187 protein-coding genes, 1 tRNA gene and 1 riboswitch (1 of these 189 cut by a window edge) are annotated in these 230,686 nt (G+C 43.0%); of the genes, 91 read left to right on the top strand and 97 right to left on the bottom strand.

The window, feature by feature from the left end:
• The first annotated feature begins 906 nt into the window (after nucleotides 1–906).
• From DUL71_RS16860 to porD, 4 genes are all read left to right on the top strand, one after another.
• Nucleotides 907–1,833: an outer membrane protein assembly factor BamD gene (locus DUL71_RS16860; RefSeq protein ID WP_114939221.1), complete on the top strand. Its 927-nt coding sequence runs from the start codon at nucleotides 907–909 to the stop codon at nucleotides 1,831–1,833.
• A 30-nt stretch (nucleotides 1,834–1,863) separates the two neighbouring features.
• Nucleotides 1,864–2,196 carry a DNA-directed RNA polymerase subunit omega gene (locus DUL71_RS16865; RefSeq protein WP_114939222.1) on the top strand — a complete coding sequence of 111 codons (333 nt, stop codon included), beginning with the start codon at nucleotides 1,864–1,866 and terminating at the stop codon, nucleotides 2,194–2,196.
• 119 nt (nucleotides 2,197–2,315) lie between these two features.
• On the top strand, nucleotides 2,316–3,518 hold the full coding sequence (gene coaBC, locus DUL71_RS16870; protein ID WP_114939223.1) for a bifunctional phosphopantothenoylcysteine decarboxylase/phosphopantothenate--cysteine ligase CoaBC: 1,203 nt from the start codon (nucleotides 2,316–2,318) through the stop codon (nucleotides 3,516–3,518).
• Entirely contained in the window at nucleotides 3,515–4,408 is an 894-nt protein-coding gene (gene porD, locus DUL71_RS16875; RefSeq protein ID WP_114939224.1) for a type IX secretion system protein PorD, read from the top strand. Before coaBC ends, porD begins: the two co-directional genes overlap by 4 nt.
• 112 nt (nucleotides 4,409–4,520) lie before the next feature.
• Here the strand turns inward: porD and DUL71_RS16880 are convergent, their stop codons facing one another.
• Both DUL71_RS16880 and DUL71_RS16885 read right to left on the bottom strand, forming a co-directional pair.
• The gene (locus DUL71_RS16880; protein ID WP_114939225.1) at nucleotides 4,521–6,134 is read right to left on the bottom strand and encodes an ArnT family glycosyltransferase; all 1,614 of its coding nucleotides are present in this window, start codon (nucleotides 6,132–6,134) and stop codon (nucleotides 4,521–4,523) included.
• Between the two features lie 86 nt (nucleotides 6,135–6,220).
• On the bottom strand, nucleotides 6,221–7,201 hold the full coding sequence (locus tag DUL71_RS16885; RefSeq protein ID WP_114939226.1) for a glycosyltransferase: 981 nt from the start codon (nucleotides 7,199–7,201) through the stop codon (nucleotides 6,221–6,223).
• A gap of 440 nt (nucleotides 7,202–7,641) precedes the next feature.
• Here DUL71_RS16885 and DUL71_RS16895 point away from each other — a divergent pair, with 440 nt between their 5' ends.
• Nucleotides 7,642–8,322 carry a hypothetical protein gene (locus DUL71_RS16895; protein WP_154402416.1) on the top strand — a complete coding sequence of 227 codons (681 nt, stop codon included), beginning with the start codon at nucleotides 7,642–7,644 and terminating at the stop codon, nucleotides 8,320–8,322.
• A 2-nt stretch (nucleotides 8,323–8,324) separates the two neighbouring features.
• On the opposite strand, the gene DUL71_RS16900 is transcribed toward DUL71_RS16895, so the two are convergent.
• The 3 genes from DUL71_RS16900 to lpdA form a co-directional block, all read right to left on the bottom strand.
• A complete protein-coding gene (locus DUL71_RS16900; RefSeq protein WP_114939229.1) occupies nucleotides 8,325–8,765 on the bottom strand; it encodes a sterol desaturase family protein in 441 nt (146 codons plus the stop codon).
• A gap of 1 nt (nucleotide 8,766) precedes the next feature.
• Nucleotides 8,767–9,387, bottom strand: a complete 621-nt coding sequence (locus DUL71_RS16905) for a TlpA family protein disulfide reductase (protein ID WP_114939230.1) — start codon at nucleotides 9,385–9,387, stop codon at nucleotides 8,767–8,769.
• Between the two features lie 111 nt (nucleotides 9,388–9,498).
• Nucleotides 9,499–10,902, bottom strand: a complete 1,404-nt coding sequence (gene lpdA, locus DUL71_RS16910) for a dihydrolipoyl dehydrogenase (protein WP_114939231.1) — start codon at nucleotides 10,900–10,902, stop codon at nucleotides 9,499–9,501.
• A 273-nt stretch (nucleotides 10,903–11,175) separates the two neighbouring features.
• Between lpdA and DUL71_RS16915 the strand changes: the two genes are divergently transcribed.
• From DUL71_RS16915 to DUL71_RS16945, 7 genes are all read left to right on the top strand, one after another.
• Nucleotides 11,176–13,032, top strand: a complete 1,857-nt coding sequence (locus DUL71_RS16915) for a CocE/NonD family hydrolase (RefSeq protein ID WP_114939232.1) — start codon at nucleotides 11,176–11,178, stop codon at nucleotides 13,030–13,032.
• Nucleotides 13,033–13,144: 112 nt separating this feature from the next.
• Nucleotides 13,145–13,771, top strand: a complete 627-nt coding sequence (locus DUL71_RS16920) for a M949_RS01915 family surface polysaccharide biosynthesis protein (RefSeq protein ID WP_114939233.1) — start codon at nucleotides 13,145–13,147, stop codon at nucleotides 13,769–13,771.
• Between the two features lie 18 nt (nucleotides 13,772–13,789).
• The gene (locus tag DUL71_RS16925) at nucleotides 13,790–15,460 is read left to right on the top strand and encodes a M1 family metallopeptidase (RefSeq protein WP_114939234.1); all 1,671 of its coding nucleotides are present in this window, start codon (nucleotides 13,790–13,792) and stop codon (nucleotides 15,458–15,460) included.
• A 12-nt stretch (nucleotides 15,461–15,472) separates the two neighbouring features.
• Nucleotides 15,473–17,137, top strand: a complete 1,665-nt coding sequence (locus DUL71_RS16930) for a M1 family metallopeptidase (protein WP_114939235.1) — start codon at nucleotides 15,473–15,475, stop codon at nucleotides 17,135–17,137.
• Nucleotides 17,138–17,423: 286 nt separating this feature from the next.
• Nucleotides 17,424–18,167, top strand: coding sequence for a head GIN domain-containing protein (locus DUL71_RS16935; RefSeq protein WP_114939236.1), 744 nt, complete (start codon nucleotides 17,424–17,426; stop codon nucleotides 18,165–18,167).
• Nucleotides 18,168–18,383: 216 nt separating this feature from the next.
• Nucleotides 18,384–19,406: a proline iminopeptidase-family hydrolase gene (locus DUL71_RS16940; RefSeq protein ID WP_208645589.1), complete on the top strand. Its 1,023-nt coding sequence runs from the start codon at nucleotides 18,384–18,386 to the stop codon at nucleotides 19,404–19,406.
• A gap of 50 nt (nucleotides 19,407–19,456) precedes the next feature.
• Nucleotides 19,457–20,296 carry a DUF2911 domain-containing protein gene (locus tag DUL71_RS16945; RefSeq protein WP_114939238.1) on the top strand — a complete coding sequence of 280 codons (840 nt, stop codon included), beginning with the start codon at nucleotides 19,457–19,459 and terminating at the stop codon, nucleotides 20,294–20,296.
• Between the two features lie 297 nt (nucleotides 20,297–20,593).
• Here the strand turns inward: DUL71_RS16945 and DUL71_RS16950 are convergent, their stop codons facing one another.
• From DUL71_RS16950 to DUL71_RS16960, 3 genes are all read right to left on the bottom strand, one after another.
• Nucleotides 20,594–21,319 carry a DUF2490 domain-containing protein gene (locus tag DUL71_RS16950; protein WP_114939239.1) on the bottom strand — a complete coding sequence of 242 codons (726 nt, stop codon included), beginning with the start codon at nucleotides 21,317–21,319 and terminating at the stop codon, nucleotides 20,594–20,596.
• Between the two features lie 157 nt (nucleotides 21,320–21,476).
• Nucleotides 21,477–22,502 carry a hypothetical protein gene (locus DUL71_RS16955; RefSeq protein WP_114939240.1) on the bottom strand — a complete coding sequence of 342 codons (1,026 nt, stop codon included), beginning with the start codon at nucleotides 22,500–22,502 and terminating at the stop codon, nucleotides 21,477–21,479.
• Between the two features lie 11 nt (nucleotides 22,503–22,513).
• The gene (locus tag DUL71_RS16960) at nucleotides 22,514–24,238 is read right to left on the bottom strand and encodes an ArnT family glycosyltransferase (protein WP_114939241.1); all 1,725 of its coding nucleotides are present in this window, start codon (nucleotides 24,236–24,238) and stop codon (nucleotides 22,514–22,516) included.
• A gap of 151 nt (nucleotides 24,239–24,389) precedes the next feature.
• Here DUL71_RS16960 and DUL71_RS16965 point away from each other — a divergent pair, with 151 nt between their 5' ends.
• Nucleotides 24,390–24,869 carry a DinB family protein gene (locus DUL71_RS16965; RefSeq protein WP_114939242.1) on the top strand — a complete coding sequence of 160 codons (480 nt, stop codon included), beginning with the start codon at nucleotides 24,390–24,392 and terminating at the stop codon, nucleotides 24,867–24,869.
• Here the strand turns inward: DUL71_RS16965 and DUL71_RS16970 are convergent.
• From DUL71_RS16970 to DUL71_RS17010, 9 genes are all read right to left on the bottom strand, one after another.
• Nucleotides 24,866–26,209 carry a hypothetical protein gene (locus DUL71_RS16970; protein WP_114939243.1) on the bottom strand — a complete coding sequence of 448 codons (1,344 nt, stop codon included), beginning with the start codon at nucleotides 26,207–26,209 and terminating at the stop codon, nucleotides 24,866–24,868. The two genes, DUL71_RS16965 and DUL71_RS16970, sit on opposite strands and share 4 nt — an antisense overlap.
• Nucleotides 26,194–27,702: an FAD-binding protein gene (locus DUL71_RS16975; protein ID WP_114939244.1), complete on the bottom strand. Its 1,509-nt coding sequence runs from the start codon at nucleotides 27,700–27,702 to the stop codon at nucleotides 26,194–26,196. Before DUL71_RS16975 ends, DUL71_RS16970 begins: the two co-directional genes overlap by 16 nt.
• Before the next feature lie 6 nt (nucleotides 27,703–27,708).
• Nucleotides 27,709–28,065, bottom strand: coding sequence for a Bor/Iss family lipoprotein (locus tag DUL71_RS16980; RefSeq protein WP_114939245.1), 357 nt, complete (start codon nucleotides 28,063–28,065; stop codon nucleotides 27,709–27,711).
• A gap of 128 nt (nucleotides 28,066–28,193) precedes the next feature.
• Nucleotides 28,194–29,309, bottom strand: coding sequence for a cyclopropane fatty acyl phospholipid synthase (gene cfa / locus DUL71_RS16985; RefSeq protein WP_114939246.1), 1,116 nt, complete (start codon nucleotides 29,307–29,309; stop codon nucleotides 28,194–28,196).
• 93 nt (nucleotides 29,310–29,402) lie between these two features.
• Complete coding sequence (locus DUL71_RS16990; protein WP_114939247.1) at nucleotides 29,403–29,951, bottom strand: REP-associated tyrosine transposase; 549 nt, start codon at nucleotides 29,949–29,951, stop codon at nucleotides 29,403–29,405.
• 185 nt (nucleotides 29,952–30,136) lie between these two features.
• Entirely contained in the window at nucleotides 30,137–31,156 is a 1,020-nt protein-coding gene (gene recA / locus DUL71_RS16995) for a recombinase RecA (protein WP_114939248.1), read from the bottom strand.
• A gap of 173 nt (nucleotides 31,157–31,329) precedes the next feature.
• Nucleotides 31,330–32,085 (bottom strand): endonuclease III, encoded by a 756-nt coding sequence (nth, locus tag DUL71_RS17000; RefSeq protein ID WP_114939249.1) that lies wholly within the window; start codon nucleotides 32,083–32,085, stop codon nucleotides 31,330–31,332.
• A 259-nt stretch (nucleotides 32,086–32,344) separates the two neighbouring features.
• The gene (locus tag DUL71_RS17005) at nucleotides 32,345–32,539 is read right to left on the bottom strand and encodes a hypothetical protein (protein WP_091174692.1); all 195 of its coding nucleotides are present in this window, start codon (nucleotides 32,537–32,539) and stop codon (nucleotides 32,345–32,347) included.
• A gap of 263 nt (nucleotides 32,540–32,802) precedes the next feature.
• Complete coding sequence (locus DUL71_RS17010; protein ID WP_112575763.1) at nucleotides 32,803–33,387, bottom strand: RNA polymerase sigma factor; 585 nt, start codon at nucleotides 33,385–33,387, stop codon at nucleotides 32,803–32,805.
• Nucleotides 33,388–33,892: 505 nt separating this feature from the next.
• On the opposite strand from DUL71_RS17010, the gene uvrA reads away from it, so the two are divergent.
• From uvrA to DUL71_RS17030, 4 genes are all read left to right on the top strand, one after another.
• Nucleotides 33,893–36,781 (top strand): excinuclease ABC subunit UvrA, encoded by a 2,889-nt coding sequence (gene uvrA, locus DUL71_RS17015; RefSeq protein WP_114939250.1) that lies wholly within the window; start codon nucleotides 33,893–33,895, stop codon nucleotides 36,779–36,781.
• 215 nt (nucleotides 36,782–36,996) lie between these two features.
• Entirely contained in the window at nucleotides 36,997–37,590 is a 594-nt protein-coding gene (locus DUL71_RS17020) for a glycoside hydrolase family 19 protein (protein ID WP_114939251.1), read from the top strand.
• A gap of 90 nt (nucleotides 37,591–37,680) precedes the next feature.
• The gene (locus DUL71_RS17025; RefSeq protein WP_244228784.1) at nucleotides 37,681–38,481 is read left to right on the top strand and encodes a Fic family protein; all 801 of its coding nucleotides are present in this window, start codon (nucleotides 37,681–37,683) and stop codon (nucleotides 38,479–38,481) included.
• Between the two features lie 85 nt (nucleotides 38,482–38,566).
• Nucleotides 38,567–40,204, top strand: coding sequence for an ABC transporter substrate-binding protein (locus tag DUL71_RS17030; protein WP_114939252.1), 1,638 nt, complete (start codon nucleotides 38,567–38,569; stop codon nucleotides 40,202–40,204).
• A 207-nt stretch (nucleotides 40,205–40,411) separates the two neighbouring features.
• Here the strand turns inward: DUL71_RS17030 and purD are convergent, their stop codons facing one another.
• Complete coding sequence (gene purD / locus DUL71_RS17035) at nucleotides 40,412–41,686, bottom strand: phosphoribosylamine--glycine ligase (protein ID WP_114939253.1); 1,275 nt, start codon at nucleotides 41,684–41,686, stop codon at nucleotides 40,412–40,414.
• Between the two features lie 78 nt (nucleotides 41,687–41,764).
• Between purD and DUL71_RS17040 the strand changes: the two genes are divergently transcribed.
• The 5 genes from DUL71_RS17040 (at nucleotide 41,765) to DUL71_RS17060 (ending at nucleotide 48,726) form a co-directional block, all read left to right on the top strand.
• Nucleotides 41,765–42,337, top strand: a complete 573-nt coding sequence (locus DUL71_RS17040; RefSeq protein ID WP_114939254.1) for a hypothetical protein — start codon at nucleotides 41,765–41,767, stop codon at nucleotides 42,335–42,337.
• Between the two features lie 326 nt (nucleotides 42,338–42,663).
• Entirely contained in the window at nucleotides 42,664–45,972 is a 3,309-nt protein-coding gene (secA, locus tag DUL71_RS17045) for a preprotein translocase subunit SecA (RefSeq protein ID WP_114939255.1), read from the top strand.
• A 98-nt stretch (nucleotides 45,973–46,070) separates the two neighbouring features.
• Nucleotides 46,071–46,532: an SPOR domain-containing protein gene (locus DUL71_RS17050; RefSeq protein ID WP_114939256.1), complete on the top strand. Its 462-nt coding sequence runs from the start codon at nucleotides 46,071–46,073 to the stop codon at nucleotides 46,530–46,532.
• Nucleotides 46,525–47,715, top strand: a complete 1,191-nt coding sequence (locus DUL71_RS17055) for a M20 metallopeptidase family protein (RefSeq protein ID WP_114939257.1) — start codon at nucleotides 46,525–46,527, stop codon at nucleotides 47,713–47,715. The genes DUL71_RS17050 and DUL71_RS17055 overlap by 8 nt, the downstream gene beginning before the upstream one ends.
• 84 nt (nucleotides 47,716–47,799) lie before the next feature.
• A complete protein-coding gene (locus DUL71_RS17060; RefSeq protein ID WP_114939258.1) occupies nucleotides 47,800–48,726 on the top strand; it encodes a hypothetical protein in 927 nt (308 codons plus the stop codon).
• A gap of 235 nt (nucleotides 48,727–48,961) precedes the next feature.
• On the opposite strand, the gene ftcD is transcribed toward DUL71_RS17060, so the two are convergent.
• From ftcD to DUL71_RS17100, 8 genes are all read right to left on the bottom strand, one after another.
• Nucleotides 48,962–50,650 (bottom strand): glutamate formimidoyltransferase, encoded by a 1,689-nt coding sequence (ftcD, locus tag DUL71_RS17065; RefSeq protein WP_114939259.1) that lies wholly within the window; start codon nucleotides 50,648–50,650, stop codon nucleotides 48,962–48,964.
• Nucleotides 50,651–50,727: 77 nt separating this feature from the next.
• Entirely contained in the window at nucleotides 50,728–51,948 is a 1,221-nt protein-coding gene (hutI, locus tag DUL71_RS17070; RefSeq protein WP_114939260.1) for an imidazolonepropionase, read from the bottom strand.
• A 128-nt stretch (nucleotides 51,949–52,076) separates the two neighbouring features.
• Entirely contained in the window at nucleotides 52,077–53,750 is a 1,674-nt protein-coding gene (hutU, locus tag DUL71_RS17075) for a urocanate hydratase (RefSeq protein WP_114939261.1), read from the bottom strand.
• Nucleotides 53,728–55,287: a histidine ammonia-lyase gene (hutH, locus tag DUL71_RS17080; protein ID WP_114939262.1), complete on the bottom strand. Its 1,560-nt coding sequence runs from the start codon at nucleotides 55,285–55,287 to the stop codon at nucleotides 53,728–53,730. Before hutH ends, hutU begins: the two co-directional genes overlap by 23 nt.
• Entirely contained in the window at nucleotides 55,280–55,789 is a 510-nt protein-coding gene (locus tag DUL71_RS17085) for a MarR family winged helix-turn-helix transcriptional regulator (protein WP_114939263.1), read from the bottom strand. The genes hutH and DUL71_RS17085 overlap by 8 nt, the downstream gene beginning before the upstream one ends.
• Nucleotides 55,790–56,453: 664 nt before the next feature.
• A complete protein-coding gene (locus DUL71_RS17090; protein ID WP_114939264.1) occupies nucleotides 56,454–57,347 on the bottom strand; it encodes an SDR family oxidoreductase in 894 nt (297 codons plus the stop codon).
• 74 nt (nucleotides 57,348–57,421) lie between these two features.
• Nucleotides 57,422–57,958 carry a Crp/Fnr family transcriptional regulator gene (locus DUL71_RS17095; RefSeq protein ID WP_244228785.1) on the bottom strand — a complete coding sequence of 179 codons (537 nt, stop codon included), beginning with the start codon at nucleotides 57,956–57,958 and terminating at the stop codon, nucleotides 57,422–57,424.
• A gap of 95 nt (nucleotides 57,959–58,053) precedes the next feature.
• Nucleotides 58,054–59,055 carry a glycosyltransferase gene (locus tag DUL71_RS17100; protein WP_114939266.1) on the bottom strand — a complete coding sequence of 334 codons (1,002 nt, stop codon included), beginning with the start codon at nucleotides 59,053–59,055 and terminating at the stop codon, nucleotides 58,054–58,056.
• 410 nt (nucleotides 59,056–59,465) lie between these two features.
• Here DUL71_RS17100 and DUL71_RS17105 point away from each other — a divergent pair, with 410 nt between their 5' ends.
• From DUL71_RS17105 to DUL71_RS17115, 3 genes are all read left to right on the top strand, one after another.
• A complete protein-coding gene (locus tag DUL71_RS17105; protein ID WP_114939267.1) occupies nucleotides 59,466–60,293 on the top strand; it encodes an acyl esterase in 828 nt (275 codons plus the stop codon).
• Between the two features lie 29 nt (nucleotides 60,294–60,322).
• Complete coding sequence (locus tag DUL71_RS17110) at nucleotides 60,323–61,231, top strand: glycosyltransferase family 2 protein (protein WP_114939268.1); 909 nt, start codon at nucleotides 60,323–60,325, stop codon at nucleotides 61,229–61,231.
• Nucleotides 61,232–61,294: 63 nt separating this feature from the next.
• Entirely contained in the window at nucleotides 61,295–62,131 is an 837-nt protein-coding gene (locus DUL71_RS17115; protein WP_114939269.1) for a glycosyltransferase family 92 protein, read from the top strand.
• A 92-nt stretch (nucleotides 62,132–62,223) separates the two neighbouring features.
• On the opposite strand, the gene DUL71_RS17120 is transcribed toward DUL71_RS17115, so the two are convergent.
• From DUL71_RS17120 to DUL71_RS17130, 3 genes are all read right to left on the bottom strand, one after another.
• Nucleotides 62,224–63,045, bottom strand: coding sequence for an alpha/beta fold hydrolase (locus DUL71_RS17120; protein WP_112575740.1), 822 nt, complete (start codon nucleotides 63,043–63,045; stop codon nucleotides 62,224–62,226).
• A 396-nt stretch (nucleotides 63,046–63,441) separates the two neighbouring features.
• Complete coding sequence (locus DUL71_RS17125) at nucleotides 63,442–64,869, bottom strand: PQQ-dependent sugar dehydrogenase (protein ID WP_114939270.1); 1,428 nt, start codon at nucleotides 64,867–64,869, stop codon at nucleotides 63,442–63,444.
• A 16-nt stretch (nucleotides 64,870–64,885) separates the two neighbouring features.
• Entirely contained in the window at nucleotides 64,886–65,386 is a 501-nt protein-coding gene (locus DUL71_RS17130; protein ID WP_114939271.1) for an RICIN domain-containing protein, read from the bottom strand.
• Nucleotides 65,387–65,639: 253 nt separating this feature from the next.
• On the opposite strand from DUL71_RS17130, the gene DUL71_RS17135 reads away from it, so the two are divergent.
• Nucleotides 65,640–68,213 carry a TonB-dependent receptor gene (locus DUL71_RS17135; protein ID WP_114939272.1) on the top strand — a complete coding sequence of 858 codons (2,574 nt, stop codon included), beginning with the start codon at nucleotides 65,640–65,642 and terminating at the stop codon, nucleotides 68,211–68,213.
• A gap of 194 nt (nucleotides 68,214–68,407) precedes the next feature.
• Here DUL71_RS17135 and DUL71_RS17140 read toward each other — a convergent pair whose 3' ends face one another.
• Both DUL71_RS17140 and DUL71_RS17145 read right to left on the bottom strand, forming a co-directional pair.
• A complete protein-coding gene (locus DUL71_RS17140; RefSeq protein ID WP_114939273.1) occupies nucleotides 68,408–69,679 on the bottom strand; it encodes a DUF1501 domain-containing protein in 1,272 nt (423 codons plus the stop codon).
• An 18-nt stretch (nucleotides 69,680–69,697) separates the two neighbouring features.
• On the bottom strand, nucleotides 69,698–71,641 hold the full coding sequence (locus tag DUL71_RS17145; protein WP_114939274.1) for a DUF1800 domain-containing protein: 1,944 nt from the start codon (nucleotides 71,639–71,641) through the stop codon (nucleotides 69,698–69,700).
• Nucleotides 71,642–71,807: 166 nt separating this feature from the next.
• Between DUL71_RS17145 and DUL71_RS17150 the strand changes: the two genes are divergently transcribed.
• The 8 genes from DUL71_RS17150 to DUL71_RS17185 all read left to right on the top strand — a co-directional run bounded on the left by DUL71_RS17150 (nucleotide 71,808) and on the right by DUL71_RS17185 (nucleotide 78,412).
• A complete protein-coding gene (locus tag DUL71_RS17150) occupies nucleotides 71,808–72,179 on the top strand; it encodes a hypothetical protein (protein WP_114939275.1) in 372 nt (123 codons plus the stop codon).
• 454 nt (nucleotides 72,180–72,633) lie between these two features.
• Entirely contained in the window at nucleotides 72,634–73,551 is a 918-nt protein-coding gene (locus DUL71_RS17155; protein WP_114939276.1) for a hypothetical protein, read from the top strand.
• Nucleotides 73,539–74,540 carry an STELLO glycosyltransferase family protein gene (locus DUL71_RS17160; protein WP_114939277.1) on the top strand — a complete coding sequence of 334 codons (1,002 nt, stop codon included), beginning with the start codon at nucleotides 73,539–73,541 and terminating at the stop codon, nucleotides 74,538–74,540. The genes DUL71_RS17155 and DUL71_RS17160 overlap by 13 nt, the downstream gene beginning before the upstream one ends.
• A 341-nt stretch (nucleotides 74,541–74,881) precedes the next feature.
• The gene (locus DUL71_RS17165; protein ID WP_114939278.1) at nucleotides 74,882–75,349 is read left to right on the top strand and encodes a response regulator transcription factor; all 468 of its coding nucleotides are present in this window, start codon (nucleotides 74,882–74,884) and stop codon (nucleotides 75,347–75,349) included.
• A 111-nt stretch (nucleotides 75,350–75,460) separates the two neighbouring features.
• Nucleotides 75,461–76,000 carry a DUF4199 domain-containing protein gene (locus tag DUL71_RS17170; RefSeq protein ID WP_114939279.1) on the top strand — a complete coding sequence of 180 codons (540 nt, stop codon included), beginning with the start codon at nucleotides 75,461–75,463 and terminating at the stop codon, nucleotides 75,998–76,000.
• A gap of 104 nt (nucleotides 76,001–76,104) precedes the next feature.
• Nucleotides 76,105–77,004 carry a LysR substrate-binding domain-containing protein gene (locus DUL71_RS17175; RefSeq protein WP_244228786.1) on the top strand — a complete coding sequence of 300 codons (900 nt, stop codon included), beginning with the start codon at nucleotides 76,105–76,107 and terminating at the stop codon, nucleotides 77,002–77,004.
• Between the two features lie 77 nt (nucleotides 77,005–77,081).
• On the top strand, nucleotides 77,082–78,092 hold the full coding sequence (locus DUL71_RS17180) for an NAD(P)/FAD-dependent oxidoreductase (RefSeq protein WP_114939280.1): 1,011 nt from the start codon (nucleotides 77,082–77,084) through the stop codon (nucleotides 78,090–78,092).
• Between the two features lie 2 nt (nucleotides 78,093–78,094).
• On the top strand, nucleotides 78,095–78,412 hold the full coding sequence (locus DUL71_RS17185; protein ID WP_114939281.1) for a 2Fe-2S iron-sulfur cluster-binding protein: 318 nt from the start codon (nucleotides 78,095–78,097) through the stop codon (nucleotides 78,410–78,412).
• A gap of 521 nt (nucleotides 78,413–78,933) precedes the next feature.
• On the opposite strand, the gene bshC is transcribed toward DUL71_RS17185, so the two are convergent.
• The 6 genes from bshC to rpmB all read right to left on the bottom strand — a co-directional run bounded on the left by bshC (nucleotide 78,934) and on the right by rpmB (nucleotide 84,062).
• On the bottom strand, nucleotides 78,934–80,550 hold the full coding sequence (bshC, locus tag DUL71_RS17195) for a bacillithiol biosynthesis cysteine-adding enzyme BshC (protein ID WP_114939283.1): 1,617 nt from the start codon (nucleotides 80,548–80,550) through the stop codon (nucleotides 78,934–78,936).
• A gap of 134 nt (nucleotides 80,551–80,684) precedes the next feature.
• Nucleotides 80,685–82,022, bottom strand: coding sequence for a 30S ribosomal protein S12 methylthiotransferase RimO (rimO, locus tag DUL71_RS17200; protein ID WP_114939284.1), 1,338 nt, complete (start codon nucleotides 82,020–82,022; stop codon nucleotides 80,685–80,687).
• Between the two features lie 121 nt (nucleotides 82,023–82,143).
• Nucleotides 82,144–83,109, bottom strand: a complete 966-nt coding sequence (ftsY, locus tag DUL71_RS17205; protein WP_114939285.1) for a signal recognition particle-docking protein FtsY — start codon at nucleotides 83,107–83,109, stop codon at nucleotides 82,144–82,146.
• Between the two features lie 194 nt (nucleotides 83,110–83,303).
• A complete protein-coding gene (locus DUL71_RS17210) occupies nucleotides 83,304–83,468 on the bottom strand; it encodes a DUF4295 domain-containing protein (RefSeq protein WP_022830074.1) in 165 nt (54 codons plus the stop codon).
• A gap of 95 nt (nucleotides 83,469–83,563) precedes the next feature.
• Nucleotides 83,564–83,746, bottom strand: a complete 183-nt coding sequence (rpmG, locus tag DUL71_RS17215) for a 50S ribosomal protein L33 (RefSeq protein ID WP_022830075.1) — start codon at nucleotides 83,744–83,746, stop codon at nucleotides 83,564–83,566.
• Nucleotides 83,747–83,828: 82 nt separating this feature from the next.
• A complete protein-coding gene (rpmB, locus tag DUL71_RS17220; protein ID WP_022830076.1) occupies nucleotides 83,829–84,062 on the bottom strand; it encodes a 50S ribosomal protein L28 in 234 nt (77 codons plus the stop codon).
• A gap of 602 nt (nucleotides 84,063–84,664) precedes the next feature.
• On the opposite strand from rpmB, the gene acs reads away from it, so the two are divergent.
• The 3 genes from acs to DUL71_RS17235 all read left to right on the top strand — a co-directional run bounded on the left by acs (nucleotide 84,665) and on the right by DUL71_RS17235 (nucleotide 87,484).
• Nucleotides 84,665–86,566, top strand: coding sequence for an acetate--CoA ligase (gene acs, locus DUL71_RS17225; protein WP_114939286.1), 1,902 nt, complete (start codon nucleotides 84,665–84,667; stop codon nucleotides 86,564–86,566).
• A 118-nt stretch (nucleotides 86,567–86,684) separates the two neighbouring features.
• Entirely contained in the window at nucleotides 86,685–87,179 is a 495-nt protein-coding gene (locus DUL71_RS17230) for a hypothetical protein (protein WP_161964457.1), read from the top strand.
• A gap of 119 nt (nucleotides 87,180–87,298) precedes the next feature.
• Nucleotides 87,299–87,484 (top strand): CsbD family protein, encoded by a 186-nt coding sequence (locus DUL71_RS17235; protein WP_091208858.1) that lies wholly within the window; start codon nucleotides 87,299–87,301, stop codon nucleotides 87,482–87,484.
• Nucleotides 87,485–87,512: 28 nt separating this feature from the next.
• Here the strand turns inward: DUL71_RS17235 and DUL71_RS17240 are convergent, their stop codons facing one another.
• The gene (locus DUL71_RS17240) at nucleotides 87,513–88,052 is read right to left on the bottom strand and encodes a Uma2 family endonuclease (RefSeq protein ID WP_161964458.1); all 540 of its coding nucleotides are present in this window, start codon (nucleotides 88,050–88,052) and stop codon (nucleotides 87,513–87,515) included.
• 104 nt (nucleotides 88,053–88,156) lie between these two features.
• Here DUL71_RS17240 and surE point away from each other — a divergent pair, with 104 nt between their 5' ends.
• From surE to lpxB, 3 genes are read left to right on the top strand one after another with little or no spacing between them, the layout of a single operon-like run.
• Nucleotides 88,157–88,930, top strand: a complete 774-nt coding sequence (gene surE / locus DUL71_RS17245) for a 5'/3'-nucleotidase SurE (RefSeq protein WP_114939289.1) — start codon at nucleotides 88,157–88,159, stop codon at nucleotides 88,928–88,930.
• Between the two features lie 2 nt (nucleotides 88,931–88,932).
• Complete coding sequence (locus DUL71_RS17250; RefSeq protein ID WP_114939290.1) at nucleotides 88,933–89,199, top strand: hypothetical protein; 267 nt, start codon at nucleotides 88,933–88,935, stop codon at nucleotides 89,197–89,199.
• Nucleotides 89,199–90,314, top strand: coding sequence for a lipid-A-disaccharide synthase (gene lpxB / locus DUL71_RS17255; protein ID WP_114939291.1), 1,116 nt, complete (start codon nucleotides 89,199–89,201; stop codon nucleotides 90,312–90,314). The genes DUL71_RS17250 and lpxB overlap by 1 nt, the downstream gene beginning before the upstream one ends.
• A 144-nt stretch (nucleotides 90,315–90,458) precedes the next feature.
• Here the strand turns inward: lpxB and DUL71_RS32310 are convergent, their stop codons facing one another.
• The 7 genes from DUL71_RS32310 to DUL71_RS17270 all read right to left on the bottom strand — a co-directional run bounded on the left by DUL71_RS32310 (nucleotide 90,459) and on the right by DUL71_RS17270 (nucleotide 95,182).
• Nucleotides 90,459–90,626, bottom strand: coding sequence for a hypothetical protein (locus DUL71_RS32310; RefSeq protein WP_167443304.1), 168 nt, complete (start codon nucleotides 90,624–90,626; stop codon nucleotides 90,459–90,461).
• 95 nt (nucleotides 90,627–90,721) lie between these two features.
• On the bottom strand, nucleotides 90,722–91,543 hold the full coding sequence (locus DUL71_RS17260; RefSeq protein WP_114939292.1) for a universal stress protein: 822 nt from the start codon (nucleotides 91,541–91,543) through the stop codon (nucleotides 90,722–90,724).
• A gap of 9 nt (nucleotides 91,544–91,552) precedes the next feature.
• On the bottom strand, nucleotides 91,553–92,977 hold the full coding sequence (locus tag DUL71_RS17265; protein WP_114939293.1) for an inorganic phosphate transporter: 1,425 nt from the start codon (nucleotides 92,975–92,977) through the stop codon (nucleotides 91,553–91,555).
• Between the two features lie 241 nt (nucleotides 92,978–93,218).
• Nucleotides 93,219–93,383: a hypothetical protein gene (locus DUL71_RS32010; protein ID WP_154402418.1), complete on the bottom strand. Its 165-nt coding sequence runs from the start codon at nucleotides 93,381–93,383 to the stop codon at nucleotides 93,219–93,221.
• 40 nt (nucleotides 93,384–93,423) lie between these two features.
• The gene (locus DUL71_RS32685; protein WP_279629797.1) at nucleotides 93,424–93,552 is read right to left on the bottom strand and encodes a hypothetical protein; all 129 of its coding nucleotides are present in this window, start codon (nucleotides 93,550–93,552) and stop codon (nucleotides 93,424–93,426) included.
• Nucleotides 93,553–93,594: 42 nt separating this feature from the next.
• On the bottom strand, nucleotides 93,595–93,771 hold the full coding sequence (locus tag DUL71_RS32015; RefSeq protein WP_154402419.1) for a hypothetical protein: 177 nt from the start codon (nucleotides 93,769–93,771) through the stop codon (nucleotides 93,595–93,597).
• A 199-nt stretch (nucleotides 93,772–93,970) separates the two neighbouring features.
• The gene (locus DUL71_RS17270) at nucleotides 93,971–95,182 is read right to left on the bottom strand and encodes an MFS transporter (protein WP_208645590.1); all 1,212 of its coding nucleotides are present in this window, start codon (nucleotides 95,180–95,182) and stop codon (nucleotides 93,971–93,973) included.
• Between the two features lie 696 nt (nucleotides 95,183–95,878).
• Here DUL71_RS17270 and DUL71_RS17275 point away from each other — a divergent pair.
• Complete coding sequence (locus DUL71_RS17275) at nucleotides 95,879–96,127, top strand: hypothetical protein (RefSeq protein ID WP_114939294.1); 249 nt, start codon at nucleotides 95,879–95,881, stop codon at nucleotides 96,125–96,127.
• Between the two features lie 61 nt (nucleotides 96,128–96,188).
• Here the strand turns inward: DUL71_RS17275 and DUL71_RS17280 are convergent, their stop codons facing one another.
• From DUL71_RS17280 to DUL71_RS17295, 4 genes are read right to left on the bottom strand one after another with little or no spacing between them, the layout of a single operon-like run.
• Entirely contained in the window at nucleotides 96,189–97,304 is a 1,116-nt protein-coding gene (locus DUL71_RS17280; protein WP_114939295.1) for a DUF5074 domain-containing protein, read from the bottom strand.
• Between the two features lie 45 nt (nucleotides 97,305–97,349).
• A complete protein-coding gene (locus DUL71_RS17285; RefSeq protein ID WP_114939296.1) occupies nucleotides 97,350–98,237 on the bottom strand; it encodes a cell surface protein in 888 nt (295 codons plus the stop codon).
• Between the two features lie 33 nt (nucleotides 98,238–98,270).
• Nucleotides 98,271–99,413 carry a YncE family protein gene (locus tag DUL71_RS17290; protein WP_114939297.1) on the bottom strand — a complete coding sequence of 381 codons (1,143 nt, stop codon included), beginning with the start codon at nucleotides 99,411–99,413 and terminating at the stop codon, nucleotides 98,271–98,273.
• Nucleotides 99,414–99,415: 2 nt separating this feature from the next.
• On the bottom strand, nucleotides 99,416–101,500 hold the full coding sequence (locus tag DUL71_RS17295) for a TonB-dependent receptor plug domain-containing protein (protein ID WP_114939298.1): 2,085 nt from the start codon (nucleotides 101,498–101,500) through the stop codon (nucleotides 99,416–99,418).
• A gap of 103 nt (nucleotides 101,501–101,603) precedes the next feature.
• A riboswitch (cobalamin riboswitch) is annotated at nucleotides 101,604–101,803 on the bottom strand.
• Between the two features lie 122 nt (nucleotides 101,804–101,925).
• On the opposite strand from DUL71_RS17295, the gene DUL71_RS17300 reads away from it, so the two are divergent.
• Complete coding sequence (locus DUL71_RS17300; protein WP_114939299.1) at nucleotides 101,926–103,440, top strand: cryptochrome/photolyase family protein; 1,515 nt, start codon at nucleotides 101,926–101,928, stop codon at nucleotides 103,438–103,440.
• 79 nt (nucleotides 103,441–103,519) lie between these two features.
• Nucleotides 103,520–103,593, top strand: a tRNA-Ala gene (locus DUL71_RS17305).
• Nucleotides 103,594–103,950: 357 nt separating this feature from the next.
• Here DUL71_RS17305 and DUL71_RS17310 read toward each other — a convergent pair.
• The 8 genes from DUL71_RS17310 to DUL71_RS17350 form a co-directional block, all read right to left on the bottom strand.
• Nucleotides 103,951–105,972, bottom strand: a complete 2,022-nt coding sequence (locus tag DUL71_RS17310) for a hypothetical protein (protein ID WP_114939300.1) — start codon at nucleotides 105,970–105,972, stop codon at nucleotides 103,951–103,953.
• A complete protein-coding gene (locus DUL71_RS17315) occupies nucleotides 105,969–107,144 on the bottom strand; it encodes a S8 family peptidase (protein WP_114939301.1) in 1,176 nt (391 codons plus the stop codon). The genes DUL71_RS17310 and DUL71_RS17315 overlap by 4 nt, the downstream gene beginning before the upstream one ends.
• A 1-nt stretch (nucleotide 107,145) precedes the next feature.
• The gene (locus DUL71_RS17320) at nucleotides 107,146–108,399 is read right to left on the bottom strand and encodes a hypothetical protein (RefSeq protein WP_114939302.1); all 1,254 of its coding nucleotides are present in this window, start codon (nucleotides 108,397–108,399) and stop codon (nucleotides 107,146–107,148) included.
• Between the two features lie 657 nt (nucleotides 108,400–109,056).
• Nucleotides 109,057–110,976: a SusD/RagB family nutrient-binding outer membrane lipoprotein gene (locus DUL71_RS17330; RefSeq protein ID WP_114939304.1), complete on the bottom strand. Its 1,920-nt coding sequence runs from the start codon at nucleotides 110,974–110,976 to the stop codon at nucleotides 109,057–109,059.
• 30 nt (nucleotides 110,977–111,006) lie between these two features.
• A complete protein-coding gene (locus tag DUL71_RS17335; protein WP_114939305.1) occupies nucleotides 111,007–114,120 on the bottom strand; it encodes a SusC/RagA family TonB-linked outer membrane protein in 3,114 nt (1,037 codons plus the stop codon).
• Between the two features lie 57 nt (nucleotides 114,121–114,177).
• Nucleotides 114,178–115,353 carry an ROK family transcriptional regulator gene (locus DUL71_RS17340; protein ID WP_244228787.1) on the bottom strand — a complete coding sequence of 392 codons (1,176 nt, stop codon included), beginning with the start codon at nucleotides 115,351–115,353 and terminating at the stop codon, nucleotides 114,178–114,180.
• Between the two features lie 389 nt (nucleotides 115,354–115,742).
• Complete coding sequence (locus DUL71_RS17345) at nucleotides 115,743–116,786, bottom strand: NAD(P)-dependent alcohol dehydrogenase (protein WP_112575709.1); 1,044 nt, start codon at nucleotides 116,784–116,786, stop codon at nucleotides 115,743–115,745.
• Nucleotides 116,787–116,879: 93 nt separating this feature from the next.
• Nucleotides 116,880–117,758 (bottom strand): helix-turn-helix domain-containing protein, encoded by an 879-nt coding sequence (locus DUL71_RS17350; RefSeq protein ID WP_114939307.1) that lies wholly within the window; start codon nucleotides 117,756–117,758, stop codon nucleotides 116,880–116,882.
• Between the two features lie 184 nt (nucleotides 117,759–117,942).
• Between DUL71_RS17350 and DUL71_RS17355 the strand changes: the two genes are divergently transcribed.
• Both DUL71_RS17355 and DUL71_RS17360 read left to right on the top strand, forming a co-directional pair.
• Nucleotides 117,943–118,872, top strand: a complete 930-nt coding sequence (locus DUL71_RS17355; protein WP_114939308.1) for a DUF6268 family outer membrane beta-barrel protein — start codon at nucleotides 117,943–117,945, stop codon at nucleotides 118,870–118,872.
• A gap of 13 nt (nucleotides 118,873–118,885) precedes the next feature.
• Nucleotides 118,886–119,119, top strand: coding sequence for a hypothetical protein (locus tag DUL71_RS17360; protein WP_114939309.1), 234 nt, complete (start codon nucleotides 118,886–118,888; stop codon nucleotides 119,117–119,119).
• Nucleotides 119,120–119,297: 178 nt separating this feature from the next.
• Here DUL71_RS17360 and DUL71_RS17365 read toward each other — a convergent pair whose 3' ends face one another.
• The 3 genes from DUL71_RS17365 to DUL71_RS17375 form a co-directional block, all read right to left on the bottom strand.
• Nucleotides 119,298–123,542, bottom strand: coding sequence for a hybrid sensor histidine kinase/response regulator (locus DUL71_RS17365; protein ID WP_114939310.1), 4,245 nt, complete (start codon nucleotides 123,540–123,542; stop codon nucleotides 119,298–119,300).
• 256 nt (nucleotides 123,543–123,798) lie between these two features.
• Nucleotides 123,799–125,307 (bottom strand): carboxylesterase/lipase family protein, encoded by a 1,509-nt coding sequence (locus DUL71_RS17370; RefSeq protein ID WP_114939311.1) that lies wholly within the window; start codon nucleotides 125,305–125,307, stop codon nucleotides 123,799–123,801.
• Between the two features lie 93 nt (nucleotides 125,308–125,400).
• Nucleotides 125,401–127,146 (bottom strand): PQQ-dependent sugar dehydrogenase, encoded by a 1,746-nt coding sequence (locus DUL71_RS17375; RefSeq protein ID WP_114939751.1) that lies wholly within the window; start codon nucleotides 127,144–127,146, stop codon nucleotides 125,401–125,403.
• 222 nt (nucleotides 127,147–127,368) lie between these two features.
• On the opposite strand from DUL71_RS17375, the gene DUL71_RS17380 reads away from it, so the two are divergent.
• Complete coding sequence (locus DUL71_RS17380; protein WP_114939312.1) at nucleotides 127,369–128,685, top strand: amino acid permease; 1,317 nt, start codon at nucleotides 127,369–127,371, stop codon at nucleotides 128,683–128,685.
• 195 nt (nucleotides 128,686–128,880) lie between these two features.
• Here the strand turns inward: DUL71_RS17380 and DUL71_RS17385 are convergent, their stop codons facing one another.
• The 6 genes from DUL71_RS17385 to DUL71_RS17410 form a co-directional block, all read right to left on the bottom strand.
• A complete protein-coding gene (locus DUL71_RS17385) occupies nucleotides 128,881–131,163 on the bottom strand; it encodes a GH92 family glycosyl hydrolase (RefSeq protein ID WP_114939313.1) in 2,283 nt (760 codons plus the stop codon).
• 336 nt (nucleotides 131,164–131,499) lie between these two features.
• Nucleotides 131,500–133,686: a hypothetical protein gene (locus tag DUL71_RS17390; RefSeq protein WP_114939314.1), complete on the bottom strand. Its 2,187-nt coding sequence runs from the start codon at nucleotides 133,684–133,686 to the stop codon at nucleotides 131,500–131,502.
• 77 nt (nucleotides 133,687–133,763) lie between these two features.
• Complete coding sequence (locus DUL71_RS17395) at nucleotides 133,764–134,513, bottom strand: DUF3823 domain-containing protein (RefSeq protein WP_114939315.1); 750 nt, start codon at nucleotides 134,511–134,513, stop codon at nucleotides 133,764–133,766.
• Between the two features lie 13 nt (nucleotides 134,514–134,526).
• The gene (locus DUL71_RS17400; protein WP_114939316.1) at nucleotides 134,527–136,449 is read right to left on the bottom strand and encodes a RagB/SusD family nutrient uptake outer membrane protein; all 1,923 of its coding nucleotides are present in this window, start codon (nucleotides 136,447–136,449) and stop codon (nucleotides 134,527–134,529) included.
• 15 nt (nucleotides 136,450–136,464) lie between these two features.
• Nucleotides 136,465–139,635: a SusC/RagA family TonB-linked outer membrane protein gene (locus tag DUL71_RS17405; RefSeq protein WP_161964459.1), complete on the bottom strand. Its 3,171-nt coding sequence runs from the start codon at nucleotides 139,633–139,635 to the stop codon at nucleotides 136,465–136,467.
• A gap of 529 nt (nucleotides 139,636–140,164) precedes the next feature.
• Nucleotides 140,165–141,352, bottom strand: a complete 1,188-nt coding sequence (locus tag DUL71_RS17410) for a class I SAM-dependent rRNA methyltransferase (RefSeq protein WP_114939752.1) — start codon at nucleotides 141,350–141,352, stop codon at nucleotides 140,165–140,167.
• A gap of 165 nt (nucleotides 141,353–141,517) precedes the next feature.
• Between DUL71_RS17410 and DUL71_RS17415 the strand changes: the two genes are divergently transcribed.
• A complete protein-coding gene (locus DUL71_RS17415; RefSeq protein WP_112575697.1) occupies nucleotides 141,518–142,372 on the top strand; it encodes a DUF2911 domain-containing protein in 855 nt (284 codons plus the stop codon).
• Between the two features lie 599 nt (nucleotides 142,373–142,971).
• Here DUL71_RS17415 and DUL71_RS17420 read toward each other — a convergent pair.
• The 3 genes from DUL71_RS17420 to DUL71_RS17430 form a co-directional block, all read right to left on the bottom strand.
• A complete protein-coding gene (locus DUL71_RS17420; RefSeq protein WP_114939318.1) occupies nucleotides 142,972–144,675 on the bottom strand; it encodes a sodium:solute symporter family protein in 1,704 nt (567 codons plus the stop codon).
• A gap of 108 nt (nucleotides 144,676–144,783) precedes the next feature.
• Nucleotides 144,784–144,975 carry a hypothetical protein gene (locus tag DUL71_RS17425; protein WP_112574471.1) on the bottom strand — a complete coding sequence of 64 codons (192 nt, stop codon included), beginning with the start codon at nucleotides 144,973–144,975 and terminating at the stop codon, nucleotides 144,784–144,786.
• A gap of 215 nt (nucleotides 144,976–145,190) precedes the next feature.
• Nucleotides 145,191–147,662: a PIG-L family deacetylase gene (locus DUL71_RS17430; protein ID WP_114939319.1), complete on the bottom strand. Its 2,472-nt coding sequence runs from the start codon at nucleotides 147,660–147,662 to the stop codon at nucleotides 145,191–145,193.
• A 263-nt stretch (nucleotides 147,663–147,925) separates the two neighbouring features.
• Here DUL71_RS17430 and DUL71_RS17435 point away from each other — a divergent pair, with 263 nt between their 5' ends.
• Genes DUL71_RS17435 through DUL71_RS17450 form a run of 4 tightly spaced genes read left to right on the top strand, consistent with a single transcriptional unit; the run spans nucleotide 147,926 to nucleotide 152,549 of the window.
• Nucleotides 147,926–148,573, top strand: a complete 648-nt coding sequence (locus DUL71_RS17435) for a TetR/AcrR family transcriptional regulator (RefSeq protein WP_112574469.1) — start codon at nucleotides 147,926–147,928, stop codon at nucleotides 148,571–148,573.
• On the top strand, nucleotides 148,557–149,921 hold the full coding sequence (locus tag DUL71_RS17440; protein WP_167443305.1) for a TolC family protein: 1,365 nt from the start codon (nucleotides 148,557–148,559) through the stop codon (nucleotides 149,919–149,921). Before DUL71_RS17435 ends, DUL71_RS17440 begins: the two co-directional genes overlap by 17 nt.
• Nucleotides 149,922–149,944: 23 nt before the next feature.
• Complete coding sequence (locus tag DUL71_RS17445; RefSeq protein WP_112574467.1) at nucleotides 149,945–151,000, top strand: HlyD family secretion protein; 1,056 nt, start codon at nucleotides 149,945–149,947, stop codon at nucleotides 150,998–151,000.
• A 4-nt stretch (nucleotides 151,001–151,004) separates the two neighbouring features.
• Nucleotides 151,005–152,549, top strand: coding sequence for a DHA2 family efflux MFS transporter permease subunit (locus tag DUL71_RS17450; protein ID WP_114939321.1), 1,545 nt, complete (start codon nucleotides 151,005–151,007; stop codon nucleotides 152,547–152,549).
• Nucleotides 152,550–152,804: 255 nt separating this feature from the next.
• Here the strand turns inward: DUL71_RS17450 and DUL71_RS17455 are convergent, their stop codons facing one another.
• Together DUL71_RS17455 and DUL71_RS17460 are read right to left on the bottom strand one after the other, a co-directional pair.
• On the bottom strand, nucleotides 152,805–153,389 hold the full coding sequence (locus DUL71_RS17455) for a carboxymuconolactone decarboxylase family protein (protein WP_114939753.1): 585 nt from the start codon (nucleotides 153,387–153,389) through the stop codon (nucleotides 152,805–152,807).
• A 228-nt stretch (nucleotides 153,390–153,617) separates the two neighbouring features.
• The gene (locus DUL71_RS17460) at nucleotides 153,618–154,163 is read right to left on the bottom strand and encodes a peroxiredoxin (protein ID WP_091172945.1); all 546 of its coding nucleotides are present in this window, start codon (nucleotides 154,161–154,163) and stop codon (nucleotides 153,618–153,620) included.
• Nucleotides 154,164–154,348: 185 nt separating this feature from the next.
• Here DUL71_RS17460 and DUL71_RS17465 point away from each other — a divergent pair, with 185 nt between their 5' ends.
• Nucleotides 154,349–156,274: a WG repeat-containing protein gene (locus DUL71_RS17465; protein WP_161964460.1), complete on the top strand. Its 1,926-nt coding sequence runs from the start codon at nucleotides 154,349–154,351 to the stop codon at nucleotides 156,272–156,274.
• A gap of 104 nt (nucleotides 156,275–156,378) precedes the next feature.
• Complete coding sequence (locus DUL71_RS17470) at nucleotides 156,379–156,903, top strand: DUF2306 domain-containing protein (RefSeq protein WP_161964461.1); 525 nt, start codon at nucleotides 156,379–156,381, stop codon at nucleotides 156,901–156,903.
• A 188-nt stretch (nucleotides 156,904–157,091) separates the two neighbouring features.
• On the opposite strand, the gene DUL71_RS17475 is transcribed toward DUL71_RS17470, so the two are convergent.
• From DUL71_RS17475 to DUL71_RS17520, 10 genes are all read right to left on the bottom strand, one after another.
• Nucleotides 157,092–158,258 carry a toxic anion resistance protein gene (locus tag DUL71_RS17475; protein ID WP_114939324.1) on the bottom strand — a complete coding sequence of 389 codons (1,167 nt, stop codon included), beginning with the start codon at nucleotides 158,256–158,258 and terminating at the stop codon, nucleotides 157,092–157,094.
• 82 nt (nucleotides 158,259–158,340) lie between these two features.
• Nucleotides 158,341–158,955, bottom strand: coding sequence for a TerD family protein (locus tag DUL71_RS17480; RefSeq protein ID WP_112574462.1), 615 nt, complete (start codon nucleotides 158,953–158,955; stop codon nucleotides 158,341–158,343).
• A 5-nt stretch (nucleotides 158,956–158,960) separates the two neighbouring features.
• Nucleotides 158,961–159,515, bottom strand: coding sequence for a TerD family protein (locus DUL71_RS17485; protein WP_114939325.1), 555 nt, complete (start codon nucleotides 159,513–159,515; stop codon nucleotides 158,961–158,963).
• A complete protein-coding gene (locus DUL71_RS17490) occupies nucleotides 159,505–160,350 on the bottom strand; it encodes a phosphoribosyltransferase family protein (protein WP_114939326.1) in 846 nt (281 codons plus the stop codon). Before DUL71_RS17490 ends, DUL71_RS17485 begins: the two co-directional genes overlap by 11 nt.
• Nucleotides 160,347–161,042 carry an HAD family hydrolase gene (locus tag DUL71_RS17495; protein WP_114939327.1) on the bottom strand — a complete coding sequence of 232 codons (696 nt, stop codon included), beginning with the start codon at nucleotides 161,040–161,042 and terminating at the stop codon, nucleotides 160,347–160,349. Before DUL71_RS17495 ends, DUL71_RS17490 begins: the two co-directional genes overlap by 4 nt.
• A 125-nt stretch (nucleotides 161,043–161,167) precedes the next feature.
• Nucleotides 161,168–161,836 carry a TerD family protein gene (locus DUL71_RS17500; RefSeq protein WP_114939328.1) on the bottom strand — a complete coding sequence of 223 codons (669 nt, stop codon included), beginning with the start codon at nucleotides 161,834–161,836 and terminating at the stop codon, nucleotides 161,168–161,170.
• Between the two features lie 4 nt (nucleotides 161,837–161,840).
• Entirely contained in the window at nucleotides 161,841–162,416 is a 576-nt protein-coding gene (locus tag DUL71_RS17505) for a TerD family protein (RefSeq protein ID WP_090531232.1), read from the bottom strand.
• Between the two features lie 492 nt (nucleotides 162,417–162,908).
• A complete protein-coding gene (locus DUL71_RS17510) occupies nucleotides 162,909–163,376 on the bottom strand; it encodes a phosphatidylglycerophosphatase A family protein (protein ID WP_114939329.1) in 468 nt (155 codons plus the stop codon).
• 199 nt (nucleotides 163,377–163,575) lie between these two features.
• Nucleotides 163,576–164,397 carry a TerC family protein gene (locus DUL71_RS17515; protein WP_114939330.1) on the bottom strand — a complete coding sequence of 274 codons (822 nt, stop codon included), beginning with the start codon at nucleotides 164,395–164,397 and terminating at the stop codon, nucleotides 163,576–163,578.
• Between the two features lie 3 nt (nucleotides 164,398–164,400).
• On the bottom strand, nucleotides 164,401–165,363 hold the full coding sequence (locus DUL71_RS17520; RefSeq protein ID WP_114939331.1) for a hypothetical protein: 963 nt from the start codon (nucleotides 165,361–165,363) through the stop codon (nucleotides 164,401–164,403).
• Nucleotides 165,364–165,406: 43 nt separating this feature from the next.
• Between DUL71_RS17520 and DUL71_RS32020 the strand changes: the two genes are divergently transcribed.
• The 9 genes from DUL71_RS32020 to DUL71_RS17560 all read left to right on the top strand — a co-directional run bounded on the left by DUL71_RS32020 (nucleotide 165,407) and on the right by DUL71_RS17560 (nucleotide 173,010).
• The gene (locus tag DUL71_RS32020; protein WP_154402421.1) at nucleotides 165,407–165,544 is read left to right on the top strand and encodes a hypothetical protein; all 138 of its coding nucleotides are present in this window, start codon (nucleotides 165,407–165,409) and stop codon (nucleotides 165,542–165,544) included.
• Between the two features lie 333 nt (nucleotides 165,545–165,877).
• The gene (locus tag DUL71_RS17525; RefSeq protein ID WP_112574453.1) at nucleotides 165,878–166,459 is read left to right on the top strand and encodes an RNA polymerase sigma factor; all 582 of its coding nucleotides are present in this window, start codon (nucleotides 165,878–165,880) and stop codon (nucleotides 166,457–166,459) included.
• Entirely contained in the window at nucleotides 166,456–166,959 is a 504-nt protein-coding gene (locus DUL71_RS17530) for an anti-sigma factor (protein WP_114939332.1), read from the top strand. Before DUL71_RS17525 ends, DUL71_RS17530 begins: the two co-directional genes overlap by 4 nt.
• Nucleotides 166,960–167,295: 336 nt before the next feature.
• Entirely contained in the window at nucleotides 167,296–168,198 is a 903-nt protein-coding gene (locus DUL71_RS17535; protein ID WP_114939333.1) for a helix-turn-helix domain-containing protein, read from the top strand.
• Nucleotides 168,199–168,289: 91 nt separating this feature from the next.
• Nucleotides 168,290–169,123 carry an oxidoreductase gene (locus DUL71_RS17540; RefSeq protein WP_114939334.1) on the top strand — a complete coding sequence of 278 codons (834 nt, stop codon included), beginning with the start codon at nucleotides 168,290–168,292 and terminating at the stop codon, nucleotides 169,121–169,123.
• A 45-nt stretch (nucleotides 169,124–169,168) separates the two neighbouring features.
• On the top strand, nucleotides 169,169–169,900 hold the full coding sequence (locus DUL71_RS17545) for an SDR family oxidoreductase (protein ID WP_114939335.1): 732 nt from the start codon (nucleotides 169,169–169,171) through the stop codon (nucleotides 169,898–169,900).
• 98 nt (nucleotides 169,901–169,998) lie between these two features.
• The gene (locus DUL71_RS17550) at nucleotides 169,999–170,844 is read left to right on the top strand and encodes an oxidoreductase (RefSeq protein ID WP_114939336.1); all 846 of its coding nucleotides are present in this window, start codon (nucleotides 169,999–170,001) and stop codon (nucleotides 170,842–170,844) included.
• Complete coding sequence (locus DUL71_RS17555) at nucleotides 170,805–171,083, top strand: Atu4866 domain-containing protein (RefSeq protein ID WP_114939337.1); 279 nt, start codon at nucleotides 170,805–170,807, stop codon at nucleotides 171,081–171,083. The genes DUL71_RS17550 and DUL71_RS17555 overlap by 40 nt, the downstream gene beginning before the upstream one ends.
• A gap of 301 nt (nucleotides 171,084–171,384) precedes the next feature.
• Nucleotides 171,385–173,010, top strand: a complete 1,626-nt coding sequence (locus DUL71_RS17560; protein WP_114939338.1) for an NADP-dependent glyceraldehyde-3-phosphate dehydrogenase — start codon at nucleotides 171,385–171,387, stop codon at nucleotides 173,008–173,010.
• Between the two features lie 19 nt (nucleotides 173,011–173,029).
• Here DUL71_RS17560 and DUL71_RS17565 read toward each other — a convergent pair whose 3' ends face one another.
• Both DUL71_RS17565 and DUL71_RS17570 read right to left on the bottom strand, forming a co-directional pair.
• Entirely contained in the window at nucleotides 173,030–174,130 is a 1,101-nt protein-coding gene (locus DUL71_RS17565) for a serine hydrolase domain-containing protein (RefSeq protein ID WP_208645591.1), read from the bottom strand.
• 100 nt (nucleotides 174,131–174,230) lie between these two features.
• On the bottom strand, nucleotides 174,231–175,760 hold the full coding sequence (locus tag DUL71_RS17570) for a carboxylesterase/lipase family protein (protein WP_114939339.1): 1,530 nt from the start codon (nucleotides 175,758–175,760) through the stop codon (nucleotides 174,231–174,233).
• A gap of 162 nt (nucleotides 175,761–175,922) precedes the next feature.
• Between DUL71_RS17570 and pafA the strand changes: the two genes are divergently transcribed.
• The 7 genes from pafA (at nucleotide 175,923) to DUL71_RS17610 (ending at nucleotide 184,366) form a co-directional block, all read left to right on the top strand.
• Nucleotides 175,923–177,605: an alkaline phosphatase PafA gene (gene pafA / locus DUL71_RS17575; RefSeq protein WP_114939340.1), complete on the top strand. Its 1,683-nt coding sequence runs from the start codon at nucleotides 175,923–175,925 to the stop codon at nucleotides 177,603–177,605.
• An 87-nt stretch (nucleotides 177,606–177,692) separates the two neighbouring features.
• Complete coding sequence (locus DUL71_RS17580) at nucleotides 177,693–178,319, top strand: thiamine phosphate synthase (RefSeq protein WP_114939341.1); 627 nt, start codon at nucleotides 177,693–177,695, stop codon at nucleotides 178,317–178,319.
• Nucleotides 178,320–178,637: 318 nt separating this feature from the next.
• A complete protein-coding gene (locus tag DUL71_RS17585; protein WP_114939342.1) occupies nucleotides 178,638–179,210 on the top strand; it encodes a thiamine diphosphokinase in 573 nt (190 codons plus the stop codon).
• A 150-nt stretch (nucleotides 179,211–179,360) separates the two neighbouring features.
• A complete protein-coding gene (locus DUL71_RS32025; protein WP_154402422.1) occupies nucleotides 179,361–180,482 on the top strand; it encodes a DUF6515 family protein in 1,122 nt (373 codons plus the stop codon).
• Nucleotides 180,483–180,820: 338 nt separating this feature from the next.
• Nucleotides 180,821–182,101: a replication-associated recombination protein A gene (locus DUL71_RS17600; RefSeq protein WP_114939344.1), complete on the top strand. Its 1,281-nt coding sequence runs from the start codon at nucleotides 180,821–180,823 to the stop codon at nucleotides 182,099–182,101.
• A gap of 69 nt (nucleotides 182,102–182,170) precedes the next feature.
• Nucleotides 182,171–183,646 carry a DUF5687 family protein gene (locus DUL71_RS17605; protein ID WP_114939345.1) on the top strand — a complete coding sequence of 492 codons (1,476 nt, stop codon included), beginning with the start codon at nucleotides 182,171–182,173 and terminating at the stop codon, nucleotides 183,644–183,646.
• 3 nt (nucleotides 183,647–183,649) lie between these two features.
• Complete coding sequence (locus DUL71_RS17610) at nucleotides 183,650–184,366, top strand: ABC transporter ATP-binding protein (RefSeq protein WP_114939346.1); 717 nt, start codon at nucleotides 183,650–183,652, stop codon at nucleotides 184,364–184,366.
• Nucleotides 184,367–184,482: 116 nt separating this feature from the next.
• Here DUL71_RS17610 and DUL71_RS17615 read toward each other — a convergent pair whose 3' ends face one another.
• Together DUL71_RS17615 and DUL71_RS17620 are read right to left on the bottom strand one after the other, a co-directional pair.
• Complete coding sequence (locus tag DUL71_RS17615) at nucleotides 184,483–185,724, bottom strand: peroxiredoxin family protein (protein WP_114939347.1); 1,242 nt, start codon at nucleotides 185,722–185,724, stop codon at nucleotides 184,483–184,485.
• A gap of 57 nt (nucleotides 185,725–185,781) precedes the next feature.
• Nucleotides 185,782–186,921: an acyl-CoA dehydrogenase gene (locus DUL71_RS17620; protein ID WP_114939348.1), complete on the bottom strand. Its 1,140-nt coding sequence runs from the start codon at nucleotides 186,919–186,921 to the stop codon at nucleotides 185,782–185,784.
• 406 nt (nucleotides 186,922–187,327) lie between these two features.
• On the opposite strand from DUL71_RS17620, the gene DUL71_RS17625 reads away from it, so the two are divergent.
• From DUL71_RS17625 to DUL71_RS17680, 12 genes are all read left to right on the top strand, one after another.
• Complete coding sequence (locus tag DUL71_RS17625; protein WP_114939349.1) at nucleotides 187,328–187,570, top strand: helix-turn-helix domain-containing protein; 243 nt, start codon at nucleotides 187,328–187,330, stop codon at nucleotides 187,568–187,570.
• Nucleotides 187,571–187,655: 85 nt separating this feature from the next.
• Nucleotides 187,656–189,710 (top strand): M13 family metallopeptidase, encoded by a 2,055-nt coding sequence (locus DUL71_RS17630; RefSeq protein ID WP_114939350.1) that lies wholly within the window; start codon nucleotides 187,656–187,658, stop codon nucleotides 189,708–189,710.
• A gap of 310 nt (nucleotides 189,711–190,020) precedes the next feature.
• Nucleotides 190,021–192,075 carry a M13 family metallopeptidase gene (locus tag DUL71_RS17635; RefSeq protein ID WP_114939351.1) on the top strand — a complete coding sequence of 685 codons (2,055 nt, stop codon included), beginning with the start codon at nucleotides 190,021–190,023 and terminating at the stop codon, nucleotides 192,073–192,075.
• Between the two features lie 592 nt (nucleotides 192,076–192,667).
• Nucleotides 192,668–195,562 (top strand): DEAD/DEAH box helicase, encoded by a 2,895-nt coding sequence (locus DUL71_RS17640; protein ID WP_114939352.1) that lies wholly within the window; start codon nucleotides 192,668–192,670, stop codon nucleotides 195,560–195,562.
• 422 nt (nucleotides 195,563–195,984) lie between these two features.
• Complete coding sequence (locus tag DUL71_RS17645; protein WP_112574428.1) at nucleotides 195,985–197,031, top strand: AAA family ATPase; 1,047 nt, start codon at nucleotides 195,985–195,987, stop codon at nucleotides 197,029–197,031.
• Nucleotides 197,032–197,154: 123 nt separating this feature from the next.
• Complete coding sequence (locus DUL71_RS17650) at nucleotides 197,155–198,036, top strand: DUF58 domain-containing protein (protein ID WP_114939353.1); 882 nt, start codon at nucleotides 197,155–197,157, stop codon at nucleotides 198,034–198,036.
• A 5-nt stretch (nucleotides 198,037–198,041) separates the two neighbouring features.
• Nucleotides 198,042–199,013: a hypothetical protein gene (locus DUL71_RS17655; RefSeq protein WP_114939354.1), complete on the top strand. Its 972-nt coding sequence runs from the start codon at nucleotides 198,042–198,044 to the stop codon at nucleotides 199,011–199,013.
• Entirely contained in the window at nucleotides 199,010–200,014 is a 1,005-nt protein-coding gene (locus DUL71_RS17660) for a vWA domain-containing protein (protein ID WP_208644765.1), read from the top strand. The genes DUL71_RS17655 and DUL71_RS17660 overlap by 4 nt, the downstream gene beginning before the upstream one ends.
• Nucleotides 200,015–200,018: 4 nt before the next feature.
• A complete protein-coding gene (locus DUL71_RS17665; protein ID WP_114939355.1) occupies nucleotides 200,019–201,059 on the top strand; it encodes a vWA domain-containing protein in 1,041 nt (346 codons plus the stop codon).
• A complete protein-coding gene (locus tag DUL71_RS17670) occupies nucleotides 201,056–201,811 on the top strand; it encodes a tetratricopeptide repeat protein (RefSeq protein WP_114939356.1) in 756 nt (251 codons plus the stop codon). Before DUL71_RS17665 ends, DUL71_RS17670 begins: the two co-directional genes overlap by 4 nt.
• Before the next feature lie 23 nt (nucleotides 201,812–201,834).
• Nucleotides 201,835–203,652: a BatD family protein gene (locus DUL71_RS17675; protein ID WP_114939357.1), complete on the top strand. Its 1,818-nt coding sequence runs from the start codon at nucleotides 201,835–201,837 to the stop codon at nucleotides 203,650–203,652.
• Nucleotide 203,653: 1 nt separating this feature from the next.
• Nucleotides 203,654–204,415, top strand: a complete 762-nt coding sequence (locus DUL71_RS17680; RefSeq protein WP_244228788.1) for a tetratricopeptide repeat protein — start codon at nucleotides 203,654–203,656, stop codon at nucleotides 204,413–204,415.
• Between the two features lie 302 nt (nucleotides 204,416–204,717).
• Here the strand turns inward: DUL71_RS17680 and DUL71_RS17685 are convergent, their stop codons facing one another.
• From DUL71_RS17685 to DUL71_RS17705, 5 genes are all read right to left on the bottom strand, one after another.
• Entirely contained in the window at nucleotides 204,718–205,593 is an 876-nt protein-coding gene (locus tag DUL71_RS17685) for a PfkB family carbohydrate kinase (RefSeq protein ID WP_114939358.1), read from the bottom strand.
• A 132-nt stretch (nucleotides 205,594–205,725) separates the two neighbouring features.
• Entirely contained in the window at nucleotides 205,726–206,889 is a 1,164-nt protein-coding gene (locus DUL71_RS17690; protein WP_114939359.1) for a glycosyltransferase family 4 protein, read from the bottom strand.
• A gap of 22 nt (nucleotides 206,890–206,911) precedes the next feature.
• Complete coding sequence (locus DUL71_RS17695) at nucleotides 206,912–207,760, bottom strand: phosphatidylinositol-specific phospholipase C/glycerophosphodiester phosphodiesterase family protein (protein WP_114939360.1); 849 nt, start codon at nucleotides 207,758–207,760, stop codon at nucleotides 206,912–206,914.
• Between the two features lie 207 nt (nucleotides 207,761–207,967).
• Entirely contained in the window at nucleotides 207,968–208,846 is an 879-nt protein-coding gene (locus DUL71_RS17700; protein ID WP_161964462.1) for a glutamate--tRNA ligase family protein, read from the bottom strand.
• Between the two features lie 246 nt (nucleotides 208,847–209,092).
• The gene (locus tag DUL71_RS17705; protein ID WP_114939756.1) at nucleotides 209,093–209,836 is read right to left on the bottom strand and encodes an SDR family oxidoreductase; all 744 of its coding nucleotides are present in this window, start codon (nucleotides 209,834–209,836) and stop codon (nucleotides 209,093–209,095) included.
• Between the two features lie 220 nt (nucleotides 209,837–210,056).
• Between DUL71_RS17705 and DUL71_RS17710 the strand changes: the two genes are divergently transcribed.
• The 5 genes from DUL71_RS17710 (at nucleotide 210,057) to DUL71_RS17730 (ending at nucleotide 215,541) form a co-directional block, all read left to right on the top strand.
• Nucleotides 210,057–210,875, top strand: coding sequence for an SDR family NAD(P)-dependent oxidoreductase (locus DUL71_RS17710; protein ID WP_114939362.1), 819 nt, complete (start codon nucleotides 210,057–210,059; stop codon nucleotides 210,873–210,875).
• 74 nt (nucleotides 210,876–210,949) lie between these two features.
• A complete protein-coding gene (locus DUL71_RS17715; protein ID WP_114939363.1) occupies nucleotides 210,950–211,840 on the top strand; it encodes a helix-turn-helix domain-containing protein in 891 nt (296 codons plus the stop codon).
• A gap of 15 nt (nucleotides 211,841–211,855) precedes the next feature.
• A complete protein-coding gene (locus tag DUL71_RS17720; protein ID WP_114939364.1) occupies nucleotides 211,856–212,554 on the top strand; it encodes an SMUG2 DNA glycosylase family protein in 699 nt (232 codons plus the stop codon).
• A 235-nt stretch (nucleotides 212,555–212,789) separates the two neighbouring features.
• Complete coding sequence (locus DUL71_RS17725; RefSeq protein WP_114939365.1) at nucleotides 212,790–213,809, top strand: nucleoside hydrolase; 1,020 nt, start codon at nucleotides 212,790–212,792, stop codon at nucleotides 213,807–213,809.
• A gap of 100 nt (nucleotides 213,810–213,909) precedes the next feature.
• Nucleotides 213,910–215,541: a GH35 family beta-galactosidase gene (locus DUL71_RS17730; RefSeq protein ID WP_114939366.1), complete on the top strand. Its 1,632-nt coding sequence runs from the start codon at nucleotides 213,910–213,912 to the stop codon at nucleotides 215,539–215,541.
• A 328-nt stretch (nucleotides 215,542–215,869) separates the two neighbouring features.
• On the opposite strand, the gene DUL71_RS17735 is transcribed toward DUL71_RS17730, so the two are convergent.
• A complete protein-coding gene (locus DUL71_RS17735) occupies nucleotides 215,870–217,603 on the bottom strand; it encodes a glycoside hydrolase family 13 protein (protein ID WP_114939757.1) in 1,734 nt (577 codons plus the stop codon).
• A gap of 311 nt (nucleotides 217,604–217,914) precedes the next feature.
• On the opposite strand from DUL71_RS17735, the gene DUL71_RS17740 reads away from it, so the two are divergent.
• Nucleotides 217,915–219,189, top strand: coding sequence for a BamA/TamA family outer membrane protein (locus tag DUL71_RS17740; RefSeq protein WP_114939367.1), 1,275 nt, complete (start codon nucleotides 217,915–217,917; stop codon nucleotides 219,187–219,189).
• 89 nt (nucleotides 219,190–219,278) lie between these two features.
• Nucleotides 219,279–220,130: a DUF3800 domain-containing protein gene (locus tag DUL71_RS17745; protein WP_114939368.1), complete on the top strand. Its 852-nt coding sequence runs from the start codon at nucleotides 219,279–219,281 to the stop codon at nucleotides 220,128–220,130.
• 194 nt (nucleotides 220,131–220,324) lie between these two features.
• Here the strand turns inward: DUL71_RS17745 and DUL71_RS17750 are convergent, their stop codons facing one another.
• The gene (locus DUL71_RS17750) at nucleotides 220,325–221,044 is read right to left on the bottom strand and encodes a peptidase associated/transthyretin-like domain-containing protein (protein WP_114939369.1); all 720 of its coding nucleotides are present in this window, start codon (nucleotides 221,042–221,044) and stop codon (nucleotides 220,325–220,327) included.
• Between the two features lie 168 nt (nucleotides 221,045–221,212).
• Here DUL71_RS17750 and DUL71_RS17755 point away from each other — a divergent pair, with 168 nt between their 5' ends.
• From DUL71_RS17755 to DUL71_RS17765, 3 genes are read left to right on the top strand one after another with little or no spacing between them, the layout of a single operon-like run.
• Nucleotides 221,213–221,575, top strand: coding sequence for a BlaI/MecI/CopY family transcriptional regulator (locus DUL71_RS17755; RefSeq protein ID WP_114939370.1), 363 nt, complete (start codon nucleotides 221,213–221,215; stop codon nucleotides 221,573–221,575).
• Nucleotides 221,572–223,917 carry a M56 family metallopeptidase gene (locus DUL71_RS17760; protein ID WP_114939371.1) on the top strand — a complete coding sequence of 782 codons (2,346 nt, stop codon included), beginning with the start codon at nucleotides 221,572–221,574 and terminating at the stop codon, nucleotides 223,915–223,917. The genes DUL71_RS17755 and DUL71_RS17760 overlap by 4 nt, the downstream gene beginning before the upstream one ends.
• 44 nt (nucleotides 223,918–223,961) lie before the next feature.
• Nucleotides 223,962–225,662: a S41 family peptidase gene (locus DUL71_RS17765; protein WP_114939372.1), complete on the top strand. Its 1,701-nt coding sequence runs from the start codon at nucleotides 223,962–223,964 to the stop codon at nucleotides 225,660–225,662.
• Nucleotides 225,663–225,733: 71 nt separating this feature from the next.
• Here the strand turns inward: DUL71_RS17765 and DUL71_RS17770 are convergent, their stop codons facing one another.
• The 5 genes from DUL71_RS17770 to DUL71_RS17790 all read right to left on the bottom strand — a co-directional run.
• Nucleotides 225,734–226,114 carry a hypothetical protein gene (locus tag DUL71_RS17770; RefSeq protein ID WP_154402423.1) on the bottom strand — a complete coding sequence of 127 codons (381 nt, stop codon included), beginning with the start codon at nucleotides 226,112–226,114 and terminating at the stop codon, nucleotides 225,734–225,736.
• An 83-nt stretch (nucleotides 226,115–226,197) separates the two neighbouring features.
• A complete protein-coding gene (locus DUL71_RS17775) occupies nucleotides 226,198–228,441 on the bottom strand; it encodes a CRTAC1 family protein (protein WP_244228789.1) in 2,244 nt (747 codons plus the stop codon).
• A gap of 145 nt (nucleotides 228,442–228,586) precedes the next feature.
• Entirely contained in the window at nucleotides 228,587–229,135 is a 549-nt protein-coding gene (locus DUL71_RS17780) for a hypothetical protein (protein ID WP_114939374.1), read from the bottom strand.
• Between the two features lie 246 nt (nucleotides 229,136–229,381).
• Nucleotides 229,382–230,506, bottom strand: a complete 1,125-nt coding sequence (locus DUL71_RS17785) for an acyltransferase family protein (RefSeq protein WP_114939375.1) — start codon at nucleotides 230,504–230,506, stop codon at nucleotides 229,382–229,384.
• Nucleotides 230,507–230,645: 139 nt separating this feature from the next.
• A protein-coding gene (locus DUL71_RS17790) for an acetyltransferase domain-containing protein (protein ID WP_114939376.1) crosses the window boundary here: on the bottom strand, nucleotides 230,646–230,686 show its final stretch. The gene runs 1,144 nt beyond the window's last position; 41 of the gene's 1,185 nt are visible here — the last part of the coding sequence; its start codon lies beyond the right edge, outside the window — the gene reads right to left on this strand; it ends in the stop codon at nucleotides 230,646–230,648.

A 230,686-nucleotide genomic window follows, 5' to 3' on the forward strand; every position in this document is an offset into this window, starting at 1 on the left:
CACAAAAGATTTTAACAATCTTTTTTCTTCTTCCTCATTCACGCTCAACCTTTAAAGAACAACCCCCGCTTCCTCGTTTGCGGGCTGCAAAGGTAGACACTTTTCGCTCTCCTCCAAATTATTTCTGAGTATTTGTCCTGTATTTTTACTAACTCGCTATTCTTCAGCATGAAAAAGTTAGAACAATAGTTAAAAACATCGACATTACATTCCCAATTGCTTACTCCAACACTGCATTATCCTTGTTTAACATATATATACTATATGTTTTGAGCAACTGGATATAGTTACTAACGAATGTACATTACTAACTACTGCGCCCGCGTTAGGGATAGCAGCGTAAAGCCCACAGCGCGCATTGGCCCCGCGTGCCGGCAAAGCGAGGACTTGCAGCGGATAGCCCGCCCGTCAGCTGACGGGAACGCCCTCATTCGGTTGACAGTTGTGAGCAGGCAGTTGGCAGTTAGAAAAACCAGAAACAATGTATTTAACTCCTACACCTTTTGCTTGAACCTAGATTTATAGATTTCCCGGAAGGCAGGATTGCTTCTACAGACATGGATGAACTATGGCTATTCTCTCAATTATTGTCAAGTAATTTAACCTTGGCCACATTTACTTTCTTTACCCGGATCTATACCTTATATAATAGCATTGCCTCGAGATACAGGATCTTCTTAATTGACGTTAATAAATCTATATGATGAGTGTTTGTCCATCCCACTTTTTGCAACCCACAAAATCAAGCTTAATTGATGTTAATTTTAAAACTCAAACGTTAAAAAACGGTAATAGTTAAAAGATGTTAAATACACTATATATATAGGTACCGAGCCAATGCCTCGTTATATATTAGCGGCTAAATAAATAATTGACTGATTTATATTAAAAATCTATCTTTGCAGAATGTTTAAAAAGCAACTAACGTTATTAGCCAGTGTTTTAGCTATCGTAATTATTACGCTTGGCAGTTGTAAAAGCAAATACGAAAAGTTAAAAGCCAGTAACGACTACGCCAAAAAATACCAGGAAGCTATTAAGTACTATAATAAAAAGGACTATAACAAAGCTTTAGGACTATTTGAGGTACTGGTTGAACGTTACCGCGGCCGTGAAGGTGCTGAGGATCTTTTTTACTATTACGCATTTACGTATTACAAACAAAAAGACTATACATCGGCCAGGTACCACTTTAAAACATTCGCGGATACTTATCCTTCAAGCCCAAGGGCCGAGGAATGCCGCTTCTTTTCTGCGTATTGCTACTATCTTGATTCGCCAATTTACTCACTTGACCAGGATAATACGTTAAAAGCTATTGACGCTTTACAGTTGTTCATTAACCTTTATCCAAAAAGCGATCGTGTGGCTGAAGCGAGCAAGCTGATCCAGAACCTGCGCGACAAATTGGAAACTAAAGCTTATGCCAACGCCAAACTTTATTTAACTATCAGCGATTATCAATCGGCAGTGATTGCGTTCAACAACGCGCTGCGCGATTACCCTGATACCAAATACGGCGAGGAAATGGAATACCTTATTGTTAAAGCACAATATCAGTACGCTTACCGCAGCTTTGAAACCAAACAGGAAGAGCGTTTTAACCAGGCTATAGCTTACGCCGACCAGTTTGCCGAAAAATATCCTAACAGCAAATACCTGCACGAAACACAGGTTTACGTAAAAGACAGCCAGCAAGGTATTAAACAAGCTCAACGCCTTATTGCCGAAGCTACTACCAACTCAAAGCTTGCCAAAAAACTTGCTAAAAAAGATACTGTAACAACAACAGCGCCGTCTGAAAAAAATCAGCCGCAAAAAATACCATATTAATTAAGATATATTAAAGAGTTAAATTAAGATATGACAGCTAACAACAGTAATAAACCAGCAGCAGCCAGCAGCACTGTAACCCGCGATTTACGCGAGCTGGATACCAAAACCGAGAACATCTATGAGTCGCTTGTGATTATGTCAAAAAGGGCCAACCAGATCTCGAACAACATTAAAGAAGAGCTTCACCAGAAACTTTCTGAATTTGCGTCATCAAATGATAACCTTGAAGAAGTGTTTGAAAACCGTGAGCAAATTGAAATTTCAAAACATTACGAAAAACTTCCTAAACCATCATTGGTTGCAGTTCAGGAGTTTTTAGATGGTAAAGTTTACTATCGTAATCCTAGTAAAGAAGTTTAGTTCCCGGCTCCCAAACGGGAAGCAGGAAATTATTTATAAAATAGAAAAAACTCCCCTATCGGGAGTTTTTTCTATTTTAGCCTATATTTATTCTTTCGCCCGTAGGTGAACCTGAGCTTATGCTTAAAGATAAAAACATTGTTTTAGGAGTTTGTGGTAGTATTGCCGCTTACAAAGCTGCATTACTGGTAAGGTTATTGGTTAAAGCGGGCGCTAATGTTAAAGTTGTAATGACTACTGATGCTACCCATTTTATCACTCCGCTTACACTTTCAACCCTTTCAAAAAATCCAACACTGGTTAACTACTTCAAAGCAGAAACTGGCGAATGGAACAACCATGTTGGACTTGGGCTTTGGGCAGATATGCTGATCATTGCCCCGGCAACAGCTAACACGCTTGGCAAAATGGCCAATGGTCTTTGCGATAACTTGCTTAGTGCTGTATATCTATCTGCCAAATGCCCGGTTTACTTTGCCCCGGCTATGGATCTGGATATGTGGCTGCACCCGGCAACCCGCCAAAACGTAAACAGGCTGCAGTCATTTGGTAACATCATGATCTCACCCGGAACCGGCGAGTTGGCCAGTGGCCTTTACGGCGAAGGCCGGATGGCCGAGCCTGAAGAGATTGTTGCTTTTCTGGAAGCCGAATCAAAAAAAAAACTTCTTTTAGCCGGTCATAAAGTACTGGTAACTGCCGGGCCGACCTATGAAGCCATTGACCCGGTTAGGTTTATCGGCAATCACTCGTCGGGCAAAATGGGCTTCGCTATAGCTGATGTATTGTCCTCGATGGGTGCTGATGTAACTTTGGTTACCGGTCCTACGGCGCAAACAAGCAAGCAACAAAACATAAAACGGGTAAACGTGACTTCTGCGGCGCAAATGCTTGAGGCTTGCCTCGCTGTTTATAGCGATGTAAAAGCATGTATCATGAGTGCTGCCGTAGCAGATTATACTCCGGCCGATGTTGCCACTCAAAAGATCAAGAAACAAGACGGCGGCCTTACCATCGAACTGAAGAAAACCACCGATATATTAAAAACCCTGGGCGAGGCTAAACGTGAAGGGCAGATCCTGGTTGGCTTTGCGTTGGAAACCAACGACGAGGAAATGAATGCAATAACCAAGCTGCAAAAGAAAAATCTTGATTTTATTGTTTTAAATTCGCTCAATGACGCGGGTGCCGGCTTTGCGGGTGATACCAATAAAATTACCATTATTGACCGGGAGCTAAAACAAACTTCTTTCGATTTGAAAAGCAAGGAGGCTGTAGCCCGCGATATTTGCGATAAAGTTGCCCAACTGATAAACGGATGAAAAAACTGCTGCTTTACACGGTGCTGATGTTCTGTTGTTGCCAGGCTATTGCACAGGACCTGAATGCCCGGGTACAGGTGTTAACGCCCAAGATCCAGGTTGCCAATAAACGTGTTTTCCAAACTCTGGAAACCGCCATGAAAGATTTTCTGAATGGCCGCAAATGGAGTGCCGACCCGATTTTGCCACAGGAAAGGATTGATTGCAATTTTGTACTGAACGTTACCAACTGGGATGGCAGCAGCAATTTTACCGGCGAACTGCAGGTACAATCATCAAGACCAATATATGGTTCATCCTATACCTCTACCTTGTTAAACCTCAATGATAAAGATATCAGCTTTAGTTATACCGAAGGCCAGACCATTGATTATACCGATCAAAACTTTCAGGGTAATTTGAGTTCTATCATGGCTTTTTATGCCAACATTATCATAGGGGTTGATTATGATACGTTTTCCAAATTTGGCGGCACACCTTATTTTTTGGCTGCCCAAACCATTGTAACCAACGCGCAAACATCGTCATACAGCGGTTGGAAAGCGTTTGACGGCAACGTGAACCGTTACTGGTTATCCGAAAACCTGAACAATAAAATATATAACCCATTACGCAGCTTCTTGTATGATTATCACCGGAACGGCCTCGATATCATGTCTGACAATGTAAACAAAGGTCGAAAAGCTATTGACGGCCTGTTACCGCTGCTGCAACAGGTGGACCGCCAGCGTGTGGGCGCAATGCTACCGCTTATATTTTATACTGCAAAAAGTGATGAGCTGGTTTCTATTTACAGCAAGGCAGATAACCAGGAACGCCTAACCGCCATGAACCTGTTTTTACAGCTTGACCCTGCTAACGGGAATAAGTACCAAACTTTGCAGAAGTAATCACCATTTTAAGTCAGAAGTCGGAAGTTTGGGGGCTTAAGTCAGGTTTTGCTCTTTTTACTTAGAACTTATAACTTTAGACTCAAGACTATAATTTATTAATGACACAATTCTATCTAATTCTTATCAGATAAAACTGATCTAAAGTAGCAGGCCTCTTCTTTTTGATGATAAAAGGCAGGCTCAGGTTTTCGTGAGGAAAATCCTGAAAAGATTTAACAATACTATAAGCAATTCCTTTGTCCTTCAATTCGGCTACCGCTTTTTCATCGGCTACTATAATTCGTTTTTTTAGGCTATCGGTTTTTAAGATGGTATCAACGTTAGTATAAGTCGCCTCGCCTTTGTAGTAAAAATCGAACGTATTTGATAAAACCGCCGCGCTTACTTTTTGCTGCGGATAGTTTTGATTGAGATATTCGGCAGCTGAAAGGTCCCCGCGGTAATCGACTATTGTTGGATAGGCAACTGTAACCAGGTAAGTATTTACCAGGATTGATACAGCGCAGGTAAATAAAAACACAGGTTGATAAACTGATGTAGGCTTTCTATAAATGTAGATAGCTAATCCGGCAAATCCTGCTATTAACAAAACAAACACCAGCCAGCATTCGGGCGCGAAAACGAAGTTAAGTGTAATAACGGCGACGAGCAAAAGCGCGGTAATAGCGTATTGCGAAATTCTAAAAAACTTAAACTCCGCACCAATTTTCAACGACCTTATAAAAACCGCCGTTATTATAGCAAAAAACGGGAACAGGATGTTGGTATAAAACGGCAATTGAAATTTAGAGGCCGAGAAGATCAGTAACATCAATATCCCGCCTGAAATGCACAAGTATTCGGGTTGAGCTATTCGTTTTACCATTTTCTTGATGGTTGCATAAAGCGCGTAAAACAGCAGAATAGCCCATGGCGCAAAAGCCCAAAGTAGGGTGTGCACAAAAAATAGTTTATCGCCATGGCTATTGGTGATATAGCCATTATTGTTAAAACGCCCAAACTGGCTATCCCATAAAAACCAATGAATGCCTGAAATTCCTGTACGCCCAAAAACAACTTTATCTGGATGAAGGTCGAACTGGGTGTATACGGAATAGATTTCGGGCAGAGTAAATATCACTACAAGGATAAACGAGAGCAGCCATTTCCAATGAAAAACGGCTTTGATGTTTCCTTTAAACAGATAATCGCCAATAACTGAAGCTCCTATTGGGATAAGCAGGTAAATGCCTTTAGTCATCACCGCGCATCCTGTAAGTATGGATGCCAATAGTATATCCGCTATGCTGAATTTCTCTTTTACTTTATAAAAATGATAAACAGCGCCCATCAGTAGCCCCATAATGTAAGGTTCGGCACGTACATCGGTGTTCGACATTACGCTGTGCTGGGCAGTAAGCAATATCAAGGTAGCGATAATAGCTATTTCATCGCCATAAAACTTTTTGGCCAGCTTGTAGGTGTAAACAACCGCCATAAAAAAGAACAGTAATGCCGGTAGCTTATAAGCGATGGTATTTACGCCAAATATCTTGAAACTGATGGCGATAACCCAGAAAGGAAAATGGGGTTTATCGAGCCAGTCGCTCCCGTGATACATCAAATCAGTGAAATTATTGCTGTGCGCCATGCTCCTGGCCAGAGCCGAGTATAGGGCCCCATCATCAGTGAAGAATTTGATGCCGATACCTGCTATGTTGAGCACGATGGCCAATAGCAGCATTATAAAATAAGGCCGTTTTTGCGATGAAAAAATTGAAGCTGCTGAACTATCCACTAAAAATATTTATGCCCAAAAATAGCTGAATTTTAATTATTCCACGGCAGGTATTTGGGTTGGTTTTGGCTGATAAGCACTGGCTGAACTTTATTTAGCGTTTGCCCATTCAATACCTGTTCGTATAAAGCTAAATATCCCGTAGCCATTTTACCGATATTGAAATTATCGGTAGCATATTGATGGCAATATTGTTTATTAAAACTTTCAACGTTTTTAAGTCCGGCGGCTAATTCAGTTTTACTTGCCGAAAGCAAGCCAACCTCTGCGGGTACCAGTTCGGGTAATGATCCGTAAGGCGTACCCAAAACCGGGCAGCCAAAATAAAGGCTTTCAACAATGGCTATTCCGAATGGCTCATGCCACAAAACAGGGAAAAGCAAAGCCTTTGAGCTATTCATCACTACCGACTTTGCTTCATCACCAACCATCCCCTTGAACCGAACGTTTAGATTAGGTGTAAAGCGTAAACCCATTTTCAGGTTAAGGCGGGTGCCACCGAGTACTATTAACTTATTACCACTCATGGTGGCAACATCAATAGCCCCTTTTACGTTTTTTACCCGCCAGGCTGCTTTAGCTAAAAAGTGCGCATGCGTTCGTTTATTATTAAGATCGGGCCTTTGATAATCGGTAATATCTATCGCGTTATGTACAAACACCGTTGAGCCATGACGCTCCGCATGATTGGCTGATACAAACACCGAGTTAACATCTAACTGAACACCGCCCGGGTTATTATGTACCGTAATGATGTATGGTTTCTTTGTAAAACCGCTCACCTGGAACTGAAAGTGCACCACATCAATATCGTCAGGCACCTGCCGGTTGATATCAACAGCAGGATCATAGATCAACACTTTCGCGAATGGGCATGATGATCCCGCGCCTACCAAATACGTAACATTATGCCCCAACCGGTTTAACTCCCGGCCAAGCCACCAGATAATACGCTCGGTACCGCCATATTTAGTTGCCGGGATCGTGGTGTTGTTTACGATGAGGATATTCATAGATGTTGGTTGCCCGGCAAAAGTAACATTTGCGCCCGACAATATTATATCAACGACTTGTTAAACGTATCCAAATACCCATAAGTTGATATACATTATTATCTTGCGGCCCTTAACCGAGTCACGTTATGAATGCCAATTTCAATAAGCGATTTAAATCTTTTATCAGCGAATATAGTGGAGTGCTTTCAGGAGCTGCCTACGGGCTGATATTAAGGCCTATATTTAACCTTCCTCAACGAGAAAACTTTAGTTTTACTGATCTTTTTTCGGTGACGTTTATCTGGATTGTTCCCTTTGTAATAGGGATGGTTCCAATGTTTTTCGCATCCGAGCGTCAGTTAAGTAAATCCGGTTACAGGATATTTACACCCTCTTTAACTGTTTTTTTATTCTTCTTGTTTTGTTTCACCTCCCGTGCGGAGGATTTTATATGCATATTGATCATATCGGCTCCTTTTATTTTAGCTGCCATGCTTGGTGGTAGCATTATTGGTATCTTGCTACTAAAGTATCGCCAAAATAAAAACACGCTGTACTCTGTTCTCCTTATTCCTTTCATTTGCGGAATGGTGGAGGAGCAATTTAAGATTCCATCGGGTATTTATCATGTTAGCACCATAACAATAATAAACTCAAGCCCGCAAAATATATGGGAGCATGTGGTAAGGGTTGACCAGATTAATGCCGATGAATACCGCAAAGGCTTTTTTAACTACGCCGGGATTCCCCAACCGCTATATGCCGAGCTTAATAAAGATACCATCGGAGCTACAAGGATTGGGCATTTTGAAGGAGGACTAAAATTTATTGAAACGGTTAATCATTGGGAACTAAATAAAAAAGTGTCATTCGATATTGCCGTATCACCATCAACTATCAGGAATACAGTATTCGACAAGCATATTTTATTGGGCAATCATTTTAAGTTTATTGACGCGTCTTATACCCTTAGAAAAATTAACGACCACCAAACAGAACTTTGCTTATCATCTTCATACAAACTGGATACCCGGATAAATCAATATGCTACATTTTGGGGGGATGCCCTGCTATCTGATTTTCAGCAAAGGTTGCTGGCAGTTATTAAATTGCGATGCGAACAGAGGGCAAATGATTGATCTTACTTCCTGAACCATTTCCTGCTGGCTACCAATAACCCAAACTCTTCCGATGGATATTTCTCCATTGATTTATGATGGATTTTATGCGCCCTGCGGATACCGGTCAGATAGCGGTTATCGCTTTTAAAAGCCTTGAACCGGTTATGAATAAACCAATCATGGAAAATGAAATAGATAATGCCATAAACACTTATGCCGGTACCTATCCAAAACCGATAATCCAAATTCAAATGTCCTATCCACATCAACCATAGAGCAAAAGCAGCAAAGCCGATGCTAAACAGGTCGTTCAACTCAAACCAGCCGTGCCTTTGCTGATGGTGCGTTTTGTGAATAAACCACAATGGCCCATGGAATAAATATTTATGCATAGCCCAGGAGAGCAGCTCCATAAACGCTATGGTTAATAATACAATTCCGATGCTTGCCAATACATTCATATCATTTAGCTGCTATATTTTGCGCTATCAGGTTCTCCACTTTCAGGGTATTTTCATCTTCGTTATCCCCATAACCAGTCTTCTTGAAAATCAGCTTTCCTTGCTTATTGAAGATAATAACCGTTGGATATCCCCTAAAGCCAAACTGTCTGTCGGGGCATTTGGTTTTATCGTCGGGTGTATATTTAGCCAAAACTTTGCCTGTATAGATCTTTTCGTTACAACCGGGAATAAAGTATACCGGTAATTTAAAATCCTGCCGCTTGCTAAAATCCTTATACATTCTAACAAAATTATCTATCGATTTATCCTGTGCAATAAACCGCTTAACTATACCGCTATCGGTTTGGCATAATGTTATGAAACAAAAGTTCTTATTGTCTTTGTACTTATCGTAAAGCTTATGCAACATACCCATCTCACGGAAACACGGCGGGCAGGGCACAAACCAACAATCAATAAACAAAACCTTACTTTGCCCTAATTGCTTTAGCGTAGTATGTTTTCCGCTGATATCGTAAACTTCAATATCAGGTACTGATTTAATGGTTTTGGTTTGTGCATGGCATATGAAGCCGAACAAAATTAAAAATGCGAATAAGGAATAGGTTATAACTTTCATAGCGAAGGTATTTACCACTAACTTAAAACTAAAAAAGCGGCTATCAAATGATAACCGCTTTTAAATATTCAAATTATAAATCCGATATCGAAAATCCGATATCCGAAATTATTAAATATGTATCGCCCTGTTTTCGGTAGCAGCTAAACATGCTTCACGCATAGCTTCGGTATAAGTTGGGTGGGCATGGCTCATGCGCGAAATATCTTCGGCACTTGCGCGGTATTCCATAGCTACAACAGCTTCGGCTATCATATCGGCAGCACGGGGACCAATCATGTGTACACCTAAAATTTCATCAGTTGTCGCATCTGCTAATACTTTTACAAAGCCGTCCAGATCACCGCTTGCACGGGCGCGACCGCTTGCTTTGAATGGAAATGAGCCTGTTTTGTATTTAACACCAGCTGCTTTTAATTGCTCTTCTGTTTGACCAACAGCGGCAACTTCCGGCCAGGTATAAACTACGCCAGGGATAAGATTGTAATCGATATGTGGTTTTTGGCCTGCAATGATCTCGGCAACCAATGTACCTTCGTCTTCTGCCTTGTGAGCAAGCATAGCGCCTTTAATCACGTCGCCGATAGCGTAAACACCTTTAACCTTAGTTTCCAGGTGCTCATCAACCGTAATTTTACGGCCACGTTCTTCAACAGTGATACCAATGTTTTCCAAACCTAAGCCATCAGTGTATGCAATACGGCCAACAGCTACCAGGCAGTAATCGCCCTTAAGCTCCAGTTTCTCACCTTTTGGCGTATCACAGCTCACAGTGACTTCGTTTCCTTTTACGGTAGCGCCGGTAACTTTGTGGCCCAGGTAAAATTCCATACCCAGTTTAGTCAATACTTTCTGTAACTCACGGCCTAAGCCTTTATCCATAGTTGGGATAATGCCGTCCATAAATTCAATTACAGATACTTTGGCGCCTAAACGTGCATAAACCGAACCTAACTCTAAGCCGATAACGCCTCCACCAATTAATACCAGGTGTTTGGGCACTTCGCTCAGGCTTAAAGCTTCGGTTGAAGTGATAACACGTTTTTTATCGATTGGCAAAAATGGCAATGCCGATGGTTTTGAACCCGTAGCAATGATCACGTTTTTGCTGGTGATTTCGGTAGTAGTACCATCGCTCTTTTTAACAACAATGGTATTTTTATCTTTAAATGATCCCACACCAAAATGGGTATCAATTTTGTTTTTCTTCATCAGGTAGCTGATACCGCTGGTATTAGCGTCAACAACCTGTTGTTTACGTTTGATCATCTGCCCAAAATCGATAGTCAGATTTTCAAGGTTGATGCCATGTGTTTTAAAAGCATGGGCAGCATTATGGTAATGTTCAGACGAATCAAGCAGCGCCTTTGACGGGATACAGCCAACATTAAGGCAGGTACCGCCGAGGGTATTATACTTTTCAACAATTGCGGTTTTTAAACCAAGCTGGGCACAACGGATAGCGGCTACATAACCACCCGGGCCCGAACCTATAACTATAACATCATATTGCATAGTAGTGTGTATTTTATGGTGGGCAAAGTTAAGGATTATTGTCTGAACCTGAATTTATCGAGTTAAGGAATTATCAGAATACCAGGCAAATTAAATGAATTTCTAATATTCATTTGATTCATACAAAATCCCGGCAATCTTTTAATCCAACAAATCATGGTTTGGATTTATCCTAAACCAACAGCATTTTACCCCATTTTGTAACAGAACAATTGATAAATCGGTTTATCCTGAACTGTTTATTAAATTAGCCCAATTAACACGACTGATCTCATGAAGAAAATTTATTTATTTTTTGTGCTGGTAGTATTATATACCGGCGTTAATGCCCAAAGCAATTATGTGAAGGAGCATTTTACCAAAAAAGATGTGTACATCACCATGCGCGATGGTGTAAAACTGTTCACCTCAATTTATACCCCAAAGGATGCCTCTTCGCAAAATAAGTATCCGATGATGATGCAGCGTACCTGCTACAGCATTGCCCCTTACGGCGAAGATAAATACCCGGCACGACTTGGCCCCTCTGAAATTATGATGAAAGAGGGCTATATTTTTGTTTACCAGGATGTGCGCGGCCGCTGGAAAAGCGAAGGCACCTGGACCAACATGACCCCGGTTATCGACAATAAAAAAAGCAAAAAAGATGTTGACGAAGGTTCTGACACTTATGACACTATCGACTGGTTGGTTAAAAACGTAGCTAACAACAATGGCAAAGTTGGCCAATATGGTATCTCCTACCCGGGCTTTTATACCGCTGCAGGTATCCTTTCTAACCACCCGGCACTTAAGGCGTCATCGCCCCAGGCCCCTATTTCTGATTTCTTTTTTGATGATTTTCACCATAACGGTGCTTTCATTGAAGGTTACTTTTTCACCTTCCCGGTATTTGGTGTTCAAAAAACCGACACTACCAGCAAAGCCTGGTATACTATGCTTAAACCAGATAGCAAAGATGGTTATCAGTATTTGTTAGATCTTGGCCCGCTTAAAAATGCCGATAAGTTTTACCATGATAACTTCTTTTGGCAGGAAACCATTAACCATCCTAATTACGATGAGTTTTGGCAAAAACGTGGCCTGCTGAAACACTACGGTAAAGTAAAACCTGCCGTGATGCTGGTTGGCGGCTGGTTTGATGCCGAAGACCTAACCGGTCCGCTGGCTATTTATAAAACCATTAACAAGTCCGATCCAAATGCATATAATACCATTGTGATGGGGCCATTCGGTCACGGCCGCTGGTCGCGCGAAACCGGGCATACCATGCACAGCAATGTTTATTTTGGCGATAGCGTGGCTACCTTCTACCAAAAAAATATCGAGGCTAAATTCTTCAACCACTTTCTGAAAGGTAATGGCGATAAAAACTCAGGCTTACCCAATGCCTATATGTTTAATACCGGTAAAAAAGAGTGGGCCACTTTTGACAAATGGCCTGCTGCCAATGCTGTACACGAAAAAATGTTTTTAGGTGCCGATGGTAAGCTTGCCAATAGCCAGCCTGCAATAGCTGGTTCTGTGTCATACGTCAGCGATCCACTTAAACCGGTTCCTTATACCGAAGATAATACCACCACCATGGGCTTCACGCCGCATAATTACATGAGCGAGGATCAGCGCTTTGCCGGTCGCCGCCCGGACGTTTTGGTTTACCAGAGCGAAGTATTAAATGACGATGTTACCCTTGGCGGCGAGATCATGGCGCACCTTAAAATTGCCACCACCGGCACCGACGCTGATTTTGTTGTGAAGCTGATTGACGTTTACCCGGCCGACGAACCTAACAACCCGTACATGCCAAACAAAAACATTATCCTGAGCAATTACTGGCAAATGGTACGTTCGGAAGTAATGCCCGCACGTTTCCGCAATAGCTTTGAAAAACCGGAGGCTTTGGTAGCCAATCAAAAAACGGATGTGAATTTCCGCTTGCAGGATGTGTTGCATACCTTTAAAAAAGGCCACCGTATCATGATCCAGGTTCAAAGTACCTGGTTCCCGATAGTAGCACGTAATCCGCAAAAGTTTGTGGAAAACCCGTATAAAGCAGAAGAAAGCGATTACATCAAGGCAACGGAAACGGTTTATAATGATAGTTTTATTGATGTGCAGGTGCTGAAGTAAGAGGTTGGTGATTAGAGGTTGGAGTTTAGTCTTTACTCCACTTTCTTTAGACCATTGGTCGGACTTTTTTATTCCGGCCAATGGTTTTATAAATAAGCTTTAACTTAGGTTTATGAAACTACCTTTCGCCATCATATTGCTAAATATTATTACCCAGGTCTCTGTTGCTCAACTCAAAGTACTTAAGCTCAGCAAAGCTGATATCCCCAAATCCATTACTTACAAAGGGCATATTATTGATGCAATTAAATACACAGATAAAACAGGCGACCATATAGTGATCACGACTGAAACAGGAGAAGCCAAAACCAAAAACAGCGAAAACAGCGACAGCCGCAACGCCGCTTTATATGCCTATCATTACAATATTACGGGTACCGATCAGTTTAAGCTGAGCTGGCAGACTTATGATTTTATTACCGATTGTCCTTTTGATATAACAGCAAATTATGTTCCGGGCACATTTACAGTTACAGACATAGATAATAATGGTATAGCCGAAGTATGGCTGGTTTACCGTACCGTTTGCCGCAGCGATGTAAGTCCAAGCGATATGAAGATCATTATGCACGAGGGTGATAAAAAATATGCGGTTCGCGGCACCAACAAAGTAATTATATCTGGTAAAGATTATGGTGGTGGCAGCTATACCTTTGATGCAGCCTTTAAGGCTGCTCCTACCACGTTCAGAAAATATGCTGCCGATACCTGGAAGAAAAATATCATGGATACCTTCTAACCTAACACAATTAAGTACATGAAAATAAAACAATTATATCTTGCAGCGCTTACCTTACTAAGCGCTGCAACAATTGCCCCGCCGGCGAAGGCGCAGCTCCTGAAAGAAAAAGAGCAATTCACCCATGCCGATTCGCTGCGCGGAATGCTTACACCTTTGCGTACCTGTTATGATATCAATTATTACCATCTTGATGTTAAAATTGATATCGATAAAAAGTTTATCAGCGGCAGCAACCAGTTTAAATTCACCGCCACGCAGGATTTTAATAAACTGCAATTCGATCTGTTTGCCAATCTTAATATCGCCAAAGTTGTTTACAAAGGTAAAGAACTTACTTTCACCCGCGATGGTAATGCAGTGTTCCTCAACTTTCCGCAAACTATAAGTAAAGGCAGTAAGGATGAGTTTACGGTTTACTATTCTGGTAACCCAACCGTCGCCAAAAATGCTCCTTGGGATGGCGGGCTGGTATTCAAAAAAGATTCATTGGGTAAACCATTTGTAGCAACAGCCTGTGAGGGTGTTGGCGCAAGTATCTGGTGGCCAACTAAAGATCACCTGGCAGATGAGGTAGACAGCATGATGATTAGCATCAGCGTGCCTAAAGGTTTAAAAGATGTATCAAACGGTCGCCTGCGCAAGGTAACCCCACTTAAGGATGGTTATACCCGGTTCGATTGGTTTGTGGCCAACCCAATCAACAACTATGACGTTGCCGCCAACATTGCCGACTACGCTCATTTTGAAGATACTTATATGGGCGAAAAGGGCAAACTCACCCTCGATTATTGGGTACTGCCAACCAGTCTGGAAAAAGCAAAAAAACAATTTGCCGCCAATGTAAAACCAATGCTTAAAGCCTTTGAGCACTGGTTTGGCCCCTACCCTTTTTATGAGGATGGCTACAAACTGGTTGAAACCCCGCACCTGGGTATGGAACACCAAAGCGCCGTGGCCTATGGCAATCATTTCAAGAATGGGTATATGGGTTATGACTTATCAGGCACTGGATGGGGCAGCAAATGGGATTATATCATCGTACACGAAAGCGGGCACGAATGGTTTGGCAACAATATAACCGATAAAGACCTGGCCGATATGTGGGTCCACGAAAGCTTTACCTGCTATTCCGAATCGCTTTTTGTAGAGGATAACTGGGGTAAAAAAGCCGGACAGGAGTATAATTACGGCTTAAGGCTCACCATTAATAATGAAGGGCCTATAGTTGGTATTTACAACATGAACAAGGAAGGCTCAGGAGATATGTACTCTAAAGGTGCTGTGTTCCTGAACATGATCCGCACTATTATTAATGACGATGAAAAGTGGCGCGGCATCCTGCGTGGGCTTAACAAAACTTTTTACCATAAAACCGTTACTTATAATGATGTGGTAGGTTTTATCAACCAGCAATCGGGTATGGACCTTTCGGCCATTTTTGATCAGTACCTGCACTACCGCAGTCTTCCTGTGCTGGAATTTACCAGTCACGAAAACAAACTTTATTGCCGCTGGATAGCCGAGGCCAAAGATTTCAACATGCCAATCAGGGTGCGTGTAAAGGGCGGCGAGTATAAATTCATCACTCCAACAAAACAAATGAGCCCTGTTGAAATTGCGGGAGCTACTAAAGACAATATCGAAATTGATTATTTGAACTACTACGTAGGTTCACTTCTTGATTAATCCCAAATACAAATGAAAAACAAGTTCTTAAATATTTTTACGGCTGCTTTGGGGCTTACCATAGCTGGTATAGCACCAACCCAGGCACAGTTGGGCACCAATAAGCAAACATTTACCCGCGCCGATTCACTCCGCGGTGGTTTAACGCCACTGCGCACCTGTTACGATATCAATTACTATCACCTGGATGTGAAATTTGATATTGATAAAAAATTTATCAGCGGCAGCAACCTGTTCAAATTCACGGCTACTCAAAATTTTACTAAGCTTCAGTTTGACCTTTTTGCCAATTTAAAAATAGAGAAGGTGGTATATGAAGGTGCCGAAATACCTTTTACCCGCGAGTTTAATGCGGTGTTTATCACCTTCCCAAAAACCATAAAAAAGGGTAGCAAGGATGAGTTTACCGTTTACTATTCCGGCAACCCAACCATAGCCAAGCGTGCCCCGTGGGACGGCGGCGTTGTTTATACCACCGATTCATTAGGCAAACCATGGGTGGCGACTGCCTGCCAGGGTATTGGCGCCAGCATCTGGTGGCCTACCAAAGATCATCAGTATGATGAGGTAGACAGCGCCCTGATCAGTATCAGCGCCCCAAATGGTTTAAAAGATGTTTCAAACGGTAGATTGCGCAAGGTAACCGACCTGAACAATGGCTATACCCGGTTTGATTGGTTTGTGGCAAACCCTATCAACAATTATGATATAGAAGCCAACATTGGCGACTATGCCCACTTTGAAGGTACTTACCAGGGCGAAAAAGGCCCGCTTACGCTTGATTACTGGCCTTTAAGCTACAATGTTGACAAAGCTAAAAAGCAATGGGAGCTTGACGCGCCACGGATGCTCAAATCATTTGAATACTGGTTTGGCCCTTATCCTTTTTATGAGGATGGCTATAAGTTGGTTGAAACCCCTCACCTGGGCATGGAGCACCAAAGCGGTACGGCTTACGGTAACCATTACAAAAACGGCTATCTCGGTCGCGACCTTTCGGGTACAGGCTGGGGCTTAAAATGGGATTTCATTGTTGTGCATGAAAGCGGGCACGAATGGTTTGGCAATAACATCACCTCAAAAGATGTTGCCGATATGTGGATCCACGAAAGTTTCACCAATTACTCCGAGTCCCTGTTCATTGAAACCTATTATGGCAAACAAGCCGGGCAGGAATACGTGAACGGCACCCGTAAAAATATCCGTAACGATAAGCCAATTGTAGGCCCTTATGGTGTAAATATGGAAGGTTCGGGAGATATGTATTATAAAGGTGGCAACCTGTTAAACATGGTTCGCACCATCATCAATAACGATGAAAAATGGCGCAGTATCCTCCGCGGGCTTAACAAAACATTTTACCATAAAACAGTTACTTACGATGATATTGTAGGCTACATCTGCAAACAGGCCGGCATGAACCTTGCACCGGTATTTGACCAGTACCTGCATTATAAAGATATCCCAACCCTGCAATTTGTGGTTAAAGACGGTAAGCTTTACTCTAAATGGATTGCCAATGCCGAAGGTTTCAACATGCCGGTAAAGGTACGCGTTAAAGGAGGTGGTTATATATTTATTAAACCAACTGCCCAGTTTACCCCTGTCAAAATAGACGGTATTACTAAGGACAATGTGGAGGTAGATACTTTCAATTTTTATATAAAAGTTGAATGACGGATGATTAGGTGAATGGTTGGTTTCCCGGAATGACAAATTTTAGAATCAGACTTCCGAAGTTTTAAAAACTTGTTGATTAGGTGAGTGGTTGATTGGGAGGATGGGTGAATGGTTTACCACTCGCTCAATCAACCTATTTAACTACTCACTTAATAAAACCAACCGCTCACCCAATCAACCTAATCAACTACTCACTTAAAAAACAACCACAAAAAAACCAAATCCGGTGCAACTTTCTTCACCCTACCGGCGTCTAATTTGAAACGAAACTAAAACAACCGTCATGAAATCAATTTCAAAAATATTATTAGCCGCCGTACTTGCAGCTGGAACTACAAGCTACAGCACTGCAAAACCAGTAAACCCTGTTGTTAAACATGCCGATCAAACTACGCAAGACCGTCACTTATCGGGCTTCAGCGCTATTGACCTGGCTGGCTCGTTTGATGTTTACTTTACCCAAGGCTCAAACGAATCCGTAAAAGTTGAAGCTCCTTCAGATGTGATCGACAAGATCATTACCGAAGTTCAGGGCGGCGTATTAAAGATTTACAGTAAAAAAGGTACCAACTGGGATAGCTGGAGCTTTGGCCGTAACCGTAAAATGATTGTTCATGTTGTTGCAAAAGATATGACCAGCATTAACGTTGCCGGTTCTGGCGACGTTTATTTTAAAGAAGGCATCACAACTACTTCGTTAAAGCTAAAAGTAGTAGGTTCTGGTGATATGCTGGGCAAGGTAAATGCAAAAAACCTGGACAGCAGCATATCAGGTTCCGGTGATATGAAACTATCAGGCCGTGCCGATAATTCAAGAGTAAACGTTGTAGGTTCTGGCGATTTTACTGCCCGCGACCTGATCACCGTTAATACCGAAGTTCACATAGCCGGTTCAGGCGATGCCACCATCAACGCCAGCAATAAAATTGATGCTTCGGTAAGCGGCTCAGGCGATGTTCATTACACTGGCGGCGCTAAAAACATTTCGAGCTCAAAAGCCGGCAGCGGCGATATAGAGCGGATATAATAGCTCATTTTTTTAGATAGAAAGGTCTGTTTCCAAACAGACATAAGCATTATTACACACAAGTCAATCCCCGATTTTCACAGTTTACCTGTATAAATCGGGGATTGTTTCGTTTCATGCAATGGCGTTTTTTTGTATGTTATTAACAAACTAATTTTAATGGTCTTCTTAGTATCTTTATATAAAAGATAACAATCAGCCATTCCTATCGCTAACATGAAAAAGCTATTTTTTATTATGATTGCTGCCTGCGTTTGTGCATGCAATAATCCATCAAAACCAGCGGCAGATACTTCGGCCGAAGCGTCAGGCAAGCCTTACGAAGTTAAAACTGGCGGCAACAAGCTTATCAAGGTTGCCGGGAAGTACAACGTATGGACTAAAAAAGTTGGCGATGGCAAAATAAAAGTATTGCTGCTGCACGGCGGCCCCGGTTTTTCGCATGATTATATGGAGTGCTTTGATGATTTCCTGCCGAAGGAAGGAATGGAAATTTACTACTATGACCAGCTTGGTTGTGGCAATTCGGATGCTCCCGCCGATACTTCATTATGGAACATTCCGCGTTACGTTGAAGAGGTTGAAGAAGTGCGTAAGGGATTAGGGCTCGATAATTTTTATATCCTCGGCCATTCCTGGGGAGGCATGCTGGCAATGGAATACCTGCACAAATACCAGTCGCATGTTAAAGGGGCTGTATTATCAAACATGACAGCAGGTATCAAAGGCTATGTTGCCTATGCCGCCGAATTAAAGAAGAAGTTTTTCACCCCTCGGGATATCGCAGTATTTGACTCATTAGACAGGCTTAAACAATATGATTCGCCGCAATATAATGACTTGTTGATGAATAAGCTGTATACCCAGGTAATCTGCCGGATCCCGATAGAAAGCTGGCCCGAACCGCTTTGGCGCGCCTTTAAAAAAGCCAACCATACCATTTACATCCAAATGCAAGGCGTTGATGAATTTCACGTAACCGGCAATTTTAAAGGATGGGAATTTTGGGATAAACTGCAGGACATCAAAGTACCAACCTTAGTTTTAGGTGGCATGCATGACGAAATGAACCCTGAAGACATGAAAAAAGAAGGGCTTTTACTACCTAACAGCCGCACCTATCTGTGCCCGGATGGCAGTCACATGAGTATGTATGATGATCAGCAAAATTATTTCAAAAACCTCATCGCCTTTTTGAAGGATGTTGACGCTGGTACATTTACTGCGGATAAAAAATAGCACACCAATTATATACCTGTATTTTATATATCACCACCACACTCAAAATTATGAAGAAGTTATTCATCAGCGTCATCACCATGATGACCTTTACTGCTGCAAACACCTTTGCGCAGTTAACCCCACAGCCCAGTTCAACACAAAGTGTTGTGCAGGATTTTGGTCTTGGAAAAATCAACCTCACTTACTCACGTCCCGATGTAAAAGGCCGTAAAATATTCGGAGGCATGGAACCTTACGGAGCCGTTTGGCGCACGGGGGCCAATTCGGCCACGGTGATTAAATTTACCGACGAGGTAAGTTTGGAAGGCAACAAGGTTCCGGCGGGCGAGTATGGTCTGTTCAGTATCCCAGGCGAAAACGAGTGGACGATCATCCTCAGCAAGCAACCAAAACAATGGGGCGCGTATATGTATAAAGAAGCTGATGATTTCCTGCGTTTCAAAGTAAAAACCAAGCATCTTAAAGCTTTAACAGAAACCATGACCCTCGCTTTTACTAACGTATCAACTACTTCCTGCGATTTGCAAATGATGTGGGAACACAGCGGCTTCACTATCCACATGACCACCGATATCGACGCCAAGGTAATGGCCCGAATCGATTCGGCCATGAAAACTGATAAGAAGCCATACTATGAGGCATTGATCTATTATTACAACAACAATAAAGATATGGACAAAGCCTTAGCATGGGCAACCGAATTGGAAAAGGATAAAAACTTTCCGCCGTTTGTAGCCAAAACATGGAAAGCTCGCATATTGTTGAAAAAAGGTGATAAAGCGGCCGCTGTAACAGCCGCCCAGGAGGGAGCGAAAATGGCCACCGAGATGAAAACAGACGAGTATGTGCGTTTAAATAACGAGATAATAGCACAAGCGAAGAAATGATTATTTAATCTCTTATCATGCATAAAAAAAACCTTGCCAGTGATATTGGCAAGGTTTTTTTTTGTTAATTTATTTAAAGTCCTCTCCGTAAATGTTTCGAGACTACAGGTTAGTCGAAAATATTGATTAAAAAAACCATGTCATTGCGAGGAGGAACGACGAAGCAATCTCGTAGCTATACAAATTGGATATGCATTGGCTACGAGATTGCCACGCTTCGCTCGCAATGACATTTTTAAGATAATTTCATCTTCTGAACACCTATGAACCTCTCCTTTGAAGAGGATTTCGATGAGTTTAAAACCTTGTATAAAAAGCCACCTGCGCCACGTGGTTTACCACATAAGCATCGGCTTGTTTAATATATTGATTCAAATACCCAGCCTCTGCATCAAATGATTTACTGAAACGGTAACCCACCGCAACATAAGCCCGGTTTTGATCGAAGAAGTGTTTATTTACTTTGTTTTTGTTTTGTACGTTTACAAAGGCCTCGTTTTGCAGGGCGAGGAATGTTCCTTCAGTAAACACGTCCGAGTCAGGTTTCATCGGGATCACGGCGCGGGCAAAATACCTGAAGCGCTGGGCGAAATAGCGGTCGTTTTTGTTATCAGCTGTGTTTCCTAAAAAACGTTGCTCCAATCGTAAACGATGTGCCAGCTGTACATGCTTGGTCAGCTTATGAGTGTAAGTGTATTGCTGCCAAATGCGGTGCTCCGGGCGAAAGGTTGTTTCGTTATCGGGTGTACGGCCGTAAGTAGCAATATAAGCGTAACCTAAAGCCCCTACCTTGTTTTTGGCAAAATAATAATTAGCCGAAGGACGAAGCAGGATATGCTTAAGATAACTTACCTCATCATGTGAGCGTAATTGCCCATCGAACGAATAGCCCCAATGGTCGGATAGTTTATGGCTATGAAATATAGCCGCCCAACCCGAAAACTGGTTGTCCTGAGCCAGCAGCCTTGCAGGTGCCGCAAGCAACAGTACAACAAAAATTAATAGTTGTTTTTTTAATTGCATGGATGATATATGTGTGTTATAAAGGTTAACATTTATTGTAGAGACGCATTACATGCGTCTCTTTTTGCGACAGAAAGTTGCAGGATCTGCCCAGAAAAACATTTGTAAGCAATAGCTGACAGGCAACCACTCACCTAATCAACCTACTCTCCATTCACTAATCCTTAAACCTTACCAAAGTCTGGCGGCCCAGGTCAACCGTTACCCTAAAGGCTTCCTGGTTGCTGCTGTAACCCGGCGTTTGGTGCAAGCTCAATATAAACTGTCCTTTTACACGTTTGTACAAAAATGGCGTGTAAATGATATCCAAACGATTGTAAGTTTTCTTTTCAAAAAACGCGTCGCCATAAATAATATGGCTGCCCTGCCCTTTGTAAAACTCGTCAAATAAAGCAAAGCGTTTCCAGCTTAAATAAGCATTAGCCACAAAGCCGGTCGGTGTCCTGAAACCATCAACGCCACGCACCCGCTCAAATGAGGTCATAGCACCAGCCTCTATAGATAACGAATCTAAAATGGTTTTATGACTGAAGTCTAAACCTAATCTTATTTGGCCGCCGCCGTTATCCTGGATGTGATCGTTAGGCAACAGTACTTCGGCACCGGCATCATGCATCAGCAAAAAGTAGTGCGATACATAAAAAGGGCCGGTTAAACTTGGCCTATACTTACCTGAGAAACCGAACAGGAACTGCTCACGATCTGTAACGGTTTGGCGGCTTACCCAATCAATCCAGGCAGTTTCTGTAAAGTGATCGTTATGAAAACGGGTTAACAAGCCCTCCACATTGGGACGGTAATAGCGCAAAGTATCATTCAATAAAGCACGCGGATAATCATCCAGCAAACCTTCGCGCGGGAATGCGCCTGCGTTAAACAACCAGTTTTTTCCGGTAAAGCTGTAATAAGCAACCGGGTTAACTTTCAAAAAGTATGGCTTTGCACCAAATTCATGAATGCCGTTAACACCCACAATAAAGTGGTTCACACTATCAAGGTTAAGGCCCAGGTCAAGTGCTGTACGTACGCCCGAGTAGGTACGTGAGCGGGCCACAAAATCTTTGTATTCGCGGTTATCCATAAAACCTAAACCGTTAAAATGGATATCAAGGCTGCCTTGTGCAAGCGCAGCGGTAGTGGTTATGATCGAAAAAAAGACTAATAGGTATATCCGTTTAAACATAGCTGATTGTATTATTCTACTGTAATATTGATGATCTTATTGTTGCGGCCTCCCGGAAACGGTTCGGTACGGATGGAGAAGATCAGTTCGTACTTACCTGGTTTCGCCGGCATGGTCACGTTAAATTTAAAATGCCCGGTCTCGCCGGTTTTTAATGAAATATTATTGAAGCTGTCGTCAGATTTTTGCATCCCCACTTGGTAGATACTTTTGAAAAAACAAGCCTCTAAAAACACTTTGTGCTTTTGATTCACATTTGAAAAACTGATAGGGAAAGGATAAGGGTTGGTAAACGTGAGATCGAAATCCTTCTTCTGACCAGGCGATACGCTTTCTTTATAAGAAGCTACCTGGAAATCAATTTTTTGATAGGTGCGAATATCATCAACCCAACCGCCGTACCAGTCACCCGCATAGGTTTTAAGGGTATCGGTAGTGATGGCCGGATCCCACACGCCATTTATTACAACGTAAGCCTTTTTATGCTGGATACTATCTTCAATAGGCCAGATATCATATTGTGTACGCCGATAGTAGCGGGCATCATAATCAAACCCGTGTGTGGTATTATTATAGAAATTGTATTTCGATGGATTCTGGAAACCCTCGTTAAAAATCACGTAATTTTTCCCTGCTTTTTTTTGAATAAGCTGCGCCCACTCTTTAAAACCGAAAAAGCTCCGGATGGCGTCGACTTTTAACAATGGCGGAAAAGCGATAATGATAGCTACCCGCAGAACAACTATCATTACAATATTAATGATAGCCAAACGATTGAACCATTTGGGCTTTGCACCCGGGTGCGTAAAGCGGATAAGCACCATCATGGCCAGCGGCACGTAAGCGATAAGCGTCCAGTGCAGCTGGACTTCGCCTTTGAACGAGGTAAGGAAAAAGAAGGCCAGGATCCCGATAGCATTAACCAGTAATGTCCTAGTGAAAGTATCCTGAACTTTTGCAGTGAACCCTTTATAAAACAACAACCAGCCAATCAGCGGACCAGCCATCAACAATTGCCCCAACGGATACACATAAGTATACTCAAAGTTGTACTGTTCATTTGAGCGTTCGGACAAGTGGTAACTTAATGATGGGAAACCATGGTTAGCCTGCCAGATAATGTGCGGTGCATATAAAGCCAGGGCCAACAGTACAATAGCGTAAAAAGACCCGCGCTTTAGTAATTTAATATTAGATGCCAGTGTAAAAACAACCAGCAGAATGCCATGGTACTTGCTGTACAGCAGACAGGCTATTACAATACCCAATATCACAGCCAGCTTAAAGCTATCCTTTTCAATATATTGCTGATAAAAATAAAAGAACAGCACTGTGAAGAATAGTAGCGGGGCATCGGGTGTAGTGGTAAAACCATAAATATGGAATACAAAGATGCCCGAAATTACCATTATAAAGTTTATGGCATCAACCTTATATCGCTTCAGCATCACCCACATCAGGTATATGGATGCTGTGGTACCTATCACGGTAAAAAGCCTCGCCCCAAATTCATTATGCAGCAAGCTATAGCCTGTTTTTATAAAAAGGGCCACCATAGGCGGATGATCATAATATCCCCAATCTAAAAAACGGGAATAAACCCAGTAGTAAGCTTCATCGGCATGAATCTCAAGCGTAAATGCCTGTACAGCATTCAGTAAGGCCCACAACAGTAAAAAATAAATTATTGGCTTGTTATATTTTACCGGTGTGCTATTTAAAGAGGTATCCTGCATTAAAATGGATGAGTAAATGAATGGGCAAAGGTATGATAAAAGATATAAGCCATAAAACGTTAGGCAGCAGTGATATGATAATTTGACGAAATTATACCACAATCTTCATAATTTAGCGTAGCTGTAAAGCTTTCACCCATTTTAATATAAAATGAAACAAGAATTTGAGGTTATCAAAAAAACACGTCTGACACTGCTTAATGTTATTAAAGACCTTTCTCCCGAACAACTTAATCATATCCCGGCCGGATATATTAACAACCTGATCTGGAACCTGGCGCATATGATTTCGGGCCAGCAAGGCATTTGCTATACCCGTGCGGGTGTACCAATTGTGGTAGATGATAAATATTATACGCCCTATCGCCCCGAAACCAAACCGCAGGATTTTGCTAATGCAGATGACATAGCCGAGGTAAAAGAGCTGCTTATTTCCACTATTGATAAATTTGAGGAAGATTATCACACTGGCATTTTTGCTAATTATCAATCCATGACTACCCGCTATGGTGTTACGTTAAGCAATATTGAAGAGGCTATCCGCTTTGTGCCATTTCACGATGGCTTGCATACGGGTTATATCATGGCCTTAAAAAGGGCGGTTTTGGAAGAAATGAGCAACGCTGTTTAATAAACTATTTTGCTAAAGGGAATGCCTACTGTTAAACCTATCGCGGTTTTGTTAAAAGGCAGATGGGTATCTTTCAATGAATTATTCATATCCTGAAGTAAAAGCTGCGCTTCAAAATTGATAGCAGGCACACCTTTTTTATCAATCAAAACAATGGGGATACCTATAATGGAGTTAAGGGCCTTGTAAGTCCCCCAATTTTTTTCTATCCGAAAACTTACCCCAACGTGCGAGGTTGATGGAATGTATACCACCTTACCTGCGGCCGCTGGTGTTATAAAGTTTTTATACTGGCCAATATACCGGTCGCCTTTATTTATTACAACCGTATTTATGCCGTCCTGCCCCTGTTGCCCGTTTACATAGGCATTCCAAAGCGAACCGCTCCCCACCGAATTATTCACAAAACCTTTGCCTGCAAAAGTTAAAAAGATCCTGCCTAATTTGGGGCTCTCCCAAAAGCGGGTATGACTTATAAATAATTCGAACGGGTAATTATAATGTTTATCAACAGGTGTATTAACATCGCGGCTTACCATAAACTTTTGCGGTATAACCGGGATATAAACACCCGCAGTTGTCCAATTATCGGTAACGAGGTTAAAATTGGCAGTGTTTACCATTAGCTCCGATTGTTGTTCGGAAAATTGCTGCAGATAATCTGTGCGGAGTGTGGCGTAAAAGTTTTTCCGAAGCTTGCTTTTTGCCTCATTCAGATTTTGCCCGGGAACTTCATCCTGTTTCAACGCATTGAGTGATTGTTCAAACTCCTCGGCTTTTTTATTGATATTTTGGGCAAGCGTGTTTACCATCAGCGCCCTCGCGGCGTCCATTTGCTTTTTGAAATCACCATTGGCGGCATAATAAGTTCGCGGCTTCCCCATCCACGTTTTTTGAATAGCGAAACCTAATTGATTATCGTAATACCTATTCACAAGCTTAGCCGCATAAGTGTTAGCGATATTTACCCTTGCGCCTACTACTACAAAAGATCTTACCCAATCATCACTATCTACCGGCTGGTGAAAATTATGATTGATGCTGATCATCCCTTCAGCCGCATTGACGTTCACATAGTTTTTATAAAGCGAAAGATCTTCATTACCGGAGAGGTAAGAACTTACTTTATTGGACAGGAAAATATTCATGGCTTTGTTAGAGATCAGCATCCCCTGCCCCCCGCTGTTTGGCCAATTGGTTACTTTACGGTTTATAGCCCTAATCTCATCGATGATCTGCCCGCTGGTTTGCGCCTGTACCCGTACTATCAGCCCACATGAAAACAGCAGGTAACATAATACAGCTTTTAAGAAGCACACATATGTCAGGCGAGCCCCCATTGCTGCGTAATTTGGTTAGTAAAAACTTTTTGGCAGTCGGCATTGAGCAGCGTTTTCCGGGCGTTGATCCAACGGGTGGCAGCCTCTCCGTACATCCTTTGAATTCGCTCCGGCGTAACCTCGTTGGCTTTGCCCCAATGAAAAGTAAATGGAATATTTTCTTGCTCGAGCATCAGCCAAACCTGGGTATAAAAGTTGTATGCTTTGTCCGATAGCGGCGCGTCTAATTCCATAATACAGGTATGGGCGAACCGGGTGAAACCCAATGTTGCTTTGGTTTGCTTAACAAACCGGAATGAAAATACACCACTAAACGGGCCAATATCTTTATTGATCTTCAGCATCAGATCGGCAACCTTTGGCGAAAGCTCGGCGGGGAAGCCGATTGCGGAACTCAATAATTTGCCTCTTAAGGTGGTATTACTAAAAATTTCGCCCAGGGTACCAAAGTGAGGGTCAGTATTAGTAGTCATGCTGGTGTTCAGTACTTTGGTTACTACTATGGGGATCAGCGCAGGAACAGCATCGGTGATAGTACCTATAAAACTGGCAGCATCGTCCCCCGGACCTATGCCTGCCGCGTTATCAACCGGCGGCTGGTAGTTGGTACGATATGGCCGCTTGTACATGGTGGTTACAAACGCACCCTTATCCAGATCATAGGGGTTAAGCAACACCGAAAAATGAAACGGACGTTCATTGCCACATGGCAGCTTACTGGTATTGCTAAAATCCAGTGTTTCCATCATAACCTGCAACTCTGCATTATAGGGCAATCGCTGTACATAGGTTTCCAGCAAAAACAAAGGCTCTGTTTCCATTAATACCCCGTGAATAATCCCGAAGCTGCCGAAACTTACCACAGCAGCATTAAAAAGTTCATCGTCCTGAACCAGCTCGGTTTGCAGCAGATCGATAAATCGTTGCGCAACTACGGGAGCCGAAGCTCTCTCCAGCCAAATGTGCCTATCCGGACTTACTACAATATGTAATCCTACTACAAAATCGGGCACTGCGCCAAAGTCAAAAGCCGAGCCATGAGTCCCCGTCCCCATTGCACCCGCTATGGTTTGTCCGTTACTGGCACCGGAAGTTTTGAGCGACAATCCCCTGTTTTTTAGAAACACACCGAGTTCCCAAATACCATTGCCGCTTTGGGCAAAAAGCAATTGATCCTTGTTGCCTGCATAAGCCGGATTAACCGCTGTATCAGCTACCGTAAACCTGGTATTTAGCGGTTTGGTATCCAGCATAACACCGTCTTTAACGGTAGCTATCTTTGTCCACGACCAGCCCGCACCTAAGGACCTTAATGGCGTATTGGTATCTATAGCTTCCTTTATAAGGTTTTGCAGCCCTTTGGTAGCATCATTATAACTATCAAGCGCGTCGAGGTTATCTTCATTCCCTAATTCGTACAGATCTTTTATTTGTTCAATAAAAGTTTCGTGGCGATTTTCCCAGCTGCTAACTCCTGTTTTGATAACTTTCATAGCCGCCTATTTTATAGTGCCTTCCTTGGCACAGGGTTTACCACATTTCCACTCCACTCTTGCCGGGCTCCAGATCCCCAGGGTCACAACGGTGAGCAACGAATAACCAAAATTATTCCTCACAGTAACTTCGGCCATGCCGTTACTACCAAGGGAATCACATATGGGTGTAACTATCCGTTTGGGGCTTTGAATAGCTCCCCAAAAAAAGAAGTTAACGTTTTGATGGGATACCTCAGAACCAGCCTGTGCTTTGGTTTCGACGCGGGCGGTATAGCAACTGCTTAATAATAACGAGAGCAACAGGGCGGATACACTGTTCCGATAAAAACGGACAGGTCGCTTTAAAAATGATGGCAGCATAAGGCAAGTATTTAGGATTTTACTGAAATAAATTAAAGTAAACCCAAATACTTGATTTTCAGATAAGTAAAAACACGTTTATTTATTACGTATTTTTACGTTTTTTATAAATCGACATAAAAAACTGTTTATCTTATTGATTTATAGAGGCCCAAATGTTTAGGCTTTGTTAATACAATATGCCACAAATGATTTTTTCTTGAACGGAACGATGCGGCACTTGCATTAAGGTAGTAACGCCACATACGGTAAAATGTATCGCCATATTTGGCACTCAGGTTAGGCCAGCTTTGTTCAAAATTCTTGAGCCACTCCATGCAGGTGCGGTCATAGTACACACCGAAGTTATGCCAGTCTTCAAGAACAAATAAGCCCTGCCACGCTGTTGAAAGCTGCGCTGCAGACGGCAACATGCCATTAGGGAAGATATATTTATCAATCCAGGGATCGGTAACTTTGGTAGAATAGTTGCCGCCGATAGTGTGCAACAGAAAAATACCATCATCGGTTAAGTTCCTGGCAACGGTTTCCATGTAAGTTCTGTAATTGCGATACCCTACAGCTTCCAGCATGGCAATGGACACCACCCGGTCGAACTTTTCATTTACATCCCTATAGTCATCCAGCCTGATCTCAACCGGTAAGCCTTTGTTTATTTCACGTGCAAGTACCGCCTGTTCTTTAGAAATGGTTAAACCAACAACAGACACGCCATATTTTTCAGCAGCAAATTTGGCGAAACCACCCCAACCACAGCCAATCTCCAGCATGCGCATGCCGGGTTCCAGTTTTAATTTACGGCAGATCAGATCAAGCTTGGCCTCCTGGGCTTCATCTAAAGTGTCTGCATTTTCCCAATAAGCGCAAGAATACATCATGCGTTTATCAAGCATATGCTCAAACAGATCGTTCCCGATATCATAATGCTTATAAGCAACCTCTTTAGCTTTTGATTTAGTTTGCTGGTTGCTAAACTTCGCTTTAAGAAAATATTTAAGTGTATTTAAATCACGAGGAATGGCTTTATCAACCCGGTGATATTGAACGCGAAAAAAGAATTCATCCAGGGCTTCGCAATCCCACCAGCCTTCCATATAAGCTTCACCAAAGCCCAATGAACCACCGGCCAGCAGGCGATCATACAATTTAGGATTGTGTACCTGTACATCCCAAGGGTTGGTACCATTCATGGTTATTCCACCTGCGGCAAACGTGCTTGTAACAATCTCTTTTGATGATCCCATAATTTATATTGATAATTTTGCCGATAAATATACACATCTGCCGCGGGTTTAGCGCAGCGTAACCCGTGATGTAGCATGGTTTAAGCTCCCAGCTTAAACCATCAATTCTATATCAATCAAACCTTTATCACCAGCATAATCCCTGGCACTACTATATAAAAAATGCTCTGGCTTACCAACCCAACCCGCAACCACCGGATTGTTATGCAAATAATCCAACTTCTGATCAATCATCTTATCACCAAACAATTCTATGGGATGACTACCGGCCTGCCAAAACTGAAAATATTCGTTACTGGGATTCCTCTTGCCTTCACGTTCGAAGAACCAAAGCAGCCAGTCGCCCCTGCTCTCCTGTAAATTTTCCTGAATTGCTTTAATAATTGTTTTGGAAGTATGCCTTTTGATATCCGTTAAGATATCCTGCATCGACTTATCTGTAGTTCCGATAATTAAATGCACGTGGTTGCTCATGATAACCCAGGCATATAATTTCAGGCCTTTATTTTTAATGCAATACTTCAGGCTCTCAACAAGAATATCTCTGTATGCCGTTCTTGTAAATACATCTATCCATTGTACAACAGTGAAAGTTACAAAGTAAGGAAACTCCTGATTTTGAAATTTGTAATTGCGGCTCATGGTTTAGGCATTGGTTTTTATTTATTTAAGCTGGAAGCTTAAATGATGCTACACCACGGGTTACGCTGCGCTAAACCCCGCGGCAGTTATCGTATTTATAATTTAAAAAACAAAAGCCCCCCTTTCGGGAGGCTCGTCTCATAGATAGATTTAAATCACTTATAAAATATTATACTCGATCGAGGTTATACTTCTTCCATGCTTTCGCCGGTTACAGTTTCCTTGATCTTGCCTTCCAGTTCTTCCATCAGTTCGGGGTTGTCAAGGATCAACTGCTTAACAGCATCACGGCCCTGGCCTAAACGGGTTTCACCATAGCTAAACCATGAGCCTGCTTTTTTGATGATGTTGTATTCAACACCCAGGTCAATGATCTCACCTGCTTTTGAAATACCTTCGCCAAACAAGATGTCAAACTCAGCTATACGGAACGGAGGTGCAACTTTATTTTTAACGATCTTAACTTTTACACGGTTACCTGAAACTTCATCAGAATCTTTAATTTGTGATATACGGCGTACATCCAAACGTACCGAAGCGTAAAACTTTAGGGCATTACCACCTGTAGTAGTTTCAGGATTACCAAACATAACACCAATTTTATCGCGCAACTGGTTGATGAAGATACAGCAGCATCCGGTTTTGCTGATGGTACCGGTTAGTTTACGCAATGCCTGAGACATTAAACGTGCATGCAAGCCCATTTTTGAATCGCCCATCTCGCCTTCGATCTCAGCCTTGGGAACCAATGCGGCCACAGAGTCAATAACCAAAATATCAATAGCACCTGAGCGGATCAGGTTATCGGCGATTTCCAAAGCCTGCTCACCATTATCCGGCTGAGAGATCAGCAGGTTTTCAACATCTACACCTAATTTCTTAGCGTAAAAACGATCAAAAGCATGCTCAGCATCAATAAAGGCAGCAATACCCCCGTTTTTTTGGCTTTCGGCAATGGCGTGGATAGCCAAAGTTGTTTTACCTGATGATTCAGGGCCGTAGATCTCGATGATCCTTCCTTTAGGCAAACCGTTAACTCCCAAAGCTATATCAAGACCCAAAGAGCCAGTTGAGATAACCTCGGTTTGTTCAACTACGGATTCGCCCAACTTCATGATGGTGCCTTTACCGTATGATTTTTCCAGCTTATCTAACGTAAGCTGTAATGCCTTTAATTTATCGCTATTTTTATCTGTAGTAGCCATCGTATTATTTTCTTCAGCAAATATAATTACATTTTTTACAATTACTAATTTTTTTAGTAATTTATTTTGAAGTGAATAGAGAATAGTTGATTTGGTGAATAGTTGATTCTATTAGTCAAAGATATAAAACCATTCTCCTAATCAACCACTCATTTAATCAACTATTTCCTCAACTATTTCTCCACACTCCTCTTCTTCAGTTCCTTACTTATGGTATTCAGTGCTTTTTTCTTTTTAGCCTCTTTGGCTTTTTTAACCTTGGCGGCTTCTGCTCTTTGCAGGGCGGCTTCGGTATTGTTACGTTCATAGTACCGGCAAAACCAGGTTAGCGGGCAAACATCGCATTTGGGACTGCGCGCCAGGCAAATATACCGGCCATGCAATATCAGCCAGTGATGTGCTACGGCTATGTATTCTTTCGGAATATTTTGAACCAGTTGTTTTTCAACAGCCAGCGGCGTACGCGCATTATTGGTTAAACCAATACGGTTAGCCACTCTGAACACATGAGTATCAACAGCCATGGCCGGCTCCTCAAAAACAACTGAAGCAATTACGTTTGCTGTTTTACGGCCTACACCGGGTAATTTCTGCAGGTTTTCTATCCCTGATGGTACTTCGCCGTTAAAAACATCTATCAGCATTTTGCCCATACCTACCAGGTGTTTGGCCTTATTATTAGGATAACTTACAGAACGGATATAAGAAAAAACCTCGTCGGATGTTGCCGCGGCCAGGTCTTGTGCAGTAGGAAAACGCTCAAATAATGCAGGGGTTACCTGGTTAATACGTTTATCTGTACATTGGGCCGAAAGTATCACAGCCACCAACAACTGAAACGGGTTATTATAATGCAGCTCGGTAACGGGATTAGGCTGATTTTTAGAAAAATATTCAACAAAATGGCGGTAGCGTTCGGCTTTTAGCATAGTTCATTTGTTCACTGGTTCATTCGTTCATTAGTAGCTGCACAGTGAGCCCGCAACATTTTGCAATATTGCTTAATAAATAGCATAAAGCAAAGTCTCTATAACTATTCACTAATGAACCAGTGAACAAATGAACTAATCAACCATCTTAAAAATAGAAAGGTTCATAAATCACTCATTGGGTTTCGGTTTTTCGATTCGCATCGGCAACCTTTTCAACAATCATGATCTATGAACCAGTGGGGGAATCCGCAATCTACTAACGTAAGCTCTTCGAATAGTCCAGGATCTGGTGTATGGTTTGCACTTTGGGTTTCCTGATCAGCAGGTCCAAATCAGCACGAATTGAATTGTAAAAAATCACTTCGTCGGCATCCAGATTTTCTTGTACATTCCTGTTCATTTCAGCTTCGTTAGCTAATGCATTCAACGTTTTTGTAAAGGTTTCATCCATAAGCTTATTTTACTATAATTTTTATATGGTTTATAACGGTGGCTTAAAGATAATATTTTGTTAAATGAAAATTAAATGAAATTTTTATTTCGGGAAATTCAGGCCTGAGAGGCAGGGATCACGCTTTTGCAACAGTAAGCAACTTTATATCAACAGATAATGAAAACTTATCAAAATTTAGAGCAAAAAATAAGGCTAGGATATTATTGTTCGATTTAACCTAAACAATAATATTCTAACCTTCTATGTAGGTTTAGTTAACCTTAATTTTTAAGGCTAAGCTCCTTGCTTTGCATCATTTTGCGGAGATTATTAAGCGCGTAACGCATACGGCCAAGCGCGGTATTGATACTAACTTCGGTAATATCTGCAATCTCTTTAAAGCTCATATCGCCAAAGTGACGCATGATCAATACTTCCTTCTGCTCGGACGGAAGCAACTGGATCAGCGCTTTAAGATCTTTATGGGTTTGATCCCTGACCATTTTGTCCTCGGTACTTTCATCGTAATTACCAAGCACCTCAAAAATGTCAAAATCATCGCCATTACTGATCATTGGCGCACGTTTTTCCCTTCGGAAATGGTCAATTACCAAATTATGCGCTATACGGGTTACCCAAGGCAAAAATTTACCTTCCTCGTTATATTTGCCGGCTTTAAGTGTATTGATCACTTTAATAAAAGCATCCTGAAAAATATCTTCAGCAAGGTATTCGTCTTTTACCAACAGGTAAATAGAAGTGTATATTTTTGATTGGTAACGCCTTATCAATTCTACTAAGCCTGCTTCGTCGCCGGCTACGTATAGATGGATTAGATCCTGATCACTTTTCAATTGAAAATCCATAGAAAGTACTACTTAAACTTAATTTTTAGTTAAAACCTTTTAAAGTAAAGTGTATTCTATAGCTTGCTCCTTAGGGGTTAAAGATTTGTTTCCTCAAATAAAATAAATTATTGACAAAAAAACAAATAAAATTTTTTTTAAAAGCTCAACTTTACTATTTAATCGGCAAAACCAGTGATTAAACAATCATTTATTTGGTTAGCTACCTTTAGACTGACTTTTAATACCGAAGGTTTAATCATTCACCAAAATAAATTTTTTAAAAAGTAGTTGTTAAAACAACATTAAACTTTAAAAAGTCAACAAACTGTAAACTCCAATATTTCACGTAGTTTAATCCAACAAACAAGTAAAACTCATTTGGATTCTGCTAAATATTTTAGGATTTTTGCATTCGCAAAAAGTTCATGGATAGTAGATCATGGTTCATGGTATTTTATTTGCCGTAACCCTTATGGTACAAGCTATGACCTATCAATCCTGAACGATGAACTAATTCAACAGAATGAGTAAAGAAGCAGAAAAAGATCCGCAAAAACATATTATCATAAAAGGCGCAAGGGTGCATAACCTTAAAAACCTTGATGTGGCTATCCCCAAAAACAAACTGGTGGTAGTTACCGGCATGTCGGGCTCGGGCAAATCATCGCTCGCTTTCGATACTTTATATGCCGAAGGCCAACGCCGTTATGTGGAAAGCCTTTCATCATACGCCCGCCAGTTTTTGGGCCGTATGAACAAACCCGATGTCGACTATATTAAAGGTATTGCACCTGCAATAGCTATTGAGCAAAAGGTAATTACCTCAAATCCGCGTTCAACAGTTGGTACATCAACCGAAATTTATGATTACCTGAAACTGCTGTTCTCGCGTATTGGTAAGACCATATCGCCTATATCCGGCAACATCGTAAAAAAAGATTCGGTTACCGATGTGGTAAATTTTGTGCTTTCACTGCCCAATGAAACGCAGGTAACTATTCTAGCCCCGTTGCACCCGCATAACAACAGGAGCCTTAAAGAAGAGCTGGCCGTTTTAATGCAAAAAGGTTTTGTACGCGTCGAGTATAACGGCAAGCTCTCGCGCATCGAATCTTTATTAGAGGACGAAACCGTAGAAAACGTTCCTTTAATGGCAGCCGAACCGGTGGTTGAGATCAAAAAGACCAAAGCGAAAAAGGCTGTGGCAGAAGCAATAGAAACTGATCAGCAAACCGCTGTTCGTATAGTTGTTGACCGCGTTACCAAGAACGAAGAAGATGAAACCGTTAGCCGTTTAGGCGACTCGATACAAACTGCCTTTTTTGAAGCCAAAGGCGATTGTTTTGTCCGTTTCCAGGAACCTGATGGCGAAACAGAACACGAACGTTTTTTCTGCGATCGCTTTGAACTGGACGGGCTTAAGTTTGAAGAACCTACGCCAAACTTCTTCAGCTTTAACAATCCTTACGGCGCCTGTAAAAAATGTGAGGGTTATGGCAAGGTGATCGGGATTGATGAAGATCTGGTTATCCCCGATAAAAGCAAATCTATTTATGAGGGCGCTATCGCTCCGTGGCGAGGCGAAAAAATGCGCGAATGGAATGATGCCCTGGTAAGGCATGCACTAAAATTCGATTTCCCTATCCATCGTCAATATAACCAGCTAACCGAAAAAGAACAGCGCCTGTTATGGACGGGCAATAAATTTTTCCGTGGCCTTGATGAGTTTTTCAAGGAGATGGAGGAGCAAACGTATAAGATCCAGTACCGTGTTTTGCTATCGCGATACAGGGGCAAAACTACTTGCCCGGAGTGTAAAGGCAGTCGTTTACGGATAGATGCTTCTTATGTGAAGATCAGCAAAAAGTCAATCACCGATGTGGTATTGATGCCATTGGATAAAGCATATGAGTTTTTCAAATCTCTTGAACTGAACGAAACCGATGCCAAAATCGGTAAACGCCTGTTGATGGAGATCACCAATCGCCTTGGCTTTTTAAATGATGTAGGCTTAAGCTACTTAACGCTTAACCGTTTATCAAATACTTTATCAGGCGGTGAATCTCAGCGTATCAACCTGGCCACATCATTAGGTAGTAGCCTCGTTGGTTCTGTTTATGTACTTGATGAGCCAAGTATCGGCTTGCACCCTCGTGATACACAAAGATTAATTACCGTGTTAAAATCGCTTCGCGATGTGGGTAATACCGTATTGGTTGTGGAGCACGAAGAAGAGATCATGAAGGCTGCCGACTATATCATAGATATAGGCCCGGAAGCCGGTACGCATGGCGGCGAACTGGTATTTACCGGAACCTATGATGAAATAATAAAGGACGACAAAAGTTTAACCGGCAAATACCTAAGTGGCCGCGAAGAAATAACAATCCCGGCAAGCCGTCGTAAATGGCATGATTTTATTGAAATAAAAGGTGCCCGCGAAAACAACCTTCAGCATGTAAATGCCAAATTCCCATTAGGTGTGCTCACGGTCGTTACAGGTGTATCAGGCTCGGGTAAAACCAGTTTGGTGAAACGCATTCTTGCGCCGGCTGTTCAAAAGGCTTTGGGTAATTATTCGGGCGAACAAACAGGCTCATACGATGCCATTGACGGCGATTACAGCAAAATTGAACAGGTTGAACTGGTTGACCAAAATCCTATCGGCCGCTCGTCGCGTTCAAACCCGGTTACTTACGTGAAAGCCTGGGATGAGATCCGGAACCTCTACGCTGCACAACCTGCCTCTAAAGCAGCGGGATTAAAGCCTTCGGCGTTTTCATTTAACGTTGAAGGTGGCCGTTGTGATGTTTGCCAGGGCGAGGGTGAGGTGAAGATAGAGATGCAATTTATGGCAGATATCTTCCTTACCTGCGAAACCTGTGGTGGTCATCGTTTTAAACAACATATTTTAGATATCCAGTACAAAGAAAAAAATGTATCGGATATCCTGAACATGACCATTGATGAAGCTGTTGAGTTTTTTGCAAAAGAACCTAAGATCATCGCTAAAATTAAACCACTGGTTGATGTTGGTTTAGGCTATGTTCAGTTAGGCCAATCGTCAAATACCCTATCAGGCGGTGAAGCACAGCGTATTAAGCTTGCATCATTCCTGGTGAAGGGCAACAACACCAATAAAACACTGTTTATTTTTGACGAGCCAACCACCGGCCTACACTTTGCTGATATTAAAAAGCTGCTAAAATCATTTGACGCCCTGCTTGATCATGGCAATACTATTATTGTTATTGAGCATAATATGGATGTGATCAAATGTGCCGACTGGGTTATCGACATAGGCCCTGAAGGTGGCGACCGTGGTGGTAAAGTTGTGTTTGAAGGCGTACCCGAAGACCTTATAAAACAAAAAGACAGCTATACCGGCAAGTTTTTAAAAGACCGGTTCTAAAACTCAAAGCACCCGTTTTAAAGCGGGTGCTTTACAATCTCCCGACAGGTGCATCTCACCTGCAAACACGACCGCGAATCCCTCGCAAGTCTTTGAAAATCAACTTTGATATTCCAAACACGAATATCTACCTTTATTCAGTTCTTCACACCTATTTAATCTGAAACGTTCGTTTACAGTATCTTATATATTTCTAAAACCTAAATTTTAAGGCTATGCCAGGAACAAAAGAATTTTATGACACCATTCGTGACACCGTATTTAAAGGTCACCTTTCACAAAGCCAGGTTGATGGCATTGAAACCATTTTGAGCGCTGCCGCCAATGCAGGCATAACCGATCAGCACAAGGTAGCTTACATGCTCGGCACTGTTTATCATGAATGCGCGGGCACCATGCAACCGGTAAATGAAAACGGCAAGGGCAAAGGCCATCCTTATGGCGAAAAATTTAAAATGGGTTCCGGACCGGGTCACCGGGTACCTTATACCACGCCCGATCAGTTGTATTATGGTCGCGGCTTTGTACAGCTGACCTGGTACGAAAACTATGACGCCATTGGTAAACATCTAAATGTTGATTTGCTCAACCACCCCGAACTGGCCTTACAACCAGATATAGCCGCAAAGATCATGATTGATGGCATGACCAAAGGCATGTTTACCGGCGTTGGCTTAGGCAAATATTTTGATGATACCCATGCCGACTGGATAAATGCCCGCCGCATCATTAACGGCAACGATCAGGATGTGCTGATAGCCGGATATGCCAAACACTTTTATAAAGGGTTAACGGGGATTGACGCGTAAGTTAACCTAAGCTCAGTTGTTTAGAGGCTTAGTCTCCGAACAACTGAGCCCTTACTTATAAAAACTTATAAGTATTTTCGCATTAGCGAAATGATGGAAATACTTAACCTGATAGAAAAATACAATGATCTTGGCATTGCCGATGTGATCGATCATGATCGGTTTAACCTGATCTCTATCGACCATCACTCCACCCGGATAGAAGGCTCAACCTTAACCGAAGTAGAAGCACAAGTATTGATCAATGAGGGCCGAACCCCTAACGGCAAACCGCTGGAGGAAAGCTTAATGGTTACCGATCATCATGCGGCACTTCTTTTTACCATCGAAAGCGCAAAAGCAAAAAAAAAGCTATCAGTATCTCTTTTACAAGAGATTAACGCCCTGGTCATGAAAAATACCGGCAAGGTATATAACACCATGCTTGGCACTGTTGATTCCAGAACCGGAGCATTCAGAAAAGGTAATGTAACCGCAGGAATTTCATACTTTCCCAATTTTGATAAAGTAGAGCGTTTAACCAACGAATTAATAAAAAAGCTTCGTGAAGCTATTAATTCTTCATTATCTGTAGCTGAGCAGCTTAATCTTTCTTTCGATGCGCATTTCAATCTTGTCAGCATACATCCCTATTATGATGGGAATGGCCGAACCTCAAGGCTATTAATGAACTACATCCAGGCTTATTTCCATCTCCCATTAGCAATTGTGCGAAGCGACAATAAAGCTGCTTATATTCAGGCATTAATTGATACCCGTCAGCATGAAAATATTGAGGTATTCCGTGAATTTATGGCCGGCGAATACGCTTTTTTACTTAGACAAGAAATTGCAAAGTTTGAGGAAATGAAAAAGCCATCCAAAGGAAATGGATTTACTTTTCTGTTTTAACTTTTGACAAGAAAATCCATCATCCCCGGGTAATAATCAACCATCCTTTCACAACGCTACCCCGATAATTGATATATTAGCCTGAATGAATAAGCTGATCAATTACCTCTTTTTATTATTTGCTATTCAGCTTTGCTCCTGCCATACCGATACTTCTTCCAATCAACATAAAACGGTTTTTAATATTAACCTCGAAGAAGGGCTTACCTCGCTTGATCCTGCTTTTTGTCGCAACCATTATACCATCTGGATGGATAACCAGCTTTATAACGGCCTGGTACAAATTGATGATAGTTTAAAAACTATTCCCTGCATAGCCAAAAGCTGGGAAACATCTGCCGATGGTTTGCTTTACACCTTCCACCTGCGCAATGATGTTTATTTTCACGACGATCCGCATTTCGTGGGCGGCAAAGGGCGCAGAACGGTAGCTTCTGATTTTGCTTACAGCTTCGGCAGGCTGATAGATCCAAAAGTAGCCTCATCAGGCTCATGGATCTTTAGCGATAAGGTAAAAGACAAAAGCGCTTTCCTGGCGCCGAATGACAGCACGTTCCAGATCAGGCTTAAACAACCTTTCGCACCATTTTTAAGCCTGCTCACCGCGCAGTATTGTTCGGTAGTGCCTAAAGAGGTGGTTGAATTTTACGGTAAAGATTTCAGGAGCCATCCGGTAGGGACCGGCCCATTCAGGTTTAAATACTGGAAAGAAGGCGAAGTACTGGTATTTTTAAAAAATGAACATTACTGGGAAAAAGATCGTAAAGGAAACCGCCTCCCCTATCTTGACGCCATCCGTTCCACTTTTATTGCCGATAAACAGACCTCATTTTTAGAATTTGTAAAAAAGAACATCGATTTTTTGAATGATATTGATGGCAGCTACCGCGATGATATCCTAACCAAATCGGGCAGAATTACTCAAAAATATAAGGGCAAATTCATCCTGAATACCGCTCCTTATTTAAATACCATTTACCTTGGTATGCTGGTTGATACTACTTTGCCCATCGTCAAAAAATCGCCTTTAAAGCTTTTGAAGATCAGGCAGGCTATTAACTATGCCATCGACCGCGAAAAAATGATCAAATACCTGCGTAACAGTATGGGTACACCGGGCTACGAGGGCTTTGTGCCAGAGGGTATGCCCGGCTTTAACGGCACCGGTGTTAAGGGCTATACTTATGATCCGGAAAAAGCCCGCTGTTTACTTCGTGACGCGGGTTATCCCAATGGTAAAAACATGCCCGAAATTACACTGGCTACTACCATTGGCTATCGTAGTTTAATAGAGTATGTACAAGGCCAGCTGGAGCGTGTAGGTATAAAAACAAACGTGGAGATAACCCAGGGTGCCAGTCTGCGTGAACTGATCTCCAAAAATGGCATCAACTTTTTTTATGGTTCATGGATAGCTGACTATCCCGATGCTGAAAATTACCTTTCGGTGTTTTATTCTAAAAATAAGATCCCTTTTGGCCCAAACTACACCGGCTTTAATAATAAAAAATTCGACGAGCTTTTTGAGCAAACCTACCAGGTAAAAGACGATGAAAAGCGCTTCACCATTTACCGCCAGATGGATAACCTGATGATGGAGCAATCGCCGGTTGTGGTGCTATACTATGATAAACTGGTGAACCTGTATCAGAATAATATCAGCGGCTACAGCTTAAATGGCCAAAATTTATTGGTGCTGAAGCGGGTGGTGAAGCGATTGTAGAGATTAGAGGCTGGTGATTAGAGATCGGAGGTTAGTGAGATGCTCGCCCAAAACGCCGCCGCTCGGCTCCTGCCGAGTGGCAACTATTTAACGGCCTCCGGCCGCCGTGACGGAGTAGTAGGCCAGAAGCCCGGGAATAACCGCCACTCGGCAGGAGCCGAGCGGCAGCATTTATTTTTTCATATAGCTAGTCAAATGGCCAAATGACTATAAAAGGTCAAACCCGATATCTTTTCTAAAATACATGCCATCATAGTAAATCCGGCTGGCATCGGCAGTAGCTTGCTGCAAAGCGCTGAACATATTATCCTGTACCGTAGTAATAGCCAGTACACGACCGCCGGTAGTGATCACATCTTCACCATCCATTGCTGTACCCGCGTGGAACACGATAGAATCACGTACATTCTCGGTGCCGGTAATTACTTTATTTTTTAGGTATTCGCCCGGATAGCCGCCAGCTACCATCACTACAGTAGCAGCAGTTTTAGGGCTTATTATTAATTCTTTGGTATCGAGATTTCCTTCAGCGACACCTAACAACAGATCAACAAAATCAGAATCTATACGGCGCATTACGCTTTCGGTTTCCGGGTCGCCCATGCGGCAGTTGTATTCAATAACCCACGGTTCGCCGCTGCTGTTCATCAGGCCGATAAAAATAAAGCCTTTATAAGGTATGCCATCTTTTTTCAAGCCCTCAACAGTCGGGATAATCACGCGCTCCTCCACTTTTTGCATAAAGGCCGCATCAGCAAACGGAACAGGTGAAATAGAACCCATACCGCCGGTATTTAAACCTGTATCGCCTTCGCCTATGCGTTTATAATCTTTAGCTTCAGGCAATACCTTATAGCTGTTACCATCGGTCATTACAAATACAGACAATTCAATGCCTGTTAAAAACTGCTCAACTACCACACGTGAGCTCGCTTCACCAAATTTGGCATCGGCCAGCATTGCCTTTAACTCTGCTTGGGCTTCTTCTAAAGTAAGGCAAATCAATACGCCTTTACCTGCCGCGAGGCCGTCCGCTTTAAGCACCACAGGCAAACCGGCTGTCGCTAAATAGCTAAGGCCATCTTCCAAGGTATCTTTAGTAAAAGTTTTGTAGGCAGCTGTTGGGATGTTGTGTTTCTCCATAAATACTTTGGAGAAGTCTTTGCTGCCTTCCAGTTGCGCGCCTTCCTGCTGCGGACCAACAACCGGAATATTTTTCAATTGTTCATCGGCCAGGAAAAAATCATGAACACCTTTTACCAACGGTTCTTCGGGGCCAACCAGCACCAGATCAATGCCCTCTTTTAAAACAAGCGCTTTAATACCTTCAAAGTCAGTAACTTTAATATTTACGTTAGTACCGTACTGTGTAGTACCGGCATTGCCGGGAGCAATAAAAAGTTTTTCGCATTTCGGGCTTTGAGCTACTTTCCAGGCGAAGGCACTTTCCCTTCCACCCGAACCAAGAATCAGGATATTCATGCGGCAAAGATAGTTTTTTTAACAAGGCTTTGATACTATATATGAGGCTACTTGTGTTATAAGTAGTAAATTTACCACATGGCCCGTAGACTTGAAAAGTTTGAAAAGCTCCCGGTATATCAAAAATCACAGGAACTGTTTGACCTGGCAGATGTAATTGCCGAATCATTAAAGGAAGATAGCATGAAAGAACACCTGGCAGTGCAGATGTGCAGCAATGCCGCGCTCATCCAGGCAAAAATTGCCGGTGCCGAAGGTGGTAGTCTTTATTCACTACGCATGCAGAACGCTGTGCTCATTAAGCTGGCCGTGCAGGATATGTTCAACGCTGTTTCTTTTGCATCGATGGTGAAAATTAACCAGGAAGACTACGTAAACCTAATGCGCGACAAAATAGAAGAGTTTCGCCTTGTTTTTGTAGAGTGGATCAGGGGTTTTGATAAAACCTATGATATTCCGGATAATTGGGCCATCCGCTTTGATACAAGTACGCCAGAACAGGAAAAACTGGAAGAGCTGATGTTTGATGAAGACCGCTTTTTTGGCGAATTTAATGAGGATGAGGAGGACATGGGCGATTTTGAAGACCTGGATGACGATGATAGCTATGACGAGGACGGAGATGACGACAAAAACAACAACGATAAATAAACCAGGGTATTTTGATTTCGGATTTCGAATGTTCAATTTCGGATTTTTCTTAGCCAGAGTTTATCAAGTTAAAGAATCTATATAATTTGCTAAGCATTCTGTCAATTCCCTTAATTCGATAAATTCGAGTTCAGACATTTACACCGCATAATTCAATATTTAACAACAAATACAAACAGTTCAATGTCAATCTTTCATCCGGCGGCAGTGCTTTAGGCCTTAAACCTTTCGGCATTCGGCACAAAATCTTACATTTGCCTGTCAATTTGGCTCTATTGGCCGCTATGGCGCAATTGTTGAACCCGGTTGAATCATAATAAAATAATATGTTAAATTTTATCAGTAAGCTTTTCGGAAGCAAATCAGAACGGGATGTAAAAAGTATACAGCCTATAGTTGAGAAAATTAAGGCTGAATATGCTAAGCTTGGCTCCCTGAGTAATGATGAGCTTAGGGCTAAGACCATATATTTTAAAGAGACCATTGCCGAAGGCCTTTCAGGCATCGACAGTGAGATACAAGCCATTAAAGATCGTACAGAAAACGAGCTTGATATGGATGTAGCCGAAAAAGTTGAGCTTTATACTCAGCTTGATAAGCTTGAAAAAGATCGTAACAAAGAGCTTGAAGATATATTGATGAATATATTGCCGGAAGCATTTGCTGTAGTTAAAGAAACAGCAAGTCGCCTTTCTGCCAATAAATCATTAGAAGTTACCGCAACCGAGTTTGACCGTGAACTTGCTGCCCGCAAACCAAACGTGACTATTAAAGGTGATAAAGCTTTCCATAGCAGCACCTGGATTGCAGCTGGTAACGAAGTTACCTGGAACATGGTTCACTACGATGTACAGCTTATTGGTGGTACCGTACTACACCAGGGTAAAATATCGGAAATGGCAACGGGTGAAGGTAAAACGCTGGTAGCTACACTACCTGCATACCTGAATGCCCTTGCAGGTCAGGGTGTTCACATCGTAACGGTGAATGATTACCTGGCCCGACGCGACAGCGAATGGATGGGCCCGCTGTATGAATTCCATGGCCTTTCTGTTGATTGCATTGATAAACATGAGCCAAACTCTGAGCAGCGCCGCGCCGCTTATTTGGCCGACATTACTTTTGGTACCAACAACGAGTTTGGTTTCGACTACCTGCGTGACAATATGACACGCAGCCCTGAAGAGCTGGTACAACGCAAACTACACTACGCAATGGTGGATGAGGTTGACTCCGTTTTGATTGACGATGCCCGTACACCTTTAATTATATCAGGCCCTATTCCACGTGGTGATGAGCACGAGTTTTATGAGTTAAAACCACGCATCGAGCGCTTGGTTAATGCGCAGAAAAATTATGTTAACGGCGTATTGAACGAAGCAAAAAAGGCAATTAACGAGGGTAATGCTGATGTTGAGGGCGGTGGATTGGCTTTACTACGTGCATTCCGCGGTTTACCAAAAAGCAAAGCGCTTATCAAATTCCTGAGCGAAGGCGGTAACCGTACTATCCTGCAAAAAGTTGAAAACCACTACATGCAGGATCAAAGCAAAGAGATGCCAAAGGTTGACTCTGAGCTTTTCTTCGTTATCGACGAGAAAAACAACTCGGTTGAACTTTCAGAAAAAGGTATCGAGCTGATCACCGCTTCAGGCGAAGATCCGCACTTCTTTGTAATGCCTGACGTAGGTACCGAAATTGCTGAAATTGAAAAATCAGCATTAAGCGCAGAAGATAAGATTGCCCATAAAGACGCGCTGATGCGCGACTTCTCTATCAAATCTGAGCGTATCCACTCGGTTAACCAGTTATTGAAAGCTTATACCCTGTTTGAAAAGGATACCGAATACATCCTTGACGAAGGCAAAGTAAAAATTGTTGATGAGCAAACTGGTCGTGTATTGGACGGTCGCCGTTACTCAGATGGTTTACACCAGGCTATTGAGGCTAAAGAAAACGTTAAGGTTGAAGATGCAACACAAACCTTTGCTACTATCACCCTGCAAAACTACTTCAGGATGTACCACAAGCTTTGTGGTATGACCGGTACTGCTGTTACTGAAGCTGGTGAGTTTTGGGAAATTTATAAACTGGATGTGGTTGAAATTCCAACCAATTCGAGTATCGTACGTGATGACCGCCAGGATTTGGTTTACCGTACCGTACGTGAAAAATACAATGCAGTAGCCGAAGAGATTGTGAAGCTTACCCAAGCCGGTCGCCCGGTGTTGGTAGGTACAACTTCGGTTGAGATCTCTGAATTATTAAGCCGTATGCTTAAACTGCGCGGCATCAAACATAACGTATTGAACGCCAAAATGCACCAGAAAGAGGCCGATATTGTGGCAGAAGCTGGTAAGGCAGGTACGGTGACCATTGCTACCAACATGGCTGGTCGTGGTACGGATATTAAATTAGGCCCAGGCGTTAAAGACGCCGGAGGTTTAGCTATCGTAGGTACAGAGCGTCACGAATCTCGCCGTGTTGACAGGCAGTTACGCGGTCGTTCTGGTCGTCAGGGAGATCCGGGTTCTTCACAATTCTTTGTATCGTTAGAGGATAACCTGATGCGTTTATTCGGCTCAGAGCGTATCTCAAGCCTGATGGTACGTATGGGTATTGAAGAAGGTGAAGTGATCCAACACTCAATGATCTCCAAATCAATTGAGCGTGCGCAGAAAAAAGTAGAAGAAAACAACTTCGGCATCCGTAAACGTTTATTGGAGTATGACGACGTGATGAACTCACAGCGTACGGTGATCTACACTAAACGTAAAAATGCCTTGTTTGGCGAACGTTTAGATGTTGACCTGAGCAACACCATTTTTGATGTGGTTGAGGACATCGTTACCGAATATAAAGAAAGCGCCAACTACGAAGGTTTCACCTTAGAAGTGATCCGCTTATTCTCTGTTGATATCGAGCTTAGCGCCGACGAATTTGCTTCAAAATCGGCTACAGCACTTACCGACTTAACTTTCCAGACGGTAATGGACTTCTACAAACGCAAGCAGGAAGCCATTGCACAACAGGCTTACCCGGTTATCAAAGACGTTTATGAAACCCAAGGTCAATATATAGAAAACATTGTTGTTCCGTTCAGCGATGGTATCCACGGTATCCAGGTAGCCGTTCCTCTTAAAAAAGCGGTTGAAAACCACGGTCACGAGGTATTCAAATCTTTTGAGAAAAACGTTACCTTATACCTGATAGACGATGCATGGAAAGAGCACCTGCGTGAAATGGACGAGTTAAAACAATCTGTACAAAACGCGGTTTATGAGCAAAAGGATCCGTTATTGGTTTACAAGTTTGAGGCGTTTGAATTGTTTAGGGGCATGTTGGCCAATGTGAACAAGGAAATTGTAAGCTTCCTGTTCCGTGGTGGTATCCCGGTTCAGCAACGAGCTGAAGAGATAAGGGAAGCAAAGCCTGAACCAAAGCTTGACCTGCGCAAAATGAAAACAACCAAGGCCGAAGTAGTTAGCGAAAGCAACGGCGTGCCGATGGATGACTTTCAGGAGCCACAGAAAATCACCCCGGTGAGGGCTGAAAATAAAATTGGCCGTAATGATCCTTGCCCTTGTGGTAGTGGTAAAAAATATAAAAACTGCCACGGCGTAGGGCAGAATTAACCCTCCCAACCCTACCCGGAGGGAGAGGGCTTTAAAAACGTAATTAAAAAAAATACCATAAAAGTCTCCCCCAAGGGGGAGATTTAGAGGGGGTGACTATGAAAAAAGCAGTATTTGATCATCAAGCTAAACCAGCCGTAATCAGATACTGCTTTTTTGTTTTATTACTCCTGGCATCAAGCCAGACCTTTGCTCAAACCCGTGGCAAGGTTGAGGTAATAAAAGACCCGCTGCTTGACACGCTGATAGCCAAACGCTTTTCGCTAAATGGCACAACGGGTACAGACGCCGCCGGGGCATCTTACGGGTACCGGGTGCAATTTTTTAGCGGCTCAAACCGTAAAGATGCTTACAATGCGCAAAATCGTCTGCAGCAACAACACCCCGAACTGCGAACGTACATCACCTACCGTGATCCTAACTTTAAGGTAAAAGCAGGTGATTTTCGTACACGCCTCGAAGCCGAGAAGCTGGTACAGGACCTGCGGTCATCGTTTTCGAGCATATTCATCATTCCCGAAAAAATAAATCTCCCTAAAACGGATATCAATAATGATTAAAGAGCAAATACAGGAATTATCCGCAAAAATATTTGGCGAGGTAGTGGCCAACCGCCGTCACCTGCACGCCAATCCAGAGCTTTCATTTCATGAAATTCAAACCTCGGCATATGTTGCCCGCAAGCTTGAAGAGCTTGGTTTGGAGTACCATAAAATGGCCGACACAGGCCTGGTAGCCCTCATTAAAGGCGAAAAACCATCAGATGCAGCTAACGTAGTTGCCCTGCGTGCCGATATGGACGCCTTGCCGATACTGGAAGCTAATGACGTTCCGTATAAATCACAAAACGCGGGCGTAATGCATGCCTGCGGTCATGACGCGCACACCTCATCATTATTGGGTACAGCTAAAATATTAACTGAGCTAAAAAGTCAGTTTGCAGGTACAGTGAAACTGATCTTTCAACCGGCTGAAGAAAAACTGCCTGGCGGCGCCAGCCTGATGATCAAAGAAGGTGTGTTGGAAAATCCTAAACCTGCCGCGGTTTTAGGTCAGCACGTAATGCCTTTAATTGATGCCGGTAAAGTAGGTTTCCGTGCGGGTAAATACATGGCTTCAACCGATGAGATTTATGTTACGGTTAAAGGTAAAGGTGGCCACGGTGCACAACCGCAACAAAATATTGATCCGGTAATTATAACCGCTCATATCCTGACTGCCCTTCAACAGGTGGTTAGCCGTTTTGCAGATCCTAAAAGTCCGTCGGTCCTGTCATTTGGAAAAGTGATTGCTAATGGCGCGACCAACGTGATCCCTAACGAGGTTTACCTGGAGGGTACTTTCCGCACCATGGATGAGAAATGGCGCGATGAGGCTCACAAACGCATGAAAAAAATGGCCGAAGGCATTGCCGAAAGCATGGGCGGAAGCTGTGATTTTAATATTATGCGTGGTTATCCATTCCTGATCAACGAAGAAAAACTAACCCACGCCACCCGTGGCCACGCCGAAGATTATTTAGGTAAAGAGAACGTGCTTGACCTTGATATATGGATGGCGGCAGAAGATTTTGCTTATTATTCGCAGGTTGCCAATAGCTGTTTCTATCGCCTTGGCACACGTAACGAAGCCCGCGGCATTACGTCATCGGTACACACACCTACTTTTGATGTAGAGGAAGACGCGTTCAAGGTAAGTACAGGTTTAATGGCTTATTTGGCGGTTAAGCAATTAGGAAACTAATTTTGAGCTGAAAGATAAAAGGCGAAAGGCAAAAGGTGCAGCTACCTTTGACCTTTCGCCTTTAACCTTTTACCTAATTTTACTATGAAAAAACTTCTCCTGATCCTTATCCTTACTACTGCCAGTCTGTTTGTAAAAGCACAGCAGATCAATCGCTTTAATCCGGACACTATCCGTACTATCGTTATTGATTCGTTAGTTGATATCCGTTCACATAAACTCAACGCCCAGGATTTTATTGATGCTGTATTGGCCGACACCGGCTTTTACCAGGCATTCCAAAACATGAAAAAGTTCGGCTTTACTGCCGAAAACCGCATTTTTACGTATGACAATAAAAACAAGGTAAACGGACGAATCTATCGTAAAATACTGCATAGTGACGCCGCCGGTAAACATAAAATTGAATACGTAGCCAAGAAAGACAGTGGCGATGTTTACAAAAAGAACGGCAAATACCAGCTGTACACGGTTGAGATGTTCGATTTTATTTTCATGAACGCCTACAACTCCGATTTTACCAAGGGCGACGCCCTCCCCGGCTCAGGAGGCAAAAATGAATCATATAAAAGCAAGCTCAAAACGCTGATCTTCACTCCGGGGCGTAAAGTATCGGGGATTCCATTTATCAGCAGTAAGACCGAAATATTTGGCAGCGATATGCGCCAGTACTATTACTATGAGTTTGCACGTGGTAAATACCTTGATACTATTCCCGTTTACAGATTTAAAGTACGTTGTAAACCCAGTACATCCGACAGCGATACCATGATCAAGGAGATGACCACCATTTTTGATGAGCGCACTTTCCAGATATTGGGTCGCTATATTGATATGAAGTTCAGCAATATGTTCTTGGATTTTAATGTGCAAATGAACATTGAGCTCAACAATTTTGATGGCGAGCCGCTACCAACAAAAATCACCTACCAGGGTAACTGGAATATCCCTTTTCATAAAGAAGAACGCGCCAGCTTTTTGATTGTGCATAAGGATTATAAGAGGGAATAAGCCCCCTTATCCCCTAAAGGGGGAATGAAGAGGTTTTACACAAAAATATCGGATTTTCAATCAGAAGATCACTTGCACGACAAAAAAATGTCATTGCGAGGAGGAACGACGAAGCAATCGCATGCTATACAGGGCGGCCCTCCTTCCGTGCGATTGCCACGCTTCGCTCGCAATGAAATGATTTTTATTTCTTCTTGTTTATCGCTAAACCCGCGGTAGTTGTTAGTTGCAACTATTATTCCACCCCAATCTTCCCATTCACCAACTCAATAATCTCCGCTTCTAAGGCAATAGCATTCCGCTCAATTTCATTGCCACGGTAAATAATATCAATCACATAAGCTTTATCCTTATAGCCGGAAGCATTGATCTTCACATTCATAAAAGCACCCAATACTGCCGTGCGGGCACAGAGGGCGGCTACACCGGCATCGGTTATTGAATTTGGATTACCGGATAAAACCATAGCTTTTATTACCTCCATGCTATTCAGCGCGGTCTCCATTACTTTGAATGGGATTTCGATGGCGTAGCGGGTAGCATCCTGGATAGCCTTATCACGGGTTGCTTTTTCTTCGTCGTTTGATTTTGGCAGACTGAAAGCCTGCATAATTTGGTTAAAGGCTGTTGTATCCTGACCTACCAATACCAGGAGATCATTTTTAAACTGCTGCCCTTTCTGCGCCCAATCGCTAAATTCCCGCCAGCGGTTGTCCCAGCCTTTTTTATGCGAGCTCAGGTTAGCCACCATAGTAGCCAGCGAGGCGCCTAAAGCCCCAACAGCCGCCGAGATAGAACCTCCACCCGGAGCAGGACTTTCACTGGCGGTTTCGTCGGCCAGATCGGTAAGGCTCATGTTAATGAGCTTGCTATCGGCTTTATCTTTCAACAAGTATTCAATAATACGCTCTTCAGGTTTAAACGACGAAAGCTCATCCAATCCCATCGATTTAATGGCAATTTTAATCAGCTCCTTTTCACTTACGCCCACCGAGCGCTGCTGCTTCTCTAAAAAGTACCTGCCTGCATCAAGCATAGCTTTCAGTGGGATCAAACCTACCAGCTCACTACCTGTTACACGGATACCCCGTGCTGCGGCTTTATCACACACTTCATCAAATGCCTTATGAACAGGGGTGATATTAATATTGGTCAGGTTCATGGAGATCTGGGCAACGCCATATTCCTCAATATACCAACCAATGGCCTTTACTGCTTTTAACGATCCGGGAATGGTTTTGGCCTTGCCATTTTCATCGTATATTATTTTGCCGTTTATCGGGTCGCCTTCGCGCATGGTGCGACCAGCCTCACGCACATCAAAAGCGATGGAATTTGCCCTGCGTACAGATGTAGTATTCAGGTTAACATTGTAAGCCACCAAAAAATCTCTTGCCCCAATCACAGTTGCCCCACGTTTAACATCATTCTCCGCCGGACCAAAATCAGGAGCCCATTCCGGTTGCTTGATCTTCTTAAAAAAGCCTTCATACTCACCCGCCCTGATCACCGAAAGATTACTCCGCCTTTTGTTCGGCTGCGCCGCCTCGTACAAATAAACCGGGATCTGTAACTCCTCGCCCACCCGCTTAGCTAACTGCCTGGCATATTCAGCGGTTTCTTCCATGGTAATATTACTGATCGGTATCAGCGGACACACATCCGTTGCGCCCATCCTTGGGTGTTCGCCTTTTTGCTTGCTCATATCGATGAGCTCACCGGCCTTTTTTATTGCCAGGAATGCTGCCTCAATCACCTTTTCGGGTTCGCCAACAAAAGTTACCACGGTGCGGTTAGTGGCTTTACCGGGGTCAACATTCAAGAGCCTTACACCGTCAACAGTTTCCACGGCATTGGTAATCTGTTTAATGATATCAAGGTTTACACCTTCGCTAAAATTGGGTACGCATTCTATTAGTTTCATTGGAGAGATTGGAGGTTAGAGATCAGAGGTTAGTTTTTATTTATAAATAATCAGCGGAATCATAAAAATCATTCGAATCAACGGTCGCCCGTCCAAACATGGGCCGGTTTAAGTTTTCCCTGGTGATATAGTATTTCGCGGTAATCGTTACATGGATAGGCCTGCATATCTGCAAGCTTGCCCTTTGTTAATATACCACGATCATTCAGCTTCAATGCCTGTGCTGCCCGATAGGTTAAGCCTGCAAAAACTTCTGCAGTGCTTAGTTTTTCGGTTGCTGCCATTACCGAGGCTTGCATCAGTAAATCGCCCATTGGCGCAGAACCGGGGTTCCAATCACTGGCAATAGCAAGGCAAGCCCCGGCATCAAGTAACTTTCGGGCCGGCGCATAATTCATTCCCAAGCCCAACGAAGCACCGGGTAAAGTTACTGCAACGGTATCTGAATTGGCCAATAATTTTATCTCATAATCGCCGCTGGCTTCCAAATGATCGGCAGAAGCGGCCCTTGCCTTAACGGCCACTTCGCTGCCTCCGGTTGAAAACTGATCGGCATGAACTGTCGCTTCAAAACCCATCTGTTTGGCCTTGCTCAGATAAAACAAAGCATCACTGGCATTAAAAGCTTTTTGTTCGATAAAAATATCCACGCGGCCGGCCAAATCATGCTGTTTTATTTTTGGCAACAGATCATTTAACAAATACTTAAGATATTCGCTTTCATCCCCGTTAAAATCGTTCGGCTTGATATGAGCCGCAAGACAGGTGGGTACGATATAAGCATGCGCTTTATTAGCCGCCTGATGAATGGCTTTAAGCTGTTTTAGCTCTTCCGCTACCGACAAGCCATAACCGCTTTTAATTTCAATAGTGGTTACTCCTTCCGATAAATGCCTGTTGATACGTTGTACTAACAAGTGAGTTAGCTCTGCTTCGGTAGCCGCACGGGTTTGTGTAACGGAATCCCAAATGCCGCCACCAGATGCCGCAATTTCCAGATAGCTTTTTCCTGAGTTACGCATGGCATAATCCTTAGCTCTGCTCCCTGCAAAACAGATATGCGTATGACAGTCGACAAAGCCAGGCAGTAATACATGATCGCCGGCAATTTCTTCAATTTGTGCCGATGGATAATTTCTGCGGAGCTTTTCAAAATCATCAACAGCAATGATAACGCCATCTTCAGTTAACACACCGCCATTGGCAATGATTTGTAAGTGCTCATCATTCACCGCCCCCTTAAAAGGCAACCCCGTTAAAGGCAATATTTGCGTAAACGGACCAATTAGTTTTTTCATGAGTTCCTTTCCTGAACCGTCATTGCGAGGTACGAAGCAATCTCCTATAAGCAGAGCAGCTATGCAAACCTCTCTGTACAGTTGGAGATTGCTTCGTATCTCGCAATGACGTTTTTATATTTCACGTTTTACCAAACCTTTAACCCAAACTTATCCGCCCATTCGGCAGCTTTATCATAGCCCGCATCGGTATGCCTGAAAATACCCATGGCCGGATCATTATGCAGCACCCGCTTCAAACAAGTTGTCGCACGGTCGGTGCCATCGGCCAGTACTACCATGCCGGCGTGTTGGGAATAGCCCATGCCTACACCACCACCATGATGGAACGAGATCCAGGTTGCGCCGCCTGAGGCATTGGCCATCAGGTTAAGCAAGGGCCAATCAGAAACCGCATCCGAGCCGTCAAGCATAGCCTCGGTTTCACGGTTAGGTGAAGCTACCGAACCGCAATCCAAATGATCGCGACCGATTACTATCGGACCTTTTACTTTACCTGTGCGTACCAGTTCATTAAATATCAGTCCGGCTTTTTCACGCTCGCCCATTCCCAGCCAGCAAATGCGGGCAGGCAAACCCTGGAACGCTATCTTTTCACGCGCCTTTTTAAGCCAGGTAATTAATGGTTTATTCTCCGGAAAAGCTTCAATCAACGCCTGATCGGTTGTATAAATATCCTCCGGATCGCCGGATAAGGCCACCCACCTGAACGGGCCTTTGCCTTCACAAAACAGCGGACGGATATAGGCTGGCGTAAAACCCGGGAAGTTAAAAGCATCAGCTTCGCCACCCTGCCGGGCAAACTCGCGGAGGTTGTTGCCATAATCAAAAGTTACGGCGCCTTGTTTTTGCAGCTCCAGCATTAAGCCTACATGCCTGGCCATGCTTTTCAATGATCGTCGCTTATACTCCACCGCATCATCTTTTCTCAAAGCAACCGCCTCATTTAATGACAGATCATTAGGTACATAACCATTTAAAGGATCATGTGCCGAAGTTTGATCGGTAAGTATATCCGGGATAAGATTATCTTTCAACAGCTTTTCGAGCAGATCACCTGCATCAATCACCAGGCCGACAGAAAGCGTTTCTTTTTTGGAGATAGCTTCTTTTACCCACTGGATAGCTTCATCATACGATTCCGTCATCCGGTCGATATATTTGGTATCAACCCTTTTTTGAATCCTTGATGCATCCACATCGGCACCTAAAAACACGGCACCGGCCATGGTTGCGGCCAATGGCTGAGCTCCGCCCATACCACCTAAACCAGCGCTTACAATGAGCTTACCAGCCAAATCGCCATTAAAATGTTGGTTGCCGCACTCTACAAAAGTTTCATAGGTGCCTTGTAAAATGCCTTGAGTACCTATATAGATCCAGCTGCCTGCCGTCATTTGCCCGTACATCATCAGGCCTTTTTCACGAAGCTCATTAAAATGTTCCCAATTAGCCCAGGCAGGTACCAAGTTACTGTTGGCTATTAAAACACGCGGCGCCTCCGGGTGGCTTCGGATAATCCCAACCGGCTTACCCGATTGAATGAGCAGTGAGTGATATTCATCCAATTCCAGCAGCAGTTCAATTATCTTGCGCAGTGCCTCCGGATTGCGGGCAGCCTGGCCTATCCCTCCATAAACCACCAGTTCGTCGGGGTTTTCGGCAACCTGGCCGTCAAGGTTATTCAGCAGCATCCGTAGCGGTGCTTCGGTTTGCCAGCTTTTGGCATGAAGCTGCATGCCACGCGGCGCTTTGTACACCGGGTGCCTGGCGTAGGCGTTAATAAATTCCGAACTCGTCATGACTTAAATCTATTTGGTGAGCAATAGCGGCATCATTAGCTGTTTTCAGCAAGGAGCCATCGGTGATGAGTTGGTAAAGGCTGTTGATATCATCAGCAAAAACACGGTCGTCCTGTATAAAATCTACATGCTGCCTCACCAGGTTATGGCAGGCTTCAATAACCGGAGTTGATTTTAACGGTCGCCGGAAATCCATGGCCTGGGCCGCGTAAAGCAGTTCAATGGCCTGAATATATTCGATATTATCAATTACCTGGTGCAGTTTGCGCCCACTGATGGATCCCATGGATACATGGTCTTCCTGCCCTAATGAAGTAGGCACACTATCGGCACTTGCCGGGAAACACAGGGTTTTATTTTCAGTCACGAGGGCCGCCGTAGTATACTGCGGGATCATCAAGCCAGAATTAAGTCCGGCATCATGTGTAAGCAGTTTTGGCAAACCATACCGCCCTTCACTCATGAGATAGCAACGCCTGTCGGCAATGTTCCCAATTTCGGCGGCCGCAGTGGTGGCATAATCAAGCGGCAAAGCCAAAGGCTGCCCGTGAAAATTGCCTCCGCTGATGGTATCATCGGCATTAAAAATAACAGGGTTATCAGTAACCGAATTAAGCTCGACTTCAGTAAGCTCCTTTAAATGCAGCCAGGCGTTGCGCGATGCGCCATGTACCTGCGGCATACAGCGGAGCGAGTATGGGTCCTGCACTCTATCGCAGTTAATGTGCGATGAGTTAATTTCCGAACCATCCAATAGGGTAAATAAGCGGTGCGCTACCATACGCGTGCCTTTAAACGGGCGGATCTGGTGCAGCCGCTCATCAAAAGGACGGATAGAGCCCATCAATCCTTCTAACGACATGGCGCCAATCAGGTCGGCACGGTTAAGTGCATCATCCAATCGCTGCACTGCTTTTATAGCGAATGAAAGGATGAATTGCGTCCCGTTGATCAAAGCCAAACCTTCTTTAGGGCCGAGTGATAATGGTTTTAAATCATGTTTATTTAAAACCTCTCCGGCAGCTATCTTTTCGCCATTCTCAAATACATAACCCAAGCCAATCAGCGGTAAAAACAGGTGTGATAACGGTGCAAGATCACCCGATGCACCCACCGAACCCTTTTCAGGTACTACGGGGATAATATCATTATCAATATGCCAGATGATGCGTTCAAGCGTACTTAACGCAATGCCCGAATAGCCCTGCGCCAACGCATGCACCTTGGTGATCATCATCAATTTGGCAATTTCCTGCGGGATGGGTTTTCCCACGCCTACGCTGTGACTTTTAAGGATATTGCTTTGCAGCAAACTGGTGTCTTCCTCCGAGATCCGGGTATCGCACAGCGGGCCGAAACCTGTATTGATACCGTAAACCGGGTGGTGGCTGTGTACTATCTTCTCCACCTCCTGCCAGGAGTTTTTGATCATCTCGGCAGCCTCATTATTGATGATACCTTTGGCTTTGCCCGATGCGATGTCAAGACAAGTGCCAATAGTTAAATGATCGGTGCCGTAATTAAATGTATTAGTCATTGCCGGCGGGTTTTAAATTGGTATTTAGTTTTTCAATGATATTATCGGCCAGTTTAGTTTGGCGGAAAGTTTTTTCAAGAGCGGTTACAGCAGGTAATAATTGTTGGGCGGTTTCATCGCTTTCAACCAGTTGCGTCATGGCTTCGCTGATGGCATCCCAAACAGGCATGATCTGCACTAACAATTCACGACCACTTTCTGTAAGTGTAACCAACTGGCGGCGACCATCATCGCTGCAGGTATCGCTGGTAACCAGGTTACGTTTTTTTAAGTTGGTGATGAGCTGGCTGGCAGCCGGATGCGACACCTCTATCTGTTCGCTTAATTCTTTGATGGATAAAGCATCATTTTTTGATAACAGGTAAAATACAGGGAACCAACTGGCATCAAAATCAATCCCGGCGTTTTGGTAAGCCTTGTTTATTTCGGCCAAAAAAGCTTCGCTCAATCGCCTTAAGCGACTGCCCAAAACCAGGTAGCCCAAACTTTGATATAAATTCATGATGCAATTTATATAAGTGCTTATATAATTGCAAATTTTATTTTATTCATTAGTGCCTTCTGCGTTAAACGTCCAATACGTAAGTGACGGGCTTTGCAGTTATAACTTACATTGTCGCGCTCTTGGCCGCGCGGGGCCAGTCACTTTTTTCTTGATAAAAAAGTAACCAAAAAATCAAGTCAGCAGGGAGGCTTCTTTTCGCTCAGCCTCGACCATTGTCCCGGCCTGCCTTTGCCCTGCAAATCAGGCAGAACCACGGCTGCAATTATTTTGCCTCGCTTCGCCCACACATTGCCACACCTTCTGCAAAAACTTGCTATGCCCTGCAACCGCACAGCCCAGCATTGTTCTACCCGATTTCACCCGAAGCTTACCTGCTGACGAAAAACACGTTTTCCAATTTGTTATACCTCGTTTTCGCTCAGAATGACATAATTGAAATGGGTGTCATGCTGAGCCAGTCGAAGCATAGTGGGTGGGGCCTCTGCGCGCGTCCTTCGACGGGCTCAGGATGACAGTCCCTCCACACCTGGTGTCATATCACCTTTACAGATCCCGATTTTCTCTTACTCAGAATGACAGTTTTTTTATGAATTGGCTAAAATGCAACAAAGCCACTTTGCGTTTGCAAAATGGCTTTGTTAATACAGCTAAGAATAGGATCCTATTTCAAATAACCGGCATTTTTAATATCAAAGATCAAGCCGGTTGCTTTGGGTTGCCAACCTAAAGTTGCGCGAGTTTTTTCGCTGGATGAAGGGCAATTCATAGATGCGAAATGCAGGAACCAACCAAAATGAGCAGCTGCCTCATCGCCCGATTTACTGAGCACAGGCAAATTCAAACCATTGCCAATCGCTTCGGCAATTTCCCTGAAGGCAACACCTTGTTCATCAACTGCATGGAACACACGAAGTTCGGGCTGTTTTTCTACTATCAATCGATATAAAACCGCCGCGTCTGAACGATGAACAGCCGGCCAAAAATTATTGCCATCGCCAATATAGGCCGATTCGCCTTTTTCTTTCGTCATGTTAATAATCATCGGCACAAAGCCATGATCTCCTTCGCCATGCACGCTTGGTGGCAGGCGTACCAAATAAGCTTTAACACCTTTTTCGGCAACGGCTTTAGTAGCTTCTTCTGTAGCTACGCGCGGATTAACATTTGATGTAGCAGGAGGCACGTCATCTTCGGTTACCAGGCGACCGTAATTTAAAAGCCCTACCCCTGATGTAACAACCAGAGGCCTATCTGTCCCGGCCAAAGACTCGCCTAACGCGGCGATTACTTTGCGATCATCTTCGCAATTGTCTTTAAACCTGGAAAAATCGTGATTAAAAGCCGTATGGATCACGGCATCGCAGGCCGCGGCGCCTTTCTGAATAAATTCAAGGTCATTTATATCGCCAAGGTATGCTTCAGCTCCTGTTGCTGTTACCTGTTCGGCCCCCTTATCTGAACGGACAAGGCCAAGTACCTGGTGACCTGCCGCCAAAAGTTCTTTTACTATTGCTGAGCCTACAAATCCCGAGGCTCCGGTTACAAATACACGCATATTCAATGATTTTATTTGATACAAAACTCTTCAATAAAATCCTGCCAAAGATGGTCATGTGACCATAATTACAATTAGCGCTGTAACTGCGCGTGCCTGATACGTGTAAGTGTTTTTATGGAAATACCAAGATAAGCGGCAATCATGCGGAGAGGTAAACGGGACAGGTACTCCGGAAAAGTCTGCACAAAATCGTCATACCTTTCTTCGGGCGTAGCACTTAATGAAAGCAGTATGCGCTTCCGGCTATAATGAGTATTACGAGCTATAAGTTCTTCAGCAAATTGTTTAAGTTGTGGAATCTCCGCCCGCAGCATTTCAAAATCATTTTTCTGCCAACAGAGTATTGTGGTTGGCTCAGCCGCTCCTATACTCACAGCCGAAGGTATTTGTTTGTCGTAACTTTCAACATCCAGTGTCCAGCTATTTCCGGGCGAGAACTGCAGAATATGTTGATTACCATCGGCAGAAATATTGAAAGTATACAACATTCCGCTTACAACAAAAACCTTATGCCTGCATATTTCACCGACACTAAAAAGGACCTCGTTGCGGCGTAATGTGTGTTGCACTGCCAGGTCGCTGATCCGGCGAATGGCCTCTTCAGCCATGTTTCCCACTCTAAGATATGTTTCAAATTCCGGATGCATTATCCAAAAATAATAAACATTTCAATAGCAAGCCGGGCACTGTAAAAACATGACACTTAAATATTAAATACTTTTTCGGGCTTCTTTTTGATGTTCTTGTACCAAAAATCACGCGCCTTTACACCCCAGATAAAGCGGTTAACATCGCGCTGTTGTGATACCTGGCTCCGCTTGGTGAGGTAGTATAGTTTATTTGCATTCTTCTTTAGCAGCCACCACAGGCGTAGCGACAAAAAATGGCTGGTATAGCCACAGTAAAGGTTATATAGCTGTTTTACAAATTGAGGGTTCTTGTTTTCTTTAAATTTTAAGCAATGAGCAATCCACCTAATGTCCTGCTTTAGTTTCAGGCCTTTTGTCTCCTCCTTTTTCTCTTTTACCGTACTGCTTTCGGCATGGCGGCGATACTTAACCAGGCACTTCGGAATAAAATCAATGGTTCCAATATTTAAAGCAACGTAACTTAACCACCAGTCGTGATACAGATCTTTATTAAAAGGCAACGCATGGTTTAGTAAATCACGCTGTGCCATGATAGCGTGTCCCGAAACGCAATTTTCAAGCAGGAAAACTTCCGGATCATCCCCTTTATAGAAATTATAAACATCAGACATTTTATAGTTGTAATGACTACCCTCTTCATTAACAACATCTGAATTATAGTAAGAAAACCGCTGCCCGTTTTCATCAATAAACTCCGAATCGTGATAGATCAGCTGATTGTCGCCGATTGCTTTCACCTGCAATTCAATTTTTTCGGGGTGCCACAAATCGTCCTGATCACAAAAAGCTATGAGTTTCCCTTTTGAATAACCAAAAGCTATTTCAAAGTTTTTTGCAAAGCCAACATTACGGGCATTTCTATAAACATGAAACCGGGGATATAATGCTGCATATTCCTGCAAAATATCATAGGTACTGTCTGATGAACAATCGTCAACCGCAATAATTTCGATGTTTTGATAGGTTTGTGTAATCAACGTGTCTAATTGCTGACGCAGGTATTGTTCTCCGTTGTATGTGCAAAGGACAATAGAAACAAGAGCGTTATCTGTCATAGGTAGTAAACTTTTGTTCATTACATTGTATTAACGTAAACTTTTAACGAATAATTACAGCACATTCTTTTTTTAACATATTTAACATTTGAATGTTAACCTATACGATATATCCGTAAAGGGTAACTGCGCAATATTGATGCCGCATTTTTATTCCGCAAATCATCAGCCTATCGTAACCAGCAGACAGACAGGCACTATCAGATACAAAAACTAATAACATCACAAGCCGGCCGTATAATACTATCGTATGGTTTTTGTATCTTTGAGGTTTATTGATTTATACTCAACAATATATTTGTGCTACAAACAACTGCCAGTCCCACTAAATCAGTATTTATAGTTTCCTGCTTCAAAAACAGGACATTGCTGCCTAAGTAATAACCAGGCGATATATTTTTCCATCAACAATGGCTATAACCATACTGTCTACTTTTGTAAAAAACATCCGGCCATCAGCTTATAAGTTCAGGTACACTATTTGCACACTGGTTACCCGGCACGAAGAATATGCTGAAATGTTAGATTCATTTATTGAGGCTGGCTTCGATACTGATATCTGCGAGTACCTGATGATCAATAACAGTGAAGGAAATACGGCAGATGCATATGATGGCATAAACCTGTTCCTTCAAGATGCACAAGGCGAGTATATTATTGTGTGCCATCAGGATATATTGCTGATCAATAAAGAAAGCAAACAGCTATTGGATCAGCGTATTGCCGAAATGACCGAGTTTGACCCTAAATGGGCTGTATTGGGGAATGCAGGTGCAGTTGACAGGTTGTATAAACGGAATGTTTTTAAGATAGCCTACCCCAACGGAAAAATTGACATTAAAGGCGACTTGCCGCAAAAGGTATGTAGCGTTGATGAAAATTTTATCGTAATTAAAAAAAGCGCTAATCTTTCATTGTCTTCAGACATTGGGGGATTTCATTTTTATGGTCTTGATATTTGTATGGGGGCCGAGTTTAGGGGGTATACATGCTACGTGATTGATTTTTTATTGCTGCACAAAAGCCTGGGTAATGTAGATGCAACCTTCAAACGCTCATTTAAAGTAGTAAAAAGTAAATACACACATTTTTTAAGGAGCAGATACGTTAATACTACTATTGCAAGTTTCTACCTTTCGGGCTCGCCTCTTAAAAACGCGATATTTAATACGAGGCTGTTCAGGCGGGTAATTAAAACTTTTGAAGAAATAAAGGCTAAGCTTAACCGCGCTAAGTAAAATACTGGACGGTCAATTATAATATTTGGATGGAAAACACGCTCATATCAATTGCGCTTTGCACATATAATGGCGAAAAATACATTGGTGACCAGCTTGAGAGCATTGTTAATCAAACGTATAAAAATTTAGAAATTATTATAGTTGATGACCGCTCGACGGATAACACGTTTGATATTATTAAAAGTTACCAGGAACAGGATCCGCGTATTAAATGCTTCAGAAATGAAGTAAACCTGGGCTTCAACAAAAATTTTGAAAAAGCAATTGCTTTAACTACCGGGCAGTACATTTCTATCAGCGATCAGGATGACATCTGGCTCCCCAATAAAATCCAGGTACTGGCCGATCATATTAAGAATTCCTGGCTAATCTGTTCAAACTCAAGGTACATGAGTGCCGATGGTTCGCTTACAGATCGCTACCTGCTTAATAATTTCTCCTTATCGCACAGAAACTTTAAGGCCCTGTTACTAAATAATTTTGTTACCGGCCATACGGTACTGTTTTCAAGAGAGTTGCTAAAATATGCCTTGCCATTTCCAAAAATTGGTTTTTATGATTGGTGGATGGGGTTTGTTGCCTTTTACTACAAAAAAATAACCTACGTTGACCAGGTGCTGACCTATTACCGGCTTCATGCCAATGCCGTCACAAACAATGCCACCTTAACTCCGGGACAGTTAGCTAATTATCATTATGAAATGATGTGCACCCATCTTTCTGTTTTCCGGGAATATCACCATTTGAAGCCTGCCGACAAAGATTATATCGAAAAACTATACCAGGCTTTATTAACCAAACGTAATAAATATTCATTTCCGCTGTTTCAGATAATGCTTGCCGATTACGATGATTTGTTTTCGCTGGCGAAGGAGCGTAAAGGCTTATCCAAAATAAATTTTGCCAGGCGATTTGCAATGAAGCACAATGTCTGATAAAAGAATTTGCTGTAAGGCAAAAGGTTAACCAAACCTTATTCACCAACTAACCTGTACCATATGCGCGTGTTAAAATATTTTTCAAAGCCCAAACTGAACTACAAACTCGCTATTTGCGCCATCATCAGGGATGAAAATGCTTATCTTGAAGAATGGATAAAATATCATTTATTGATAGGGGTTGAACATTTTTTCATGTATGATAATGAAAGTAAAGTCCCTGTTAAAACTACTTTAAAAGCGCTTGGCCTGGCACAGTATGCAACCGTTCGAAAAATAAAGGGCGAGGCCCAACAAATGAATGCTTATAACGATTGCGTTAAAAGATATGGTGAATCTGCGCAATGGATAGCATTTATAGATATAGACGAGTATATCGTTCCTAAAATATACCCTTACAATCTGCCCGATTTTCTTGAAGACTATAAAGATTATGGTGGCATCAATATTAACTGGGCTGTTTATGGCTCAAGCGGTCATAAAAAACGGACTAACAAACCACAGCTGGAGAGCTTTATATTACGGTCGGAAACAAACTTTTATAAAAACCGGCACACCAAATGTATTATACAGCCAAAGTTTGCCGATAGTTGCCATAACCCGCATTACTTTAATTACAAGAATAACAAATTCGCGGTTAATGAGAATTTCAAGCCCGTGATAGATGCGTTTTCAGATGTGAGTGTGGATAAGATCCTAATAAATCATTATTACTGCCGGTCGGAAGAAGAGTACCTGGAAAAAATCACACGCGGCGCGGGCGATTCGGTCAGGGTGCGAAAGATGGACGACTTTCACGAGCACAATGATGAAACAAATATTGTAGAGGATACCCTTATATTGGAGATAATAAAAGCCAAAACACAGGATAAATTAAAGGTGGAACCAGTTCTATAATTCCAGTATAATAATCTCAAATAAAAAGCGGTTGTCTCTTTCGGGACAACCGCTTTTTATTTGCATCGCTTTAAATAAATGCCCGATTTGGATTATTCTTTGATAAAGGCCAAAAGATCTTTATTTATGGTTGCAGCCTCAGTTGTAGGCATACCATGCGGGAAACCTGGATAAGAGATTAGTTTGCCGTTTTTCAGCAATTTGATTGACTTCAGCGCCGAATTTGCAAACGGAACAATCTGGTCGTCCTCACCATGCATAACAAGTACCGGAATATCCACACTTTGGAGATCTTCTCTAAAATCTGTTTCTGAAAAAGCCTTCACACAGTCATAATGAGCTTTTATGCCGCCCATCATGCCCTGACGCCACCAGTTATCCTGGATACCTTTTGATACTTTAGCACCTTCACGGTTATAGCCATAAAACGGGAAAGTGATATCCTGGTAAAATTGATTTCTGTTGGTGGCAGTGTTTTCACGGATATCGTCAAATACAGCAAGCGGAACACCATCCGGGTTACTTTCGTTTTGCACCATAATCGGGGGAACCGCGCTGATCAGCACAGCTTTGGCGATACGGCCTTTACCATATTTGGCAGCATAGTGAATAACTTCACCACCTCCGGTAGAGTGACCGATATGGATAGCATCTTTCAGGTCAAGTGCTTCAACAAGTTCAGCAACATCGGCTGCGTAAGTGTCCATTTCGTTACCGGTTGCGGTTTGGCTTGAGCGACCGTGACCACGGCGGTCATGGGCTATAACCCTGTAGCCTTGCTCAAGGAAAAAAAACATCTGGGCATCCCAATCATCGGCAGATAAAGGCCAGCCGTGGTGGAAAACCAATGGTTGACCGGTTCCCCAATCCTTGTAAAAAATTTCGGTTCCGTCTTTTACTGTAATTTTACTCATGTCGTTTTTCAATTATGGTGATTAATAAACACTGAAGATGTAGGGCCGTTTTTAACAAAACGTTATCGATATAATATCTTTACACTTTCTAAGATACCGCAAGAATACGAAACCAAAAGCTTATTATCGACACTATAAAAGTACCTAATTGAGGCTCAGTCGTTAAAAATCCTTCTAAAATTTACCCTGATAAGATAAATCAATCATGTTTTTTGACAGATGGTTTAAAGTGGTATACTATTACTGACTATTTAGCTGCCGGTGCTGGAAAATGCCTGATCTTTTCATAAACCAGGATTTTCTTAACTAAGCGCGGTTTAAAGAAACTACAAACCGAATATAAAAAACATTCAAAACATTAAAAATCAATAATTTAAAGCAGCATTAAATCCTTTTTTATTTCTTCCGTTTAGATGTTGCCCAAACGTAATCAGCAATTTTATTAATATCAGCAGCACTGATTGCGCCACGCCAGGCAGGCATTCCTTTTTCAGTTATGCCATTAGTGATATTTTTAACTATCGATGCCTTATCGGCTCCGTGGGCAAAATTGCGGCCAAGCAGGCTTTTGGTTTTTTCGGTACCCTGTAAATGATCGCCGTGGCACGCAGCGCATAACTGTTGAAACATAATAGCCGGTGTTTGTTTTTTCACCACAGTCTTTTTATTGATGGCAATACTTTGCACCTGCTGTTTAACTTTTTCGTTAGATGGCCTTAAGCGCAATATCATGTCATATGGCGGATCGCCTTTCCCTTCCGGCGGGTCATAGTGCGAGGTCGATATATACAGGTAACCATCAGGGCCGACAACCAGCGAGCGGATCCGGCCATATTGTTTTTTCAGTAAAGCTTCCTGCGCAACCGGCCTATCATTGTTCAGCGTAATGCGCAAAATGGATTCGCCACGCAAACACGCTACCAGCAAATTTCCCTTAAGTTCCGGAAAAGCATTCCCGTTATAAAACACAGCTTCCGAAGGGCCGATGGACGGTGTATATTCCAGCAAAGGCGAGATCATGCCTTCCCGGGTATCCTGGTGATGGATCACCGGCCAACCATAGTTTTGCCCGGGTTTAATGATATTGATCTCATCGCCGCCGGTTGGCCCGTGTTCAGAATCGAACAAAACACCCGTACCGGGTTCAAATGCGAGGCCCTGAGGATTGCGATGCCCATAGCTCCAGATCTCTTTGTGTGCGGTATCGTTTTTAGCAAATGGATTATCGGCAGGGATACTGCCGTCGTCATTTACCCGGAGTATTTTACCATTATAGGCTTTCAGGTCTTGCGCCAGGGCTGGCTGGTCGGCATCACCGGTGGTGATGTAAAGTTTTTTATCCGGGCCAAACAATAACCTGCAGCCGGTATGATTTTGATTACCCGGAATGCCCTTAATAATAGTAAAAGGATTAATGAGCGAATCGTTCCTGAATTCGTACCGGGCCACGCGCACCCTGATATGGTTATCCTCGGTATAGTTGCTGGCAATGTAGATCCACTTGTTTTGTGCAAACGCCGGGTGCAGGCACATACCCAGTAAGCCGGTCTTTTTATCAAGCGTAATATCGTTAACGGTAAACGCAGGCTTGGGTAGCAGTTTATTGTTCCTGTAAATTCTTACCCTACCGGCACGCTCGGTAAATAACATAGTGCCATCAGGCAAAAACGTAATTTGCCATGGAACAATAACATTGGTTACCAAGGTATCTATTTTAAAACTGACTGCCGTATCAGGATCGGCGGCTTTCTTTGTACTAATAAAAGCGCTTATCATCAAAGCGCAAAACAACAGGGCAAGAACACAAACCGTCCTTAATTTCATAAGCAGGAATTTTATTTTACATGGTAGGCGATTGCTGGTAGATATCCCAGTATTGATCTTTCGTATTAGTTTTTTTAGCGAGGACGATCTTTGAATTGACGCTGCCTTTTTTGTCGGATGGGGTAAGGTACAGGTCGGTGCCTTTCAGCTTGATCAGGAAGGTATCTTTATCTATGGGCTCAAACTCGTATTGCTGGGTAGCGTTATCTGCATTAAGTGGTTGTTCTTCCAAAGCTACTCCTGCATTGGCTTCTGCCACTGGTTGAAAAGTTTTGCTGGTAAACAGATTCTTCAGTTTATAAGTATTGCCCTCCACATGCTGAAAATCCCAGGTCATGCATTTCCAGTTTTCGGGATAGTAGGCCACCAGCGGGGTACCATTTGCCGATTGCGCGTCTTTAACGCGTAGCAGCATTCCGGTTTGCTCATTTTTAATGGCGTAAGTCCCTTTGATTTGTTGGGCCGAAACGGCAAGAGCAGGCAACAGAAAACAGAACAACCAGGCAAATCTTTTCATAGGTATATCGGTTTAAACAAATTTATATACAAACTATAAACAGCTGTTATACAAATCGGTTCAGTTTTTAGTCGATATGTATCAAAGCAAGCAAATTCCCTGTAAGGTTTTAAGGATAAAACCGACTAACACGCCAAAACCCTGACCATCGGCATAAATTATGAAAATTCCAATTCCGTCGCCATCGTTATGTTTTATAAAACATAACGTTATTTTTACATTTCACTTTAAGGGTCGCAACCTAAAAAACCACATGAACAAAAAACTACTTTTAATTTTGTCCCTATCGGGCACGTGCTTAGCCGTTAAAGCGCAAGACACGCTCAAGAAAACTCAGGCTGATACAACAGCCATTAAAAAGAAGCAACTGCAGGAAGTAGTTGTATCCGCATCCCGCATCAGCGAAAGCATTTTACGCTCGCCGGTAAGTATCGAAAAGATCAGGGCATCTGCCTTTAAGCTTTCGGCAGCACCCTCTTTTTTTGATGCCCTGGAAAACGTGAAAGGCGTTCAACTTATCACGCCCAGCCTTGGCTTCAGGATCATTAACACCCGCGGCTTTGCCAATACCACCAACGTTCGCTTTACCCAGTTGGTTGATGGGGTCGACAACCAGGCACCCCATTTAGGCGCCCCTATCGGCAACGCGCTGGGGCCAAGTGATCTTGACATTGAAAGCGTAGAGATCATTCCCGGTACGGCATCGGCGCTTTATGTTCTGAACGCTATAAACGGACTTGCAAATTTTATCACCAAAGATCCTTTTACTTCGCCCGGTATCACCATTCAACAAAAAACGGGCATTAACCACGTAGGCGATAAAGAAACCGGGGTAAAAGGCTTTTCAGAAACAAGTTTCAGGATAGCGCAGATACTCTCGCCTAAATTTGCCTTTAAGCTCAATGGCACTTATACCACTGGGTACGACTGGATAGCCGACAACACAACTGATCAAAACGCGGCAGCCAATGCAAAGCTCGGTATCCCGGGCGGACCACAAAACCCGGCTTATGACCCCATTAACGGTTATGGCAATGAATCATCCGACAGAAAAACAATCACCCTTGGCGGCAAACAATATTCCGTTGCCCGTACAGGATATGCCGAAAAAGACCTTACCAGCTACGGCCTGCACAATGTGAAGCTGGATGCGGCGCTGGCCTATAAATTCAATGCAAAAACACAGCTTACCTACACCTTCCGTTTTGGCGATCTTGATAATATTTACCAACGCGCCAACCGCTTCAGGCTAAAAGGTTACACTTTACAGCAACATGCACTGGAATTAAAGAATGATATTTTCCAGGTACGCACTTACCTCACTATCGAAAACACGGGCAAATCATACAATCTGCGCTCGGCAGGCGAAAACCAGGACCGCAACTTTAAAAGCGATAACGACTGGTATGCCGATTTTACAAAAGGTTTCAACAATGCCACTTCGGCAGGCGCCAATGTGCAACAAGCCCTGAACCAGGCACGCCAGTTTGCCGACGCAGGCCGATATCAACCCGGAACACCCGCCTTTAATGCCACCCTCAACAAACTTGCAGATATCAATAACTGGGATGTAGGCTCGGCCCTGCGCGTTAAAGATGATCTGTTTCATATAGAAGGGCAGGCGGATATTTCAAAAGCCATCTCCAAAGATTTTATCAAGCAAACCGGGTTAGATCTGCTTGCCGGATTTGACCACCGTACTTATATCATCCACCCCGATGGTAATTACTTTATTAACTATGTGCCCGGCAAAGAATTCAGCAATTTGGATTACAGCAAAACCGGCGGTTTTATACAGGCATCAAAAGAGCTTTGGGACAATAAACTTAAACTATCGGCCACACTGCGCGGCGACAGGAATGATTACTTTGACCTAAAACTAAACCCTCGTTTTACATTGGTATTTTCGCCGGTTGTTGAGCATAATATCCGGGTATCTTTCCAAAGCGGCTACCGGTTCCCGAGTATTTTCGAAGCTTTCTCTAACGTAAACAGCGGCGGGGTAAAACGTATTGGCGGCTTGCGCGTGGTATCAAACGGCATTTTTGAAAACTCGTACCTCCGTACTTCGATAGATGCTTTCCAAACCGCTGTAAAAAATGATTTCAACCAGGGAATCTCAACAAACGCGGCCATCGAAAAAGAAAAGGGCTTGCTGAAAAAGAACCCTTACACCTATTTGCAACCTGAGCATATTAACTCATTTGAGGCCGGTTACAAGGCATTATTTTTTGATGGAAAACTGAGTGCCGACGCGGATTTTTACTACAATAAATATGATCACTTTATTGCCCAGGTAGAGATCAACGTACCTAATACCCAAAAGGCCGATTCGATTCCTTATTATCTGAATGATAAAAGTAAACAGGCCCGCTACCGGGTATGGACCAATTCGCAAAGTAAGGTTACCAATATTGGGGGCAGCGTTGGGCTCACCTATCACTTACCGGCCAACTTGCAATTATCTGGCAATGCATCTTATGCCAAGTTACAGCGAACAACCAATGAGGATGCCCTTGAAGATGGTTTCAATACACCGCAATGGATCACTAATTTCTCTTTTGGTGGTAACCGTGTGGCAGGTAACTTAGGGTTTAATGTAACCTATAAATGGCAAAGTGGCTATTACTGGCAATCCTTTTTAGTAAATGGTAACGTTGACCATTACGGCACTTTTGACGCGCAGGTTAATTATGATTTCCTGAAAACAAAGCTTAACGTAAAACTGGGCGCCAGCAACCTCACCAATAAATATTACAACTCCTTTTTAGGCGGCCCATCAATTGGTGGTTTTTATTATACTACACTTACCTATACTATTATGTAGTTGTTTTTCCTTTCGTTGCAGACTTACGAAGTTTTGAAAACTTCGTAAGTCTTTAAGAGTGAACTCCGCTGCCGCAAATGCTCAAGTACGCGAGCTGCAGTCAGCCTCATTTTGGCACTGAAGTTGGAAACTTCAGTTATGGTTAACCACGGGTTACGCTATCGCTAAACCCGCGGCAGAATTAAAGAATTACTTTATCCTCTCATCACATTCACCCTATCCCCTTTCCAATCCGGGAAAAGAATGTGATCATTATTTATAGCAAGGTGCTTATCGGCTACGGAGCTGAACACGCTTCTGAAATCGGTAGTTACAGCAAGGTCTCGGCCATCTTCAAGGTTTTCGATAGCTAATGGTTTTACATCGCCGTAAACTAAGCCACCGTTTACATCATTACCTAAAATAAAATTACAGGAGGCGCGGCCATGATCTGTACCACCGGTCCCGTTTTGATGAACGGTACGGCCAAATTCGGTCATGGTCATTACGGTAACATCATCCTGATAGGTACCAAGGTCTGTCCACAAAGCCATCATACTATTGCTCAAATCGGACACGTTACGGGCGAAGATGCCGTTCTCCGTGCCCTGGTTAAAGTGAGTATCCCAACCGTTGGACTCAGCAAATGCTACTTCCAGCCCTACATCCATTTTAATGAGTTGGGCAATTTGCTTTAATGAGTTGCCCAATGCCGAGTTTGGATAATCGGCACCATTGGCAGGGGTGTAATTTTTAATATTGGTTTTCTGAAGCATTTTCATGGCTTCAAAGCTTTCCTTTCCGGTTTGTTTTAACAAGTCGGACGCGGTTTGATCATACAGATCTTCAAAACTTTTAGCTGCCATATTAGCTCCGGTAGGATTGCCACGCATCTGGATGGCAAAATCCTGTAGGTTACTGATGGCTACCGATGGGTTGTCACCATAAAAAGAACGCGGCATGGCCGATGTCATGCTTACAGCGGTAAATGGTGTAAGCGCGTCATGACCGAGCAAACCTACAGCCCTGTTAAGCCAGCCGCTTGATGTACCTTTATTAAACGGCGTACCTGATTCCATATAATCCTGGGCATCAAAATGCGACCGGGTATTATTAGGCGAACCAATACCATGCACTATGCCTAATCTTTTCTCACGAAACATAGGTTCAAATGCTTTCATGGCGGGGTGCAAACCAAAGCGGCCATCCAGATCAATTAGCGGAGTACCTGTGCCACTTTTTGCTGCCGACATGAACAGGTTTGGCCGGGCTGTTTTTAAATAATCGTCGGTAAAGGGAGTAACAGCCATCAGCCCATCCATAGCGCCACGCTGGAAAATGCACACCAGCGTTTTTTTCTTTTTATAGGGGGAGAAAATCTTTTCGCTTGCGGCAGCCTCAGCCAAAAAGCCGGGAATACCACCTAACAAGCCTACGCCTAAAAGGGCCAGTCCGCCCGATTTTAAAAATCCTCTTCTTGATACCATTTTTAAATCCTCCTGCTGTTAACGCCTTTGATATTCGGGCGAGCCAATGATAACCCCAACCACCTGTGCAAGCATGGAATTATTACCCGCTGTGCTTTGCATTGCCGTAAAATTATTTTTTCGCTTGCCTTTCAAGCCTGTCTGTTGATCCATCATTTCGTTGCTGCTTGCCTGTGCCATAGTTGCAGCAGGAGTTTTGGCACTGGCTTCGTCAACCTTTTCCATGAGTTTTGGATCATTAAGCATTGGGGTAAGCCTTTTGATGGTTTCATCAAGCGGACGCCCCGGCAATATCAATTTACTATATATGGTAAGTGCCGCCTGGGCGCTTTCGGGTTCGTGATGATTATTGAGCGCAGCCAGATCAACCTTTATCCCGGGAATCCTGCCTGAGGCCAGCGCCAGGCCAAAGTTCATACGATTAAGCCATGCGCCGGTGTTGATCCAGTACTGGCCTTTATCCGGGAAGCCTGTAGGGGCCTGGTAATAATAGATTTTTTCGCCCATTTTATTGATCCAGTTAAACAATTGGTAAGGCTGATTAACATCAGCATGCAGTGCACGCACCGAACCAATGGCCAACTCAAACGGCGATTTTGTTTTTTCCCGCACAGCCGCAGCGCTCCAAAACTCGGGGGCATCAACCATGGTGATCAATACCTGTTTGATATCACCATCTTTATTGATAAAGGTACGGGCCATTTTATCAATAAGCGTTTGCGGTGGGTTATCGCTCACAAAACGGGTAGCTAATTTTTTTGAGATAAATTTCGCTGTAGCTTGCTGATGTGCCAGCATGGTAAGCAGTTGTACGCCCTCATCATAGCCACCACCTGCAGCAAACTGATGGCCCAATACTGTTTTTTCGCCATTATCATGCTTGTTGGGGTTAAACAAAAAATCACCCTCATGTATAAAACCCCGGCTTTGCAATTTGTCGTCACCAATACGGTTCATCAACTTTTGTCCCGCGTTTCCGTAAGCTCCCATGGGGTATACCGACCAACCGGTAAGTACTCTTGCTGCCTGGGTTACATCCTGCTGGGTATAGCCGCCATCTACCCCAAGAGTATGCAGTTCCATTACCTCGCGGGCGTAATTTTCATTAAGTCCCTGGGCTTTTTTTGCCTTATTTAACTTGGGCATATTGGCGAAACGCGCTGTATCGGTATTTTGCATTTGCAATGCCAGGCGGCGGCGAACCTGACCATTACCGGCCTGCATATTATCGTTATTGCCCGAGCTACTGAAATTATCCAGGTAATACAACATGGCTGGCGACTTGGCGGTGGCCAGCAACAGGTCGTTAAATTTCCCTAAAGCATTGGGCCTGATTACATCACGCTCATACGCCGGAATAAACTGCGAGCAATCATTTTTAACAACCGACACGTTGAAATGGTTAAACCAGAAACTGGTCATCACTTCCTGTAGTTGGTTATTACTGTAAGCAGCCCTTAATATTTTTTGATTGATGAATTGGCGCAATAACTCCTGCTCGGGTTTCAAGCCATTTTGCTGCATATAGTTTTGCAGCTGATCGCGATAGGCTTTTCTATCGGTCTTTACCGAATCTTTATTAACCACACCATCCTTTACGGCCATTCGTAAAACTTGCCCCCCTTTAGGATATTGCGCTACAACTTCGGTATTGCTAAGCTTCAGCGCATCGTATTTATCCAGAAGCTGATTTAAAGAATCATCAGGCATTTGGGCATCAAGTTGAGCCGCGAACCACTTTTCCGGGCCCACTTTAACTACTTCTTCTACTTCGCCGGGTGTTGCACCGTACGTAAAACGACTTAGTAAATGAGCGGCAGCCTGTTCAGAAGTTAAACCGGCTTTTTTATAAGGAAACTTTAAATCGGAGTAGGCAGAATAGCCCGGCAAAAAGGCAGTAAATACGGTAAACACACACAACAACAAAACAAAGCCACACCAGTACTTAACAGCCTTTTTCATAGTATCCGGGTTATTAATTAAAAAATTTAATTTACATGCTATAATATGACCACAAAAAGACGGCGTGGTTTAATTTAATTGTAAAACAAACTTAAATATTTAGCTATTTAAACTAAAACCCAGCTATATTGTCAATAGCATTAATTATCTGAAAAAATAACGAACCATGAAAAAATTACTGATGATACTGGCCCTGGCCGGTGGACTAAGCTTCACTGCAAGCGCGCAAAAAAAAGTTGAAAAAACGCCGGCTCAAAAAGCAGGCAATAAAACCGAGCATCTGGAAAAACATTTGAAACTTACTGCTGATCAAACTAAAAAAGTAAACGCGGTTTTGCTGGCGCAGGCCACAAGTATTGATAGCCTGAAAAAGTTAAAGCAAGACAAAAAAACAAGTCACCTGGCCGATCAGAAGATCAAAAAACAGACGGCCGATAAACTCGACAAAATATTTACCCCTGAGCAGAAAAAAGCTTATGCTGAAATGAAAGCCGAAAAGAAAGCTAAAAAAGATGCGGTAAAAAAAGCGGCTCAATAAAACCGTGATTTTCAGGATTTGGGGAATTTCCTTGATGCAATAAACTAATTTAAAAACGGGATATTCTCCAAGCCCAGCATCGAGATCGAAGTGCTGGAAAACAAAACCGGCGATCTGAACGGCACGCTCCCGTCGGCAACCATGATAGTGACCGGAAACAACCTCGGCATTTTCATCAGCGAATGTGCAGGCACGATCTAATAGACGGTAGCAGTTGGAGAACAAAAAGCTTTGTTTGGAACGTGCAAACCGAACGACTGATGGAGCAACAGTACAGCCAATGGATGCAGCTTAATTTATTGGAGTGCGGAAATCGGTTAAGACGATAAAGGCGGACTTGCTTTAATCAGCACAAATATCCGGCTAAGCCTGCATTTGCAATGAGTACGCAAGCGAGTAGGAATTTTTGATTAATTTGCATACCCGAACTGAAACTCTCATACACATTAGATATATGGACGAGGTTGCTTTAATAATTATCTACAACCATCAATATAACAGTAACATTGAAATACTTGAAAAACTCTACAACGGTCGCTTCACAAATATTTATCACATTGTTCCTTTTTATACCGGTGATGAAAGTAACGTGATTCCGGTGTATGAAAATTCGTATTATTTTCAGGGCTACGTTGCGCAGGCTTTTAAGAGTTTCTATAAATCGACTTATAAACATTACTTTTTTGTAGCCGATGATCTGCTACTGCATCCGCAAATCAACCAGGATAATTACAGGGAGTACTTTAAGGTAGACGATACCACTTGCTTTATACCGGGCTTCTCCAATCTTCATGATGTTCAGGGGCCCAGACCGTGGCACAGGGTTGCCGATGCCTTTTACTGGAACATCAAACAGGTTGGTGTTGAGGCAACAAGTTTTTGGCCGGATAATGAAACGTCTCGCAAGGCTTTTAAAAAGTTCAACTTAGACCTGAAACCGTTAAAATTCAGCCAGATATGGCCAACGCCTCAATCACTGGGCGATTGGTTCAGTATGCCCAAAAAACATCTTATCCGTTATTTAAAAAATCGCCTGCTTAATCAGCAGCATCAGCTTGCATACCCATTGGTTGCAGCATACTCGGATATTTTTATTGTTAGCGCCGATGCCATTGCATCCTTTGTTAATTATTGCGGTGTAACCGCTGTTACGCGCCTGTTCGTCGAAGTCGGCCTGCCAACGTCTATGGTGCTCGCAGCAGATAAAATAATTACCGAAAATGACCTTCCGCTTAAAGGCCGTACTTTATGGACGCCGGCCGATTTTAAGTTTCTGGAACCTTACAATCAAAACCTGAACAATTTGCTGCAGAACTTTCCGGAGCAAACCCTCTACATACACCCTATCAAGCTCTCGAAATGGAATCAGTAAACAAAACCAAAGCCATCGTTATCACATCCATCTTTCAGCCGACTTTGGCTGTTGAAGCCTTTGCAAAAATGCCTGATCACCATTTGATTGTTGTTGGTGATAAAAAAACGCCGGCCGGCTGGGCCTGTCAGGGGGCAGAATATCTTTCGGTACGGGATCAGGAGCTACTCGATTTCAAATTGGCAAAGGCACTGCCCTATAATCATTATTGCCGCAAAATGCTCGGTTATTTAAAAGCCATTAAAAACGGCGCAGGATATATCATCGATACTGACGACGATAATTACCCTAACGAAAACTGGTGTTTCCCGAAAACCGAAGGCAAACATAGTTTGCTCAATGCAAACCAGGGCTTTATAAATATCTACCAATGGTTTACAGATCAGCATGTTTGGCCGCGCGGCTTGCCGCTGGATTTGCTGCTTAAAGATTTCGAACTTCATCAAAACGTCGAGACCCAGACCTGCAAAGTTGGTATCTGGCAGGGACTGGCTGATGAAGACCCCGATGTGGACGCCATTTACCGGCTGACCTTAAATAAACTGATCACGTTTAATGACGCAAAACCTGTGGTTCTCGACAAGGGCACTATAGCGCCGTTCAACACGCAAAACACATTGATTGTAAAAGATCTGTTCCCATTACTTTACCTGCCCACCTACGTTACATTCAGGTTCACAGATATCTTACGCGGACTGATTGCCCAGCCCATCATGTGGCTTTATGGCTACCAGCTCGGCTTCACAGGCGCAAATGTTGTGCAAAAACGCAATCCGCACAATTTCGTGGACGACCTGGAATCTGAAATGCCGATGTATAAATATTGCAAAGACATTATTCCAACGGTCGAAGCAGTTATTTCATCGTCCCGTTCGATGTCGCAAAATTTACAGGATGCCTACCAGGCCCTCCATAAAAAAGGCATCGTAACAGCGCAGGAATTACTCAACCTGGATCATTGGCTGGATGATATAGCCTGTTTACTGTAAGAACGATTTGCTTTTTAGTCCTCCACCACCTAAGGTGGGGGTAAATATCCTATTTACTACATAGTAGAAGCAATCGTATTCACTCAAAACTATGTATACGGTTTCTGGCGTAACCTCCACTACTGATCTACCACCAAAGGCGGTGGTTTAGACATTATACTTAAGAAAGCGCTTATCAATAAATTTCTTACTCTTGCGGAACACCCCGGCCGTTTTTTTAAAACATAAAAATGGCCGAAATTTTTTCCGACCATTCGTGGATATTCTCCCGTTTTTTGTTTTTACACCTTTCGGGCTTTGTATAAAATATCCTATTTTTAAGATAAATCGGTTATTAAAAGATGGCAAAAAACCTGCTGGCAAAAAACAAACTTACCATACTGTATGGGCTATGCCTTGCTGTGCTATTGCTTTTGCTAAAATGGCTCGAACTAAAGCTGGTAATAGTTAACAATGCTTATGAAGTTTACATGGGCGCAATTGCCGTGTTTTTTACAGCGCTCGGTATCTGGTTGGCATTAAAACTTACCAAGCCCAAAACAGTAATAGTAGAAAAGCAGGTTTACGTAAATAACGGCCCCGAGTTTACTGTTAACCAGGCCGAGGTAGAAAAAATGGGCCTCAGTAAACGCGAACTGGATGTTTTACAATTGATGGCTGAAGGGCTGAGCAACCAGGAAATTTCAGAGCGCTTGTTTGTATCGTTAAATACCATCAAAACGCATTCGGCAAAGGTGTTTGAAAAAATGGAGGTAAAACGCCGCACACAAGCCGTTGAAATGGGCAAACGACTCTGCATTATTCCTTAACCGGCATCATACTTTGGCACTAAAAGCGGCACATTTTTCAAAATCACCCTAAAGTATGAGCCCGGAAAGTTTCTGACAAGCCAAATTTGTTCTATCAAAACATAAAACGATATGAAAAAGAATGTACTTGTTTTTGGATCAATCTCCGGTTTGATCATTGCCGCAACCGGAGGAATTTCTGGGGCCCTGTGTTATGACAATCCCAACTTTCAGGGCAATATGTGGGTGGGCTACGGCTCCATGCTACTGGCCTTCTCGCTGATATTTGTAGCTATTAAAAACTACCGCGATAAATACAATGAAGGCGTGATCAGTTTCGGCAAAGCTTTTATGATTGGTCTTTATATTGTGCTCATCACATCAACGGTTTATGTGATTGTATGGCTTATCGAACTCTATAATTTCTATCCGGATTTCATGACCAAGTATGTAGCCCATGTTTTAAGGGAAGCCAAAGCCCACGGCGCAACGGATGCCGAACTTAAACAGCAGGAGGCAAGTATGGCCGGTTATATTAACATGTATAAAAACCCTTTTGGCGTTATTGTACTTACTTATATGGAGATATTGCCCGTTGGCCTGGTGATTGCGCTGATAGCAGCTTTGATCCTGAAACGCAAAAACGCCAGTCCGCAATTAGTTACCAATTAAAGTACCTATACGGGTTGCTATAATTTTATGTCATTGCGAGTGAAGCGCAATGACATAAAAATCGGGAACAATTAATCTCAACTATTTATTCCTAAATTGGCTCAATGATATTTGATTTCAGGCTGAAGGTTTTCTATACAGTTGCACAGCGCTTAAGCTTTACCAAGGCTGCTTCCGAGCTGTTTATTACCCAGCCTGCTGTCACCAAACATATCAAGGAATTGGAACAGCAGCTTAGCGTGCAGCTGTTTAAACGTAACGGCAATAATATCGCCCTCACTACCGCCGGCAAGATCCTGGAAAAATATGCCGAAAAGATTTTTCAGACTTATACCGAGCTTGAAACCGAACTGGCACAGCTTAACAATTTAGAGGCCGGTACCCTGCACATTGGCGCCAGTACCACCGTAGCCCAAACTATTTTGCCCAAACTGTTGGCTATGTTTAAAAAAACATATCCCAAAGTCACCTTCAACTTTATCCAGGCCAATACCGACCAGATCTCGCAGCTGGTACTTGCCGAAAAAATAGATATAGCGATAGTGGAAGGTGCGGCACATTCGCCACAATTATCTTATACCGATTTCATCAAAGACGAAATTGTATTAGTAACCAGCGCTAACAATAAGTTATCCAAAAAAGCCGAGATCACACCCAAGCAATTGCCGTCCATTCCATTGGTTTTAAGGGAGGCTGGATCGGGTACGCTTGATGTAATTTTCAACGCGTTGGCGGCAATACAGATCAACCCTAAAGATCTTAATATTGAAATTCAGCTGGAGAGCAGCATAGCGATAAAACAATACCTTTTATACTCAGAAACAGCTACATTCCTCTCCATCCAATCGGTAGTGAGCGAACTAAAATACAACGAGCTCAGTATTATTGATGTTAAAGGGTTGGAGATTTTCCGCACGTTTCAATTCATTCAGCTGCACGGTAAACACAGCAAACTGATTGAATTATTTAAACGTTTTTGCCTCGCCAATTATAACTTAAAGTAATCGCGTATTACTTTATATCATTTGATTACCAACAGGTTTAGCTCCAAATTTGAGTACCGAACAAAAGGTAATCACGCATGGAACACATTACTACCGATATCTGCATTATAGGCGCCGGACCTGTTGGTTTATTTGCCGTTTTTGAAGCCGGACTGCTCAAAATGCGCTGCCATTTAATTGACGTACTGTCGCAGGTTGGGGGGCAGCTTTCTGAAATTTATCCGCATAAACCTATATATGATATTCCGGGCTATCCCGACGTTACCGCGCAGCAACTGGTAGATAACCTGATGCTGCAGATAGCTCCGTTTCATCCAACTTTTAGTTTAGGCGAACGGGTAGAAAACCTGCAACGCAATGAAGACGGTTCATACAATATCATCACTAATGATGGCACCGTTGTTCATTGCCAGGTAGTAGTAATTGCCGGCGGCCTTGGTTGCTTTGAGCCCCGCAAGCCGGAAATTGACCGCCTTTCAGATTTTGAAGGTAAAGGTGTAGCCTACATGGTAAAAAATCCTGAACATTTCCGTGATAAAAAAGTGGTACTGGCCGGCGGCGGTGATTCAGCATTGGACTGGGCCGTTTTCCTGAGTAATGTGGCTGAACGGGTTACGCTTGTTCACAGGGGCGATACCTTCCGCGGAGCACCTGACAGTGCCGAAAAAGTATTTGATCTGGCCAAGGAAGGCAAAATCGACCTGATCCTGAAATCGAACGTGGTTGCCTTAACCGGCGATGACCGTCTTCGCGAGATCACCCTGCTTGACCGCGACCAACAGGTTAGCCACATTGAAGCCGATCATCTTATTCCACTCTTCGGTCTTAGCCCTAAACTTGGCCCCATCGCCGATTGGGGCTTGAACATAGATCGATCAGCCATCGCGGTAAATACAGTTGATTACAGCACCAATATTGAGCGCATTTACGCTATTGGCGACATCAACACCTACCCAGGCAAGCTTAAGCTGATATTGTGCGGCTTCCACGAGAGTGCATTGATGGCGCAGAGCGCTTTCAAATATGTTTTCCCCGAGCAAAAACTGAGTTTTAAATATACCACCGTTTACGGTGTAAGCGCTTTTTAGCCATGATAAATTTAACCATAATTGACCGCTACGGCGGTAGCAGGCCAGTCGAAATTCCGGAGGGTATTAACCTGAGCCTGATGGAAGTGCTGAAAGCATCTGAATATGATATCCTGGCTACTTGTGGTGGTATGGCACTTTGTGCCACCTGCCATGTGCAGGTAATAGAAGGCCCTGAAGAATATTTTACAGCCACCGATACCGAACTGGATGTATTAGATACCCTACCCTATGCCCCTCCTGCAAGTCGCCTGGCTTGTCAAATCAGGATCAATGAAGATATGGACGGGATGGTGTTTAAGCTGGTAGGGGAAGAGTAAAATTCGACGTCGGGAGTACTCAGTCTTGAATTCAATTCTTAGGTCGGGTTTAAAAATCCTTGTGTTTTGTGTGCGAGCCCTGTTGCCGGTTTACTATTTTTCTTTCCGGCAGCGGGGTTATTTCAATCTATATGAAAAAACTATTTAAATCATTTTATAAGGGCCCTATTTTTAAAAGTCGTGACAACCACTTCTACAGAGACCCAGATTTACCGGTAAATATTGAATTTGCTAACAGGACAGCTCAACCTAAACATGTTTGGGTTGAGCTCATCTGTATTGACTTTGAACTCGATAAACAAACTGAATATAAGATATTAACCAATGATAAATCTTTCCGGATCGAATTCGATTCAGATAATTCCATTATTTTTTATTTACAATATAGTTTTAGTTGTAAATTATTCAGGAGGCCAGTATCAGATGAGATAAGAAATCCCAATGACTGGATTCTTGACCTGGATTTTTCTGATATTAACTGACAATCATTAGGATTAAAATATAGACTATCTACCCTGACTTTACTTCTCCGTCAGCACCGTAAACTTAAAATCCAATGGTTCAAACAGGCGGATAAGCTCATCAATAAACGTTTGTCCCCATTTTACATACATGAGACCAAAGTTTTCAGAGCGCTCCTGCAGGCTATCTTTCGGGAATAGTTCGGCTTTAACGGCAGTTAATTGCTCTAAACGCACACTGTAATTTCTTTTTTCGGCACGGATCAATTTCTTTTCCAGGTTGTCCATTGCCTTTTTAAGGCGTGCCTGTACCGCCGCCGCTGATGGAGAAAGTGTTGGATCTATCTTGTAAGCACGCAGCTTTATTTTTTCGAACAGGCTTTCCATTTCGCGCCATTCCTCGGCAATGCTCAGGTTATGATCGCTGTGCTTTTTAATCCAGTAGGTTTGCAGGGCATCACTTTCTTTAAATAAAGAAAGGGCATCCAAATCCATCCGTGTTATTTTAGCAGCTTGCTCCTTCTTGATCACCAATGCCGAATTACGGAGGATCAGGATCGGGAAATCAATTTTATAGTGATCAAAGTTCGATTTCAGTTCCAGCCAGTAAACCACTTCCGCACCACCGCCTATATAAGCGATGTTAGGTAAAATACATTCCTGATATAATGGACGCATCACCACGTTAGGACTAAAACGTTCGGGATATTCCGCTATTTCTTTTTTTAGTTCAGCTTCAGTAAAACTAATCTCGGTATTAAGCACATGATAACTGTCATTTTCAAAAACTATCCGTTCGCGCAGCTGATCTTTCAGATAAAAGAAATTGATCTCGCGTGGATTAACCTGGATATGTACACCAAGCTCATGTAGTTTTTGATTGGTTTCGCTGATATTTTTAAAACTATGCTGACCAATAATATCCTGCTCAATAATTGGCGCGAACTCTTTTTTAAACTCATGGTCATCAGCATCAATGATCACCAAACCGTATTGGCCGAACAAAGAGTTAACCAGGTAACGGGTAGCATCGGCAAGTTTATCAAATTTAGTATAAGCTGTTTCAACAATTTCGGCAAGATCGGTAGCGTGGCCTTCCATACCCAAAACACCTTTATACTGGTTAAGCGCCTGGCGTATGCTCACCGGATCGATCCGGCCGGTTGCTCCCGAAGCTTCATACCACCAGTGTACTTTTTTACCGCCTATATTGGTATAGTTGATCTCGGCAAAGTCGTGGTCTTCGCTGGCCATCCAGTAAACAGGTACAAAGTTTTTATCGGGATGAGCGGCTTTTAATTGCTGCGCCACTTTAATGGCCGTAGCTATTTTATAAAGGAAATACAACGGCCCGGCGAAGATATTTAGCTGGTGCCCGGTTGTAATGGTATAAGTATTGTCCTGCTTTAACAGCTCTAGGTTTTGGGCTGTAAGGGCGGTTGAGTAAGTACATAATTTACCGGGCTCCTTACCTAAACATTCGTATTGTTTAGTTAAAACACGTACCAACACCTCGCGATCGGCAACAACCTTTTTGTTTTTCAAAAACTCGGCAAAACCGGCCATATCAGGGCGGTAGCCATAAAAAGGTTGCAACTCGGGCTTATTGTCGATGTATTCGGCAACCGTGTGTGAAAAGAAACCGGTGTCTTTATAACTTATACAGGATGCGTCCATTTCGTTGATTTCGGATTTTGGATGTTCGATTTCGGATTTGGCCTAAAACAAAACATCAGCAAATAAAATTAAATGCTGATGTCGAAATTAGATTATAAATCGCAAATCGCTTTACAGCAGACTGCAAATTAACATTATTTTACAATTTGTCCATAAAGGTCAAAGTCCTCGGCGCTGTCTATCTTTACGTTAACAAAGCTGCCAACGGTAGCGTAATCAATGCTGGCGTCAATCAAAACTTCGTTATCAACCTCAGGCGAATCAAATTCTGTACGGCCAACAAAGTAGTCGCCATCTTTCTTGTCGATCAGCACTTTGTAGGTATTGCCTATCTTCTCCTGGTTTTTATCAAAAGAGATACCTTGTTGAATTTCCATAATAGCATCTGCGCGTTCCTGTTTTACTTCTTCAGGTACATCGTCAACCAAACTATGGGCATGGGTTTTCTCCTCGTGTGAGTAAGTGAAACAACCCAGACGGTCAAACTTGGTATCCTCAACCCATTGAGCCATCTCTTCAAAATCCTGCTGGGTTTCGCCCGGATAACCGGTGATCAGCGTAGTACGCATAGCGATACCCGGAACCCTATCACGAATCTCATTTACGATATCAATGGTTTTTTGCTTGGTGATACCGCGGCGCATCGATTTCAGCATATTATCGGTGATGTGCTGCAACGGCATATCCAGGTATTTGCAGATGTTTTCACGCTCGTTCATCACATCCAGGATCTCCATTGGGAAACCTGAAGGATAAGCATACTGCAGTCTGATCCATTCAATACCATTCACATCAGACAAACGACGAAGTAATTCATCCAGGTTACGTTTGCCATAAAGGTCGAGACCATAATAAGTCAAATCCTGCGCAATCAGAATCAATTCTTTAGTGCCGTTTTTAGCAAGCTTCTTAGCATCTTCAACCAATTGTTCAATAGGTGAGCTCAGGTGTTTACCCCGCATCAGCGGAATAGCACAAAATGAGCACGGACGGTTACAGCCTTCGGCAATTTTAAAATAAGCGAAGTGCGATGGTGTGGTCAGCAAACGCTCACCAATCAGCTCATGCTTATAATTTGCGCCTACAGTAGCCAGCAGGTTTTGCAGATCGTTGGTACCAAAGTAGGCATCAACGTTGGTGATCTCTGCTTCAAGCTCCGGCTTGTAGCGCTCGCTCAGGCAGCCGGTTACAATCACCTTACCCACCTTGCCCTGCTCCTTGAGCTCGCTGTATTGCAGGATGGTATCTATTGATTCCTGCTTGGCATTATCAATAAAGCCACAAGTATTAATTACTATAATATCATTTTTGCCTACCTTCTCGGCCTCATGCACCACATCAAACTGGTTGCCCTTCAACTGGCCCATCAATATTTCCGAATCGTAAATATTTTTTGAACAGCCTAATGTAACCACGTTTACACGGGGTTTGGCTTGTTTAACCGATGGGCGGGAAATTTCTTTTGTCTTCATAACACACTAATCATTGCAATGAAAAAATGTCATTGCGAGGAACGAAGCAATCGCGAACGATACAGGTTTGAATTGCAAGGGAGGGGATTGCTTCGTCGTTCCTCCTCGCAATGACATAGTTTTATTGCTTAAACAAGCTATCTACAAATGCCTGCCTGTCAAATAACTGCAGGTGATCCATGCCTTCACCTACGCCTATATATTTAACGGGAATTTTAAACTGATCTGATATACCAATCACCACGCCGCCTTTAGCCGTACCATCAAGCTTGGTTAATGCCAGCGCATTCACGTTAGTAGCCTCGGTAAATTGCTTGCATTGTTCAATAGCATTTTGCCCGGTTGAGGCATCAAGTACCAGCAAAATCTCATGTGGCGCTCCGGGAATAACCTTCTGCATAACATTCTTGATCTTGGTTAGTTCGTTCATCAAACCAACTTTATTGTGCAAACGACCGGCGGTATCTATAATGGCTACATCATCGCCATTAGCCACTGCAGAACGTAAGGTGTCATAGGCAACCGAAGCCGGATCTGAACCCATAGCCTGGGCAACAACCTTTACACCAACACGCTCGCCCCAAAGTTTGATCTGATCAACCGCGGCAGCACGGAAAGTATCGGCGGCGCCTAAAACCACCTGATTACCGGCTTGCTTTAACTTGTGGGCCAGCTTGCCTATGGTAGTTGTTTTACCCACGCCGTTAACACCAACAACCATAATTACGTATGGCTTATGATCGCCATATTCAAAGTTGCGGAAGTCGTTACTGTTGTTTTCGGCAAGTAACTGCTGAATTTCATCCTTTAGCAGGGTGTTCAGTTCGTTGGTGCTTACGTATTTATCGCGGGCAACGCGAGCCTGGATCCTGTCGATGATTTTGAGGGTAGTGCTTACGCCAACATCGGAGGTAACCAATACTTCTTCCAAATCATCAAGCACATCATCATCAACGGTTGATTTACCGGCGATGGCTTTGGTGATCTTTGAAAAAAAGTTATCCTTGGTTTTTTCTAAACCGGTATCAAGCGCCTGCTGCTCCTGCTGCGTATTTTCCTTTTTCTTAAAAAAATCAAATAATCCCATGTTACGATGTGCAGATTTTAGATTACAGATGTGCAGATTTTTGTCTGAACCCGAATTTATAGAATTCTAAGAATTTGCAGCCAGAATTGTTTTATTCTGACAATTCTATTAATTCGTTTAATTCCGGTTCTGGCATAACAAAAAAAGCCCTCTCGTAAAAACAAGACGGCTTTAATATTTTAATCAAAGAGTGATTATATAGTTTTACCAGCAATTGCATCCTTAACTAAATCGTTAGGGACAATTTGGGTTTTGAATGAATAAGCACCAGTTTTAGGTGATTTATTCATGGTGATCACTTTTGAATATTCTTTGCCTTTACCTGCTACTTTCAGGGTTGCAACTACTTTCTTTGCCATTTCTTGTTAATTTTTTGAATTAGTGAATGATTTAATTAGCAAGTTAATTGTTGTTAGCATGTTAACCTAATCAACCAATCAACTTCATCAACCAATTATTTTATCTCTTTGTGAACAGTAACTTTCCTTAAAACAGGGTTGAATTTTTTCAACTCTAATCTTTCGGTAGTGTTTTTCTTGTTCTTAGTGGTGATATAGCGAGACATGCCTGGCATACCGCTTGTTTTGTGTTCGGTGCACTCTAAAATCACCTGAACCCTGTTGCCTTTTTTTGCCATTTTATTTTTATGTTGTACGTGTCACCTCACGGCTTACGTAATTTTTCAATTTTATTATACTGCTAAACTTGAAAGCCAACTACTAAATGTAGCCTTTTTTAACAAATTTATTAATGCAGGCGGTAATACCGTTTTTGCTGATAGTTTTCACAGCAGAAGTAGATACCTTTAAGGTAATCCATTTATCTTCTTCAGGAATATAAAACTTTTTAAGTTTCAAGTTAGGATGAAATCTGCGTTTTGTTTTAACGTTTGAGTTTGAAACGTTGTTACCTACAATAGATCCTTTTCCTGTTAGATCACAAATTCTTGACATGACAAATATTTTTAATTATCAACCCTTTATCCAAAAAGAGTTTGCAAATATCAGACTTTTAAATCAAATATTCAACAGTGATTTGAAAAATTTTAAAAAAAGATTTACGGCAATACCAAACGCCTATCTATTTAGCTAATAACAGGTTATTTTTTTAATTACTATCAGTAATAAAATAAGGCAGGTTCGTTGCCTGAACCGCAATTTATAGAATTTGATGAATTGCCAGAATGCTAAGAAGCTGTTTAAAACGATAAATAAAACTGCTATATCACGTTCGTCATTGTGAGGCACGAAGCAATGACGGCTTCTATATATTTTTAAACAGCCTCTAACCCAAAGCCACCTCACGCTGTGGGCTTTCCACTACAATCCCTAACGCGGCCTTCACACAAACCCGAAAAAAATCATAAACCCCAAGCCCGTCATTCGTCCAATAATTACTTTTTAAAAAAATTTAAAAAGCTATGATTTTAGTTTATTCATAGCACATAAATTATTAAATTACGCCCACCATTTAAACCCGTATGAAAGCGTTATAAGCTAAAAGAAACAAACAATTGGGCACGTAACAGCTTCATCAACCAAACACCAACCAACCGATGAAAATTACATCATTTGAAGAGTACAAAAAAGTTTACCAGCAAAGTGTTGAGCAACCTGAGCAATTCTGGGCCGGCATTGCCGATAATTTTTTATGGCAAAAAAAGTGGGATACCGTACTCGACTGGAACTTTAAGGAGCCTAAAATCAAATGGTTCCAGGGGGCAAAACTCAACATTACCGAAAACTGTCTTGATCGCCATCTCGAAACCCTGGGCGATAAACCGGCTATCATATGGGAACCCAACGATCCGGAAGAAGATCATCGTATATTAACGTATCGCCAGCTACACGATAAAGTTTGCCAGTTTGCCAATGTGCTTAAAAACAATGGTGCAAAAAAAGGCGACCGCGTATGTATTTATATGCCCATGATCCCCGAGCTGGCTATTGCTGTGTTAGCTTGCGCGCGCATCGGCGCTATCCACTCGGTGGTGTTTGGCGGTTTTTCGGCACAATCAATTGCCGACAGGATCAATGATGCTGAGTGTAATATCGTGATCACTTGCGACGGTGGCAAGCGTGGCAATAAAGAAGTACCGCTTAAAACCGTTATTGATGACGCGTTGGTGCAATGCCGTTCGGTTAAAAAAGTGATTGTACTTACCCGCAGCCGTACCCCGGTATCCATGATCAAGGGCCGCGATGTTTGGTGGGAAGATGAGATAAAAAAAGTAGAAACGCAGGGTAACCCAAGCTGTCCTGCCGAGGTAATGGATGCCGAAGATATGCTGTTTATCCTGTATACATCCGGTTCAACGGGTAAACCTAAAGGCGTGGTACATACCTGCGGCGGCTACATGGTTTATGCCGGTTATACCTTCGCCAATGTGTTCCAATACAACCAGGGCGAGGTTTATTTTTGCACCGCTGATATCGGCTGGATCACCGGCCACTCTTATATTGTGTATGGTCCACTTTCGCAAGGAGCTACCACATTGATGTTTGAGGGCATTCCAACTTATCCGGATTGCGGCCGTTTCTGGGAAATTGTAGATAAGTTTAAAGTAAACATATTATATACCGCGCCAACAGCTATTCGCTCGCTGATGAGCTTCGGGCTGGATCAGGTTAATAACAAAGATCTCAGCTCACTTAAAAAATTAGGCTCGGTAGGCGAACCTATTAATGAAGAGGCATGGCACTGGTTTGACGATAACATCGGCAAAAACCGCTGCCCTATTGTTGATACCTGGTGGCAAACTGAAAATGGCGGTATCATGATCTCACCTATTGCGGGCATTACCCCTACTAAACCAGGCTATGCTACGTTGCCCTTGCCGGGTGTGCAACCGGTTTTGGTTGATGAAAACGGCAAAGTAATTGAAGGTAATGGTGTTAACGGAAACCTTTGTATCAAATTCCCATGGCCAGGAATGCTGCGTACCACTTATGGCGATCACGAGCGTTGCCGTACCACCTACTTTGCCACTTACGAAAACATGTACTTTACCGGCGATGGTTGCCTCCGAGATGAGGATGGCTACTACCGCATTACCGGCCGTGTAGATGATGTATTGAACGTATCAGGTCACCGTATTGGCACTGCCGAAGTAGAGAATGCCATCAATATGCACAGCAGCGTGGTTGAATCGGCTGTAGTTGGTTATCCGCATGATATTAAAGGGCAAGGCGTTTATGCCTATGTGGTTAGTCCGGATAAACATGGCGACGAAGAGATTACCCGCAAGGATATTATCATGACGGTATCACGCATTATAGGCCCGATAGCCAAACCGGATAAAATTCAGTTTGTAACCGGCCTGCCAAAAACACGTTCGGGCAAAATCATGCGCCGTATTTTGCGCAAGATAGCCGAGGGCGATACTTCAAACCTTGGCGATACCAGCACGTTGCTTGATCCATCAGTAGTTGATGAGATCAAGGCCGGAGCTTTGTAAGAGTCAAGAAACAAGAATTCAGGAGTCAAGAAGCAAGAAATTAATATATAAGAATCAAGCGATGAAAAGTTTTTTTCCTGGCTCTTGGCTCTTGAGTTCTTGCTTCTTTCCTCCGCTCTTGATTTCCTGCATCTTTTTTTCCGGAAAGTACAAACTCGATTTCTTCACTACTCATAACCAGTTTTACCTGTGCGATTCGGCTTTTACCGGCACTACAGGTGATACAACTTTCTGGAACAGCGATGCCCAAAATGCCCGCCTGGGTACTACCGAAGATATTATCGGCATAAAAACCGCCAGCTATGGCCACATCAAGGCAGAGCTTGATGTGCTTAATACTCCCGACCCCGAAAAAGATTTTAGCAAATACGATCACGTTGTTGAAGGCAGCGTAAAATTAAGTTCAGGTATTATGGAGATCCTAAATTTCCCGGATACTAAAATCATGCTGAAAGCTATTGTTACCCCTGGCCGATACCGGGTGCGCATTTACTCCTATTCCATTAAAAATGTGAACCCCGAAGAAGATGAGGGGACCGATCATTATAAGATCACCCTTTGGCCGGGAGATGATAAGGGTAGAAAAGTATTGAAGACTTTTAAGGAAGAGTAACTTGTTATTTAACTGAAACCACAAACTTTTTATTGATTCCGAACTCTTGACTTCTTGCTTCTCTTCAAAACCATCCTCCCTCCCATCCGTTACTCTAATACATCTAAATAAAAAACATCATGGATAAATTAGAAATAAAGGGCGGATGGAACGAATTGAAAGGGAAAATCAAACAAGCCTACGGCGATCTTACCGACGATGACCTGACATGGCAAGAGGGCAAAGACGATGAAACACTTGGCAAACTTCAGCAAAAAACGGGCAAAACCCGCGATGAGCTCGTGAAGTGGATAAACAGTTTATAAAATTTGAAAAGCTCCGGAAACGGGGCTTTTATTGAAAAAGTTTAGATACCTCAATATCAAAATCAGGCAACTGTAAAGATTTAAGCACCTCACCCAGCTGTGCCTTTTGCCCAAGAATATAAGCCCCATCTTTCAACATATACAAATCGGCATTCTGCTGGATAGGATCTATTATAATGTATTCTTTTACACCGTATTTTTCGTAGATATCTTTTTTGGGACGAAGATCATAGTATGCATTTTTCTCCCACAAAATCTCTACTACTAAATCTGGTGCTCCATAGATATAATCTTTCAGAATGTCCCGTCGCTCTTTAGCAATATAAATAAAATCAGGCTTATAAGAGTTTTTATCGTCCAATATCACTTCTATCGGACCAATTAGATAGATACCTCTGTTTTGTATTTTATCTTCATAATTTATTATGGCGGCAACAAAATTCCCTAAAGCAATTTGATGAGGAACCGTTCTTGAAGGCCAGTCAATAAGAAAACCATTTATGTACTGATATGGAGCCCCGATTGGCATTGCCATATATTCATCAAGGGTAATCTTTTTATCCGCCATTATCATATTTAAATTTAACCAAAAACTATTTGTTTCCAATTATTCACATTTACGCCTAAACTATTATTACCAACTACATTGTTGAGGATTGTTAACTTTGCCTGATGAAAGTTACCAAACCCACCATACTTGTAGTAAATGACGATGGCATTACCGCGCCGGGCATCAAAGCCCTGATGGATGCCATGGCCGAAATTGGCCGTGTTGTAGTAGTTGCTCCAGACAGTCCGCAATCGGGCATGGGGCATGCCATTACCATTGGCAAACCTCTACGGCTCGACCAGGTTGATATTTATGAGGGTATTGAAATGTACCGTTGCTCGGGCACACCGGTTGATTGTGTAAAGCTTGCGGTTAACAAGATTTTTAAAGGCCAGAAGCCGGATCTTTGCGTTTCAGGTATCAATCATGGCTTGAACAACTCCATCAATGTGCTTTACTCCGGCACCATGTCGGCGGCTGTTGAGGGGGCTATTGAAGGTATTCCATCAATTGGTTTTTCGTTAGATGATTATACATTACAGGCCGATTTTGAACCCTGCATCAAGTTTGTAAAAGAATTGGCCTTACAGGTACTGGCCAATGGCTTACCGCAGGCCAGCTTGTTAAACGTAAACTTCCCGAATACCAAACATATTAAAGGCATAAAAATTTGCAGGCAGGCAGCCGCCAAATGGGCCGAAGAATTTGATGAGCGCGTTGATCCGCATAAAAGGCCTTACTACTGGCTTACCGGCGTGTTCCAGTTAAACGATGGCGGCGAGGATACCGATGTTTGGGCGTTAGAACAGGGTTATGCTTCGGTTGTGCCTGTACAGTTTGATATGACGGCCCACCACGTTATCCCTTACTTAAACAACTGGAAGTTCAACATATAATCATGCTAAACAAAAACGATATATCCGCAGGCTTACTCATTGGCGCCATATTGCCGGGCATAAGCCTGCTTGTTTTTGGGTTTCTACTAAAAAACCAGATTGTTTTTATGCACAAGCCAGGCATCCCCTACTTTGTTGCTTTTGCCATCAACTTGTTTATTATCCGTTACTTTTATGGTAAAGGGGCCGAGAAAACCGGGAACGGCGTTGCCATGATCTCGCTCTTGTTTATGCTGGCTATTTTCATTTTTAAACTACAATCCTTATAATGAAATACTACCTGGTAGCCGGCGAGGCTTCGGGCGATTTGCACGGAGCTAACTTAATGAAAGCCCTGAAAGTACTTGATCCAAAAGCTGGCTTTCGTTTTTTTGGCGGCGACCTGATGCAGGCCGAAGGTGGCACCCTGGTAAAACATTATGCCGATATGGCATTTATGGGCTTTGTTGAGGTGGTAGCTAATTTGCAGACCATCCTTAAAAACATGAAATCATGCAAACAGGATATCAGCGCTTACCAGCCGGATGTTTTGATCCTGATAGATTTCCCCGGCTTTAACCTTAAAATAGCTGAGTACGCCAAGGCGCAGGGACTTTTGGTTTGCTACTATATTTCGCCAAAGGTTTGGGCCTGGAATCAAAAACGGGTACTCAAGATCAAACGGATTGTAGATCATCTGTTTTGCATCCTGCCTTTTGAGGTAGCATTTTATAAAGAATGGGGAATGGAGGTTGATTATGTAGGCAACCCGCTGCTTGATGCCGTTTCAGCGTTTAAACCTGATGCTGATTTTCTGCAGAAAAATAACCTTTCCGGTAAAAACATCATCGCGTTATTACCAGGTAGCCGCAAGCAGGAAATTAGCAGGTTGCTGCCTGATATGATCAAAGCATCGGTTAATTTCCCCGAATATCAATTTGTAATTGCCGGCGCACCGGCTTTTCAGGCTGATTATTATACGCCATATCTAAACGGAGCCAATATCCCGATTGTATTTAACGCCACTTATGATTTGCTAAATCAAGCCCATGCGGCCATCGTGGCATCTGGCACCGCCACACTCGAAACCGCTTTGTTTAACGTACCGCAGGTAGTGGTTTATAAAGGCGGTAAATTAACCATTGCCATCGCGCGCATGCTGGTAAAACTGAAATTTATATCCCTTGTAAACCTAATTATGGATAAAGCGGTTGTAAAAGAATTGATCCAGGAAGAATGCACCAGCGAAAAGATCGGTAGCGAACTCGATCTGCTTATCAACAATGCTGTTTATCGCCAAACCATGCTCAGCAATTACGACGAACTTGATGTACGTATGGGGCAACCGGGAGCATCAGCCAAAACAGCGGGATTGATTGTTAAGTACGCTAAGGCTGATAAATAGACTTGTCAGCCTGCGTGGAAAAAATTGTAATGTGTGAATTAGGTGCAGAGAGGCTGTCATCCTGAGCTTGTCGAAGGACGCGCGCAGAGGCCCTACCCGCCATGCTTCGACAGGCTCAACATGACACCCATTTCAAATACATTTTCAAGGCTTTATCTCTTTATCATTATTTTCTTCCGGTTTCAGTTCGGATTGGATGATGTCCTTTTCTAACTGCTTTTCATCTTTCCGGTTTCGCCTGATGATCCATACCAGTAATATAATAACCGCAATAACAACAATGATTACTATGGGATAATTTACCTGATCCATAATGTTTGTATTTATATAGCGTATATTAATTTCACAGATGGCAATAAAACCTTGTGGACATCAGCCTTTAGCTTTAGGCGTTATGCTTTCAGCCCCTACTCGTGCAGTATCAATATCGCCTTAACCGATTTATTCATCACCTGGTTAACCGTGCTGCGCGTAAACAAACGGTACACAATATTATGGTGATGTTTAACCAAACAAAGCATATCCGTTTCATGCGACTGGATGAAATTCATAATGCCATTCAACGCGCTGCTGTCTTGTATGTAATTAAATTCAAGGTCGGTATGCTTGATCAAATCGCGTAAGCGGGCTTCCCAAACCTGTACCTGCTGCTCGTCGGTTTTTTCGGCCACATAAAGCACCTGCATTTTGGCCGAACCAAAAGCTTTAATCATTTCATTAAGCGCGTTAACATCTATAGCAGAAAGACGTGTTTCAAAATCGGTAGCAAGGGTTATCATCGGCACATTATCAAACTTGCTTTCCAGTGGCACAATCAGCGTAGGGATCTTTATTTTGGTTACTACCATACTGGCATTACTGCCCACTATGCCGGTAATACCGGTTGCGCCCATAATACCCATCACCAGCAATTCAACCTCATGCTTTTCAACATAACGGGTTATCACCGCTTTTAAAAAGCCTACATCGCAAAGGGTAGTTACCTTTACATTTTGATACTTGCTATCTGTAGTGTAAGTACTTACCCATTCTTTTAATGCCTCGCGTTTGTTATTGTAGTAGTCTTCAATAAAAATGGCGTTATAGGTACTGTTGTTGATACCTTCGGTTGGGTGTATGGCATGTATAGCGCAAACTTCACGGCCTAATATGCTGGCCAGTTCCATGGCGTAAGCCATCGCGTTCGCGGCGCATTTTGAAAAATCGGTGGCTACCAGTATCTGTTTCATTTTACTGTATTATATAAACAAATGAAAAAGCATGAATAATAAAAATGCTAAAATTATCGCAACCGGCAAAGTAAGCACCCACGCTAAAGCGATGTTTTTAAGCGTACCGTTATTTAAATTCCCCTTACCGCCCGACGCAACCATCGCCCCGGCTATGCCGCTCGACAAAACGTGCGTTGTACTTACCGGCAAGCCAAAGCCTGTGCTTAAACCAATGGTTGATGCGGCCACAATCTCCGAGGTTGCGCCCTGGGCATAGTTCAAATGTTCATTACCTATCTTTTCGCCAATGGTAACCACAATTCTTTTCCAGCCTATCATAGTACCCACACCTAACGAAAGCGAGATAATAGCAATAACCCATACAGGCGCAAAATCCGTTACATGTTCTAGTTCATTAGCTGCGCTGGTAAGCGCTTCTTTCTCTTTAACTTCAAGGCTTACCCTTGGATCTTTAATTACAGCTCTTATATCTTTAATAACGCCTTCAACCTGTTTACGATAACGGTAAGTTTTTGCTACCTCTTTTTCATTTTTTTCGGCCAGGGATGCTTTGGTTTGATCAATAGCGGTTTTCAGTTCGGTTAAAACGGGTTTCTTTTCGCTGTTATTAGCGAGCCGGGCGTTAACAACCTGCTCTGTTTGATTTAAGGCAGATAAAACTTTGGCATCCGGAACCGCATGATTTACCGCGAAACGTGCAGGTAAAAAAGCGATCAGGATCAGCATAAATAAGCCTACACCTTTTTGCCCGTCATTACTGCCATGAAAAAAGCTTACCAGCGTACAGGTAGTAACCAGCAAAAGGCGGATATGTATTGGCGGCCTGTCGTTTTCGCCGCTGGGGATATGAAATAACGCGTGTGATTTGGTTACATGCTTCAGGAACAACATCAGCAATGCCGCCGCGCCGAAACCAATTAACGGCGACAGGATCAGCGATGAACCTATTTCACCAGCTTTACTCCAGTTTACCCCCGGACCATTATAGTAAAAAGTAAAGGCAAGTCCGCCGCCAATCATGGCACCGATCATAGTATGCGAACTTGAACAAGGAATCCCCAGATACCAGGTACCCAAATTCCAAACAATAGATGACAACAGTACAGCAAGTACCAGGCAGGCGCCAACACTCACGGGCAGGGTCATCAGCGTATCTAAAGGCACTAATTTTAAAATACCCATGGCAACAGTAACACCGCCAAGGCAAACACCTAAAAAGTTCCAGAAGCCCGACCACGGAATAGCGTAAATTGGCCGAAGAGCTTTGGTATAAATAACTGTAGCTACGGCATTGGCTGTATCATGAAAGCCATTTACAAACTCAAAACCAATAACTGCCAGGATACAAAGAAGAAAAACTGTGAGCAGGTAACCGCTCAGATCCACCTGGCCAAGGAAGGGGAGTATAACCGCGGGGATTGAAAAATGCATAAAACTTTGTTTATGACCGGCGAATAAGTTTCGCCTGCCGCTTTAGTTTCAAAGAACCGTTTCAGTCATTTCCTTTAAGTGATGCAAATATTAACATATTGTTATTTAATAACATATAAACTTAACACAACATTAAACAGGCATCAGGCACACCGCAAAAAAATAGAGCCCTGCTTATTACAGGGCTCTACGTTTTCATAGGAGATGTTAGTACTCGATAGGTAGATATGATATATGTTGATCAAGCGGCAGACAGCGTTTGCTGTGCTGCTACCTGCTTGCTGTTGCTCATGAATTGGGTTTTAGCCCTATAGTTTTTTAAATCTTCCCTTAACAGCTCCAATAATTCGGCGTCAAAGCGTGCAAGTAATTTAGATATTGCGGGTGTTGGTTTATATGCTTTCATAGGTAGATGTTTTTGTAGGTAGTGTAGGGTTTTGTTTAGCTTAAGCGGCCGGTGTTAAATATGGTGTTTTAGCTTTTATAGCTTTCAGATCGCTCATGATGATATTTTTAAGCTCGTTATCAAAACTTGTAATCAGTTTGGTGGTTGATGTTTGTTTTTGCGTTTTCATGTTGTAGGCTTTTGATGTTTTTAATATTTTAATGTCTTCGTTTTAGTCCTTCTTTTCTTCGTCTTCGTTCCCGGTAAGGTTGTCGTGGCGGCGTTTAGCTTCTTTGTATTGCCTCAACATCTGTTCCTCGTCGCGCGGGTCTGAAGTCTTGGTCGGCTCTACAGGATTCTCCCACTCTTTCTCTTCTTCAGGCTTAACCGCTTTGTCTTTTGCTTTCATAACAGCTGCGTTTGATCAGTACTTCTCCAAATCAATGCCAAACTTTTGTCAAGCGGCATAAAAAGTCATTAAAACCTCAGATTTATTTTACATTAAAATGTAAATGCCTGAAATTCAAGACTAATTTTTTAGAATTTTTTTGACATTTTCTGGTCGATTCGATCAAAAGCGTATTTGAAAACCCATAAACAGGTATGCGTTAGCGAACATCAGTTACATCAGCGGACGGTTTCCTGTAGTTTAACAAATGCACTATGATCACTATTACCGATAGTATTGCACCTATGGCGCACACGCCGTTCCAGGCATAGTTTTTCCAAACCAGGCTGGCGAAAAATGTGCCTAAGGCCCCGCCTATAAAATAAGACACCATGTACACTGTATTGATCCGGTTGCGGGCTTCGGGAATTAACGCAAAAATGATAGACTGGTTGGAGATATGCGTAGCCTGCACGCCCATATCCAACAGGATAACCCCGATAATAAGGCCTACTATACTATGGCTTGAAAAATAGAACACAATAAATGAGATCAGGATAAGAGCCAATGTATAGATAGACAATTTATAAGCATCCATTTTATCGCTCAACCTTCCCATAAAACCAACGGCCACCGCTCCAAAGGCCCCCACAAGGCCAAACATCCCTGCTGCCGCGCTCCCTTCATTAAACTGCGGCTCTTTTAATAAGAATACCAGCGTTGTCCAAAAAGCGCTGAAGCAGGCAAAGCATAAAGCGCCTCTAAAGGCGGCAAGCCTTAATTTAGGCTGAGTTTTCACTAAATGGATCAATGATTTCATCAACTTGCCGTAATTTCCTTTATAATCGGGTTCCAATTCGGGCAAAAACAAAAATACCATCAGCCAAATAAGTAACATTAAGCCGGCAGCTATATAATACATGCTTCGCCAGCCAAAATGCTCGCCTATAAAACCACTTAATGTACGCGAAAGCAAAATACCTATCAATAAGCCACTCATCACAAAGCCTATCTTTTTTCCCCGTTCGTGCGGTTTAGCCAGATGCGCAGCCATCGGGATCAACAACTGCGGAATTACAGATGATACACCTACCAGGAAACCGGCTATCATAACTATGGTTACCGACGGAGCAAGGGCGCTACCCAATAGAGACAGGATCACCAACACAAAATCTATCAAAATAAGTCGCTTACGCTTAAGCATATCCGCCAGGGGCACTATAAATAATAGTCCCGTGGCATAACCTATCTGTGTAAAAAGCGATATTTGCTGCGCTTTTTTGTCGCTCACACCAAAATCATGCGCCATATCGGCCAGTAAAGGTTGGTTGTAGTATATGTTTGCCACCACTAAACCTGTAGCTATGGTCATGATCCATAAGGTTAATGGTGTAAGGTGCGGATGTTGTTTTTCAGTATGAGTTGAAGACATATTTTAAAGAGCAGTATGTTTTTGCTGCAAAAGTGCCAAAGCATCTTTAAAAAAAAGCCTTTGTAAAGTAATTTTTATAACGCTAATACGTTTAGGACATAAATTGATTTAGCAAACAAAAGTTCTTTAAACGGTTTAAAAAACGAGTTAAATAGAAAAATCTCATTGAATTTTGTTGTTTTTACCAAAAAACAAACCACCAATTAACCTTTAAAGCCTTTTCTTGTCCAGTTTTTGATTTTAAAGCCACTTTAAACCTTAATTTTAATTTAAAAATTACTTAAAATTAATTTTTTGTAAACTTTAAAAGCAAAAACGTCAATTTTTTATTTGAAAAAACAACAGTAAGTAATTATTAAAAATGATTTTCAAAAAATTAGTAAATTTTTAATGATTTATTCCTATTTTTGACAATAAGATATCGGACAAGAAAGTAATTGATTAAACTTACAAAAAAATTACAAAAAATATTTTCCGAATATCAAAACTTAGTGTTACTTTTACACCGTGTTAAAGATAACACCACATAAAATAGTCTTCTCATAATTTAGGTTTATAATTGGTTAGTAAAGGCCCCTGCCCATCAGGGGCTTTACTTTTTTATAAGCTTTTCATTTAATCACCCTCAAATATTCTTTTCATTTAAAACGCATTGTATATTTATACAACTAAACCATTTTAAATACAAACTCACCTATGTCGTCCCCCAAAAACAAATACTGTATCATTAAAACTATAAAACATGCATTTTCAAACAAGGTTGATGTCACCACCGACTACGGCATGGATATTAACTTCAGCCAGGAGTTTGAAACGGTTACAAAATTCACATCCGTAGTAGATGCGTTAAATTATATGTCGGGCCAGGGATGGGAACTTGTTAATACTGTATCTTCAGGTAACATACTGGAGCTGCACCATATCATGAAGAAGCACGCAGAATAAACAATAAAACAGGAAAGCTTAGGTAGTGACCTAAGCTTTCCTGTTTTGTAAATTTTCAATATCAATGAAATACCGGTATTGCCGGGAAGTAATAACCTGAATAACTCAGATCGCCCACCTGTGTTCCGTTCAAATCGTAAAAATACAGGTCGTTGATGCCATAATTTACGCCGAAACCTGATTTCACCGTAGTAACCGCCAGTTGATTGGTTTGCGGCACGTACCCTATTCCAGATCCGTACAACTCTTTACCCGTTGGTATGGTAATAAAGGGGGCAGAAAGTGAAGCCGCATTACCATCTATATACCTGTAAATGGTAGTTGCACCACTAAACGTGCCGTTGTTAGCTATGTAAACTGTGTTGTTTTGCGTTGATGCAGTAATAGAGCCCGGATGCCATGCAAACCAGGTACTGTTTGCCGTAAAGGGCAAGGTAATGGTTGTTACCGCTAAAGTAGCAGGATTGATCTTGATTAATGAAGTACCTCCCGCGGCCCATACCGAACCATCCGGAGTTTTGGTAAATGCTACTACCATGCCCGATATAGTTTTAGCAACCGAATAATCGCCTGCGTTAAGTACCACTACCCCCTTGCTCTGCGACAGTACAAAAATATAGTTACCAGCTTTGATCATATCGCCAACGCTGCCGGTTACGCTGGTTAACTTGGCGCCGGTTGTATAGTTAGTTAAATCGAACGGATAGATACCACTTGCCGAACTCAATAAGCCCTTAGTTGCATCTATACCAACAAAAGCCTGCCAATTGTTACCGCCAACCGCTACAATACGACCAAGCTCTTTAAGCGAGTAAGGATCAGCAACAACAACCGGTCCGCCAACTTTTGACACCAGGAACAGCTTGTTGTTGAATATGGTTCCATACTCTAAGGTTGAAGTAGCCGGATCAAGCGTTTTGCCCGGATTTTCTTTAGTGAAGATGCTATCCTGTTTGGTATTAGTAGCAAAGCTGTAAAAACTTACGCTCCCAGTTCCGTGACCATACCAGCCCTCATTAATTAAAAAGAAGCCGTTATCATATTTACCTAAAGACTGGGTTTTGAGCGGTTTGCTATTATTATTTGCCCCTAACCCATCTTTTTTACATGACGAAGCCACTAAAACCAGTAACGAAAATACTATCGCGCCAAGCTTAGTTGTAATTGTTTTTTTCATAATAATGATGATTTTTTATATAGTTGTTTGATTGTGTGTAGTAGATTATTTGAGCAGGCTGAGATCGGCGGCGCCGGTAAATTCGGTAGACTGTTCGCCCAACCAGCCCATATTGGCCAGGATACCCGTTTGAACCTTGATAAAGTCTATCCCCTTCAGATTTACCTTATTGCCTTTATCATCCATAGCACTGCTGATGTCAATTTTATCGCCACCGCCTGTGTTATCGGCGTAGCCATAATCAAACGACGCGCTGGTGATGTAAGTTGGATCATCCATGTTGATATTACTTGACGGTATCAGGCTTCCTGTTAAAGTATAAGTATTGGTTTTAAGACCAATAGGATAATAAGCCTGCGAGTGGAACATGTTAGTCTGGATTACGCCGGTATTACCCTTATTATCTTTCCATGGCACACTGCAGGTATCGCATGCCGGGCGGGTGTATGTTACCGAATAATCGCGGGTATAACCATCCTTATAAAAGGCGCTGCCTTTGATCTCGTACCAGGTGTCATCAGGCAAACCGTTGCCATTTTTATCCTGCATCACCCATATCACCCCCGGCTCAGCAAACTGGGCGAAGGCATTGCCGTATACTATAAAATCTGTTTTTCCATCGGCATTTAATACGGTATGATCAAAGCCCACTACAATATAGCCGCCCCAGCCACCAAGGCTCACCAACCCCTGATCTGTTTTAAGCGTGCCTTTTGCAGCAGTAGTATCACCCAAGCCAGTATTGGTAAATTGCCCAGGTGCCGGATTAAAATCAAACAGCTTGGTTACGTATGCATTGCTCGAGGCTGTTGTGGGGCGAATGGGCGCTTCCTGCGGGCCCACCTCGGCAACTTTATCCTTTTTACAGGATGCCCAGGCAAATGCGCACAGTACAACTAATAGTAATAACGGTTTAAGTTGTTGTTTTTTCATAAAGATTTGTTTGTATTTGAAATTTGAATTGGATTAGTAAATAAAGGCCATGTGAGCTGGGATATCGCCTGCCTGAACCTGCCATTTCATGCGGCCATTTTTGTCGAAACAATAAAGTGTGCCCGAGGCCACGTAGTTACCGGCATCGGTCACAAAAACATCTTTGGTGACAGGGTTAACAGCTATGCCATAAGGAACTACTATTTTTTTTTCGGTACCATCGGTAATAAATTTGCTACTCAGCACGGTTTCGTCCTTCACGTTGAGCATGGTGTAGCTAATGGTGTTTTTTTGCTGCGGATAGCTCCATTCGGTGCTGTAGATATAGGCCGTATCATCATCTATCCAAAGATTGCTTGCAGCTATATCGAATGTTTTTTTGATAGCGTCGGTTTTGGTATCGATAACAAATAATTTAGAAGGGATAGAATAGTAATCGCCGCGGGAGGTAACATAGATATCACCGTATCTATCGGCCTTTAACCTATCCAGATTGATAGCCACATCTATCCGCTTAAGTTCCGTAAACGATGCAAGGTCAATCACCGAAACTGTACGCTCATAATCGGGCGGACTGTAACCACCCGAGTTTGCTATGTACAGCTTTTCGCCAACAATAGCCATTTCTTCAGGCTGGCGACCAACGGTAACTTTACGCTCAATCTGCAGACTGGCGGTATCAATTTCGGCAACTATACCATTTGGCGCTTTGGGATCACCAACCTTGCCGAGATATGCGCTAACATATGCCTTATTCTTATGAAAGGTTACGTAGCGGCAATTGGTAATATCTATCTGGGCCAGTTTTTTTGCCGTTTTAACATCCAATACTTCTACCTTATTGGAGATGTTAACAACGACATACATTTTTGAGCCATAAATACCGATGTCGTTACCAACGTCGCCCAAACCTTTGGTGACCGATGGATTGGCCTCGTTATAAATATTACGCTTGTAAACGCCGGTACGGAAGTCCACGAAATCCAGCGAAGCCTTATTCATGTTCATATTCCCTTCGTTAAGCAGGTACATGCCTTTAATGGTGCTTGATGGATCGGGTGCAAAGATGGTTTCAACCTGTTCGGGTATTACTTGCGGCGCCTTGCGGCATGATGCCACAAGCAATACCATAAACAGGGCAACGGGTAGATATAGGGCTATTTTCAGTTTTTTCATGGTTAGATATTGTAGCTTATTTTGAAGCGGTAAAAACGACGGGGCATCGGAAAATTGGAAATGATTTCCCTATCCTGGTTAAGCAGATTATTTACCTCAATGCCGAACCTTATCTTATGCTGATATATTTTGGTGAGATAGCCTGCCGACAGATCATGGGTATACCAGGGCGCTACGGTGTTGTACCCGTGATTGGTATCGTCACTCAATTCATTATACCTAAGCCCCGTATAGATATAGCTGTAATTGAATTGAAACCGGCGGTAATCGGCCCCCAAAGTAAACGAACCGCTGTGCATAGGTACATATGGGATATTATAATGGTAGGTAATGCCGCCATCTTTATAAAATGCCTGCTGGTAAGTGTAATTAAGACAGGTCGTTATAACCAATTCATCAGCAACATTCCACGCGGATTGCACATTAATTTCCGCTCCTTTTATATGCACATCTCCAACGTTGTACATCACCCATCTGAATAAATTAAGGCCCGGGATTGCTACAATTTTATCCTTTACCTGGTTATAATAAACGTCGGCCTGTATCGAGAATGATTGCAACACCTGTTTTCTAAACTGATGATTATAGGTAAAGCCAACATCGTATTGTTTAGCATATTCCGGTCTAAGCTGAGTGTTGCCAATCAGTGTATAATACAAGTCATTGAAGGTTGGCAGCCGAAAAATATTTTTGTAAAAAGCGCGAAGCATCAGATCACCATTATTCGACACTTGCCACCCAGCCGTTAGCGTCGGAGTATAAGCAGTTTTACGCCCGGCACCGGTATATTCCTTCACCTTGTCATTAACAAAAGTGCCCAGTAAAGACGCTTGCAGGTTAAGTCGACCTAACTTGAGCCGGGAAGCCAATGAAACCAGCTCGGTATAGCGGGTTGGATATGGGAAACGATATAGATTAGCGTCGAGGTTATTCAATTGAAAATCGGCAGAGAGCGCCACATCCCAAACCGGCAAAATGCGGTATCGATTTGCGATAGAGGTATAAAACTCGTGCTGATAAAAACGATTATCCAGGAAGCCTGTGGTGGTTACAAACTCAGGATCAAGATAACGCTCATAATTATCACTGTACTTAGCTATCGCTTTAAAGCTATAGCGGTTACCAGCATTACTTTCATAATTGGCCTGGATAAATTGGTCGCGATCCCATTGCCTTTGCGAATAATTAAATTTATTGGCTACGATGGCTCCCGGCAACCCACGGTCTGAGATGTAGCTGTATCCTTTAATAGTCCATATAGCGCTATCAGCCACGCTTCCTCTAAGCCCGACCTCCATCCGGTAAGCTTCAATATCGCCGTTATTGCGTACCGCGGTTGTATCATACACACCATTAGTATACCTAAATTTATAGCGACCATTTGATTGGATATATTCGGCACTAACGGTACTGCTTATTTTATCGCTTAACTTCTGCTGCCAGAGTATTGATGGGTTCACTAACCCCATCGAGCCGGTTTTATAATTAAGGCGAATGTGTGTATGTTCGCCCGGCTCAAATTTAGGTTTGGCCGATTGAAGATATATAGTGCTTGCTGCCGAAAATGATTTGGCAGATTGAAAGATCTCGCTTCGCTGGCCATTATAAAGATCAATCTCTTCAATGTTATCTAACGAGAACCGGCCAAGATCAACCTGCCCGTTTTGCGCGTTGCCCAACTGTACACCATCATAAAATACAGCAACATGATTGGTGCCCAAACTGCGCACGTTGATAGTTTTTAAACCGCCAACTCCACCATAATCTTTCAACTGAACGCCAGTAAAAAAGCGCAGGGCATCAGCCACCGAAAAACTGTTGAGGCGCTGTAATTGCTCGCCTTTCAATATTTGTACCGGTGTTGGCGAGGTATTGCGAAGATCCGTTTTGGCAGCACGAATATCTACCTGATTAAGATGCGTGATCCTGGTAGAATCTGTTTGGGTAGTATCTTTCTTACGAACCGGAGATTGCGCTGAAACCTGTAAGCAACAGCAAGCAGTTGCTATCCAGAAGGAAACAAGCCACAGAAAACCTTTAATACAGCCATTACGCGTTGCGAACGTATGGCGCACAGTTAATTTCATGAGTGTTGTGGGTTAAAAAAACCTCACAGCAAACAGAACGAATTACAAAAAATGAAATACACGAAAGGTATCCTCATTCCAGCTTCAATCCCCGAAAGCTATGAATTAATATGTGCTGGTGGCAGGTCTTCTGACTTACTCCCCCCGGCCCTGTCTTCCCGCCAGTCAAACGACTAACAGTGACAATAAGAATGGGCTTCGGCGTTATGGAGCTTACAGCTGCGGGACAGTCCCGGATTTACACCGGGTTCCCTTTTAATCACGGGCGTTAATTATCCGTGAACCAAAAGCGAGGCAAATTTATGTATTAAAAGTTTAATTAATCAAGTGATAGTTTGTAAAACAAATAATACATCGCTAATGAGGTAGATAAAACTGAGACGAGGAAACTTCAAACATAGTTAATCATATTTTATTGTTTATGTATGAAACATGACAGCGCGACACTTATTTTCCCGCATCAGCTATTTAAACACCATCCATCGGTAAAGCAATCCCGTAAGGTTTATCTTATAGAAGAAACGTTATTTTTTAACCAATACAATTTCAATAAAAAGAAACTGGTATTGCACCGGGCCTCGATGAAGTTTTATGCCCATCACTTATCCACCCATAAAATAGAAGTAGACTATATAGCTGCTAAAGACCCCAATTCAGACGTACAACAATTGGTAGCAATGTTAGCAAAACAAGGTATCAAACATATTTACTACACGGATACTGTCGATAACTGGTTAGAAAAAAGACTGACACACAATGCTGAAAAACACCAAATACAACTCAACAAGCATCGTAGCCCTAATTTTCTTAACAATATTGAAGAAGTGGCCGATTTCTTCGACAAAAAGAAAACTTATTTTCAAACCGACTTTTATATAGATCAGCGCAAACAACGCAATATTTTACTTGAACGCGATGGAAAGCCCATCGGTGGCAAATGGACTTATGATAGTGAAAACCGCCTTAAATTCCCTAAGAACGCGGTTGTACCTTTGCTAAACGTTCCGAAGAAAAACGTGTATCTGCAAGAAGCGCAGTCTTACGTAGATAAACATTTTGCCAATAATTACGGCAATACCGCATCTCCGTTTGGTAACCTGGGTGGCTTTTATCCAACTACATATGACGAAGCAGAACACTGGCTCGAAGATTTTCTGAAGCAACGCCTTCATGATTTTGGTATTTATGAAGATGCCATGGTTGCCAATGAAAGCTTTCTATATCATTCGGTATTGACTCCCATGCTCAATATCGGATTGATTAATCCACAGCAGATAATTGATAAAGCGCTGGATGTAGCTACAAACTCAGAAATTCCACTAAACTCGTTAGAAGGTTTTATACGACAGATCATGGGCTGGCGCGAGTTTATCCACATTGTTTATGAACGTGAAGGCGTAACGCAACGAACGAAAAATTACTGGGGTTTTAAACGCCGGATACCCGCATCTTTTTGGAAAGGCAATACAGGTATAACCCCGGTTGATGTTGTAATAAAAAAAGTTTTAGCCACCGGCTATACGCATCATATTGAGCGCTTAATGGTTATGGGCAACTTTTTCTTACTGTGCGAATTTCATCCCGATGACGTTTACCAATGGTTTATGGAAATGTATGTAGATGCTTACGACTGGGTAATGGTACCCAACACTTACGGCATGACCCAATTTGCCGATGGCGGCCTAATGATGACCAAACCCTACATAAGTGGCAGCAACTATCTATTAAAAATGGGCGATTGGGCAAAAGGCCCGTGGCAGGAAACCTGGGATGGCCTATTCTGGCGATTTATGCATGTGCACCGAAATTTCTTTTTACAAAATCCGCGTTTAGGTATGCTGGTAAAAACATTCGACAAAATGCCCGCAGAAAAGCAAAACATGCATTTAAGTAATGCCGAAAAGTTTCTGCAGCAGCTTGACAAACAAGATCACAGATGATCAGTTACATACCCCATTCATTTTTTCCAAAAATATATTTTAAATGTTTGCAACTTATGATATATTTGCGACCCGATACGGGGGATTAGCTCAGCTGGCTAGAGCGCTTGCATGGCATGCAAGAGGTCATCGGTTCGACTCCGATATTCTCCACTTATGATAATCAAGGCTTTACGAAACAACGTAAAGCCTTCTTTTTTCCAGGTAACACAGCAGGTAACCCGATATCCTGTTATACATACCAATCAAGTTCATTTCTTGGCCAACTTAAGAGCATAAAGTTGAATTTCTTTCGTTCACTGAATTGTCTAAAAAATCATTTTCGAATTTGATTGGCATAAAATCGCCAGATTATATTATCTCGAAATTTCGAGGTGCCGGTTTTGCGGTTCCGCATTTATCGCCAGATTGGGCTTAAAGTACAAAATTGACTAAAAATAGCAAACCGACCACGAACATCAGCGTCACCCGTAATGACGGAGCAAACCCGTGACCGGTCTTTTCAACTAATTATTTCTTAGCGGTTGTAAAAGGAGCATTATGTAATGTAAACAAAGGGATATCGATCAGGACGCTGAAATTGAACACACTCTTTGAAGTTACCGGCACAAAAGTGTTATCTGATTTGCTGTAAAACAATTTAGGAGTCTGCCGCCACCCGCCACCAATGGTTAGTGGAGTTTTGGGCAGCTGTAAAAACAATTGCGCGGAAGGTGAAAATGCGCTTTCCAGCCGCACTTCCTGTTTCAGCTGATCCGTAGCCGAACTTTGCAGGTTATAAGATACAAAGGAGCCAATATCAATCACAGAAGCAAATAACGTTACCGGTATCCCCCAAGACCTGGCCGAACCAAAATTGAAAGAAAAACCAATCGGCGCATATACGCCGTGCGCATAGGCATCTTTAAAAAACGGTTTATTGCTATCCCAGGCATAACCTACATAAGCGTTTACAGAGATATTGAAAGCAGACTTCTGTTTGATAGTATAACTACCTACCGGCAAAGCTACAGCCTCCACTGCGGACTTCACTTCTGCCGGTGTTTTCGCTTCCACAACATTCGAGGCAAACGAAGCGTATTTCATGAAATTCGTACAAAAGTTCGCGATATCCGGGTCGTTGCCACCTTGTTCTTTCAAGAAGTCTGCCAGTATTGTGAGTGTACCCATTACGGCCGCATTGTAGTTTTTTGAAAAAATATTATTGCTGATCTGTAGTGCCTGGTCTGTATAGGCAAAGTAAATGTCTACCTGCGCGGCTATCTTCAAACGATTATCAACGACCGATACATTTCGTAACGTTGCCAACAACTGACTGAAAGAAGCGGTCAGAGCTGTATAATCCGGGCTTAGGTCTGCTTTTGCGGCCAGCTTATCCGCTTTAAGCTGATCATAGGCTCGCTGCAGATCCACAGCCTGGTCATGGCAGTTGCGGATATAGTTCCAGACTCCATCAACATGAAGCTTATCAATCATACTGGTGACAGCCACATTGGCCCCATTCACGTAAAATACGAGCCCACTGCCTTTGTTAGCATTACGCACCTGTTGATAGATCAAGCCGAGATAAAGGTTACGCAGTTGCTGATCATCAATCATCGCATTAAATTCTGCAGCACTGATGTAGTTTTTGCCGGTCTCGTTGCTCTCCAGGCTCATATTCACAAGGTCAACCAACTGCAACATATTATGAATATTGGCATTGTCATTCGGGTCGGCCACCGTATAGCCCAATAAAAAATCAGGACTGATGACAGAGTGCAAGATTTCAGGTACTTTTTTATTATTGATCACCCCATCTGCAACCCCGCAGGCCGACAACAATAATCTTCCGTCATTACTTGCAAAAAATGTCCTGATCTTACCAATCCTACTCTTACACTCTTTGCAATAATCCGTTTCTTTATTATCACTGGCATAGCAATCAGCATCCGCAAGATTTTTAAGTTTAATGATATCCGCCGGCAATTGGTTAATGTCTTGATTGAATGCTTCCTTCAATGTATTTAATAAGTTAGCGTACTCCCAGGAATTATAATTACTAAGAAAAATATTGGTATGTGGGAATAAGGTTGCAAACTCCGGATAATCATCAAGAAAATCTTTCAAACGAATAAAAAAAGCTTCGTTCACCTCCGCCTTAGCCCGTTCGATCAGGAACTGGGCTATACCATTGAAAATATTGGCTCCGTTAAAAGAACCGATGGCTGAAACCACGGTACTAATTTGGGTCGCATCGCCGCCAGCGGCAGGAAAATAATCGCACAAAAAATCATTGGTTGCACCAGCAGGGCAAATGTTCCGATAGATTAATTTGTCTGTCGCAGCCAATGTGTCGGTCGTCCGATCGTAGCTATAGTTTTTCAGGATTTCATAAACCTGCGGCATTTTAGCCTGATCAAAGGAAAAGCTACCGTTGCCATTATCTTTCAGAAACTTCCGCAGCTTCACGGCATCATAATAAGAGTTTTGCGCCAGTGCGCCAAAGGACGTCAACAAAGCAAAAAGCAATAGGGGCAGGATTCGTTTCATGCTATGGTTTTTAGGATTTTTAATAATTGATAAGGAGATAGCACGCCATAGCCTTCCGTATCTGAAAAAGGCGTTAAAGCGGCAATCTGCTGGGTGCATTGCCCCGTTTTCAGAGCAGCCAGCACTTGATTATAGGTTGGTACCCGATTCAGCGCTGAACTTATAAGTGCCATGACGCCGCTTGCAAACGCGGTTGCCGCGCTACTCATGTTATAACGCGCAGATCCGTTATCCGAACAGCTAAGGATATTTACCCCCGGACACAAAAATTTCAGCTTGGAATTAACATTATTGTTTATGTCAACTATGCGCGCATTTGCTGCCGTCAAGCCATAGGAACCTACAGAAAAGCAACCGTTAAAACTTGCCGGGTAGGAAATCGAAGGGTCTCCATTATCACCTGCCGCAGCAACAAACAAAATAGGGTTATCCACATGCTTCGCCAGCAAAGCATCAATAGCTCCCAACGCCTGGAGTGGCCGATAGTATTCTATGCTCATAGAAATGATCTGAGCACCTAACGCAATAGCCTCGTTCATGGCCGGCAAGATATCGCCCGCGTTAAATCCGGCATCCCCAGCTTTAATCACAATCAGCTCACAATCCGGCGCGATGCCGAACACAGCCGAAGCCCCACTCGCTCCGATCAATCCGGCACTTTTCGTTCCATGTCGGTTCGGGCTGATATCCGAGAAATTAGCAGGATCTGGCCCGATTGTGCTGACTGACTTAGCACTTATACGCCCTTGCAGATCATTCGCCGAGTGATTGACCCCCATGTCAATAACAGCCACTTTCACCCCTTTACCCCTGGTACCAAAATCCTTCCAAAATTTCCAGATCTCCTGATCCGCAAAACCCCAGTTTACATGCCAATTTTGATAAATGGGCGTTCCCTGATGCAAGTTTTTAAATGTATCATCGGCCACAAAAAGCTTCACCTTTTGATTAAAATCATAAAGTGCTACTCCCTCACTGGCTACTACCCGATTGAATAAGTCAGGATGCCACTGATCAGATTTTCCTCCTTTGGGGATATCTCCGGTAACCGTTTGCGGATCGAGGTATAAGATCTCACCCTGGCTAACTTGCCCGATAAAATTAGCATCATTAGCCACCGACGCGCTATTCCGGATATTAAGTACCGGTTTGGTTACGATATATTCTTTCATATCAACCGAATGAATTGACTACAGGTTTTTGATTCATAGCCGCCGCCTTGCCTACCGGAGCCTCATCTTCCGGGCGTTTGCCACTCACGCGCAGGTTGATGAATTTATTGAGCAGATCGAACCAAAAAGGTGAACCCAACGAGATTGCCAGAGCCGTAATAAAGAAGCCCAACAGAGATGGCCACACTGCATTCCAGAAGAAAAACCAATAAAAGCAAAGACTTTGATAGTCTCCATTGTTATATTTTGCTTTCCATGCTTTCTGTTGTGTTTTGATCTCATTATCCCATCCTATTCCCAGGGTCACATTCGGTTGGGCAATAGCATCCTTATATATCCGGGTGATTTTATCCAGATCCTGATGTAATTTACAGGTATCGACGGATTGTACGGCAGTACCTGCTTTGGGTTGCACCTTCTGCATTTGTTGCTGTACATAGGCCGAAGCGCCTTTAACCATTGCATCCCGGGTTGGCTTATCATTGGAGAGCGTGCGTACGATTGCAATAGTGTCTACGTTGAAACTGATTGCAACCACCATCCCTATTACAAAAAGCACCTTGTAGGCCTGACGCTTATACCAACCTGAAACTCGGTCCATAGTTTCATTATACCAAGCTTCCAGCAAAGCCCGGAAGCGCTGCAGATCGCCGTTAGCCTGCTGTATATAAAGAAGTAAGATAGCCTTCGTATCTTTATGAAGCGCCTGTGCCCCTTTATCCGGAAAACTGTCTATACGCGTCCGGATATCAGCCAGCAATAAAGGCTTGTCGCCGGCTGGATGGAATATATCCAACAGGATATCGGAAAAAGATGAAGCACTGAGATAAGCCGGCTTTTTATTAAACATAGAGTCCTCGGCAGCCCGCTTATAGATCGGATGGTTGACAAAGCGTGCGGCAAAAAGGTCGGCTTTCTCGTTCAATTTCCAGCGGCGGAACTGATACCCCTCCTGAGGAATATTCTTCATAAAACCACTGATATGCCCGGGTTTTGGCATTTTCTCTTTCCGGGTAAAATTGAAAACCAGGTTAATCCAATTACTGATCCATAACAAGATATTGAACAGCTTATTCCACCAGTAATAACTGTAATGTTTTCCGTCCAGCATTCGTTCCAGTGCAAGTTCCAGCATCCGGGGACGGTAAGAAAAAATGGTAGCTACTAATTCTTTGATTGTGGTCGCAAGCAGGCTGTACAACAAAAAGATAAAGATCAGCCCAATAGCGACATCCAAAACGGGGTTGTCGAACATGGTGAAAAGTGTTAAAATTCAGGCACTCGAAATACAACTAAAAGTTTTACTCAGAACATCTAAATATAAGTTTGGATTTTTATATAAAAAAATATTTTTACAATAAGATACTAGCTAAGAGCCAATTGCATTAAAAAATAATATTCAGAATAATTGATATTTATACTTCAAAAGGATAAGAAGCCAAAACGGCATTTATAGTAGAACTTACTGAAGAATATGGAGGCTATCCGGATATATGCCTCGAAGACAGGGCTTTTAAACAATAAAAGCCGACCATGACCTGGTAATGGAGGAGGAAAGAAGGCTATTTTAAGTTACTTTAACGAGAGTACGGGATAAGCTATTTTTAATTACAGAAAAAGGCAATGAGTCCAGCTTTTTAAAGGAGATTCCGGAGAGTTTTACCATGAAAACCTTTGTGCATGGCAAATCGGTTAAAAACGAGAACATTGCCTGCCCGAATTGTTATAATCAGTTAGAAAGGCCTTTTTTCTTTTTGCCCATATTGTGTCAGCAAACAATAGCATCAAAGATCTTCTTATTCTATTTTGCTATGCTTATTATTTATAAACTTTACCCAAAACAAAAAGGGAATGAGCAATAAACTCATTCCCTTTCATAATTAGAACAGATTATTTAATCCGCTCCTGAATTTTAGTGCTGAGCCCACCACAGCGGGGTCAACACAAGATCGGCACCACCAAGGGCAGATACAGCCTGGTTATAACCAGTGATGTTACTGTTGCTCAGGCTTGATGGATATTTCATACGCTGCGGGAAGAACTTAACGCTGCTGGTCATGTAATTTCCGCTGGTTAAAGCAGGAAGGTCCGGCATGATATCCTCAACCGCAGGATTTTCAAAGAATGGTAAACCAAGCCTTCTGTGATCGTTCCAGGTCTCCAAAGGCAACCACGGTAATTGTGCCAGATATTTTTGAGTAATGATCTTAGTCAATTGATCATTCCTTACAGTACCTGACTTGTAAAGATCATTTTTAGGGTAGCTTATCGCTACAGTTCCTGCCGCGCCGGTAAGGCCATCCTCATAGTTCATGGTGTGCGATGCAGCCGGCTCTGTGGTGTGTTCCCATTTAACCGAAGTACCAACCCTGTTATAATCGGTTGATGCAAGGTAAGTGGTTAAATTGGCTGTAGTACCAAAGTATTCAAAGCTTTTTGCTATACCGGTTTCATAAGCCGTTTTGGCATCAACAGGTACTGTCCAGCCACGTACTGCAGCTTCTGCTAAAAGGAAATAAGTTTCCCACGGGCCAAAGAATACACGTTTATTATTACCGTTCCTGTACACTAGGTTCAATAGCGGTTTAAAACCATTAGTGGTTATTGCTTCGTTCATTGAAGCTTTTGCTCCCCAGTTACCATCAGCCTTGGCATTCCATGTATTGGTTGAATTAAGCGTTTTAACAACTTTACCAGAGGCATCTTTCAAATCCCTTTGTGTAGCGGTAAAGGTGCCGCCAATAGCAGGGTAATTAGGATCGGTCAGATTACCCGGAATGCTGAATATTTTGTAAGCACGAGGGTCGATTGTATTTGGCAGACCGTTAAACCAGTATCCGGCAGCCGGATCGTTGGTTTTGGTTGCAAACTGATCGGTAAACCTTTGTCCCATCCAATCGGCCGGTTTAATGGCCGAATCAAATGACGCATCCAGTTGATCGGCAGATTTAACACTACCTAACCCAAATACCAGGTTATTATAAGTTGCAGAGATCGGCAAGCCCATCCATGATGATTCTTTCCTGAACACACTACTTAATGGGTTATAGCTGTTAGGAGCTTCTTTTACACTGAATGTTTGGGTTGCATCAGTAATAAAATCATTGGTAGCAGCGGCAGCTTCAAATTCAGACTTAGCTTTAGCCGCGTCAACTTCTGATAAACGCATGGCCAAACGCATACGCATAGCGTTGGCATATTTACGCCATTTGGTGTAGTCATATCCAAAAGCAGGATCTTCATTGGCCAAAGTTGACGGATTTGTTACTGATACATCCAGCTTGGCGCTTGCATCTTTTAACTCATCAAGCAGGAAATAATAAACGGTTTTAACATCTTTAAAATCCGGATTTTTTCCCTGGAAACCATCGGTAGGCATCGGGCCAAAACTATCAGAGAACTCGCTCATCAGGTACGCCCGCCAGATTCTTGCAACCTGGATAAGGTTCTTTGTATACACTTTTGATGTGCCTTTGGTTATCTGATCGTTGCCAATTTCGATAGCGCTGTTGGCATTGTTTAACCACTGTGACGCTTGCCTGTAATATTCAGATGTCCAACCATCATCGTATGATCCGCGTGAAAATGTTTCACCATCCTCATCCTGCAAACCATGTCCGCCAACTATCCAGTACAAGATAAATACACGCTCAGATAATCCTGGGTCCTGCTGTGCGCCGATAATAGAATTGTTGATAAAATATTCAGTTTGTACCTGGTCTCCATTAGCCTGGAGCGGGTTGTTATTCAGATCATCAAACTTTTTGCACGATGACGCGGCAAGCAATGCTGCTGCAACCATCAGGCTTGATTTTTTTAATATCGTTTTCATATGTTGTTATGAATTATTCTTATCTGTTAATTAGAAGCCTACAGTTAGGTTAAATAAAAGGGTACGTGTAGTAGGGAAGCTACCGCTTTCAAAACCGGTTGCGTTGGTGCCTGTAGCGTACGATGACTCAGGGTCCATACCATTCATGTGGCTTGAGATCAACCAAACATTGTTGGCAGAAACACCCACTTTAGCCCTTTGCATACCAATGCTCCTAACAAATTTTTGCGGAAGGTTATAATTTAGCTGTACGTTCCTCAAACGGATATTTGAAGCATCATAAAGGTTGGCTTCCGTTACACCTATATTACCATGACCGGCAACTACTGTCCAATAGTTTTGTGCAGAGGTTTTAACCGTGTTCGGCTGGTATTGGTTAGTAGTTGTGTTTAACACAACACCATTAACAAGCATATCTTCTCTTGATCCGCCAACAACTGTTTTGTTTGATGTACCATATTGCTCCATGTTAGCAATTGTTCCTGAAAAAATCTGACCACCAAAACGGGCATCAACCAGGAATGAAAGATCAAAGTTTTTGTAAGAGAACGTGTTTGTAACGCCTAATAAGCTTGAAGCCTGCTGATTGCCCAACTTGGTTCTTTCAGGGTCAACCTGCGGCAAACCGTTAGCATCTAATAATAGCTGACCATTATATGGGCTGCTCGCGTCTTTTACCCTCAGGAAACGTGAACCATAGATCTCACCATAAAGCTGACCTGTTTCGGCAACAACCGAAAGATCATCAAAACCGCCAAGAGAATATTGGCTAACGCCCGGATAGAGATATTTTACAGTATTCCTGTTGATAGAGAAATTAACACTGGTGTTCCAGTTAAAGCCCTGGCCCTGGATAATTTTTCCGTCAACCATCAACTCTAAACCTTTGTTCTGAATATCACCGGCATTGATTTTACGGGCTGTGTAACCGCTTAAACCATCCATCGGCAAGTTAATTAACTGCCTTGTAGCGTTTGATTTGTATACAGCAAAGTCAAAACCTAAACGGCTGTTAAAAAAGCGCATTTCTAAACCTGCTTCGTACGATTTAATCAGCTCACTTTTTACGTTTGGATCATAAAGCACGTCGTTACGGCTTGCAGTAGTATTTCCGTTTGGATCTTTACCGATGGTATAGGTGTTATATAACTGGTAAGGATCCATGTCGTTACCTACCGAAGCAAATGAACCCCTGATTTTGCCGTAAGTTAACCATGAAGGTAAAGTATTACCATTTTTGGTCATAAACTCGGTAAACAGGAATGAGGTACTAACAGATGGATAGAAATAAGAACGGTTATTAGCATTTAAAGCTGATGACCAATCATTTCTAAAAGTTCCGTCAAGGAATAAGTACCCGTCATAATTTAATCCCAACGATCCGTAGACTGAATAGATATCATGTTTTGAAATAGTCTGGCTAACAGATGGGCTTGTAGTACCATTGTTGATTGAAAACAAGTTGGGAACCTGAAGTGGGTTTGCGCTCGCACTCAGTGATGACGACTGACGGTTCATTAAGTTACCGCCAAATGTTGCTGTACCACCTAATTTACCAAAGATGTTGTCTTTTTTAGCGGTTAACAAGCCACTATAGTTGGTTTCAGTAAAGTTAGCTTTACCCAAACCGTAAGCACCGGTTGATGTTGGCGTGGCACCGGCATAAGTTTTGTTTTCGGTATTAGTAGTATAAGTATCAGCACCACCTTTTAACTCGGCATTCAACCAGGTGTTAAATTGATATTTGATAGACGCGTTAAGCAAAAACCTGTTCCTGATATCTTCGTTCAGGTTATATTTTGATGCCCAGTAAGGGTTCAGCTCATTATTTTGACGCCACCACAGCATGTTACCACTGTTATCAGTACGGCCTTTAAAATCCCTGATATCAATTGAGGTAGGCAATAACGAAAGTGCGTAAAAATTGTTGCTAACATTTGAACCTCCCTGCGGACGGTTAAGTGCTGTAGCATTAATGTACTGAACTTTGGTATCAACTGTCCATTTGTCGCCTTCGCCAAACTTACTTACAGTACGGCCCATTAAGTTGTTCCTGATTAGCTTAGCGCCGGGGATAACGCTTTTATCATCAAGTCTGTTATACGAAGTATAAACAGAGGTTGATTTATACTGCTGTTGAAATGAGATACTTTGGTTTGCGTTTAAACCTTTGCCAAAATAGTTTTTAATGTTGTCATAAGTATGTAACGGAGCGGTTGTACCATCCCATTTTTTTACGTCCTGCCCGGTTGCCTTAGGGCCCCAGCTGCTGGATGAAGTAGCGTCATAAACATTGTTGGATCCCTGACCAAAATCCTGCTGTAAACCCGGACGCGCGAAAATGCTTTCCGAACCTATTGACGATGAAATAGTAATACCCAGACCTTTTTGTGTTTTACCGGTTTTGGTAGTGATCAAGATAGCACCATTACCCGCTCTTGAACCATACAAGGCCGCAGCAGAAGGGCCTTTCAATACGCTTAGGCTCTCGATATCTTCCGGATTGATGTCCGATAAACCGTTACCCATATCCAACGAAGGGTTGTAGTAGTCGTTGTTAGCTGCACCGGTAAAGTTATCAAGCGGAATTCCGTCAACTACGATCAAAGGTTGGTTTGAACCAGTCAACGAGTTGTTACCGCGCAAAGTAATTTTTGAAGATCCGCCTGGTCCGTTACCTGAACGGGTAATTTGCAAACCGGCAACTTTACCTGATAACGCGTTTACGATGTTAGGCTCTTTTGATGCCGTTAAAGTTTCACCTTTAACTTCCTGAATAGCGTAACCCAAAGATTTCTTTTCGCGTTTGATACCGAGGGCCGTTACTACAACTTCGGTAAGGGCGTTTTCTTTTTCGTCAAGCGTAACATTAATGGCAGCTTGCGTTCCTACAGTTACCTCGGCTGATTTAAAGCCGATGAATGAAAAGGTAAGTACCGCGCCCTGCTTAACCCTAATACTGTACTTACCATCGGCATTGGTAGTTGTTCCGTTAGCGGTGCCTTTTTCGGCAACACTTACACCGGGTAAAACCTGGCCGGATTTTTCAGTTACTGTCCCGGTAACTGTTTTTTGTGCGTACGCTGTCATGGTGATCACACTAAACAACAAGAAAGCGAAACACCTTAAGTAGATTTGTCTCATTTGTTTTGTTTTAAGTATAGAAATTGTGTTGGTTTTATTTTGATTTTACTGTAAATCCTAATTAAAATCGCAGTTCTCTATTACAAGTGTAGCCGCTCCTAAAAGCTCTGCGTTTGTAGCTACGGTTGATACCTGGATATCTGTTTGTTCAGCCAGCCAGGGAATACAAAACTCATTGATCGCCTGCTGAATAGGGGCCATCAGTATCTTTCCGGCCACTGCCCCTCTCCCGCTTAACACGATAAGCATCGGGTTCATGATGTGGATCAATGTTGATATCCCTTTACCAACCAAAAACGCCGCGTCTGAAAGAACCGAAACAGCCAGCGGGTCGCCCGATTTTGCCGCGTTCAGGAACACGTCTGCAGGCAGCTCCCTGGTTGTTTTATAAACCTGCTCCATGCTTGAACTTGCACCCGCGTCCATTTCGGCCTTGGCCCGCTCAATCATGAACACCAGCGAAGTATCCACCTCCAAACATCCTCTTTTTCCGCACGAGCACATTTTGTTGCTTTGCGATAAAGGGATGTGGCTAAACTCACCCGCATAACCGCTATGCCCCCTGAACAAGCCGCCGTTAACAATCATCCCTAAACCAATGCCCCAGCCAATGTTAACAACAAGGACATCTTTTAAATCCTTCCCCGCACCAAATTTCAATTCCGCCAGAGCAATTAAGCTGGAGTCGTTATCAATAAAAACCGGCAAACCCAGCTCTTTACTCAGATGGTCTTTTAAAGTTACATTGCCCCCAAGCTTAAAAAAGGTGTGATTTACACCTTTTATCGCGCTTACAAAGCCAGGCATACCAATTCCAATTCCCAGTATTTGATTCAGCGGAATCCCCGAACCGGATATATAGTACTTTAAAAACTCAATGAACGTTTCCGTCAGAGCCGGATTGTCATGCAGCACAAGCTCCTTTTTCTGAAGCCCCACCTTAACATTGTTCATCAGATCATAAATAACCACCTGGGTTACCATCTGATCTACCGCCACCGCAACTATATAGCGCTGTTTGTCAGCATTTAACTGGAATGATGAAGCCCTTCTTCCTCCGGTGGAAGCTGCCAGGCCATTATCCTGTATATAACCATCTTCAATAAGCCCGTTAACCGTACTGGTTACTAAGGGTAAACTTTTGTGTGACCTGCGACTTAATTCGGCCAACGTAAGCCTGTTGTCGTAATAAAAAAACTTGATCAGTTCGTTGCGCAGTACTTGCTGCTTCATTTGAACGCTCATAATTGATTGGCTAAACTTAAATATATTTTTGATAAAAACTTAAAACTTTATAATTTTTTTAAAAAGATTTAAAGAGTTAAATTTTAAATACCGAAGATTAAACACCTTTTTAAAGATGCTTAAAAACATACAACACTTAAAATCAATACATTAAATACAATTGAGGTAAAAATTGATTCAACCCTGAAGCAAGACAAGAAATAAGGGCAAAACAACTACAAGTAGCCAGAATTTAATTGGGAACGGTAATTTATGGTGGGTTTTGAAAACAGGAAAAGCCCTGCGAAATCCTGCAAGGCCTCTTTTCATACAGTAAATAACATAAAAAAAGCGATGACATCATGCCATCGCCTTTTGTTAAGTCTTACGCTATCGAATTAGATAGTTGCCATATCAATCACGAAACGGTAACGCACATCGCCTTTCAGCATGCGGTCATAAGCAGCGTGGATATCTTTCATATCAATTAGTTCGATATCCGAAACAATGTTATGCTCTGCACAGAAGTCAAGCATTTCCTGAGTTTCGGGCAAGCCACCAATCATAGAACCGGCAAGGCTTTTACGGCCGCCAATAATGCTGAAAGCAGCAATTTCGGCTGGCTTAGTAGGTACGCCAACACATACGTGTGTACCATTGGTCTTTAGTAAGCCAAGATATACGTTCAGATCATGTTCGGCAGAAACAGTATCCAGGATAAAATCAAAAGTACCGGCAACAGCTTTCAATTGTTCAGCATCTGAAGTTACTACGAAGTGGTGAGCGCCTAATTTTTTAGCGTCTTCTTCTTTTTTGGCAGAAGTACTTAATACTGTTACCTCTGCACCGAAGGCTACGCCAAACTTAACACCCATGTGGCCTAAACCACCCAAACCTACAACAGCTATTTTATGGCCTTTGCCAATATTCCAGTGACGTAGTGGCGAGTAAGTTGTAATACCGGCGCATAGCAATGGCGCAACTGAAGCCAGATCAAGCTTGTCAGAAATACGGAGAACAAAATCTTCATGAACTACGATAGTGTTTGAATAACCACCATAAGTTGGTGTTTTATGGTCTTGCTCATAACCATTGTAAGTTTGAGAGTGACCGTTGGTGCAATATTGCTCCAGGCCGTCTTTACAGTTATCACAAACACGGCATGAGTCAACAAGACAACCGGTACCGGCCAGATCACCTACTTTGAATTTCTTTACATGATCGCCTACTTTGACTACACGGCCCACAATTTCGTGTCCGGGAACCATCGGAAATATTGAACCACCCCATTCGTCTTTAATCTGGTGCAGGTCGGAGTGGCAAACGCCACAAAATAAAATATCAAATTGAACATCATGAGGGCCAACTTCGCGGCGATCAAAAGTCCATGGTGCAAGGTCTGTGTCTTTAGTCTGTGCAGCGTATGCTTTTGTTTGTATCATATTAAAATGTTTTGTGATACAAAGATGCGGACTATAATAAGCGGGCGTTATTTTATAAAGTTCAAGTTATTTGACTATTCTGTCCAAATCGCTTTACTGCATTTGCACGGTTGGCCGGTGCGCTGAAGGAGAACAACCGTGATGAGCTTTATAAAGCCTTGAAAAATGAGCAAGATTTTCAAATCCAAGCGAATAGCAAACATCGGTTACTGCCATATCCGCAGTAAGCATTTCTTTGGCTTTGGCTAAACGTTTTTCGCGAATCCACTGCGCCGGGGTAACCTGGTAAATGGCAAAAAAGTCGCGTTTGAAACTTGATAAGCTTCGCCCGGAAAGATAGGCCAGTTCGGTAATAGAAACGGGCGAGGCATAATTATCCATCACCACACTACGGATATCGCCGTGCACCTGCTGTTTTAACTGCAATAATTGTTGAAGCATGTTTTTATCTACATGTACCAAATCATAAAGCAACTCCAGCATTTTAAGCCGCATCAGCGAAGCATCGATACTTTCGGGCTCTTCAAAGTATGGGACTACCGATTCAAAAAATTTGCGCAGGCGCTCCTTTACAGGCTTTACAGCAACTTTTGCGGGTTCAACAGTTTCCACCGATTCAATTTTGGCCATTTTAACAAAATCGCGCAAAAATTCGTCCTTCAGGAAAAACATCAGGCTGTTGTAGGTAGCTCCCTTTTCGGGGTTGCCCACCTTATCATAATTGATTTGAATGGCTTTTTTTAACAGCACCATCTCATTTTTTGATACCACATATTCCATGTTGCCATGTGTTATGGTGTTTGTGCCCTCCAGAACAACAAGCAACATATGATCTTCCAGGAACATGGAGCCACAGCTACGATGCGTAACCGTACATGATTCTACTATGGATAAGCCATTTAGCTTAATATCCCTGTGGTGATACGGGGCGCAAACCAATTCGTCGGGTACTTTAACTGCTTTTTCTATCATCTCAATTAATAGGCAAAATTACAGGATAATTAGCAAATAAGCTTTTCTATTTCGTTCAAAAAATTTGACTATACGGTTCAAGATTACGTTATCATAAAAAATATCATTGATCACAATAGGGGTAGAATGCTTTAGCCGTGTTTAAGGGGCAAATTCACATAATAGTCTTAACAACACAATTGCTATGAAAGCAACATCTTCATTTTATCTAATCATCCTTTTAGTATCCTTAAAGTTTACCGCCACCGCCCAGCAAAACAAGGCCACCGATACTACATTTAAACCCAAAATCGGCTCATTCGATGTCGGTTACTCTTACTCGCCATTTACTGTTAATCATAAAAAAATGAATATACAGCAGTCTACCGCGTCTGTAAGTGTACCGCTGATCAATAACTTTAAAGACGGCAAACTTGATTTCCTCCTTGCCGGTGTCAGTTACAGCGGACTTACCTTGTCAGGCATGGAGCAATCATTTAGTGAAAAAGAGTTCTACGCTATTTCAGTACCTATCACTTTTCAAAAGTCGTTTTCTCAAAAGTATGCCTTATTAGTATCGGCAATACCTACCCTATCGTCTGATCTGAAAGATGTTTCAGGCGAGGACATGTCATATTCAGCTTTCGCCATGCTTAAGATCCGTACATCAAAAAACTTTTCTTACTCGGTTGGCGCAGGCTATTCCCGTCAGTTTTTTGGTAGCATATTGATCCCTGTTATCGGTATCGACTGGCAGATCAGCGAAAAACTAAGCCTAAGCGGTACACTACCCGTTTCCGAAAAATTGAAATACCAGTTAAGCGATAAAAGCATTATCGGCTTCAGCAGCGATTTTGGTATAGGCGGAGGTTCATATCGCTTATCGAAAAAAACGGGCTCTAACTATCTTCAAGTTCAGCAATATAAAAACACACTTTTTTACAACTATCAGTTAGCTAAAAACTTTTCGGTACAGATAAGCGGTGGTTACAATTTTGTACAGAAGCTTGACCTGTATAACAAAGATCAAAAAGTTAACTGGGCACCATTTAATGACCTGAACAAACGTGTTCCGCTAACAGAGTTGAAGAAAACAGGCCTAACCGTAGAGTCGGGGATCAGCTACCGGTTTTAAATCAAACAAAGCCATGGAAACAATCACGAACTCAACCGTCGAGGTTTTTAAAACAAATGTGCAGAACCCGGCGGCGGCAGCTATGTTAGTAGCCTTGCTTCAAAAACGTATTATCAATAGTCATGTAAATTTTGATCTGGATGATTGCGATAAAGTTCTGAGGATAGAGGGCACCGATGTTTCGCACCAATTGGTTATTGAGTTACTTAAAAAGCATGGTTATTTATGCGAGCTGCTTAACGATTAAAATTGCATTGACTCACCCCGACGTCGCTACGCTCGTCACCCCTCTCTGCTTCGCAAAGAGGGGTTTTAATTTATAATTTTTTCTCTACCATCTTTATCCGAAGGATAGAGATGGTGGTCCAGCATAGCGCAGACCGGGTGAGTCAACTCTGTTACATAAGATGAACAGCTTTCGCAACTTACCCAACTACCTGTACCTTTTGCAATATCGTTACCAGGTCTTCCAGGCGCATTGGTTTTGAAAGATAATCGTCCATACCGGCCTGCATGCAAATTTCACGATCTTCCTGCATGGCGTTGGCTGTCATGGCCACGATATATGGCTGATTTCCGCCTCGCACACGAATTTGGGCTGTGGTTTCCAGGCCGTCCAATTCAGGCATCTGGATATCCATCAAAATAATATCATAATATTTTTCGTCGAGTTTCTCCAGTACAAATACACCATTGGAAGCTATATCAGGCTGATACCCTAATTTGCCCAATACGCGCTCTATCAGTTTCTGGTTTATCGGGTTATCCTCGGCCACCAGGATCCGGAGCGGATAATCCTTAGCGAAATCGGCGGACAATACGCTCTTAGCTGCAACTTCGGTTGTTACCGTGTTATCCTGGTTAAACGCTTTCTGAATACTCATGCACAGGTGGTGCTGCTTAACCGGTTTAACCAATATGGATGAAAACAGCCCCGGAAACTTGCTTTTGGTTTCATCGCCGATGGAACTCAGCATCACGACAGGCAGCTGCGGATATTTGACTTTCACCTGGTTGGCAAGGCCAACGCCGTCCATTTCAGGCATTTCCATATCGGTTATCAACAGCTTAAAACTGTTATCCTTATCCAATACAGCTAAGGCTTCAGGCCCTGATGATGCCGTTACCGGTTCCAGTTTCCAATGCTCGAGTTGGGTTTTAAGAATGAACAGATTTGTATTGTTATCATCAACTATCAGGATGCGTGAACCGGCTAACGCGGCCAGATCGCAAACTAATGGCGTCCGTACAGGGTTTTTACTCTTAACCGTCTTGATAGAAAAGCTAAACACCGATCCTTCACCATAGATACTCGCGGCCGAAATATCGCCGCCCATTAAATTCACCAATCTTTGGCAAATAGCCAGCCCAAGGCCGGTACCGCCATATTTACGGGTAGTTGATGAATCAACCTGAGAGAATGCTTTAAACAGGCGCGAGATCTTTTCTTCGGGAATACCAATGCCTGTATCTTTAACACTAAACCCAATCTCTGCCTCCTGGCCAATTTGCTCTATCAAAAATACTTTGATAAAGATCTCGCCTTTTGATGTGAACTTGATGGCGTTATTGATAAGGTTGATAAGCACCTGCTTAATCCGGAGACTATCACCTACAATATACAGCGGTACATCAGCATCAATTTGATAAATAAGGTCTATTTTTTGCTGGGCGGCCCTTTGCGCAAAAATATCCATCACCTCTTCAACAGTATGGCGCAGATCAAAATCTTCATGCTCCACCTCCATCTTACCCGATTCGATCTTTGAAAAATCAAGGATATCGTTGATCACGCTCAGCAAGCCTTCGCCGCAACTAATAATGGTATCGGTATACTCCCGCTGCTCATAATCAAGTTTGGTTTCGGCAAGCAACGAGGCCATACCTATAACCCCATTCATTGGCGTACGGATCTCGTGACTCATGGTAGCCAGGAAAATGCTCTTGGCCTGGTTAGCCTTTTCAGCTTCTTCACGAGCTTGCTGCTCCTGCTCCTTTTGCTCAACTAACTGGCCATTAAGTTCATGTAAATGTTCAGACTGTACCTGCAACTCTTCCGACTGGGTTTTTAACTCTTCAGACTGCGCCTGTAGTTCCTCATAAGCATCCTGCAGTTCATTTGATTTTACCTCGAGTTCGCTTGCTTTTTGAACTACCTCGCGCGTACGCTCCTGCACCAGTTTTTCGAGATGGGCTTTCTGCTTTTGAATAGTATTGATACGATAGGCGTAAAAGCTATATGCGGCTAATATGATTAATAACACCACCAATAGCCTGAACCACCACCTAACCCAAAACGGTGGGGTAATCACAATCATTACTGATGCTCCGGTATTGTTCCAAACGCCGTCGTTATTAGATGCTTTTACGTGGAAAGTATATGTTCCCGGATCAAGGTTGGTATAAGTAGCCCTTCGTTCCATTCCTGCTTTTACCCATTCTTTATCCAGGCCATCCAATTTATATTGATACAGGTTGTTCCGGCTTACAATATAGTTAAGCGCTACAAAATTGAAGGCTATCGATGACTGATCATAGTTAAGCGTTATTTTATGGGTAAAGCCGATATCTGCTTTCAGTAAAGAATCTTTGCCGCCCGGCAATACCAATTTATTAAACATCTGAAAATCGGTCAGATAAACCGGTGGGATAAACGCGTTGGCTTTTATTTTTTCAGGATAAAACCTGTTGAAGCCCTTTACGCCGCCAAAGTACATTTCGCCATCGCGGGTTTTAAGATAGGCATTGGCTTCAAACTCGGTACCCTGCAGGCCGTCATAAGTATTAAATTGCTTATTGTCGCCGGTTTCAGGATTTAGGCGATTGATCCCTGTTGATGTAGAAATCCAGAGGTTATGTTTTTCATCTTCGGTGATCCCTTTAATAAAATCGATGCTTAAATTGCCCTTAGTGGTAAACAGATTGAATTTATTCTGCGCCTTGTCAAACAGGTATAAACCGGCCATACCTATCCAAACCCGGCCTTTACTGTCAGTAAAAATTACCCGCGAATCCGTTTTCTTTTTTTCGTGATCAAAATAATGCGAAAAACGGCGGGTGTTCAGGTTGTAACAATTGAGGCCACCGTCATCCGTACCAAACCACACATTACCATCCTTATCCTCCCCTGCCGAAACAACGTTGTTCCCCTCAAATGAGGTTTTACCATCCGGATCTTTAAGTACACGGGTAAATTTGTGTGTTTTAGTATCCAGTAAATTAAGACCGCCAAAATAAGTGGCTACCCAAAAATTGCCGCGGCTATCCAACAGCATCCGCTGCATAAAATCCGAACTTACGGCGCTACGGTCGGTGGCGTTAGCTTTAAAACGGGTAAACTTACCGGTTGCCGGGTCCATGAGGTTGATTCCGCCGCCCCAGGTACCTACCCAGATCTTGCCCTGCGCATCTTCGGCTATATCCTGTATAGCATTGCTTGAAATACTTGCCGCGTTATATGGATTAAACTTATACTGACGAAACAGCTCTGTTTTACGATTAAACAGGTTCAGCCCACCGCCATCGGTACCAACCCAGATGTTGCCGCGGCTGTCTTCAAAAAAGGCCTTAACATCATTATAGCTTAAGGTACTTTCATTAATGCCCTGCCTGTACAGTTTAAACTTATCAGTTTCGGCAGTATAAAGGTTAACGCCTCCGCGATGTGTGCCTATCCAAAGGTCGTGCTGCACATCCTCATAAATTGCCGAAACGGTAGTATTTGAAAGGCTACCCGTATTTTCGGGCCGTGGGAAATATTTTACAAACTTGTTGGTTTTGGCATCATACCAGTTCATGCCCTGATTAATGGTTCCTATCCAGATTTCGCCATCCCTGTCGCAAAGTACTTGTAGCACCATGTTTCCCGACAGGCTGCCGTTATCCATATCATCATGAACAAACAATTTGAAATGTTTGCCTTGTGCATCAAACGTGGCTACGCCTTGTCCGTTAGTGCCTATCCAGATATTGTTAGCCTTATCGGCGGTGATGGAAGTAATATCACAGCCGGCAACCGGAGTGTTATTTGCAAAAGGTTTAAATACCGATTTGGCAGCATCATATACACAAAGGCCATGGCGCGTACCAACCCATAAGTTGCCCTTAGCGTCTTTATAAAGCGTATTAACAGTATCGCAGCTAAGCCCGGCATTGCTTACGCGAACAGCTTTACCATTGCGTGTATCAAGCAAACAGATCCCCTTGCCCTGTGTGGCAACCCATAAATGGCTATCATCTTTAGCAGCTATAGCAGTAACTGTGATATTTTTAAACCCACTTGCCGAAAACTTATTGGTAACAGGATCAAAGCGGTTTAAATTATAATTGGTACCTATCCAAAGCTTGTGATCAGCATCTTCATAAATACAATTAACGAAGCCATCGCTTATGCTCGCCTTGTCGGCAGGATTATTCTGGTAGATGATCACTTTTGACCCATCGTAGCGGTTTAAGCCATCGCGGGTACCAAACCACATAAAGCCGCGGCTGTCCTGAAAAATGCAATTGATGGTACTGTTTGAAAGCCCCTGTTCATTACTAATATGCCTGAAGCGGGAATCGGAGATTTGTGCAGATAAATGAAGCGAGGCCCCTAAAATAAACAGCAAAAAAAAGGTCAGGGTATATTTTATACGGCCATAATATGCCGCGAATTTTGGATCAGCCATTTAACGTAGGGGTGTCATTAAGTAACAGCAATAATACTTAAATATCTCATGATATTTATGAAACTCTTTAAGAATCTTGCATATACGTTATTAATATGTTAAGCAGATTTTAATTAGGCTATATTTTTCTCAACAGTTTGTGTTTGTATACGGTAATATGCACAACGGGGTTTTGAAAGACAATCTTGCTTCACTGATTGTTTTTTAAATTATAGTCCGCTTGATCGGCAAGCAGTGATAAAAAGAAAGATAATAACTACTTCAAAACAAAGCATGAAGAAGGGCTGGCTTTGTCATTGAAAACATTGCTGAGCTGCGTCGGGCCAGATACGCCATCAAAAACCATGATATTGTTTTCGCCGGCTACAAAATGCGGCCATGGTGCACCGTTTACATCGCCGGGAGCTTTGCCTTTGATAAAGTTTACCCAGTTTTGGTGTATCTGCTGAGCTAATTTTAATTCTGCCGGGTTAAAGCTATTCTTTCCGGGCAGAAACCACACATAACCTAATTCATCGGCATGAGTAGCACCGGTACCGTCGCGCTTATAATCAAAGCGGTACATCCAGGTATGATTACCTGCCCTTGATAGCGCGTTAGCCAACCGGTAACTATGCATCTGGTACATGTATTGGGTAAGCACTTTTATGGCAGCGCTATCGGCACCTTGCTTTTTTGCTTCAGTCTCATAGTTTGATAAAATGGAGCGATAGTTATCGCCAAACCAACCATACAGCACCGTGCTATCAGGATGGTTAAGACGTTTATCAAATCCCATAAACATTTTACTCTCAAACTTATTGGTACCTATCAGGAAGCGTACCTTATCGTTCCTGTTTTTGCGGATATACTGATACGGATCCTCTGAAATAACCGAGCCATCTATCACCGGGCCAAAATAATTTGTACCCTGTGCCCCATTGCTAATTTCTGCCTGTGCTGCAATAAGTTTTTCTGCTGAGATCTTAAGCAGTTCGGCAGGTTTGGTAACACCCAGCTGGGTCATTAGCCGCTGCCTGATGCCTTTAGCAGTGACCGAATCCCGGATACATTGCACCGCGCCGCTTTCTAAAATTTGCTGGTTAAAATAGCCCTTTGATTGTGGCGTGGCCAGCAAAGCGCTGGTAAGCTTGGCGCCTGCCGATTCGCCCATTACAGTAACTTTAGCGTCATCGCCACCTAAAGCGGCAATATTTTGCCTGATCCATTTAAGGGCCATGATCAAATCAAGCAAGCCGTTGTTACCCGATGATTGATAAGCTTTGTTTACATCCCCCAAATACATAAAACCAAAAACACCGAGGCGGTAATTAATGGTTACAGTTACAACGCTGTCGTCATCGGCAAAGGCGTGACCATTCATACCCATACCCGAACCGCCTGTAAGCGCACCGCCATGCACCCAAACCAATACCGGAAGTTTGGCTTCTTTTGATGTTGTAGGTGTATATACATTTAAAGAAAGGCAATCTTCACTTCCTTTCAATCCACCCGGACCACCGCCTTGCGATGCCGGGTTGCCAAATTTTTCGCACGAAAGCGTGTCTTTCCATGAGGTCATGGATTGCGGTGGCATAAAACGCAGAGCCCCAACCGGGGGCTTGGCATACGGAATACCTTTAAATACCAAAGTCGGCCCTTCCTCTATACCCCTGATCCATCCGCCCGATACTTTGGTCACAACTGTTTGCGCGCTACTGTCAAACGGCAAAGCAGTGCCCAGCAAAAAAACAAAAGCAGCTACAAAATGGAGAAAACGTTTCATGGCTTAAAAGTTAAAGCAAATAATGGTTGCGAGGCCCTAAAATAGCTTTAATAGCAATAAGTGTACAGGTATTTGGCCTATGTATTGATTTATTTACTTCTCGTCCCTTACCTTTTTAACTTCGGCGGCTGTAACCAAACTGCTGTTGTTGCCAAAATTATTGCGGATGTAAGTTAGCACAGCCGCAATATCAGCATCGCTTAAAAAGTTGTGCTTAGGCATAGCGCTGTTATAAGGATGATTTTTCACTTTGATAGGCCCATCCAAACCATTCAGCACCACCCTTATAGCCAGGTCTTTTTCCATGAACTTACCGCCGGTAACCCATTCCGACCCGCTGAGCGGCGGGATCATGTTGCCATCGCCTTTGCCATTTTTTTGGTGGCAATTGGCGCAATAGGTGGTATATATTTTAGCACCGCCTTTCAGCATCCCTGTTTGCAAATCGCTTTTTAAAACATCGGGAAGCCTGAAGCCGGGCAGCTTTTTACGTAACTCCATTTTGGCAAGCTCGGCTTTACCAAATGAAGCCTTATTGCCTGCGTACGAGATCTTCCAGACCTTACCTTCTTCCGTTTCGCTGATATACAGTGAACCATCAGGCCCCATGGCCAAACCCATTGGGCGATACACAGCATCGCTTACGCTTACTACCGTTTTTTTGCCGGTAAAGCCATCTGCAAATATCTCCCACTGACCAAAAGGCTTTCCATTTTTAAAAGGCACAAAGCATACAAAAAAACCAGCCTGCGGGTAAGGCGACCTGTTTGTTGAGCCATGGAAAGCGACAAAAGCCCCATTTTTATATCTCGCCGGAAACTGATTGCCAGTATAAAACAACAAATCGTTGGGGGCCCAGTGCGCCGGGAAAGCCATAATGGGCTGGGTATATTTTGCGCCATTGCCAGCCTTTATCCCATCACCACCATATTCGGGGTTCAGGAGTTTTTTCTTTTTGATAGGGTCATAATAATAGTATGGCCAGCCTACATCAGTGCCTTTTTTTACTTTGATGAACTCTTCGGCAGGCAGTACCGCGCTTTGCCAGGCACTGAATATTTTAGCAAACTGTAAGCGAAGATCATCGCGACCGTGGGCCACCACATACAAACAACTATCGGCGTTATTCCAATCCATAGCGACTACGCTGCGCAAACCTGTGGCATACCGAATGCCATCAGCCTGTGTTTGATTGGGTTTAGCTTCATCAAACTGCCAGATGCCGCCGTACTGTTTCAATAACGGGCAGCCTTTAATACCTTTTGAACCAGGAACCCGGTTTTGCACCTGGCAGGCGTTCGACGGCGCACCGTAGGCTACGTACATATGCCCGGCGTTATCAAAAGTGAGCGGTTTGGCATCATGTTCATGCGGGGCTGTGGCGTCATGCAATATCAGTTCGAGCGGAGCATCTGGTACCAGTGTTCGCGGATTTAGTTTTACGCGATAGACATTAACCTCCGAACTGAAATACAAATAACCTTTATGCACCCGCATCCCGGTACCATACGGGCCTTTATCTTCATAATTGGCAAATTTTTTAATGATATCAGCATGGCCATCCCCATTAGTATCCCGCAGGGCAACGTTGCCACCAACAGAATCAGGAAAACGGAGCTTTACGTAAACATCGCCATTAGTATTAACGGCGATATGGCGGGCGCGACCTTCTAAACTATCAACTACGGTTACAGCTTTAAACTTACCGGGCAGGAACAAACCGGCATTAGCGGTATCCTTGGCAGGCAGAACACTTTTTTTGCCGACGTTTTTAAAACTGATCACTAAAAGCGCGCAGAGCACCAGCATCACGCCGGCCACTGTTTTTTTGTTTTTCATTTTTGATGCGAACAGGTTAATGCAAAAACGGAGCCATCGCTTAAAAAGCAACATCCTGCTATAAAAGCAATTTTTAAGATAAATGTTTAGGTAAGATTTTATTTTTTATGCTGAATAAGGTTCAAGAGCAGGCAACATCGGTTTAATCCAACATTCCCGCCTCGAAATCTTTTTTGATATTCGCACCGGTAAAAATCTTATCTTTTCACAAAACAGATATTCATGCCCGAAGCGCTTTCCGAAAAAAACAAATTAGGCCTGTGGACCAGCACCTCGCTGGTGATTGGTAACATGATAGGTGCAGGTATTTTCCTGATGCCGGCTGCTATGGCGTCATTTGGGAGTATTGGCTTGCTGGGTTGGGTATTTTCGGCAATAGGGTCATTCTTCCTGGCGAAAGTCTTCAGTAACCTGAGCAAATTACTACCGCATGCTACCGGCGGTCCATACGCCTATACCCGTGATGGCCTGGGCGACTTTATAGGTTTTTTAGTTGCCTGGGGATATTACCTTGCGGTAGCCTGTGCCAACGCTGCTATCACCATATCCTTTGTTAGCGCTTTAAGTACCTTTTTTCCTGTATTGGGCAGCAGCAGTTTTATCGCGGTAGCAACTGGCTTGTGTTCTATATGGCTATTGGCCTATATTAATACTTTAGGCGTAGTTACAGGAGGAAAACTTCAGCTTATTACTACTATTCTGAAGGTTTTGCCTTTACTATTAGTGGCTATTGGTGGCTTATTTTTTATTAAAGCTGCAAACTTCAGCCCTTTTAATGCCAGTGGTAGCGGCATCGTAAGCGCGTTACAGGCTACAGCTACGATGACCATGTTCGCGTTCATTGGCATTGAAAGCGCCACCGTGCCGTCAGGAAGTGTAGCCAATCCCGAAAAAACGGTAGCCAGGGCAACCATGCTGGGGCTCCTCATTACTACCTTTATTTATATCCTGGGCAGCGTAAGTGTTATTGGCATTATCCCGGCGGCACAGTTGCAAAAATCACTTACGCCCTATGCCGATACCGCAGTGATCATTTACGGCAGCAGCGCCCGCTATTGGGTAAGCGCCGGTATAGCCATAGCCGCTTTTGGCTCACTTAACGGCTGGACATTATTGCAGGGACAAGTGCCCTATGCCATTTCAAAAGACAAGCTCTTCCCTCCCATTTTCAGCCGGACTAATAAAAAGGGCGTACCTTATATGGGTATCATTATCAGCAGTATTATGGTATCGCTGTTCATGACCATGAATTACACCAAGGGACTGGTGGCACAGTTTAAATTTCTGCTGCTGCTTTCATTACTAAGTGTGTTGATCCCTTACTTGTTGTCGGCAGCGGCTTACCTTGTTATCAGGGTAAGAAAAACCCCGCAGGCAGGCGGTTGGGCTGGCGCTATCATGCTGGCTATATTGGCATTCGGATATTCACTCTGGGCTATAGCCGGTGCCGGACAGGAAGCTGTTTATTATGGCTTTTTATTATTACTGGCAGGGATCCCGTTTTATGTTTGGGCCGCGTTTAGGAAGAAGGTGGAGTAGAATTCCGTATAAAAAAAATGTCATTTCGACGAACCTGTAGGGGGAAGTGCGTGGGAGTAAGGAGAAATCTTATACGACATGCTAAGCCGCCCTGTATGATTTGCTTTGCATGTCGTATAAGATTTCTCACCCTTGCCAAACCATTTCCCATCCCAAAGGGTTCGAAATGACATTTTATTTTGTTAAAAGATTTCTTTATTTCTCTTTATCGTTACTCATTGAATACGGCACATCGGCATCTTTTGTACCGCGGTCTTTATTCGGAGTTGCCTGCATATCAAAATCAAGCACTGCTCCGTTTAACAAACCTTTGTGGCTTAACCAGTTGTTGGTATATGGTTTACCATCAACAGTAAGTGTGTTTACATACCTGTTTTCGTCGCTGTTTTTTGGCGCGTTGATGGTGATGGTTTTACCGTTTTCTAAATTAACAGTCACTTTTTTGAATAACGGAGCACCTAATACATATTGGTCGCTGGCCGGGGTAACCGGGTAAAAGCCCATGGCCGAGAAAATGTACCATGCAGATGTTTGCCCGTTATCCTCATCACCGCAATAACCATCTGGTGTAGCCCTGTAAAGCCTGTTCATAGCTTCGCGAACCCAATATTGGGTTTTCCATGGCTGGTTTGCGTGGTTGTAAAGATAGATCATGTGCTGAATTGGCTGGTTACCATGCGCATACTGACCCATACCGGCAATCTGCATTTCGCGGATCTCATGGATCACGCCGCCATAGTAGCTATCGTCAAATACCGGAGGCATTTCAAATACCGAATCCAATTTGGCTGCAAATTGTTGTTTACCACCCATCAGATTTATTAAACCCTGAATATCGTGAAACACTCCCCAGCTGTAGTGCCAGCTGTTACCTTCGGTAAAGGCATCGCCCCATTTAAACGGATTAAAAGGAGTTTCAAAAGTACCATCCTGGTTTTTACCGCGCATCAATTTAGTTTGCGGATCGAACAGGTTACGGTAGTTCTGGCTGCGTTTTTTATAGATCTCAATTTCCTTTTTAGGTTTACCAAGGGCTTTACCTAACTGGTAAATCGCAAAATCGTCATAAGCATACTCTAAAGTACGTGCAGCGTTTTCATTGATCTTCACATTGTAAGGCACGTAACCTAAAGTGTTATAATATTGCACTCCACGACGACCGGTAGCGTTAGGACCTTCGTTATTAGCACCGTGCTTAAGTGCCTGGTATAAAGTTTCGATATCATAACCACGCAGGCCTTTCAGGTAGGCTTCTGAAACTACCGATGCGGAGTTATTACCGATCATACAATCTGCATAACCTGGGCTCGACCACTCAGGCAACCAACCACCTTCTTTGTAATCATTGATCAAACCTTCCTGCATTTCTTTGCTGATAGATGGGTAAACCAAATTCAGGAAAGGATAAAGTGCCCTGAAAGTATCCCAGAAACCGGTGCCTGCAAACAAATAACCCGGTGCAACTTTACCGTTGAATGGGCTGTAGTGTACATTTTGTCCGTTAGCATCAACCTCGTACATTTTGTTAGGGAAAAACAGCATACGGTAAAGGCTGCTGTAGAAAGTACGGGTTTGGTCGATAGTACCACCTTCAACATTCAGGCGGCTCAGGGTTTTGTTCCAGGTATCTTTAGCTTTTTGGCAGGTTGCGGCAAAATCATCGTTACCTAATTCACGTTTCAGGTTAAGTTCGGCCTGTTCAATACTAATAAATGACGAAGCAACTTTCAAATGAACTTTTTCACCTTTGGCAGTTTTCAGCGTGATCACAGCGCCGGCATGGTCGCCGGTATACTCCAACTGACCTGCATCTTTTTTCCAGTCATGCCATGCTGATGCCAGTGCGAATGGTTTATCTACGTAAATAACAAAGTAGTTTTTGAAGTTGGCCGGTACGGCACCGCTGTTTTTGGTACTGTAACCGATAATCTTTTGCTCTCCAGGGATGATCTTTACATAAGAGCCTTTATCAAAAGCATCAATTACGATGTGCGAGCTGTCGCTTTTAGGGAAAGTGAACTGGAAACTTGCCGCGCGCTCGGTGGGTGTAATCTCTGTAGTTACATCATAATCTGCCAGGTAAACGCTGTAGTAGTACGGTTTTGCAGTTTCGGCTTTGTGCGAGAACCAGCTGGCGCGATCTTTTTCGTCGAGCTTTAGTTTACCAGTTTCCGGGAAAACAGAAAACATACCGTAGTCATTCATCCATGGCGATGGCTGGTGCGTTTGTTTAAAACCGAGGATCTTATCGGCATCATAGGTATACTGCCAGCCATTGCCCATGGTTCCGGTTTGGGGTGTCCAGAAGTTCATACCCCAGGGCAGGGCTACTGCCGGGTAAGTATTACCGTTGGATAACGACGGCTTTGATTGTGTACCCATGAGCGGGTTGATCAGATCGACAGGTGACGACACCTTTTCTTGTGCCGAAAGTGCTGCCGGTAAAAAGGCAAACGCCAGGAGAAGTAACTTTTTCATTTATTATTATGGGTGCTTTATTTTCAAATCATTACATGATTTAGTACTCAAAGAAATTTAAAGTGGGGGATTGCGCGATTCCCTCCCCCGGGAGGGTGTAGGGAGGGGTTAACTGGTATGCATATTCGCTTAGCGAGACATATAACCCCTCCCTGCCACTTCACATCCTAACACACCCCTCCCAAGGGAGGGAACTATTTTTCTTTTCTCAATAACCGATGTTCAATACAAGGACAATTTTTTTGAGCGAATGTACAGACCAAACATCAAAAAACTTCCGCACATGAAATTTCATGTACGGAAGCATAAACCAACTCTCTCTCAAAAAAGAATCTTTTACCATTTAATGCTCACCTTAATACCATCGGGGCTGTTGGCGAAGCTCAGGTACAAGGTGTTTGATGATTTATCCCATGAGGATTTTACATCAGTAATGGTTTTTCCTGTATTATCGGTAACTACTGTTGCCTTTGGTTGCGCCGGCAATAAAATCCGGGCGCTGTTTAATGTATTGATAGGGCTTTTGGTTACAAAAGTGTAACTACGGGCTGTTGTTGCCTCATCGTAAACCCTTGAAGCAGACGTAAGCACTTTTGGCTGCTTTTTGTTAGGCACACGGTTTACCACGTATAATAAAGCCTGCTCACCCGGGTTAATAGTTTTTTCGGCCAATACCGGTAACTTCGGATCGAAAAGATCGATAACCGGGCCTTTTACTGTATATGGTTTACTATCGGCATTTTCGTCCATCACGGCAATTACGTCATAAGGGCCACGCTCCAGGTACATGCTATTTTTAAATGGCAGGGTACCACCCTTAGCATCTTTTTCGTAAGCCTGTTTTACAGTTTTGATGAAGCCATCATCATTACCGGCCTGCATTACATACTCTTTCGGATTTTGCCTTAACACGTAAACCGCGCCTTTACCTACAGCAAAACGCTGATCATCGCCGGTTGGGTTGATGCCTAACAGCTTAAACAGGTGCTCTGACGGTGCTTTAAAACTGTTGCCTTTAGTATCCCACCATTCCATTACTGATTGGTACGGATCATCATCGCGACCGGCGTAAATTAAAACACCACCATTTTTAACCCACTCAGCCAAATGCTCATGAACCTCGGCCGACACCGGCTTCATGTTAGAATAGCTCATCACCAAAACTTTGATGTTCTTTAGCGATGCCGCATAGCCTAAGTTTTCCATGTGTACAGTTTGTACCGGAACACCACGTTTTACCAGCGGCAGGGTTTGTCCGTAAAAGTTAGAGAACTGCGGATCTTCAAAGCCGTTATGCGTAGGGAACCGCTGGAACATCAGTGTATTGCTCATCAGCACACCGATGCCATTAACACCGGAAACTTTGTTTGATGAAACGGGCATATCATTCAGCGCGTTCACCATGATCTGCATCTGGGTTGAATAAAACTGCGGGATCAGTGTTTTTTCGTTAGTACCCAATACAGGGTACGGATGCGTGTAAATGCGCTCCGGCCATGGCATTACCTCATAATCGGCAACCATCGGATATAACAATTTGGCAGTGAACGTAGCCTGGTAGTTGCGTTTGTAATCACTCCAGTCATGCACACGGTCTTCAATCGGGTCGGTAAGGAAAAACACTTTGCGGCCTGTTGGCGCGGTCATTGATACTACCGAACCATATTCCAGAAACGCGTTTTCGAATACCCGTTCTTTTCTTTCGCCGTTAAAATAAGTAGGCTCACGTGAGGTTCCTGTCCATACCTGTGCAATATAACCATCGATACCAGGTAATGATGCCAGACTTGCCTCTGGGCTTACAATTTGCCATGATGAGTAATTTACCAGCGAATGCGTTGCGATGAACACTTTAATTTTCATGCCCTTGCTTTTGCCGTACTCTTTGGCGTATGATGATACCTGTTTTATAGTTTCATAATACAGGTTATATTTTAGCTTGTTTGATAAGTAAGTATTTTCAGCAGATGCATCCTGTGCTTTCCAGGGGAAGCCATAATATTTTTGCCATTGCTCTTTGAAACCTGCACTGTAACCCGCACGGGCCCAAAACTCCGGTTCTTCTAAAAAAATATTGGTGATACCAACGTCAATCACCCTTTTTACCACGGCGGTTTTCATGTATTCGATAAACGAATCATCCGGACACACATAAGGCATATCCTTACCGTGAAAAATGGTATCTCCTTTTTGTGTTACCTGCCCTACACCAAGGTGGTTCTTGCCATCCCATTTACCCAAAAAGTAATCTTTGTAATCGCCCCAGGCAATACCTGTCATGAAGTTTACATCGTAACCACGGTCGCGCCATGATTTAACGCGTTGCTCAAAGGTCATGTTGGGGTGATCGTTGGTGCCATAAACAATGGCAATATCCGAGCGCACATCAATCTCAGGCCTCCACGGGCTGCTGGTTTGGAATGCTGTTTTCTCTTTCAGCGATGCCGGTTTCGGGTTAGTCCCCTGTGCAAAAGCCCCGGCGGCAAATGCAAGTCCGCAACAAAAAAGTAGCGTATTTTTCATAGTTGTGTTTTGTTAAAACTGTGTTTGGGAGAGAGCCACTCCCACGGCCCCTCCCTCACACAGGTATTATTTATTTTTTACGGAACCTTTACCTCTTTAACGTCGGTATAGTTGTAATAATTAAGACCATAAGAAATCCTTGCACCTACACGTACAAAATAGCTCCTTTTACCTGGCAGCGCGCCGCCAAGCGTAGTAAGGCTAACCGTTTTTCCGATGGTATTATTTGCATCGTTACCGCTCAATTTAGGCGTATAACGGTTATCGTAGTTGTTATTGCCTACGTAGTTGTTTGAGTTAATAAATACAGCTACGTCACTCACGTTTTGCTGAAAATTAGCATCGGCAGTACCACGGGTAATTTTAAAGCTGGTAGTAATAGTGCCATCTGCGTTTAACACAGGATCGCCCACCCATTCTATCCTTAAAAACGGCTCAACCGAAAAGTTTACGGTGGTTACGTCTTTAACATCAACCGTCTGGCTTTTATCAACAATGGTTTTTCCGGTGTTATCAACCTGCACCAATGGCACAAAAGCACCCTCTGCCGAAATTACGTTTTTACCCGCAAACAGTTTGGTGTTTTGGTAAGTACCATCCTGGTATGAAGATATATAAAACGGTGTTGGTGTGGCGCTCCAGCTTATCTCCAACAATTTGATACGGGTACCTGATCCCTGCTCTGTTTGCAGACTTTTGCCCGTACCGGCATCAGTTACCGTACCCTTTAAGGTAACATTGGGAGCTGCATAATTATCAACCTTTTTGCATGAGCTGCCCGCGGCAACCAATACACTTAATGCTATGCTATAAAATAGTTTTTTCATCTCTCTCTTAAAATTAATAACCCGGATTTTGAATTAAATTCTGGCTTTTCTGAATCTCGCCATCAGGTATCTGCTCATAGTACCAGCGCACGTCAAAAGTATAGCGAGAGTTACGCTCATCTAAACGGGCGTCAAAAAAGTACTTGCCATCATTAGCCGAATAGAAAGGCATCAGCGTACGATAGATAGTACTATTCTGCTCCTTGTCGGCTACCCTCCAGCGGCGCATATCCCAATATTGTTTATTCTCAAAACCAAGCTCTTTTTTACGCTCTTTGCGCACTACATCTATATTCACATCGGTAGTTCCTGCTAAAAGATCAGCACCGGCGCGCTCACGGATCTGGTTGATCTGGGTAAAGGCATCCTGAACATAGCTCTTATCTGACTGGCCAAGCGAGTTCAGCTCTACCGCCGCTTCAGCACGGTTAAGTAATACTTCGGCATAACGCAATTCAATCCAGGTTTGATCAGAACGGTTTTCCAATACTTCAGATGTAGGCTTATCGGGTACAATGTATTTACGAACCGAGAAACCTGAAACCGAACATGTACCATCGCCTGTAAAGAAACCACTTAAACCGGCAGGGTTCATGGTTGTACCGTTTGGCAATTTGTAGGGAGTTTGGCTGGCATTAGCTGACTGAACAATGTTTGCGGTTGGATATTGAGCCGTTGAACCTGCAGGTAAAAGCGGGCTGATACCACCTGCCGTAGGGCCGGTATAAATACCACGACGGATCTCAATGCTTATACCTTTCATAATATCACCCGGTAAAACTACAGTTGCCCTTAACCTTGGCTCGGCATTGGCAAACAAATCCATAGTGTTGGTGTACAAATCATATTTACCGTTGGTAGTAGTTTTGATAGTGCCATCGGCATTTTTAGGGATGCCGTCAAACATCTCCACAAAATTCAGGGAAGGGTTAACTTCAGATGAATAACCGTTTGCACCCATTAACTGGCGGGGCACATTATAGGCATCATAACCATGTACAGATTCCGGATAGTGGTATTGGCGCACAAATATGTTTTCTGGGCTTGAGGCATCAAAAAACATGTTAACATAGTTTTGATATTGCGCGTTTTTATCGCCAGCAGCCCATGATTTTTTGTATAGGCTGTATTTGCCATCTAATAAAGCCGCCGCGTCATACGCTGCTTTAAAGTAGGTAACCGCTTTTGCCGCAGGGATACCGCAAAGCCTGTTGCCGCTGCCATCAACCAACGAGATATTGTTATATTTAGCTACAGTACCTGCGTAAAGCATAGCCCTTGATTTGAAACCGGCAGCCGCATATTTGTTGGCACGGCTCACCTGATTGCTTGCAGGCAGGTTTGTATAAGCATAATCCAGATCGCTGCTTATCAGGTCATAAATCTTTTCTTCAGATGAACGCGGGATCCTTAATTCAGCAATACTTTGTTCAGGATAGTTCAGTACCTTATCAACAAGCGGTACTCCACCATAACGTTTTACTAAAGCAAAGTAAGTAACCGCGCGGATAAAGCGGGCTTCGCCTAACCAGGCATTAACCTGATCTGGAGTGTAGTTACTGGCATATTTAGGTAGATTTTCTGCAAAATAATTAGCGTCCCTGATGGTTTTGTAACAAAGGCTCCAGGTGGTTGGCCTATCATCAAAAGTCAGGTTTTCCTGCATCGAACCATTTTGATCGCGGCTCAGCGCTTCGCCGGTAGTAGCACTAACAGGCGCTATGATCCAGAAAAAGTTAAGACCACGGGCAGGTGAATACCTGAAATCTTCAAGAGGCAGCTCGGCATACATCCTGGCCATATAAGCCTGGATACCGGCACTGTTTGAAAAAACGTCCTGGTCGGTAATGATGTTAGGTGGCAAGGTATCCAGCTTTTTACATGCCGATGTCCAGCATAGTAAAAAAGCCAATATCATATATGAGTATTTTTTCATGATCTGAGTAATTGATTAAAGTTTAACATTTACGCCAAGCGAGAATATCTTATCAAGCGGGTATAAATAACCGTAGTTGGCCGATGGGTGCTCGGGATCAAGATATTTTAAACCGGTTACTGTTAACATATTATAACCGTTTACAAAGATCCTGGCACCTTTAATACCTGCCTTTTTCGCCGCGCCAGCCGGGATGCTGTAGCCAAGCTCAGCTGATTTTAGCCTCACATAAGCAGCACTGTGAATGTTTGATAATGAATTGGTATTTGCTGTTGTACCTGTAAGGGCGAAAGTACCCGGGGTCCAAACGGTATTAGGATTATAAGGATCTGCCTTAGGATCGGTTGGGTGATACCTGTCCATAAACATACCCAAAGCACTGCCACCGCCCCATAAGGGAATGTTAAGTTGCTCTATGTATGATACGTTGATACCCGCCGCACCTTGTAATACCGCGCTAAAATCAAAGCCTTTGTACGAGCCGCCTAATGTTAAACCAAAAGTTGTTGCCGGCGTGCTGTAGTTGTTGTTACTTACGTTTTGGGCAATAGGGTGTACGTCCTGATCGTTGATCACGCCGTCACCATTCCAGTCCTGAAGGATATAATCACCAACAACAGCATTACGCGATACGTATTGCGGGCTGTTCAGGATCTGCTGGTAGTTTTGGAACTGACCGTTTGCTCCATATCCCCAGAATATGTTATTGTAACGGTTGTCATTATTATTATGCCAGTTTAACTGTGAGTTTCCATAGGCCGAATGTATTTTATAGATCCATTTTGAACGGGTATAACCAAATGTACCCTTGATCAGATAATTAAATTCGCCTATATGGTTACGGTGGTTAAGTTCGATATCAAAACCATCGGTACGGTCAGAGTTCAGGTTTTCCTGCGGTAAGCCTACACCAACAGCTCCGGGCAAATTATCAGCCCTGGTATCTGGCAGGCCACTGCGGTTACGTCTGAATACGTCCACAGTTACACCAAGCAAACCATGCCACGCCGCAAGATCGATACCCGCGTTGTAGGTTTTTGAAACGTTCCAGAATATGTAAGGGTTGGCGATGCCTTTGTTTTGTGCTCCTGAAACAAAAGTGCCGTCAAACACAGAGCCGGGAGTAGTGGTATTGTTACCGCCCTGGGCAGGATATAAATATCCCGAAAGGTAGTTATAACCATAAGTGCCGCTGTCATCACCTAACTTGGCATATGAAAGGCGGATCTTCAGATCGTCGATAAAAGAAAGAGCCGACGTGTTTTTCCAGAAATTTTCCTGCGAAACTCTCCATCCTGCTGATGCTCCCGGGAAAAAGCCCCACCTTTTAATTGGTGAGTTTTTAGAATTGGCATCATCCCTGAAACTGAACTCAACCAGGTACTTTGATTTATAATCATAGTTAACACGACCAACAACAGAGCGGGTTACATAATCAAACGGCCAGTTGGCATCTACGGTGGCGGTTTGGTTAAGTGAATTACCAGCCGCCAGCTGATCAATAGGTAACGAAAGCTGACGCATGGCATTAAAGTTGTCGCCTTTTTGCTCGCCTTCTTCATAAAGCGCTAATGCACTAATATTATGTCCGCCGAATGATTTGTTGTAGTTCAACGACAACTGCATCAGCGTGTTTGGCTTTTCGTAAAACTGCCTTGTAACAGCACTTGGCGATTGGTTGGCTATAGGCTGATAGGTATTGGAGTTTGCATCATAATTGTATTGATTATATGCTCTTTGATAAAGCTTATTGCTTGAAAAGTAATAATCATAGTTATACAAGCCCTTAGCGCTTAAACCCGGAACAAACGGCACTGTATAAGTAGCAGATACCGAAGACTGTAGCCATTTATTAGCGATTTGCTTGTAGCCATCTACACTTGCATCGGCCATAGCAACAGGGTTTGAACCATCAACCTGCCCGTTGTTTAAATATGACGGATTATCATTGGCATAAATACCTTGTGTAGGTACTTGCCTCCAGAATGAACGGATGATCCACCAGGCATCCTGGTAAGGCTGGTTCTTTTGTTCAAGGGTACCGCTCAGGTTTACATCAACAGTAAGGTTTTTGTTAATTTTTGTGGTGATGTTTGAGCGAAGGTTATACTTTTTATAGTTCAAATCGCCGCTTTTGAAAAAACCATCCTGATCGGTGATACCCATACTAATGAAATAGCTGGTATTATCGCTGCCGCCGCTTGCATTTAAGTTATGCTGTTGCTGAGGGGCGCTTTTACCAAACACCGCGCTATACCAATCGGTGCTTTTCTTTGCGCCACTGGTGTAGGCCTGAAAATCGGCATCGGTATATTTTACCTGCCCGCCATTTACGTTATGCAAAAGCTGTTCGTTCACTAAGGTCATGAAATCAACCGCGCCAACAGGTTTTGGCATGTATGCAGGAACCTGCCAGCCATAAGTACCCGAATAATTAAGGTCAACGGTTCCTTTTTTACCTTTTTTGGTAGTTACGATAACTACACCGTTAGCGGCACGTACACCGTAAACCGCTGCCGATGCATCCTTCAATACCGAAATACTTTCGATATCGTTTGGATCCAGCCTTGAAATGTTATCGCGGGGCACCCCGTCAATAACTACCAATGGCGCACCAAAACCGCGGATATCAAAAGCATTGCTGAAAGAGCCCGGCTCTGATGTGTTTTGGGTAACCCGCACACCGGCAACTTTACCGGCAAGCATGTTCAATACGTTCTCGTTTTTGGTAGTTACTATCTCGCTGTTGGTAACTGAGGCGATGGAGCCTGTAACCGACGCTTTTTTCTGCACACCATAAGCTACCACAACCACCTCGTTCATGTTAGTGGCGTTAGGCTGCATTTTGATGCTGATGGTTTTTTGGTTGCCAACACCTACTTCCTGCGGCACGTAACCCAGAAAACTAAACACTAAAGTTTGGCTGGGTTCGGCGCTGATGTTAAACTGGCCATTTACATTAGTAGTTGTGCCATTAGGCGTACCCTTTAGCTTAACGCTTACACCGGGTAACGGCTGGCCCTTCTCATCATTTACTACACCGGTTATTTTGCTGCCCTGAGCAAAAGCCGAAGTACACATGGCTAAAAATAAAAGGGCGGTTATGCAGCATTGAAGCATCCCTTTAATTTTAGCACGATAACGGATGCGATGGCATCCATCATAATTGGTAAAATTTTCGTACATAAATAATTGGTTAATGGGTTTATAACTCTTGCCAAAAAGGGAAGCAAAAACCATTAAACAGGGATGGTTAAACCCGCTTAATTTTTATCATGTTTTCCATTTGGCGTGACAATGATATGGCGGGTGGTATTAAAACAAGGGTTAAAAAAGGGGTTAATTCGGCTAAAATTTTATTAACCGCGCAAAAATTAACCGCTTTTTTAAGGGGATAGAAGGTTAATAACAAAAAACTACCGCAGGTTTAGCGATAGCATGCCTTGCGGTGGTTCTTAACGAGGCATGTAAAAAACATGTCATTGCGAGGAACGAAGCAATCGCACGGGAGCATAGCCGCTCTGTATAGTATGCGATTGCCACGTCGCGCCTGCGCTCAATCCAGTTCCGCTCCTCGCAATGACATGATTTTTATCTACTCAACAACTGTGGGGTGGAACTGCGTCTTAGCATCAATATGCATTAAACGCCGAAGGCCTGTTTTGCTACGCAAAACAGGCCTTCGGCTAACGTTCCCCCTTGAGGAGGTTAGGGGCTAAAACACCCGGCAAAGCAAGCCCTTCAGGTATTCACCTTCGGGGAAGGAAGCACGTACCGGATGGTCTTCCGGCTGATGAAACTGGTAAATGAATTGAACCTGTTTACCCGCATCAAGCGCGGCCCAGGCTATTACCTGTTTAAAGGTTTCCATATCCATAGCTCCCGAGCAGGAATAGGTAGCCAGCAAGCCACCCTCGTTAAGCAGCAGCATCCCTAAACGGTTTAAATCTTTATAAGCCCGCGACGCCCGGGTGAGTGCCGAGCGCGATGGCGCGTATTTGGGCGGATCGAGTACGATTACGTCAAACTTTTCGCCCTCATCCCTGAATTTACGCAACTGTGCATTCACGTCGGATTTAATGGCTGTATGTTTGGTTGCATCCAATTTATTCAGTCTGATATTCTCCGCTAAAGTTTCAATGGCCAAAGCTGAGCTATCCACACTGGTTACCGATGCCGCGCCTTCTTTGAGGCTATTCAGCGTAAAGCCGCCGGTATAGCAAAAGCAATCCAGCACTTTTTTATCCTTCGCATGCGCGGCCAAAACATGGCGGTTATCACGCTGATCGCAATAGAAGCCTGATTTCTGACCTTCGGTGATATTGATGCCATAAACTACATTATTCTCCAAAACCTCTACCAGTTCAGGCGGCGGACTGCCTGCAAGTACTTTATTCTCCGCTTCGGCCAAACCCTCGTGAGCACGGGAAGCATTATCGCTTTTATCAGAAATACTTTCGGGGTTAAGCAGCTTTTTTAGCTCGTCGATAATAACAGGCATCATATTTTGAATACCTGAGGTAAGTACTTGTACCGCTAAATGGCCGGCGTACTTATCAACAATAAGTCCCGGTAAATAATCAGATTCACTAAAAATGAGCCGACAGGTATTGGTGCCGTTAGCCAGTATGCTATCCCTACTTTTAACCGCTGTAGCTACTTTTTCGCGAAACCAGGCTTCATTTACCTGCACATCTTTGTTCCACTCCAGCAGGCGCAAAGTAACCCTCGACTGATCGTTATAAAAGCCATAGGCCATAAATTCGCCTTGTGTATTTACCAGGCGTACCACATCGCCATTGGCTGGCTTGCCCTTTACTTTTTCAATCGCTCCCGAAAATACCCAGGGATGCCTTTGCAGTACGGCTTTTTCTTTGCCCTTTTTTAATATAACGTCAATCATGGGTGCAAAGGTAATAAAGCGCTGGTAATTTTGGCCTTGCGGAAACGTTCCATCCATTTGTCGTGTATTTATGATGAGGCTTCTAAACCTTGAAAATATTTTTACGTCATACACAATAATATCCGCATTAAAACATTTGGTATCTTAGATTCGAAAACTATAATCATGAAAAAAACTTACGTACTCCTGTTCAGTATGCTGATAGCGTGCTGTTGTTTCAGTTCAAAATCATACGCTCAGATTCCCCGCATACCTGAAGCAAGCTCAACCCAAACCATTATCCAGGATTTCGGATTAGGAAAAGTAACCGTTACTTACTCCCGTCCAAATGTTAAAGACCGCAAAATATTTGGTGGCATCATCCCTTACGGCGAAGTTTGGCGCACCGGAGCCAATGCCGCAACTGTAATCACCTTTAGCGAGAAAGTTATTATTGAAGGTAATCCCGTACCTGCCGGTACTTATTCGTTATTCAGTATCCCCAATAAAAACGAATGGACCATCATCCTTAATAAAACAGTAAAACAATGGGGTGCTTACAGTTACAAGCAAGACCAGGATTTTCTGCGTTTTACTGTAAAACCTATCCGCGTAAGCGAAAAACGCGAAACCTTTACCATGGCCTTTGTTAATTCAACCACCAAATCAACCGATATGGTTTTGGTTTGGGACAAAACCGCGGCCTATATCCACATGGAAACCGACGACGACGCCAAAATCACAGCCAATATTGACGAGCTGATGAAAGGCGATCGTAAACCATATTATTTCAACGCCATCCAGTATTATTACGAAAACCATAAAGATGTTGATAAGGCATTAGGCTGGGTTTACGAGGCCGAAAAAATTGAGCCAAAAGGTCCGTGGTACAAACTATGGGAATCCCGCTTATTGTTACGCAAAGGCGATAAAGCCGGAGCCATTGCCGCTGCCGAAGCCGGCATAGCCTTAGCTAACGCCGATAAAGATGAAGAATACGCCCGTTTGAACCAGGAAGCACTGGATCAGGCTAAGCAGTAAACCCCTCCCAACCCTCCCCAAAGGGGAGGACTTTAAAATATTGAAGGGTCATTTTCTTTAGGGAATGGCCCTTTTTTATTGAATCACATGTCCTTTCTTAGATTTGAGTTAACTTAAGGTATCCAACTTAATTGGAACGTGGCACCTACGGTGCCGAGAATTATGCCCCTCCCTTTAGAGAGTAATAGCCCATGAATTGACAATTCCCTCCCTTGGGAGGGGTGCGCTAGGATCGCGAGTAGGCAGGGAGGGGTTTATACGCCATTTAGTGAATAAGCCTGTCGATGAAACCCCTCACTACACCCTCCCAAGGGAGGGAATCGCACAGCCCACACTCTTAAACCCCTCTGAATGTCTTTTGATAGACTATTACCCTTTAGAGCTATAAACATGTAGCTCCGATGGGGCTCAATAATATTTTATAACCAACGAGCCTGCCGTGCCATCCGGCCTCGGAGAGGCCACGTGTTTGTAGACAAAATTTAAAGAAATAGTTGACTCCATAGGAGTCTCGTAGCTGTAAACATGCTTTCCAAATCTTGTTTGGTGCACATTTAGGTTTTATGGGAAAGCTTAAACTCTTAGCGAGCTCTAAGGCTTTAATTAGCCTTCTTAGCTGAAGGACCAGGTACCATCACACTAATAATCCATGCGATAATGATGAGCAGAAGAGCGCCGATAGCATTAAGCCACAAATAGGCAATTACATTATAATACCCCATAAGGCAGATCAATGCTTCGGTTATAATAGCGGCTATAAATACAGCGGTACCTTTTATCTTCTTGAGATAAAAAGCTACAATGAATACACCAAGAATGGTTCCGTAAATATAGGAACCCAATTGGTTTACCGCTTCCAGCAGATTACCGATCCTACTGGCGTACAAGGCCATACCTATGCAAACTACTCCCCAAAATACGGTAGCCAGTCGAGATGCGTTTAGATAAATCTGGTCTGTGGCATTCGGATTAATAATACGCTTATAAATATCAACCACACTTGTAGAAGCCAGCGAGTTTAAAGCACTTGCGGTTGAGCCCATAGATGCCAGGAAAATAATGGCCATCAGCAAGCCGATCAATCCTTTAGGCAGGTACTGCGTTACAAAAGTCAGGAACACATAATTGGTATCATTATCATCGGCCTTGGGATTATTTTTCTTCATCAGCTCAATCGCATTTTGCCTGATGCTATGGGCCTGCATATCGGCTACCTTTAGCTGGCCCTGCGCCTGGTTAATGCGGTCTTCGTTTTTACTGTCGATGGCCTTGATCAGCTCATCGGCCTTGGTTTTCTTTTGCTCAAAAGCCTGGGTGTATTGCTGATCAAGATAATTGTATTGTGTAGCGTAATTGCTTTTTTGAATTTGCTTAACCTCGTACTGATTAAAAAACATTGGCGGGCGGTTAAACTGGTAAAACGTGAATACCAGCACGCCTATCAATAGGATCAGGAATTGCATCGGGATCTTGATCAGTCCATTCATGATCAGTCCAAGACGGCTTTGCCCTACCGAACTTCCGGTTAAATAACGCCCTACCTGGCTTTGGTCGGTACCGAAGTAAGAGAGTTGTAAAAAGAAACCACCAATTAATCCGCTCCAGATAGTATAACGGTTATCCGGGTCAAATTTCCAGTCTATTACGTTCATCCGGCCCATTTTACCGGCCATTTTCAGCGAGCTCATGAAGCTCACATTACCCGGCAGCAGGTAAACCACCAATATGCCCGCCAAAAACATGCCCATAAAAATGATGCTCATTTGCAGCAGTTGCGTATACGATACGGCCTTGCTTCCGCCATACACTGTATAAATGATCACCAGGCCGCCTATAAAAAGCGTGGTATAAACGGTGTTGATGTTTAATATGGTTGAAAGGATAATGGATGGCGCGTAAATAGTAACCCCGGTTGAAAGGCCCCGCTGCACCAAAAACAAAAATGAGGTAAGCGCGCGGGTTTTCAGATCAAAACGCTGTTCCAGGAATTCGTAGGCCGTGTAAACTTTGAGTCGGTGAAAAATGGGAACAAAGGTGATGCAAAGCACAATCATGGCCAGCGGCAGCCCGAAGTAGAACTGCACAAAACGCATCCCATCAGAGTAAGCCTGTCCCGGTGCCGAAAGAAATGTGATAGCACTGGCCTGCGTGGCCATTACCGATAGCCCTACATGGTACCAGGGCAAGGAGCGGTTGCCCATCAAAAACTGGTCGATATTTTTATTGCTGCCACTTTTCCATATGCCATACAGCACTATAGAGAATATGGTGAGCCCTAAAACAATCCAGTCGATTAAACTCATTCAAAAAATTTGGTAATGAGCCAGAATATTAAAACTAAAAAAACCAGCCATGCGGCAACAATGCCGTAAAACTGGTTCCAATTTTTTATAAATGAAGGGAGGTCAGGATCAGGCCTCTTCATTACGGCCACGAACTAACACGGCGATATATGCAGCAGCAGTTAACAAGCCTAAAACACCACCTACAAAAATCCAGGTAAAGCCTTTATCGATAATAAAACCAACGAATAAGCCGGTCACTAATCCAACCAGGTAGTATATGAAATCAAAGTTTTCTTTTTCTTCTTTATGGTGTCCCATGATGTTATGAATATGATTGCGGCAAAAATAGGTGATTAATTGAATTTTACCAACTGTTTATTTTGTAAAAGGATTATGAATGTTTAAAACAACTACGTCATTGCGAGGCACGAAGCAATCGCATGCTATACAGAGCGGCTATGCTTCCGTGCGATTGCTTCGTCGTTCCTCCTCGCAATGACATAATGGAAGAACATTATTAATTAAATAACATATCAATTTGTTCCTGTTGATGGCTTTGGCTTGCTCAGTAAGTTGATGAACAACCTGTATGCTCCGGGTACACCAGCAGGCAATTCTCTGAAAAATGCCAGCGAGGTGTACACAAACCTGCCTTTGCCGTAATCGCCAACAATTAATGATCCGTTAAGCGGTTCTTCGCCTTTGTCATGCATTTGCAGAATAGGCTTATACTGCGGATCGATGTTGGTTACATAGTATAATCCACGTTCCTGGATCCAACCGTTGAAATCATCATTAGTTATTTTATTAGGATAGTTCAGTACCGGGTTCTGCTGATCTAATATGGATATTTCGGCGTTTTCATCGGTAACCCTTCTGTTTACTACAGTGAACGGATAAGGACCTATTTGTTTTACCACAATACCATTGTTGTTATTGTACTGCACCACCAGGTTGCCGCCGTTTTTTACATATTCCAATAATTTAGGTTGCTGATAAGCAAGGCGCTCATTCACGTTGTAGGCCCGAACCCCGGTTACGATGGCATCGTATACCGATAAATCACCGTTCATCACTTCATTTTCGGTAAGTAAATGCACTTCGTAACCTACCTGGCGTAAAGCTTCCGGCATTTGATCGCCGGCTCCGACAATGTAACCTATCTTTTTACCGTTGGCTTTCAGGTCGAGGTAAACGAGTTTAGTTTGAGCGGGCGGAAATAAAGTAATTGCCGGCACGTGATCGTACCTGATGCGGCGAAGGCTAAGCGAAAACGGTTTTCCATTGGCATTAACAACGGCTTCCAGTTCTGCTACTTTTTGCTTGTTATCCGTAGGTTTTACAGTAAACGCTACCGACCATTCGTCATTTTTATCTTTATTGGTGAAATCAATCTTCTCCGGACTTATTTTAAAACCAGCAACCGGTTTAAGGCTAATGCTTCCATTTGCTTTGGCAAAGCTTTTCAGGTTCAGCAACACCGTTTGCGCTTGTTGTGTGCTGAAGATATAATCCTTGTTATCGATGTTTGCTGTAACCGGTGGGGTAATTTCTATAGGCTGATATACCTCTCCCCTAACCGGATCTACATATTTATAAATAATCCGGCGATCTATATTAATAGGCTTGCCTTCTACGATAAATTGGAATGTAACTTTTGGCAGATCAGGATTTTCGGGGTTACCTGCAAGCGTATTATCTGGCAGCGTATAAACGCCAACGGGGTGCGGTGCTGCTAACCAGTAAGGCTGCGTTAAGGCAGATGCCGCTGCAGTGGTTTCAAAAGTTTGCACCTGATTAAACGGCAGCTCTTTGCTTTGCAACGCTAACGAGCTGTCGTTAGCCTCAATGCTATTTATTTTAACACGATAATTAAAACGGTTAATCACCTGCGCACGTATATTTATTTTATCACCAAGCGAGTAAGTTGGTTCGGTAGCGTAAGCTTCAAACCACAAACCGGCACAGGTAGCAATCAGGTTATTCAGTTCTTTAGTTTTCTGTTCGCGCCAGTAAGTATCCGGAACTTTCTCAACCTTCATTAAAAGCTGAACCAGGGCCGGCAATGATTTTTCGGGAGCCTCGCTTATAAAGTTTCGCCTGATAACATTTACAAGAGCAGCAATGGCATCACCGTCCTTAACGCGTTTCCAGGTTGTGTTAACACCATCCATCAGGTCTTCCTGGGGTGCATCACCTAAAATAGTTTTGAAAAATTCGAATGATTCGCCGCGTTGTTTAGCCGAACCGAAGCCTTGGGTTTTGTGGTTGCTACGGCTTTCGGCAGCTATTTCGCCGTAGCTTTTGCCCAGGGTAGTATTGTAAACGCCAACGTCTATCTTAAACTGATCGGCGGCGGTAGTATTTGTGCTACCAAAATTGAAAGTGTTCCACATGAGGCGTTTGGCCTGCCATGGTTTTACATATTTTAATTGTTCGGGATAACGGTTGGGATCAGCAGCAGCAGTAAAAGCCTCCTGCGCCAATATTGCCGATGAAGTATGATGACCATGGCCACCTTCGCCGGTTGTAGGGAAACGGCAAATAATCACATCTGGCCTAAACTTGCGGATCACCCAAACAACATCGCCCAATACTTTTTCTTTATCCCAGATCTTCAGCGTCTCTTCCGGTCCTTTTGAAAAACCAAAATCATTAGCGCGTGTAAAAAACTGTTCGGCGCCATCAACCCTTCGGGCTGCCAGCAGTTCCTGCGTACGGATCAATCCAAGTAGTTCGCTTTGCTCATTGCCTATCAGGTTTTGGCCGCCATCTCCACGGGTAAGCGACAAATACCCGGTGCGATAATGTTTTTCCTGCGCCAGGTAAGCAAGCAAGCGGGTATTTTCATCATCCGGGTGTGCCGCCACATACAGCACGCTGCCCAGCACATCAAGCTTTTTTAAATTTTGCTGAATAGTGCCAAGATCAGTTGGCGGATTGGTTTGGGCATTTGATAAAACAGTTGCAAACAGCAATAATGCAATGAGGTAGATACGCTTCATAGCAACAAATATATTGAAAGATAAATATTCTGCATTTGCTGTATCAACAATATAACAAAACCATTACTATGAGCATCAATCTGTTAAGATTTTTGGCCATAGTTATTAAATGTTTCAACAAACACTTTTAATTTTTATAATTTTCTTAAGCCATGTCAAACAAATCTGTCATTCGATGGTAATCTTAATCAACTGATTAACTTTTTCTGCTTCAATCCGATACGCTTAATCAATCGTTTGATTAATTTTGTGCCGTTAAAACAATGGAAAAAGATAAAATAGATAAAAAAGACCATATCCTCGACGTAGCCGAAAAGGTGTTCGCGGATCTTGGTTATGACGGTGCCTCCACCCGTACCATATCGGGCGAAGCCGGTGTAAACATGGCTATGCTCAATTACTATTTTGGATCAAAAGAAGGGCTTTTCCTGGCAGTTTTTAAGCGTAAAATCGATTCGTTCCGCACCCTGCTGCAAAATATTGGCAGCGATGAAAGCATGAACGCCTGGGATAAACTGGATAAATGCATTGACAATTACGTTGAGCGCATTATTGCCAATAACTGTTTTCAAAAGCTTATAAACAGAGAAGTATCCATGAACAAACGTGGTGATCTTACCGATAAGATCATCGAAATATTAATGGTAAATGTGTACGAGGTAAAAAGAATTATGGAAGAGGGCGTAAACAACGGCCTGTTTTATAAGGATGTTGATGTGCCTCTTGTAATTGCCACCCTATTCGGTACAAAAAATTATATCGTTAACATGCCGCAGCTATCATCATTAATACTGGGACATGATATTCGTGATGAAAAGTTTATGGAAAATGAACTGAAACCACGCGTTAAAACATACATGAAAAGACTTTTAAAAGCTTATTTAGTTAATGAACATGACAACTCCAAATAACAAAACCAATCACCTTAAACTATTAAAGCAGGTGTTACGGCCCATTTTGCGTGGCAGTATCGCCCTCATAGTTTTAAGCCTGCCTTTTGTAGCCAGCGCGCAAGACAGGACACTAACACTTGATGAGGCTATTAAACTTGGCCTTGAAAACAGCAAAACGCTAAAACTATCAAACTCAAAGGTTGAGCAGGCTATTTCTGAATACAACCAGGCTAAAGATGAAGCCCTGCCAACAGGTAAAGTAAGCTATGGTTACAACCACGCCGAAATTCCGGCCAACAGGCTTGCTTTAGGTTCTGAAAGCTTTAATCTGCCTAACCGCGCTGATGCTTACCTTGGCATCCTTACTTTAAACCAAACCATATTTGCAGGCGGTAAATTGAAATATGCCCGTCAGTCAACCGACTTGCTTACACAGGTAGCCCGTTTGGATATAGAGAATGATAAAGACCAGATTGTTTACGACATCATCAGCTCATATTACAATCTGTACAAAGTATTGCAAAGCAAAAAAGTAGTAGCACAAAACTTAACCACTGTTGATGGTCAGATTAAACAGGCACAACGCTTTTTTGAACAGGGCCTGGTAACTAAAAACGATGTATTGCGTTTTCAATTACAACGCTCAAACATTGAAGTTAACGGTGTAGACCTGGAAACTAACCGTCGTATCATTAACTACAACCTTAACGTATTGTTAGGTTTACCTGAAGGTACACAGTTAAATATCGACCAGATTACCGAAGCCGACAGGCAGGTAGCTCCGCTTACTGCTTACCTTGATACAGCAATGGCTGTTCGCCCTGAGTTTAAACAATTCGCGCTACGCAGCCGTGTTGCCGAAACCAATATCAAAAGCATTAAAGCTAATGAATTGCCAACTTTAGGCGCTTCAGTTGCAGGTTATTATGTTGATGTTAACGCCAATCCTATCCCTAAAAGCGGTAACTTCATCACTCCACTATCGGCCGGCTTAACACTGTCATGGAACTTCAGCTCATTGTGGACAAACAAAAACAAGGTAAAAGAAGCCCAGATTCAGAGCCAGCAGGTTGATATCAACAAAAGTATCACTACCGACCGTGTAAAAGACGAGGTTAACCAAAGCTACCAGAGCTATACCCAGGCCCTTGAAAAAATCAAACTTTTACAAACAGCTATTGATCAGGCAGGTGAAAACAACAAGATCCTCGAATCAAAATACAAAAGCAATATAGCCTCAGCTACAGACAGGGCCGACGCGGAAACATTGCTTTACCAGGCACAGATCAACTTAGAATTGGCTAAAGCCGATGCTGGTCTGGCTTACTATACTCTACAAAAATCAACAGGAAAAATCAACAAATAACAATACCAAACCTTTTAAATAAAATGGCAAAGGAACAAGAAACACCGGAACAACCGAAAAAGAAAAACAAAGTTATCCCCATCATATTAGGCATTGTACTTATTGGCGGCGTAATTTTCGGTATAAAAGAATACATCTACTTCAGCAAACACATTGATACTGATGATGCGCAGATTGACGGCGATATCAGCCCTGTAGTTGCCCGCGTTGGCGGATATGTTGATTCAATTTATTTTGAAGAAAATACCCACGTAAACGTTGGTCAGCCGTTGGTTAAAATTGACGACCGCGACTATAAAGTAAAATTAGAGCAGGCTCAGGCTGCACAAGTTGGCGCAAGCGCTGGTATCAATGTAAACCAGTCACAGATCTTCGCTAACGAAGCAAATTCTGCTGGCGCTAAAGCTCAGGTTGCATCAAACGCTGCCCACTTAGAGAAAGTACAAAAAGATTACGACCGTTATGCCAACCTGGTAAAAGACGGATCAGTAACTCAACAACAATTTGACCAGGCCAAAGCCGATCTTGATGTTGCTAAAGCTAACTACAAAGCATCACAGGACCAGTACAAAGCTGCTGTTGAGCAAATTGGTACTACCCGCAGCCAGTTAGCAGTTACCCACACAGGCGTGTCACAAAGGCAGGTTGATATTGACTATGCAAAACTACAATTGAGCTATACTTTAGTTAAATCACCTGCAAGTGGTTTAGCATCTAAAAAGAATGTACAGTTAGGTCAGCTGGTACAGGCTGGTCAAACTTTGTTCTCAATTGTGAATGACAACAGCCTTTACATTACTGCCAACTACAAAGAAACTCAGCTTACCAACATCAAAAACGGTTTAAAAGTGGAGATTGAAGTTGACGCTTATCCTGATATGAAACTGGAAGGCCAGGTTTACAATTTTTCACCTGCTACAGGTGCTAAATTCTCCCTGCTTCCTCCGGATAACGCTACCGGTAACTTCGTAAAAGTTGTACAACGTGTGCCTGTAAAAATCAAAATTAACGGCACTAAAGAAGAGCTTGCAAAATTACGCCCTGGTATGAGCGTAAACGTATCAGTAATTAAAGAATAATATTATGGCTGAAACTGGCTTTAAAAAGTGGATCATCACTATTACGGTGATCACAGCTTCGCTACTGGAGCTGATTGATACCACTATCGTTAACGTAGCACTGCCTCACATACAGGGTAACCTTGGCGCAACCCTTGAGGATGTGGCCTGGGTAGTAACCGGCTATGCGGTAGCAAACGTGATCATATTGCCCATGTCAGGATGGCTGGGCGGCCGTTTTGGGCGTAAAAACTATTTCATGGCATCTATCATCGTGTTTACCATCGTATCATTTTTATGTGGTAACGCGCACAGTATGGATGAACTGGTATTGTTCAGGATATTACAGGGTATAGCTGGTGGCGGTTTAATTTCAACCGCCCAGGCTATATTGCTTGAAACCTGGCCTCGTGAGCAAATAGGTACTGCAACCGCGTTATTTGGTTTGGGAGCGGTTGTAGGCCCAACAGTAGGCCCTACTATTGGCGGCTGGATTGTTGAAAACTACTCATGGCCATGGATCTTTTATGTGAACATCCCGGTAGGCGCATTAGCGGCATTTTGTACATACACCTTTGTTAGGGAAACGCCCAAGGATGCCAAAGGTAAACCTGTTGACTGGTGGGGTATCATCCTGCTGGCCATTGCGGTGGGCAGCTTACAAACCGTACTTGAAAAAGGCGAAAGCGAAGACTGGTTTGCAAAACCATATATCCTGATATTAACTATATCAGCTGTATTGGGCACCATATTGTTTATTTGGCGAGAGATGAGCACGGAGCACCCGATTGTGAATTTCAGTATCCTCCGGCACCGAAGTTTTGCTGTGGGGATGTTTACCTCCTTCATTCTCGGGTTTGGTTTGTACGGATCGGTGTTTGTGTTCCCGGTATTTTGTCAAAACCTGCTTGGGTTTAATGCCCAGCAAACCGGTGAGCTATTGTTTCCGGGTGGTTTGTGTACCATTGTGATGATGCCATTTATAGGTAAGATGCTTAACAAAGGCATACCGGCCCAATTTATGGCTACAGCGGGCATGTTCCTGTTTTATGTATTCACACACATGCTGAGTGGCTCAACGCTTGCTACAGGCGAAAAAGATGTATTAGTACCTCTATTGATCCGTGGTGTAGGTATGGCCTTATTATTCGTGCCACTTACCACACTGGCCATGGCCGATTTGAAAGGCCCTGAACTGGGCCAGGGATCTGGCTTGAACAACATGATGCGCCAGTTAGGTGGTTCGTTTGGTATTGCAACACTAACAACACTCATCCACATTCGTCAGGGTGTGCACCGTAGTAACTTGTTGGTAAACATCAACCAGTACAACACCCCTTTTAACGACCGTTTGAATATGCTTACCCAGGGCTTCATGGCCAAAGGTAAATCAATGATTGACGCTACCCACATGGCTTATCAGGCCATTGAGGGCATGGTTACAAGGCAAACGCTGTTGCTAACTTATGATGACGCTTACTGGATTTCGGGATTGGTGATGCTATTTTCGATACCACTGCTTTATTTGCAGCCGTTCAAGAAGCTCAAAGCCGTTGCGGATTCGCACTAAAACGATAAAAGCCGTTCCACTATTACCGGAACGGCTTTCCCCAAAAAAAATTAACAATTAAAATTTAAGTTACTCCCCCTGCATAAACAACATATTTAAATATCGCGACCAGGGTTTGTTTAATCTTAAGGTATAAATTTACTGGTTTTTAATTAATAAACGCAAATTTTATTGGGCAATAAAATACTATTTATGAAAAAGGCATGAAATTTTATTGTTTCATGCCTTTTTTACTTTTAAAACAAGTTAAGCTTGTTAAAATATAACTTTCCCGGTAGCTGTTATTAACGATGCTATACGCACGGCATCAAAAATACGCTCTTCGGTAGCGCCTAATTTAATCAATGAATCTTCGTGAGCGTTCACGCACATTTCGCAACCGTTAATTGCAGATACCGCTAAACTGGCCAATTCAAAAAATTCTTTACCGGTAACAGGTTTCATCATAAGCTGCATTCGGATCCGTGCCGGGATCTGGGTATACTTTTCTTTTTGAGTAAAGTGCCTGAAACGGTAAAACACGTTGTTTGATGCCAGTAATGAAGCGCAACCAACAGCTTCGCCAATTTCGGCATCGGTGGCTTCGTTGTCTTTAGCGTATTTGGTAAAGAAGTTGGTAAGCGGTAAGTTATTGTTATTTACAGCAGTAGCCAAACCAAGCAGGGCGCACTCTTTATTGGTTAAATGTGCTGAGGTAAGGGTGCTGGTAAAATTCAATTTCAGATCGCGCAGGTAGCGTGAATCGCCTGTTTCTAATAGTGTAAGGCTTGCGGTGCGGTAATTAATATCTAATCCAATACTTTGCAGTATCTCCTGGATCACTTCGGTACTTTCGTTCATGTTTTTCGGGGTTATTTTTTTATTGTAGAGACGCATAATTGCGTCTCCTGCATGAAAATCAATATCGCTAAATAAAGTTGCTTGTCCTTCGGGAGAGACGCATGTGACGCGTCTCTACATCAAAACAGCTTCTGCCTTAGGTTTTTAACTATTGATCTTCAGCTTAAAAAAGGGTGTAAAAAATCCCCGCACCGAAATACAGTACGGGGACAATTATCTGTTATACGATTATACAGTTAAAGTTTCCTGACCTTTTTCCCAGTTGCAAGGGCAAAGCTCGTCAGTTTGTAAACCATCAAGTACACGTAATACTTCTTTCACGTTACGGCCAACGCTCAGGTCGTTAACTGATACCCAACGGATGATACCTTGTGGATCAACGATGAAAGTAGCACGGTAAGCAATTTTTTCAGTTGGCTCTAAAATACCCAGATCTTCAGCTAATGATTTTGAAGTATCAGCAAGCATAGGGAATTTCAAGTCACGCAAATCGTCGTGATCTCTTCTCCAGGCAGCGTGAACAAACTCAGAGTCGGTAGAAGCACCGATCAAACGGGTTTCACGGTCGCGGAATTCGCCAAAGTTTTTGTTGAATTCAGCGATCTCAGTAGGGCAAACAAAAGTAAAGTCTTTTGGCCACCAGAACATTACAGTCCAAACGTTATCATCGTTGGTTAAATACTCAGAAGTAAGGGTTTCAAACTCTTTACCTTTTTCAAGGCTTACTACTGCTGTTTTAGAAAATTCGGGGAATTTTTGTCCTATGGTTAACATATTTTGATATTTCTTTTAATGTTTATGCAAATATAGAAATTTAAACCTGCCTCCCGAATACTAATAATTGATGATGTATAGATTTTAGCTATATGATTAACACATAATATAAACAATATTTATTCGCCTATTTATAAGCACTTTACCCTGTTTTGCTATTTCAAAAAATGGTTTATCTTGGTTGCATGAAAACCAAACCTATCCTCATTATAGCAGTTTCTGTTATTGTTTTAGCCATTGGCGGGTACTTCCTGCTTCGCCGCAACAACGTATCATCACCAAAACAAAACGAGATAAGTCAATTTCTAAGCAATTTTAAAACACAGCTTGCCAAAGGCAACCGCGATTCATTGCTAAACTATTTTGGTGATAAACAAAAAACCGAGCCTATAAACCGCCTGCTTAACGCACTGCTCAACAAACCTGAGAAAGGGGAATATGTTGATATCGTATTTAACGTTGATCTTGATATAGCTAAGGGCAATATTTCATTTATCAATCCCGAGCTTGCGACAGCTGTTGTACCGGTAACTTTCAGGGGTGACCGCCTGGAAAGCAAATTTTCGACCATTACATTCACCATCCAAAAAATAGCTGAACACCAATACAAGATTTATCAGATAGATGCCCGCGACTTTATGACCGATTATATAAGCTATAAGAACAACGCGGTGAAACTTCAATACACCGATAAAGAAATTTATAGCCCTGCTACATTAAAGGCGTTTACCGATGCAAGCAATTTGTATGCAAAGTATGATAGTGTGATATGGTTCGGCCATGTAAAAGATCAAACATACTTTTATGTAGTAAAAGGCAAGTGGGAGCTTTTTGACGCGCTAAACGATTATTTCAGGCCCAAAAAAGACACTGCCAAAACCTACAAAATGGGACTTGTAGGTCCCGATTATAAAGAAGTGATTCCTGCAGAGTATGATCTTGTTCATAATATCAATGGCATCTTCCCCAATCTTATAGAAGTTGAAAAGGAGCACAAACGGGGTTTTTATGATATTAGTGGCAAAATAGTGGTGCCTGTGGAGTATGATCAAATATTCCCACTTAATGACAGCGAGAACCTTGCCGCCCTCAAAAAAGGCGATGATATGTTCTGGCTGAAAAGTGACTACACCATCTCCGAAAAAGCCGACATCAATGTTGCCGATATATTTCCAAAGCTTAAGCAGCCTGCTTCATTTACCTTAACCAAAAGCCCCACCGGCGATATAACAGAATTTAACTCACGCGACGATCATGGAAGTATTTACCTTCCGGCTTCGTACCTGGTTGACCTTGATATTTTACCACAGGTTGTGCAGTTCAAAAACCCGTTACGTAACCATGTTGATTTTGAAGAATCAAGCACACAATATATGGTAAAAGCCCAGTCATTACCTGCACAAAGTTCAGGCAATGGCGATAACTGGCTACAAAGCGCGTTTTACTCTATCCGTGATTATTTTATTGGCGGCCGGGCTGAATTTTACACCAAACAAAACCTGGTATTGGTTGATAAGAAACATAACAGTATTTACAGCCAGCGATTTGATATTGACTATAGCGAAATAGGAGAAGCAGAAGACCTTTCCGGATCATGTAACGAATACACCTTCCGCACACTCACCGATTCGTTATTTGAATTAAAGGCAACTGCTGTTGCCGGTATACCAACATATGATGATAAAAGCGAGTTACGGGAAATGCCTGTATATCATTACCTCACATTAAAGGATGGAAAATTAATTGAACTAAGAACATCGCGTTTGTTCGCTTTCACCAAACACATAAAGATGGACCAAAGCTATTTGGAAGGCTGTTACTCCTACTTGGTAGACGAAGGAGCCCATCATTGGAACGAAAAGTTATCGGATAAACTTACTCCTGATATTTTACGGTATATGAAAAATGAAATCTATGCCGATTACAAGTATAAGTTTAAAGACAAAAGGTGGAACGAAATTTTTTACGCAAGATATGGCGAAGGCAAAGAGGGCCAAAACACCAGCGTCCAGGATTCACTTACCGAGATTGATAAGTATAATATCCAGTGGATTGATCAGAAATTGAAAGCCATGCCGGTTATACAACCAAAGGTACTTGCCGCTAAATGAGTGTCACAGGCCGCATATTAAGATATTTTGCTTTTTTCTGGGTATTTGTGCTCTGCGTGGGCACATTTACCCAGTATTGGAATTTTAATCATGATTCCTATTTTTTGCATATCAAACAAAAAGCGGTTGAAACCGGATGGTACCTCCCTGCCTTTTATTGCCATATTATTGGTAGCAGCGTAATCCTGCTTGCCGGTTTTTTCCAGTTTTCAAAAAAGGTATACAATAACAAGGCCCTGCACCGGGCATTGGGAAAGCTGTATGTATTTGGAGTACTATTTTTCGCTGCACCGGGCGCTTATATCATGACGCTGTTTATAAACCGGGGCACAGGCGTATTCATATCTTTTTTATTGCAGAACACACTGTGGGTGGCTTTTACCCTGGCTGCGTTTCTGTTGGTTAAAAAAGGAAGAATTGACGAGCATATAAAAATGATGAACCGGAGCTATGCCCTCGCCTTTGGCGCGGTTACTTTGCGCTTTTATATCTGGCTGTTTACCGTTTTGGGTAATGGCGTAAATTTTAGTAACAATTACCTCATTATTGCCTTTTTAAGCTGGGTACCTAATTTGATTTTGGCCGAGGTTATAAATAGGTATAGTAAACAGGTGGTTGAGGCAGGGTGAAAGAAATTTTCCTTTTCTAAACTTACGAAGTTTTAAAAACTTCGTAAGTTTTCGACGCCATTATCTTAAACAAGATAGGAAATCATTCATACCATGCTAAACGAACAGTATGGCGAAGAAGATGCTTCGCTCCGTTCAGCATGACAAGAAAAAATAAAGCCCTCCCTTTTGGGGAGGGTTGGGTGGGGTTAACTCACACTCGTTACCGTTTTCTTCAATTCTGTTTCCAGGTTTTGAAGCTCGGTGTTCAGCGTACGACGGTTGGCTGTACCTTCGTCATGAATGCGTTTAACCTCGGTAAGGGTTTCAATGAGCGATGAGGTAGTCTTTTTCAGGGTATCTAACGATACTACTGTTTTTTCATTTTCGCGGGCTACGTCAATGCTGTTTTGTTTAAGCATTTCGGCATTCTTTTGCAAAATGGTGTTGGTTGTATCCGAAATCTTTTTCTGCATCTCCACATTCTCTTTCTGACGGTTGAGGGCTACAGCTATAGTAAGCTGGTTTTTCCAAACCGGGATAGTGGTTGATACGATAGATTGCGCCTTTTCAGCAATGGTAGTATTGTTATTTTGCACTACACGAATTTGCGCCAGCGACTGCATCATAATAAAACGTACCACCTTTAAGTCGGCCAAACGTTTATCAAGGCGGTTCACAAAATCACGCAGATCGGCAATTTCATAATCCTGGTAAGCCGTTGGATTGCCGTCCATTACAGCCAGCTTTTCGTTAAGCTCATTGTACTTAAGCTGCCCGGCAATAATCAGCTCTTCCATTTGTTTAATGTAGGTAACGTTGCTGTCAAACATGGTTTGCAGCGAGCTATTATCCTTTAACGAGTTAACACGACCGGCTTTGATCTTATTGGTGATCTTATCAATATTATTTACCACCGTATCATATTTCTGAAAAAGCTTTTTGGTATCAACAACCAGCTTTTTCATGAACGGGATATGTGATATAAATGAGGTGAACGCGTTTTGGTTAAGCTCATCAACATCAATATAATTAAGTTCGGTAAGCAATTCGTTAATCAGTCCGCCTACTTCGCCCGAGTTATAGGTGCGTACCGAAGTAAGGAAGTTATTGCTGTATTTCTCCATTGAGTTTTGTACCTCAACGCCGTAGTTCAGTATCGAGTTAACATCGCTCGGATTGATATCTTTACCTATCTCCCCATACTTTTGCAGATCCTGGTTTGGTATGGCATCAAGGTTTACATTACCCTGCTTATCTACCTTCATAGGCACGCTACTGGCCGGTGAAGCTGCCGTCGGAATGTCCAGGTTTGTTGGAGTGATTAGCGGTGGTATATTCAGATTTAGTTCATCATTGTTTGGTGCACTTTCCATAATCTTATTTTTAATTATTTAGTAGTACTTAATTTGTTCATGTTAAAAGCCATCCGACTTAATGCCAATGGACTTTAAACTTTTATAAATACGTTGCAGTTACCGTTTTTACGGTTTCTTCCAGCTTGCGATCGCGGGTTGGCTCGCCAATAGCGTTAAATTTCCATTCGCCGTTCTTTTTGTAAAATACGCCCATCACCATTGATACATGGCCAGCAAAATCTTTGCTATGCGCAATATCATAGGTAGCGAAGATCTCGTTAACCCGGGTTGGCGTACCTTCATAAATACGGATAGAGGCAAAAGGGATGGTGCCAAAATCTTGCCCGCGGAAACTGTTTAAAACAAAGGCCACATAGGTAACAGTTGGGCTCAAAGTACCAAAATCTACCGTGATCACTTCGTTGTCCAACCCGTCGTTACCAGCCATATCGCCGGTTAAATCATCACCGCTGTGCCTTACAGAATGATCTTTTGAACGCAGGTTACCAAAGTAGATCACATCAACCAGGCGTTTGCTTTCATCATATAAAATACAGCTGGCATCAAGGTCAACCGCTTCTTTTGTGGTACCAAAACCAAACAAGCCTTTCTTTTCGATAGCACCCCAGTTTATACCAACACATACATTCTGCAATTTGCTGCCGTTACTTTTTTCAAGGCTGATACGCTGCCCTTTTTGAAGATTAATAGCCATAATTTTTAGTTGTATTTGTTTAAATAATCCTGCAAGCCACCTTTCATGCCGGCTCCTACAGCTTCAAATTTCCAGTTATTATCTTTTTTGTAGATCCGGCCAAACTCAACGGCGGTTTCTATCGAAAAATCTTCTTCCAGCTCGTATTTCAAAATATCGGTATTGGTAGCCGAATCAAAAATGCGAACGAATGAGTTGCGCACCTGCCCAAAATTCTGGCGGCGGCTTTCGGCCTCATGAATAGTTACCACAATGCAAATTTCAGTAGCACGCGGATCGATTTTTGACAAGTCAACAATAATTTGCTCATCATCGCCATCGCCGGCACCGGTCAGGTTATCGCCGGTATGCTCCACGGCACCATCCGGAGATTTTGGATTATTATAGAAAACGAAAAATTCGTCGGCCAGTATTTTTTTGTTATCGCCCATGATGAACACCGAAGCGTCGAGGTCAAAGGCCGAGCCTGTTGATGAGCTGTTTGTATCCCAACCAAGGCCTATAGTAAATTTAGGAGCACCAATAGTTTCCCGTTGGCCTTTTTGCAAGTTAATTGCCATGCTGAATTAGTTTATTGTTGTTTATTAATAGGTTTTGTTTAATAAAGTTTAAGTTAGGCGCATAGGCTTCAATAGTATGGTAACCATTACCCAAAGCCATATCATATAACAAGTTTATGAAATTGCTTTCTTGATCGTGTATAAAAATGCAAAAACTTTCATGATCGTAATTTAAGATGTACTTCACTATGCGGGTGTTAATACAAAAGTCGGCCCCCTTAATGATATCATTTAAATGAAAGATGTTTTTGACATGGTGATAATTGAGATAGTTCTCAATATTGGGATGAATGTTTTTGTTCACCAGTTCGGCAAAGTACAGCATGTAAATGTCGTTCTGTAAGCCATACTCATCTACCATTTTCATGATCATGCGCTCATGGCTACCGGTTATCTTGATATCATCCAAAAACAGCAGCGTTTTGCCTGCAAGGAAATCCTTATCAATATGAAACGAATCGTTACCAATTAAGTTGATCCTTTGCTCGGCATCCAGTTCGCCATAATCTTCTTTATAGGTTATTGTACGATGCACCTTGGTTTCCTGCACTACAGGGTAACCATGATGGGCCAGCCAGCGGTTAAGCTTGCACACAAAATGATTTTTCATGGCAAAGGTAGCCGTAGGAATAAACGAGTACGGGCTTGATATCACTACGATCTGTTTCTCTATTGGCTGTTTGGCAAGGACTTCGTTAATGAAGCCATCGGCCAGGTCGGTACCGAAATAGCGGGATACTTCAGCATCGCCAAATTTAAAGCGGCTGTAATCATCCGCGTCAAAACCAAAATGAGTAGCGCTGTTGATGTGATGTAAAGAGTAGGTAGCTTTCATAAACTTAATAAGGTTAAAATAGATAAGTTGTTTGAATTGATGAGCAGGCTATTAAGGCCTGCATCATTAGCCCCTGCTATATCTGCTGCCGGGTTATCGCCTATATGTATGATACCCGATGGGTCTATTTGCTTTGGTTTATTACAATCTTTAACTTTTTGCACCATCAGGTTAAACAATTCCCGGTTAGGCTTCGACATCCCTTCTTCGTCCGAATAGACCTGGAAGTTGAAAAAAACATCTAAACCCAGCTTAACTATCACCTTCCGAAGCGTTTGCCCTTTTATAAAACCCGTATTGCTTAAGATACTCAATGAGCAATCGCCTTTTTGTTTTAGATGCTGTAGCACCTCAATTGTTACAGGCGAGTAAAGCACTGGCAGGTAATAGAACAGCAACGTTTCCATATCGGCATATAGCTTATCTATATTAACATCGGCAAGCGGATACTGGTTATCATTGATGGTGCTGATCACCATCAGGTACATTTCGTCCGCGTCTATATTTTTGCCGGTGCGCTCGTTCACGGCATTACACATCAGGTCAACCTGGCGAAAAGCCCTTGCCACGTCATCGATACTTTTACCCGCCGGATTAAAATCCCGGTGAAAGATCTTGGTACGTTCTATCTTAAAGTACGGATTTGATTTGATCAGCGTAAGCCACAGGTCAAATGAGTAATGCTGGTACATTTATTTTAGGTAGATGAATAAATAACCACCATGTCATTGCGAGCGACGCGTGGCAATCGCTTGCTATACGGAGCGGCTTTGCTTCCGTGCGATTGCTTCGTTCCTCGCAATGACATGATTTTATGTTAATAGGTCCGGAGCAACTCCGAAAGACTATCAGTAGTTTGCGGGTCGCCGATAGCACGGAACTTCCAGGTGCCGTCTTTACGATAAACTTCGGCGAAGGTCATGGAACACATGCCGTTGTAGGTTGAATCACCGGAAAGACTGAATTTAGCGATTTCCTTCCCATGATTGTCAACCGCGCGGATGAACGCATTCTCTACCATACCAAAGTGCTGGTTGTTTTTGCGGCCCTGGTAAATTGCCACCAGGAACAGGATACGATCATATTTCGGGTCGAGCGAATCAAGTTTTACGATGATCTGCTCGTCATCACCATCTCCTGCCCCGGTACGGTTATCTCCCGTTAACCAAATATGACCCGATGGATGACGCATAGAGTTAAAGTAGATCACATCGCCTTCAAACATATTAATGGTACGACCATTAGCCGTTTGCTTGGCATAACCACGATTGGCTACTTTACCATTTTTATCTAATAAAAACGCTATCGCATCCAGGTCGTATTCCGCTTCTTCGGCACCGCCAAACAGCTTGCCTAAAAAGCCGCCACCGTGTGTTTTACGCACATCCCAGCCTAAACCAATAGTTACTGACGACAGGTCGAAACTTTCGCCCTTATCATTTTTACGCAGGTCGATAGTTTGACCCTTTACCAAATTTATAGCCATTGCCTTATTTGATTATTTGCCCTTTGAAATATTTACTTAAAAAGAAGGCCAGGTCCTCTTTATAACCAACACCCGAAGCCTCAAATTTCCACGCGCCACCACGTTTGTACAGCCTGCCAAATTCGATAGCTGTTTCGATAGAAAAATCTTCGCCCAGTTCATACTTGCAAACTTCGGCTCCTGTTTGGTTATCTAATATACGAATGTATGAGTCACGCACCTGGCCAAAATTTTGACGGCGTGCCTGCGCTTCGTGAATAGTTACCACAAACAAGATCTCCTGGATGCGGGCATCTACTTTAGTCAGGTCGACTGTGATCGATTCATCGTCGCCACCATCGCTGTTCCCTCCTGTTGGGTCATCGCCAGTGTGGTGAACCGATTGCTCGGGCGAATCGACATTATTGTAAAACACAAAAAATTCATCCTGCGGTACCAAACGGTTAGCGTCGATCATGATGGCCGATACATCAAGATCGAAATCATAACCTGTACCTTCGTTTGGGTTCCAGCCCAAACCAACTGTCATTTTTGAAAGGCCGATATCTATTTTCTGCCCTTTTTGTAAGTTAATAGCCATTTTAGTATGTGTTATTTTTAGGTGAAACCTGTATCGCCTATTGGGTTTTACGCGGCATTGCAGGTATTGGCCGGTGACAAACCGGCAATTAAACATTTAATCTAAGGTAGATGTTTTATCGAGGTGATATTGTAAAATTTGTCTACACATAAATAAGACGGTGAAGGGCTGTGGTTGTTACAGGAATAGAGGGGGATATTTATATGATATCAACTAAAACTCCCCAGAGGGGAAACAGGTTTGTAGCAACCATCATATACCAGTTTACCGTGCCGGAGGTACGGAACACCGCAGTTGTGTACCTCTGGCACACACTAACTCAATCTAAATTATTTCTACAAACCTTTGGCGCCTCTGGCGCCCGTCCATTTTTGGCGCAAGTGTTGTGTGGGTGGATGTGGGTGATGCTCACTTGTGCCTATCCGCCAAGCACAAGTCACCTACAACACACTCCCCCGCTCAAGACTTGCGCTAAAATGAACGCTTTAATAATTAATGGGCTCCAAACTTTATCCAAACAAAATATCCCACCCACAGCAGGATATTGGAGTAAACGCCGGCCAACACATCATCCATCATTACACCTAAGCCACCTCCAAGGTCTTCCATTTTACGGACGCCAAGTGGCTTAACAATATCAAAAAAGCGGAATAACACCAGTCCGGCTAAAAGGAAGTACAAATTAGCAGGAATAAAGAGCATAGCTATCAGCATTCCGGCAACCTCGTCAATTACTACGCGAGAGCTGTCTTCACCCCAATCTGGTTCAACTTTATTACCTACATAAACACCAAGCGCGGTAATAAATATGGTGATAGCCAGCAAATACCAGGGGTTTTGCAAAGCCGGACTTTGCCACAACAGCCAGATAAAGCCACAGGTAACAATGGCGGCATAAGTGCCCCCACCTTTTAAAAAGCCAATGCCAAAAATGGATGCTATTGTTTTATTTAAGAACATTTAATTTATAATATCAATTATACATTCCCTCCCTTGGGAGGGCTGCGGTTGTAGGTGTTATGGCAGGGACTGGTTTATATGCCTTGCAAAGCTATGAATAGTTAAAGAAACCCCTCCCTACACCCTCCCAAGGGAGGGAAATCGCACAGGCCCCTGCTTTTTTATTATTAACTGCACACTCAAAACTGCCAACTAAACGCTACTGCTTATCCAGTACATCCTCGGCAGCTTCTGCAACTTCAGGCTCAATGGTATGCCTTTTAGGGAAGTTGAACAACACTGATGTAAGTACAGGGATAATAAATATAGCTACGGTAAACACCGAAGTGAAAATATCAGCGCTTTCGCCTTCCATTAGTTTTGAAAAGCCGGCTTCCGGGAAAAAGTGAACATATAATGATGAAGCCAGTTTGATACCCAGTACGCCTATCACTATAAAAGCTACAGTTTCCAGGAAGGTAAATTTCTCCATCAGCTTCACAAAAGCCTGAGCCACAAAACGCATAGCCAGGATCCCGATGAACACGCCAATATAGATCAGCATTTTATGATCGGTGAAAGCCACCGCGGCAAAAACGTTGTCAATAGAAAAAGCAAGGTCCATTAACTCCACTAAAGCTATGGTTGCCCATAAATTACCTATTAAACCAACGGTTGAACGGTAAAGCCAGTTTTTGTTTTTATCAACAGATTCCTCTTCTCCATCACCGTCACCGGCAGATAATTTGCCTTTAAAATAGTTAAAGCATAAATAAATCAGGTATAAGCCGCCAAGTGGTTTTAACCACCAAACAGATACCAGCCAGGCAGCTAAAAACAAACAAACACCACGCAATACATATGCGCCCATGATACCGTAGCGCAGCGCTTTTTTCCGCTGGTGCGGAGGCAGGTCGAGCACCATGGTTGCCAGTACAGCAGCATTATCAACAGAGAGCAAACTCTCAATAACAATCAGGTTTAAAATGATCAGGACACCGGCCTTCAGGTCGGGGCCGAGGATGTAATGTAAAAACTCCATAAATTATATGATATCGGTATTAAGCATTGCTTTTAAAATATTGGCCTGCACATCAACATCGCTCAGGCTTTGTAAAAAGTTGATGTCGGCTATTTTCTTATAGTTTTCGGCTAACAGGGATTTTATTTCGGGCGGCATGTATGATTTCATGGTTACAACATCACTTTGCAGCTTATCTATTTTATCCTGCAGTTCATGCGCCAGTTTTTCCTTTTTAGACAGACTACTATTATTCTCTACGCCCGAAAGCTTTGTTACGTCGCAAAATAGGAATAAATTATTGGCAGGCGAAAACAAAAAGTAGCGGTCTTCATCCATAAACTTATACACCTCCAATATCAGGTTTCCGGCTTTCAGTCCGCAGTAAAACTCGGTACGGAACTCGCGTTTTAATAATACACCCATCAATTTACGCTGAATAATAGCGTTGGTATTGTGATAGGTATCGTTATAGTTGTACTGCACCAATTCGTTATATAGTTCCGGCGTTATGTTGTAAAAGAAATCGAAACCGTAGCGCAGACTAAACGCGTTGATATTTTTTGAGAACGGATAATCGGACGAGTTATCAGAAAGCACCTGGTAAAGCTTCCGCAGCGAAAGGTTTACCTTCAGCGCCTGCCTTTGCCTGTCTATCTTAAAATCCTGCTCGGTGAGCATGTTGTCGTCCATCTTATCAATCATCTCTTTGGTAAGCTGGATCTCATCAAGCACAAGGCTCACATTGTTTTCGTTGTTCTTTTTGATCTTCCGGAGCAGATCTACCAGGCTGGTAGTAAACTGTACATGAAAAAGCTCCAGCTTATTGATATCAATTTCGGGATTGGTTTCAAAAAGCTTATGGATAACCTGGGTACGCAGGTAGATCTTGTAAATGAGGTCCTCTTCAAAAAACACCGACAGCAGCTGAAGCTTGCTGAGCATCCTGTTAGACTCATTCAAAATATTTAACCTGTTCTCATCCATCAACGTGCAATATCCCTTTTATAAATGTAAAAATACAAAAATTATGAGATGGAAAGTTTGGGCTTATGTTACGAATAAAGGAGTGTATTTAAAATACGTGTCATCAATGAAACCACAATTTGCGTTAGGGATAGAAGCGGATACCGGCCGTCAGCTGACGGATAAGGCCTGCGCAGTATGAGCGGATAGCCCGGCCGCAGGCAACGCCATGGTAGAGATTAGTGGTTTGTCTGAACTCGAATTTTTTGAATTAAAGAATTAACAGAATGCTAAGTAAATTCTTAAAATTCGTTTAATTCGAGTTCAGACATGGGCGTTGCCTCCGGCCCGGGCTTTTCGTTACAAGTCCTCGCCTTTCCTACGCGCAATCCTTATACGCGCTGTGGGCTTTATACTGCAATCCCTAACGCGCCCCACACACACTCCTAATACAACATCTATTCCCACCAAAATAAATTATATTTACATATAGGTGTAACCCAATCTGTAAACGCGTAGTCACAGCGGTTATATAATGCAAAGCAAGCTTTCAGATATCGAACTTATTGAGCAAACCCTGGCGGGTAACCAATTTGCCTATGCAGATTTGGTTAAGCGGCACCAGCGTTTTGTTTTTACGCTGGCTATGCGCTTTGCCAAAGGTCGGGAAGATGCTGAAGAAATTGCGCAGGATTGTTTTGTGAAAGCGTACCGCTCGCTGGCATCGTTCCAGGGGCAGTCGAAATTTACAACGTGGTTGTATAGTATAGTTTATACTACTGCCATGACATTTTTAAGAAAAAAACGGGTTGATACCGATTCGATTGATGATGAGGGCACATTTGTACAGGTTGAAAGCCACGAATCGGCATACGATACCAATAATGTAGAAAATAAATCACGGTCATACTACCTGAACCAGGCTATTGAGCAATTACTACCCGATGATGCCACCATTATTACCCTGTTTTACAAGGGCGAGCAATCATTAGAGGAGATTGCCCAAACAATGGGTATTGAAACAAATACCGTTAAGGTTAAACTATTTAGAGCACGCCAGCGTTTGAAAGAAAAGCTGGAGCGCAATTTAAAACACGAGGTGAAAGAACTGATATGAACACCATCGAAGAAAAACTTTGGAACTATATTGATGGTACCTGTACTCCAGCAGAGCAGGAAGCCATTGCCCGGCTTATTGAAGAAGATGCTTTGTACAAACAAAAGTACACAGAACTGCTTGAGCTAAACCAGGAATTTGCCGACATGGATCTTGACGAACCGTCGATGGCATTCAGTTATAATGTAATGGAGGCCATCAGGGCCGAGCAGTTAGCGCCGCTAAAATCAACTATTAATAAAAAAATAATATTAGGCATTGCCGCATTTTTCGTGCTAAGCATCCTGATTTTACTGGGAATTATTCTGTCTAGTATCAAAATTTCGGGTAATTTATTCAGTGGTTTAGACCTTAAACTCCCTTCAAACGTTAAATTACCTTCGGCAAGCAGTATCTTCAACAGCACTTTAATGAAAAGTTTTTTCGTGTTTGATGTAATTTTGGCGCTATTTTTAACTGACAGTTACCTGCGTAGAAAAAAAGCTGCAAAAGAGGCATAAAGTGTTCACTTTTCTGTAATGCCAAATATCGCAAGAGTGTCTTTTTGACACTTAGTTATACACTTTTTGTAAAGTAAACTCTCCTTTAACCTATTGTTAATGTATCCTTGTTGATACATTAACAAAAATTTTAAAAAGTTTTTGGTTTTGGCACAGTGATTGTAATACAGACAACGAACTGGTAAACTTACCGGTTTAATTGTGATAAGGTTTAGGTTGAAAGTCTCCCGACGCAAGGTTGGGAGGCTTTTATTTTTTATACACCATTCTGTCATACTTACCTTATCCCCCATCCTACTACTTGACACCCGGTTTGATTTTTGTAACTTTGTTTTTATGTCGAAAGCAGAAACACTTGAAGATTTTTATCAAAGAAAGGTAAACTGGTTACCCAATAACCTGCAACAAAGTATCGGTCACTTTAATGTATTCCGGATTGAAGACTGCATTGGCCCCAACGCCAAGCAGGTAACCTACAGCCGCCGTACCTTTTATAAGATCAGCCTGATGCGTGGCGATAATATCATTCATTATGCCGATAAAAGCATTACGCTTTCAGGCTCTACGCTGATTTTCTTTAGTCCGATGGTGCCATATACCTTTGAGCACATGTCTGACGACCGTACCGGTTTCTTCTGTATTTTTACCGAAGAGTTTTTCCTGGAGAAATTCAGGACAGGCCTGAGCGAGTTCCCGATGTTTGGTATCAATGCTAAGCCCGTTTATGCTTTGAATGAAGAGCAGGATGCCTATGTGACAAACTTGTTTCAGAAAATGCTCACCGAGATCAATACCGAATATGCTTTTAAATATGACCTGATCCGTAACTACGTTACCGAGCTGGCTTACTACGCGTTAAAGACAGAACCATCTGAAAACGTATATAAGCATGTTGATGCAAAATCGCGCATCACATCGGTATTTACCGAATTATTGGAAAGGCAATTCCCTATTGAAACCCCGTCACAGCGGTTTGCACTGCGTTCGGCCAATGACTTCGCGCAACGACTTTCGGTACACGTAAACCACCTGAACAGGGCAATCCGCGAAACTACCGGCAAAACCACAACCGACCATATTGCCGACAGGTTGCTAAGCGAAGCTAAATCGTTACTAAGGCATACCGACTGGAACATTTCAGAAATTGGTTACTGCCTGGGCTTTGAGGAACCTACCCATTTCAATAACTTTTTCAAAAAACAAACCCAACAAACGCCAAGCTCGTTTCGAAATGTTTGAATTTCGTAACCTTTGGTTTGATTAATGTAATGTCCTCCCCTTGTTGTCGCTGTAACTTTGTTCTATCTTAATAACAAAGCAAACAACTTTTATGGACAACAACAAAGTATGGTTTATTACCGGGGCTTCGAAAGGCTTTGGCCTAAGCCTGGTAAAACAACTACTGGAAGCAGGACAGCTTGTTGCCGCTACTTCCAGAAATTTACAGGAATTAACCACAGCGGTTAATACAACAAGCAATAATTTTTTACCCCTACAGGTCGATCTGGCAAACGAAAGCAGCGTATCGCTTGCCTTACAACATACTCATGAAGCCTTCGGCCGTATTGATGTAGTAATCAATAATGCCGGCTACGGTATCGGCGGCGCCATCGAAGAATTGAGCGATGCCGAAACCCGCATGGCATTTGACGTAAATGTATTTGGCACCCTGAACGTGATCCGTTCGGTAATGCCTTACCTGCGTAAACAACGCTCAGGCCACATCATCAACATTTCATCTATTGCGGGCATTACCGGCAACGCAGGCTGGGCAATTTACGCCGGATCAAAATACGCGGTGATCGGTATTTCAGAAGTACTTGCCGCCGATGTTAAAGAACTGGGCATTAAAGTTACCGTGGTAGCACCCGGCGCCTTCCGTACCAGCTTCCTTACTGCCGATTCGCTTTCGATCACCAGCAATCAGATTGATGATTATAAAGAAGTTCGCGCTATCCACAACAAATACCTCAAAATGGACGGCAAGCAAGCCGGAGATCCGGAAAAAGCGGCGACCGCTATTATCAACGCAGCTTACGAAGAAAACCCACCATTATATCTGTTATTAGGTGGCGATGCGTACAATCGCGCTTTAGCTAAGCTTGATACTTTACACAATGAAATTCGCCAGTGGCAGGATATAACCTGCTCAACCGATTTCTAAATTTTTATTCCGTTACCCTATATCTACCTATATAAAAACAATAAAATGCAAAGTATTAAAGATAAAGTGATTGTGATAACCGGTGCCAGCAGTGGCATCGGTGCATCTGCCGCCCGCAAACTGGCAGAACTCGGCGCAAAAGTAGTTCTGGCTGCCCGCCGCGAAGATCAGCTGAAAACCCTGGCTCAGGAAATTGGCGAAAATGCGATGTATGTAGTTACCGACGTTGCCAAACGTGCCGACCTTGATAATCTTATCCAAGAGGCCATAGCCAAATTTGGCCATGTTGATGTAATGTGGAACAATGCCGGCATCATGCCTATCTCCTTTTTTGAAGAAGGCCATGTGGATGAATGGGACAAAATGATTGACATCAATATTAAAGGTGTACTGTATGGCATTAATGCCGTGCTTCCTCACATGCTTCAACGGGGCGAAGGGCACATCCTTTCTACCTCATCGGTAGGTGGCTTAAAAACTTCGCCGGGTATTGGTGTGTACAGCGGCACCAAATTCGCGGTTAAGGCCATTATGGAAACCCTGCGCGAGGAAGTTGCCCAAACCATAAAAGTAACTACTATATATCCGGGCGCTACAAAATCCGAGTTGGGACATGACATTACCAGCCCGAAGATAAAAGGCCTGTATGGTAACCTGACCAATATGCCTAAGCTTGATGAAGAGGCTATTGCCAACGCGGTGATCTATGCCATTAGCCAGCCGGATAACATTACCGTAAACGAGGTGGTGGTACGCCCGCTTGGCCAAACACGATAATATCAATTTCCGGAGATTTTACGCTTCAAAATAAGCGAAAATCAAAAATCACCGGGCAAACAGTAACAAATCAATAAAATTAAAATCTATCTAAAACTATGGAAAACAATAAAGTATGGTTTGTCACCGGGGCCTCTAAGGGACTGGGACTTGCCTTAGTCAAACGACTATTAAATGAGGGCTATAAGGTAGCCGCCACATCGCGCAATTTAAGCGATCTGAGTAAAGCAGTTGACGCAAACAGTGAGCAGTTTTTACCGCTTGCCGTTAATTTAACCAACGAAGACAGTGTACAGGAAGCGGTTGAACTTACGGTAAAAACCTTTGGAAAAATTGATGTGATTGTCAACAATGCCGGGTATGGCTTATTGGGCGGCATTGAAGAACTAACCGATCGCGAAGCCCGTGATAACTTTGAGATCAACGTATTTGGCTCATTGAATGTGATCCGCAAAGCGCTGCCTTATCTGCGTGCTCAAAAATCAGGTCATATTTTAAACGTTTCGTCAATAGGTGGCTTTACCGGTGCGTTTGCAGGCGGCGGTATTTATTGCGCCACCAAATTTGCCGTTAATGGTTTCTCCGAAACATTATCGGCCGAAGTAGCGCCATTTGGCATAAAGGTTACCATTGTGCAGCCGGGTTATTTCAGGACCAACTTTCTGTTGGCAGGTTCATTGGCAGTACCTCAAAACCAGATAGCAGACTATCAAAATGTACGGGACACAGTAAATTTTCACCAAAACGATATGGACCAGCAACAGGCCGGCGACCCTGAAAAAGCAGCCGCAGCCATGATCAGCATAACTAAGGAAGCTAACCCGCCACTTAATTTATTTTTAGGCGAGGATGCTTACGGTCTGGTTGAGAAAAAGCTGGCATTCGTTCAAAACGAATTAGCAACATGGAAAGAACTAACGCTTTCAACAGCAATACAACAATAAATTCAAATCATTATATAGGTGTATGGGCAACCCGCGATGGGCTGATCCGTCATGAATTTTTGCCCAACGGCCGTTACACCGAAGCCCGCGGCGATATGCAAGATGCTTACACAGGCTATTACAGTGTGTTAGGTAACCACGTTGAATACCTTGACGATACCGGCTTCACCGCCGAAGGCGATTTCAGAGATGGCGTATATTATTACGCCGGGATGGTTTTGGTTAAAGAAGCGGCGTGATAAATCAATATAAAAACAGGGGCCGTGCGATTCCCCTCCCCTGGGAGGGTGTAGGGAGGGGTCTCTATGATATGCACAGCGGATTGCAAAGGCGCATAAACCCCTCCCTGCCAACACACAATCCTAACGCACCCCTCCCAAGGGAGGGAATCGTCAATTCATGAATTATCATTCTCAAGAGAGCAACTTAATAATACCCCCCTCGTGCTACAATAAAATCAGTAAACATTATTAGCACATAAAAGCTTGCTTGTTAAAGCAGGCTTTTTTTATCTTAGGGGAATCAAACCCTTGAAAAAATATGAGTTTTAAAACCCAGCTCAGTTCAATTTTTGTTGATGAAAACAATATTCCCCCCGAATTTCAGATTGAAGAAGTACACCAGCGCGAATACCTGAGCGGTGGCGAAATGAAACCATGGAGCGGCGAAGTAAGCGAAGTTTACTCGCCGGTTGGCTTTTGGGCCGAGGATGGCACCTTTAACCGCAAGCTGATTGGCACCTACCCCGTTTGCACCGAAAAAGAAGCATTTGAAGCTTTGGATGCAGCCCTTGAAGCCTATGACAATGGCCGCGGCGAATGGCCAACCATGAGCATTGCCGACCGCATTAAGTGCATGGAACGCTTCATTTACAAAATGAGCGAACAACGCACGCTGGTAGTTAAATTGCTGATGTGGGAAATTGGCAAATCATATGCCGACTCGGCCAAAGAATTTGACCGTACCATTGAGTACATCAATGCTACTATCGACGCCCTGAAGGATATCGACCGCCAGTCGTCACGCTTTGAAATGGCCGAAGGATTGGTAGCGCAGATCCGTCGCTCTCCTTTAGGTGTGGTACTTTGCATGGGCCCGTTCAACTATCCGCTGAACGAAACTTTTACAACGCTGATCCCTGCGCTGATCATGGGCAATACCATTTTATTTAAACCACCTAAACATGGTACGCTGCTGCACTACCCATTGTTAAAAGCATTCCAGGAATCATTTCCTAAAGGTGTGGTGAATACCATTTATGGTCGCGGTGCTGTGGTAACCCCAGGCTTAATGGCATCAGGTAAAGTGAATGTACTGGCTTTCATCGGTTCGAGCAAAGTGGCTAACGATCTGAAAAAACGTCACCCTAAAATTAACCGTTTAAGGGCTGTTTTAAGCCTGGATGCCAAAAACGCGGCTATTGTAACCAAACACGCCGATCTGCAGCAAGCCGTAAGCGAATGTATTTTAGGCTCGCTATCATTTAACGGCCAGCGTTGTACGGCCATTAAAGTAATATTTGTACATAAAGAAGTCGCCGACGAGTTTTTAAAGCTGTTGAGTGAAGCTGTCGCTAAACTTAAGTTCGGTTTGCCATGGGAAAAAGATGTAAAACTTACTCCGCTTCCAGAGCCGCACAAACCAGCCTATTTAACCGATATTGTAAATGATGCCCTGGCCAATGGCGCTAAAGTGATCAACGAGAATGGCGGCGAAACATCGGCTTCGTTCTTTTTCCCGGCCATTGTTTACCCGGTTAATGAAAACATGAAGCTGTACCGCGAAGAGCAATTTGGCCCGGTGATCCCGGTTATTCCGTTTGAGGATATTGAGGAGCCGATCACTTACCAGATAGATTCCCCACATGGTATGCAGGTGAGTATTTTCAGTAATGATGCCAAAGAAATTTCGTCGCTGATAGATCCGTTTGTGAACCTGGTGAGCCGTGTTAATATCAACAGCCAGTGCCAGCGTGGCCCGGACGTATTCCCATTCACCGGCCGTAAGGACAGTGCCGAGGGTACCCTTTCGGTGCATGACGCTTTAAGGTCGTTCTCTATCCGCTCATTGGTTACCACCAAAATGACCGAAACCAATAAAAACATCATCAACGAAATTGTGAATGACAACGATTCCAATTTCCTGAGCACTAAGTTTATATTGTAGAGGAATAAAACTGCAAGCCTTACGAAGTTTTTAAAGCTTCGTAAGACTCTTTCCAATTTAGATAAGCATCAAGGACATCTAAACGCATTTTATTCAGATCGGTTGTTTCTGTGTTTGATAGCAGGATAAGGGTCACGCCTTTGTTGATCAAATGCACCCAGTTTGATTCGTTACCGTATCCACCGCCCTGCCGCTCGGCAAAAATGGTATTTGTTTTTCCAATCTTTCGCGGATATACCCAAAAGCCAAAGGCCACATCGCCAAGCTTGGGATACGACGTCAGCATTAAATCAACAGTGGCTTTCTTTAACAAGGTGTGATTAAATATGGCCTGGTCAAAAATAAGCAGGTCCTGCGGCGTTGAATACATGGCCCCTGCCGAGAAATGATTATCGATATAGTGGTAAGTAGGCATAATTAAGGAATCCACACTGCCCGCTTTGTTGTAATAGCCTTCATCAAGATCACCAACAATATCCTCATGGTGCAGGTAATTGGTATTGTTCATTTTAAGGGGGATCAGGATCTTATCCCGTAAAACAACGTCAAACGGCTGATTGTAAATTTTCTCAATGATCTTGCCCAGCAAAATAAAATCGCCATTGCTGTAATTGAATTTCGTTCCCGGTGTATCAATCAGTTTTTCGGAGCAATACCTGTTAATGAAGGTATCTACAGGCCATAAATTCTGATCATAAGCTTCAGGAATAAATTTAGGATCCATTTCTTTTAAATACCTGCCGCTGCTATAAGTAAGCAAATTCCGGATGGTTACTTTATGTGACGCTTCTCCTTTATATTCGGGATAGTAGGCCGATATAGTTGAGTCAAGTTTAATCTTACCCTGCTCATATAGCTGCATAATGAGTACGGCTGTAAACGTTTTGGTAACAGAAAAAATCTGGAACCTTGTTTTGGAAGAAAAGTTAATATTATAATGCCTGTTAGCTAAACCCGTATATTTTAAATAATCAGGCTTGCCGTTTTTGGCTATTAAAATCGCCCCGTTGAAATTTCGTTTTTTGATACAGGAGTCAATCACTCTATCAACTGCCTTGTGCTGACTGTAAGCAGCGGTTATTATCAGGGAAAGGGTTAGACTTAAGAAATATCTTTTCATTGGCAATGTATAGATCAGGAAATTAGGCATTAATATGCCAACTTGCAATTAATGCTTCTTTTTACACTGCTCAAATTATCCCGAAACCCTTTGCTAAAAACTATTTTCCGTTTGCGCGCTTCACCATAAAATCCAAAGCTGCCTTATCAGGCAATGGCCCGGCCAGCGGCTTTTCGCCCAGTATCATAATTTTATTATCGCTTGCTGTATAGGCCGGCCATGTAGGTACACCTTTCCCATTTGGGTTACCGGTTTTAGCAAAATTTGCCCAATAGGTGCTCATGGTATTGGCCAATTGCTGATCAACAGGTTCCCATGGGCGGTTCAGGAATTTAAGATTATCGTAAGCGTAGGCTACCTCACCGGTATGGAAAGCACCATATTTAACAAAATCGGCAGTAGCAGGCAGGCGGCGGGTAAAGCGGTAAACGTAAATTTTCGATTTCGCCTTTTCGCTCTGTATGTTGGCCCAGGTGTAATTCTGCATCCCGAAAATCTGGTCGCGGTTTATCCGGGTTTGAGAAGTAGCGGCTTCCTGATCTGAACCTGCCGGGTATAGCTTTAAAAGTTCATCGGCATCTGCACCGTATTGGGTGCTGATCATCTTTTTATAATCTTCGGCTGTTTTTGGCGGACCAACAAAGGCGTCATCTTCATTCCAGCCGGTAAGCACAGGCACATCATTTTGTTTATGCTCATTAAAAATATCGGCGATACTTTCCGGTAAAACATAACCATCAATAACCGGGCGGCTTTGTCCTTTACCAACCAGTTCGGCAGCCGATTTGCTTCTCAATTCCGCAAGAGAACTTACTCCTAATGTAGTCGCTGTCTTTAGGCCGCTTTCTTCTGCCTCTTTCAAGCCGCCAGATCCGCGCGGGCTGATAAAACTGGCCCCACTTTCGGCAATCGCGCCATTAAACAGCCCCTTTCCTAATGGTGACGCCACCAAACAATTTACACTCATGGAGCCTGCCGACTGGCCCGCTATAGTAACCCGATCCGGATCTCCTCCAAAGGCAGCGATGTTCTGTTTTACCCATTTCAATGCAGCCAACTGATCCATCAAACCATAATTTCCTGAGGCATGGTGCGGCGACTCCTTAGTTAATTCGGGATGGGCGAAGAAGCCAAAGATCCCAACACGGTAGTTAATCACGACAAATATGATCCCCTTTTTTGCCATCGCTTCGCCATCATAAATAGGTACACCCGCGCCACCGCTTACAAATCCTCCACCGTAAATGTATACCAATACCGGGCGTTTTTCTGTGGATATTTTGGCGGCAGTCCATACGTTCAGGTAAAGGCAATCTTCACTGATAGGTTCGTAAGGAATCAAAAATTCACGTGTGTAAACCCCAAACGGATCAGGCTTACCCTGCATAGGGCTGGCAGCAAATTCGGTACATTTTTTTACGCCATCCCAGGGCTTTGCAGGCTGAGGCGCTCTCCAACGTAAATCGCCAACCGGCGGAGCCGCAAAGGGAATGCCTTTATAAATATGCACATCGCCTGCCTGATAGCCCGATACTTTGCCTGCATCGGTAGCTACAACATCAAGGCTTTTATTTTGAGAGAAGGCAGAACTTACCAGCAGCAAAAGCGGAAGCAAAAGGGTGCGTTTCATTTAAAAAGGTTTAATGATTGGTTTGTTAAACTTACAAAGTTTTCCTTAAACCGCTTACGCTTTTAAAGTGCCTTTGTAACAATCTATATAGTTAACAAAAACATCATATTGCATTTTAAATGCTTTGTTGATATTTGGCACAATCAAAAATCTTTTCCCGCGATGAAGTTTAAACATCTGCTTCTTATTTCCCTCTCTTTCGCTACCGTTTCGGTATCGGCACAAAAAAAGAAAACTACAACAACGCCCGCTGCGTCTGCATCAATTCCCCGCCCAAAACTGGTTGTGGGTTTAGTGGTTGACCAAATGCGCTGGGATTACCTGTACCGTTATTATGACCGTTACCAAACCGGTGGTTTTAAACGCATGCTTAATGAAGGTTTCACCTGCGAAAACACTAATATCGACTATATCCCGACTGTAACAGCGGCCGGCCACACTTGCATTTACACCGGTTCTATCCCTGCCCTGCATGGTATAGTTGGTAACGATTTTATTATCCAGGCTACAGGCAAATCAATGTATTGTACTGACGATAGCACTGTTGTTGCTGTTGGTAGTACTTCAAAAGCAGGACAAATGTCGCCCCGTAATTTATTGGTTAGCACAATTACCGATGAGTTGAGGCTTGCTACTAATTTCCGTTCAAAAGTTATCGGTATTGCCTTGAAAGACCGCGGCGGTATCCTGCCTGCAGGTCACTCGGCAAATGCAGCTTACTGGTTTGATGATGCAAGCGGCAACTGGATCACCAGTACTTATTATATGAATGACCTGCCTGCCTGGGTTAAAACTTTCAACGGTCAAAAAATTGCTGAAAAATACCTAAAACAGGATTGGAACCCATTATACCCTATTGATACTTACGTACAAAGTGCCCCTGATAATAGCGACCGTTACGAAGGCAAATTTTCAGGTGCTGCTACACCAACCCTGCCGGTAAAAACATCTGAATTGTATAAAGGCCGCATCGGTATGATCCGCTCTACTCCTTTCGGCAACACCATGACCCTTGACCTGGCTAAAGCGGCCATTGAGGGCGAAAAACTGGGTAAAAATACCGTAACCGACTTTTTAGCAGTAAGTCTTTCATCAACAGATTATGTTGGTCACCAGTTTGGCCCTAACTCGGTTGAGGTTGAAGACACTTATTTAAGGCTTGACCAGGACCTGGCAGCATTTTTTAATTATTTAGATGCTACTGTTGGTAAAGGCAATTATTCGGTATTTCTGAGTGCCGACCATGGCGCTGCCCACAATCCTAACTTTTTAAAAGATCATAACATCCCCGCAGGTGTTTGGGACGACAGCAAAGCCGCGAAAGAAATGAACACCATGATCAGCGATAAATACAAAGTGAACAACCTGATCATCAGCATGGATAATTACCAGGTTAACTTCAATAACGCGGCCCTTGCAAAAGCAGGCGTTAGCGAAGAAGCTATAAAACTGGATTGCATTGAATACCTAAAAAAACAATCGGGTATTGCCTATGCCATCGACCTGCAAAAAATCCAGGAAGCTAATATTCCTGACGATTTGCGCAGCATGATCATTAACGGTTACAACGCAGAGCATAGTGGAGCAATCCAAATCATTTTGAAACCGGCATGGTATACCGGTCATGGTTCTAATGACCGCGGCCCAACCGGCACTACACATGGTACCTGGAACCCGTATGATTCGCACATTCCAATGGTGTTTATGGGCTGGGGTATTAAACATGGCAGCCTTACCCGCCAAACACACATGACTGATATTTCGGCTACTATAGCATCGTTATTACATATCCAGGCACCTAATGGCTGCGTGGGTAAAACTGTTAGCGAGGCGTTGAAGAACTAAGTTGTAAGTTTTTCGTACAAAGTCCTGAGTTAAAGCACAGCCAAACGGCCTTGTTTGGCTCGGGACTTTTTAATTTGGAAAAAAGCGATGAAAAAATATATCTCCAGATTTCATTACGTTACACAGGATATGCCGGGCCGAAGCCATGTGCAGCAGGTACAAATTGCTTGCGGCGCAGGCGCAAACTGGGTGCAATATCATTGCATGAGTAAACCCGAAGACGAACTGATTGACGAAATAAACGAGATAGCCGAAATTTGCGACGATTGGGGAGCAACCCTTATCATCGCCAACCATTATGATTTGATTGACCGGGTTGACGCACAGGGTGTACATATTGATGATATCGACGCTGACCTCCCGACTATACGAAAAATTATCGGCGCGGATAAAACCCTTGGCGCATCTGTTAATGACGCTGACGAACTACTAAAATTACAAAGCACCGGCGTAGTTGATTATTACGCCTATGGCCCGTTTTCATCTACTTTAACCGATGACTCGAACGATAGTGTCCCTCTTGGCTTTGGCGGATATCGTGAACTGGAAAAGCTGGGTATCAACATTCCTGTAATTGCCGCCGGCGGCATCCAATTGGATGATGTAGAACCTTTGCTTCAAACAGGAATAGATGGAATAGCGGTATCATCGGCTATAAATCTCGTTTCTGATCCGGCAGCAAGCATTAAGGAGTTTTATAGAAAGATGTATTGATGGTGAGCCGCCCTCTATCCCCTGTCATTTCGATACGAGGAACGAGTGAGAAATCTTATACGTCTTGCTGATTCCGCACGCGTATCAGATTTGCTTAACGTACAAGATTTCTCTTTCGCTCCTGGCACACTTCCCCTACCATGCTCTATCGAAATGACATCGATTTTAAAAAGACCCCGTTTCCTAATAGTCACTTGGACTAAACTATTTAAAAAAAGCGATTCTACCGTCATAAAACATTGATTTGGTTTCAGCAATCAATAAAAACCTCATCTTTATATTTTCATTTAATATTCATCTGTTCCATCTACATTAGCAATGTCATCACATCATATAGTTCGCGAAAAACAGGAGCCTGCTTTACTGGTTTTAAGTATGGATACTTTTGACGAGGAAATGCTTGGTCAGTTGTTGGAGTGGAGCCCTACGGTGATTTGCACAACCGATACTGCAGAAAAACTGAACACCTCGGGCATCAAGGTTGACTGGATAATTAGCGATGGTGATGCAGGTGATTTGCAATCGGATGTAAAGCTGATGCCAACCGGCGAGGATAACTCGGCCGGCGCTGCTTTAAAATACCTGGTAACGCATAATTACCCGGCGGTTAATGTGGTTACTGATGTACTGGAGCTGAAAGATTTTTTGTTTTATGCTGATAAAATAAGCCTGGTAATTTTCAGGGAGCAACAAAAGATCTACCCGGTTAATTCGGGTTTCAGTAAGTGGAAACCGGCAGGCGACTTCATTGAATTGCTTTCGCACCCTTCGGGCTTGCAATTAAGCGGGCTTGAAGCCGTTGGCGGCAACAGGTATAAAACCACACACGATGGCTTTTTTACCCTTCAGTTTGAGCAATCTTTTTTGTTCATTGCCGAGGATATAGCGTAGCGAAACCGGCGACCTGTACGTATAGATAGTATTGGTTCGCTTTTTGAGTAAAAAATAATTTAAAACGCGTTAAACCGTTTAAACATTTAATAGTCTATATATTTATATCAGCAAAAAATATTATGCTGATCAGTTAAAAATTCTTTCATCATGAAAAGGACATATAAAAATCTATTAACAATTGCTTTAGGAGGCTTGTTGAGCCTGTCTTTAGCATTCAATGCTGATGCACAACGTGGCGGCGGTGGTTCTCGTGGTGGCGGCGGTGGCGGAGGAGGCGGTGGCTCAAGATCGTCAGGCGGCGGTGGTGGCGGAGGCGGTAGTTTTTCCCGTCCTTCAGGTGGCAGTTTTTCACGCCCTTCAACCTCGTTTAACGGTAGCACCCGTACCGCGATAGCTGCACCACAACGTAGCTATGGCACCGATTCACGTAGTAGCTACGGCACTCCGCAACAACGCAGCTATGGTGGTATCAGGCCAAACAGCTCATCAATAGCACCACAACGCAGCTATGGCAGCACTGCCCGTGTATACAATGGCACTCGTGGCGGTTATGCAACTGTAGACAGAAGAGTTTACAATGGCGGTCGTGGTACCTATTACAGAGGCGGTGGTTACGCCTATGGTGGTCGCAGGGTTTATCCTGGCACTTACCACTACGGTGGCCGTGGCGGTTACTTTGGCAGTCACTACTACTATCCATACCGTAACTATTATAATTCGTTTTATTATCCACGTTTAGGTTTTAGCATAGGTTTCTTGCCATACGGCTACTATCCTTTCTGGTGGGGCGATTACCAATACTACTACAGCGATGGTTTGTACTATCGTCAGTACAACGATCAATATACCGTTGTTGAGCCTCCAATTGGTGCCGAGATCAAAACCTTGCCATCAGGTGCAGAATCAATCATGATCAACGGCGAGCAGTATTATGAGTTGAATGGTGTTTACTATCAGCCATATACTAAAGACGATGGATCAACAGTTTACGTGATTGCCGGTAAAGACGGTCAGTTAAATACCGATCAGGGTAACGGCGATGGCAGCAGTGTTGATCAGGGCCCGCAAATTGGCGACATTGTAACCCAATTACCAGCTGATTGCAGGAAGATCAAGATCAATGGCGAAAAGCTATTTGTATCTCCTGATGGTTACTACTACCAGGAAACTCAAAATGGCGACAACAAAGCTTACAAAATTGTAGGTACTCCGTCAGATGATCCTGAAGATAATAATAACGACAGCGATCAAAATCCTAACCAACAGTAATTAATAAAAATTCGAATATATATTGCAAAGGCTGCTTCCGTAATGGAGGCAGCCTTTTTTGTTGATGTGTTGTTCCATGCTTTCAGTAAGAAATCGCAAAATTGTCATTTCGAACGAACCAATTGGAGCTGTGTGCAAGGGTGAGGAGAAATCTTATACACCCAGTACTGAGGTTAAGCAGGGCGTATAAGATTTCTCTTTCGCCCCAACGCTCCTTCCCGGCGGTGCTCTATCGAAATGACATTTTTCCATTACTTCCTTTTTTAAGCAATTGGGGTTGCTTCATTAATTACTAATTTTTTTAGGATTTAGCGTTTTCTTTTCTGAATTTTACTTTTATGAATAACCTCCCGCCATTAGCCGAACGTATGCGCCCCAAATCGCTTAACGATTACGTTGGGCAAAAACATCTTGTTGGACAGGGAGCTGTTCTGCGTAAAGCCATCGAATCGGGCTCGTTGCCATCAATGATATTTTGGGGGCCGCCAGGCGTTGGTAAAACAACGTTGGCCTATATCATTTCGCAATCGCTTTTTCGGCCGTTTTTTGCTTTGAGTGCCATCAATTCGGGAGTTAAGGATGTACGCGAGGTAATAGAAAAAGCATCTCAGTTAAAAGAACAAGGTGCCATACTGCCGATATTATTTATTGATGAGATCCACCGTTTTTCCAAATCCCAGCAGGATTCTCTTTTAGGTGCCGTAGAACGGGGCATAGTTACCCTGATAGGCGCTACTACCGAAAATCCATCCTTCGAGGTTATCTCGGCTTTGCTCTCACGGTGCCAGGTTTACATATTGCAACCACTTTCCGAAACCGACCTGATTGACCTGCTAAACAAATCCATGCAGGAAGATGTGGTTTTGAAGGAAAAAAACATCACCATAAAAGATTACGAAGCTTTACTGCGCCTTTCGGGAGGCGATGCCCGCAAGCTGCTCAATATTTTTGAGTTGCTGATCAATGCCTTCGACACCCAGGAAATAATATTAACCGATGAAGTTGTACTGGAACATGTGCAGCAAAACATGGCTCTGTATGACAAAACAGGCGAGCAGCACTATGACATTATTTCGGCCTTTATCAAATCTATGCGGGGTTCTGATCCTAACGGTGCGGTTTACTGGCTGGCGCGTATGATAGTGGGCGGCGAAGATCCGCTGTTTATCGCCCGCCGTATGCTCATTCTCGCCTCCGAAGATATTGGCAACGCTAATCCAAACGCCCTGCTGCTGGCACAAAGCTGCTTTGAAGCGGTTAATAAAATAGGCATGCCCGAATCGCAGCTGATATTATCGCAAACAGCTATTTATCTGGCTACTTCTCCTAAAAGTAACTCTGCTACTACAGCCATAGGTGCAGCTATAGCCCTGGTGCGCCAAACCGGCGATTTACCAGTGCCGCTGCATTTGCGGAATGCCCCAACCAAGTTTATGAAAAATATAGGCTACGGAAAGGACTACAAATACGCCCATAGCTACGAGGGCAATTTTACTGATCTTGATTTCCTGCCCGACGCCCTCCGCGGAACAAAAATTTATGATCCCGGTAACAATGCGCGCGAAAATGAATCAAAAGAAAAGTTAAGAAAACTTTGGGGCGACAGGTATAAATACTAATTTAAGCCTTGCTTTCAAAGGGTATATCTTTAACTAAACCTATACCTTAACCCTTAACTGTCTATATCTATGATCACTACCTTCCTCGGGCACGAACTAAAAGCTTTCTGGCGGTCAAAAAACACAGGTAAAAGTATCGCTATCCGCGTGGTAATGGCCTTACTTATCCTTTATCTTTTTGCCTGCATTTTGTTTGCGGGGCTATTTTTAAATAAAATTTTGGAAGCAGCCTTTCCGCATGATGACGTGGTGATCTCTTTTTGCGGCATTATCCTCCTTTACTTTTTGTTTGACCTGATCATGCGCATGCAGTTGCAGGAGTTGCCTACCTTAAGGGTTCAACCCTATCTCCATTTGCCTGTTAAACGCAATACTGTAGTATCATACCTGGCTTTCACGGCTATGCTCTCGGTTTTTAACCTTTGGCCCATTATACTTTTTATCCCCTTTGTTTTAAAGGTGATCCTGACTGACTCGGGCGCTTTGCCGGCATTGGCCTTTGTACTGGCCATTTTAGGCTTTATGCTCTTCAACAATTACCTGGCCTTATTTATTAAGCGCAAGGCCAATTTAAACGGATGGGTTTTTCTGATATTCATAGCAACACTGGGACTGATCATCACAGGCGATTTTAAATTCCACCTGTACTCAGTCCGTAATACTTCTTACCTCTATTTCGGGCATTTGCTCACTAAACCGGTATTAGTATTACTCCCTATGATACTTGCTGTAGCCATGTACTACATCAATTTTGCCTACTTAAAGCAAAATCTCTACCTCGAAGAATTAAGCTCACGCAAGGCATCAGCCTATAAAAGCAGCACAGAGTTTCCGTTGTTAAACCGGTTTGGAAAGGTTGGCGATCTGGTAGCTAATGAGCTGAAATTGATTTTCCGCAACAAGCGCCCTCGCTCGGCACTGGTTATGGGCTTATTCTTTATGTTTTATGGGCTCATATTTTATACCAACAGCCATTACGGACAAACCTGGTACATTTTTGTTGGCATGTTCATGACGGGTATTTTCATCATTAACTACGGTCAGTTCATGTATAGCTGGCAGGCCGCGCATTTTGATGGTTTGTTGGTGAGCAAGATCAACTTCCGCGATTTCTTGAAGGCTAAATACCTGTTGTTTACCATGGTATCAACGGTGGCCTTTATCCTAACCACACCTTATGCCTATTTTGGCTGGCACATTGTATTAGTGCATTTTGTAATGTACCTGTGGAACATCGGCGTTAACACAACTATAGTGTTGTTTTTTGCTAACCGCAATGCAAAAAGCATCAACCTGTCAAAAGGCGCTTCATTTAACTGGGAAGGTGTAGGCGCTACGCAGATGCTCATCTCGTTCCCGCTTATGCTCACGCCATATATTATTTACCTCCCCTTCTCCCTGTTTAAGCATGCCGATATTGGGCTGGCCATGCTTGCCACTATAGGGATCATATTTGTTTTAACCCGCGACTTTTGGGTTAAAAAACTGGAAGAGGATTTTATACAAAAACGTTACACCATTGCCGAAGGCTTCAGAAATAAATAAAACATGATTGAAGTAAGAAATTTAAAAAAGATTTATAACGGCGTTACCGTTGTAGATGTACCAGCACTGCAAATCAATAAAGGTGAAAGCGTTGGCCTTGTGGGCAATAACGGCGCAGGAAAAACCACGCTGTTCCGGATGGTGCTTGATTTGATCCGGGCCGAAAGTGGCGAAATCTTATCAAATGGCGAGGTTGTAGCCGGTCATGAAAAATGGAAAGATTACACCGCCGCCTATCTCGATGAAGGTTTTTTAATAGACTACCTCACGCCCGAAGAATATTTTTATTTCATAGGAGGATTGCACAATCTCAACAAGGCGCATGTTGATGAAGTATTAATAAGCCTCACCGACTTTTTTAATGGCGAGATCCTGAAAAAAGGTAAATACATCCGCGATCTTTCTAAAGGAAATCAATGCAAGGTAGGTGTTGCATCCTGCTTGCTGCAAGAGCCTGAATTGTTAATGCTCGACGAGCCTTTCGCCAACATCGACCCAAGTACCCAGTTCAGACTTAAAAACCTGCTGAAAGACCTCAATAAAAGCAAAGGTGTAACCACCATAGTATCCAGTCACGATCTTAACCATATCACCGATGTTTGTGACAGGATCCTGCTGATGGAAAAGGGCGTGATCATTAAAGATATCGCAACCAGTTCATCTACGTTGAATGAGTTAGAGGCGTATTTTGGGGTACAAGTTGCCCCCCCCGCCCCCTAAAGGGGGTGCCTTTGATTTGCAAGGTTTATATTGCTTTCAAACAAAAAAGGCATTGCCGATGGCGATGCCTTTTTTGTTTATGCGTAAAAAGAGCAGCTTGAAGGTAAGCACCCCCTTTAGGGGGCGGGGGGGGCGACAAGTAAATCATCCGTTAGCTTTTCAAACTCACTGATAAACTCTGTGTAATGCTCACCGGTTCCCGGGCCACTAAAACCGGTATGGATTTTTTGTACATCACCGCTTTTATCAATAATAATGGTGGTTGGGAAACCAACTACTTTTGATAGCATAGGCAAACTTTGAGCTGTTTGCTTTTTGTCGCTGGTGTAGCCTGTTATCAATAGCGGATAGGTTACTTTAAACCTGTCTTTCACCTGCTGTAGCGCTTTCTTCGATTTCTCAAAATCGGTGGTGCGCTCGTAGGCCAGACCAATTACTTCGACACCTTTATTGTGGTATTTTTTATAGTAGTTAACCATATAAGCGGTTTCATCCATACAGTTGGGGCACCATGAGCCCAGGATCTGAACAATGACTACTTTATTCTTGAACCTTTCATCATCCAATGACACCGTTTTACCATCAAGATCTTTAAAGCTGAAAGCTAATTTTTTATAGCCCGACTTTAACGACGTGAGAGAATATGCATCAGGCAATTTGGCGTTTTCATCTTTTACTGCTGTCCACGCCTGTACTGAAGAATACCCTGCGTAAAATTTACCGTCGGTTATCGTTTTATCGTCGCTGATAGTAGCGGTAAAGGTATAAGCGTGACCGCCATCAAAAGTAGACAGGTAAAGTTTGTTACCACTCACCGAACCCTCAAGGTAGCGGTAGTCGCCGGTGGTGGTCAGGAAAGTACCGGTAAGTTTATTGCCATCCTGTTTAAACTCGCCAACGGTTGTATCACGGCCCTCCCCTTGGCCAAATACTGCCGACCAGCGGCCACCAATATTAAACGCGGGTTTTTCCGGGCTTTTGAAAAATCGCCATGAAGTATTAGGCACTGCACTGAATGGAACAAGAAGATCATTATCGGCCAGGTGCCTTACCCAATTGCCGTTAAGGCTATCTCCATTAAGTTTCAGTTTAAAATCAGAATTGAACAAAGGCATGTGGATAAAAACAGAATCGCCTTTGGTGGTAACATCGGTTACCTTAAAATGCTCGGCACCGTTAATAATGGCTAATTGTGATTTGCCTCCGGTGCTATTAACCTCAAAATTGAAAGGAATTTCGGTACCCGATTTTGTTTTAAGCGCACCACGCCATTCGCCGGTTTTTAGTTTAGTTTGAGCAAAGCCGGTTTGCAGAAATAGTAATCCGCAAACACCGGCCGCGATATTTTTGAAAGTCATACTTAAATATATAGTCTACTTAATCTATATACTTTCAAAGGTATAAAAACAGTACCGTTATTTCAACAATCCGCGCGAAATGACAATTCTTTGAATTTCAGACGTCCCCTCATAAATCTGCGTTATTTTAGCATCCCGCATCAGGCGTTCAACGTGATATTCCTTCACATAACCGTAACCGCCATGGATCTGAACAGCTTCGGTAGTAGTTCGCATAGCCACATCAGAGGCATATAATTTAGCCATTGACGAGGCGTGCACATATGGTTTACCATGGTCTTTAAGCCAGGCTGCCTTTAGACACATTAAACGGGCAGCTTCAATTTCCGTTGCCATATCGGCCAGCTTAAACTGGATAGCCTGATGATCGGCCAGTGTTTTGCCAAAGGTTTTACGTTCCTTAGCATATTGCACTGCCAGCTCATAAGCACCCGAAGCCAGGCCCAAAGCCTGCGAGGCGATCCCTATCCGGCCGCCTTCAAGCAATCCCATAGCGAATTTAAAACCAAAGCCGTCTTCGCCAATACGGTTTTCCTTGGGCACTTTAACATCGGTAAACATCAGTGAATGAGTATCTGATCCCCTCACGCCCATTTTATTTTCTTTAGCGCCAACAGTAAAACCAGACATACCTTTTTCAACAATAAAGGCATTAATGCCGTGATGTTTTTTAGCTACATCAGTCTGGGCTATCACAATATAGGTAGAAGCCGTGCTACCACTGGTGATCCAGTTTTTGGTACCATTGAGCAGGTAATGATCGCCCATATCAATAGCGGTTGTTTTTTGCGATGTAGCATCAGATCCTGCCTCGGGCTCCGAAAGGCAAAACGCACCGATACATTCGCCTTTGGCTAACGGTACCAGGTATTTCTGCTTCTGTTCTTCGCTGCCATACTTCTCAAGTCCATAACATACCAGCGAATTATTTACAGATACAATTACGGAGGTGGAGGCATCAATTTTGGAAAGCTCTTCCATCACCAGCACGTACGATATAGCATCCAGGCCGGCCCCGCCATACTGCGGCGATACCATCATGCCCAAGAAACCAAGTTCGCCAAGCTTCCTTACTTGTTCGGCGGGAAATTTTTGCAGTTCGTCGCGTTCTATAACACCAGGTTTCAATTCTGTTTGCGCAAAATCGCGCGCAGCCTGGCGAATCATTTTTTGTTCTTCGGTCAGTTCAAAATACATGGGTATAATTAAAACATAAATATATAAATTACTATGCATGCATAGTAAAATTTTATAAACAAAAAAAGAGAGCTTTTTTGAAGCTCCCTTTCCCCTAATTAATTTAAACTATTGATTAAACCCAAAACAAAGAACAAAAAATCTCAACTTGGGCGTCTGAGAATTCAATTTTAATTTTTCACAGGTAGATGTTACTAAATCTCTTATTTTTTCACAGATGATACAGGGCGTGTAATTCTATACAAATCTTTTGCCATAATTATAAAATTGTGGCATTAATATTTCATGTTTAAACGTTAGTTGTTCATTTTTATAAAAGAATAATATCTGCATATAAAATGTATTGATGATATTTTATTTTTAGCTTTCACAAAAAACATAAAATATTCAATAAGCCGATCCACCCATGCTTTTAACTGATTTTGAATACCTTAACGACACCGATAACGCGTTTAAACGAAAAGTAGCCTTGCAGATTAAAACGCTACGCAAGCAAAACCGGGTTACTCAGGAGAAGTTTTTTAAAGAAACACGCATAAATATTGCAAGGCTCGAATCAGGTATTATTGATATCAGATTAGAAACACTTCGTAAAATTTGTTATTATTTTAACGTTTCGTTAGCAGGTTTTTTCCAGGAGATATATTAAATTATCATATTTAGAAAAAAACGTTGTCCTAAATTCTATTATAACATACAGTCGTTGTATTTTAATTCATACACACACCTAAAAAATGAACAAACAAATCCACTCCTTATCCATAATTGCCATTTCGCTCGGCACTTTGCTCTGTGCCTGCAGCCATGAAGACAAGACAAAAGCGTACGAAGCCGGCGATCCTGTGATCCATAATATGGACACTACTGTAAAACCGGGCGACGATTTTTTTAAATACGCTAACGGCGCCTGGCTGCGCAAAAATCCTATTCCGGCGGCATACGCCTCATGGGGCATAGGCAATGTTGTGCAGGATGAGCTGCGCGACAGGATGAAGAAAATCAACGAAGATGCCCTAAAAGCCAACGCACCCAAAGGCAGCAATACCCAAAAAATAGGCGATTTCTATTTCAGTGGGATGGATACCGTTAACATTGAAAAACAGGGGTTATCACCACTTAAGGATGAGCTGGATAAAATAGACCGGATAACAGATATCAAAAGCCTGGTTGAAGAATTTGCCCATCTGCAAAGGATTGGCGTTACACAACCCATTGGCGCATACGTTGGCCAGGATGCTAAAAACAGTTCAAAAATGGCATTGGGCTTATACCAGTCGGGAATAGGCATGCCTAACCGTGATTATTATTTTAATAAGGACGAGCATAGCGTCGCCATCCGTACCGATTATCAAAATAAATACCTGCCTACCATGTTTAAACTGGCGGGCTTAACCGAAGATAAAGCTGCCGCCGCCGCTAAAAAAACTTATTCACTCGAAACTTTTCTGGCCGATAGCAGCCGTAAATTGGAAGACCTGCGCGACCCTTACCTTAACTATAACAAAATGACGCTTGCCGCCCTCAGCAAGCTGGCACCGGACATTGACTGGAAGCCCACATTTGAAAAAATGGACTACAAAAACGCGGATACTGTAATTGTAGGTCAGCCGGAATATTACAGGGCTTTAAATAAAGCTTTAAAAGTTTATACCATAGACGATTGGAAAAATTACCTGCGTAACAACCTCATCACAGCATTTGGATCATACCTGAGCAAGCCGTTCGATCAGGAGATCTTCCGCTTTTATGATAAGGTTATTGAAGGCAGTACAGCTCAGCTTCCGAGGTGGAAACGGGTATTGGATACTGAAAACGGCTTGATGGGTGAAGTTTTGGGGCAGATCTTCGTTAAAGAGTACTTCCCCGAAAAAACAAAAGAGCGCTATGTTAAACTGGTTGAAGAAATGCGGGCCAGCTTTAAAGAGCACATTGAAAAACTGGACTGGATGAGCCCGGCGACAAAGGAAAAAGCTTATTACAAGCTATCAAAGGTTAACCCTAAAGTTGGCTATCCTGATAAATGGAAAGATTTTTCAACTTTGGAGATCAACCGTGGCCCTTATGCCCTCAATGTATTGCGGGCAAATGAGTGGTGGCACAACTTCAGCGCGGCTAAACTGGGCAAACCTGTCGACCGTACCGAGTGGGATATCACCCCGCAAACCTATAATGCTTATTATAACCCATCAAACAACGAGATTGTATTGCCGGCGGGCATTTTTACCATTCCCGGCTACAAGGATGAGAATATTGACGATGCCATTATTTACGGTTATGCAGCGGCTTCAACCATCGGCCACGAAATGACACACGGGTTTGATGACCAGGGCCGCCAATTTGATGCTGCCGGAAACCTGAAAGCCTGGTGGACACCACAGGATTCGGTAAAATTTAGTCAGCGTGCAAAAATGCTTATCGACCAGTTTAATGGCTACAGCATTTACGGTTTACATGTAAACGGCAAAGCCACCCAGGGCGAAAACATTGCCGACCTTGGCGGCATTGTAATTGGGCTTGATGCTTTCAAGAAAACCCAACAATACAAAGAAGGCAAACTCATTAACGGCTTAACGCCATTACAACGCTACTTTTTAGGTTATTCTTTGGGCTGGCTTACACAGGACAGGAAAGAATCACTATCAAGCCAGATCTTAACTAACGAACACGCTCCGGCCTTTATGCGTGTTAACGGCCCATTTACAGATGTACCTGAATTTTACGAGGCATTTCATATTAAAAAGGGCGATAAAATGTGGATTGATCCGGATAAAAGGGTGAAGATTTGGTAAGCCCCCCAGCCCCCTAAAGGGGGAGCTTGCGAACAATAATGCGTTAGGGATCGGAGCGGATACCGGCCCGTGGCTAATGCCTGTGCAGTATGAGCATAGAGCCCGGCCGCAGGCAACGCCCATAAATTAAGAAACAATTCACGTTGTTATTAGTTATTGCAAGCCGACTAACTTTCATATAAACAAATACAACAATATTGAATAATCTGGTTGATTCCCGCATATTTTAACCCCAAACATATTCCATATTGTTACAAAGGCCTTATTTAAAGGCCTTTGTTTTTATTAAATTTGTTCAAAACGTGTTGACATGACCAAACTTTACAAAGCAACCCTCTTTGGCGGGGCCGCGTTGGCTCTATTTGCCCTCAGCGCCTACCAAATAAAAACTACAGATAAACCCGCCGATCCTGTTTATGATAATCTCGATAAATCGGTAAAACCCGGCGATGATTTTTTTAAATATGCTAATGGCGGATGGCTTAAACGCAACCCGATACCGGCTGCCTATTCAAGCTGGGGTATAGGCAATGTGGTTTCTGAAGAACTGCGTGACCGGCTCAAAAAAATCAATGAAGATGCTTTACATGCCAACGCGCCTAAAGGTTCATCCACCCAAAAAATAGGTGACTTTTATTATACCGGGCTGGATAGCGTTAACATCGAGAAGCAAGGTATTAACCCGATAAAAGCACAACTGGATATTATCGATCAGGCTACAGATATAGCCGGGATTCTGAATGCCGCTGCCGTTTTAACAACTACCGGCACCCGTAACGTTATAGGTAGCGGCGTACGGCAGGATGCCAAGAACAGCGTTAAAACCATTGTACAACTGAGCCAGTCGGGTTTGGGTTTACCTAACCGTGATTATTATTTTAAGACGGATGCCCGCACTACTAAGGTCCGTACAGATTATATGACCAGCCACCTGCCCTCCATGCTGAAATTATCGGGTTGGGACGATCAAAAAGCCACGCAGGGAGCAGCAAGCGTATTTAAAATTGAGAAATTTTTGGCTGATAGCAGCCGCAAACTCGAAAACCTGCGCGATCCGTATCGCAACTATAACAAATTGACCATAGCCCAACTGGGCAAGCTTACCCCCAACATCAACTGGCCGGTCATATTCAGCAAGCTGGAATATAAACAGCCAATAGATACCGTAATTGTTGGTCAGCCGGAGTATTACCGGGCGGTTAATACCGCGCTTTCCACATTTTCGGTTGATGAATGGAAAGCTTATTTGCGCTGGAAACTGATCTCATCATATGCCCCGTATCTTAATTCGGCTGCCGATGCCGAAAGTTTCCGGTTTAGCGGCAAAGTAATATCCGGCCGTAAAGAACAATTACCCCGCTGGAAACGGGTACTGGATACCGAAAACGGCTTAATGGGTGAACTGCTTGGGCAACTTTTTGTGAAAGAGTATTTTCCGGCTGAAGCCAAGCAACGCTATACCGATATGGTTGAGGCCATCCGTCAGGCTTATCGTGAGCATATTGCCAAACTGGATTGGATGAGTCCCGAAACCAAGCAAAAGGCATTGGTTAAACTGAATGCCATTCACCCCAAAGTTGGCTACCCAGATAAATGGAAAGATTTTTCAAACATGGAGATCAGCCGTGATTCGTACGCGGGCAATGTAATGCAGGCCAGGCATTGGGCTTACCTGTTCAATATTAACAAACTGGGCAAACCGGTTGACCATACCGAATGGGGAATGACACCGCAAACCTATAACGCCAGTTACAGCCCATCAAATAATGAAATCACTTTACCTGCGGCACAGTTCAGTATTCCGGGCGTAAAAGACAGCGAGGTTGATGATGCCGTGGCTTATGGATACGTAGCTGCATCAACCATAGGCCATGAAATCACTCATGGTTTTGACGATGAAGGCAGGCAGTTTGATGCCAAAGGCAATCTCAGGGCCTGGTGGACACCGACCGATTCAGCAAAATTCACCAAACGTGCCAATATGCTTGCCGATCAGTTTAGCAGCTATGTAGTGCTGGACAGCCTGCACGTAAACGGTAAAGCATCGTTAGGCGAAAACATTGCCGATTTGGGTGGAATTGTATTAGGTATTGATGCTTTTAAAAAGACCCAACAGTACAAAGAAGGCAAACTTATTGACGGGCTTACGCCAATGCAACGTTTCTTTTTAGGCTATGCACTCGGCTGGCTCGGCCAACAGCGCGATGAGTCATTGGCTAACCAGATACTGACTGATGTGCACGCTCCCGGCTTTTTAAGGGTGAATGGCCCGTTTAGTGATGTACCCGAATTTTACCAGGCTTTCCATATCAAAAAAGGTGATAAGATGTGGATTGATCCGGATAAAAGGGTGAAGATTTGGTAGGTTGGGCTTTGCTCCTTTATCATATTACGATCCTCTAACAGTCTTTTTAAAGGCTGTTAGAGGATTTTTAGTGCATGGCCTGTGCGATTCCCTCCCCTGGGAGGGTGTAGGGAGGGGTTTGTGCGACATGCTAAGTTGTCGCAAAGGCGTATAAACCCCTCCCTGCCAACACACCTTCCTAACGCACCCCTCCCAAGGGAGGGAATTGTCATCTCTTGCACTATTCCTTCCTGAAAGCGCACTACATCGCTCGGCCATGCTGAACTTGTTTCAGCACCCCACGAAACAAGTGGGCGATTTGATTGGCAAGCGGCTTAGCAAATGAGGTGTTGAAACAAATTCAACATGACAGCTATCTTATTACATTATTTCACTTCAGAACCCAGACCTACGGAATTTTAAAAACTTCGTAAGTCTTTAACTCAGAAGAGGCATTCTCTACCGTCAAAAATGTGGTCAATGTTATCAAAACCATGTCAATTTCAATACTTTAACAATTTTTTAATATAAAACTCTTTCAATTAAGGTAAATTCTATTTACGTTTGAATTTTTTCTTGATGTAGCTTCAAATAATTTTTTACCCTGAAGCACATGTTACGCGTCGACAGTTCCAAACCATGCCAAATTATATATGCCATTGCAAGGCATGATTACCTGTCGTATGTAATTGAACCACACATAGTTCAGCTTAACCCCAACGGAGAATTTTCCTTAACCCACCAACGCCTGTTTTCCAATACAGCCAAGGAGTTTTGTGAATTTCTGGATGATACAGATATCAAGCTTATCAAGCTGCTGGAGGAAATGGAACAGGGTAACGTGATCAAAAGGTATTACAAAAAGCCCATCCGTCCGTTCGAGTTTTTCTCGAAGATATTCAACGAGCAGATGTTTGACATGATCCGCCCGAAACTGGAGAAACGCATAGCCGAAGCATTATCATTACTTTGCAGCAAGCAGGTGTACCAGATGAGCAAGGAGGGTTATCCCGGCGAGCGTAAACTGCAGCTGGCTACCGAAGCAGCATCGGTATTATTTCACTTCAGGCGCAACGAGGAGGAGATCAGGTATTTCCCTACCATCAAGTACCAGGGCATGCGCATCGAGTTCATGTTCAAAAATGCTGAGATCATCTGTAACCACCCGGCCTGGATGCTGCTTGACGATACTTTGTATTACTTTGATAAAGAAATTGAGGGTAAAAAACTGCAGCCATTCCTGAACAAACGCTTCATCGCTATACCCAAATCGTCCGAGCAATCGTACTTTGAAAAGTTTGTGGCCCCCCTTATCGAAAAGCATAATGTTTACGCCGAAGGATTCACCATCAATACCGAAAAGTATGATGCACGCCCTGTGCTTAAACCCATTTATATTGAAGGCGGAACATCGCAACTGCAACTTTCGTTTAAATATGCGGGATATATTTTCCCTTATGGCGATGGCAGGCATATCTCCGTAAGGATGGAAAAAAATGGTGATGATTACCTGTTCCATCGCATTAAACGCTCAACCACCTGGGAAAAAGGCAAAATGCACCAGCTGGAGCAAATGGGCCTTAAAGTAGCTTCGTCGCTATTTCAAAATTTGGAAGTTGCCGGTCGCGATGATGATGCCGACCATTCATTCTCGATTTTTGAATGGCTTAACCAGCACCACGACAAGCTTATCGAAGATGGCTTTGAACTGGAACAACCCGAAGGACAAAAGCGCTACGTTTTTGGCAGCAGCAAAATTGAACTGGTTGTAACCGAAAATAACGACTGGTTTGATATCAACGCTATGGTAAGCTTCGGCCCCTACCGTATACCTTTTATCCAGTTAAAAAACCATATCCTCAACCATAAAAAGGAATTTATCCTGCCATCTGGCGAGATCGCGGTAATTCCCGAACAATGGTTTTCGCAATATGGCAACCTGCTGCATTTTACCGAAGGTAGCAATGAACTTAAACTTCGCCGTCATCATATTGGCCTGGTTACCGACCTTGCCGAGGGCGAAATGGCCAGCGTTACCATGACACGCAAACTGCAGAAGCTTACCAATTTTGAAGAGCTTGAGGATGCGCCAATGCCGGTTAATTTTGAAGGCCAATTGAGGCCATACCAAAAAGCGGGCTATAACTGGTTCCACTTTTTAAAGCAATACCACTTTGGCGGTTGCCTTGCCGATGATATGGGTTTAGGTAAAACCATCCAGACTTTATCCTTACTGCAAAAGCATAAGGAAGATGTTGAAAATGGGGGCGGCAAAGCTACATCGCTGGTGATTATGCCTACTTCGCTGATTTATAACTGGCTTAATGAGGCCCGCAAGTTTGCGCCTCAATTAAGGCTGATGGTACATACAGGCACCATGCGTTATCGCAGTGCAGATGTTTTTGCCAACTACGATGTAGTGATCACTACCTATGGCATCAGCCGTATCGACATTGAAATGTTTAAGGATTTCTTTTTCGACTACGTGATCCTTGACGAAAGCCAGAACATTAAAAACCCGTCGTCAAAATCGTACCAGGCGGTTAAACAGCTTAAATCGCGCTTTAAACTGATCTTGAGCGGTACCCCGGTAGAAAACTCGGTTAATGATCTGTGGACGCAGATGTCGTTCATTAATCCGGGCTTGCTGGGTGCACAACAGTTTTTCCAAAACGAATTTGTAACCCCGATAGAAAAGAAAAAGGACGAAGACAAGGCCCGCAAACTACAGGCCCTCATCAAGCCTTTTGTTTTACGTCGCACCAAGGAGCAGGTGGCTACTGAGCTTCCGCCAAAAACGGAGAACCTTTTTTACTCCCAGATGACCGAAGAGCAATCGTCGGTTTATGAAGAGATAAAATCAGAATACCGTAATGAGCTATTGAAAAGCCTGGAGGATGGCACATTTGCCAAAACGCAGATCCAGGTATTACAGGGCTTGATTAAACTAAGGCAAATTGCCAATCACCCTATCATGATTGATAAAGATTACGAGGGCGATAGCGGCAAATTTGAGGACGTGGTCCACACCCTTAACAATGTACTTGATGGCGGCCATAAAGTGCTGATATTTTCGCAGTTTGTAAAACAGCTCAGCATTTACCGTGATCATTTTGACCGGGTAGGCATTCCATACGTATATCTCGATGGCAGTACCCAAAACCGTGGCGATGTGGTAAAACAGTTTCAGGAAGATGAGAAAACACGCGTATTCCTGATCTCGATAAAAGCGGGCGGTGTAGGCCTCAACCTCACCGAAGCTGATTATGTTTTCATCCTGGATCCATGGTGGAACCCGGCGGTTGAGCAACAGGCTATTGACCGTACCCACCGCATTGGCCAAACCAAAAATGTGTTCATCTATAAGTTCATCACCAAAGATTCGGTTGAAGAAAAGATCCTGGCCTTGCAGCAACGCAAACTGAGCCTGTCAAGAGCACTTATTACCACTGAAGAAAGTTTCATTAAGTCGCTTACAGCAGAGGATATTAAGGAGATATTGGGGTAAAAAATTAATACCCACTTGTCATTTCGACGAGGAACGAGGAGAAATCTTATACACTATGCAAAACCGCTGTATGTGTGATTTATAACATGGCGTATAAGATTTCTCCTCACTCCTCCTGCATTCCCATACCAGTTCGTCGAAATGACAGGAAGCGTAGATCGTAAACGAGCGCGAGCTTTCCACGCCACCATTCAATAAAATACCTTTTACCACGTTATATTGTACAAAAGCAGCTAAATAGCGTATATTGGGGGATTTACGAGGGCCGGATTTAACAATTATCATCGAACATTTTGAGTGTTAAACAGATATATCAACCGGGATATATGACGATTTAACACTTTTTAACATTTATGCAAGGATTTTAGTTGGCGAAAAATTGGCCGGGTGTTTAAGTTTGCCTACCGAAACGAAAAAAATTAATGGAAGAACAAAATAGCTATACAGGAAATGTCACTTCGGCTGCTCCAACATCGTACTCAACCGATATCAGGGCGCTGAATGAAATGATACAAAGGGAAAGCGCGTTTATCGATCTGCTGATCCTGGAGATGGATAAAGTGATCGTGGGTCAGCGTTACATGGTTGAACGTTTGCTGATCGGTTTATTGGCCAACGGCCACATTTTATTGGAAGGCGTACCGGGATTGGCGAAAACCCTTGCCATCAATACTTTGTCGAGGGCCATCCAGGCCGATTTTAGCAGGATCCAGTTTACACCGGACCTACTCCCTGCCGACGTACTGGGTACCATGATCTACAACCAAAAGAAAGAAGAGTTCATAGTGCGTAAAGGCCCTATCTTCTCTAACTTTGTTTTGGCCGATGAGATTAACCGTGCGCCTGCCAAAGTGCAAAGCGCGCTGCTTGAAGCCATGCAGGAGCGCCAGGTAACTATTGGCGATACTACCTACAAACTGCCCGACCCGTTCCTGGTGCTGGCAACCCAAAACCCTATTGAGCAGGAAGGTACATACCCACTGCCCGAAGCACAGGTTGACCGTTTTATGCTGAAAGTGGTGATCAAATATCCCAACAAAGAGGATGAGAAAAAGATCATGCGCGCTAACATTTCGCCTTCGGGCATGAATAAACCAAACGCTATTATCAAGCCGGAAGAAATCATCAAGGCCCGTAAAATAGTGCGCGAGGTTTATATGGACGAAAAGATAGAGCAATACATCATCGATATTGTTTTCGCAACCCGTTTCCCCGATCAGTTTAAGCTTGCTAAATACAAAACGCTGATCACCTTTGGCGCTTCGCCAAGGGCAAGCATCAGTTTAGCGCTGGCAGCAAAGGCTTATGCGTTTATCAAACGTCGCGGCTATGTGATCCCTGAGGATGTACGCGCTGTTTGTCATGATGTATTAAGGCACCGCGTTGGCTTAAGCTACGAGGCCGAAGCCGAGAACATCACCAGCGAGGATATCATCACAGCGATATTGAACGCGGTTGAGGTACCGTAACAGCCCCACCCAAACCCTCCCCTAAAGGGAGAGGGCTTTTAAAACAAGGCGAGTAACAGTTAATTATAACAATGATTTTTAAAAGTCATCCGCCAGCTGGCGGAGAGATTTAGAGGGGGCCAAATGGCTAAAGACACCAAGGATCTGCTAAAAAAGGTTAGGAAGATAGAGATCAAAACCCGTGGCTTAAGTAACCACTTATTTTCGGGCGAGTATCATTCTGCTTTCAAGGGGCGTGGCATGGCCTTTAGCGAGGTACGTGAATACCAGATTGGCGACGAGATCCGTACTATCGACTGGAACGTAACAGCCCGCTTTAACGCGCCTTATGTAAAAGTATTTGAAGAGGAGCGCGAGCTTACCGTTATGATACTGATGGACGTGAGCGGTTCTGAAAACTTCGGCACACAAAATCAGCAAAAGCAGGACCTTGCTACCGAGCTTTGCGCTGTACTGGCATTTTCAGCAATACAAAACAATGATAAAGTAGGTATCATATTTTTCAGCGATAAGATCGAGAAATTTATTCCACCTAAAAAAGGCCGTAGCCATATCCTGATGATCATCCGCGAATTGATCGCATTTCAGCCCGAAAACAAGGGCACCAACGTGGCCGAAGCTTTAAAATACTTCACCAGTGTTATCAAAAAGAAATGCACAGCTTTTGTGATTTCGGATTTCATCACGTCAGAGTTTGAAAACGAAATTAAGATCGCCAATAAAAAGCACGATATCATTGCTTTAAAACTTTACGATAAGCATGAGGAAGAATTCCCGAACCTGGGGCTTATCCCGGTTAAAGACGAAGAAAGCGGACAGATCATGTGGGTAAACACCGGCGATAAAGCCGTGCGCGACGCCTTTAAATGGGATGCCGTGAAACGGAATGCCGCACTTCAGGATACTTTTCGCCGTTCGGGGGTTGATTATACCACTATCGGCACACACGAATCATACGTTAAACCATTAATGACATTATTTAAAAAGCGGGAAGGCCGGCGGTAAAATATATGAACAGGTACATCAAATACACCCTGGCTATGTTTGTAACGCTTGCAGGCTTTTACCAAACAGGCAGGGCTCAAAACTTTGGGGCAAAAGCTACGCTGGATAAAAACACTATCCTTATAGGCGAACAAACACAGCTTAACTTAAGCGTCCGTTTTCACACCCAGGATAATGTCACCTTTCCAAAGGTGCCCGACAGTATAGGTAAAATTCAGGTGGTGAAAGTTAAGGCTGATACGATTTCTGATAAAAGCGATCTATCCATCAAAACCATCACCAGGCATTATACTATCACTGCTTTTGACAGCGGCCGGTACGCTATTCCATCTTATGTTTTCAAATCGGCAGTAGGAGATTTACCTACCGAAACGTTAACGCTTGATGTAAAAACAGTTGCCGTTGATACGACCAAGGGCTTTTATGATATTAAACAGCCATTAGCTGTTCATTATACTTTTTGGGATTGGCTGCATGATAACTGGAAATGGGTTATAGGCATCTGGCTTGGGTTAATGGCGATAGCCGGCGCGATTTACTACCTGCTCAAACGACCTAAAAAAGAGGTGGTTGTTGAAGAAGTTAAACCGGATGTGCCACTGCATATCCAGGCGCTTCAAAAGCTTGAAGAGATCAAGAGCAAACAGCTTTGGCAGCACGACCAGGTTAAGCAATATTATATTGAGCTGAGCGACGTAGTACGTGAATACCTTGAAAAACGGTATACCATTCAGGCGCTGGAGCAAACAACCGAAGAGATTTTTGCCAGTCTAAGAAACATGGATATAGCCAGCGAAGACAGGAACCTGTTAAGGCAACTATTGGTACTTTCGGATATGGTGAAGTTTGCCAAAGAGAAACCAGCGGCTCATGAAAATGAAAAGAGCATGGATAACGCTGTTACCTTCATTAAAGATACACAGCCTCATTATGTTAAGCCTGCAGATGTAAACGCGAAGGGAGATGAGGCAAAATGATTTGGTTTAAAGGAATAGAATTTGCACATCCGGGCTTTTTCTGGCTGTTTATCAGCATTCCGCTTATGGTGGGCTGGTACATTTGGAAACAAAAACAATTGCAGGGTAATCTGGCCATGCCTACCATCAGGGGCTTTGCCATGATCACCAAAAGCAAGCTACCGCATTTCAGGCACTTGGGTATTGTATTACGCTCATTGGCAATGGCCGCGCTTATTGTGGCGCTGGCAAGACCACAATCATCATTAAGCTGGCAGGATACTACTACCGAAGGTATCGACATTGTTATCGCGTCGGATATCTCCGGCAGTATGCTTGCCGAGGATTTTAAACCTAACAGGCTTGAGGCCGGTAAAAACATTGCCATTGATTTTATCCAAAATCGCCCTAATGACAGGATTGGTCTGGTAGTTTTCAGCGGTGAAAGCTTTACGCAATGTCCGCTTACTATTGATCACTCGGTACTGGTTAACCTTTATGCCGATATTAAAAACGGCATGATTGAAGATGGTACTGCCATTGGTATGGGGTTGGCCACTGCAGTAAACCGTTTAAAAGATAGCGAGGCCAAAAGTAAAGTAGTGATCCTCCTTACCGATGGATCCAATAACTCAGGTTCTATCCCACCAGTTACTGCTGCCGAAATTGCCAAACAGTTTGGCGTAAGGGTTTATACTGTAGGTATTGGCACCAACGGATATGCCCCTTACCCTGTTCAAACACCAATGGGCGTGCAATACCAGCGCATGAAGGTTGATATTGACGAAGGTACACTGGGTAAAATTGCCTCCATTACCGGTGGTAAATATTTCAGGGCAACCAATAACAGCGCCTTGAAAGATATTTACGAACAGATTGACAAACTGGAAAAAGCCAAGATAGATGTTACCCAGTACCGCAAAAAAACCGAACGCTTTTTGCCGTTCGCCATTATTGCGCTGGCACTTTTATCGTTAGAATTTTTAACAAGAAACACCCTGCTTAAGGGAGCTTTAACATAACAGCATGCTACGTTTTGCAAATACAGAATATTTATGGGGATTGCTTGCTATTCCGCTGCTGCTCTTTATTTTTTTAAGGGTTAACTGGTGGAAACGTAAAGCCATAGCCTCATTGGGTAATAAAGAGATAGTGCTGCAGATGATGCCGCAGGTTTCCTTTTCGCGCCCCTGGATCAAGTTTATCTTTTTCATTTTGGCTTACACGCTGGTTATCATCGGCATTGCCGACCCGCAGTTGGGTTCAAAAACCGAGGAGGTAAAACGCAAAGGGGCCGACCTGATGATACTGCTTGACGTATCAAACAGTATGCTGGCTCAGGACCTTGCCCCTAACCGCTTGGAAAACGCCAAACGCGCGTTAGCACAATTGATAGATAAGCTACATGATGATCGTATTGGTATTGTAGTATTCGCTGGTCAGGCTTATGTGCAGCTCCCGGTAACTACCGATTATTCGGCAGCTAAGTTATTCCTCAATACCATTAATACCGATATGGTGCCAACACAAGGCACAGCTATTGGCGCGGCAATTAACCTGGGGATGCAGTCGTTTGATTTTAAGAACGGTACCGGTAAATCAATGATTATTATTACCGATGGTGAAAACCATGAGGATGATGCCGTAGCCGCGGCCAAATCTGCTTTATCCAGAAATGTAACTGTTAACGTGGTTGGCGTAGGTTCGGAAGAAGGTGCACCGGTACCTATTTACCAGGATGGCAAGCAAACCGGCTTTCATAACGATAGCACCGGCCATCCGGTAGTAAGTAAGCTGGACGAGCAAATGGGCAAAGAAATAGCAGCGGCCGGAAACGGTGTTTACGTGCGTGCTAATAATGCCAACAGCGGTCTTAACATTGTGATGGATCAGATAGCCAAAGTACAGCGCAAAATGACCGATACTAAACAGTTTAAAGATTTTGAAGACCGGTTCCAATTTTTCCTGGCTATTGCCTTTGTGCTGTTACTGGCCGAGTTCTTTATCTCTATCCGTAAAAACATGCGCCTGAGCAAGATCAAATTATTTGAAGTAAAAAACACATGAAGCAATATATCATAGTCATTATTTTAATGCTGCAGGCTTCATTTCTTTTTGCCCAGCAGGAAAAAAGACTTATCAATAAGGGTAACGAGCTTTACCAGCAAAAGAAATACAAAGAGGCCGAAGCAAGCTATCGCCAGGCCATGGGCCAAAAGAACAAAACTGTTGAAAGTAATTTCAATCTTGGTGATGCCATGTTTAAGCAGCAAAAGTTTGATCAGGCATCCGAACAGTTTAATAAACTGGCGGCTTCATCAACAGATAAAAATGTAAAATCCGGAGCTTATCATAACGTCGGCAACTCCTTCCTTACCCAAAAAAAATTCCAGGAAAGTATCGACGCCTATAAAAAAGCGCTTGTTAATAATCCGGCGGATAATGAAACCCGCTATAACCTTGCTTATGCCCAAAAAATGCTAAAAAACCAGCAGGACAAGAATAAAGGCGGCGGGGGCAACAATAATAACAAGGACAAGAACAAGGATAAAAACAAGAACGATAAGAATAAAGACAACAAGGACAAGGATAAAGACAAAAAAGATCAGGATAAAAACAAGCAGGATCAGGACAAGAAAGACCAGGACAAACAAAATCAGGATCAGAAAGACCAGCAGGGACAGCAGCCTAATCAGCTATCAAAAGATGATGCACAGCGCATGCTTGACGCCCTGAACAATGATGAGAAACAAACCCAGGATAAGCTGAAGAATAAAAAATTAAAAGGTGCTAAAGTGCCTATTTCAAAAGATTGGTAAATCTTGTTGTTTTGTAGATACTAATGAAAATTAAACTTTCCATATTAACGCTGCTGCTGTGTTGCTCAAGCCTTGTTTTCGCGCAGGTAAAGTTCACGGCATCGGTAAATAAAAATACCATAGGCGCGGGCGAGGTGCTTGAGGTTACCTTTTCCATCAACGCCAATGCCGATCGTTTTGCACCGCCTGCTTTTGCCGGTTTCCAGGTAGTTGGCGGGCCTAATGTATCCAACAGCATCTCCATGGTTAACGGGGTTACCTCGGCAAGCATAGCTTATGGATATGATCTTGTGCCAACCCGGGAGGGCGAAATAACCATCGGTCCGGCTACTATTATGTCGGGCGGCAGACCGTACAGTACTACCCCAATTAAAGTTAAAGTAGTAAAAGGCCAGGGCGGCCAGTCCAATCAGCAGGCTCAGCAACAAAGCAGCAATGGCCCCGATAGCCGCAATATTCAAAAAGGGCGTGTAACCGATATCTCCAAATCGTTGTTTTTGCGCACAGAAGTTGATAAAACAACCGCCTACATGGGTCAGCAGATCATGATGAACCTGCGCCTTTATACCCGCGTTAACATTGCCAATGGCGAGCCTGAAAAAATTCCTGATCTTAACGGATTTTACAGTCGCGACATTAAAAGCAATAATCCCAACGCCCAATGGCGTACCGAAATTATAAACGGCGTACGCTACAATGTTACCGATGTAAAGCAAACTATCCTGTTCCCCGAGCACGAGGGCAATATCACCATTGAGCCATCTATCATGAACTTTATAGTGAGGCAGCAGGCGGCATCATCGTCAGGTGATCCCTTCGACGCTTTTTTTGGAGGATATGAAGATGTAAAGTATAAAGTTAAAAGTACGCCGGTTGTCATCCACGTAAAGCCATTGCCACAGGCAGGGAAACCTGTTGAATATACCGGCGCTGTAGGCAAGTTTAATATTGAAGCCTCTCTTGATAAAAATGACGTCAAGGCTAACGATGCTATCAATTATACTATAAAGATAAGCGGTACAGGCAACCTGAAATTGCTTAAACCGATAAGCCCGAATTTCCCGGCTGATTTTGAGAAGTACGAACCCAAAATTACCGATACCATTACCGAAAATGCCAGCGGTTCATCGGGTAACAGGAAATACACATACTTGCTTATCCCAAGGCACCAGGGCGATTTTACTATCGACCCTATTAAATTCGCTTACTTTAACCCGGCTACCGGCAGATACGTTTCTTTAACCACCCAGGCTTTCCACATCAAGGTAGCTAAAGGTACGGGCGATGGCAGCAACGTTACTGCCTTTTCAAACGCTGGCAAGCAGGACGTTAAAGTGCTGAGCAATGATATCCGTTACATTAAAACCAGCACCGAATTAAACGAGGTGGGCAGTGATTTTTACGGATCTGGTCTGTATTATTTCCTGCTGATATTTGGTCCGGCAGGTTTCCTGGGGGCTTTGGTTTATGGTAAATGGCGTGATAAAAACAATGCCGATGTGGTAGGTTTGAAAAGCCGCAAGGCGGGCAAGGTGGCCGCCAAACACCTGGCCAGCGCCAAACAACAACTAAACGATAAAAAAGCGTTTTACGAGAACCTGTTCCGTGGTTTATATGGCTATCTGAGCGATAAGCTTAATATCCCTTATTCTGACCTTAACCGTGAAAAGATAGCAGAGGAATTAAAAGCCCGCTCGCTTGACGAAAGTCTGATTAACGAGATGCTTGACACGCTTGACCTTTGTGAAATGGCACGTTACGCACCGGTATCGGGCATTACCGAGCAACAGGTGTTTGATAAGGCCCAGAATATGATCAATAACATTGAAAATAAAATATAACATGATGAAGCGCATTATATACTTACTGCTCATCATCGTTATGCCTGTATGTGCATTAGCTAACGATGGAGCTAACGTCCTGTTAAAAAAAGGGAACGATCAGTACGCCAAAGGCCAGTACAAGGAAGCCATAACCACCTACCAAAAAATTGTGGATGACGGGCACCAGTCGGCCCTGGTTTATTATAACCTGGGCAATGCCTATTTTAAAAATGAAGATGTGCCCTCGGCACTGCTTTACTATGAGAAGGCGCATAAACTTTCGCCCGGCGATGAGGATATCAATTTCAATATCCAGTTTGCCAATCAAAAAACAACCGATAAGATAGAAGCCGGTACCGAGTTTTTCATCACCAAATGGTGGCACTCGTTTATTCTTCGCTTTTCGTTAACAACCTTAGCTGTGCTCACCGTTCTGCTAATTATTGCAGGCTCGGCTTTGCTTGTAGTCTACCGGTTTACTAATTCTGTAGGGATTAAAAAATGGTCGTTTTATTCTGCTTTGGTGGTATTGCTTTTAGGCTTTGCAAGCATGTTTGTAGCAAGTCGGCAAGATCAATATTTTGATGCGCACCATGGCGCTATTATTTTCAGCACATCGGTAAATGTAAAAAGTGCTCCAACGCCTAACGCCAAAAATCTGTTCCTGATCCACGACGGAACCAAGGTTGAAATTCTGGAAGATAACAACGGCTGGATGAAGATCAGGCTGGCCAGCGGCAACGAAGGCTGGATCAATGCTTCGGATGCTAAGGAAATATAGTTTTTGAGGAGGTGAAAGGATATTGGAGGAGGCGAAAGGATAAAGGTAAAAGGCAAAAGGTTTTCCTTACAATTGCTGTCCGTAGACTCTGTCTACGGACAGCAATGCCTGTAGTTTGCAACTACAGGCTGCTAATGGTCGTCACTGGTCGAAGTTACGCTATCGCTAAACTTCGACCTAAAATCGTGGAAGCATTCTGCTTCCGTGGATCATCAAATATAACTATTGGGTTAAGCTGGAAGCTTAACCTATTTTAGATCCAAGTTACGCTATCGCTAAACTTGAACCAGTACTGGTATAATTTAAACCCTGTTTTTTTCCAGCAACTCCAATACATCCTCTTCAGTGCCTGTAAAAGGGCCCGATGATTCAATCTTAAAGCTGGCCATGGCGGCGGCAAACTCGCCGGCCTCCTGGAAGCCTTTGCCTTTAGCGCGCTGATAAAGATAACCGGCCATATAGGTATCTCCACAACCGGTAGCGTCAACTACTTCTGACGGTTTATATGCCGGGATCTGGTAATAAACACCATCGGTATAAATAACCGACCCCATGCTGCCCAGTGTAACCACAACTTCATTAACCCCCCATTCGTTCAAAACTTTGGCGCCTTCGTGGATATCAGTGATACCAGTCAGCACTTCCATCTCGTGTTCGTTCACTTTCAGGATGTGGATGTGTTGCAGGGCTTCACGCTTTTCTGGCCAGTCGATAGGCACCACGTTCTTATCTTCTACTTTACGCAGGTAACCCTGGGCATCAAGTGAAAGCTTGCCACGTTGTGCAAGCCCTTTTATAAAATCTACAGAGATATCATCGGCCAGCAGCGGACCTAAATGATAAACGTCAGCCTTAATTTCGTCGAGCTGCTCAATAGTGAAAGGATCGGCTTTTTGAAGTACACGTTGAGTACGGTGATCCTGGTTAGCAGAGTAAATATTTTCAAAGTAAACCGTTTCGCCGCCTGTTGTTGCATGTACCTCGATACCTTTGCCGCGGAGTTTTTCAACCACAGGCATCTCGCTTAAAGCAAGCGAAGTAACCAGCGTGTAACTCACGTCCATATTACGAATGGCGTTTGAAAAATAAAAAGAAGTACCGCCAGCCATGTGTTTCACCGCTTGCGGTGTCACCACTTTATCTAACGTAATATGCCCTACACAACAAATATCGTACATGAAAATTCCCTTATTATGATTTGATACTCAGCCTTTATTATTAAAACAAACGGCAAATGTAAGAAATAGGATTTTGTGTACAAGAAGTTATCTGTTTTGTGACAGGGAAATCACTTTAAGAATTTTATCAATTTATACCGTGCTCAACACATCTGCACCCGCCATTTCGGCCAGATCATCAAAATATACGGATGCCAGGTGCTCCCAGCTTAAGCGACTGCTGTATTGAAGGCCTTCTTCAATAAATTGTTCCCTCAGGCTATTGCTCTTAAGCAGTAATTCAATCTTTTCAATATAGCAGGTGGCATCATAAGGTTCGCATTTAAAACCATTAATGCCCTGCTCTATAAAATCTTTTGAACCACCGCCATCGGCAATAACACAGGGCACTCCCGACGCCATGGCCTCAAGTACTACGTTGCCGTAAGCTTCAGATACAGAAGGAAACAGGAACAAGGTTGACGACGCGTATAAAACCGAAAGCCTTTTATGATCTACCTTACCGGTAAATACCGCGTTCGGCATTCTGATCTCGCAAACCTTGCGCGCAACACCATCGCCGGCAATTATAAAATTAACTTCGGGGTGGCGGTCCTGCATCAGGGTGTAGATCTCAAACAAGGTCTCCAGGTTTTTTTCCCAAACCAAGCGGCTTGCAAACAAGATGATGGGATTATCATTACCGGTTAACGAGCGCAGGCTACTTTTATGCCGGGGTGAAAACAGGCGGGTATCTATACCCCTCTGCCATAGCTTCATGCGATAGGTGTCAATCCCCATATCAATCAACTCATCCTTCATAGTAACAGAAGGCACATATACCTGGTCGCACTGATTATAAAAAGCCTTATGGCTGTCGGTCATCATCTGCTTAACCTTATTGATCAGGAACGGGGTATGTTTCAGATAATAATCGATATAGGAAATAAAATGCGTGTGATAAATGCTGATAACCGGCAAACCATGCTGGGTAGCATATCTTAGCACGAAATTGCCCAACAGCGATGGTGTGGCGATATGCACTATATCGGGCGAAAAACTATTTACTTCTTCTGTTAATTCGCTCATTACCAAAGCGGGGATAGCCATGGTATACCCGGTATTTATAGGTAATGTTAAAGCCGGGACTTTTAATGATCCAAAACCCGCTATGCTATCCGGACCAGCGCCGTATACAAACAGAAATTCAAAAATATCACGGTCAATTCGTTTAATGAGCTGATACATGGTGCGTACTGCACCGTCAAAATCTTCAATAAGTATCTCGGCAAAAAATGCTACTCTGATCTTTCTCATCTTATTGACTGATTAGAGGTTATTACTTCGTGTTCACTTTCGCGTATCTTACAGGATCCGGCCCTGTCATCAGAAACTCCCTTAGTTCGGCCAATTTATCGGTGTTGATCAAGTCTACCTCGCACTCAAGTAAGGCTTTCCATACTTCCTTATTTTCTGGCGAAGCCCACAGCCTTACCCGTTTTTTATGGTGATGCGCTGCGGCTACATAATCACGGAGCAGTTGTTTCTGATCTTCAGGCATAGGGCCTTTGCCTGTCCAGCTGATCAGGCGCGAATATTTGCAGCTTGCCGTTTTATAAACAGTATTTGAAAGCGTATCGGTATGTACCTGCATCAGGTCTTCATCAATAAAAGCATAACGTTGCTTTTGCGCCTGAAGCATTTTATAAGGCTTGTTGCCTGTAATTACAATGGTTACGCTCCCTTCTGTTATATTGCCGTTATTATAACTTGATAACATCGGCGCATAACGCTTTAACACCTCAGATAGCTTTGCGTAGGTCTTTTCCGCATCAGATTTAATATCGATCATCAGGGTAACTGGAGCAAGCGGATATACTACCTCCCTGTTTTTACCCTCGTAACAATTAAACAATGGCATTAAGTACAGTTGCTCCAGGGTACGCTTTTTTTGAAAAGCAGGAAGCATATGTGCAACCAGCAATTCGTCGTCGCGCAGGTAAATATCGGCTTCAACGTTTTGGAAGCCGTTATCCAGGGCATCATACAGAGGCCGGTTGTGCCAGTAATCATTATGGGCGAAACCTTTGGAGAGGGGATTATTTTGAGCCTGGCAGGTAATGGCTCTGAAGGCAAGGATAACAAAAAACAGAAATTTCAGGTGCTTGTGGCAAAATGCTGCTTGCATCGTAATTTGTATTTGTTGATGCAAATTTAACCCTCCTATGTGTACAGGCAGTTATGTCATGGTAAAGTAAAACCACCTCATGTTTTAATTTTTTGTAAATGAGTTAACATTTTCATCACATTAAAATATACAAATCCACACTTTTCGATTAAGGCTGATTCACATTAAATCTGCATTTTATAAACAGGTGTTAACAAGCTATGTAGATTAGCTAAGGATGAGCCCGGCAAGCTGCTGCCAGTTATTGGCTTTTTGCAGAAGCACCAACAGCTCCGAAATAAGCCCAAATATATCGGCTACGCTTTTACCCTCCTGCCTTAAATACCTAACCGATGCTGAGCCTGCCGACTTGGATAGTTTTTTTCCATGCTCTTCCAGCAACAAAGGGTGATGGTAAAATACGGTACTACTAAAAGCCGCTTTACCCATCATGGTAGCTAACTGAATCTGAGCCAATGTTGATGCCCATAGATCTTCACCTCTTACTATCAGATCAACCCCATAAAACAAATCATCAATAATCGAAGTAAGCTGATAGGCAGGGAAGCCGTCTTTTTTGCGCACAACAAAATTGTTCATTTCGGCAGGCAATGGTGTTTGAATTATTGTGCCGTCATAATTCTTCAACTCCAATGTTGTTGTATTATCGGTACGTAAACGCCAGCTTGCTTCGGGAGTGTTTAGCGGGATCTGTTTATTTAAACAGACGCAGTTTCCGGCTTCGATGAGTTGCTTCCGCGAGCAGGTGCAGGCAAAAACAAAACCGCTGGCGGCTAATTGCTCAAGAGCATCGTTGTACAGTTGCATCCGGTGCATTTGTGAAAAACGAGCTTCAAAATCATCCGCATCCCGTGGCCCCTCATCCCAGGGAATCCCTAAAAACCGAAGTGTGTCAAAAATATCGGTCAAATATTCTTGGTTAACCCTCGCGCGGTCAAGGTCATCAATTCTCAATAAAATTTTAGCGCCATGTTTGCGGGCCAGCGCCGCGGTAATGGAAAAGGACAAGATATTGCCAACATGCAAAAACCCGCTTGGCGTTGGCGTAATGCGGGTTTTATTAAAATGTATCGGGGCGTTTGTCAATTTTGTTAATGATTGATGAATGGCCCAAGATACAAAAGCAAGAGAAATCAACCAATAAGGCTATATCAATGGAAAATAGTCCTGAAATTTAGGGGGCACCTACGGAGCCAAAATTCATTATATAATCGAGCTATAAACATGGTACTCCTACGGAGTTTTCAGAAGCGTCCTGCACTCCGTAGGAGTACCATGTTTATAGAAAAGCAGAAACAAAATGCAGGCTCCGGAGGTGCCTCCTATAAACCATTAGGCCAACAAGGTGCCGCCGTCAACAACCAGATTAAGCCCGGTTCCAAAGCTTTGCTTCATCAAGTACACAAAAGCAAGGGCAACATCATCCGCGTGGCCAACACGACCGAGCAGCAGCGTGTTTTTTGCCCAGTTGTAAAGGCCTTCTTTATCCTCGGCAGGCATACTGTCCCACAGGTTGGTATCAATTACCCCTGGCACAACAGCATTAACACGTATTGGAGCAAGTTCAACAGCCAGAGCCCTTACCAAACCTTCCATAGCGCCACAAATGCTACTTGCTATTGACCAGCCCGCGGCAGGCCTTGTTCCCGCCGTACCACCAGTTAAGTTTACCGAACCTCCTTCGTTGATAAAAGGCGTGCCGTACTTAACGGCAGCGTACGCTCCCCAGTAACGGAGATTAAAAAATTTACGGGCAGCTTCAATATCGGTTTGATCGATATTATTTAGGTTAAGATTTTCAGCGGCGGTGTAAACCAGGTGATCGAACTTACCGGCCTGCTCAAAAAATGCTTTTATATTTTCTTCGTGCGATAGATCTACGGCGTAGCCTTCGGCACCTTCAGGCAATTGGCTTAATGCGTTATTAATCTTGCTTTGATTACCTGAAACTATGACAACTTTAGCACCCTCTGCAGCAGCAGCCTTTGCTGTAGCGAAGCCTATACCTGTACTGCCGCCCAATATAATTACCCTTTTGCCATTTAATGACGATCTGTTTTCAATTTGATTGCTCATGATGTTTATTCTTTTTTTAGACATCACAAATTTCCCCCGTAAAAAACCGGTTCCACTTACCATTTGGTAAAAAACGAAATAAGAATTGATTTCTTCACAGAGTGCTGTTTATACAAAACGTCGAACAGCTTTATGTATAAATGTATCAGTTTTCATTACATCTGTATAAATCTGGCTGTTAACCACCGGCTAACTTTGCTTTATCAAAAAACACAAAACAATGGCAAAAACAATTTTCATAACAGGAGCATCACGCGGATTTGGCAAGATCTGGACAGAAGCATTTTTAAAACGCGGCGATAAAGTAACGGCTACCGCACGTGACATCAGCTCACTTAATGACTTGGTAGAAAAATATGGCGACAATATACTGCCGATACAACTGGATGTTAATGACCGCGATGCTGATTTTGCAGCAGTAAAAAAAGCGAAAGAGCACTTTGGCAGTATTGATATACTTATTAATAACGCAGGCTATGGTCTGTTTGGCGCTGTGGAAGAAACAAGCGAAAAAGAAGCCCGCGAACAAATGGAGACTAACTTTTTTGGCCTGCTGTGGTTAACCCAGGCGGCAATACCTTTTATGCGCGAACAAGGGCACGGCCATATCATCCAGTTGTCGAGTGTGCTGGGCGTAGTAGCGGCCCCTATTTTAGGAATTTACAATGCGTCGAAATACGCGGTGGAGGGATTAAGCGAAACGTTGGCGGCAGAAGTAAAGGGCTTTGGCATCAAGATTTCCCTGGTAGAGCCTAACGGTTTTTCAACGGATTGGGGCAGCGCTTCCGCGGTACATTCAACCGCTTTGCCACAATACGATCAAATGAAAGCTGATCAGCAGGCCCGCTTTACTGAAGACTTCTTTGGTTATCCCGAAGCTACAACCGATGCTATATTAACGCTTATAGATAGCGAAAACCCTCCGCTTCGTTTATTCCTTGGTAAAATAGCTTTACCATGGGTAAAACAAGTTTATAGCGCCCGTTTAGCTGAATGGGACCAATGGAATGATGTAGCTACAGCCGCTCATGGCCATTAATATGACCCACAATAATTAATTGTCTGCAGGATCAGTATGTATATTTGTATTGATCCTGCTTTTATTTTATCGTCATGAATTATTATAAGAGTTTACCGCTTTTCCTGAAATCAAACAGGCTTCCGCTATCCGAAAGTCCGATGATAGCAGTTGTACCATGCCGGGGAAAATGCACAATGAGGGATAAAGAATTTTCGGGCGATTTTTATATGATCACCTTTAAAAAGCTGAAATCGGGGTTCATTTCGTACGGCCGTACCCGATACGATCATCAAAATGGTTCAATGTCGTTTGTAAAGCCCAGGCAGGTGATCGAGTACTCTAACCTTATGCTTGATCAGGACGGTTTCAATATATTTATTCATGAAGACTTTTTGAATGGGCATCCGATTCATAACGAGATAAAAAAATACGGCTTTTTTGATTATGGAATTAATGAAGCCCTACATCTTTCGCCCCGCGAAGAGCAAATAATATGGGAGCTGCATGATAAAATAGAGGCCGAGCTGAACAGCAATATGGATGAGTATAGCCGCGATATTATCCTCACTCATCTTGATTCAATTTTTAAATATTCCCAACGCTTTTATAAGCGCCAATTCATTAACAGAACCGAGCTTTCGGGCAAAACGGTATCTAAATTTAACAAAGCCTTGTCAAAATATTTTGATGACGGACTTTTACATACCCAAGGCCTGCCTACTGTATACGCCATGGCATCAAATCTTAATGTTTCCACCCGCTACCTGAGCGATATGCTCAAACAGGAAACGGGCAAAACAGCTATAGAACTTATTCACGTTTATCTTATTGATGAAGCCAAGAACAGGCTCAAAAACCAGGATCAAAACGTTTCGGAAATAGCTTACGCCCTGGGCTTTGAAAACCTGCCTTATTTTTCAAGATTGTTTAAAAAAGAAACTGGCTTAAGTCCCAACCAGTTCAAAAAACAATTGATTAACTAATGCTACATTTGGTTTATGACACTTGCAGACCGGATTATCCAATTCAATGAACAGCTAACCTATACCGGCGAACCTTTACCTGAAGGCATCCGAATCATGAACCCGTTTAAGGAGCATCCGCAAACCATGCGCATTGTTGATGAGTTTTATCATAAATACTATAACGATAACCAACAACGGCATATCATTTTGGGGATTAACCCGGGCAGGTTTGGCGGTGGTTTAACCGGCATCCCTTTTACGGATCCTAAACGGCTGATCTCGGAATGCCATATCAATTACGAGGGCAAAATGTCACACGAACCATCTTCAGTATTTGTTTACGAGGTGATCAACGCCTTTGGCGGGCCGGAAGCTTTTTATAAACAGATCTACATTAACTCGCCCTGTCCGCTGGGTTTTACCAGTATTGATGCCAAGGGCAAGGAAAAGAATTACAATTACTACGACAGCAAGGAACTAACTAAGGCTGTTTACCAGTTTATGATCGAAAACATCCGCAAGCAGATTGCCCTGGGTGTTAATACCGATAAGTGTTTTTGCTTTGGCACCGGTAAAAATGAAACATTCCTGCGCAGGCTGAATGATGAGTATCATTTCTTCGGCGAGATCATAGCCCTGGAACATCCCCGTTTTATTATGCAATATAAAACAGCAAGCAAGCAGTTTTATATTGATAAATACCTTGAAGCTGTTGAAAGTATCGCGGTGTGATCTCTCCTTGTAAAGGAGGCTCCTATGGAGCCAAGATTACCTATATATTTTTCTACAAACATGGTACTCCTACGGAGTTTACTCATCTTTGGATCGACTCCGGCGGAGTCCCCTGTTTATAGCCGTTTTTTAAAAAACTAACAGCTCCGTAGGTGCCTCCTACTCCATCCGTATAATAATCAAGGTTAACAAAAAACAGTTATATTGTGTGCTGTAACTAATTGACCTTTAAGCTATGAACCAAAGCAAGTTTTTATCATTACTGCTCCTGCTTTTTGTTTTTCCCTTTGTTTCAAAAGGACAATCAACAGCCGCCAATAAACTTATCTCGCCCCGCATCAGGGTGATTATGGATAATGATTTTAGCGGCGACCCGGATGGCTTGTTTGCACTTACTCATTTGGTGCTGTCTCCATCAGTTGAGGTTAGGGGCATCATCGGCTCACACCTGAATGCTGCCGACGGTTTCGACAGGTCAAAAACCCAGGCCGATAACGCCGCAAAAAAAGCTGCCGAGCTATTAGCTGTTTTAAAGATCAAAGACCAATTCCCCGTGATAGCCGGCTCTAATACGGCAATGGTAAACGATAGTACCCCGGTTAAAAGTAAGGCTGTTGACCTGATCATTAAAGAAGCCTCACGCACAGATACTTCATTACCGCTGTATATTCTCTGTGGAGCAGGACTTACCGAAATTGCATCAGCAGTATTAACCGAACCTAAAATTGCCGATAAACTTACACTCATATGGATTGGCGGCCCCGAATACAGCGATCTTGCCCTGCCTCCACCAAACTATAGCAGCCCCGAGTATAATCTTAATATCGATATCAATGCCGCAAAGGCAGTGTTTAACCATTCACAATTAAAGCTATGGCAAATCCCGAGAGATGGATATCGTCAGGCCTTGTTGCCATATTCCGAATTACAGCTCAAAATAAAACCCCAGGGCGAAGCGGGCAAATACCTGGCCGGCGTACTCGAAACGCTGATGGGCCGCTTACAACAATATCATTTTAACCTCGGTGAAACTTATATTTTAGGCGATAGTCCGCTGGTGTTACTTACCGCCTTGCAATCATCCTTTGAGGCCGATCCTTCATCGAGCGAGTATGTATTAAAACCTTGTCCGCTCATTAATGCGCAGGGCGGGTACGATTATAATGCCCGTGGCCGCAATATCCGCGTTTACCGCAGGCTGGATATTAACCTGATGTTTAACGATTTTTTTGCCAAGTTGAAGCTCAATAAGTAAGGGCCATAGCTGGTATATTTTCAACCATAATCGGTTTATTTAGTATTACCTTAAGCGCTGTTTTGTAATTATTTTGGCTTGATCATAACCCTTTGATATCATGCTTAAAATAATTAGCAAAACAGCGCAAAATATATTCCTGCTTGCTTTAATATTTGTTGTGGGCGATAAAGCCTATGGACAAACCATTGATTCATCATTACCCAAGCTTATCGAAAAAAATGGCAGGCACGCGTTTTTAGTCGATGGCAAACCGTTTTTGATGCTTGGCGGCCAGGCCCATAACTCAAGCGCATGGCCGGCCTTGATGCCGGGGGTATGGAAATCGGCAGGGACGATGCACCTCAACACGCTTGAAGTACCTCTTTACTGGGAACAGATAGAACCTCAGCCCGGAAAGCTTGATTTTTCATTGGTAGATACACTACTTACCCAGGCCCGGCAACATCATGTTCATTTGGTGTTGTTATGGTTTGGTACCTGGAAAAACGGAAGTAATCATTACATACCCGAATGGATGAAGCGTGATGCCGGGAAATACCCAAACATTACGGGTAAAACAGGCAAAGCAATTGATTCGCCGTCCCCGCATTCAAAGGCTACATTGGAGGCTGATGTTAAAGCATTTTCGGCAGTGATGCGATATCTGAAACAGGCCGACGCGCAGCATACCGTTATTATGTTTCAGGTTGAAAATGAGCCCGGCTCATGGGATACCGTTCGTGATTACTCGGCTAAGGCGCAAAAATTATTTGAAGCAGATGTCCCCGCGGAACTGTTAAAACCTGCTATACTAAAAGCGTTAAATGTGCCTGAAAACTCCAAAGGTCCATGGGCCAAAGTTTTTGGCGACAGGGCCGATGAATATTTCCAAGCCTGGTCTATTGCCCGTTTCATTGATCAGGTTGCAGCTGCCGGTAAAGCCGAGTATCCGCTTCCGTTGTATGTGAATGTGGCACTTCGCGATCCGCTCACCAATCCACCTGCAACCCATTACGAAAGTGGTGGCGCTACAGATAACGTGATCCCGATCTGGAAAGCGGCGGCACCATCTATCGATTTGCTTGCTCCTGATATTTACCTCTCCGGCAGCGAAAGGGTACTAAAAGTAATCGACCTGTATACCCGTGCAGATAATACCCTGTTTGTACCCGAAGCCGGTTTAATTGCCGATAACGCAAAATACTTTTACGATGTTTTAGCCCATGGTGGCATTGGGTTTTCCCCTTTTGGCATAGATGATAATGGCGATGCATCAAACGATGAACATTTGGCCGAACGCCTTGCTCCTTTTGCACAGGAATATGCCATGGCGACCCCAATGATGCGGGAACTGGCTCAATGGGCTTTTGACGATAAGATCAAAGCCGCTGTTGAACACGAAGACGGCGCGGAGCAAACCATTAAACTTGGCGCGTGGGATGCCATCATAAAATTTGGCAGCGGCCATGGCGGCGAGCTTAAGCCTAACAAAGACCATAACGGCAGAGCCATGATAGTTACCCTTGATGAAAATAAATTCATCATGACCGGAACAAACTGCAGGATTACCTTCCATCCCGCAGGCGGCAATACCGGCAGGGCATGGCAATACCTTAAAGTTGAAGAAGGCAGGTATAGCGATGGTATTTTTAAATCGCTTCGCATCCTTAATGGTGATGAAACCGATTGGGGCGGGCCTGCAATTGGAGATCAGCCGAGGGTGCTGCGGATTTCGTTGATGGTGAGGTAGCAATTTTTAAAGCGCTCCTCCACCCCGTAATTATAAGGCACGAAGACAACCTACCAGAGGGAGCACATTAATATCTATAAAGAAACAATTATAATTATTAATAATCACCGACTAGCAAATCCGCCCCGTATAGGTCGCGATTGCTTAGTACCTACCATGACATAATTAAAAAACGGGGTCATGCTGAGCCTGTCGAAGCATAGCGAGGTGGGCCTCTGCGCGCGTCCTTCGACAGGCTCAGGATGACAAGCCCTCAACACCTAATGTCATATCACCTTCAAATATCTCGATTTTCCCAACTCGCAATGACGTTTTTTTATTACCTCCCCTATTTAACCTGATAAACCACTGCCTCATAGGGCATCAGCATACCATTTTTTGACGGCTTTTGATAGTTACCGATTAATACAGTTGCGTTATTTAGGTCGATACCTGTTTGTGCAGTGGCCGACTTGTTAGTGAAGTTCAGCAATACTAACAACTTCCTGCCGTTCAACTCCCTGGTGTAGGCATAAGTGTCGGGGTTTTGCGCGTCGAGCAGGGTGTACTTTCCATAAACCAGTACCAGGTTATCCTTCCTGAGTTTTACTACCCGTCTGAAATAATTTAAAATGCTGTTGGCATCTTTTTCCTGAGCGGCGGCGTTAATGTTTTTGTAATTGGAGTTTACCTTTATCCAGGGAGTTCCTGTAGTAAATCCGGCGTTATCGGTATTGTTCCATTGGAAAGGGGTACGACCATTATCCCGGCTTTCAAAGGCTATCCGTTTTAAATACGCCGGTAAATCGGCACTAATATTTTTCTGACGCTGGTACTCGTTCAGCGTTTGCACATCGCGGTAATCCTCAATTGTGGTAAAACCGGCATTGGTCATGCCCAGTTCGTCGCCATTGTAGTAGTAAGGCGTACCGCGCATAGTCATTAAAAAAGTAGTGAGCATTTTTGATGATACAGCCCTAAACTCAGGGCTATCATTCCCGAAACGGCTTACCAACCGCGCCTGGTCATGGTTAGCTAAAAATATCGAAAGCCAGCCCTTTGCCGCGAAGGCACTGTCCCATTTGGTAAATACCTGCTTTAAATGAGTTATGCTGTAGCCTTCGGGCTTGGCAATATCCACACCTTCAAAAGCGTAGGCCATATTCAGTTCATTTCTATCGGCATCAACTAAATTATGTCCGTCTTCAAATGTGTTACCTGCCCCCTCGGCCACGCTCATTACATTGTATTTACTGAGCACTTCCCGGTTCATTTCCTGCAGATAGCCATGCAAATTGCCTTGTACTCCATAATATTGGGTAAAGTTTTTTTCAAACCCTTTTGGAAAAGCTGGGAAGGTAGTATCCTTCGCGGCAAACTGAAAAGCGTCAAGCCTGAAGCCGTCAATGCCTTTATCGGCCCAAAACTTCATAATGCCATATACTTCGTTCCTGAGCTTAGGATTTTCCCAATTAAGATCGGGTTGCTTACGCGAAAAATAATGCAGGTAATAGGCGTTGGTGAGCGAATCGTACCGCCAGGCATCATGGTTCACATCAAACAAACTATAACGGTATGCCGGCTTACCCTTCTCCGCATTCCACCAGTGATAATATTCGCGGTATGGACTGGTTCGTGAGCTCCTGCTTTGTTTAAACCATTCATGCTCGTCGCTGCTATGGTTTACAACCAGGTCCATAATCAGTTTTATACCACGGCTGTGCATGCCTTTAAGCAAAGCGTCAAAATCGTCCATTGTACCAAAATCTTTCATGATGTTACGGTAATCGCTTACATCATAGCCGTTATCATCATTGGGCGAACTATAAATAGGATTAAGCCAAACCACATCAACCCCCAGGCTTTTGATATAATCGAGCTTGGAGATGATACCTTTCAGGTCGCCGATGCCATCTCCGTTATTGTCTTTAAAGCTGCGCGGATAAACCTGGTAAACTACTGCTTCTTTCCACCATTTCCGGTCGATAGTATCTGTTGCTTTGGGATTATTCTGGGCATATCCTGAAAAGGCGCCAAGCATAAAAATAGCAAGCGCCATAAAACGGATGTAAAGTACGTTCATGATCATAATCGGTTTAAGAATTTAGCGGGACAGAACTGGTTTTCTGCTGTTTATAATAAGATCATATTAAGGTAGCAATATTTAACGGAAACATCAAATAACGCGGTCAAAGCCACCGGCTTAACGCGCCCGGGAATTTAAGTTTCAAACATTATGGCCGTTTGGGGGTTTAAATTGAGCTAACACCCATCACAATTAACGGTTAATAAATTGAATTTTAAATATTTATACAAGTTAGCGTGCATCACACACCACCACATAAAATTTCTATCCTGCTTTTAAAGACGGTTTTATTGATACTATTTACAGGCATGGCCGTACATACCTTTGCCCAGGTGCAGGTACCTGCCGATTCGGTGAAGGCCGATTCCCTCCGCATTAAAGAAAAGGAGGTACAACCGGCAAAGCCTACCGATACCTTATACAAACAATATGACTTTGGCGACCTTGTGCGCAACATATTGCATCCCGGCCGACCGGCAGACGCGCCAAATAAAAAATCATCGGGCATTACAATTATTCCCAATGTAGCATCTAACCCTACTATCGGGTCGCAAATTGGCATTAAAGCGGTGGCCGGTAAAAAATTAGGGACAGATCCCAATACGTTGCTATCAGTAGCAGCTACTTCGGCCTCTATTACCACCAAAGGGATCATTTACTTTTATATCAATCACAACATATATACACCGGGTAATAAATGGAATTTTCAGGGCAATTTGGTTGCAGCCAAAACGGTATCGCCCGATTATGGTTTGGGAATTGGCCAGGCATCAAGCGGCAGCGCAGCCGATCAGGTGCTGGCTAATCCCGAGCGTAAAGGCCGGGCCCTGCATTCGCAATACTACAATATCAGGGAAAAGGTGTACAAAGAAATTGATAAGGGGCTATTCCTGGGCGCAGGCGCATCTTTTGATATCAGGCGAAAAATTGAGGATACCAAATCAACCACCGATTTTACCCCCTACAATATTTACAGCGACCGGCACGGCTTTGCCCGCGATCACTACGCTGCAAACGGCCTGCTTTTTAACCTGCAATACACCACCCGCGATAATCAAAACCGGGCCTATCGTGGCATTTATGTAGATGCCGGCTTCCGCGTTAACCAAAGCTGGATGGGTAGTTCAAAAAACGCGGTGCAATTCACTACCGATTTCAGGAAGTATTTCAGCCTGTCAGAAACAAACCCTGAGCATGTTGTAGCTTTCTGGAACTGGGGCTCATACCTCATTAGCGGTAATATCCCTTATCTGGAGTTACCTGGCACAGGTAAGGATCCAAGCTTCAGGAGTGGCCGGGGCTATGTTGTACAATACTTTAAAGGCACGCAATACAACTACTCAGAAGTGGAATACCGTTTCCCGATACTGCGGAACAAGTTTATAAGCGGCGTGGCATTCGCCAACCTGCAAACTACCAATGATGAGTCGGGCACTAAAATATTTCAGGTGTGGCAGCCGGGCTATGGCGGCGGCTTGCGGGTTTTATTTAACAAAGCCACACGCACCAACCTTTGCCTTGATTATGCCTTTGGCAGGTATGGTTCAAAAGGGTTCTTTTTGGGCTTGAATGAGGCATTTTAAAGCGTGTATCCTAATCAAATAATACTTATGATATGATATAAAATTCAACAAATAGAGGTTAATAACTTTAACATATTATCTTTGATTATATGGCCAAAGAATATTTCCTCTATTGTGATGAGTCAGTAGAAAAAGGTAAGTTTTACTCAGATTTTTACGGAGGCGCCCTTGTTGAATCGACTCATTATGATGAAATTATAAAAGCCCTTTCTGATAAAAAAATTGAGTTGAATCTACTTAAAGAAGTTAAATGGTCAAAAGTAAGTAGCACCTATCTTGAAAAGTACATGCACTTAATTGATGAATATTTCGATTTTATTAAATCCGGCAAAATAAAGATAAGATTGATGTTCAGACAATCGGCATTTGAGGCTATAAATCTGACGGATCACCAAAAAGACAATGGTTTTTTCTTACTATACTATCAATTTATAAAGCATGCATTTGGTTTTAGCTGCATGCCTGAATCAGAAATTAAACATCCCAAATTTCTGCGAATATTTTTTGATGAATTACCTGATAACAAACTAAGATGTGAGGAGTTCAAAAGTAAAATTTACGGCCTACAGTCTTTGAACCAATTTGTCTATGCAAAAATCCAAATTCGTAGAGAAGACATTGTAGATGTCGATTCAAGTAAACACGTAATTCTGCAATGTATGGATATTATACTGGGAAGCATGGCTTTTAGACTCAACAATATGCATCTTGTAAAACCTGAAGGCTCAAGGGTGCGGGGTAAGAAGACTATCGCCAAAGAAAAACTATACAAGCATATTTTAGCTCATATAAGACAAATAATTCCGAATTTTAATATTGGAGTAAGTACCGGCGGAGATACAGATAGCAGGTGGATGGATAACTATCGCCATTGGAACTTTAAACCTAAAGAACACCGAATAGACGAGTCAAAATTCAAGGCAACAAAAAACCCCATCTAAGCTACATTAATTCTCCCACGTGGAACGTAGGCCTTCGCTTTGACAGGGCATACAAAAATACGTATATTTTATTATTTATACAATCCATTTTAATAATAGTTTCACATAGCTTTCAGATAAGGCTTTGATTTATAAAGCATTCTCCTGACCCTATGCTCCATTCCTAATAGTATTCCAATGCTTTCAAAAACAACTTACTTTGTATAGATAGCAAACTTTGTATTTTTAAGATTAAGCGGCGTCATCGACTTAATGTTTTTCCTTTTGATAGTGCTGTTTAAATGATCTGCTATCACCGACTGTTTCTTGTTGATCAATATCGAATCCTTAGCCGATGAGATCACTATCCATCCAGTTTTATCAACAATATAAAGCTTATCATCAATTTTGATCAATACATCCTGGTTACCCGCTTTCGCCTCAGTTAGTTTATCGGCAAATGTTTTTCCCGCTTTAACCGAATCAAAATTCTTCAGCACATTGCTATAGCCCAAATCGGTAACTGAATTGTTTATCAGCTTTGAAAAAGAATCTGATCCTGAAGCGCCTGCTTTATCCAATCCAAAATACATCAAAGCATTTGCACCGTTAGATAGGCTCCCCCAGTGTTCACTTTGTACGATAGTATTATAACCCTTTTTTGAAATCTTCAATTTAAACTTCATCTCGCCATCGGCCGTGAAGCTAAGCGTGATCTTATAGTAACCTTTCGCGTCTGTTTTACCCAGCGGCTGTTCGTCGGCTCCGTAGATGTTGGCGGCTTCAATTGGCTGCAGCGTTTTTGAATCAACAACTAAACCGGCGATGTTGATATTTCTTGCTATTCCATCCCGCTTTTTGGCAAATAACTGCGTGGCTGTAAGGATCGAAAGCAAAGCAACAAGGGAGAACCTTGCTATTAAAATTTTATTCATGATAGTATTTAAGTTGGCAATGAAGATAAAATATTAACCACAAAAGGGCAAAAACTTCTATACTTTCCAATGTTTTAAACCACAACTCCTAACAAATTAGTACAAATACTAATAAATTAGTTGCAATACTAATTTATTAGTATTAAGTTTGTTTATACCTCATAACCAATGCAAAAATTAGCCAAACGCGAAGAGCAGATCATGCAGGCCGTATGGATCCTGGAGAAAGCTGTAATCAAAGACATTATACAGGAACTTCCTGAACCTAAACCCCATTACAACTCGGTGGCAACCATGGTCAAGATCCTTGAGGAAAAAGGTTTTCTTGCCCATGATACCATTGGTAATATTTACCAGTATTATCCGGCCATATCAAAAGAGGAATATCAGAAACATGCTATGAGAGATATCGTGAGCCAATATTTTGATAACTCCTATCCACGTATGCTGGCTTTTTTTGCCAAAGAAGAAAAGATCACCGAAGACGAGCTGAATGATATTATAACCATCATTAAATCCAATAAAAAATGATACCCTATCTGCTGTATGTAGCCCTGCTGCTGGCGGTTTGTTTATTGTTTTACAAACTATTGCTGCAACGCGAAACGTTTTACCGTTTAAACCGGTATACGCTGCTATGTTGTTTAGGATTCTGCTTTCTGATCCCACTTATACACCCGCCTGCTCAATGGTCGGCACAAAACGCCGAAAAGCCCATTAGCCAGCCTGTTGTGATACAGCAAGTACAAGAACCTCCAATATCTGAAGTCGGGTTAGAAGACGGCCCAACACTGAAAACGACCTTAACTCCGGAACAACCTAAACCCACACAAACCATTGCCGCTGAACCAAAGCCTTCATTTACCTTATCTGCAACAGAAGTAATAAAATGGCTGCTGATACTTTACTGGGCAGGTGTAGCCATATTTAGTTTAAACCTTTTGGTGCAAATTGGCAGTACCCTTTATCAGGCATTTACCAACCCATTTATTATTGATGGGCGCTACCGCATTGTTGAGCTTAGCGGCAATAAGGTGCCATGTTCCTTTTTCAATTACATCTTCATCAACCCGGCGGCGTACGATTGGGATACCTACAGCCAGATCCTCCTGCACGAAAAAGTACATGCAAAACAGCTTCACAGCCTGGATATCATGCTGGCCGAACTGTGTATTATATTTCAATGGTTTAATCCGCTTGCCTGGCAATACCGCAAAGAAATTGAGAACAACCTCGAGTATCTTACAGATACAGCCGTTTTGAACAATGCGGATACAGACAGGGCAGCCTATCAGCTCAGCCTGCTTAAAGTATCTGTACCAGAGTTTTCCCTGCGGATAGCTACCAATTACAATCAATCGCTTCTGAAAAAACGCATTGCCATGATGAACGCCAAACGATCAAACCTGCACATTTTATGGAAGTATTTTACCTTGCTTCCGCTATTTTGCCTGTTTATTTGCGCGCTTAACCAACCCGCAAACAGCGCCCAGTCAACAAATACTCCTGTATCTTTCATCAAACCAGTAACCAATAACGCATCGGCATATAAAAGCTTTGATGCCGAAGTGGAAGGTTATTGGTTTGCGGCCCGTGATGGCGATAATATGAATATGGATTTCAAGGTGACTACCAAAGGGCATAACTGGAACTATAATTCATTTAATGTTCCCATGAAAGATTTGTCGTCTATGCCCCGAAAACAAAAAGGTGATTTTACGTTAACCCGTGATGCCGGCACCATTCTGTTCAACGGTAAATTTGATGGAGATGAAGGCCTTGGTCGCTTTAAGCTTAAACCCAATAAAGCTTATGTAGACCTGCTACAAAAACAAGGCATCGAACAGATCGAGATCCATGAACTTCTCGACCTGCTATTATCCAACGTGGAGAAAGACTATCTTGAAAAACTTCAAAAATATGGCTACACAACTACGAAAGTTAATGACTTATCCGCTCTGCGATATTTTGGAGGTACTGAAAATGACATGAGATTTTGGCGGGCGCAATACAAGGATATTACGTTAAGTGAGCTCACCCGAATTAAAATAAACAAACTGGATAGCGCATTTATATACGAAATGCGTAATGCCGGATACCGAAACCTAACCCTGGAGCAATTAACAAGCTTTAAATTACAAAAAATTACACCCGATTATATCCGGAGTATAGTAAGCGCCCGAAAAATTGGCAGATCGCCCGGCGATACAACCAGCCTGCTTCCCGCTGCTGATGAGCTTTTATCAGCAAGGCACGCCAAGGTTGACAGCGCGTATATTCGCGGTTTAATAAATGCCGGGTATAACCTTACAGGTTCACAACTTCATTCCTTTAAGGCATTCAATATAACGCTTCAGTATATAGATAGCCTTAAAACAATGGGTTATAGCAACCTTTCATTCGCTAACATGATAGGCCTACGGGGTCAAAACGTTACGGTAGATTTTATAAAGCAATACCGGGCCATCGGCTTCAATGACATCCCGGCAGAATATTTATCAAGCTTCAAATACTACAATATCAGTCCTGAGTTTATCAAAAGCTATCAAAGCTTGGGCTATAAGGATATTAAAGCCTCGGAATTGGTGCTTATCAAAATGCGGGGTATCACGCCCGATTATATTAAGAGCCTCCAAAGCCTGGGTTATAATGATATTGAACTGGCGGATATTATCAGCATGAAGCATGAAAATATTACCCCCAGCTTTATCAAAGGATTTAATGACCTCGGGTTTAAGAATGTGCCGGTAAAGGACCTTATCCTGCTCAAAACGTCGGATGTTACCCCGGAGTATGTGAGCTCCATGAAACAGAAAGGCCTCAATTCAAAAGATCTGCGTAAATACATCAATCTTAAAAACACCTTCAATTAATGTAAACTAAAAACAACTATATCCACCTCCTAAACCAAACAACTATGAAAATTCACAAATTACTGCTGGTTGCCGTATTGGCTTATGTTTTTACCTTTAAAGCTGCAGCACAACAGCATTTATCATCCTCGCAGGCCTACGACAAAGCGCAGCAAGACCGCTCAGATGCCAATGACCTGTGGGAGAAAAAAGATCCCACACCCGCCGAACTCGACCGAAGCATCCGTATTTTAAAGCACACGCTTGTATTTCTGGACAGTCTGCCGATAAAAGAACTGGCCAACGGCAATTTCTACTTAAAAGCCCGTGCTTATGACGTTTACCTGGATATGGCCCAGTCATACACGGTAGCCGGTAAAAAAGATTCAGCGATAATGATGCTTGAGAAAAGGTTTGCCGAGGGAGGCTCCAGTCGCGCCGCCAGTTATATAGGCGACTTTCCTTTATTGAACCCAATCCGCCAGGAACCAGGGTACCTGGCTATTGTGGAGAAAATGAAAAAGCAATCGTCATTCTGGCAAAACGAGGCTTTTAAAACAGTTTATAAAGAGAATCTGACCGATGCGGAAAAGGTTGCGGGCCTATCGCTCCTGTGGTCACAAGCCAAGTATAACTTTGTAAATTTTGATCATGCCGGTATCGACTGGAACCAAACATACATTGATTATATCCCTAAGGTAACCGCCACCAAAACCACTGCCGAATACTATAAAGTGCTGATCACTTTTTATGCGCAATTAAAAGACGGGCATACCAACGTATATGTTCCGAACACTTTAACCGCCCAGTTTTATTCCCGCCCACCCTTCCGTACCGAATTAGTTGAAGGCCGGGTATTTGTAACCCAGGTTTTTAGCGACAGCCTTTTCAAAACAGGCATACAACCAGGACTCGAAGTATTAAAAATAGATGGCGAACCGGTAATAGACTACGCCGAGAAAAACATAAAACCATATCAAAGCAGCTCAACTCCGCAGGATCTTGAGGTGCGTGAGTTTAGTTATGCTTTGTTAGCGGGCTCTAAAGATAACCCTATCAATATTGAATTTAAAACGGCTAAAGGCAAGATCATCAGCAAAACCATAGCGCGTACTGGTTATCACGATATAAAAGGCCTAAAAACTCTGGATTATAAAACCATCAACAACATTGGCTACCTCACCATTAATAATTTTGAAGATGGTAGCATCGGCAAACAGTTTGATTCACTTTATACTGCGGAGATCTCTAAAACTAAAGGTTTGATTATCGATATAAGATATAATGGCGGAGGCAGCAGCGGCATAGGATATGACATTATCAGTAAGCTAACCGATAAGCCTTTCAAAAGCTCCGCGTCAAAAAATATATCATTGATGTCGATGCCGGGAGCCGAACCCTCATGGATTGATAATGGCTTTGGCACCTGGAATGCCAGCGGAAAAATATTTTATAATAAACCGGTAATGGTATTGATAGGGCCCCGCACATTTTCGGCAGCCGAAGATTTTACCGTAGCTTTTGATTATATGAAACGAGGTAAGCTAATAGGCATGCCTACGGGCGGCAGCACCGGCCAGCCGGTGTCATTTAACCTGCCGGGTGGCGGGCAGGCAAGGGTTTGCGGCAAACATGATAGCTATCCCGATGGCAAAGAGTTTGTTGGCGTTGGCATTAACCCCGATATCATTGTAAAACCAACCATCAAAGACGTTTTAAATGGCGTTGACGCCGCCAAAGAAAAGGCTTTACAATTATTGAAATAAACTCACATGTCTAAAAAACGAGGGCCTGTTTCTTCCGAAACAGGCCCTTATCTTTTTATCGCTTCAACAGCTTACTGTCCGTTTGTAGCGCTCCAGCCATCGCCCCAGCCGCTGCCGCCGGTTGCTTTTGCTCCTTTTACAAGTTTATCATATTTTACAGCTTGTTCTTTGGTTAAAACAGCTTTGATCTTTGAAATGGTAGCTGCCCTTAATGGTTTAATATCAACCATCATTTTAGTATTATCACCCTTATCTGCAGCTTTGATCTTTTCAAATTTATCAGATGACTCCTGGTATATCGCAGCGATTTTTTCGGTTTGCTTATCGTTAAGCTTCAATTCTTTTTGCAGCTCTTTTGATTTTTCAACAGGTTTTGCTCCTGGTTTGGTTTGCGCGTTAACTGCTGCCGCCAATCCAATGAACATGCAGCAAAGTAATAAGAGTTTTCTCATGGTTTAAGATTAATTTAATTGTTATAAATGTAACTATTTCGGTACTAAATTGATGCTAATATTTTCTACTACAAAAACATAACTCAATTTGTTTTAGCAGCCATTTGCATAGGCATGCAAACGGGCATGCTTTTACCCTGGAACATCAATTTAGTTAGCTGGGTGGTTTTATATTGCGCCTCACCTTCCGTAATGTTTAAGAACCGGTTAGGTTCAACATTTTTAAAGTGCTGCACGGCGCCGCTGCCTGCCCATTTTATTTCAATTTCATCAATCATTTTTGCCTGCCCAATGCCTATTTCCTGCCGCAAAGGCGATGAGCCAAAACTTCCACCCGAATTAACATCTTTATAAACAGAACGCTTAACGCCATTTTCGATAAAAGTGAGTTTAATGCTGCTCCCTATGGCCGCGTTGTTGGCTTTTGTGCCGGTTAGTTTTAAGCTGATCCAGTTATTGTTGCTTAACCCAGGGTTCATATACAATGAGCTGGTGTATGAATCGCCGATATAAGCGCCGCCCATTTCAGCAAAAATATCCTGGCGACCAACATTTCTTAAATCGGCAAATGCTACACCGTGCCCTTTTTGTAAGTTCCCCATGCGTGATGACGAGGTAATATCAGCAAACCTCTTGCCGCCAATGTTTCTGAAAAACTTATTAGGCACCAACGATTTAAAATCGGGATTGCCTGTACCAAAATACATATCAAGGTAACCGTCGTTATCAATATCGCCAAAGTTGGCCCCCATACTGTAAACTACTTTATCCAGTCCCGCCTCTTTAGTTACATTAGTAAATGTGCCATCATGGTTATTTTTGTACAGGTAGATATTGCCAGCTTCGGGAATAGCTTTGCCAAGGGCAGCAGCGGCACTGTAGTAACCTAAAGTGTGCTCAAAATTATAGTTGGCCACCATCACATCGGGCCAGCCATCATTATTGTAATCGTAAAACCAGGTGGTAAACGTGCGTTGTTTAATTTGATCAAGGCCTGATTTCGCCGTTACATCTTCAAAATCTACCCCTACTTCGGTTTTCCCTTTGTTTTTTAACAGGTATTTATGCCCATCCATGGTAGAAATAAACACATCCACAAAGCCATCATGATCATAATCGGCAGATGTTACCCCTTTTACATAGGCCTTGATACCGCAATGTGCGGCAGTAGTAATATTGGTGAACGTACCATTGCGGTTATTGATATATAGCTGGCATGTTGATTCATCAACATAACTCATTGATTCGGAGTTTTCATTTCCTACAAACACATCCAGCCAGCCATCATTATTAAAATCGGCCCAGGTTGCTGTTTGTGTAGGGTGCAGCATAAATAAACCGCTTATAGCAGTTACATCCGTAAAAGTACCATCGCCATTATTCCGTAATAATGAGCTTGGCTGATTGCCGAAGCCCCTGGTGAGCCATGCCCCGCGCAAGACAAAAACATCCAGTTTACCATCGTTATTATAATCGGTTTGCTGAATGTTAAGTCCACCGGTAATACCGGTTAAACCGGCGGCTTCGGTGCGGTCGCTGAATGTACCATCCTGGTTGTTTTGAAAATAATGCATAGGATCTGACAGGTCCCAGCCCGATGTCATGATATCCAGATAGCCATCACTGTTAAAATCATCAACAATTACGCCCCCTGCGCGGCCATGAATGTTAAGGCCCAGGCTGGCTGCCACATCAACAAATGGCTTAACCTGGTTGGCGGTGTCCGGGTCGACATTCAGGTTCGGGATCAGGATATTTTTGGGTACTTTCTGCGGATATTCGCCCAGGGTCATATACGCGATATTGGCCAGCCAGCGTGATTCATAATCGTCGGGATGAAGTTTTAATAAGGTTTTGTAAACATCAATCGCTTTTCGTGAACCTGTTTGGAGTTTGTGTACACCATCGTCCTTGATAGGAAATATACACGATGAACCGGTATGGTTAAGCATGCAATTGCTTCGTTCGCCCAAACGCATGTAGGCTATGGCCTGCTCGGGCAGCATTTCATCGGTCGACATAAAATCGATGTTATCCATTAGGTTTTTATAAATGCTTACCGACTGCTGCTCTTCCCCGGCCTTTAACAGCAGGGACGCCTTTGAAAATAAAACTTCCGGGCTTTTAACAAGCCGCTTTGTCTTAAGCAGCGAATCGCAATAAGCCAGTTTCATTTCCGGATTAAACGGATTGGAGATTGTGTTATTCTTTTTATATAGTTGCTTTAGCACCTGTGCCATCTCCTCGTTAGATGAGTTTTGGCAAGACGCTATTATAGTGAAACCGCAAAGCATCGCGAGCGCGGCGGTGATTTTTTTCTTGATCATAGGACGTTCATTTACACGCGCGGGCAAAATGCCAAAGCATATAAACCGCGACAGATGTGGCATTAAATTGTATTAACAGAAAATTGAGACAACAGAATTTATCGGGCACATACATGTAGCCCGTAAATAAGTTAAACAAAGAAAATTAGCAGGATGCTTTTGGCGGTTGCTCAGGAATATCCAGATGGTGGCTTATTGGTGATTGCCCGTGTCTTATAGTGATTTGAGGCAAATATTTTACAGGGCAAAAAAATTCAAACTGTACAAATGAAAATGTCAGGTTATCCTGCAGGGCTATTTTACCAAAAGGAACGTGTTCTTTCGGCGAAACAGGGATATCTTTAATCCCTTTAGCATCAAGCACATTACTATCCGCAAAGCGGGTAGTTTCATAGTTAGGGATGCACATGAGGTGAAGGGCCTTTTTTGTCATCCGTAATTTTACATAGTTATACGTAGCGCTGCCGAATGTTATATGTCCGGATATATTTTCAAACGCCTGCCAATCATGTATAGCTGGCAAATCAACCGGGATGGTAATTTCGGTAAGGTCATTGACATTATATAAACCTTTGCTGATCTGTTCTTTAAAAAATCTATCCGATTTATATACCAAATATTGATGCACAATAAGCTGCCCGCTAATATTAAGCAGGTAAATATTCAGCAATATTAATGCAATGGTCTTTTTCAAGCGGTTTATAATAACCTAAAGATGAGATTTATAAACGGCATTTTCAAGCCTTATTTTTATGGCACGAATAAATAATATCAAGAAAACACTAAAAGCCGATAATACTAAGGCTCAGAATTGACTCACATGGTCTACGCATCCACCCTTCACCTTCGGCGTAAAAAGGATAAAAAAATCCCCTCTTTACACTATCGTAGAGAGGGGAATAATCATAGCGACCTGCAGGCCGCTATGTGTTTAGTTCTATTACTTTTTTATTAAAACACGTTTCTTTAACCATTCCCTAACGGGTTCATCATATAGTTTAAGACAGGCATAGGCAATAGCAATACTCGCTACAAAAATACCCAGGCCGGCAAACAAGCCCGGAGCCATCGGCACCTTATTATTTTGTACCCAGGCTATATGAAAGTATATTAAAGGATAGTGTGTAATATAAAGCGGATAGGAAAGATCGCCTATAAATTTGCAAACCCTGATTGAGCTTTGGCTTTTTAAAGTGCCCCCTGCCCCAATGGCTACTATTAAAGGGAAAAGGATAATGATACAAACTGATTCGTAAATACCGTTCATCCATAAGTGGTCGGGGCCACCTATCCTTGGTACGCACAGTATAGCGGCAATTAAAATGCTACAAACTGTAAAAGCTCCTTTAATATGAATAAGCTTGCCCATGCGGCACAATAACATACCGGCAAAAAACGGATATAACAGGCGGGTGAAGCCTATATAGAGCTGTGGCTTGTCTACTGTCCAACCGCCAATTACATCGCCCTGCGGCCCCATTACCGTAAAATGAATTAGTAAGCAGGCCGATAAAAACACAAAAACAGCAAGCAGCGTTTTTGAAAATCTACGGATCACCAGCGCGTAAAGTATATTGGCTACGTATTCAAAAAACAACGACCAGGCTGGTCCGTTCAATGGGTGCATTTCCTGCCAGCCACGGATATCCAATGATGGCCGTATTGGTATCAATGTAAAACCAATCAACATTATTAGCAGCATTTTCCACACCGGTGTTTCATTAATAAGCGGAAACATGGCGCATCCCTGCGTATAAAAAAACACGGCACCGATTATAGACCCCATAATAACCATGGGTTGCAAACGGACAAGGCGGCGCTTGTAAAAATCCCATTGAGTCATTTTCCCCCAGCGGTCATCATAGGCGTAAGCCACTACAAAACCTGACAGTAAAAAAAAGAAATCAACCGCAAGGTAGCCGTGGTTAATAATTTGATGAAAACGATCTCCGGAATAAGTTTCAAGAATGTGGAAAGCAACCACGAAAAGTGATGCTACTCCGCGAAGCCCGTCAAGAATTTGATAATGCCCTTTTGTTTCAAGGTACGTAGTGTTTTTACTCATTAGCAGGAAAAAACAAGTATGATAAATTGGTTAACTGAATTTGGCACCAGGCATAGCAAACCTGCCACAATACAACGGCTATAAATATGCTTTAATTTATCGGCAAGTCAAAACCTCAACAGTAAAAGCTATTATCCTTTTACAAATAACTTAACCACCATTTTGCCTTATTAGCCTGCT

Source organism: Mucilaginibacter endophyticus, from assembly GCF_003351025.1.
GTDB lineage: Bacteria > Bacteroidota > Bacteroidia > Sphingobacteriales > Sphingobacteriaceae > Mucilaginibacter > Mucilaginibacter endophyticus.

Coding starts and splice junctions, on each gene's coding strand:
- DUL71_RS16860 (WP_114939221.1), top strand. CDS start 907: ATGTTTAAAAAGCAACTAACGTTATTAGCCAGTGTTTTAGCTATCGTA.
- DUL71_RS16865 (WP_114939222.1), top strand. CDS start 1,864: ATGACAGCTAACAACAGTAATAAACCAGCAGCAGCCAGCAGCACTGTA.
- coaBC (WP_114939223.1), top strand. CDS start 2,316: ATGCTTAAAGATAAAAACATTGTTTTAGGAGTTTGTGGTAGTATTGCC.
- porD (WP_114939224.1), top strand. CDS start 3,515: ATGAAAAAACTGCTGCTTTACACGGTGCTGATGTTCTGTTGTTGCCAG.
- DUL71_RS16880 (WP_114939225.1), bottom strand. CDS start 6,134: ATGCTGCTATTGGCCATCGTGCTCAACATAGCAGGTATCGGCATCAAA.
- DUL71_RS16885 (WP_114939226.1), bottom strand. CDS start 7,201: ATGAATATCCTCATCGTAAACAACACCACGATCCCGGCAACTAAATAT.
- DUL71_RS16900 (WP_114939229.1), bottom strand. CDS start 8,765: ATGAATGTATTGGCAAGCATCGGAATTGTATTATTAACCATAGCGTTT.
- DUL71_RS16905 (WP_114939230.1), bottom strand. CDS start 9,387: ATGAAAGTTATAACCTATTCCTTATTCGCATTTTTAATTTTGTTCGGC.
- lpdA (WP_114939231.1), bottom strand. CDS start 10,902: ATGCAATATGATGTTATAGTTATAGGTTCGGGCCCGGGTGGTTATGTA.
- DUL71_RS16915 (WP_114939232.1), top strand. CDS start 11,176: ATGAAGAAAATTTATTTATTTTTTGTGCTGGTAGTATTATATACCGGC.
- DUL71_RS16920 (WP_114939233.1), top strand. CDS start 13,145: ATGAAACTACCTTTCGCCATCATATTGCTAAATATTATTACCCAGGTC.
- DUL71_RS16925 (WP_114939234.1), top strand. CDS start 13,790: ATGAAAATAAAACAATTATATCTTGCAGCGCTTACCTTACTAAGCGCT.
- DUL71_RS16930 (WP_114939235.1), top strand. CDS start 15,473: ATGAAAAACAAGTTCTTAAATATTTTTACGGCTGCTTTGGGGCTTACC.
- DUL71_RS16935 (WP_114939236.1), top strand. CDS start 17,424: ATGAAATCAATTTCAAAAATATTATTAGCCGCCGTACTTGCAGCTGGA.
- DUL71_RS16940 (WP_208645589.1), top strand. CDS start 18,384: ATGAAAAAGCTATTTTTTATTATGATTGCTGCCTGCGTTTGTGCATGC.
- DUL71_RS16945 (WP_114939238.1), top strand. CDS start 19,457: ATGAAGAAGTTATTCATCAGCGTCATCACCATGATGACCTTTACTGCT.
- DUL71_RS16950 (WP_114939239.1), bottom strand. CDS start 21,319: ATGCAATTAAAAAAACAACTATTAATTTTTGTTGTACTGTTGCTTGCG.
- DUL71_RS16955 (WP_114939240.1), bottom strand. CDS start 22,502: ATGTTTAAACGGATATACCTATTAGTCTTTTTTTCGATCATAACCACT.
- DUL71_RS16960 (WP_114939241.1), bottom strand. CDS start 24,238: ATGCAGGATACCTCTTTAAATAGCACACCGGTAAAATATAACAAGCCA.
- DUL71_RS16965 (WP_114939242.1), top strand. CDS start 24,390: ATGAAACAAGAATTTGAGGTTATCAAAAAAACACGTCTGACACTGCTT.
- DUL71_RS16970 (WP_114939243.1), bottom strand. CDS start 26,209: ATGGGGGCTCGCCTGACATATGTGTGCTTCTTAAAAGCTGTATTATGT.
- DUL71_RS16975 (WP_114939244.1), bottom strand. CDS start 27,702: ATGAAAGTTATCAAAACAGGAGTTAGCAGCTGGGAAAATCGCCACGAA.
- DUL71_RS16980 (WP_114939245.1), bottom strand. CDS start 28,065: ATGCTGCCATCATTTTTAAAGCGACCTGTCCGTTTTTATCGGAACAGT.
- cfa (WP_114939246.1), bottom strand. CDS start 29,309: ATGGGATCATCAAAAGAGATTGTTACAAGCACGTTTGCCGCAGGTGGA.
- DUL71_RS16990 (WP_114939247.1), bottom strand. CDS start 29,951: ATGAGCCGCAATTACAAATTTCAAAATCAGGAGTTTCCTTACTTTGTA.
- recA (WP_114939248.1), bottom strand. CDS start 31,156: ATGGCTACTACAGATAAAAATAGCGATAAATTAAAGGCATTACAGCTT.
- nth (WP_114939249.1), bottom strand. CDS start 32,085: ATGCTAAAAGCCGAACGCTACCGCCATTTTGTTGAATATTTTTCTAAA.
- DUL71_RS17005 (WP_091174692.1), bottom strand. CDS start 32,539: ATGGATGAAACCTTTACAAAAACGTTGAATGCATTAGCTAACGAAGCT.
- DUL71_RS17010 (WP_112575763.1), bottom strand. CDS start 33,387: ATGGATTTTCAATTGAAAAGTGATCAGGATCTAATCCATCTATACGTA.
- uvrA (WP_114939250.1), top strand. CDS start 33,893: ATGAGTAAAGAAGCAGAAAAAGATCCGCAAAAACATATTATCATAAAA.
- DUL71_RS17020 (WP_114939251.1), top strand. CDS start 36,997: ATGCCAGGAACAAAAGAATTTTATGACACCATTCGTGACACCGTATTT.
- DUL71_RS17025 (WP_244228784.1), top strand. CDS start 37,681: ATGATGGAAATACTTAACCTGATAGAAAAATACAATGATCTTGGCATT.
- DUL71_RS17030 (WP_114939252.1), top strand. CDS start 38,567: ATGAATAAGCTGATCAATTACCTCTTTTTATTATTTGCTATTCAGCTT.
- purD (WP_114939253.1), bottom strand. CDS start 41,686: ATGAATATCCTGATTCTTGGTTCGGGTGGAAGGGAAAGTGCCTTCGCC.
- DUL71_RS17040 (WP_114939254.1), top strand. CDS start 41,765: ATGGCCCGTAGACTTGAAAAGTTTGAAAAGCTCCCGGTATATCAAAAA.
- secA (WP_114939255.1), top strand. CDS start 42,664: ATGTTAAATTTTATCAGTAAGCTTTTCGGAAGCAAATCAGAACGGGAT.
- DUL71_RS17050 (WP_114939256.1), top strand. CDS start 46,071: ATGAAAAAAGCAGTATTTGATCATCAAGCTAAACCAGCCGTAATCAGA.
- DUL71_RS17055 (WP_114939257.1), top strand. CDS start 46,525: ATGATTAAAGAGCAAATACAGGAATTATCCGCAAAAATATTTGGCGAG.
- DUL71_RS17060 (WP_114939258.1), top strand. CDS start 47,800: ATGAAAAAACTTCTCCTGATCCTTATCCTTACTACTGCCAGTCTGTTT.
- ftcD (WP_114939259.1), bottom strand. CDS start 50,650: ATGAAACTAATAGAATGCGTACCCAATTTTAGCGAAGGTGTAAACCTT.
- hutI (WP_114939260.1), bottom strand. CDS start 51,948: ATGAAAAAACTAATTGGTCCGTTTACGCAAATATTGCCTTTAACGGGG.
- hutU (WP_114939261.1), bottom strand. CDS start 53,750: ATGACGAGTTCGGAATTTATTAACGCCTACGCCAGGCACCCGGTGTAC.
- hutH (WP_114939262.1), bottom strand. CDS start 55,287: ATGACTAATACATTTAATTACGGCACCGATCATTTAACTATTGGCACT.
- DUL71_RS17085 (WP_114939263.1), bottom strand. CDS start 55,789: ATGAATTTATATCAAAGTTTGGGCTACCTGGTTTTGGGCAGTCGCTTA.
- DUL71_RS17090 (WP_114939264.1), bottom strand. CDS start 57,347: ATGCGTGTATTTGTAACCGGAGCCTCGGGATTTGTAGGCTCAGCAATA.
- DUL71_RS17095 (WP_244228785.1), bottom strand. CDS start 57,958: ATGGCTGAAGAGGCCATTCGCCGGATCAGCGACCTGGCAGTGCAACAC.
- DUL71_RS17100 (WP_114939266.1), bottom strand. CDS start 59,055: ATGACAGATAACGCTCTTGTTTCTATTGTCCTTTGCACATACAACGGA.
- DUL71_RS17105 (WP_114939267.1), top strand. CDS start 59,466: ATGGCTATAACCATACTGTCTACTTTTGTAAAAAACATCCGGCCATCA.
- DUL71_RS17110 (WP_114939268.1), top strand. CDS start 60,323: ATGGAAAACACGCTCATATCAATTGCGCTTTGCACATATAATGGCGAA.
- DUL71_RS17115 (WP_114939269.1), top strand. CDS start 61,295: ATGCGCGTGTTAAAATATTTTTCAAAGCCCAAACTGAACTACAAACTC.
- DUL71_RS17120 (WP_112575740.1), bottom strand. CDS start 63,045: ATGAGTAAAATTACAGTAAAAGACGGAACCGAAATTTTTTACAAGGAT.
- DUL71_RS17125 (WP_114939270.1), bottom strand. CDS start 64,869: ATGAAATTAAGGACGGTTTGTGTTCTTGCCCTGTTGTTTTGCGCTTTG.
- DUL71_RS17130 (WP_114939271.1), bottom strand. CDS start 65,386: ATGAAAAGATTTGCCTGGTTGTTCTGTTTTCTGTTGCCTGCTCTTGCC.
- DUL71_RS17135 (WP_114939272.1), top strand. CDS start 65,640: ATGAACAAAAAACTACTTTTAATTTTGTCCCTATCGGGCACGTGCTTA.
- DUL71_RS17140 (WP_114939273.1), bottom strand. CDS start 69,679: ATGGTATCAAGAAGAGGATTTTTAAAATCGGGCGGACTGGCCCTTTTA.
- DUL71_RS17145 (WP_114939274.1), bottom strand. CDS start 71,641: ATGAAAAAGGCTGTTAAGTACTGGTGTGGCTTTGTTTTGTTGTTGTGT.
- DUL71_RS17150 (WP_114939275.1), top strand. CDS start 71,808: ATGAAAAAATTACTGATGATACTGGCCCTGGCCGGTGGACTAAGCTTC.
- DUL71_RS17155 (WP_114939276.1), top strand. CDS start 72,634: ATGGACGAGGTTGCTTTAATAATTATCTACAACCATCAATATAACAGT.
- DUL71_RS17160 (WP_114939277.1), top strand. CDS start 73,539: ATGGAATCAGTAAACAAAACCAAAGCCATCGTTATCACATCCATCTTT.
- DUL71_RS17165 (WP_114939278.1), top strand. CDS start 74,882: ATGGCAAAAAACCTGCTGGCAAAAAACAAACTTACCATACTGTATGGG.
- DUL71_RS17170 (WP_114939279.1), top strand. CDS start 75,461: ATGAAAAAGAATGTACTTGTTTTTGGATCAATCTCCGGTTTGATCATT.
- DUL71_RS17175 (WP_244228786.1), top strand. CDS start 76,105: ATGATATTTGATTTCAGGCTGAAGGTTTTCTATACAGTTGCACAGCGC.
- DUL71_RS17180 (WP_114939280.1), top strand. CDS start 77,082: ATGGAACACATTACTACCGATATCTGCATTATAGGCGCCGGACCTGTT.
- DUL71_RS17185 (WP_114939281.1), top strand. CDS start 78,095: ATGATAAATTTAACCATAATTGACCGCTACGGCGGTAGCAGGCCAGTC.
- bshC (WP_114939283.1), bottom strand. CDS start 80,550: ATGGACGCATCCTGTATAAGTTATAAAGACACCGGTTTCTTTTCACAC.
- rimO (WP_114939284.1), bottom strand. CDS start 82,022: ATGAAGACAAAAGAAATTTCCCGCCCATCGGTTAAACAAGCCAAACCC.
- ftsY (WP_114939285.1), bottom strand. CDS start 83,109: ATGGGATTATTTGATTTTTTTAAGAAAAAGGAAAATACGCAGCAGGAG.
- DUL71_RS17210 (WP_022830074.1), bottom strand. CDS start 83,468: ATGGCAAAGAAAGTAGTTGCAACCCTGAAAGTAGCAGGTAAAGGCAAA.
- rpmG (WP_022830075.1), bottom strand. CDS start 83,746: ATGGCAAAAAAAGGCAACAGGGTTCAGGTGATTTTAGAGTGCACCGAA.
- rpmB (WP_022830076.1), bottom strand. CDS start 84,062: ATGTCAAGAATTTGTGATCTAACAGGAAAAGGATCTATTGTAGGTAAC.
- acs (WP_114939286.1), top strand. CDS start 84,665: ATGAAAATTACATCATTTGAAGAGTACAAAAAAGTTTACCAGCAAAGT.
- DUL71_RS17235 (WP_091208858.1), top strand. CDS start 87,299: ATGGATAAATTAGAAATAAAGGGCGGATGGAACGAATTGAAAGGGAAA.
- DUL71_RS17240 (WP_161964458.1), bottom strand. CDS start 88,052: ATGGCGGATAAAAAGATTACCCTTGATGAATATATGGCAATGCCAATC.
- surE (WP_114939289.1), top strand. CDS start 88,157: ATGAAAGTTACCAAACCCACCATACTTGTAGTAAATGACGATGGCATT.
- DUL71_RS17250 (WP_114939290.1), top strand. CDS start 88,933: ATGCTAAACAAAAACGATATATCCGCAGGCTTACTCATTGGCGCCATA.
- lpxB (WP_114939291.1), top strand. CDS start 89,199: ATGAAATACTACCTGGTAGCCGGCGAGGCTTCGGGCGATTTGCACGGA.
- DUL71_RS32310 (WP_167443304.1), bottom strand. CDS start 90,626: ATGGATCAGGTAAATTATCCCATAGTAATCATTGTTGTTATTGCGGTT.
- DUL71_RS17260 (WP_114939292.1), bottom strand. CDS start 91,543: ATGAAACAGATACTGGTAGCCACCGATTTTTCAAAATGCGCCGCGAAC.
- DUL71_RS17265 (WP_114939293.1), bottom strand. CDS start 92,977: ATGCATTTTTCAATCCCCGCGGTTATACTCCCCTTCCTTGGCCAGGTG.
- DUL71_RS32010 (WP_154402418.1), bottom strand. CDS start 93,383: ATGAAAGCATATAAACCAACACCCGCAATATCTAAATTACTTGCACGC.
- DUL71_RS32685 (WP_279629797.1), bottom strand. CDS start 93,552: ATGAAAACGCAAAAACAAACATCAACCACCAAACTGATTACAAGTTTT.
- DUL71_RS32015 (WP_154402419.1), bottom strand. CDS start 93,771: ATGAAAGCAAAAGACAAAGCGGTTAAGCCTGAAGAAGAGAAAGAGTGG.
- DUL71_RS17270 (WP_208645590.1), bottom strand. CDS start 95,182: ATGTCTTCAACTCATACTGAAAAACAACATCCGCACCTTACACCATTA.
- DUL71_RS17275 (WP_114939294.1), top strand. CDS start 95,879: ATGTCGTCCCCCAAAAACAAATACTGTATCATTAAAACTATAAAACAT.
- DUL71_RS17280 (WP_114939295.1), bottom strand. CDS start 97,304: ATGAAAAAAACAATTACAACTAAGCTTGGCGCGATAGTATTTTCGTTA.
- DUL71_RS17285 (WP_114939296.1), bottom strand. CDS start 98,237: ATGAAAAAACAACAACTTAAACCGTTATTACTATTAGTTGTACTGTGC.
- DUL71_RS17290 (WP_114939297.1), bottom strand. CDS start 99,413: ATGAAAAAACTGAAAATAGCCCTATATCTACCCGTTGCCCTGTTTATG.
- DUL71_RS17295 (WP_114939298.1), bottom strand. CDS start 101,500: ATGAAATTAACTGTGCGCCATACGTTCGCAACGCGTAATGGCTGTATT.
- DUL71_RS17300 (WP_114939299.1), top strand. CDS start 101,926: ATGAAACATGACAGCGCGACACTTATTTTCCCGCATCAGCTATTTAAA.
- DUL71_RS17310 (WP_114939300.1), bottom strand. CDS start 105,972: ATGAAACGAATCCTGCCCCTATTGCTTTTTGCTTTGTTGACGTCCTTT.
- DUL71_RS17315 (WP_114939301.1), bottom strand. CDS start 107,144: ATGAAAGAATATATCGTAACCAAACCGGTACTTAATATCCGGAATAGC.
- DUL71_RS17320 (WP_114939302.1), bottom strand. CDS start 108,399: ATGTTCGACAACCCCGTTTTGGATGTCGCTATTGGGCTGATCTTTATC.
- DUL71_RS17330 (WP_114939304.1), bottom strand. CDS start 110,976: ATGAAAACGATATTAAAAAAATCAAGCCTGATGGTTGCAGCAGCATTG.
- DUL71_RS17335 (WP_114939305.1), bottom strand. CDS start 114,120: ATGAGACAAATCTACTTAAGGTGTTTCGCTTTCTTGTTGTTTAGTGTG.
- DUL71_RS17340 (WP_244228787.1), bottom strand. CDS start 115,353: ATGAAGCAGCAAGTACTGCGCAACGAACTGATCAAGTTTTTTTATTAC.
- DUL71_RS17345 (WP_112575709.1), bottom strand. CDS start 116,786: ATGATACAAACAAAAGCATACGCTGCACAGACTAAAGACACAGACCTT.
- DUL71_RS17350 (WP_114939307.1), bottom strand. CDS start 117,758: ATGATAGAAAAAGCAGTTAAAGTACCCGACGAATTGGTTTGCGCCCCG.
- DUL71_RS17355 (WP_114939308.1), top strand. CDS start 117,943: ATGAAAGCAACATCTTCATTTTATCTAATCATCCTTTTAGTATCCTTA.
- DUL71_RS17360 (WP_114939309.1), top strand. CDS start 118,886: ATGGAAACAATCACGAACTCAACCGTCGAGGTTTTTAAAACAAATGTG.
- DUL71_RS17365 (WP_114939310.1), bottom strand. CDS start 123,542: ATGGCTGATCCAAAATTCGCGGCATATTATGGCCGTATAAAATATACC.
- DUL71_RS17370 (WP_114939311.1), bottom strand. CDS start 125,307: ATGAAACGTTTTCTCCATTTTGTAGCTGCTTTTGTTTTTTTGCTGGGC.
- DUL71_RS17375 (WP_114939751.1), bottom strand. CDS start 127,146: ATGAAAAACAAAAAAACAGTGGCCGGCGTGATGCTGGTGCTCTGCGCG.
- DUL71_RS17380 (WP_114939312.1), top strand. CDS start 127,369: ATGCCCGAAGCGCTTTCCGAAAAAAACAAATTAGGCCTGTGGACCAGC.
- DUL71_RS17385 (WP_114939313.1), bottom strand. CDS start 131,163: ATGAAAAAGTTACTTCTCCTGGCGTTTGCCTTTTTACCGGCAGCACTT.
- DUL71_RS17390 (WP_114939314.1), bottom strand. CDS start 133,686: ATGAAAAATACGCTACTTTTTTGTTGCGGACTTGCATTTGCCGCCGGG.
- DUL71_RS17395 (WP_114939315.1), bottom strand. CDS start 134,513: ATGAAAAAACTATTTTATAGCATAGCATTAAGTGTATTGGTTGCCGCG.
- DUL71_RS17400 (WP_114939316.1), bottom strand. CDS start 136,449: ATGAAAAAATACTCATATATGATATTGGCTTTTTTACTATGCTGGACA.
- DUL71_RS17405 (WP_161964459.1), bottom strand. CDS start 139,635: ATGTACGAAAATTTTACCAATTATGATGGATGCCATCGCATCCGTTAT.
- DUL71_RS17410 (WP_114939752.1), bottom strand. CDS start 141,352: ATGATTGACGTTATATTAAAAAAGGGCAAAGAAAAAGCCGTACTGCAA.
- DUL71_RS17415 (WP_112575697.1), top strand. CDS start 141,518: ATGAAAAAAACTTACGTACTCCTGTTCAGTATGCTGATAGCGTGCTGT.
- DUL71_RS17420 (WP_114939318.1), bottom strand. CDS start 144,675: ATGAGTTTAATCGACTGGATTGTTTTAGGGCTCACCATATTCTCTATA.
- DUL71_RS17425 (WP_112574471.1), bottom strand. CDS start 144,975: ATGGGACACCATAAAGAAGAAAAAGAAAACTTTGATTTCATATACTAC.
- DUL71_RS17430 (WP_114939319.1), bottom strand. CDS start 147,662: ATGAAGCGTATCTACCTCATTGCATTATTGCTGTTTGCAACTGTTTTA.
- DUL71_RS17435 (WP_112574469.1), top strand. CDS start 147,926: ATGGAAAAAGATAAAATAGATAAAAAAGACCATATCCTCGACGTAGCC.
- DUL71_RS17440 (WP_167443305.1), top strand. CDS start 148,557: ATGACAACTCCAAATAACAAAACCAATCACCTTAAACTATTAAAGCAG.
- DUL71_RS17445 (WP_112574467.1), top strand. CDS start 149,945: ATGGCAAAGGAACAAGAAACACCGGAACAACCGAAAAAGAAAAACAAA.
- DUL71_RS17450 (WP_114939321.1), top strand. CDS start 151,005: ATGGCTGAAACTGGCTTTAAAAAGTGGATCATCACTATTACGGTGATC.
- DUL71_RS17455 (WP_114939753.1), bottom strand. CDS start 153,389: ATGAACGAAAGTACCGAAGTGATCCAGGAGATACTGCAAAGTATTGGA.
- DUL71_RS17460 (WP_091172945.1), bottom strand. CDS start 154,163: ATGTTAACCATAGGACAAAAATTCCCCGAATTTTCTAAAACAGCAGTA.
- DUL71_RS17465 (WP_161964460.1), top strand. CDS start 154,349: ATGAAAACCAAACCTATCCTCATTATAGCAGTTTCTGTTATTGTTTTA.
- DUL71_RS17475 (WP_114939324.1), bottom strand. CDS start 158,258: ATGGAAAGTGCACCAAACAATGATGAACTAAATCTGAATATACCACCG.
- DUL71_RS17480 (WP_112574462.1), bottom strand. CDS start 158,955: ATGGCTATTAATCTTCAAAAAGGGCAGCGTATCAGCCTTGAAAAAAGT.
- DUL71_RS17485 (WP_114939325.1), bottom strand. CDS start 159,515: ATGGCAATTAACTTGCAAAAAGGCCAACGGGAAACTATTGGTGCTCCT.
- DUL71_RS17490 (WP_114939326.1), bottom strand. CDS start 160,350: ATGAAAGCTACCTACTCTTTACATCACATCAACAGCGCTACTCATTTT.
- DUL71_RS17495 (WP_114939327.1), bottom strand. CDS start 161,042: ATGTACCAGCATTACTCATTTGACCTGTGGCTTACGCTGATCAAATCA.
- DUL71_RS17500 (WP_114939328.1), bottom strand. CDS start 161,836: ATGGCTATAAATTTGGTAAAGGGTCAAACTATCGACCTGCGTAAAAAT.
- DUL71_RS17505 (WP_090531232.1), bottom strand. CDS start 162,416: ATGGCTATTAACTTACAAAAAGGGCAGAAAATAGATATCGGCCTTTCA.
- DUL71_RS17510 (WP_114939329.1), bottom strand. CDS start 163,376: ATGTTCTTAAATAAAACAATAGCATCCATTTTTGGCATTGGCTTTTTA.
- DUL71_RS17515 (WP_114939330.1), bottom strand. CDS start 164,397: ATGGAGTTTTTACATTACATCCTCGGCCCCGACCTGAAGGCCGGTGTC.
- DUL71_RS17520 (WP_114939331.1), bottom strand. CDS start 165,363: ATGGATGAGAACAGGTTAAATATTTTGAATGAGTCTAACAGGATGCTC.
- DUL71_RS32020 (WP_154402421.1), top strand. CDS start 165,407: ATGAGATGGAAAGTTTGGGCTTATGTTACGAATAAAGGAGTGTATTTA.
- DUL71_RS17525 (WP_112574453.1), top strand. CDS start 165,878: ATGCAAAGCAAGCTTTCAGATATCGAACTTATTGAGCAAACCCTGGCG.
- DUL71_RS17530 (WP_114939332.1), top strand. CDS start 166,456: ATGAACACCATCGAAGAAAAACTTTGGAACTATATTGATGGTACCTGT.
- DUL71_RS17535 (WP_114939333.1), top strand. CDS start 167,296: ATGTCGAAAGCAGAAACACTTGAAGATTTTTATCAAAGAAAGGTAAAC.
- DUL71_RS17540 (WP_114939334.1), top strand. CDS start 168,290: ATGGACAACAACAAAGTATGGTTTATTACCGGGGCTTCGAAAGGCTTT.
- DUL71_RS17545 (WP_114939335.1), top strand. CDS start 169,169: ATGCAAAGTATTAAAGATAAAGTGATTGTGATAACCGGTGCCAGCAGT.
- DUL71_RS17550 (WP_114939336.1), top strand. CDS start 169,999: ATGGAAAACAATAAAGTATGGTTTGTCACCGGGGCCTCTAAGGGACTG.
- DUL71_RS17555 (WP_114939337.1), top strand. CDS start 170,805: ATGGAAAGAACTAACGCTTTCAACAGCAATACAACAATAAATTCAAAT.
- DUL71_RS17560 (WP_114939338.1), top strand. CDS start 171,385: ATGAGTTTTAAAACCCAGCTCAGTTCAATTTTTGTTGATGAAAACAAT.
- DUL71_RS17565 (WP_208645591.1), bottom strand. CDS start 174,130: ATGAAAAGATATTTCTTAAGTCTAACCCTTTCCCTGATAATAACCGCT.
- DUL71_RS17570 (WP_114939339.1), bottom strand. CDS start 175,760: ATGAAACGCACCCTTTTGCTTCCGCTTTTGCTGCTGGTAAGTTCTGCC.
- pafA (WP_114939340.1), top strand. CDS start 175,923: ATGAAGTTTAAACATCTGCTTCTTATTTCCCTCTCTTTCGCTACCGTT.
- DUL71_RS17580 (WP_114939341.1), top strand. CDS start 177,693: ATGAAAAAATATATCTCCAGATTTCATTACGTTACACAGGATATGCCG.
- DUL71_RS17585 (WP_114939342.1), top strand. CDS start 178,638: ATGTCATCACATCATATAGTTCGCGAAAAACAGGAGCCTGCTTTACTG.
- DUL71_RS32025 (WP_154402422.1), top strand. CDS start 179,361: ATGAAAAGGACATATAAAAATCTATTAACAATTGCTTTAGGAGGCTTG.
- DUL71_RS17600 (WP_114939344.1), top strand. CDS start 180,821: ATGAATAACCTCCCGCCATTAGCCGAACGTATGCGCCCCAAATCGCTT.
- DUL71_RS17605 (WP_114939345.1), top strand. CDS start 182,171: ATGATCACTACCTTCCTCGGGCACGAACTAAAAGCTTTCTGGCGGTCA.
- DUL71_RS17610 (WP_114939346.1), top strand. CDS start 183,650: ATGATTGAAGTAAGAAATTTAAAAAAGATTTATAACGGCGTTACCGTT.
- DUL71_RS17615 (WP_114939347.1), bottom strand. CDS start 185,724: ATGACTTTCAAAAATATCGCGGCCGGTGTTTGCGGATTACTATTTCTG.
- DUL71_RS17620 (WP_114939348.1), bottom strand. CDS start 186,921: ATGTATTTTGAACTGACCGAAGAACAAAAAATGATTCGCCAGGCTGCG.
- DUL71_RS17625 (WP_114939349.1), top strand. CDS start 187,328: ATGCTTTTAACTGATTTTGAATACCTTAACGACACCGATAACGCGTTT.
- DUL71_RS17630 (WP_114939350.1), top strand. CDS start 187,656: ATGAACAAACAAATCCACTCCTTATCCATAATTGCCATTTCGCTCGGC.
- DUL71_RS17635 (WP_114939351.1), top strand. CDS start 190,021: ATGACCAAACTTTACAAAGCAACCCTCTTTGGCGGGGCCGCGTTGGCT.
- DUL71_RS17640 (WP_114939352.1), top strand. CDS start 192,668: ATGTTACGCGTCGACAGTTCCAAACCATGCCAAATTATATATGCCATT.
- DUL71_RS17645 (WP_112574428.1), top strand. CDS start 195,985: ATGGAAGAACAAAATAGCTATACAGGAAATGTCACTTCGGCTGCTCCA.
- DUL71_RS17650 (WP_114939353.1), top strand. CDS start 197,155: ATGGCTAAAGACACCAAGGATCTGCTAAAAAAGGTTAGGAAGATAGAG.
- DUL71_RS17655 (WP_114939354.1), top strand. CDS start 198,042: ATGAACAGGTACATCAAATACACCCTGGCTATGTTTGTAACGCTTGCA.
- DUL71_RS17660 (WP_208644765.1), top strand. CDS start 199,010: ATGATTTGGTTTAAAGGAATAGAATTTGCACATCCGGGCTTTTTCTGG.
- DUL71_RS17665 (WP_114939355.1), top strand. CDS start 200,019: ATGCTACGTTTTGCAAATACAGAATATTTATGGGGATTGCTTGCTATT.
- DUL71_RS17670 (WP_114939356.1), top strand. CDS start 201,056: ATGAAGCAATATATCATAGTCATTATTTTAATGCTGCAGGCTTCATTT.
- DUL71_RS17675 (WP_114939357.1), top strand. CDS start 201,835: ATGAAAATTAAACTTTCCATATTAACGCTGCTGCTGTGTTGCTCAAGC.
- DUL71_RS17680 (WP_244228788.1), top strand. CDS start 203,654: ATGATGAAGCGCATTATATACTTACTGCTCATCATCGTTATGCCTGTA.
- DUL71_RS17685 (WP_114939358.1), bottom strand. CDS start 205,593: ATGTACGATATTTGTTGTGTAGGGCATATTACGTTAGATAAAGTGGTG.
- DUL71_RS17690 (WP_114939359.1), bottom strand. CDS start 206,889: ATGAGAAAGATCAGAGTAGCATTTTTTGCCGAGATACTTATTGAAGAT.
- DUL71_RS17695 (WP_114939360.1), bottom strand. CDS start 207,760: ATGCAAGCAGCATTTTGCCACAAGCACCTGAAATTTCTGTTTTTTGTT.
- DUL71_RS17705 (WP_114939756.1), bottom strand. CDS start 209,836: ATGAGCAATCAAATTGAAAACAGATCGTCATTAAATGGCAAAAGGGTA.
- DUL71_RS17710 (WP_114939362.1), top strand. CDS start 210,057: ATGGCAAAAACAATTTTCATAACAGGAGCATCACGCGGATTTGGCAAG.
- DUL71_RS17715 (WP_114939363.1), top strand. CDS start 210,950: ATGAATTATTATAAGAGTTTACCGCTTTTCCTGAAATCAAACAGGCTT.
- DUL71_RS17720 (WP_114939364.1), top strand. CDS start 211,856: ATGACACTTGCAGACCGGATTATCCAATTCAATGAACAGCTAACCTAT.
- DUL71_RS17725 (WP_114939365.1), top strand. CDS start 212,790: ATGAACCAAAGCAAGTTTTTATCATTACTGCTCCTGCTTTTTGTTTTT.
- DUL71_RS17730 (WP_114939366.1), top strand. CDS start 213,910: ATGCTTAAAATAATTAGCAAAACAGCGCAAAATATATTCCTGCTTGCT.
- DUL71_RS17735 (WP_114939757.1), bottom strand. CDS start 217,603: ATGAACGTACTTTACATCCGTTTTATGGCGCTTGCTATTTTTATGCTT.
- DUL71_RS17740 (WP_114939367.1), top strand. CDS start 217,915: ATGGCCGTACATACCTTTGCCCAGGTGCAGGTACCTGCCGATTCGGTG.
- DUL71_RS17745 (WP_114939368.1), top strand. CDS start 219,279: ATGGCCAAAGAATATTTCCTCTATTGTGATGAGTCAGTAGAAAAAGGT.
- DUL71_RS17750 (WP_114939369.1), bottom strand. CDS start 221,044: ATGAATAAAATTTTAATAGCAAGGTTCTCCCTTGTTGCTTTGCTTTCG.
- DUL71_RS17755 (WP_114939370.1), top strand. CDS start 221,213: ATGCAAAAATTAGCCAAACGCGAAGAGCAGATCATGCAGGCCGTATGG.
- DUL71_RS17760 (WP_114939371.1), top strand. CDS start 221,572: ATGATACCCTATCTGCTGTATGTAGCCCTGCTGCTGGCGGTTTGTTTA.
- DUL71_RS17765 (WP_114939372.1), top strand. CDS start 223,962: ATGAAAATTCACAAATTACTGCTGGTTGCCGTATTGGCTTATGTTTTT.
- DUL71_RS17770 (WP_154402423.1), bottom strand. CDS start 226,114: ATGAGAAAACTCTTATTACTTTGCTGCATGTTCATTGGATTGGCGGCA.
- DUL71_RS17775 (WP_244228789.1), bottom strand. CDS start 228,441: ATGATCAAGAAAAAAATCACCGCCGCGCTCGCGATGCTTTGCGGTTTC.
- DUL71_RS17785 (WP_114939375.1), bottom strand. CDS start 230,506: ATGAGTAAAAACACTACGTACCTTGAAACAAAAGGGCATTATCAAATT.